At 73.9% G+C, this 229209-nt stretch carries 209 protein-coding genes, 4 pseudogenes and 1 riboswitch (2 of these 214 cut by a window edge); of the genes and pseudogenes, 142 read left to right on the top strand and 71 right to left on the bottom strand.

Annotated elements, in window-relative coordinates; genetic code table 11:
- The 11 genes from ACTMS9_RS19040 to ACTMS9_RS18990 all read left to right on the top strand — a co-directional run.
- Positions 1-563: the 3' portion of a DUF402 domain-containing protein gene (locus tag ACTMS9_RS19040; RefSeq protein WP_441144509.1), read on the top strand. The gene continues 58 nt to the left of window position 1, outside the view; only the last 563 of its 621 coding nucleotides appear in the window; its start codon lies beyond the left edge, outside the window; its stop codon occupies positions 561-563.
- Positions 564-802: 239 nt separating this feature from the next.
- Positions 803-1288: a 30S ribosomal protein S16 gene (gene rpsP, locus ACTMS9_RS19035; RefSeq protein WP_350795386.1), complete on the top strand. Its 486-nt coding sequence runs from the start codon at positions 803-805 to the stop codon at positions 1286-1288.
- Positions 1263-1523 (top strand): RNA-binding protein, encoded by a 261-nt coding sequence (locus tag ACTMS9_RS19030; protein ID WP_172862164.1) that lies wholly within the window; start codon positions 1263-1265, stop codon positions 1521-1523. The genes rpsP and ACTMS9_RS19030 overlap by 26 nt, the downstream gene beginning before the upstream one ends.
- Before the next feature lie 2 nt (positions 1524-1525).
- Positions 1526-2080 (top strand): ribosome maturation factor RimM, encoded by a 555-nt coding sequence (rimM, locus tag ACTMS9_RS19025; RefSeq protein WP_238449763.1) that lies wholly within the window; start codon positions 1526-1528, stop codon positions 2078-2080.
- Between the two features lie 16 nt (positions 2081-2096).
- The gene (trmD, locus tag ACTMS9_RS19020) at positions 2097-2885 is read left to right on the top strand and encodes a tRNA (guanosine(37)-N1)-methyltransferase TrmD (RefSeq protein WP_441165594.1); all 789 of its coding nucleotides are present in this window, start codon (positions 2097-2099) and stop codon (positions 2883-2885) included.
- A gap of 143 nt (positions 2886-3028) precedes the next feature.
- The gene (gene rplS / locus ACTMS9_RS19015; RefSeq protein ID WP_030335223.1) at positions 3029-3385 is read left to right on the top strand and encodes a 50S ribosomal protein L19; all 357 of its coding nucleotides are present in this window, start codon (positions 3029-3031) and stop codon (positions 3383-3385) included.
- A 190-nt stretch (positions 3386-3575) separates the two neighbouring features.
- Complete coding sequence (gene lepB / locus ACTMS9_RS19010; protein ID WP_441144504.1) at positions 3576-4457, top strand: signal peptidase I; 882 nt, start codon at positions 3576-3578, stop codon at positions 4455-4457.
- Positions 4454-5086 (top strand): signal peptidase I, encoded by a 633-nt coding sequence (gene lepB, locus ACTMS9_RS19005; protein ID WP_154943462.1) that lies wholly within the window; start codon positions 4454-4456, stop codon positions 5084-5086. The genes lepB (ACTMS9_RS19010) and lepB (ACTMS9_RS19005) overlap by 4 nt, the downstream gene beginning before the upstream one ends.
- A 61-nt stretch (positions 5087-5147) precedes the next feature.
- Positions 5148-5624 carry an NUDIX hydrolase gene (locus ACTMS9_RS19000; protein ID WP_441144501.1) on the top strand — a complete coding sequence of 159 codons (477 nt, stop codon included), beginning with the start codon at positions 5148-5150 and terminating at the stop codon, positions 5622-5624.
- Entirely contained in the window at positions 5618-6430 is an 813-nt protein-coding gene (locus ACTMS9_RS18995) for a ribonuclease HII (RefSeq protein WP_441144499.1), read from the top strand. The genes ACTMS9_RS19000 and ACTMS9_RS18995 overlap by 7 nt, the downstream gene beginning before the upstream one ends.
- Positions 6427-6750, top strand: a complete 324-nt coding sequence (locus ACTMS9_RS18990; protein ID WP_007075222.1) for a DUF2469 domain-containing protein — start codon at positions 6427-6429, stop codon at positions 6748-6750. The genes ACTMS9_RS18995 and ACTMS9_RS18990 overlap by 4 nt, the downstream gene beginning before the upstream one ends.
- A gap of 168 nt (positions 6751-6918) precedes the next feature.
- Here ACTMS9_RS18990 and ACTMS9_RS18985 read toward each other — a convergent pair whose 3' ends face one another.
- Positions 6919-8025 carry a sulfite oxidase gene (locus ACTMS9_RS18985; RefSeq protein ID WP_441144493.1) on the bottom strand — a complete coding sequence of 369 codons (1107 nt, stop codon included), beginning with the start codon at positions 8023-8025 and terminating at the stop codon, positions 6919-6921.
- 250 nt (positions 8026-8275) lie between these two features.
- On the opposite strand from ACTMS9_RS18985, the pseudogene ACTMS9_RS18980 reads away from it, so the two are divergent.
- Positions 8276-8929: pseudogene (locus ACTMS9_RS18980) on the top strand (murein hydrolase activator EnvC family protein); the annotation flags it as partial.
- A gap of 153 nt (positions 8930-9082) precedes the next feature.
- On the opposite strand, the gene ACTMS9_RS18975 reads toward ACTMS9_RS18980, so the two are convergent.
- Both ACTMS9_RS18975 and ACTMS9_RS18970 read right to left on the bottom strand, forming a co-directional pair.
- Positions 9083-10264: an aminotransferase class V-fold PLP-dependent enzyme gene (locus tag ACTMS9_RS18975; RefSeq protein ID WP_441144491.1), complete on the bottom strand. Its 1182-nt coding sequence runs from the start codon at positions 10262-10264 to the stop codon at positions 9083-9085.
- Between the two features lie 186 nt (positions 10265-10450).
- Positions 10451-11623, bottom strand: coding sequence for a tyrosine recombinase XerC (locus ACTMS9_RS18970; protein WP_441165593.1), 1173 nt, complete (start codon positions 11621-11623; stop codon positions 10451-10453).
- 323 nt (positions 11624-11946) lie between these two features.
- On the opposite strand from ACTMS9_RS18970, the gene ACTMS9_RS18965 reads away from it, so the two are divergent.
- Complete coding sequence (locus ACTMS9_RS18965) at positions 11947-12285, top strand: hypothetical protein (RefSeq protein ID WP_357612605.1); 339 nt, start codon at positions 11947-11949, stop codon at positions 12283-12285.
- Positions 12286-12290: 5 nt separating this feature from the next.
- Here the strand turns inward: ACTMS9_RS18965 and ACTMS9_RS18960 are convergent, their stop codons facing one another.
- From ACTMS9_RS18960 to ACTMS9_RS18950, 3 genes are read right to left on the bottom strand one after another with little or no spacing between them, the layout of a single operon-like run.
- The gene (locus ACTMS9_RS18960) at positions 12291-13505 is read right to left on the bottom strand and encodes a DNA-processing protein DprA (protein ID WP_441144489.1); all 1215 of its coding nucleotides are present in this window, start codon (positions 13503-13505) and stop codon (positions 12291-12293) included.
- Entirely contained in the window at positions 13502-15022 is a 1521-nt protein-coding gene (locus ACTMS9_RS18955) for a YifB family Mg chelatase-like AAA ATPase (RefSeq protein WP_441144488.1), read from the bottom strand. Before ACTMS9_RS18955 ends, ACTMS9_RS18960 begins: the two co-directional genes overlap by 4 nt.
- A 22-nt stretch (positions 15023-15044) precedes the next feature.
- Entirely contained in the window at positions 15045-15404 is a 360-nt protein-coding gene (locus ACTMS9_RS18950; protein ID WP_350798511.1) for a YraN family protein, read from the bottom strand.
- A gap of 178 nt (positions 15405-15582) precedes the next feature.
- On the opposite strand from ACTMS9_RS18950, the pseudogene ACTMS9_RS18945 reads away from it, so the two are divergent.
- The 8 genes and pseudogenes from ACTMS9_RS18945 to ACTMS9_RS18910 all read left to right on the top strand — a co-directional run bounded on the left by ACTMS9_RS18945 (position 15583) and on the right by ACTMS9_RS18910 (position 24485).
- Positions 15583-16585 (top strand): annotated as a pseudogene (locus ACTMS9_RS18945) (hypothetical protein).
- Between the two features lie 391 nt (positions 16586-16976).
- Positions 16977-17837 carry a 30S ribosomal protein S2 gene (gene rpsB / locus ACTMS9_RS18940; RefSeq protein ID WP_441165592.1) on the top strand — a complete coding sequence of 287 codons (861 nt, stop codon included), beginning with the start codon at positions 16977-16979 and terminating at the stop codon, positions 17835-17837.
- 136 nt (positions 17838-17973) lie between these two features.
- On the top strand, positions 17974-18801 hold the full coding sequence (tsf, locus tag ACTMS9_RS18935) for a translation elongation factor Ts (protein WP_441144484.1): 828 nt from the start codon (positions 17974-17976) through the stop codon (positions 18799-18801).
- A 163-nt stretch (positions 18802-18964) separates the two neighbouring features.
- Complete coding sequence (gene pyrH, locus ACTMS9_RS18930; protein ID WP_441144482.1) at positions 18965-19732, top strand: UMP kinase; 768 nt, start codon at positions 18965-18967, stop codon at positions 19730-19732.
- An 84-nt stretch (positions 19733-19816) separates the two neighbouring features.
- The gene (frr, locus tag ACTMS9_RS18925; protein WP_210778183.1) at positions 19817-20374 is read left to right on the top strand and encodes a ribosome recycling factor; all 558 of its coding nucleotides are present in this window, start codon (positions 19817-19819) and stop codon (positions 20372-20374) included.
- A gap of 468 nt (positions 20375-20842) precedes the next feature.
- The gene (locus tag ACTMS9_RS18920) at positions 20843-22141 is read left to right on the top strand and encodes a phosphatidate cytidylyltransferase (protein WP_441144480.1); all 1299 of its coding nucleotides are present in this window, start codon (positions 20843-20845) and stop codon (positions 22139-22141) included.
- 104 nt (positions 22142-22245) lie between these two features.
- Positions 22246-23397 carry a 23S rRNA (adenine(2503)-C(2))-methyltransferase RlmN gene (gene rlmN, locus ACTMS9_RS18915; protein ID WP_154943493.1) on the top strand — a complete coding sequence of 384 codons (1152 nt, stop codon included), beginning with the start codon at positions 22246-22248 and terminating at the stop codon, positions 23395-23397.
- Positions 23398-23417: 20 nt separating this feature from the next.
- Positions 23418-24485 (top strand): DivIVA domain-containing protein, encoded by a 1068-nt coding sequence (locus tag ACTMS9_RS18910; protein WP_441144478.1) that lies wholly within the window; start codon positions 23418-23420, stop codon positions 24483-24485.
- Positions 24486-24616: 131 nt separating this feature from the next.
- On the opposite strand, the gene ACTMS9_RS18905 is transcribed toward ACTMS9_RS18910, so the two are convergent.
- Entirely contained in the window at positions 24617-24838 is a 222-nt protein-coding gene (locus ACTMS9_RS18905) for a DUF2631 domain-containing protein (RefSeq protein WP_154943497.1), read from the bottom strand.
- A 233-nt stretch (positions 24839-25071) separates the two neighbouring features.
- On the opposite strand from ACTMS9_RS18905, the gene ACTMS9_RS18900 reads away from it, so the two are divergent.
- The 3 genes from ACTMS9_RS18900 to ACTMS9_RS18890 all read left to right on the top strand — a co-directional run bounded on the left by ACTMS9_RS18900 (position 25072) and on the right by ACTMS9_RS18890 (position 28921).
- Complete coding sequence (locus ACTMS9_RS18900; RefSeq protein WP_441144475.1) at positions 25072-26652, top strand: Rieske 2Fe-2S domain-containing protein; 1581 nt, start codon at positions 25072-25074, stop codon at positions 26650-26652.
- Between the two features lie 432 nt (positions 26653-27084).
- The gene (locus tag ACTMS9_RS18895) at positions 27085-28140 is read left to right on the top strand and encodes an RNA-guided endonuclease InsQ/TnpB family protein (protein ID WP_441145000.1); all 1056 of its coding nucleotides are present in this window, start codon (positions 27085-27087) and stop codon (positions 28138-28140) included.
- Between the two features lie 133 nt (positions 28141-28273).
- Positions 28274-28921 carry a TMEM175 family protein gene (locus tag ACTMS9_RS18890; protein ID WP_441144998.1) on the top strand — a complete coding sequence of 216 codons (648 nt, stop codon included), beginning with the start codon at positions 28274-28276 and terminating at the stop codon, positions 28919-28921.
- Here the strand turns inward: ACTMS9_RS18890 and ACTMS9_RS18885 are convergent.
- Complete coding sequence (locus ACTMS9_RS18885) at positions 28902-30503, bottom strand: phytoene desaturase family protein (protein ID WP_441144473.1); 1602 nt, start codon at positions 30501-30503, stop codon at positions 28902-28904. The two genes, ACTMS9_RS18890 and ACTMS9_RS18885, sit on opposite strands and share 20 nt — an antisense overlap.
- Positions 30504-30579: 76 nt before the next feature.
- Positions 30580-31410 carry a YhjD/YihY/BrkB family envelope integrity protein gene (locus tag ACTMS9_RS18880; protein WP_441144471.1) on the bottom strand — a complete coding sequence of 277 codons (831 nt, stop codon included), beginning with the start codon at positions 31408-31410 and terminating at the stop codon, positions 30580-30582.
- Positions 31411-31461: 51 nt separating this feature from the next.
- On the opposite strand from ACTMS9_RS18880, the gene ACTMS9_RS18875 reads away from it, so the two are divergent.
- The 5 genes from ACTMS9_RS18875 (at position 31462) to ispG (ending at position 36509) form a co-directional block, all read left to right on the top strand.
- The gene (locus tag ACTMS9_RS18875) at positions 31462-32007 is read left to right on the top strand and encodes a GNAT family N-acetyltransferase (RefSeq protein ID WP_441165591.1); all 546 of its coding nucleotides are present in this window, start codon (positions 31462-31464) and stop codon (positions 32005-32007) included.
- 53 nt (positions 32008-32060) lie between these two features.
- Complete coding sequence (locus ACTMS9_RS18870; RefSeq protein ID WP_441165590.1) at positions 32061-32567, top strand: YcxB family protein; 507 nt, start codon at positions 32061-32063, stop codon at positions 32565-32567.
- Positions 32568-32877: 310 nt separating this feature from the next.
- On the top strand, positions 32878-34089 hold the full coding sequence (dxr, locus tag ACTMS9_RS18865) for a 1-deoxy-D-xylulose-5-phosphate reductoisomerase (protein WP_154943506.1): 1212 nt from the start codon (positions 32878-32880) through the stop codon (positions 34087-34089).
- The gene (locus ACTMS9_RS18860; protein WP_441165589.1) at positions 34089-35327 is read left to right on the top strand and encodes a M50 family metallopeptidase; all 1239 of its coding nucleotides are present in this window, start codon (positions 34089-34091) and stop codon (positions 35325-35327) included. The genes dxr and ACTMS9_RS18860 overlap by 1 nt, the downstream gene beginning before the upstream one ends.
- Before the next feature lie 9 nt (positions 35328-35336).
- Positions 35337-36509 (top strand): flavodoxin-dependent (E)-4-hydroxy-3-methylbut-2-enyl-diphosphate synthase, encoded by a 1173-nt coding sequence (ispG, locus tag ACTMS9_RS18855; protein WP_088963467.1) that lies wholly within the window; start codon positions 35337-35339, stop codon positions 36507-36509.
- A gap of 100 nt (positions 36510-36609) precedes the next feature.
- On the opposite strand, the gene ACTMS9_RS18850 is transcribed toward ispG, so the two are convergent.
- Positions 36610-37296: a winged helix-turn-helix transcriptional regulator gene (locus tag ACTMS9_RS18850; protein WP_280838733.1), complete on the bottom strand. Its 687-nt coding sequence runs from the start codon at positions 37294-37296 to the stop codon at positions 36610-36612.
- 125 nt (positions 37297-37421) lie between these two features.
- Between ACTMS9_RS18850 and ACTMS9_RS18845 the strand changes: the two genes are divergently transcribed.
- On the top strand, positions 37422-38255 hold the full coding sequence (locus ACTMS9_RS18845) for a class I SAM-dependent methyltransferase (protein WP_441165588.1): 834 nt from the start codon (positions 37422-37424) through the stop codon (positions 38253-38255).
- Positions 38256-38346: 91 nt separating this feature from the next.
- On the opposite strand, the pseudogene ACTMS9_RS18840 reads toward ACTMS9_RS18845, so the two are convergent.
- A pseudogene (locus ACTMS9_RS18840) lies at positions 38347-38718 on the bottom strand (PadR family transcriptional regulator); the annotation flags it as partial.
- 71 nt (positions 38719-38789) lie between these two features.
- On the opposite strand from ACTMS9_RS18840, the gene ACTMS9_RS18835 reads away from it, so the two are divergent.
- The 6 genes from ACTMS9_RS18835 to ACTMS9_RS18810 all read left to right on the top strand — a co-directional run bounded on the left by ACTMS9_RS18835 (position 38790) and on the right by ACTMS9_RS18810 (position 48357).
- Positions 38790-40013, top strand: coding sequence for an MFS transporter (locus tag ACTMS9_RS18835; protein WP_441165587.1), 1224 nt, complete (start codon positions 38790-38792; stop codon positions 40011-40013).
- 46 nt (positions 40014-40059) lie between these two features.
- Positions 40060-40899, top strand: a complete 840-nt coding sequence (locus tag ACTMS9_RS18830) for a GNAT family N-acetyltransferase (protein ID WP_441165586.1) — start codon at positions 40060-40062, stop codon at positions 40897-40899.
- 122 nt (positions 40900-41021) lie between these two features.
- On the top strand, positions 41022-41900 hold the full coding sequence (locus ACTMS9_RS18825) for an ATP-binding cassette domain-containing protein (protein ID WP_441165585.1): 879 nt from the start codon (positions 41022-41024) through the stop codon (positions 41898-41900).
- Entirely contained in the window at positions 41897-44047 is a 2151-nt protein-coding gene (locus ACTMS9_RS18820) for a YhgE/Pip family protein (RefSeq protein ID WP_441165584.1), read from the top strand. The genes ACTMS9_RS18825 and ACTMS9_RS18820 overlap by 4 nt, the downstream gene beginning before the upstream one ends.
- Before the next feature lie 89 nt (positions 44048-44136).
- Positions 44137-44730 carry a TetR/AcrR family transcriptional regulator gene (locus tag ACTMS9_RS18815; RefSeq protein WP_441144447.1) on the top strand — a complete coding sequence of 198 codons (594 nt, stop codon included), beginning with the start codon at positions 44137-44139 and terminating at the stop codon, positions 44728-44730.
- Between the two features lie 123 nt (positions 44731-44853).
- On the top strand, positions 44854-48357 hold the full coding sequence (locus ACTMS9_RS18810) for an ATP-binding cassette domain-containing protein (RefSeq protein ID WP_441144445.1): 3504 nt from the start codon (positions 44854-44856) through the stop codon (positions 48355-48357).
- 111 nt (positions 48358-48468) lie between these two features.
- Here ACTMS9_RS18810 and ACTMS9_RS18805 read toward each other — a convergent pair whose 3' ends face one another.
- The 4 genes from ACTMS9_RS18805 to ACTMS9_RS18790 all read right to left on the bottom strand — a co-directional run bounded on the left by ACTMS9_RS18805 (position 48469) and on the right by ACTMS9_RS18790 (position 52832).
- The gene (locus tag ACTMS9_RS18805; protein ID WP_441144443.1) at positions 48469-49536 is read right to left on the bottom strand and encodes an NADH:flavin oxidoreductase/NADH oxidase; all 1068 of its coding nucleotides are present in this window, start codon (positions 49534-49536) and stop codon (positions 48469-48471) included.
- 165 nt (positions 49537-49701) lie between these two features.
- The gene (locus ACTMS9_RS18800; protein WP_441144994.1) at positions 49702-50997 is read right to left on the bottom strand and encodes a dicarboxylate/amino acid:cation symporter; all 1296 of its coding nucleotides are present in this window, start codon (positions 50995-50997) and stop codon (positions 49702-49704) included.
- Between the two features lie 205 nt (positions 50998-51202).
- The gene (locus tag ACTMS9_RS18795; RefSeq protein WP_441144441.1) at positions 51203-51874 is read right to left on the bottom strand and encodes a DUF998 domain-containing protein; all 672 of its coding nucleotides are present in this window, start codon (positions 51872-51874) and stop codon (positions 51203-51205) included.
- A complete protein-coding gene (locus ACTMS9_RS18790) occupies positions 51867-52832 on the bottom strand; it encodes a glutathione S-transferase family protein (RefSeq protein WP_441144440.1) in 966 nt (321 codons plus the stop codon). The genes ACTMS9_RS18795 and ACTMS9_RS18790 overlap by 8 nt, the downstream gene beginning before the upstream one ends.
- 110 nt (positions 52833-52942) lie before the next feature.
- Between ACTMS9_RS18790 and pcaF the strand changes: the two genes are divergently transcribed.
- From pcaF to ACTMS9_RS18765, 5 genes are all read left to right on the top strand, one after another.
- Positions 52943-54148 (top strand): 3-oxoadipyl-CoA thiolase, encoded by a 1206-nt coding sequence (pcaF, locus tag ACTMS9_RS18785; RefSeq protein ID WP_154943525.1) that lies wholly within the window; start codon positions 52943-52945, stop codon positions 54146-54148.
- Between the two features lie 261 nt (positions 54149-54409).
- Positions 54410-55228 (top strand): SAM-dependent methyltransferase, encoded by an 819-nt coding sequence (locus tag ACTMS9_RS18780; RefSeq protein WP_441144437.1) that lies wholly within the window; start codon positions 54410-54412, stop codon positions 55226-55228.
- A gap of 7 nt (positions 55229-55235) precedes the next feature.
- On the top strand, positions 55236-57404 hold the full coding sequence (locus ACTMS9_RS18775; protein ID WP_441144434.1) for a putative bifunctional diguanylate cyclase/phosphodiesterase: 2169 nt from the start codon (positions 55236-55238) through the stop codon (positions 57402-57404).
- Between the two features lie 76 nt (positions 57405-57480).
- Complete coding sequence (locus tag ACTMS9_RS18770) at positions 57481-57981, top strand: DUF456 domain-containing protein (protein WP_441144432.1); 501 nt, start codon at positions 57481-57483, stop codon at positions 57979-57981.
- A 283-nt stretch (positions 57982-58264) separates the two neighbouring features.
- Complete coding sequence (locus ACTMS9_RS18765) at positions 58265-59857, top strand: amino acid permease (protein ID WP_441144428.1); 1593 nt, start codon at positions 58265-58267, stop codon at positions 59855-59857.
- A gap of 24 nt (positions 59858-59881) precedes the next feature.
- Here the strand turns inward: ACTMS9_RS18765 and ACTMS9_RS18760 are convergent, their stop codons facing one another.
- The gene (locus tag ACTMS9_RS18760) at positions 59882-61006 is read right to left on the bottom strand and encodes a PQQ-dependent sugar dehydrogenase (RefSeq protein ID WP_441144426.1); all 1125 of its coding nucleotides are present in this window, start codon (positions 61004-61006) and stop codon (positions 59882-59884) included.
- A gap of 352 nt (positions 61007-61358) precedes the next feature.
- Here ACTMS9_RS18760 and ACTMS9_RS18755 point away from each other — a divergent pair, with 352 nt between their 5' ends.
- The 6 genes from ACTMS9_RS18755 (at position 61359) to ACTMS9_RS18730 (ending at position 70271) form a co-directional block, all read left to right on the top strand.
- Positions 61359-62723 (top strand): glutamine synthetase family protein, encoded by a 1365-nt coding sequence (locus tag ACTMS9_RS18755; RefSeq protein WP_441144424.1) that lies wholly within the window; start codon positions 61359-61361, stop codon positions 62721-62723.
- Between the two features lie 108 nt (positions 62724-62831).
- Positions 62832-64178, top strand: a complete 1347-nt coding sequence (locus tag ACTMS9_RS18750; protein ID WP_441165667.1) for an aldehyde dehydrogenase family protein — start codon at positions 62832-62834, stop codon at positions 64176-64178.
- Positions 64179-64183: 5 nt separating this feature from the next.
- Positions 64184-64951: a 3-oxoacyl-ACP reductase gene (locus tag ACTMS9_RS18745; RefSeq protein ID WP_441144422.1), complete on the top strand. Its 768-nt coding sequence runs from the start codon at positions 64184-64186 to the stop codon at positions 64949-64951.
- A 173-nt stretch (positions 64952-65124) separates the two neighbouring features.
- Entirely contained in the window at positions 65125-65817 is a 693-nt protein-coding gene (locus ACTMS9_RS18740) for a gamma-glutamyl-gamma-aminobutyrate hydrolase family protein (protein ID WP_441165583.1), read from the top strand.
- Between the two features lie 48 nt (positions 65818-65865).
- Positions 65866-66417 (top strand): pyridoxamine 5'-phosphate oxidase family protein, encoded by a 552-nt coding sequence (locus tag ACTMS9_RS18735; protein WP_441165582.1) that lies wholly within the window; start codon positions 65866-65868, stop codon positions 66415-66417.
- A gap of 188 nt (positions 66418-66605) precedes the next feature.
- Positions 66606-70271: a SpoIIE family protein phosphatase gene (locus ACTMS9_RS18730; RefSeq protein WP_441165581.1), complete on the top strand. Its 3666-nt coding sequence runs from the start codon at positions 66606-66608 to the stop codon at positions 70269-70271.
- A 27-nt stretch (positions 70272-70298) separates the two neighbouring features.
- Here the strand turns inward: ACTMS9_RS18730 and ACTMS9_RS18725 are convergent, their stop codons facing one another.
- A complete protein-coding gene (locus ACTMS9_RS18725) occupies positions 70299-70613 on the bottom strand; it encodes an STAS domain-containing protein (protein ID WP_441165580.1) in 315 nt (104 codons plus the stop codon).
- Between the two features lie 95 nt (positions 70614-70708).
- Here ACTMS9_RS18725 and map point away from each other — a divergent pair, with 95 nt between their 5' ends.
- Positions 70709-71566 carry a type I methionyl aminopeptidase gene (gene map / locus ACTMS9_RS18720; protein WP_088963427.1) on the top strand — a complete coding sequence of 286 codons (858 nt, stop codon included), beginning with the start codon at positions 70709-70711 and terminating at the stop codon, positions 71564-71566.
- Positions 71563-72279, top strand: coding sequence for a VIT1/CCC1 transporter family protein (locus ACTMS9_RS18715; RefSeq protein WP_441144412.1), 717 nt, complete (start codon positions 71563-71565; stop codon positions 72277-72279). The genes map and ACTMS9_RS18715 overlap by 4 nt, the downstream gene beginning before the upstream one ends.
- Positions 72280-72406: 127 nt before the next feature.
- Here ACTMS9_RS18715 and ACTMS9_RS18710 read toward each other — a convergent pair whose 3' ends face one another.
- From ACTMS9_RS18710 to ACTMS9_RS18680, 7 genes are all read right to left on the bottom strand, one after another.
- Positions 72407-73144: a nucleotidyltransferase domain-containing protein gene (locus ACTMS9_RS18710; protein WP_280836501.1), complete on the bottom strand. Its 738-nt coding sequence runs from the start codon at positions 73142-73144 to the stop codon at positions 72407-72409.
- Positions 73145-73232: 88 nt separating this feature from the next.
- Positions 73233-73724, bottom strand: a complete 492-nt coding sequence (locus tag ACTMS9_RS18705) for a nitroreductase family deazaflavin-dependent oxidoreductase (protein WP_441165579.1) — start codon at positions 73722-73724, stop codon at positions 73233-73235.
- 42 nt (positions 73725-73766) lie between these two features.
- Positions 73767-76511, bottom strand: a complete 2745-nt coding sequence (locus ACTMS9_RS18700; protein ID WP_441165578.1) for an FtsX-like permease family protein — start codon at positions 76509-76511, stop codon at positions 73767-73769.
- Positions 76508-77242, bottom strand: a complete 735-nt coding sequence (locus ACTMS9_RS18695) for an ABC transporter ATP-binding protein (RefSeq protein WP_441165577.1) — start codon at positions 77240-77242, stop codon at positions 76508-76510. The genes ACTMS9_RS18700 and ACTMS9_RS18695 overlap by 4 nt, the downstream gene beginning before the upstream one ends.
- 31 nt (positions 77243-77273) lie before the next feature.
- Positions 77274-77858 carry a PadR family transcriptional regulator gene (locus ACTMS9_RS18690; RefSeq protein WP_441144402.1) on the bottom strand — a complete coding sequence of 195 codons (585 nt, stop codon included), beginning with the start codon at positions 77856-77858 and terminating at the stop codon, positions 77274-77276.
- A gap of 58 nt (positions 77859-77916) precedes the next feature.
- Positions 77917-78366: a ferritin-like domain-containing protein gene (locus tag ACTMS9_RS18685; protein ID WP_441144400.1), complete on the bottom strand. Its 450-nt coding sequence runs from the start codon at positions 78364-78366 to the stop codon at positions 77917-77919.
- A complete protein-coding gene (locus ACTMS9_RS18680) occupies positions 78363-78812 on the bottom strand; it encodes a hypothetical protein (RefSeq protein WP_441144398.1) in 450 nt (149 codons plus the stop codon). The genes ACTMS9_RS18685 and ACTMS9_RS18680 overlap by 4 nt, the downstream gene beginning before the upstream one ends.
- 230 nt (positions 78813-79042) lie before the next feature.
- Between ACTMS9_RS18680 and rimP the strand changes: the two genes are divergently transcribed.
- From rimP to ACTMS9_RS18630, 10 genes are all read left to right on the top strand, one after another.
- Positions 79043-79747, top strand: a complete 705-nt coding sequence (rimP, locus tag ACTMS9_RS18675; protein ID WP_441144396.1) for a ribosome maturation factor RimP — start codon at positions 79043-79045, stop codon at positions 79745-79747.
- On the top strand, positions 79744-80787 hold the full coding sequence (gene nusA / locus ACTMS9_RS18670) for a transcription termination factor NusA (RefSeq protein WP_154942757.1): 1044 nt from the start codon (positions 79744-79746) through the stop codon (positions 80785-80787). Before rimP ends, nusA begins: the two co-directional genes overlap by 4 nt.
- A 16-nt stretch (positions 80788-80803) precedes the next feature.
- Positions 80804-81136 (top strand): YlxR family protein, encoded by a 333-nt coding sequence (locus ACTMS9_RS18665; RefSeq protein WP_088963420.1) that lies wholly within the window; start codon positions 80804-80806, stop codon positions 81134-81136.
- A gap of 93 nt (positions 81137-81229) precedes the next feature.
- On the top strand, positions 81230-84229 hold the full coding sequence (infB, locus tag ACTMS9_RS18660; protein ID WP_441144393.1) for a translation initiation factor IF-2: 3000 nt from the start codon (positions 81230-81232) through the stop codon (positions 84227-84229).
- Positions 84230-84317: 88 nt separating this feature from the next.
- Complete coding sequence (locus tag ACTMS9_RS18655) at positions 84318-84611, top strand: DUF503 domain-containing protein (protein ID WP_088963418.1); 294 nt, start codon at positions 84318-84320, stop codon at positions 84609-84611.
- A 142-nt stretch (positions 84612-84753) separates the two neighbouring features.
- Complete coding sequence (gene rbfA, locus ACTMS9_RS18650) at positions 84754-85236, top strand: 30S ribosome-binding factor RbfA (protein WP_441165576.1); 483 nt, start codon at positions 84754-84756, stop codon at positions 85234-85236.
- Positions 85237-85262: 26 nt separating this feature from the next.
- Positions 85263-86294 (top strand): DHH family phosphoesterase, encoded by a 1032-nt coding sequence (locus ACTMS9_RS18645; protein WP_154943140.1) that lies wholly within the window; start codon positions 85263-85265, stop codon positions 86292-86294.
- A 63-nt stretch (positions 86295-86357) separates the two neighbouring features.
- Positions 86358-86765, top strand: coding sequence for a hypothetical protein (locus tag ACTMS9_RS18640; protein WP_088963416.1), 408 nt, complete (start codon positions 86358-86360; stop codon positions 86763-86765).
- A complete protein-coding gene (locus ACTMS9_RS18635; RefSeq protein ID WP_179806287.1) occupies positions 86765-86974 on the top strand; it encodes a DUF6186 family protein in 210 nt (69 codons plus the stop codon). The genes ACTMS9_RS18640 and ACTMS9_RS18635 overlap by 1 nt, the downstream gene beginning before the upstream one ends.
- 1580 nt (positions 86975-88554) lie before the next feature.
- Positions 88555-89877, top strand: coding sequence for an MATE family efflux transporter (locus ACTMS9_RS18630; protein WP_441144388.1), 1323 nt, complete (start codon positions 88555-88557; stop codon positions 89875-89877).
- A 41-nt stretch (positions 89878-89918) separates the two neighbouring features.
- On the opposite strand, the gene ACTMS9_RS18625 is transcribed toward ACTMS9_RS18630, so the two are convergent.
- Positions 89919-90221 (bottom strand): hypothetical protein, encoded by a 303-nt coding sequence (locus ACTMS9_RS18625; RefSeq protein ID WP_441165575.1) that lies wholly within the window; start codon positions 90219-90221, stop codon positions 89919-89921.
- Positions 90222-90272: 51 nt separating this feature from the next.
- Here ACTMS9_RS18625 and truB point away from each other — a divergent pair, with 51 nt between their 5' ends.
- From truB to ACTMS9_RS18590, 7 genes are all read left to right on the top strand, one after another.
- A complete protein-coding gene (gene truB / locus ACTMS9_RS18620; RefSeq protein WP_441165574.1) occupies positions 90273-91157 on the top strand; it encodes a tRNA pseudouridine(55) synthase TruB in 885 nt (294 codons plus the stop codon).
- 75 nt (positions 91158-91232) lie between these two features.
- Positions 91233-92162 (top strand): bifunctional riboflavin kinase/FAD synthetase, encoded by a 930-nt coding sequence (locus ACTMS9_RS18615; RefSeq protein WP_280836484.1) that lies wholly within the window; start codon positions 91233-91235, stop codon positions 92160-92162.
- Between the two features lie 193 nt (positions 92163-92355).
- Entirely contained in the window at positions 92356-92625 is a 270-nt protein-coding gene (gene rpsO, locus ACTMS9_RS18610; RefSeq protein WP_088963411.1) for a 30S ribosomal protein S15, read from the top strand.
- A gap of 221 nt (positions 92626-92846) precedes the next feature.
- Entirely contained in the window at positions 92847-95243 is a 2397-nt protein-coding gene (locus ACTMS9_RS18605) for a polyribonucleotide nucleotidyltransferase (protein ID WP_441165666.1), read from the top strand.
- A gap of 96 nt (positions 95244-95339) precedes the next feature.
- Positions 95340-96707 carry a M16 family metallopeptidase gene (locus ACTMS9_RS18600; protein ID WP_441144380.1) on the top strand — a complete coding sequence of 456 codons (1368 nt, stop codon included), beginning with the start codon at positions 95340-95342 and terminating at the stop codon, positions 96705-96707.
- Positions 96708-96827: 120 nt separating this feature from the next.
- Positions 96828-97601 carry a 4-hydroxy-tetrahydrodipicolinate reductase gene (gene dapB, locus ACTMS9_RS18595; protein WP_441144378.1) on the top strand — a complete coding sequence of 258 codons (774 nt, stop codon included), beginning with the start codon at positions 96828-96830 and terminating at the stop codon, positions 97599-97601.
- A gap of 110 nt (positions 97602-97711) precedes the next feature.
- Positions 97712-98182: a GNAT family N-acetyltransferase gene (locus tag ACTMS9_RS18590; RefSeq protein WP_441144376.1), complete on the top strand. Its 471-nt coding sequence runs from the start codon at positions 97712-97714 to the stop codon at positions 98180-98182.
- A 141-nt stretch (positions 98183-98323) separates the two neighbouring features.
- On the opposite strand, the gene ACTMS9_RS18585 is transcribed toward ACTMS9_RS18590, so the two are convergent.
- From ACTMS9_RS18585 to ACTMS9_RS18575, 3 genes are all read right to left on the bottom strand, one after another.
- Positions 98324-98704 carry a VOC family protein gene (locus ACTMS9_RS18585; protein ID WP_334450642.1) on the bottom strand — a complete coding sequence of 127 codons (381 nt, stop codon included), beginning with the start codon at positions 98702-98704 and terminating at the stop codon, positions 98324-98326.
- 156 nt (positions 98705-98860) lie between these two features.
- Positions 98861-99865: a sigma-70 family RNA polymerase sigma factor gene (locus ACTMS9_RS18580; RefSeq protein ID WP_441165573.1), complete on the bottom strand. Its 1005-nt coding sequence runs from the start codon at positions 99863-99865 to the stop codon at positions 98861-98863.
- A gap of 59 nt (positions 99866-99924) precedes the next feature.
- Positions 99925-100506: an N-acetyltransferase family protein gene (locus ACTMS9_RS18575; RefSeq protein WP_441165572.1), complete on the bottom strand. Its 582-nt coding sequence runs from the start codon at positions 100504-100506 to the stop codon at positions 99925-99927.
- A 281-nt stretch (positions 100507-100787) separates the two neighbouring features.
- Between ACTMS9_RS18575 and ACTMS9_RS18570 the strand changes: the two genes are divergently transcribed.
- Entirely contained in the window at positions 100788-101966 is a 1179-nt protein-coding gene (locus tag ACTMS9_RS18570) for an RNA-guided endonuclease InsQ/TnpB family protein (RefSeq protein WP_441165571.1), read from the top strand.
- A gap of 68 nt (positions 101967-102034) precedes the next feature.
- On the top strand, positions 102035-103348 hold the full coding sequence (locus ACTMS9_RS18565) for a glycosyltransferase 87 family protein (protein WP_441165665.1): 1314 nt from the start codon (positions 102035-102037) through the stop codon (positions 103346-103348).
- Here the strand turns inward: ACTMS9_RS18565 and ACTMS9_RS18560 are convergent.
- On the bottom strand, positions 103247-103798 hold the full coding sequence (locus ACTMS9_RS18560; RefSeq protein WP_441165570.1) for an N-acetyltransferase family protein: 552 nt from the start codon (positions 103796-103798) through the stop codon (positions 103247-103249). The two genes, ACTMS9_RS18565 and ACTMS9_RS18560, sit on opposite strands and share 102 nt — an antisense overlap.
- Positions 103799-103875: 77 nt before the next feature.
- Between ACTMS9_RS18560 and ACTMS9_RS18555 the strand changes: the two genes are divergently transcribed.
- The 6 genes from ACTMS9_RS18555 (at position 103876) to ACTMS9_RS18530 (ending at position 111189) form a co-directional block, all read left to right on the top strand.
- On the top strand, positions 103876-105105 hold the full coding sequence (locus ACTMS9_RS18555; RefSeq protein WP_441165569.1) for a winged helix-turn-helix domain-containing protein: 1230 nt from the start codon (positions 103876-103878) through the stop codon (positions 105103-105105).
- Positions 105095-105772 (top strand): DUF2752 domain-containing protein, encoded by a 678-nt coding sequence (locus ACTMS9_RS18550; protein WP_441144364.1) that lies wholly within the window; start codon positions 105095-105097, stop codon positions 105770-105772. Before ACTMS9_RS18555 ends, ACTMS9_RS18550 begins: the two co-directional genes overlap by 11 nt.
- A gap of 200 nt (positions 105773-105972) precedes the next feature.
- A complete protein-coding gene (thyX, locus tag ACTMS9_RS18545; RefSeq protein WP_238450723.1) occupies positions 105973-106716 on the top strand; it encodes an FAD-dependent thymidylate synthase in 744 nt (247 codons plus the stop codon).
- A 46-nt stretch (positions 106717-106762) separates the two neighbouring features.
- Positions 106763-107689: a 4-hydroxy-tetrahydrodipicolinate synthase gene (gene dapA, locus ACTMS9_RS18540; protein ID WP_441165568.1), complete on the top strand. Its 927-nt coding sequence runs from the start codon at positions 106763-106765 to the stop codon at positions 107687-107689.
- 52 nt (positions 107690-107741) lie between these two features.
- A complete protein-coding gene (locus tag ACTMS9_RS18535) occupies positions 107742-109430 on the top strand; it encodes a ribonuclease J (protein ID WP_154942780.1) in 1689 nt (562 codons plus the stop codon).
- Between the two features lie 187 nt (positions 109431-109617).
- Complete coding sequence (locus ACTMS9_RS18530; RefSeq protein WP_441165567.1) at positions 109618-111189, top strand: S1 family peptidase; 1572 nt, start codon at positions 109618-109620, stop codon at positions 111187-111189.
- A gap of 167 nt (positions 111190-111356) precedes the next feature.
- On the opposite strand, the gene ACTMS9_RS18525 is transcribed toward ACTMS9_RS18530, so the two are convergent.
- From ACTMS9_RS18525 to ACTMS9_RS18515, 3 genes are all read right to left on the bottom strand, one after another.
- A complete protein-coding gene (locus tag ACTMS9_RS18525) occupies positions 111357-112184 on the bottom strand; it encodes an isocitrate lyase/PEP mutase family protein (RefSeq protein ID WP_441165566.1) in 828 nt (275 codons plus the stop codon).
- Positions 112185-112246: 62 nt separating this feature from the next.
- Positions 112247-113767, bottom strand: coding sequence for a YbjN domain-containing protein (locus ACTMS9_RS18520; RefSeq protein ID WP_441165664.1), 1521 nt, complete (start codon positions 113765-113767; stop codon positions 112247-112249).
- A gap of 80 nt (positions 113768-113847) precedes the next feature.
- Entirely contained in the window at positions 113848-114327 is a 480-nt protein-coding gene (locus ACTMS9_RS18515) for a YbjN domain-containing protein (protein ID WP_088963396.1), read from the bottom strand.
- Between the two features lie 114 nt (positions 114328-114441).
- Between ACTMS9_RS18515 and ACTMS9_RS18510 the strand changes: the two genes are divergently transcribed.
- Entirely contained in the window at positions 114442-116892 is a 2451-nt protein-coding gene (locus ACTMS9_RS18510) for a DNA translocase FtsK (RefSeq protein WP_441165565.1), read from the top strand.
- 192 nt (positions 116893-117084) lie between these two features.
- Here the strand turns inward: ACTMS9_RS18510 and ACTMS9_RS18505 are convergent, their stop codons facing one another.
- Both ACTMS9_RS18505 and ACTMS9_RS18500 read right to left on the bottom strand, forming a co-directional pair.
- Entirely contained in the window at positions 117085-117330 is a 246-nt protein-coding gene (locus ACTMS9_RS18505) for a hypothetical protein (protein ID WP_154942785.1), read from the bottom strand.
- A gap of 112 nt (positions 117331-117442) precedes the next feature.
- Positions 117443-117757 (bottom strand): DMT family transporter, encoded by a 315-nt coding sequence (locus ACTMS9_RS18500; protein WP_441144353.1) that lies wholly within the window; start codon positions 117755-117757, stop codon positions 117443-117445.
- 62 nt (positions 117758-117819) lie between these two features.
- Positions 117820-117884: riboswitch (guanidine-III (ykkC-III) riboswitch) on the bottom strand.
- An 89-nt stretch (positions 117885-117973) separates the two neighbouring features.
- Between ACTMS9_RS18500 and ACTMS9_RS18495 the strand changes: the two genes are divergently transcribed.
- The 7 genes from ACTMS9_RS18495 (at position 117974) to pspM (ending at position 124315) form a co-directional block, all read left to right on the top strand.
- Positions 117974-118897, top strand: coding sequence for an ornithine cyclodeaminase family protein (locus tag ACTMS9_RS18495; protein ID WP_441165564.1), 924 nt, complete (start codon positions 117974-117976; stop codon positions 118895-118897).
- 75 nt (positions 118898-118972) lie between these two features.
- Positions 118973-120472, top strand: a complete 1500-nt coding sequence (gene rimO / locus ACTMS9_RS18490) for a 30S ribosomal protein S12 methylthiotransferase RimO (RefSeq protein WP_441165563.1) — start codon at positions 118973-118975, stop codon at positions 120470-120472.
- A gap of 77 nt (positions 120473-120549) precedes the next feature.
- The gene (pgsA, locus tag ACTMS9_RS18485; protein WP_154942788.1) at positions 120550-121137 is read left to right on the top strand and encodes a CDP-diacylglycerol--glycerol-3-phosphate 3-phosphatidyltransferase; all 588 of its coding nucleotides are present in this window, start codon (positions 120550-120552) and stop codon (positions 121135-121137) included.
- A gap of 121 nt (positions 121138-121258) precedes the next feature.
- Positions 121259-121822: a CinA family protein gene (locus ACTMS9_RS18480; RefSeq protein ID WP_441144347.1), complete on the top strand. Its 564-nt coding sequence runs from the start codon at positions 121259-121261 to the stop codon at positions 121820-121822.
- Between the two features lie 159 nt (positions 121823-121981).
- On the top strand, positions 121982-122428 hold the full coding sequence (locus tag ACTMS9_RS18475) for a helix-turn-helix domain-containing protein (protein ID WP_441144345.1): 447 nt from the start codon (positions 121982-121984) through the stop codon (positions 122426-122428).
- A gap of 193 nt (positions 122429-122621) precedes the next feature.
- Positions 122622-123506, top strand: a complete 885-nt coding sequence (locus ACTMS9_RS18470; RefSeq protein ID WP_441144343.1) for a PspA/IM30 family protein — start codon at positions 122622-122624, stop codon at positions 123504-123506.
- Between the two features lie 23 nt (positions 123507-123529).
- Positions 123530-124315, top strand: coding sequence for a phage shock envelope stress response protein PspM (pspM, locus tag ACTMS9_RS18465; protein ID WP_441144341.1), 786 nt, complete (start codon positions 123530-123532; stop codon positions 124313-124315).
- Positions 124316-124351: 36 nt separating this feature from the next.
- On the opposite strand, the gene ACTMS9_RS18460 is transcribed toward pspM, so the two are convergent.
- Together ACTMS9_RS18460 and ACTMS9_RS18455 are read right to left on the bottom strand one after the other, a co-directional pair.
- Positions 124352-127960: a hypothetical protein gene (locus ACTMS9_RS18460; RefSeq protein ID WP_441165562.1), complete on the bottom strand. Its 3609-nt coding sequence runs from the start codon at positions 127958-127960 to the stop codon at positions 124352-124354.
- A 198-nt stretch (positions 127961-128158) separates the two neighbouring features.
- Positions 128159-128992: a zinc finger domain-containing protein gene (locus tag ACTMS9_RS18455; protein WP_441165561.1), complete on the bottom strand. Its 834-nt coding sequence runs from the start codon at positions 128990-128992 to the stop codon at positions 128159-128161.
- A gap of 108 nt (positions 128993-129100) precedes the next feature.
- On the opposite strand from ACTMS9_RS18455, the gene ACTMS9_RS18450 reads away from it, so the two are divergent.
- A complete protein-coding gene (locus tag ACTMS9_RS18450) occupies positions 129101-130369 on the top strand; it encodes a hypothetical protein (protein ID WP_441144336.1) in 1269 nt (422 codons plus the stop codon).
- Between the two features lie 129 nt (positions 130370-130498).
- On the opposite strand, the gene ACTMS9_RS18445 is transcribed toward ACTMS9_RS18450, so the two are convergent.
- Entirely contained in the window at positions 130499-130741 is a 243-nt protein-coding gene (locus ACTMS9_RS18445; protein ID WP_441144335.1) for a CPCC family cysteine-rich protein, read from the bottom strand.
- Between the two features lie 39 nt (positions 130742-130780).
- Positions 130781-131569 (bottom strand): SAM hydrolase/SAM-dependent halogenase family protein, encoded by a 789-nt coding sequence (locus tag ACTMS9_RS18440; RefSeq protein ID WP_441165560.1) that lies wholly within the window; start codon positions 131567-131569, stop codon positions 130781-130783.
- Positions 131570-131669: 100 nt separating this feature from the next.
- On the opposite strand from ACTMS9_RS18440, the gene ACTMS9_RS18435 reads away from it, so the two are divergent.
- Complete coding sequence (locus ACTMS9_RS18435) at positions 131670-132215, top strand: hypothetical protein (protein WP_441144331.1); 546 nt, start codon at positions 131670-131672, stop codon at positions 132213-132215.
- 661 nt (positions 132216-132876) lie between these two features.
- Here ACTMS9_RS18435 and ACTMS9_RS18430 read toward each other — a convergent pair.
- A complete protein-coding gene (locus ACTMS9_RS18430; protein WP_441165663.1) occupies positions 132877-137460 on the bottom strand; it encodes an ATP-dependent helicase in 4584 nt (1527 codons plus the stop codon).
- A gap of 219 nt (positions 137461-137679) precedes the next feature.
- Between ACTMS9_RS18430 and ACTMS9_RS18425 the strand changes: the two are divergent.
- The 10 genes and pseudogenes from ACTMS9_RS18425 to ACTMS9_RS18380 form a co-directional block, all read left to right on the top strand.
- Positions 137680-138037, top strand: a pseudogene (locus ACTMS9_RS18425) (hypothetical protein); the annotation flags it as partial.
- A gap of 238 nt (positions 138038-138275) precedes the next feature.
- Entirely contained in the window at positions 138276-141113 is a 2838-nt protein-coding gene (locus ACTMS9_RS18420; protein ID WP_441144329.1) for a Na+/H+ antiporter subunit A, read from the top strand.
- Positions 141110-141592, top strand: coding sequence for a Na(+)/H(+) antiporter subunit C (locus tag ACTMS9_RS18415; protein ID WP_441144327.1), 483 nt, complete (start codon positions 141110-141112; stop codon positions 141590-141592). Before ACTMS9_RS18420 ends, ACTMS9_RS18415 begins: the two co-directional genes overlap by 4 nt.
- On the top strand, positions 141589-143094 hold the full coding sequence (locus ACTMS9_RS18410) for a Na+/H+ antiporter subunit D (protein ID WP_441144325.1): 1506 nt from the start codon (positions 141589-141591) through the stop codon (positions 143092-143094). Before ACTMS9_RS18415 ends, ACTMS9_RS18410 begins: the two co-directional genes overlap by 4 nt.
- On the top strand, positions 143091-143678 hold the full coding sequence (locus tag ACTMS9_RS18405) for a Na+/H+ antiporter subunit E (RefSeq protein WP_441144323.1): 588 nt from the start codon (positions 143091-143093) through the stop codon (positions 143676-143678). Before ACTMS9_RS18410 ends, ACTMS9_RS18405 begins: the two co-directional genes overlap by 4 nt.
- Positions 143675-143938 (top strand): monovalent cation/H+ antiporter complex subunit F, encoded by a 264-nt coding sequence (locus ACTMS9_RS18400; RefSeq protein ID WP_280836446.1) that lies wholly within the window; start codon positions 143675-143677, stop codon positions 143936-143938. Before ACTMS9_RS18405 ends, ACTMS9_RS18400 begins: the two co-directional genes overlap by 4 nt.
- Positions 143939-144011: 73 nt before the next feature.
- Positions 144012-144353, top strand: coding sequence for a monovalent cation/H(+) antiporter subunit G (gene mnhG / locus ACTMS9_RS18395; RefSeq protein WP_441165559.1), 342 nt, complete (start codon positions 144012-144014; stop codon positions 144351-144353).
- A 160-nt stretch (positions 144354-144513) separates the two neighbouring features.
- Complete coding sequence (locus tag ACTMS9_RS18390) at positions 144514-145866, top strand: hemolysin family protein (protein WP_357613697.1); 1353 nt, start codon at positions 144514-144516, stop codon at positions 145864-145866.
- Positions 145863-146927 carry a hemolysin family protein gene (locus ACTMS9_RS18385; RefSeq protein WP_441165558.1) on the top strand — a complete coding sequence of 355 codons (1065 nt, stop codon included), beginning with the start codon at positions 145863-145865 and terminating at the stop codon, positions 146925-146927. Before ACTMS9_RS18390 ends, ACTMS9_RS18385 begins: the two co-directional genes overlap by 4 nt.
- A 267-nt stretch (positions 146928-147194) precedes the next feature.
- Positions 147195-148118, top strand: coding sequence for a sporulation protein (locus ACTMS9_RS18380; protein ID WP_441165557.1), 924 nt, complete (start codon positions 147195-147197; stop codon positions 148116-148118).
- Positions 148119-148245: 127 nt separating this feature from the next.
- Here ACTMS9_RS18380 and leuE read toward each other — a convergent pair whose 3' ends face one another.
- Both leuE and ACTMS9_RS18370 read right to left on the bottom strand, forming a co-directional pair.
- Positions 148246-148914 (bottom strand): leucine efflux protein LeuE, encoded by a 669-nt coding sequence (leuE, locus tag ACTMS9_RS18375; protein ID WP_280836540.1) that lies wholly within the window; start codon positions 148912-148914, stop codon positions 148246-148248.
- The gene (locus ACTMS9_RS18370; RefSeq protein WP_441144313.1) at positions 148914-150158 is read right to left on the bottom strand and encodes a bifunctional pyridoxamine 5'-phosphate oxidase family protein/GNAT family N-acetyltransferase; all 1245 of its coding nucleotides are present in this window, start codon (positions 150156-150158) and stop codon (positions 148914-148916) included. Before ACTMS9_RS18370 ends, leuE begins: the two co-directional genes overlap by 1 nt.
- 38 nt (positions 150159-150196) lie before the next feature.
- Here ACTMS9_RS18370 and ACTMS9_RS18365 point away from each other — a divergent pair, with 38 nt between their 5' ends.
- The 9 genes from ACTMS9_RS18365 to rny all read left to right on the top strand — a co-directional run bounded on the left by ACTMS9_RS18365 (position 150197) and on the right by rny (position 160391).
- Positions 150197-151537 carry an aminotransferase class I/II-fold pyridoxal phosphate-dependent enzyme gene (locus tag ACTMS9_RS18365; RefSeq protein ID WP_441165556.1) on the top strand — a complete coding sequence of 447 codons (1341 nt, stop codon included), beginning with the start codon at positions 150197-150199 and terminating at the stop codon, positions 151535-151537.
- Between the two features lie 97 nt (positions 151538-151634).
- Positions 151635-152333 carry a UdgX family uracil-DNA binding protein gene (locus ACTMS9_RS18360; RefSeq protein WP_357610886.1) on the top strand — a complete coding sequence of 233 codons (699 nt, stop codon included), beginning with the start codon at positions 151635-151637 and terminating at the stop codon, positions 152331-152333.
- Between the two features lie 76 nt (positions 152334-152409).
- Positions 152410-153552, top strand: coding sequence for an acyl-CoA dehydrogenase family protein (locus tag ACTMS9_RS18355; protein WP_441144308.1), 1143 nt, complete (start codon positions 152410-152412; stop codon positions 153550-153552).
- 74 nt (positions 153553-153626) lie between these two features.
- Positions 153627-154970, top strand: coding sequence for an MFS transporter (locus tag ACTMS9_RS18350; RefSeq protein WP_441144306.1), 1344 nt, complete (start codon positions 153627-153629; stop codon positions 154968-154970).
- 4 nt (positions 154971-154974) lie between these two features.
- Complete coding sequence (locus ACTMS9_RS18345) at positions 154975-155175, top strand: DUF3046 domain-containing protein (protein WP_088963362.1); 201 nt, start codon at positions 154975-154977, stop codon at positions 155173-155175.
- Between the two features lie 185 nt (positions 155176-155360).
- The gene (gene recA, locus ACTMS9_RS18340) at positions 155361-156407 is read left to right on the top strand and encodes a recombinase RecA (RefSeq protein WP_088963361.1); all 1047 of its coding nucleotides are present in this window, start codon (positions 155361-155363) and stop codon (positions 156405-156407) included.
- 15 nt (positions 156408-156422) lie between these two features.
- The gene (locus tag ACTMS9_RS18335; RefSeq protein WP_210779465.1) at positions 156423-157118 is read left to right on the top strand and encodes a regulatory protein RecX; all 696 of its coding nucleotides are present in this window, start codon (positions 156423-156425) and stop codon (positions 157116-157118) included.
- Between the two features lie 169 nt (positions 157119-157287).
- Complete coding sequence (locus ACTMS9_RS18330; protein ID WP_441165555.1) at positions 157288-157992, top strand: 3-keto-5-aminohexanoate cleavage protein; 705 nt, start codon at positions 157288-157290, stop codon at positions 157990-157992.
- Between the two features lie 632 nt (positions 157993-158624).
- Complete coding sequence (gene rny / locus ACTMS9_RS18325; protein WP_441144301.1) at positions 158625-160391, top strand: ribonuclease Y; 1767 nt, start codon at positions 158625-158627, stop codon at positions 160389-160391.
- Between the two features lie 58 nt (positions 160392-160449).
- On the opposite strand, the gene ACTMS9_RS18320 is transcribed toward rny, so the two are convergent.
- The 4 genes from ACTMS9_RS18320 to ACTMS9_RS18305 are packed head-to-tail and all read right to left on the bottom strand — an operon-like array spanning position 160450 to position 163857.
- Positions 160450-161421, bottom strand: coding sequence for an amino acid ABC transporter permease (locus tag ACTMS9_RS18320; protein ID WP_441165554.1), 972 nt, complete (start codon positions 161419-161421; stop codon positions 160450-160452).
- The gene (locus ACTMS9_RS18315) at positions 161418-162125 is read right to left on the bottom strand and encodes an amino acid ABC transporter permease (protein ID WP_154942820.1); all 708 of its coding nucleotides are present in this window, start codon (positions 162123-162125) and stop codon (positions 161418-161420) included. Before ACTMS9_RS18315 ends, ACTMS9_RS18320 begins: the two co-directional genes overlap by 4 nt.
- A gap of 42 nt (positions 162126-162167) precedes the next feature.
- Positions 162168-163043 carry a glutamate ABC transporter substrate-binding protein gene (locus ACTMS9_RS18310; RefSeq protein WP_350797597.1) on the bottom strand — a complete coding sequence of 292 codons (876 nt, stop codon included), beginning with the start codon at positions 163041-163043 and terminating at the stop codon, positions 162168-162170.
- Between the two features lie 58 nt (positions 163044-163101).
- Complete coding sequence (locus ACTMS9_RS18305) at positions 163102-163857, bottom strand: amino acid ABC transporter ATP-binding protein (RefSeq protein ID WP_441144296.1); 756 nt, start codon at positions 163855-163857, stop codon at positions 163102-163104.
- Between the two features lie 198 nt (positions 163858-164055).
- Here ACTMS9_RS18305 and selD point away from each other — a divergent pair, with 198 nt between their 5' ends.
- Together selD and ACTMS9_RS18295 are read left to right on the top strand one after the other, a co-directional pair.
- Entirely contained in the window at positions 164056-165045 is a 990-nt protein-coding gene (gene selD / locus ACTMS9_RS18300; RefSeq protein WP_441165553.1) for a selenide, water dikinase SelD, read from the top strand.
- A gap of 258 nt (positions 165046-165303) precedes the next feature.
- Entirely contained in the window at positions 165304-165783 is a 480-nt protein-coding gene (locus ACTMS9_RS18295; RefSeq protein ID WP_280836429.1) for a hypothetical protein, read from the top strand.
- Positions 165784-165897: 114 nt separating this feature from the next.
- Here the strand turns inward: ACTMS9_RS18295 and ACTMS9_RS18290 are convergent, their stop codons facing one another.
- On the bottom strand, positions 165898-166125 hold the full coding sequence (locus ACTMS9_RS18290; RefSeq protein WP_154942825.1) for a DUF2277 domain-containing protein: 228 nt from the start codon (positions 166123-166125) through the stop codon (positions 165898-165900).
- 52 nt (positions 166126-166177) lie between these two features.
- On the opposite strand from ACTMS9_RS18290, the gene miaB reads away from it, so the two are divergent.
- On the top strand, positions 166178-167713 hold the full coding sequence (gene miaB, locus ACTMS9_RS18285) for a tRNA (N6-isopentenyl adenosine(37)-C2)-methylthiotransferase MiaB (protein WP_441165552.1): 1536 nt from the start codon (positions 166178-166180) through the stop codon (positions 167711-167713).
- A gap of 60 nt (positions 167714-167773) precedes the next feature.
- On the opposite strand, the gene ACTMS9_RS18280 is transcribed toward miaB, so the two are convergent.
- Both ACTMS9_RS18280 and ACTMS9_RS18275 read right to left on the bottom strand, forming a co-directional pair.
- On the bottom strand, positions 167774-169378 hold the full coding sequence (locus ACTMS9_RS18280) for a cellulase family glycosylhydrolase (protein ID WP_441165551.1): 1605 nt from the start codon (positions 169376-169378) through the stop codon (positions 167774-167776).
- Positions 169379-169825: 447 nt separating this feature from the next.
- Positions 169826-171034, bottom strand: a complete 1209-nt coding sequence (locus ACTMS9_RS18275) for a DUF349 domain-containing protein (RefSeq protein ID WP_441165550.1) — start codon at positions 171032-171034, stop codon at positions 169826-169828.
- A 152-nt stretch (positions 171035-171186) separates the two neighbouring features.
- On the opposite strand from ACTMS9_RS18275, the gene ACTMS9_RS18270 reads away from it, so the two are divergent.
- The 3 genes from ACTMS9_RS18270 to dapF are packed head-to-tail and all read left to right on the top strand — an operon-like array spanning position 171187 to position 173718.
- Complete coding sequence (locus ACTMS9_RS18270; protein ID WP_441165549.1) at positions 171187-171957, top strand: hypothetical protein; 771 nt, start codon at positions 171187-171189, stop codon at positions 171955-171957.
- Positions 171840-172865 carry a tRNA (adenosine(37)-N6)-dimethylallyltransferase MiaA gene (gene miaA / locus ACTMS9_RS18265; RefSeq protein WP_441165662.1) on the top strand — a complete coding sequence of 342 codons (1026 nt, stop codon included), beginning with the start codon at positions 171840-171842 and terminating at the stop codon, positions 172863-172865. Before ACTMS9_RS18270 ends, miaA begins: the two co-directional genes overlap by 118 nt.
- A gap of 7 nt (positions 172866-172872) precedes the next feature.
- Positions 172873-173718 (top strand): diaminopimelate epimerase, encoded by an 846-nt coding sequence (gene dapF, locus ACTMS9_RS18260; protein ID WP_441165548.1) that lies wholly within the window; start codon positions 172873-172875, stop codon positions 173716-173718.
- A 79-nt stretch (positions 173719-173797) separates the two neighbouring features.
- On the opposite strand, the gene ACTMS9_RS18255 is transcribed toward dapF, so the two are convergent.
- Positions 173798-175270: an NAD-dependent malic enzyme gene (locus ACTMS9_RS18255; RefSeq protein ID WP_441144283.1), complete on the bottom strand. Its 1473-nt coding sequence runs from the start codon at positions 175268-175270 to the stop codon at positions 173798-173800.
- 177 nt (positions 175271-175447) lie between these two features.
- Here ACTMS9_RS18255 and hflX point away from each other — a divergent pair, with 177 nt between their 5' ends.
- Together hflX and ACTMS9_RS18245 are read left to right on the top strand one after the other, a co-directional pair.
- Complete coding sequence (hflX, locus tag ACTMS9_RS18250) at positions 175448-176893, top strand: GTPase HflX (protein ID WP_441165547.1); 1446 nt, start codon at positions 175448-175450, stop codon at positions 176891-176893.
- A gap of 49 nt (positions 176894-176942) precedes the next feature.
- Positions 176943-178649: a hypothetical protein gene (locus ACTMS9_RS18245; protein ID WP_441144279.1), complete on the top strand. Its 1707-nt coding sequence runs from the start codon at positions 176943-176945 to the stop codon at positions 178647-178649.
- Between the two features lie 108 nt (positions 178650-178757).
- On the opposite strand, the gene lexA is transcribed toward ACTMS9_RS18245, so the two are convergent.
- Positions 178758-179543, bottom strand: coding sequence for a transcriptional repressor LexA (lexA, locus tag ACTMS9_RS18240; RefSeq protein WP_154942833.1), 786 nt, complete (start codon positions 179541-179543; stop codon positions 178758-178760).
- A gap of 580 nt (positions 179544-180123) precedes the next feature.
- Between lexA and nrdR the strand changes: the two genes are divergently transcribed.
- The 3 genes from nrdR to ACTMS9_RS18225 all read left to right on the top strand — a co-directional run bounded on the left by nrdR (position 180124) and on the right by ACTMS9_RS18225 (position 184814).
- Positions 180124-180612, top strand: coding sequence for a transcriptional regulator NrdR (gene nrdR, locus ACTMS9_RS18235; protein ID WP_154942834.1), 489 nt, complete (start codon positions 180124-180126; stop codon positions 180610-180612).
- A gap of 65 nt (positions 180613-180677) precedes the next feature.
- A complete protein-coding gene (locus ACTMS9_RS18230) occupies positions 180678-183566 on the top strand; it encodes a vitamin B12-dependent ribonucleotide reductase (protein ID WP_441165661.1) in 2889 nt (962 codons plus the stop codon).
- A gap of 666 nt (positions 183567-184232) precedes the next feature.
- Entirely contained in the window at positions 184233-184814 is a 582-nt protein-coding gene (locus tag ACTMS9_RS18225; RefSeq protein WP_441165546.1) for a barstar family protein, read from the top strand.
- A 156-nt stretch (positions 184815-184970) separates the two neighbouring features.
- On the opposite strand, the gene ACTMS9_RS18220 is transcribed toward ACTMS9_RS18225, so the two are convergent.
- Positions 184971-185147: a DNA-binding protein gene (locus tag ACTMS9_RS18220; protein WP_247659340.1), complete on the bottom strand. Its 177-nt coding sequence runs from the start codon at positions 185145-185147 to the stop codon at positions 184971-184973.
- Positions 185148-185439: 292 nt separating this feature from the next.
- Between ACTMS9_RS18220 and ACTMS9_RS18215 the strand changes: the two genes are divergently transcribed.
- The 4 genes from ACTMS9_RS18215 to ACTMS9_RS18200 all read left to right on the top strand — a co-directional run bounded on the left by ACTMS9_RS18215 (position 185440) and on the right by ACTMS9_RS18200 (position 187022).
- Positions 185440-185619 (top strand): hypothetical protein, encoded by a 180-nt coding sequence (locus ACTMS9_RS18215; protein ID WP_441165545.1) that lies wholly within the window; start codon positions 185440-185442, stop codon positions 185617-185619.
- The gene (locus ACTMS9_RS18210) at positions 185616-185834 is read left to right on the top strand and encodes a hypothetical protein (RefSeq protein ID WP_441165544.1); all 219 of its coding nucleotides are present in this window, start codon (positions 185616-185618) and stop codon (positions 185832-185834) included. Before ACTMS9_RS18215 ends, ACTMS9_RS18210 begins: the two co-directional genes overlap by 4 nt.
- Positions 185831-186016: a hypothetical protein gene (locus ACTMS9_RS18205; protein WP_441165543.1), complete on the top strand. Its 186-nt coding sequence runs from the start codon at positions 185831-185833 to the stop codon at positions 186014-186016. Before ACTMS9_RS18210 ends, ACTMS9_RS18205 begins: the two co-directional genes overlap by 4 nt.
- A 70-nt stretch (positions 186017-186086) precedes the next feature.
- The gene (locus ACTMS9_RS18200; protein WP_441165542.1) at positions 186087-187022 is read left to right on the top strand and encodes a DUF2332 domain-containing protein; all 936 of its coding nucleotides are present in this window, start codon (positions 186087-186089) and stop codon (positions 187020-187022) included.
- An 81-nt stretch (positions 187023-187103) separates the two neighbouring features.
- On the opposite strand, the gene ACTMS9_RS18195 is transcribed toward ACTMS9_RS18200, so the two are convergent.
- Positions 187104-187421, bottom strand: coding sequence for a TraR/DksA family transcriptional regulator (locus ACTMS9_RS18195; RefSeq protein ID WP_441165541.1), 318 nt, complete (start codon positions 187419-187421; stop codon positions 187104-187106).
- 378 nt (positions 187422-187799) lie between these two features.
- Positions 187800-188366, bottom strand: a complete 567-nt coding sequence (locus ACTMS9_RS18190; RefSeq protein WP_441144272.1) for a dihydrofolate reductase family protein — start codon at positions 188364-188366, stop codon at positions 187800-187802.
- 199 nt (positions 188367-188565) lie between these two features.
- Here ACTMS9_RS18190 and ACTMS9_RS18185 point away from each other — a divergent pair, with 199 nt between their 5' ends.
- The 3 genes from ACTMS9_RS18185 (at position 188566) to ACTMS9_RS18175 (ending at position 190896) form a co-directional block, all read left to right on the top strand.
- Positions 188566-188808 carry a DUF5522 domain-containing protein gene (locus ACTMS9_RS18185; protein ID WP_441144270.1) on the top strand — a complete coding sequence of 81 codons (243 nt, stop codon included), beginning with the start codon at positions 188566-188568 and terminating at the stop codon, positions 188806-188808.
- A gap of 118 nt (positions 188809-188926) precedes the next feature.
- A complete protein-coding gene (locus tag ACTMS9_RS18180) occupies positions 188927-190195 on the top strand; it encodes an MFS transporter (protein ID WP_441144268.1) in 1269 nt (422 codons plus the stop codon).
- A gap of 152 nt (positions 190196-190347) precedes the next feature.
- Positions 190348-190896: a hypothetical protein gene (locus ACTMS9_RS18175; protein WP_441165540.1), complete on the top strand. Its 549-nt coding sequence runs from the start codon at positions 190348-190350 to the stop codon at positions 190894-190896.
- A gap of 82 nt (positions 190897-190978) precedes the next feature.
- Here ACTMS9_RS18175 and ACTMS9_RS18170 read toward each other — a convergent pair whose 3' ends face one another.
- The gene (locus tag ACTMS9_RS18170) at positions 190979-191662 is read right to left on the bottom strand and encodes a metal-dependent transcriptional regulator (protein WP_357610804.1); all 684 of its coding nucleotides are present in this window, start codon (positions 191660-191662) and stop codon (positions 190979-190981) included.
- A gap of 94 nt (positions 191663-191756) precedes the next feature.
- Here ACTMS9_RS18170 and ACTMS9_RS18165 point away from each other — a divergent pair, with 94 nt between their 5' ends.
- From ACTMS9_RS18165 to ACTMS9_RS18155, 3 genes are read left to right on the top strand one after another with little or no spacing between them, the layout of a single operon-like run.
- Entirely contained in the window at positions 191757-192614 is an 858-nt protein-coding gene (locus tag ACTMS9_RS18165; protein ID WP_441165539.1) for a sulfurtransferase, read from the top strand.
- A 45-nt stretch (positions 192615-192659) separates the two neighbouring features.
- The gene (locus ACTMS9_RS18160) at positions 192660-193841 is read left to right on the top strand and encodes an acetoin utilization protein AcuC (protein ID WP_441144262.1); all 1182 of its coding nucleotides are present in this window, start codon (positions 192660-192662) and stop codon (positions 193839-193841) included.
- Positions 193842-193869: 28 nt separating this feature from the next.
- Complete coding sequence (locus ACTMS9_RS18155) at positions 193870-196425, top strand: bifunctional acetate--CoA ligase family protein/GNAT family N-acetyltransferase (RefSeq protein WP_441144260.1); 2556 nt, start codon at positions 193870-193872, stop codon at positions 196423-196425.
- Between the two features lie 8 nt (positions 196426-196433).
- Here ACTMS9_RS18155 and ACTMS9_RS18150 read toward each other — a convergent pair whose 3' ends face one another.
- Both ACTMS9_RS18150 and sigB read right to left on the bottom strand, forming a co-directional pair.
- Entirely contained in the window at positions 196434-196841 is a 408-nt protein-coding gene (locus ACTMS9_RS18150) for a VOC family protein (protein WP_210779659.1), read from the bottom strand.
- A gap of 92 nt (positions 196842-196933) precedes the next feature.
- Complete coding sequence (gene sigB, locus ACTMS9_RS18145) at positions 196934-197950, bottom strand: RNA polymerase sigma factor SigB (RefSeq protein WP_441144256.1); 1017 nt, start codon at positions 197948-197950, stop codon at positions 196934-196936.
- 222 nt (positions 197951-198172) lie between these two features.
- Here sigB and ACTMS9_RS18140 point away from each other — a divergent pair, with 222 nt between their 5' ends.
- Positions 198173-198961: a sporulation protein gene (locus ACTMS9_RS18140; RefSeq protein WP_441165538.1), complete on the top strand. Its 789-nt coding sequence runs from the start codon at positions 198173-198175 to the stop codon at positions 198959-198961.
- 108 nt (positions 198962-199069) lie between these two features.
- Here the strand turns inward: ACTMS9_RS18140 and dtd are convergent, their stop codons facing one another.
- Positions 199070-199492 carry a D-aminoacyl-tRNA deacylase gene (gene dtd / locus ACTMS9_RS18135; protein ID WP_441165537.1) on the bottom strand — a complete coding sequence of 141 codons (423 nt, stop codon included), beginning with the start codon at positions 199490-199492 and terminating at the stop codon, positions 199070-199072.
- A 49-nt stretch (positions 199493-199541) separates the two neighbouring features.
- Entirely contained in the window at positions 199542-201026 is a 1485-nt protein-coding gene (locus tag ACTMS9_RS18130; RefSeq protein WP_441165536.1) for a DUF7782 domain-containing protein, read from the bottom strand.
- Positions 201027-201214: 188 nt separating this feature from the next.
- Here ACTMS9_RS18130 and ACTMS9_RS18125 point away from each other — a divergent pair, with 188 nt between their 5' ends.
- Positions 201215-202435 carry a S8 family peptidase gene (locus ACTMS9_RS18125; protein ID WP_441144250.1) on the top strand — a complete coding sequence of 407 codons (1221 nt, stop codon included), beginning with the start codon at positions 201215-201217 and terminating at the stop codon, positions 202433-202435.
- Between the two features lie 195 nt (positions 202436-202630).
- Positions 202631-203365 (top strand): VOC family protein, encoded by a 735-nt coding sequence (locus tag ACTMS9_RS18120; protein ID WP_441144248.1) that lies wholly within the window; start codon positions 202631-202633, stop codon positions 203363-203365.
- A gap of 56 nt (positions 203366-203421) precedes the next feature.
- Here the strand turns inward: ACTMS9_RS18120 and ACTMS9_RS18115 are convergent, their stop codons facing one another.
- From ACTMS9_RS18115 to ACTMS9_RS18105, 3 genes are all read right to left on the bottom strand, one after another.
- Entirely contained in the window at positions 203422-204510 is a 1089-nt protein-coding gene (locus ACTMS9_RS18115; protein ID WP_441144246.1) for an ABC transporter ATP-binding protein, read from the bottom strand.
- Positions 204507-206039, bottom strand: coding sequence for an ABC transporter permease (locus ACTMS9_RS18110; protein ID WP_441144244.1), 1533 nt, complete (start codon positions 206037-206039; stop codon positions 204507-204509). The genes ACTMS9_RS18115 and ACTMS9_RS18110 overlap by 4 nt, the downstream gene beginning before the upstream one ends.
- A 71-nt stretch (positions 206040-206110) precedes the next feature.
- Entirely contained in the window at positions 206111-207169 is a 1059-nt protein-coding gene (locus ACTMS9_RS18105; RefSeq protein ID WP_441144242.1) for an iron ABC transporter substrate-binding protein, read from the bottom strand.
- Positions 207170-207312: 143 nt separating this feature from the next.
- Here ACTMS9_RS18105 and ACTMS9_RS18100 point away from each other — a divergent pair, with 143 nt between their 5' ends.
- A complete protein-coding gene (locus ACTMS9_RS18100) occupies positions 207313-207888 on the top strand; it encodes an HhH-GPD-type base excision DNA repair protein (RefSeq protein ID WP_441144240.1) in 576 nt (191 codons plus the stop codon).
- 25 nt (positions 207889-207913) lie between these two features.
- Positions 207914-209149: a low temperature requirement protein A gene (locus ACTMS9_RS18095; RefSeq protein WP_441165535.1), complete on the top strand. Its 1236-nt coding sequence runs from the start codon at positions 207914-207916 to the stop codon at positions 209147-209149.
- A gap of 7 nt (positions 209150-209156) precedes the next feature.
- Here ACTMS9_RS18095 and ACTMS9_RS18090 read toward each other — a convergent pair whose 3' ends face one another.
- Both ACTMS9_RS18090 and ACTMS9_RS18085 read right to left on the bottom strand, forming a co-directional pair.
- Positions 209157-209468 (bottom strand): hypothetical protein, encoded by a 312-nt coding sequence (locus ACTMS9_RS18090; RefSeq protein ID WP_154942855.1) that lies wholly within the window; start codon positions 209466-209468, stop codon positions 209157-209159.
- A 13-nt stretch (positions 209469-209481) separates the two neighbouring features.
- A complete protein-coding gene (locus ACTMS9_RS18085; protein ID WP_441144237.1) occupies positions 209482-209769 on the bottom strand; it encodes a hypothetical protein in 288 nt (95 codons plus the stop codon).
- Between the two features lie 106 nt (positions 209770-209875).
- Here ACTMS9_RS18085 and ACTMS9_RS18080 point away from each other — a divergent pair, with 106 nt between their 5' ends.
- Complete coding sequence (locus tag ACTMS9_RS18080) at positions 209876-210232, top strand: DUF3099 domain-containing protein (RefSeq protein ID WP_441144235.1); 357 nt, start codon at positions 209876-209878, stop codon at positions 210230-210232.
- 52 nt (positions 210233-210284) lie between these two features.
- Here ACTMS9_RS18080 and ACTMS9_RS18075 read toward each other — a convergent pair whose 3' ends face one another.
- Together ACTMS9_RS18075 and ACTMS9_RS18070 are read right to left on the bottom strand one after the other, a co-directional pair.
- Positions 210285-211184, bottom strand: coding sequence for a carbohydrate kinase family protein (locus ACTMS9_RS18075; RefSeq protein WP_441165534.1), 900 nt, complete (start codon positions 211182-211184; stop codon positions 210285-210287).
- Positions 211181-212116: a pseudouridine-5'-phosphate glycosidase gene (locus ACTMS9_RS18070; RefSeq protein ID WP_154942857.1), complete on the bottom strand. Its 936-nt coding sequence runs from the start codon at positions 212114-212116 to the stop codon at positions 211181-211183. Before ACTMS9_RS18070 ends, ACTMS9_RS18075 begins: the two co-directional genes overlap by 4 nt.
- Positions 212117-212204: 88 nt before the next feature.
- On the opposite strand from ACTMS9_RS18070, the gene ACTMS9_RS18065 reads away from it, so the two are divergent.
- The 3 genes from ACTMS9_RS18065 (at position 212205) to ACTMS9_RS18055 (ending at position 215247) form a co-directional block, all read left to right on the top strand.
- Positions 212205-212423, top strand: coding sequence for a DUF3039 domain-containing protein (locus ACTMS9_RS18065; protein ID WP_154942858.1), 219 nt, complete (start codon positions 212205-212207; stop codon positions 212421-212423).
- 42 nt (positions 212424-212465) lie between these two features.
- Entirely contained in the window at positions 212466-213116 is a 651-nt protein-coding gene (locus ACTMS9_RS18060; protein WP_441165533.1) for a trimeric intracellular cation channel family protein, read from the top strand.
- Between the two features lie 397 nt (positions 213117-213513).
- Entirely contained in the window at positions 213514-215247 is a 1734-nt protein-coding gene (locus tag ACTMS9_RS18055) for a DEAD/DEAH box helicase (protein ID WP_441165532.1), read from the top strand.
- Between the two features lie 213 nt (positions 215248-215460).
- Here the strand turns inward: ACTMS9_RS18055 and ACTMS9_RS18050 are convergent, their stop codons facing one another.
- A complete protein-coding gene (locus tag ACTMS9_RS18050; protein ID WP_088964796.1) occupies positions 215461-215694 on the bottom strand; it encodes a DUF7455 domain-containing protein in 234 nt (77 codons plus the stop codon).
- 247 nt (positions 215695-215941) lie between these two features.
- On the bottom strand, positions 215942-217564 hold the full coding sequence (locus ACTMS9_RS18045) for an RNA polymerase sigma factor (RefSeq protein WP_441165531.1): 1623 nt from the start codon (positions 217562-217564) through the stop codon (positions 215942-215944).
- 288 nt (positions 217565-217852) lie between these two features.
- Here ACTMS9_RS18045 and ACTMS9_RS18040 point away from each other — a divergent pair, with 288 nt between their 5' ends.
- Entirely contained in the window at positions 217853-218674 is an 822-nt protein-coding gene (locus ACTMS9_RS18040; protein ID WP_441144225.1) for an inositol monophosphatase family protein, read from the top strand.
- A gap of 262 nt (positions 218675-218936) precedes the next feature.
- Here the strand turns inward: ACTMS9_RS18040 and ACTMS9_RS18035 are convergent, their stop codons facing one another.
- Positions 218937-219452, bottom strand: coding sequence for a LytR C-terminal domain-containing protein (locus ACTMS9_RS18035; RefSeq protein ID WP_441144976.1), 516 nt, complete (start codon positions 219450-219452; stop codon positions 218937-218939).
- A gap of 432 nt (positions 219453-219884) precedes the next feature.
- On the opposite strand from ACTMS9_RS18035, the gene ACTMS9_RS18030 reads away from it, so the two are divergent.
- Complete coding sequence (locus ACTMS9_RS18030; protein WP_046565779.1) at positions 219885-220181, top strand: DUF4193 domain-containing protein; 297 nt, start codon at positions 219885-219887, stop codon at positions 220179-220181.
- A 564-nt stretch (positions 220182-220745) separates the two neighbouring features.
- Positions 220746-221594, top strand: a complete 849-nt coding sequence (locus ACTMS9_RS18025; RefSeq protein ID WP_441144974.1) for a hypothetical protein — start codon at positions 220746-220748, stop codon at positions 221592-221594.
- Positions 221595-221598: 4 nt separating this feature from the next.
- Here ACTMS9_RS18025 and ACTMS9_RS18020 read toward each other — a convergent pair whose 3' ends face one another.
- The gene (locus ACTMS9_RS18020; protein ID WP_441144223.1) at positions 221599-222099 is read right to left on the bottom strand and encodes a DUF3093 domain-containing protein; all 501 of its coding nucleotides are present in this window, start codon (positions 222097-222099) and stop codon (positions 221599-221601) included.
- A gap of 86 nt (positions 222100-222185) precedes the next feature.
- Between ACTMS9_RS18020 and dut the strand changes: the two genes are divergently transcribed.
- The 4 genes from dut (at position 222186) to ACTMS9_RS18000 (ending at position 224789) form a co-directional block, all read left to right on the top strand.
- Complete coding sequence (gene dut / locus ACTMS9_RS18015) at positions 222186-222713, top strand: dUTP diphosphatase (protein ID WP_154942865.1); 528 nt, start codon at positions 222186-222188, stop codon at positions 222711-222713.
- A 25-nt stretch (positions 222714-222738) separates the two neighbouring features.
- Positions 222739-223416 carry a DUF3710 domain-containing protein gene (locus tag ACTMS9_RS18010; RefSeq protein WP_441165530.1) on the top strand — a complete coding sequence of 226 codons (678 nt, stop codon included), beginning with the start codon at positions 222739-222741 and terminating at the stop codon, positions 223414-223416.
- 324 nt (positions 223417-223740) lie between these two features.
- Positions 223741-224121, top strand: coding sequence for an OB-fold nucleic acid binding domain-containing protein (locus ACTMS9_RS18005; protein ID WP_154942867.1), 381 nt, complete (start codon positions 223741-223743; stop codon positions 224119-224121).
- A complete protein-coding gene (locus tag ACTMS9_RS18000) occupies positions 224118-224789 on the top strand; it encodes a DUF3159 domain-containing protein (protein ID WP_441165529.1) in 672 nt (223 codons plus the stop codon). Before ACTMS9_RS18005 ends, ACTMS9_RS18000 begins: the two co-directional genes overlap by 4 nt.
- Positions 224790-224880: 91 nt before the next feature.
- On the opposite strand, the gene ACTMS9_RS17995 is transcribed toward ACTMS9_RS18000, so the two are convergent.
- Positions 224881-225570, bottom strand: a complete 690-nt coding sequence (locus tag ACTMS9_RS17995) for a potassium channel family protein (protein WP_154942869.1) — start codon at positions 225568-225570, stop codon at positions 224881-224883.
- A 2-nt stretch (positions 225571-225572) separates the two neighbouring features.
- Positions 225573-226238, bottom strand: coding sequence for a potassium channel family protein (locus ACTMS9_RS17990; protein WP_441144216.1), 666 nt, complete (start codon positions 226236-226238; stop codon positions 225573-225575).
- Between the two features lie 165 nt (positions 226239-226403).
- On the opposite strand from ACTMS9_RS17990, the gene ACTMS9_RS17985 reads away from it, so the two are divergent.
- Both ACTMS9_RS17985 and ACTMS9_RS17980 read left to right on the top strand, forming a co-directional pair.
- Positions 226404-228476, top strand: a complete 2073-nt coding sequence (locus ACTMS9_RS17985) for an APC family permease (protein ID WP_441144214.1) — start codon at positions 226404-226406, stop codon at positions 228474-228476.
- A protein-coding gene (locus ACTMS9_RS17980) for a class I SAM-dependent RNA methyltransferase (RefSeq protein WP_441165528.1) crosses the window boundary here: on the top strand, positions 228473-229209 show its 5' portion. Its footprint extends 529 nt past the window's final position; the window shows 737 of its 1266 coding nt (coding positions 1-737); the start codon lies at positions 228473-228475; the stop codon falls past the right edge of the window. The genes ACTMS9_RS17985 and ACTMS9_RS17980 overlap by 4 nt, the downstream gene beginning before the upstream one ends.

Raw genomic sequence — 229209 nt, 5'->3', positions numbered from 1 at the left:
GCGACGACGAGCGCGGACTGCTGATCTGGATCGCCCGGGACACCCCGGTCGCCCACGAGGTCACCGAGGCCGGCCTGGGGATGCGGGCGATGCCCTTCGCCGAGTGGATCTCCTCGTCGTACCGGCTGGCGCGCGGCCGGTGGAGCGGCCCGCCGCTGCTGAAGTTCCTGCCCACCGGGGCGGCCCACTCGGTCTGGTGGTTCTCCGACGCGCGGGGCCGGTTCGCCAACTGGTACGTCAACCTGGAGGAGCCGGGCGTCCGCTGGGACGACGGCCAGGTCGCCGGGGTCGACGTGGTGGACCAGGACCTCGACGTGGTGGTGTACCCGGACCACAGCTGGCGGTGGAAGGACGAGGAGGAGTTCGCCGAGCGGCTCGCCTTCGGCGACGACTACTGGGTGGCCGACGAGGCGGCGGTACGGGCCGAGGGGGAGCGGGTGATCGCCCAGGCCGAGGCGGGGGTCTTCCCCTTCGACGGCACCTGGTGCGACTTCGTCCCGCCGCCGGACTGGGACGTACCCGACGAACTGCCGCCCGGCTGGGACCGTCCGCCGGTCCGCTGACCGTGTTCCGCGTCACCGCCACGCCGCGTCGGGTGACATGTCCGGGTCCGGTGTGAGAGATCGGCGACGGATCTGGCAGAATGGGTCGCTGGTATCCGGCGCGCGTCCGGCGCCCTCTAACCCGGGCGTGTCGCCAGTCCACCGAGCTGTCTCCGGCCCAAACCCCACTGTGCCGGTCGGCGCTCACCCGTGCACCGCCCGTACCGGGCCGGTGAGATCGCAACAGGAGCGAAACAACTGTGGCCGTAAAGATCCGGCTCCTGCGGATGGGCAAGATCCGCAACCCGCAGTACCGCATCGTCATCGCCGACTCGCGCACCAAGCGCGACGGTCGCGCGATCGAGTTCGTCGGCGTGTACCAGCCGAAGGAAGACCCTTCGGTGATCGAGGTCAAGTCGGACCGGGTCCAGTACTGGCTCTCCGTCGGCGCGCAGCCGAGCGAGGCGGTGCAGCGTCTGCTGGAGCTGACCGGTGACTGGCAGAAGTTCAAGGGCCTGCCGGCCCCGCCGCCGCTGAAGGTCGCCCCCGAGCGTGCCGACCGCAAGGCGGCGTACGAGGCCGAGGCGAAGGCCGCCGCCGGCCTGGCTCCGGAGACCCCGGCCAAGCCGGCCAAGAAGGCCGCCAAGGCCGAGGCGCCGAAGACCGAGGCTCCGGCCGAGGCGCCGAAGACCGAGGCTCCGGCCGAGGCCCCGGCTGCTGCTGCCGACGCCGGTGAGCAGGCCTGACATGCCGCTGCGTCCCGCGCTGGAGCACCTGGTCAAGGGCATCGTGGACCACCCGGACGACGTGCGCGTCCGGATGGTCGACTCCCGTCGGGGCAAGCGGCTCGAGGTCCGCGTGCACCCCGAGGACCTCGGCACCGTGATCGGGCGGTCCGGCCGGACCGCCAAGGCACTGCGCCAGGTGATCGGCTCCATCGGTGGACGCGGAGTACGCGTCGACATCGTCGACTCGTACTGATGCTGCTCATCGTCGGCAGGATCGGCAAACCGCACGGCATCCGCGGTGAGGTCACCGTGGAGGTGCGGACCGACGAGCCCGAAGCGCGTTTCGCCCCCGGCACGGTTCTTCGGACCGAGCCGGGGGCGACCGCCCCGGCCAACCCCGCCCCCGGCCCCGGAGTGCCCTTCACGGTCCCGGCCGAGCTGACCATCGAGGCGGCCCGCTGGCACCAGGGCCGGATGCTGGTCGCCTTCGAGGGCATTCTCGACCGCGAGGTCGCCGAGGCGCTGCGCGGCACCCTGCTCGGCGTGGACAGCGCCGACGTCGCGCCGCCGGAGGACCCCGAGGAGTTCCACGACCATCAGCTGGTCGGTCTCGCCGTGGTCACCCCGGCCGGCGAGCACCTGGGCGAGGTGGCCCGGATCGACCACGCCCCCGCCTCGGACCTGCTGGTCCTGCGTCGCCCCGAGGGGCGTACCGCGCTGATCCCCTTCGTCCAGGCGATCGTCCCCGAGGTCGATCTCGCCGGCGGTCGCGTCGTGGTCGACCCGCCGGCCGGTCTGCTCGACCTCTGAGACCGGAGCCACCCCCATGCGTGTCGACGTCGTGTCGATCTTCCCGGAGTACTTCGCCCCGCTGGACCTGTCGCTGATCGGCCGGGCCCGGGAGAACGGGACGCTGCGGCTGGCCGTACACGATCTGCGGAGCTGGACCCACGACGTGCACCGCACGGTCGACGACACGCCCTACGGCGGCGGCCCGGGCATGGTCATGCGGCCGGAGCCCTGGGGCGAGGCGCTCGACGCCCTCGCCCCCGACGAGCTCAGCCCCGACGCGCACACCCTGCCCCGGCTCCTGGTGCCGTCGCCGGCCGGCGTCCGGTTCACCCAGGCCATGGCCCACGAACTGGCCGCCGAGTCGCACCTGCTCTTCGCCTGCGGCCGGTACGAGGGCATCGACCAGCGGGTGCTGGAGCACGCCGCCACCCGGATGCGGGTCACCGAGGTCTCCCTCGGCGACTACGTGCTCTTCGGCGGCGAGGTGGCGGTGCTGGTGATCCTGGAGGCGGTCACCCGACTGCTGCCCGGGGTGCTCGGCAACGCCGGCTCGCTGGACGAGGAGTCGCACGCGCACGGGCTGCTGGAGGCCCCGATGTACACCAAGCCGGCGACCTGGCGCGGGCACGAGGTGCCGGAGGTGCTCCGCTCCGGCGACCACGGGCGGATCGCCCGGTGGCGGCGCGACGAGGCGCTGGCCCGCACCGCCGCCCGGCGGCCCGACATGATCGCCGCGCTGCCTCCGGAGAGCCTCGACAAACGGGACGTCGCCGCGTTGGACCGGGCCGGATTTCAGCTGCCGCCGGGGGATGTGGCAAAGTAGGGGGGTTGCCGCATTCACCCGCGCCCGCGGGCGGCTGCGAGGATCCTCGACCGGGGTCGGCCCGCCGACCACCACCCGGGGATCAGAATCACCCATCCGCGCACCGAGTGACGGTGCGCCGTGAGCCTCACGAGGACGCAGCGATGAACATCCTGGACGCCCTTGACGCCCAGTCGAAGCGGACCGACCTCCCCGATTTCCGTGCCGGTGACACCGTCAAGGTGCACGCGCGGGTCGTCGAGGGCAACCGGTCCCGTGTCCAGATCTTCCAGGGCGTCGTCATCCGTCGCCAGGGTGACGGTCTGCGCGAGACCTTCTCGGTCCGCAAGGTCAGCTTCGGGGTCGGCGTGGAGCGGACGTACCCGCTCAACGGCCCGGGCATCGACCGGATCGAGGTCGTGACCCGCGGTGACGTGCGTCGCGCCAAGCTCTACTACCTGCGCGAGCTGCGCGGCAAGAAGGCCAAGATCAAGGAGAAGCGGGAGAAGCAGCCCAGCTGACTTCCCGCTCGCCACGCCGCCTGAGCTGCGCGGGTGTCGTATCGACCAGATCCCATTACCCTGGTCGTACGGGCGCAGCGGGGCAGCGACGCCGCGACGCTGGTCACGGCGTGCGAATGTCCACTACCGCCCGTGGGGCCTCGACGAGGCTCCCGGGCGGTAGTGTCGTTTCTGCGGACCGGGGAGTGGCGTGGTGCAGGTGCTTGACGAGGACGGCACAGTCGATCCGTGGCGCCGGCGGACCCGGCGCACCCGTCGGCAGATGCCGCTCTGGCAGGAACTCCCGCTGCTGCTGGTCGTCGCCTTCTGTCTGGCCGTGCTGATCCGCACCTTCCTGCTCCAGGCCTTCTTCATCCCCTCCGGCTCGATGGAGGACACCCTCCTCATCGGCGACCGGGTGCTGGTCAACAAGGTCGTCTACGACGTACGCGACCCGGTGCGCGGCGAGGTCGTGGTCTTCCGGGGCACCGACCGGTGGGTCCCGCAGGAGGTCCAGGAGCCCGAGCCCGGCTTCGCCGACAAGGTCGGGCGGACGTTCGGCGACCTGGTCGGGGTCAGCCGCCCGGGCGAGAAGGACTTCATCAAGCGGGTCATCGGCGTACCCGGCGACCGGGTGAAGTGCTGTGACGACCAGGGGCGCGTACTGGTCAACGGCACCCCCCTGGACGAGCCGTACGTGATCCGCAACTCGCCGCTGGACGTGCCGCCCAACGCCCGCGAGTGCCGGTCCCGGCGCTTCGAGGAGGTGGTCGTGCCGCCCGGCCAGATCTTCGTGATGGGCGACCATCGACTGGTCTCGCAGGACGCCCGCTGCCAGGGCCCGGTGCCGATCGACAACGTGGTCGGCCGGGCGTTCATGGTGGTCTGGCCGTCCCAGCGGTGGACCTCGCTGCCGGTGCCGGCGACCTTCGACGGGCTCTCCCGGCCGGCCGCCGCTCCGGCCGCCCCGCCGCCGGCCGAACCGACTCCGGTGGGCGGTGTCGCTCTCGTCCTCCCGGCGGTGACCCTGATGTCCGTTGTCGCGCGTTCCGGACGATCGGCCCGCACCCGGGGACGTAGGCTCCACCCGTGATTGACGAGCAGACCGACAAGCCCCGCAGTTCCTTCTGGAAGGAACTGCCCATCCTCCTGGGCGTGGCGATCCTGGTGGCGGTGCTGGTCCGCTACTTCGTGTTGCAGACCTTCTTCATCCCGTCCCCGTCGATGGAGAACACCCTCCAGATCGACGATCGGGTGCTGGTCAACAAGTTGGTCTACGACTTCCGGTCACCGCACCGCGGCGAGGTCGTCGTCTTCAAGGCGCCGACCGAGTGGAGCGGCAACCCCGACGGCGAGGACTTCATCAAGCGGGTGATCGGCGTCGGCGGCGATCACGTGGTCTGCTGCGACGACGACAAGCTGGTGATCAACGGCAAGCCGCTCTACGAGCCGTACATCTTCTCCGCCAACGGCGAGCGGGACAAGCCGGCCGACCAGGAGTTCGACATCACCGTGCCGGAAGGGCGACTCTGGGTGATGGGCGACCACCGCTCCGCCTCTGGGGACTCACTGGAGCACTGGCAGCAGTCCGGTCGGAACATCGACAGCGCCACCATCCCCGAGGACCAGGTCGTCGGGCGGGCCTTCACCGTGTTCTGGCCGGTGGACCGGGCCACCTGGCTCACCGTACCCGAGCAGTTCGACGCCATCCCCAACCCGTAGCGGGCCCGCGGCCGGCCCCCGGGCGTGGCAGTTCGTCACCGGCGTCTGGCAGGCTGGGGCGGTGACCGTCTACACCCCTCGCCGCGCGGCCCGGGTGCTGCTCGTCGACGCGGGCGGCCGGGTGCTGCTCTTCAGCGGCTGGGACCCGTCCCGTCCCGAGCACCGGTACTGGTTCACCCCCGGCGGCGGGCTCGACCCGGGGGAGACGCCCGCCCAGGCCGCCGCCCGGGAGTTGGCCGAGGAGACCGGGCTGCGGCTGGACCAGGGCGAGCTGGGCGCGCCGGTCTGGTCCGAGACGGTCGAGTTCCCCTTCGACGGCGTCTGGTACCGGCAGGAGCAGGAGTTCTTCCTGGTCCGGGTGGCGGGCTGGGAGGTGGACACCACGGGCTTCACCGACATCGAGCGGGCCAGCGTCTCGGGGCACCGCTGGTGGTCGGTCGACGAACTGACCGCGACCGGCGACCGCTACTACCCGGAGGACCTGCCCGCCGTGCTGACCCGGGCCCTGACCGACCCGAGCGGGGGCGTGCCGTGCTGACGCCCCCGCGCACGGTGGTGCGCCGCGAAGGTGGGCTCTACGCCCTGGAACGGGCCCTGCAACGGCGCGGCTTCCGGCACGTCGCCGGCGCCGACGAGGCCGGCCGGGGCGCCTGCGCCGGGCCGCTGGTCGCCGCCGCCGCGGTGCTGCCCGAGGGGCGGCGCGGTGAGATCGACGGGCTGGCCGACTCCAAGCTGCTCACCCCGGCCAGCCGGGAGCGGGTGTACGAGGAGGTCGTCGCCCGCGCCCTGGCGTACGCGGTGGTGATCATCCCGGCCGAGGAGGTCGACGCCCGGGGCCTGCACGTGTGCAACCTCGCGGCGATGCGCCGGGCGCTGGCGTCGCTGACCACCCGACCGGAGTACGTGCTGACCGACGGCTTCGGCGTGGACGGGCTGGACGTCCCGGGGCTGGCGGTGTGGAAGGGCGACCGGGTGGCGGCCTGCGTGGCGGCGGCCAGCGTGCTGGCCAAGGTCACCCGGGACCGGCTGATGGTGGAGCTGGACGGGCAGTACCCGGGCTACGGCTTCGCCGAGCACAAGGGGTACATCACACCCGAGCACAGCGAGGCGCTGCGCGAGCGCGGCCCCTGCGTGGAGCACCGATTCTCGTACGTCAACGTGGCCACCGTCTCCGGCCGCGCCGGCCGTCCGCCGCGGTCCCGACGCCCCGTCGTCGGGCCCGCGTCCGAGCCGATGGAGCGCTTCGACGCGTCAGGGGGTACCGTCGGCGTGGCGTTGGGCGAGCAGCCTCGGCCTCCGGCGCCGGTGGGGGAAGATGTGGTCATGGAAGGCGGAGTGCGATGAGCGCGGAAGATCTCGAGAAGTACGAGACCGAGATGGAGCTGCAGCTCTACCGGGAGTACCGCGACATTGTCCGCCAGTTCTCCTACGTGGTGGAGACGGAACGCCGCTTCTACCTCGCCAACCAGGTCGACCTGCACGTGCGCAACTCGGACGGCGAGGTCTACTTCGAGGTCGAGATGCACGACGCCTGGGTGTGGGACATGTACCGCCCTGCCCGCTTCGTGAAGAACGTCCGGGTGATGACCTTCAAGGACGTCAACGTCGAGGAGCTGGAGAAGCCCGACATCTCCCTCCCCGCCGACTCCGGCTTCGGCGGCTGACGCACCGCTCTTCCCACCGGCATCCCCCACCCGCCGGCCCGCGCGACCTCTTCCCCCGACCTGCCGCCTGCCTCCTGGCGTGAACATTCCGGCCTGCCGGCCGGATTGCGCCCGCCACTCTGCCCGCGTCGCCCACGGCACTGACGCGCCGGGGCACCGCCTCGCTGGTCAGTCCGCGAGGACCGCGACCTCGACCCGCTGGACCAGGTTGTTGGCGAACCCGCCCCGGTTCCACGGCTGCTCGACCGGCTGGGTCCGCCCCGACGCGTCGGTGGCCCGGGCGCCGAGGACGTACCGGCCCGGCTGCGGCGACCACTCGTACCGCCAGCGCCGCCAGGACCAGTCCCCGCCGCGCGGCGGGTCCACGATGGCCGCCGCCCAGGTCGCCCCGCCGTCGGTGGTCACCTCCACCGAGGTGATCGGCGCGTGCCCGGACCAGGCCCGACCGTCTACGGTGCACGGCCCGGGACGCAGCACCCGGGTGCGGGTCATGAAGTCCGGGAACCCCGGCGGGCGGACCAGGGCACGCGGCTCGATCCGGGTCACCGGCTCGCCAGGGTCGTCGGCGTCCCGGCGCAGCCGGTAGGCCACCGCGTTCTGGTAGCCGTCGAACTCCTCGGTCAGCACGGTGATGCCGCGCAGCCACTTCACGTGTGCCATGCCGTACCAGCCGGGCACGATCAGCCGCAGCGGCGCGCCGTGCTGCGGCAGCAGGGGAGCGCCGTTCATCTCGTACGCCAGCAGCACCTCCTCCCGCAGCGCGTCGGCGACCGGGAGGGCCCGCTGGTAGTCCTGCTCGACACCGCGCTCGACGCCGTGGTCGGCCCCGGTGAAGACGACGTCGACGGCCTCGGGCGCGATGCCGGCCTCACGCAGCAGCGGCGCGAGCGGCGTGCCGGTCCACTCGGCGTTGCCGACCGCCTCCACCAGCCAGGGCTGGCTCACCGGACGCGGGTGCAGCAGCGCCCGGCCGTTGCCGGCGCACTCCAGCGTCACCTGCCGGGTCACCCGGGGGCGCGAGCGCAGCTCGTCCAGCCCGAGGATGAGCGGCAGGCGTACCGCGCCGTCGACGGTCAGCGCGTGGCCGGCCGGGTCGACGTCCGGGATGTCGTAGTGGATCAGCAGATAGTGCAGGCCGGCCGGGGTGACGTCGTAGCGCAACGCCTCCAGCGGGATGCCGTGGTTGCGGGCGGCCAGTTGCAGCTCCTCGGCGCTGATCGCCTCGTCCGGCCCGGCCAGCCGGGAGGGGCGGCTCACATCGTCCACGCTGGTCACGGCGGCCTCCCCGGTATCTCCCTCGGCGCGTGGGCCCAGCCTAGTCGCCGCGCCGCTCCACCGGTCGGGTGCCGGCGCGGCTCGCGGCCGCGTCCCACGCGCCCACCGGTCGGGTGCCGGCGCGGCCGGCTCCGCCCCCGTCGCCTAGCAGATCGACTCCATTGGTGAGCGTTGTCCACAGGGCGGCCCGTCGTCCACAGCGGACGCGCTGTCCGGGTCGGCCGGTGGTCGATGCGGGCATGCTGCGGACATGCGGAGCGCAGTGCGGGCGGTGACGGTGTGGTGGGCGGTCCTGCTGGTCCTCGGCCCGCCGGGCGCCCTCGCCGCGGCGGCCCCCGGATCGGGGGCGGACCGGGCGGGCGGCACCCGGCCCGTCGCCCCGCCGGCCGCCACGGCCACCCGTGCCGCGGGGCCCGTCCCGTCCGGACCAACGGTCGACCGCCGACCGCCCGCGAAAGTCGCGGCGGCGCCGGCCACCCTCGGCGCGCCGGCCGGTGCGCCGGCCTTCCGGTGGCCGCTCGACGGCACGCCCCGCCCGGTGCGGCGCTTCGACCCGCCGCCCCGACCGTGGCTGCCCGGTCATCGCGGGGTCGACCTGGCCGGCGCCGCGGGGGCGACCGTGCGCGCGGCCGGCGCCGGAACGGTGCTCTTCGCGGGCGTGGTCGCCGGCCGGCCGGTGGTCACGGTGGGGCACGCGGCGGGCCTGCGGACCACCTACGAGCCGGTCCGACCCGAGGTACGCCTCGGCGACCCGGTCCGGCCCGGCGCGCCCCTCGGCGTGCTGCTGGCCGGGCACCCCGGCTGTCCCACCCCGGCCTGCCTGCACTGGGGGCTGCGGCGCGGTGCGGACTACCTCGACCCGCTGGCCCTGCTCGGGCTCGGGCCGGTCCGGCTGCTCCCGGTGCGCGACCCGAGCGGCCCGCTCACCGAGCGGATCGCGAGCGGCCCGCCGACCGCGCGGATCGCCAGCGGCCCGCTCACCGAGCGGATCGCGAGCGGTGCAGTCGCCGAGCGGACGGCGCGGGCCGCCTGCCGGTGCGGTCGGCGCGGGCCGGGGTCAGGGCCGGGCGAGCAGCGGGGGCAGCCGGACGGCCAGCCGTTCGTACTCCTCGGCGGAGTTGTAGACCTGCGCGCAGAGCCGTAGCCAGCCCCGACCGTCCCAGGCCATCACCGCCACCTCGGCGGCGAGCCGCTCGGCGATCCGGCCAGCAAGAGCCCGCGCGGTGTCGATGGTGGTGGCCACGCCGGGCGGCAGCGGCACGATCCGCATGGCGACCGCCGGTCCACCCGGGTCCGGCAGGTCGGCCGGCGCCACCCCGAGGGCGTCCCCGACCACCCGTTGCCCGTACGCGGCCAGCGCCGCGTTGTGCGCCCGCACCCGGTCCAGGCCGAGGCTGCGCAGCGCGTAGAGCCCGGCCGGGGCGCTCAGCCAGCCCGTGTAGTCGAGGGTCGCCTGCCACTCCACGTTGCCGGGGAAGCCGGCGCCCTGCTCCCAGGAGACCACCAGCGGCTCGATCCGCTCCCGCCACGGCGGGGCGACCACTAGCACGGCGGTGCCCCGCGGGGCGAACGCCCACTTGTGCAGGTTGCCCACCCAGAAGTCCGCGCCGACGGCGCCGACGTCGACCGGCAGCATGCCGGGCACGTGCGCCGCGTCCACCAGCACCGGTACGCCCCGCTCCCGGGCCACCTGCACCACGGCCGCCACCGGAAAGAGTCGGGCGGTGGGCGAGGTGAGCTGGTCGACGACGAGCAGTCGGGTCCGCCCGGGTCGCAGACCGGTGCGGACGATCTCGACGACCTCCTCGTCGGTGGCGGTCAGCGGCACCCGCAGCGCCCGGGTGCCCGCCCCGGTACGCCGGCACTCCCGCTCGATGCTGAAGCCGACGGCGCCGTACCCGTGATCGGTGGTGAGCACCTCGTCGCCGGCCCGCAGGCCGAGGGACTGCAGGACCAGCGCGACGCCGGTGGTGGCGTTGCCGACCAGCGCCGTACCGTCCGGATCGGCGCCCAGGAAGGTGGCCAGGTGCCGCCGGGTGTGGCCGATCCGGTCGGCCAGCCCCTGGGTGAAGAAGCGCAGGGGGTTGGACTCCATCTCGTCGCGCAACCGCTGCTGCGCCCGCTGCACGCTGATCGGTACCGCGCCGAACGCGCCGTGGTTGAGGTAGCTGACCGCCGGGTCGAGCGAGAAGAGCAGTCGGGCCCCGGGAATCGGCTCGGGCGGCCGGGCGACGGTCACGCGGTGATCATATCCGTCGACGGATCAACCGTCGTCGGTTCGCCGTCCTCCGGCGGCAGCCCGCCGTCGGCGGCAACGCGCCGTGCTGCCGGCGGTTCGACCCGGTGCGCCGCCGATCGGGTGACCGCAGTCTGCGGTCGTTGAGCAGCGGCGCGTCGAGGCTGGGGGCGGTGCGCAGCGGGTGGGTCAGGCGCGGGGGTGTGCCTGCCGGTACGCGGCGCGCAGCCGCTCGACCGAGACGTGGGTGTAGATCTGGGTGCTGCCGAGCGAGGAGTGGCCGAGCAGTTCCTGCACGGCGCGTAGGTCCGCGCCGCCCTCCAGCAGGTGCGTCGCCGCCGAGTGCCGCAGTCCGTGCGGGCTGACCCGGGGCAGGCCGAGGGACTCGGCGTACCCGGCCACGATCCGGCGCGCCGTCGTCGGGTTCAGCCGCCCGCCGCGCGCGCCGAGCAGCAGCGCCTCCCCGGAGCCGGGCACCGCCAGGGCGGGCCGCCCGGAGCGCAGCCAGTCGTCGATCGCCCGCTGGGCCGGCACCCCGTACGGCACCGAGCGTTCCCGGCCGCCCTTGCCCAGGACACGGATCACCCGGCGGCCGTGGTCCACGTCGGCGACGTCCAACGCGCACGCCTCGCTGACCCGTACCCCGGTGCCGTAGAGCAGTTCCAGCAGGACCCGGTCGCGCAGTCGCACCGGTTCGTCCTCGGGGCGGGCGGGGTGGGCTGGACCGTCCTGCCGGGTGGCCCCGGTGGCCGCGTCGTCCCGGTGTCCGTCCGCGTCGGGCCCGGCCGGGTCGGGGCCGGTCGCCGTGTGCCCGGTCGGGTCGGTGGGCCGAGTGGGGTCGTCGTGTCGCGGGCCGACGATGCGTGCTGCCGCGTCGGCGCGGGTGCCGGCGGCGGGCCCGGTCGCTTCGGCGGGCCGGGTGGCGGAGGGACGCCGATCGGGCGCCTCCACGAGGGCGGCGGCCTGGTCGGCCCGGAGCACGGTGGGCAGGTCGCGGTGCGCCCGGGGGCTGGACAGCGGAGCCGCCACGTCGGTGGGGAGCACGCCCGCGCGGTGCGCCCAGGCGCTGAAGGTCCGCGCCGCCGCCGCCCGCCGGGCCAGTGACGTCCGGGCCGCTCCCACGGTGCGCTGCCGGGCCAGCCAGCTGCGCAGCACCGTCAGGTCCAGCTCGGCGGGTGCGGAGCAACCCATCCGTACCGCGTGGTCGAGCAGCGAGACCACATCGGCGACGTACGCCCGCACGGTGTGCGCGGATCGGTTGCGCACCCGGGCCAGGTGGTCGGCGAAGTCGTCCACGGCCTCCCGCATGGCGGGTGGCAGCGCCTCGTGGGTGGCCCGGGTGGCCCGCGTGCCGCCCGTCATCGCCCCGCCCGTGCCGTCGACGGGCAGGCCGGAGCGGGGAGGCGTGGCACCGTATGACGTCCGGCTGGCATGGGCTCAGCGTAGGCGCGTGCCGGGCGGTCGGCAGAACTGCGCATCGACACGATGCTGCGCGAGGACGCGCACCGGCCCAGCCGTTCCGTCCCGGGGGCGCGGCGTGGACAAAGTAGACCTGACCTTGCGTGGCGGCGCGCCGTCGGTGCTGGCCGGTGGTGGCGTGGACGGGGAGACTGGAGGCAGGGACGGCGCGTGCGCCGTCGCCCGGTTGCCTCGGCGGAGACGCCGACGGGAGGAGGGGACCGCTCATGGGCCTGGACGTCGTCCTCTACCGGCTGGTCCGTGGCGGCCCCGGCCGTCGGCCGTCCCCGGTCGCGGCGCAGGTGGTGCCCGACCCCGACGACCTGCTGCTCGATTTGCTGAAGCGGGGTCGGGGCGGCGGACGCACCCCGACGCTGGACCGGGTCGACCCGCTCGGTGAGCTGGTGGTCGGGGCGGAGCGGGCACCCCAGCTCCTGACCGAACTGGACTGCCTGGTCGAGGCCGCCCGCACTCCGGCCGAGACCGCGCAGGTGCGGCGGGTCGCGGTGCTGGTCCGCCGGTGCGTACACGAGCGCGACCTGGAGATCCGGTTCGAGGGGGACTGAGCCAATCAGCCTCTGGTCTCTCGCCCCGGGCCGGCGGGGGCGCGCGCCGACGTGGCGGGCCGCGCCAGGGCGTACCCGCCGTCCCGGCGAAGCACCAGCGCCAACTCCTCCAGCAGGGAGAGCTTCCGCATCGCCGTCCGTATGTCGACCCCGGCCCGCGCGGCGAGCGCGTCGAGCCCGACCACCCCACGCCGGGGCAGCGACTCCAGCACCATGGTCGCCTCGTCGTCGAGCAGGTCACCCGGGCGCTCCGGCCCTCGTGCCGGCGGGGCCAGGTCGGTCCCGATCCGGCCGACCTCCTCCAGCACGTGCGGCACCCCGGTCACCAGCCGCGCGGCCGGCTGCTCCCGCAGCACCTCGTGCGCCCCGACTGACATCGCCGAGGTGACCGGGCCCGGCACCACCATCGCCCGCCGGTCCATCGCGATCGCCCGGTTCACCGTCTGCGTCGCGCCGCTGCGGGCCGCCGCCTCCACCAGCACCGTCCCCCGGGTGGCGGCGGCGATCACCCGGTTGCGGATCAGGAACCTCGGCCGCAGCGGGTCGGCGCCGGGCATCCACTCGCTGACCAGCAGCCCGGTCTCGGCGATCCGGTCGAACAGGGCGGCGTTGCCCATCGGGTAGGGCCGGTCGACGCCACAGGCCAGCACGGCCACCGTCAGCCCGCCGGCGGTCAACGCGCCCCGGTGCGCCGCCGCGTCGATGCCGAACGCCCCGCCGGAGACCACGGTCCAGTCCCGCTCGGCCAGCCCGTACCCGATCTCGGTGGCGACGTGCAGGCCGTACCCGGTGGCGGCCCGCGCGCCGACCACCGCGACGGAGCGGTCCAGCGCCTCGCCGAGCGGCCAGCCGCCGCGTACCCAGAAGCAGAGCGGCGGGGCGGTCTCCAAATCGACCCGCCGGCTCGTTCCGGACAGCACCAGCCGGCGCAGGTCGTCCAGGCGAGCGGGCCACTCCTCGTCCTCGGGCGTGAGGAGGCGGGCACCGATCCGCTCGGTGCGGGCGAGCGCGTCGGCGGCGACGGCGCGGGCGTCCTCGCCGGCCGTGCGCGCCGACACCGCCGTACGCAGGCTCGCCTCCGGCGCGCCCCCGTCGAGCAGCAGGTCCAGCGCCGCCACCGGACCGAGCTGCTGGACCAGCCGGTGCACCGACCGGGTGCCCGGCTCGGTGAGCCAGGTCAGCGCCACCCGGGCCAGCAGCCGCTCCTCGCTGGTGCTCATGCTCCCTCTCCCGTCCTGAGCTGGATGGCCTCCAACACGTCCTCGCGCTGCGGCCTGGCCCGCCCGTCGAGGTCCGCGATGGTCCAGGCCAGCCGGATGATCCGGTCGAAGCCACGGGCCGAGACGGCCCCCGAGTCCAGCCGGCCGCGCAGCTCGGCGGTGTCCCGGGCGGGCAGCCGCCAGGGCGGCTGTCGCAGGTGCGGGCCGGGGATCTCGGCGTTGAGCCGGCGGCCCACCGGAGCCCAGCGCACCGCCGCGGCCTGCCGGGCCGTGGCGACCCGGGCCGCCACGGTCGCCGAGGACTCGCTGGCCACGGCGGCCTCCATCAGCTCCGCCGCCCGCACCGGCAGCAGCTTCACCTGCACGTCGATCCGGTCTAGCAACGGCCCGGAGAGCCGGCCCAGGTACCGCCGCCGGGCCAGCGGACTGCACTCGCAGTACGCGTCGCCGGCCGGCTTCGCGCACGGGCACGGATTGGCGGCCAGCACCAGTTGGCTGCGGGCCGGGTACTCGGTGCCGCCCCCACTGCGGGCCAGCTGGATCCGGCCATGCTCCAGCGGTTGCCGCAGCGCCTCCAGCGCGCCCTTGCTGAACTCGGGCGCCTCGTCGAGAAAGAGCACGCCCCGGTGGGCCAGCGAAACGGCTCCCGGCCGGGCCAGCCCGGACCCGCCCCCGACCAGGGAGGGGATGGTCGCCGTGTGGTGCGGCGCCTGGAACGGCGGCCGGCGCAGCAGCCGGCCGCCCGGCGGGAGCAGCCCGGCGATCGAGTGCAGCGCGGTGACCTCAAGCGCGGCGGCGTCGTCCAGCTCCGGCAGGATCGAGGGGAGCCGCTCGGCGAGCATGGTCTTGCCCGCGCCGGGCGGCCCCAGCAGGGCGAGGTGGTGCCCGCCCGCGGCGGCCACCTCCAGCGCCCGGCGGCCCAGCGCCTGCCCCGCCACCTCGGCCAGATCCGGGCCGTCGACCGGGGGCGGCGCCGGCGTGGCGGGCGGCTCGATCAGCGGGCTGCCGTCGCGGACGAAGCAGGCCAGCCGGTGCAGCGTGTCGACCGCCCGGACCCGGATCCCGGGGATGACCGCCGCCTCGGCGGCGTTCTCCACCGGCACGATCACCCGGTCCCGCCCGGCCCGGGCCGCGGCCGCCACCATCGGCAGCACCCCGCGCACCGGCCGGACCGTCCCGTCCAGGCCCAGCTCGCCGAGGATCACCACGCCGTCCAGCGGCACCAGGGGCAGCTCTCCGGAGCCGCCCAGCACCGCCGCCGCGATGGCCAGGTCGAAGGCGGAGCCGTACTTGGGCATCGTCGCGGGCAGCAGGTTGAGCGTGATCCGCCGGTTGGGCCAGCGCTGACCCGAGTTGACGATCGCGGCCCGTACCCGGTCGCGCGCCTCGTGCAGGGCGCTGTCGGGCAGGCCGGAGATGACCACCGCCGGTAGCCCGGCGGCCAGGTCGGCCTCCACCTCGACCAGGTGGCCGGTGACCCCGACCAGCCCCACGCTGAACACCTTGGCGTAGCTCACGCCAGCACCCCCGGCGTACGCATCAGAACGCCCCCTTGAGGTGCTCGACGCGGGCCGCGCCGGCGGCGGACAGCCGGACCGCCAGCACGTCGAAGCGCACCTCGTCGGCGTCGACCCCGCTCTCGGCCAGCCAGCGGGCGGCGAGCCCGCGCAACCGGCGGGCCTTGGCCGGCACGACCGCCTCGGCCGGGGTGCCGTAGTCGTCGGTGCGTCTGGTCTTCACCTCGCAGAAGGCGAGCACCCGGCCGTCCCAGGCGATGATGTCGATCTCCCCGTCCGGGCAGCGCCAGTTGCGGGCTACCGGCCGCAGCCCGGCCCCGATCAGGTGCCGGACGGCGCACCGCTCGCCGTACGCGCCGACCGCCTGGTTCCGCTTCGTCATGCCGGTCAGGGTGGTCCGGCCGGCGGCCGCGCCGGGGCCGGCGGCGGGGTGCCTGTGGACGACGAGCCGGCCTGTGGACAGGCGGACGATCATGGGTGTCCCGTGCTAGGGGCCCGGCCGCCGCAGGCAGGGGAGGGCTCCGCCGCCGAAGAGCCCGGACCTGTGCCGGGAGGGACGGATGGCGCCGGTGGGGTGGGTCGCATACGGTGCCGGACGTGGACGCACGACGGAGCTATCCCGAAGATCAGGAGTCGCGCTGGTATCCCGCCGGGCAGGAGCGCGGCTACGGCGAGCCGGACTGGCGCGGCGCGGGCGAGTCCCGCACCCGGGATGACGAGTACCCGACCCCCGAGCAGCGCGCCGCGGAGGAGGGCCGGTTCGCCGATCCGGGCGGCCCCGGACGGTACGGCCAGACCGGGCGTTACGGCGCGGCGGACCCGCTCGGAGACTCCCGGGGCGAGTCCGAGGGATACCGCGCGACCCGCTCACGCCGTGCCGACGACCCCGACGTCTCTGGCGAGCTGCCGGGCGACCGCCCCGGCCGGCGGGCGGCCCGGGAGACCGCCGACCCCCTCACCACCACCGGCGCGGGCCCGCTGACCTCCGTCGACCGGCTCTCCACCACCGGTGCCGGGCCGCTGACCAGCGGTGTCGACCGACTCGGCGGCCCCGGGTCGGCCGGCGTGGAGGCGGGGGAGCGGCCGGATCGGGTCCGGTCCGCCCCGCTGGGCGGGTACCCGATCGTCGAGCCGGCCCGCCCCGCCGAGCCGGCGCACCCGCTGGAGATGCCGACCGGCCCGATGCCTCCGGTCATGCCCCGCCTGGACGGCGCGGTGGGCCCCGAGGCGGCGTACCGTCCGGCCGGCGGGCCCTCCGACGGCGTCTACCGGACCCGCCGGCCGGCGCTGGCGGTGCTCCTCGTCCTGCTGGTGCTGGTCTTCGAGCTCCCCGCGCTGCGGGTGCTGCTGCACGGCCTGACCGGCGACCCGGTCTCGACGTCGCACGTCGTCGTCGGCACCTTCCTCGTCACCGGGCTGCCGATCTTCGCCGCCGGCCTGTACGGGCTGCGCACCGGCGGCCTGGCGATGGCCGACGGGGCGCGGGGCTGGCTGCGCCCGCCGACCGCCTACCTGACCGTCGGGCTGGTGCTCTTCCTCGCCGCCGCGCTCGCCGCCGGCTGACCCGGGCGCAGCGCGCCCGCCGCCGGCTGACGCGGGCGGGACGCCGCCGGCCGACCCGAGCCGGCCGGCGGCCGCCCTCCCAGGGCCCAGGTCGGTGCGGTGCGGAGCAGGTGCCGGAGATCCCGGTCGGCGTGCCGCGTCCGAATTCGCGACGGGAGCATCGGACCGGCGGGTTCGCGCACCCGCCAGCTCGGCGGCGCGACAGGCGCGTACACTGGTCGACTGGCGACCGCCTCGCGCGGTCGACCTCGCGCGCCCTCTCCACGGTTCGTCGTGGGGCGGCGGCCTCCCTGGTCCCGATCTTGGTCGGGTCCGTCATGGCCGACGACCGGGCGCCAGGCGTCCGGCCGCCGGCCGGACGGGACAACCAGGGACAATAGGAGTACCCACCATGGCCGTCGTGACCATGCGTCAGCTGCTGGAGAGCGGTGTCCACTTCGGGCACCAGACCCGGCGCTGGAACCCGAAGATGAAGCGCTTCATCTTCACCGAGCGCAACGGTATCTACATCATCGACCTGCGCCAGACCCTCGACTACATCGAGAAGGCCTACGAGTTCGTGCGTGGGACCGTCGCCGAGGGTGGCAGCATCCTCTTCGTCGGCACCAAGAAGCAGGCCCAGGAGGCCATCGCCGAGCAGGCGACCCGGGTCGGCCAGCCGTACGTCAACCACCGCTGGCTCGGTGGCATGCTGACCAACTTCCAGACGGTGTACAAGCGCCTTCAGCGGATGAAGGAGCTGGAGGCCCTGGGTGACCTGACCGGCACCGCCGCGGGTTACACCAAGAAGGAGACCCTGCAGCTCTTCCGCGAGAAGACCAAGCTCACCAAGACCCTCGGTGGTCTGCGGGACATGCAGAAGCTCCCGGCCGCGATCTGGGTGGTCGACACCAAGAAGGAGCACATCGCCGTCGACGAGGCCCGCAAGCTGGGCATCCCGGTGATCGCGGTGCTCGACACCAACTGCGACCCGGACGAGGTCGACTTCCCGATCCCGGGCAACGACGACGCGATCCGCTCGGCCGAGCTGCTGACCAGGGTCGTGGCCGCCGCCGTCGCCGACGGTCTGATCGCCCGCTCCGGCCGCCGCCGGGGCACCGACGAGAAGCCCGAGCCGGGCCAGGTCGGCGCCGACGAGCCGCTGGCCGAGTGGGAGCGCGAGCTGCTCGAGGAGCCGAAGAAGGCCGACGAGCAGCCGGCGCAGCAGGTTGAGCAGCCGGCCGAGCAGCCGGCGACCGCCGCCGCGGAGTGACCGCACCGCCGCTTCCCCACCGTCCGTTTTCACCGACGGTGGGGAGCGGCGGGTACGCCGGGCACATCCGGCCCGGATCCGGGTAACCGGCACCCAGACCATCCCACCCCGCAGTTCCGACATCGAAGAGAGAGCCATGTCCAACTTCACCGCCGCGGACGTCAAGAAGCTCCGCGACCTCACCGGCGCCGGCATGATGGACTGCAAGAAGGCGCTGACCGAGGCCGAGGGCGACTTCGACAAGGCCGTCGAGATCCTGCGTGTCAAGGGCGCCAAGGACGTGGGCAAGCGGGCCGGCCGTACCGCCGCCAACGGCCTGATCGCCCACTCCGGCAAGGCCCTGCTGGAGCTCAACTGCGAGACCGACTTCGTCGCCAAGAACGAGGCGTTCGTCGCCCTGGCCCAGCAGCTGGTCGAGCACGGCGAGCGCAGCGGCGTCAGCAACGCCGAGGAGCTGCTCGCCTCCGAGCTGGACGGCAAGACCGTCGCCGACCTGATCCAGGAGCAGTCCGCCAAGATCGGCGAGAAGCTGGTGCTCAACCGCTTCGCCAAGCTGGACGGCAACGTCGCGGTCTACCTGCACCGCAAGAGCCAGGACCTGCCGCCGGCCGTCGGCGTGCTGGTGGAGTACGCCGGCCAGACCGACGAGGCCGGTGACGCCGACGCGCGCGGCGCCGCCATGCAGATCGCCGCCATGCGGCCGAAGTACCTCACCCGGGACGAGGTGCCGGCCGAGGTCGTCGAGTCCGAGCGGCGCATCGCCGAGCAGACCGCCCGCGAGGAGAACAAGCCCGAGGCGGCGCTGCCGAAGATCGTCGAGGGTCGGGTCAACGCCTTCTTCAAGGACTACGTCCTCGTCGAGCAGGCGTCGGTGGCCGACAACAAGAAGACGGTGAAGCAGGTGCTGGCCGAGGCCGGCATCGAGGTGACCCGCTTCCTGCGGTTCGAGGTCGGCCAGGCCTGAGCCGCCGGATCGGGCGTGTGACGCGCCCGAGGGCAGGAAACGTCGACGAGGAGGCCGCCGGTGTACGTGACAGGCACCGCGGCCTCCTCGTCACATAGGGTCGGCAGCGGCAGTTGCGGGGTACATGGCGTGCAGGACGTGCGCGCGGGGAAGGGCGGGGCGGATGACACAGGTTGTGAGTGACCGGAGCCTGGAAGCGGACGACCCGACGGCGCCGCCGCCCGGGCGGGCCCGCCGGGTGGTGCTGAAGCTCTCCGGCGAGGTCTTCGGCGGCGGGGCGATCGGCGTCGACCCGGACGTCGTACAGGCCATCGCCCGGCAGATCGCCACCGTGGTCCGCCACGGCGTGCAGGTCTCCGTGGTGGTCGGCGGCGGTAACTTCTTCCGCGGCGCCGAGCTGCAGAAGCGCGGCATGGACCGGGCCCGGGCCGACTACATGGGCATGCTCGGCACCGTGATGAACTGCCTCGCCCTCCAGGACTTCCTGGAGAAGGAGGGCATCGAGACCCGCGTGCAGAGCGCGATCACGATGGCCCAGGTCGCCGAGCCGTACATCCCGCTGCGCGCCATCCGGCACCTGGAGAAGGGCCGCGTGGTCATCTTCGGCGCGGGCGCCGGCATGCCGTACTTCTCCACCGACACGGTTGCCGCCCAGCGCGCGCTGGAGATCCGCGCCGACGTGGTGCTGATGAGCAAGAACGGCGTCGACGGCGTCTACACCGCCGACCCCCGGATCGACCCCTCCGCCAGCAAGTTCGACTCGATCACCTTCTCCGAGGTGCTGCGCCGCAACCTGCGGGTGGCCGACGCCGCCGCGTTCAGCCTCTGCATGGAGAACGGCCTGCCGATGCTGGTCTTCGGCGCCCAGGGCGACGACACGATCATTCGCGCCGTCGGCGGCGACAAGATCGGTACCCTGATCACCGCCTGAACTCCCCCGGCCGACCGTCTCGGCGGTCCTCCGACGGACAGCAGCAGAGCCCACCACGAGTAACAGAAGGAGGCGAGGAGACCGGTGATCGACGACACCCTCCTCGAGGCCGAAGAGAAGATGGACCGTGCCATCGAGCACGCCAAGGAAGAGTTCGGCGCCATCCGCACCGGCCGCGCCAACGCCGCCATGTTCTCCAAGGTCGTCATCGACTACTACGGCACCCCCACCCCGCTGCCCCAGATGGCCTCCATCGGGGTTCCCGAGCCGCGCATGGTGATCATCAAGCCGTACGACAACTCGCAGATCAACGCCATGGAGAAGGCGATCCGCGACTCCGACCTCGGCGTGAACCCGAACAACGAGGGCAACCAGCTGCGCATCCTGCTCCCCCAGATGACCGAGGAGCGCCGCCGCGAGATGATCAAGGTGGCCCGGCACAAGGGTGAGGAGGCCAAGGTGGCCATCCGCAACATCCGCCGCAAGGGCAAGGAAGAGCTGGACCGGCTCGTCAAGGACGGCGAGGTCGGCGAGGACGAGGGCCGCCGCGCCGAGAAGGAGCTCGACGACCTGACCCAGCGGTACGTGGCCAGCGTCGACGAGCTGGTCAAGCACAAGGAGACCGAGCTGCTCGAGGTGTAGCCGCCCGGACGGGACACCCCGTCCCGGACGCCACCGAGGCCCGCCCCCCGCATCCGGGGAGCGGGCCTCGCCTCGTTCAGCGCGAGATCCGCACGTTCCGGGTCGTCTCAATCAGCGTCGTCCCCTGGTACGCGTCGTGCAGCTCGAACCGCACGACGGCCCGCCCCGAATGCAGGACCGGGTCGGCCGGTAGAAGCTCATCGCGAGGCTCGTGGTGCCGCCGTCGCAGGTGATCTCGCCGGCGCCGTACCGTGGCTGCGCCCGGCTGCCGGTGGCCGGCTGGCCTCGTCCGCCGCCCCCGGCCGCCCCGTGCAGTAGGCTCGGCACGATTCCCGGCCACCGCGCGGTGAACGGGGGGAATCGGCCGGCCGTCGGGCCGGTCAACCGGACGGAACAGTCACGCGTGTAGGGGATGGCCTTGGTCTTGCGGCATGTGGTGGAACTCGTACCGTTCCCGCACGGTGCGTGATGTCCCACCCCGACCCCTACGGCGGCACCGAGCCTCGCGGCTGGGACCGACCCGAACGCCCGCCCGCGCTGCCCTGGCCGGAGCGTGACGTCGAGCCCACCGGCCCGTGGAACCGGCAGTCCGGCGCCGACCTGTACGCCGGGCCGCAGGCCCGCCCCCGGCCGACCGCCCGCCGGTACGACGAGCCCGCCCTCGACCCGTACGACGGGCACGGCGGCCCGTACGACCGCCACGACGCCGACCGCTACGGGGCCTACGACGACGGGTACGACCGGCGCGGTCCGGGGCGCCCGCCGCGCGACGACGACATGCCCACCTCCTCGCTCCCGCCGGTGCGCGACGACGACGTGCCGACCTCCCAGTTCCCCCCGGTGCGGGAGGCCGGCGAGCCGGAGCGCGACCCGCAGCGGCCCCCCGGCCGGCGGCAGCCCGGCCGGCGTCGGGCCAGCGCGGACCGGCCGGCGACCGGGCAGTCGGCGCCCAGCCGGGCCGGCCGTAACCTGCCGGCCGCCATCGGGGTGGGCCTCGGGCTCGGCGCGCTGATCCTGATCCCGCTCTTCTTCTACCTGCCGGCGTTCCTCGCCGTGGTGGCCGGCGCGATCGGCGTGGGCATCTGGGAGATGGCCCGGGCGGTACGCCGCAGCGGCGCCCACCCACCGCTGGTGCCGCTGATCGCCGGCGGCGTGCTGATGATCGGGCTGGCCTGGTACGCCGGGCCGGACGCGCTCAGCCTGGGTCTGCTGGTCACCGTGCTGGGCACGATGATCTGGCGGCTCGGCGACGGCCCGGGCGGCTTCCAGCGGGACCTCACCGCGGCCACCCTGATCGCGGTCTACGTGCCGTTCCTCGGCGGCTTCGCGGCGCTGCTCGCGGCGGCGCCCGACGACGGCCACCTGCGGGTGCTGGCGACCCTGGTCGCCGTGGTGCTCTCCGACACCGGCGGGTACGCGGCGGGGGTGTCCTTCGGCAAGCACCCGATGGCCCCCTCGATCAGCCCGAAGAAGTCCTGGGAGGGCTTCGCCGGGTCGGTCTCGGCGGCGGCGGTCGGCAGCGCCGTGCTGCTCTGGCTGCTCTTCGACCTGGCACCGTGGTGGGGCGCGCTCTTCGGGGTCGCGGTCTCCGTCGCGGCGGTCCTCGGCGACCTCGGCGAGTCCATGATCAAGCGTGACCTGGGCGTGAAGGACATGAGCAACCTGCTGCCCGGGCACGGCGGCCTGATGGACCGGCTCGACTCGATCCTCTTCGCCGTTCCCGCCGCGTACCTGCTGCTGGCGGTCTTCGTGCCGGTGGTGGGCTGAGGCATGAATCACGCCCGGCAGATTGTGTCGCCCGCCCGGTGGGGGTCGATTCGGCACCTCCGGACGGCTGTGTTCCCCGGTCGGCGTGTCAGACTGGACCGGCCATGACGAGCCTGCCTGTGATCCCCGTAGACCCCGACGCCCCCGGGCGCCGGCCCGCGATGCCGCCCCGCCACCTCGCCGACCTGGACCTGCCGGGCCGGCAGGCGCTGGTGACCGAGCTGGGCGAGCCGGCCTTCCGCGCGAAGCAGGTCTCCAACCACTACTTCGGTCGGCTGGTGCGCGACCCGGAGCAGATGACCGACCTGCCGGCAGCCACCCGGGAGCGGCTGGCCGGCGCGCTGCTGCCGACCCTGCTCAACCCGGTCCGCGAGCTGGCCTGCGACGACGGCGCCACCCGCAAGGCGCTCTGGCGGCTGCACGACGGCTCGCTGGTGGAGAGCGTGCTGATGGGCTACCCGGACCGGGTCACCGTCTGCATCTCCAGTCAGGCCGGCTGCGGTATGGCGTGCCCGTTCTGCGCCACCGGCCAGGCCGGGCTGACCCGCAACCTGTCCACGGCCGAGATCGTCGACCAGGCGGTCTACCTCGCCGGCGTCGCGGCCTCGGGTGCGGTGGCCGGGTCGCCGCCGCGGCTGTCGCACGTCGTCTTCATGGGCATGGGCGAGCCGCTGGCGAACTACAACCGGGTGGTGGCGGCGATCCGTCGGCTGGTCGCGCCGGCCCCCGAGGGGCTGGGCCTGTCGCAGCGGCACATCACCGTTTCCACGGTCGGCCTGGTTCCGGCCATCCGCCGACTGGCCAGCGAAGACCTCTCAGTGACCCTTGCGCTGTCGCTGCACGCGCCCGATGATGATCTGCGCGACGAACTCGTGCCGGTCAACCAGCGCTGGAAGGTAGCCGAGGTGCTGGACGCAGCGTGGGACTACGTGGCCCGGACGGGGCGCCGCGTGTCGATCGAGTACGCGATGATCAAGGACGTGAACGACCAGCCGTGGCGGGCGGACCTGCTCGGGCGGCTGTTGGCCGGCAAGCTGGCCCACGTGAACCTCATCCCGCTCAACCCGACACCCGGCAGCCGCTGGGACGCGAGCGCGAAGCCGGTCGAGCGCGAGTTCGTCCGGCGACTCCGCGAGGCCGGGGTGTCCACCACGGTGCGGGACACCCGGGGGCGCGAGATCGACGGCGCGTGCGGGCAGTTGGCTGCCGCCGAGGACAGGGACACCGATGCGCCGCGCGGGCGTGACCGGGCGTAGCGACGAGACCAGGAGACATAGTGGCGAGTCAGGGTCAGCGTTTCCGGCGTAAGGCGCTCCGCCGGGGATACAAGGTCGACGAGGTGGACGCCTTCCTGGACCGGGTCGAGGCGACACTCGCCGGCCAGCCGGTCGGCGCGCCCGTGGCCTCCCAGGAGGTCCACGACGTCGTCTTCCGGGTCCGCTTCAATGGCTACGACGAGTGGCAGGTCGACCTGCACCTGGACCGGGTCGAGCGGCAGCTGGCCGAGCTGGAGGAGCGCGGCGGCCTCGGCGGTCGCGGCGGCGACCCGCGGGGCGCCGACCGCCTCGGCCCGCCGATGCGCGACGACCACCGCGGCCTGTCCCCGGTGCCGCAGCCGCTCCCGCCGCGTGCCATGCCGGCCCAGGCCGGCCCGCAGGGCTACGGCAACCGGTACGACGAGCCCACCGGCGCCTTCGCCGGCGGGTACGACGCCCCCCGGGGCGGCTACGACGCGCCGCGCGGTCCGGGTGGTCCCGGCCCGGGCGGGCCGATGGGTCCCGGTGGTCCGGGCGGCCCGGGCGGGCACGGCGGTCCGCCGCAGCGCGGCCTGCCCCAGGGGCCGGGTGGCTACGGCGCCCCGGAGGAGCCGCGGTTCGACGGTTTCGAGGCGGGCCGGCACGGCCGGGCCGACATGACCGCCGAGATCCGGATGCCGGAGCGGGACCAGCGCGACATGCGCGGGCGCGGCCCGGCCGGCCCGCCGATGCCGCAGCCGGCGCTCGGTGGCCCGCCGATGGGTGGCCCGCCGCCGATGGCCGGTCCGCCGGTGGGCGGCCCGCCGATGGGCGGCCCGCCGATGGCCGGTCCGCCCGGCAGCGACCTCTACCGGGTCGACCAGATCCGGCGCAGCTTCCAGGTGCGTCGCTTCGGCAGCGGATACGACCCGGACCAGGTGGACCGGTTCTTCGAGACGCTGCTCGGCGGCATGCAGGGCCGCAACCCGATGCCGGTGAACCCGAAGGACCTGGACACCCTGCGCTTCGGGCTGGTGCCGGGCGGCTACTTCGAGGCCGAGGTCGACGCCGCGCTCAAGGACGTGCAGGACATCCTCTTCGGCCGCTGACCGCGCGAGGGGGACCGCCGCGGCGAGACAGCAGCGACGGGACCGGAGCGACGGGGATCGACGTGACGAAAAGGGCCCACCCCCTCGGGGGTGGGCCCTTCACGCGTTCGTGGTCCGGCGCGGCGGTCGGGTCAGGAGCGCAGGCCGTTGCGGCGCAGCACGGCGTCGCCGATGACGATCGCCAGCAGCAGCACGGCCAGGCCGACCAGCCAGATGTCCTCGACCCTGCCCTCGTGGTTGCCGCACAGCATCGCCAGCAGCGCCAACGCGGAGAGCACCGCGCCGATCCGTCCGGACCTGCGGTGCCCGGGCTTGTGCTGATCTGGCGCGGTTACCGGCTCGCTTCCTGCCACTGTCGGTCCTTCCCTCGCGATCGGATCTCCGGTTAGTCTGGCACGCCCCGCGGCGGGCCCGGCGCAGGGTCCGGCCTGATGGGGGTACGCGGGCGGGGGAGCGCCGGGCGGACCGGGCCGATGACCCCCACCACGGGGGCGCAACGCCTCTGGCGGCGTCGCGGGTCGGCGACCACACTGCCTCCGGTAGCGTTCTGACGTACACCTTGATTGTCGTTTTGAGGGGGACTGCGGTGCGAGTGACCGGTACGGGACATGCCAGCATGCGGATCGACACGGCCGCGGGCAGCATCCTGTGCGACCCGTGGGTCAATCCCGCCTACTTCGCCTCGTGGTTCCCCTTCCCGGACAACTCCCAGCTCGACTGGGCGGCGCTCGGCGACGTCGACTACCTGTACGTCTCGCACCTGCACCGGGACCACTTCGACGCCGCCCACCTCAAGCGGTACGTCTCGAAGGACGCCACCGTGCTCCTCCCCGAGTTCCCCACCTCGGAGATGGAGGACGAGCTGCGGGCGCTCGGCTTCACGAAGTTCCTCAAGGCCCCGAACGAGCAGGTCGTGGAGCTCGACGGCGGCCTGAAGATCATGATCCAGGCGCTGACCAGCCCGACCGACGGCCCGATCGGCGACTCCTCGCTCTGGGTGGAGTACGACGGGGTCCGGCTGCTCAACCAGAACGACGCCCGCCCGACGGACCTGAGCGTCTTCGCCGAGCTGGGCCACGTGCACGCGCACCTGCTCCAGTTCTCCGGCGCGATCTGGTACCCGATGGTCTACGAGCTGCCGCAGGCGGCCAAGACCGCGTTCGGCAAGCAGAAGCGCGACCGGCAGTTCGACCGCACCTGGCGCTACATCGACGACCTCAAGGCCGACCACGTCTTCCCGATCGCCGGCCCGCCGTGCTTCCTCGACGACGCGCTGTGGCAGTTCAACGACATCCACGGCGACGAGGGCAACATCTTCCCCGACCAGTCGGTCTTCCTCGCCGAGTACGCCAAGGTGGGCGGCACCAACGGCATCGTGCTGCTGCCGGGCAGCGTCGCCGAGGTGACCACGGAGGGCGCGAGCACCACCCACCCGGTGCCGGTGGAGGAGTTCTTCGCGAACAAGACCGCGCACCTGGAGGAGATGCGGGAGCGCAAGCGCCCGATCATCGAGGCGGAGAAGGCGTCCTGGCGGCACCCCGAGGTGGACGTGCTCGGCGAGATGAAGCGCCGCATCGAGCCGCTGCTGGACGAGTCGATCTACCTGGCCAAGGGCGTCGGCGGCCCGGTCCGCTTCGACCTGGTCGGCTACGACGGCGAGAGCGTCGAGTCGATCGTGGTGGACTTCCCGGGCAAGGAGGTCCGCCCGTACGCGGACGAGAAGGTGCGCTACCGGTTCCGTACCGAGCGGGCGCTGATCGAGCATCTGCTACACATCGAAGAGGTGGACTGGGTCAACTCCCTCTTCCTCTCCTGCCGCTTCTCGGCGGCCCGGATCGGCCAGTACAACGAGTTCGTCTACGCCTTCTTCAAGTGCCTCTCCGAGGAGCGCCTCCAGTACGCCGAGGGCTGGTACGACGAGCACGAGCGGGCCGTCGACGCGGAGGACATCACCATCGGCGACTGGGTGGTGCAGCGCCGCTGCCCGCACCTGAAGGCCGACCTGAGCCGGTTCGGCATCGTCGACGGCGACCAGCTCACCTGCCAGCTGCACGGCTGGAAGTTCGACATGCCCAGCGGCCGCTGCCTGACCAGCGTCGGCCACAAGATCCGCGCGCACCGCGCCGACGAGCAGACCCCCGCCCCGGCCGGCGAGGCGCTCAGCTAGTGCGGTGTCCACTAACGTTCGCCGGGTTGGCTGCTGCCGGGATTTGTCGTATCCGTGGGGTTGGGTGTGGTTGTGCCTCGTCGTCGGGATCCCAACGGGCCTCGGGTCGTGTATCGCACGGCTCGTGTAGCTCTGCGGTTGACGGCGGGGCAGCGGCGGCGGTGTTTCGCATTGCTGCGCTCGGCCGGTGACGTCTGGGCGTGTGTCCTGGAGGCCAACGCGTGGCGGCGCCGCCGCGGTGATGCACCGCTGGTGGGCTATCAGGAGTTGTGCCGCGAGTTGGCGGTGTCGGGGCCGGGCACGTTCGGCGAGTTGGACAGCACAGGTGCCAGGTCGGTGTTGCGCCGGTTCTCCGATGCGTGGTTCGCGGCGGCGTAAGCCCGCCAGGACGGGGACCTGTCGGTGCGGTTTCCGCGTCGTCGGCGGGCGTTGATGCCGGTGCGCTGGTATCACGGCACCTTCACCCTCCAGGGCCGTCGGGTCCGCCTTCCCACGGCTAGGGGCACGTCGTCGTTGTGGGTCAGGCTGGCGCGGGAGGTGCCGTATCCGGTCGAGCAGGTCCGCTCGGTCACCCTGCTGTGTGAGGGCGGCCGGCTGTTCCTCGACGTGAGCGCCGAGGTTCCGGTGGCGACCTACCCAGCGGGTGAAGGGCCGGATCCGGGCCGGGTGGCGGGGGTGGATGTGGGGATCATTCACCCGTATGCGGTGGCCGGCCCGGACGGTGAGGGGCTGTTGGTGTCGGGGCGGGCTGTCCGCGCGGAGCACCGCATGCACCTGGCCGACAGCAAGGCCCGCCGCCGCGCCGTGGCCCGCCGCGCCCCGAAGCCGGGTCAGCGGGGGTCGCGGCGGTGGCGCCAGCACCGGCGCCGCGCCCGCTTGGTGGAGGGCCGGCACCGGCGTAGGGTCCGTCAGGCCCAGCACGAAGCCGCCGCCACGGTGGTGTCCTGGGCGGTGCGGCGGCGGGTGGGTGTGCTGCATGTCGGTGACCCGCGCGGGGTGTTGGACATCGCGGCGGGGCGGCGGCACAACCTGCGGCTGCGGCAGTGGCAGATCGGCTGGCTCCTGCAGATCCTCACCGAGAAGGCCACCTTGGCCGGCATCACGGTCCGGTTGGTTGACGAGCGGGGAACCTCGTCCACCTGCCCTGTCTGTCACCGCCGGGTGCCGAAACCGCGCGGGCGGAGCCTGTCCTGCCCGCACTGCCAGTTCTCCGGGCACCGCGACCTGGTCGCGGCCGCCAGCATCGCCACCCGCAGTCCGGGTGGCGGACCCACCACCCCCACAGCAGCCGTCGTGCTGCCCGAGGTGGTCACGCACCGTCGAGCCGGCCGGCACCTGCCTGGTGCCGGTCGGTCCCGGCGTGATCCCCGCCGCCCCGCGTTGACGGCGCGAGGATCAGTTGGCCCGCGGAGGCCCGCCCCACCACCAGGTGGGGAGTCGCTCGCCCACACGGCGAGGATCCACAACGGTGCATCGGAAACCCGGTGAACGTTTGTGGACACCGCACTAGCGGTTTCCCCGCGCCCGCCGCCCCCGCCGGGTGACCATCAGGTCGGGAAGGGGGGGCGGCGTGGCCGACGGCGCGGGCAGGAGCGGGTACCGGTTCAGGCGTGACCGGGAGATGGCCCGGGACGCCTCCCGGGTGGAGACGTTCAGCGACGGTGTCTTCGCGGTCGTGCTGACGGTGATGGCCGTCGAACTGCTCCAGTACGGTCCGGCCAGGGCCACCGGGAGGGAGCTTCCCGACGCCCTCGCCCACGCCTGGCCCACCTACCTGGCGTACGTGATCACCTTCGGGATCGCCGGCCAGATCTGGCTCGGCCATCACAACATGTGGCGGTACGTGGTCCGGGTCGACCAGCTGCTGCTGGTGTTCAACCTGCTCGTGCTGCTCTTCGTGGCCGCCATCCCGTTCACCGCCGACCTGCTGTCGGACAACCTGCGCGGCAGTGCGACCGAGCAGCGGCTGACCGCCGGCCTCTACCTCGGCACCGTGCTCGGCGAGTCGCTCTTCTTCAACCTGAGCTGGTGGTGGGCTCGGAAGCGGCGGCTGCTCCACCCCGACCTGGATCCCCAACTGGCCCGGGCGGTCTCGCGGCGATTGCTGCTGCGCCCACTGCTCTACCTGATCGCCTTCGCCTTCGTCTTCGTCGACCCGATCCTCAGCCTCGTCCTCTACCTGCTGCTCGTCGGTCTCTCCCTCATCCGCCGCCCCGGCGATCTGCCCCCCGCCGAGGCCGGCGGTGAGGTCAGCGACCGAGGTCGCTGAGGATGCGGCGGGCGGCGTTGTGGCCGGCGGCGCCGATCACGCTGCCCGCCGGGTGGCAGCCGGCGCTGCCCGCGTAGACGCCGTCGACGCCGGTCGCGTACGGCATGCGGTCGGTGAACGAGACGGTGTTGTCCACGTGGTGGATGTGCCCGCCGGTGATGCCGAAGTGCGCCTCGATGCCGGGCGGGGGCAGCGGTACCGCGTCGGCGATCAGATCGCCGGCGCCGGGGGCGTACCGCTCGCAGATGGCGATCAGCTTCTCGACGTACCCGGGCATGGCCTCGTCCCAGGTGGTGCCGGCCAGCTCGTAGGGGACCGACTGCACGAACAGGGCCGAGGAGTGGTGGCCGGCCTCGTCCGAGAGCGACGGGTCGACGGTGGTGTGCAGGTACCACTCGATGGTCGGCTCCTCGGGCAGCCGGCCGGCCTGCACGTCCGCCCACATCGCGCGCAGCGCGGCCATCGGCGCCTCGCCGCCCCCGCCGACCAGCGAGGCCGAGCCGGGGAGCAGGTGGATGGTGGAGCCGAACGGGCTCGGCGCCCCCGCCGGCAGGCAGGCGAAGCGGGGCAGCCCGGTCAGCGCCAGGTTCAGCTTCAGGGTGGTGCCGGGGCGGCGGACCGCCGTCATCCGCTCGTGCAGCGGCGCCGGGAGCGCGCCGTCGGGCAGCAGGTCCATCAGCCGGTACGGGTCGCAGGCGCCGAGCACCACCGGGGCGGCGACGTGCCGGCCGTCGGCGAGGGTCACCCCGCTGGCCGCGCCGCCGTCCAGGGTCACCCCGGTCACCGGCGTACCCGTGCGGATGGTGGCCCCGGCGGCGCGGGCGGCCTCCGCGAAGGTCCGCGAGACGGTGCCCATGCCACCCCGGGCGATCATCCAGGTGCCGCCCGCGCCGGGCAGCCGGCACATGTTGTGCACCAGGAAATTGTGTCCGGTGCCGGGATCGTCCGGGCCGGCGTTCAGGCCGGAGAGGCCGTCGGTGACCGCGTACATGCTGACCAGCAGCTCGGAGCGGAAGTCGAAGCGGGCCAGGTGGTCGGCGACCGAGCCGCGCACCAGGTCGACGAAGACCTGCCGCAGCGCCGGGCGGACGTACCGCTCGGCGGTCTCCTCCACCGGCAGCGGCTCGGCCAGCCAGGCCGGCGCCAGGTCCTCGCGCAGCTGGGCCAGTTCGGCCTGCAACGCGTCGTCGGCGGCCGCGTCGGCGGGGGAGAAGAACTCGGCGAGCTGCTTGCGGGTCGCCGCGACGTCGCTGCCGAAGAGCAGGTACGGCGAGCCGATGCCGCCCGGCGTGGGCAGGAAGTAGTGCGGGTCGCGGCGCAGCACCGGGATCCGCACGTCGAGCGTGGCGAGCAGCTCCGGCGGCATCAGCCCGAGCAGGTACGACCCGGTGGAGTGGCGCAGCCCCGGGACCTTGGGGAACGGGTTCTCGGTGCGGGTGGCCCCGCCGATCTCCTCCGCCGCCTCCAGCACCAGCACGTCCAGCCCGGCCCGGGCCAGCAGGACGGCCGAGACCAGCCCGTTGTGCCCGGATCCGACGATCACGACGTCGGCGCGGGCCGGCAGCTCACTCGCTTCGCTCATGCCCGGGCAGCCTAGTGCGGCGCGGCCCCCGGCGGGAGGGCTTCAGCGCCCGGAGGGCTTCTGTGGCCGGAGGGTTTCAGCGGCGCTGGGCGCGCCAGCGGCTCAGGGCCAGGGTGGCGGAGTAGCCGGCCAGCACGATCACGTGGAACAGGTAGAGCCAGAGCAGCACCGCGACGCCCGCGCCGATCTCGTCGAAGCCGCCGAAGGGCACCCCCAGGTCGATCGGGAGCGAGGCGAACAGCACGAACCCGTGCAGGAAGCCGGAGAGGTTCGCCGCCGTGAACGAGCCGAGGAGGAGGGTGGACAACCAGTCCGGGGAGGCGGGCCCCACGACCCGGAACACCCACATCAGCACCGGCGTGAGCACGAGCCACACCGCCAGGAACGACAGCACCACGCCGAGCGCGCCGATCCAGCCGCCCTGCCGGACCAGGTAGGTGGTGGTGGGCAGGGCGATCAGGATCGACAGCAGCAGTGCCGGGGCCGGGGCGAGCAGCGGCAGCAGCAGCAGCCGACCACGCCAGCCCACCAGCGACTCGTCGGGGTTCGGCGGTGTGGCGACCGAGACGAACGCCCGACGCAGCCCCTCGCCGTAGAGCGATGCCGGCAGCAGGGCGGCCAGCGCGAGCAGCGGGGTCAGCTCCACCCCGGCCGCGACCAGCGCCTCCACCGCCCGGGGCGCCCCGATCGCGTCCGGCAGCGTGGTCACCGCGTACGAGGTGAGCCGGCGGACCCGCTCCCCGCCCGCGAGCAGCGAGGTCAGCCAGATCGCCAGCAGCGCCACCGGCACCACGGCGATCCCCCCGTAGAAGGTGATCGCGGCGGCGTGCAGCGAGATGTCCCGGCCGCGTACCGGCCGGAAGGCGGCGCTGGTGATCCGCTTCGTGCGCTGCCATGCGTGGCCCATCGCGACCTCCTTCCCCCTCCCGCGCCGGGGCACGCATTACGATCGCGCGTCATGACGGTGCTCACCACGGAACGCCTGGTGCTGCGGGACTGGACCGACGCCCCGGCGGACCTGGACCGGATCTTCGACATCTACTCGCGTACCGAGATCACCCGCTGGCTGGCCGCGTCCGGCCTGCCGCTGACCGACCCGGCCCAGGCCCTGGACCGGCTGGCCATCTGGCGGAAACGGCACGCCGGCCAGGGCGGCCGGTACGGCACCTGGGCGATGGAGGTCCGAGACACCGGCCGGGTCGCCGGCACCCTGATCCTCAAGCCGCTGCCGGGGGCGGACGGCGTGACGGAGACCGACGACATCGAGGTGGGCTGGCACCTGCACCCGGACTCCTGGGGACACGGGTACGCCACCGAGGCGGCCCGCGCGGTGCTGGCCCGCGAGTTCGCCGCCGGCACCCCGCAGGTGTGCGCGGTGATCCCGCCCGGCAACGACCCGTCGATGGCGGTGGCCCGCCGGCTCGGCATGGTCCACCTGGGCCGGCGCACCGACTGGTACGGCGGCGAGGTGCTGGAAACCTTCGTCCGCCGGGCCGACGGCTGACGTCTGCCGGGACAGCGGAGAACGCCGGGTGGGCCGTATCGTCCTCCGCCGTGATGATCAGTTTCGAGACGCAGCCGGACCGGCGGCGGCTCACCGCCGCCCTGCGCCGCGCCTACCGGCACACGCTGCTGCTGTACTGGCTCTGCCCGGTCGTGCTGCTCCTGCCGGCCCTGGTCGCCGTGCTCCTCGGAGATCCGCTGGAGGCGGTGCCCTGGGTCGCCGCCGCGGTGACCGCTGTGGTGCTGTCGCCGCTGGTCCTGCGGGCGCTGGTCCGGGCCAGTTGGAAGATGCACGGCATCCCCATCACCTGGACGATCTCGGACGAGGGCGTGCGCGGCGCGAACGCGCTCTCCGACAGCGTCGTGCGCTGGGAGGCGCTGACCGGGGTGGAGCCGATCCCCGGCCAGTTGCTGTTCCGGCTCAGCCGGTACCAGGTGTTCCCGGTCCCGATCGACGGTCTGAGCGTCGAACAGCAGGCCGAGCTGTACTCCTACCTGCGCGGCCGGGGACTGCTCAGCGCCGATCCGGTCGAGTCGGGGCCGCAGGCCGTCCGGCGGTAGGTCGCCCCCGCCGGATCGTCACGGAGCGTAGTGCCCACCCCCCGGACATGCTGGTGAGCGATATACCTGAGAGTCATATTTATGCCTCTCAGGTATATCGCTCACCAGGCATAGGTCGTCCTTCCTGCGACACGCCTGAGGACAGCGCTGGCTGGTGCCGGAGCTGCTGTCCCGGCGGTCGAGCTGGGTGTCAGCAGACTGTCCGCCGAGGGGTGAGCCCGGATGACCCAGGCCGCTTTCGCGCCCGAGCCGACGCCGCAGGGCTGAGGCTCCCAGCGGGCGCACAGTGACGCCGGGGCAGAATGGCCGCGTGACAACTCCCCGCGACCTCGTTCTGCTCGGCTCCACCGGCTCGATCGGCACCCAGGCCATCGACATCGTGCGGCGCAACCCGGACCGGTTCCGGGTGGTGGCGCTCGGGGCCGGCGGCGGCAACGTGGAGCTGCTCGCCGCGCAGGCCCTGGAGCTGGGCGTGGACGCGGTCGGGGTGGCGAAGTCCTCCGCCGCGCAGGACCTCCAGCTCGCCTTCTACGCCGAGGCGAGCCGGCGCGGCTGGGCCACCGGGGACTTCCGGCTGCCGAAGATCGTCGCCGGCCCGGACGCCATGACCGAGCTGGCGCAGTGGCCCTGCGACGTCGTACTCAACGGGGTGGTGGGGTCGTTGGGGCTGGCGCCGACCCTGGCGGCGCTGCGCGCCGGCCGTACCCTCGCCCTGGCCAACAAGGAGTCGCTGGTGGCCGGCGGCCCGCTGGTGAAGGCCGCGGTGACGCGGCCGGGGCAGATCGTGCCGGTGGACTCGGAGCACTCGGCGCTGGCGCAGTGCCTGCGCGGCGGGGCCCGCGGCGAGGTGCGCCGGCTGGTCGTCACCGCCAGCGGCGGGCCGTTCCGCGGCCGGCGCCGCGACGAGCTGACCGAGGTCACTCCCGCGCAGGCCCTGGCCCACCCCACCTGGAACATGGGCCCGGTCGTCACGATCAACTCCGCCACCATGGTCAACAAGGCGCTTGAGGTGATCGAGGCGCACGAGCTGTTCGACGTGCCCTACGCCGACATCACCGTGATGGTCCACCCGCAGTCGGTGATCCACTCGATGGTCGAGTTCGTCGACGGCTCCACCCTCGCCCAGGCCAGCCCGCCGGACATGCGGCTGCCGATCGCCCTCGGCCTCGGCTGGCCCGACCGGGTGGCCGACGCCGCCGCCGCGGTCGACTGGACCACCGCGCACACCTGGGAGTTCGCCCCGCTGGACGACGAGGCGTTCCCGGCGGTCGCTCTGGCCAAGGCCGCCGGCGAGACCGGCCGCTGCCGCCCGGCGATCTACAACGCGGCGAACGAGGAGTGCGTCGCCGCCTTCGTCGCCGGCCGGCTGCCCTTCCTCGGCATCGTCGACACCCTGCGCCGGGTGTTGGAGGAGGCACCCGATTTCGGCGAACCAGGTACCGTCGAGGACGTGCTCGCGGCCGAGTCGTGGGCACGAGCGCACGCGCAGGAGATCATCTCGGGGTCGGGGAAGGAAGCTTGATGCTCTATCTGCTCGGGGTGGTCGCGATCGCCCTGGGGATTCTCATCTCGGTGAGCCTGCACGAGGCGGGTCACATGCTGACCGCCAAGGCGTTCGGGATGAAGGTCACCCGCTACTTCGTCGGCTTCGGCCCGACCCTCTGGTCCTTCCGCCGCGGTGAGACCGAGTACGGCATCAAGGCCATCCCGCTCGGCGGCTTCTGCAAGATCGTCGGGATGACGCCGCAGGACGACGACGTCGAACCGGGCGACGAGCACCGGGCGATGTGGCGCTACCCGGTCTGGAAGCGGACGATCGTGATGTCCGCCGGCTCGGTGACCCACTTCGCCCTCGCGATCGTCGCCATCTGGCTCGTCGCGATGTTCGTGGGGATGCCGAACAAGGACCTGCCCAACCCGCTGCCGGCGCACGTCAAGGTCGTGGACTGCGTCATCCCCACCGACCCCCAGCGCGACTGCGCCCCCGGCGATCCGGCCAGCCCCGCCAGGCAGGCCGGGCTGCGCGACGACGACAAGATCCTCGCGGTGAACGGGACGCCGGTGGCCGACTACACCGAGCTGGTCAAGAAGGTCCGCGACCTGCCCCCGGGCAAGGCCACCATCCGCTACGAGCGCGACGGCGTGCAGAACGACGCCCAGGTGACGCTGGCCGCCGTGCAGCGCAAGCCGCTGGACGACCCGAACGGCGCCCCGAAGACCGTCTCCGCCCTCGGCGTCGCCGGCCCGGTCCCGCCGCCGGGCGTGCCGGCCACCGTCACGTACGGCCCGGTCGAGGCGATCCCGGCCACCGCCGGCTACACCAAGGACCTCGCCGTCGGCACCTACGAGGCGATGAAGCGGATCCCGCAGAAGGTGCCCGCCCTCTGGACCGCCGTCACCGGCGGCGAGCGGGACAAGGACACCCCGATCAGCGTGGTCGGCGCCAGCCGGCTCGGCGGCGAGGCGTTGGCGAACGGCTTCTGGCAGATGCTGCCCTTCCTGTTCATCTCGCTGAACTTCTTCGTCGGCGTGTTCAACCTGCTGCCGCTGCTGCCCCTCGACGGCGGCCACATCGCCATCGCCTGGTTCGAACGGGTCCGCTCCTGGCTGTACGCCCGGATCGGCCGCCGCGACCCGGGCCGGGTGGACTACATGAAGCTCATGCCGCTCACGTACGCGGTGATCCTGGTCGGTGGCGCCTTCACGCTGCTGACCGTCACCGCGGACGTCATCAATCCGATCACGCTCTTCTCAAGGTGAGTGCCTGAAGTGACCGCTGTCAGTCTCGGTATGCCCGCCGTACCGCCCCCGCCGCTGGCCCCCCGTCGGGCCAGCCGCCAGATCATGGTCGGCTCGGTGCCGGTCGGTGGCGGTGCGCCGGTCTCGGTGCAGTCGATGACCACCACCCTCACCTCCGACGTCAACGCCACCCTCCAGCAGATCGCCGAGCTGACCGCGTCCGGCTGCCAGATCGTCCGGGTCGCCGTGCCCAGCCAGGACGACGTCGAGGCGCTGCCGGCGATCGCGCGCAAGTCGCAGATCCCGGTGATCGCCGACATCCACTTCCAGCCGAAGTACGTCTTCGCCGCGATCGACGCCGGCTGCGCCGCCGTCCGGGTCAACCCGGGCAACATCCGGCAGTTCGACGACAAGGTCAAGGAGATCGCCAAGGCGGCCGGCGCGGCCGGCGTGCCGATCCGGATCGGCGTGAACGCCGGCTCGCTGGACAAGCGGCTGCTCGCCAAGTACGGCAAGGCCACCGCCGAGGCGCTGGTCGAGTCGGCGCTCTGGGAGTGCTCGCTCTTCGAGGAGCACGGGTTCCGGGACATCAAGATCTCGGTCAAGCACAACGACCCGGTGGTCATGATCCGGGCGTACCGGCAGCTCGCCGAGCAGTGCGACTACCCGCTGCACCTGGGCGTCACCGAGGCCGGCCCGGCGTTCCAGGGCACCATCAAGTCGGCGGTCGCCTTCGGCGCGCTGCTGGCCGAGGGGATCGGCGACACCATCCGGGTCTCGCTCTCCGCGCCGCCGGTCGAGGAGATCAAGGTCGGCAACCAGATCCTGGAGTCGCTGGGCCTGCGCGAGCGGGGCCTGGAAATCGTCTCCTGCCCGTCCTGCGGCCGGGCCCAGGTCGACGTCTACAAGCTGGCCGAGGAGGTCACCGCCGGCCTGGAGGGGCTGCCGGTGCCGCTGCGCGTCGCCGTCATGGGCTGCGTGGTGAACGGCCCGGGTGAGGCCCGCGAGGCCGACCTCGGCGTCGCCTCCGGCAACGGCAAGGGCCAGATCTTCGTCAAGGGCCAGGTCATCAAGACCGTGCCCGAGGGGCAGATCGTGGAGACGCTGATCGAGGAGGCGCTCCGCCTCGCCGACGAGATGGGCGCCGAGATCCCCGAGGAACTCCGCGACCTGGTCCCCGGCGCCACCGTCACCGTCCACTGACCGACGGAGTCGGCACGCGGGTGCGGCCGTCCCCGCGGGGACAGCCGCACCCGCCCTTCCCGGGCCGTACCGGCGGGCACGGCGGGGCCCTGGGTCGCGGTCAGGCCGTCGGCGTCGGTCTGGGTACGGCGGCGAATCCGGGCAGCGTGAACCACCGGGGCAGGGCCCGTCGGAGCGCTTCGGGGCCGGACACCGCCACCGCGCCGCCGCGAAGCGCCTCCGGCCAGCTGAGGTCGCCTCGCCAGACCCCCACCATGCCGCGCAGGCTCGCGGTCACCGTCACGGTCACGCCGTGGCCGGGATCCACATCGCAGACGTCGGCCTCCTCGCTGGTGATGACGAGCCACCAGTCACGAAGGGCGGCCGGCACGTCACGGAAGCGGAACTGGATGACGGTCCGCCCGTGCGGGACGGCGCTGTGATCGACGTTGCGGTGCATGTCCCACAGCAGCAGCTTCGGGTCCAGGTCCTCGTCCCCGAGTTCACCGATCCAGCGGACCCCCCACGCGCCGAGTGCTTCGAGCACCGGCCGCAGCTCCTGCCCGGCCTGGGTGGGGACGTACCGTACGTCGTTGCCGTCAGTGTGCCGCTCCACGACGCCGGCCCGGACGAGTTGGTGCAGCCGCCGGGACAGCAGGGTGGGTGACATCCGAGGCAGGCCGCGGCGCAGCTCGTTGAACCGCTGGGATCCGCTCACCAGCTCCCGGACGACGAGCAGCGTCCACCGCTCGTCGAGGAGTTCCATGGCCTTCGCGACCGGACAGAACTGCTGGTAGGAGGTCCCCATGGCTGCAGGCTATGCCGCCTGCGCAACCGGGATCAGGACCGGCCGGCCGCCGATACAGATCTCGTACTAGTTCGCCTGTCTTCCGCTGCCTAGCGTCTGAGGGCAAGACGGGTGGAGGACACGTGATGATCGAGCAGACCGATGCGATGGAGATCGACCGGGCCGTGAAGACCCGGCATCGACAGATGTGGGCACTGGGTAACTACCCCGCGCTCGCCGAGGAGATCATCCCGGAACTGGGTGCGATCCTGGTCCGGGCGGCCGGTGTGAAACCGGGGGACCGGGTGCTGGACGTGGCCGCAGGCACCGGCAACGCGGCCATTCCGGCAGCGCTGGCCGGGGCCAGCGTGCTGGCCAGCGACCTCACCCCGGAGTTGTTGGCGGCCGGCCGGGCGCTCGCCGCAGAGCGTGGTGCCGAGCTGGAGTGGCAGCAGGCCGACGCCGAGGACCTCCCGTACGCCGACGGCGAGTTCGACACGGTGCTGTCCTGTGTGGGCGTGATGTTCGCTCCCCGGCACCAGGTCAGCGCCGACGAACTGGTCCGGGTCTGCCGGCCGGACGGGACGATCGGCTTGCTCAACTGGACGCCCGAAGGCTTCATCGGTCAGCTGTTCGCCACGATGAAGCCGTACGCGCCACCACCGCCGCCCGGCGCGCAGCCCCCGCCGCTCTGGGGCAGCGAGGAGCACGTCCGCGCACTGCTGGGTGACCGGGCCACCGACGTCGTCACGCGCCGCCAGACCGTCATGGTCGACAGGTTCGCCGGCCCCGACGCGTTTCGCGACTACTTCAAGACCCACTACGGACCGACGATCTCCGTGTACCGGGCGATCGCCGGCGACCCCGAGCGGGTGGCCGCCCTCGACCACGACCTCACCCAGTTGGCGCGGCGGCACACGCCGGACGACGGCGTGATGCGGTGGGAGTATCTGCTTCTCACGGCGCACAAGTGCGGTTGACGCCAGCTCCGGCAGGAGCGGCGGCCACCGGCTGGACCGCCACTCCTGCCCGGGGGGACGAGGCCGCGGGGGAGCGACCGCCGGGCGGCGGTCACTCGGATTCGGCGAGGATGGCGTACAGCTTGCGGCGGGTCTCGTCGAGGACCTGGGCGGCGCGTTCCCGCTGGTCGTCGGTGCCGGTCATCATCACCTGGCGCAGCGCGTGCATCGCCTGCGCGCCGGCGTCGCGGATGTCGTGCCAGCTGTTGACGGTGTTCTCGGCGAAGTCCGCCCAGGGTGGGGTCTGCGCCGCGGCGGCGGCCTCCTCGCGGCCGGCGTCGGTGAGGCCGAACCGCTTCCGTCCACCGGTGGAGGAGTCCGCGCTGGCCTCGATAACCCCCTCGTCCTCCAGCAGCTGGAGGGTCGGGTAGATCGAGCCGGGGCTGGGCCGCCAGGCCCCGCCGGTGCGGGAGTCGATCTCCCAACGTGTCGGCGACAAGTGGGTTGGCGGAGGCCCGGTACCAAACCGTACGTACGTCTTGTTAGAGTGTCGGCGTGCGCCTGCTTCCCGAACCGGGTCCGGCCCGGACCCTCGCCCTCTCCACCCTGGTCAACACGGTCGGCCGGGGCACCTGGCTGACCGTCAGCGCGCTCTTCCTCACCCGCTCGGTCGGCCTCTCGGTGCGCGAGGTCGGCGTCGGCCTCACCGTCACCGCGCTGGTCAGCCTGATCGCCAGCACGCCGATGGGGTACCTGGCCGACCGGCACGGCCCGCGCGGAATCCAGCTCGCCGCGCTGGTCGCCTCCGGCGTCTTCACCGCCGCCCTGGTGACCGTCCGGTCGTTCCCGACGTTCCTGGTCGTCGGGGTGCTGATGGCGGTCGCGGACGCCGCCAGCCGGGGTGCCCGGGGCGCGCTGATCGCCGGAGCCGTCCCCGCCGACCAGCGGGTCCGCACCCGGGCCTGGCTGCGCGCCGTCACCAACGTCGGGATCTCGGTCGGCGCCGTGGTCGCCGGCGTCGGGCTCGCCGCCGACACCCGCGGCGCGTACGTCGCGCTGATCCTGCTCGACTGCGTCACCTACCTGCTGGCGGCGGTGGTGCTGCTCCGGCTGGCGCCGGTCCCGCCGGTGCCGGCGCCCACGCACGGGCCACGGCTGATCGCGCTGCGGGACCGCCCCTTCCTGGCGTTCACCGTGCTCGACGGGCTGATGTCGATGCACTTCGGGCTGCTCAACATCGCCCTGCCGCTCTGGATCGCCGACCACACCACGGCGCCGCACTGGCTCATCTCCGCCTGCATGCTGGTCAACACGGTGACCGTGGTGCTCTTCCAGGTGCGCGCCTCCCGGGGCACCGAGGAGCTGCCCGGGGCCGCGCGCGCCGCCCGGCGGGCGGGCGTGGTCATCGCGGTGGCCTGCGCGCTCTTCGCCGCCAGCGCCGGCGTGCCGACCGCGGTCGCCGTGGCGCTGCTGCTGGCCGGGGCGCTCGTGCACGTGGTCGGCGAGCTGTGGCACGCGGCGGCGGGCTGGGGCATCTCCTTCGGCCTGGCCCCGGCCCGGGCGCAGGGCCAGTACCAGGGGGCGTACGGGATGGGCATGCAGTTCGGCGGGATGGTCGCCCCGGTGGTGGTGACCAGTCTCGCGGTCGGCTGGGGCGCGCCGGGCTGGCTGGTGCTCGGCGGGTTGTTCCTGGTGCTCGGCGCGCTGGTGCCGCCGGTGGTGCGGTGGGCGGCGCGGACCCGGCCGGCCGAGCCGGTGGCTGAACCTGTCACCGTCTGACCGGTCGGCCGGCGATTGGCCGCCCACATCTGGCAGGCTGGTAGCCGTGCTGACGATGCCGGTACGCCAACTGGGGGAGTCGGAGCGCCGCGCGGTCGAGCGGCTGCTCGACCTCGACCCGTTCGCGGGCGCGCAGGTCGCCGAGCGGGTCGCCGCCCGTGGCCTGGCCTGGTGGCGGGCCGAGGGGCGGATCCTGGGGTACGGGGCGCGCCGCAACCTGGAGTCGATCTGCTGGCTGGGCGGGAACCTCACCCCGGTGCTCGCCTCGGAGCCGGCCGTCGCCGCCTTCGCCGATCAGCTCTCCGCCGAGGAGCGCCTCTGCTCCTCGATAGTCGGGCGGGCCGACGCCGTGCTCGGCCTCTGGGACCGGCTGTCCACCCACTGGGGTCCGGCCCGGGACGTCCGCCCCAACCAGCCGCTGCTGGCCACCGACGCGCTGCCCCCGGTCTCCGCCGACCCGCAGGTACGTCGGGTGTGCGCCGCCGAGATCGACCGGCTCTTCCCGGCGGCGGTGGCGATGTACACCGAGGAGGTCGGCGTCTCGCCGCTGGCCGAGGACGGTGGACGGGCCTACCGGCGGCGGGTCACCGACCTGGTGCGGGCCGGTCGGGCGTACGCCCGCTTCGTCGACGGCCGCGTGGTCTTCAAGGCCGAGTTGGCAGTGGTGACCCGGCGTACCGCCCAGGTGCAGGGGGTCTGGGTGGCCCCCGAGTGGCGCGGGCGGGGGATCGCCACCGCGGCGATGGCGGCGGTGGTGCGCGACGCGCTGCTGCGGGTCGCGCCGACCGTGAGCCTCTACGTCAACGACTTCAACCTGCCCGCCCGCCGGGTCTACGAGCGCTGCGGCTTCCAGCCGGTCGGCACCCTCGCCACCGTGCTGTTCTGATCCGTCCCGCCCGCCGGCCATGGCGGGGATCACGCCCGCCCCGGTCCGGGAACCGGACGTACGGCGCTATGCTGGGCATGTTTTTATACTGACCAGTCAGTTCAAGCATGTCGGGATGTCGGATGAGGATCGTCGAGGCGCACGGGCTGGGGCTGCGCACCCGGCGAGGCTGGGTGTACCGGGACGTCGACCTGACCGCCGAGGCGGGTGAGCTGCACGTCGTCACCGGGCCGCCCGGCAGCGGGCGCACCTCGCTGCTGCTCGCCCTGGCCGGCCGCTTCCCGCACAACGAGGGCACCCTGCGCACCCGGGGGCCGGCCGCGCTCGGCCAGGTCGCCGGGGTGCACGAGCCCGACCCCGCGCTCACCGTCGCCGAGCACATCCAGGAGCGGCTGCTGCTGCTCGGGCCCGTCCCGCGCCGCCGGCGCCAACTGGTGCCGGTGGCCGCCGTCCGGGCCCGCCGGGCGTACCGACGGGACGCCTTCGCCGCCGCGATCGCCGGGGCGGGCTTCACCGACGTACCCCTCGATCCGGACGTGCGCGGCCGCGACCTCACCCCGCAGCAGCGGCAGGTCCTCGGCCTGGTCCTGGCCACCCTGAGCGGCCCCAGCCTGATCGTCGCCGACGACGTGGACGCCGGCTCCGACGCCCCCGAACGGGCCTGGCTCTTCGATGCCCTGGCCCGCCTCGCCGACCAGGGCTACGCGGTGGTCGCCAGCGCCCGCGCGGTCGAGCCCGGCGCCCGGGCCGTCGTGCACCGGCTCGGCGACCCGTCGCTGCCGGTCCGGCCCGACCTGAGCCTCCCGGCCACCACCGCCCCGGGCACCGTCGCCGTCCCCGCCCAGGCCGTCCCGACGGACGCCGCCGTCCCGACGAACGCCACCGACCCGGACGCGACCGCCGACCCGGACGCGACCGCCGACCCGGACGCGACCGTCGACCCGGAGGGCGCCGGCGAGCCCGCCACCCCCGACTTCGTCGACCCCGAGGTGAACCGATGAGCGTCTTCCGCCTCGCCCGCTTCGAGCTGCGCCGGATGACCCGGGGCCGGCTGCCGCGCGCCGCGCTCGCCGTGCTGACCGTGATCCCCCTGCTCTACGGCGCCCTCTACCTCTACGCCTTCTGGGACCCGTACGGGCGCATGGACCGGATCCCGGTGGCGCTGGTCAACGCCGACCGGCCCGCCACCGCCGGCGACGGCAGGGTGGTGCACGCCGGCCAGGACCTCACCGACGAGCTGCTCGACCGCAAGGTCTTCGGCTGGCACGTGACCGACGCCGACGACGCCACGGCCGGCCTGCGCAGCGGCCGCTACCACCTGGTCTTCTCCATCCCGACGGACTTCTCCGCCACCCTCGTCGCCAGCCCCGAGCCCGACCAGCCGGCCCGCCGCGGCGAGCTGCGGGTGGTCAACGACGACGCCACCAACTACCTCTCCGGCCTGCTCGCCCGCTCCGCGTTCAGCGAGATCCGGGCCGCCGCCGCGGAGAGCACCGCCAGCGGCTACTTCGACAAGATGCTGGTCGGCTTCACCGACCTGAAGGCCGAGACCGGCAAGGCCGCCGACGGCGCCGGCCAGCTCGCCGACGGGCTCGGCACCTCCCAGGACGGCGCCGGGCAGCTCGCCGACGGGCTGGGCCGCTCGGAAGCGGGCGCCGGGCAGCTCGCCGCCGGGCTGGGCCGCAGCGCCCAGGGCGCCGACCAGCTCTCCTCCGGCCTCGACGAACTCCGCACCGGTGCGACCCAGCTCGCCGACGGCAGCGCCCAGGCGGCCACCGCCACCCGGGCCGCCGCCGACAAGGTCGACGCCCTCGCCGACCGGGCCGAGCCGTTCCTGCACGAGAACGCCGACGAGATCGGCAGGGCCGCCACCGTCATCGCCGAGGGCGCCGACGCGCTGGCCGACGGGCTCGACACGCTGCCCGGGCAGGCCGACGTCGTGCTGACCCAGGCGCGCAAGGTCGCCGACCGCCTCGACGCGCTCGTCGCGGCGCATCCCGAACTCGCCGACGACCCGACCGTCACCGCCGCCCGCGCCGCCGCCGACAAGGCCGTCGCCGAGGCCGAGGAACTGGCCGCCACCATCGACCGGACCGACCTGGCCGCGCTGCAGAAGAAGATGCGGGAGGTCGCCGCCGCCGCCCGCGAGGTGGCCGCCGCCGCGCCGCACCTCGCCGACGACGTGGCCGGCGCCAAGACCAAGGTGCACCGGCTCGCGGACGCCATCGACCGGATCGCGAAGGGCAACGCCGAGCTGCGGGACGGGCTCGGCACCGCCGCCACCGGCGCCGACCAGCTGCGGGGCGGACTGTTCCGGCTCTCCACCGGGGCCCGGGACCTCGACGGCGGGCTCGCCCGGCTCAGCGGGGGCGGCGACCGGCTCGCCGCCGGCCTGACCAAGCTGGAGGGCGGCGCCGGCCAGCTCGCCGACGGGCTCACCGCGGGGGAGAAGAAGATCCCCGGGTACGACGACGCGGCCGACCGGGCCGGCATCCTCGGCGACCCGGTCTCGCTGGACCGCACGTCCGAGCACCCCGCCGGCTCGTACGGCGTCGGGTTCGCCCCGTACTTCCTCGGGCTGGCGCTCTGGGTCGGCGCGATGATCACGTACATGCTGCTGCGGCCGGTGAACCGGCGGCACGTGATGTCCGACGCGCCCGCCTGGCGGGTCGCCCTCGCCGGCTGGCTGCCCGCCGTGGCGATCGGACTGGCCCAGGCCGGGGTGCTCTTCACCGTGGTCACCCTGGTGCTCGGCCTCGACCCGGAGTACCCGGCGGCGGCGTTCGGGCTGCTCGCGCTGACCTCGCTGGCCTTCACCGCGATCATGCAGTGGCTCGGCGCGCAGCTCGGCCCGGCCGGGCGGCTCGCCTCGCTGGCCCTGCTGATGCTCCAGCTCACCTCCTCCGGCGGCACCTACCCGGTGCAGACCTCGCCCGACTTCTTCCAGGCCGTCCACCCGTGGCTGCCGATGACGTACGTGGTGCAGGGGCTGCGGCACAGCATCAACGGCGGGTCGTCGGCGACCGTGGTCACCGCCGCGCTGGTCATCGTCGCCTTCGGCGCGGCGGCATTGGTGCTCACCGTCGGCGCGGCGCGCCGGTCCCGGCGACTGACCCCGGCGAAGCTGCACCCCGAACTGACCATGTGAGGATGCTGATGGGCCGGACGGGGGTACGAGAGCCCCTCCCCGGCTCGCACCGGTCCGCCACGGGCCGGTCGGGCGGACGGGGAGGGCGAGTGACGGACGGACGGTCGCGGCGGCGGGAGGACACCCGGCAGCGCCTCTTCGTGGCGGCGGTGGAACTCATCGCCGAGCAGGGCTTCTCCGCCACCACCGTGGACGACATCGCGGCCCGCGCCGGGGTGGCCAAGGGCACCGTCTACTACAACTTCGAGTCCAAGACGGTCCTCTTCGAGGAGCTGCTGCGGCACGGCATCGGCCTGCTCACCGCCGACTTCCGGGCCGCCGTGGCCGGCCTGCCGCCGCGCGAGGCGCTCGCCGCCCTGGTCCGCGCCGAGCTGGAGTACATCCGGCGCTACCGGGCCTTCGCCCAGCTGCTGCTCTCGGAGATGTGGCGGACCAACCGCGAGTGGCAGCAGACCCTGCGCCTGCTGCGCGGGGAGGCGATCGAGGTGATCGCCGACACCGTCCGCGCCGGGGTGGCCAGCGGTGACCTCCCCGCAGACCTGGACGTGCGGACCGCCTCGTCGGCGCTGTTCGGCGTCGGTCTGGTGGTGGCCGTGGACTGGCTGGTCTTCCAGCCGGACCGGCCGATCGAGGACGTGCAGGAGGCGCTGTTCGGCATCGTCCGGCGGGTCGCCCAGACCTGACCTCCGGGGGCCGCCGCGCAGGTCGGGGCGCGGGTGGGGGCGCGGTAAATGCGTTGAATCGTCGCGGCCGGAGGACCAGGCTGGGACGTACCGCCACCACCCCGAGTCCGGAGGGACCCTCCCATGCGCCTGCTCCGTGATCTCTGGGCCACCGCGCCACGCCGGATGACGGTCGTGGTCGTCCTGATCGTGCTCGGCGCCGCCGGGCAGGCCGCCGCCTCGGCCCTGGCCGGTCCGGTCCTGGTGCACCGGTCCGCCGCCTTCTTCGCGCTGCTGGTGCTGGCGCTGGTCGCCGCCGTCCTGAGCGATCTCGTCATCGGCCTGCTGATGGCCGGGCTCACCGCCGACTGGTCCGCCGACGTCCGCCGCCGGCTCTGCCGGGTGGCGCTCGGGCAGGACCTGACCACTCTGGAGACCACTCCGGTCGGCGAGCTGCTGGACCGGATCGACAACGACGTCTACCAGGTCGCCTCCGAGCTGCGGAACACCGGCGTACGGCTCGTCCAGGGGCTGGCGGTCTGCCTGCTGGCCACGGTCAGCGCCCTGTTCGTCTGGTGGCCTGCCGGTGTCGGCATGCTCCTGCTCACCGCCCTGCTCGGCGTCGTGCTGCGTCGCCCCACCGCGCGCATCGCCCCGGCCCGGATGGCCGAGGAGGAGGCCTGGTCGGACCTCGCCGCCGTGATGGAGGAGGCGGTGCACGGCCAGGACGACGTGCGGACCAGCCTGGCCCGGCCGTACGTGCTGCGCCTCTACGCCGGGCGCGCCGCCGAGGTGCTGGCCCGGTGCCGGCGGGTGTTCCTGATGTCCGCCCGGGTCACCACGATCGCCGCCGGCGCGATCCGCGCCGGCATCGCCGCCGTGGTGCTCGGCGGGGCGTGGGCGCTGGCCACCGGCCGGATCGACGGCGCCCGGCTGACCGCGATCTGGCTGCTCGCCATCGCCTTCGGGGCCACCGTCGAGCACCTCGCCCGCTGGGTGCCCCACCTGCAGTACGCGCTCGGCGCGTGGGCCCGGGTGCAGCTGCTCTCCGACGCCCGGCAGGAGCCGGCGGGCGGCGCGGCCCCGGCCGAGGGCGACCTCAGCGTCCGCGGGCTCACCTTCCAGTACCCGGACACCGCCGACGGGGAGCGGGGGCCGGCGCTGCGCGACATCCGGCTCACCTTCGCCCGCGGCCGGTCGTACGCCCTGGTCGGGCGGACCGGGTCGGGCAAGTCGACGCTGGCCAAGGTGCTCACCCGCGCGGTCGACGTGCCGCGCGGCACGGTCTTCCTCGGCGACGCCGACCTGGTGGACCTGGACGTCGAGCAGTTGCGCCGGTGGGTGGCCGTGGTCCCGCAGCGCACCGAGATCCTGGCCGGGACGCTGGCCGAGAACGTCGCGCTCTTCGACCCCGACCTGCTCGACGACGCCACCCGGGCGCTGGAGGAGCTGGGGCTGGCCGGCTGGATCGCCGAGCTGCCCGACGGCGTCCGGACCCGGCTGGGCGAGGGCGGGCACGTCCTCTCCGCCGGTCAGGAACAGCTGGTGGCGTTCGCCCGGATCCTGGTCCGCGACCCGCACGTGGTGATCCTCGACGAGGCCACCGCCCGGTTGGACCCGGTCACCGAGACCCGGGTGCGCCAGGCCACCGAGCGGCTGCTCACCGACCGGATCGGCATCGTCATCGCGCACCGCCTTTCCTCGGTGCGCCGCTGCGACGAGGTGGTGGTGATGGCCGACGGCGCGGTGCTGGAGGCGGGCCCGCTGCGCGAGTCGGAACGCTTCGCCGAGCTGCTGGCCAGCAGCCACGCCGCCGCGTACGCCCCGGCCGGCGCCGGCCGGGGCGGGGTGGACCTGCTGCCCGGGCCGCGCGACCCGTGGGAGGTGGAGCCGTCGGCGTCGGCACCGGCGCCGGTCGAGCGGCCGGCCACCGTGGCGGTGCCGAAGACCGACCCGCCGCCGCTGCCCGCGCCGCCGCCCGCGCGCACCATGCGGGAGATCCTCCGGCTGGGCACCAACGACCCGAGGTACGGCCTGGTGTCGGTCGCCATGTTCGTGGTGATGACGCTGCTCGGCCTGGACGGCGCGGTGCTGCCCTGGCTCTGGGCGGACGTGGTCGACGGCGGCAGCCCGTGGCTGCCCGCGCTCGGCATCGCCGCCGCGCTGCTGGTCGTCCTGCCGCTGCCGTTCTACACCAACCTGTGGTTCCCGCAGTGGTGGGTACGCCAGATGCTGCGGATCAGCCTGCGCCTGGTGCACGGGCAGACCGGGGCTCGCCGGGTCAGCGGGCACACCCCGGCGGAGGTGGTCGCCCAGAGCGGTGACACCGAGCGGGTGGTGCAGCTCGCCGACAACCTGATGGACCAGTTCATCGCCCTGGCGATCGTGGCCACCATGACGGCGGTGACCGGCAGCTTCGTACCGGCGCTCTTCTTCGCCGGGACGATGGTGGTCTCCGGGCTGGCGGCGACGCTGTTCGGGCCCCGGCTGGAGCGGTCCGCCCGGGGCACGGTGGCGGCGCGGGCGGCCTTCGCCACCGCGCTGGTCTCCGCGCTCTCCGCGGCCCGCACGGTGAAGCTGGCCGGCGCCACCCGGCCGGTGCTGACCCACCTGGCCGCCCTGGACACCGTGCGCAGCGACCGGCAGCGCCGGGAGATCTCCGCGCAGGTATGGGCACGGTCCACGCCGTCGCTGGTCAGCGGCCTGCTGCCGATCGGCGCGTGGGCGCTCTACCTGGCCGGTGGGCTCTCCGCCGGGGCGACCCTGGTGGCGGTCTCCACGCTCGGGGCGGCCCGCTGGTTCGCCTGGACCACCGCGTCACTGGTCTCGCACTACCCGTCGGCGCGGGTCTGGACCCGGCGGACGGCGGCGATGTGCGGGGTCGGGACGTACTCGGCGCCGGTCCCCGGGGTCGACCTGGCCGCCGGCACCGCGCCGGCGCCCGTGCCGCCGGCCCGGCGTCCGCTGCGCCGGCTGGAACTGGCCGGCTTCGGGGCCCTGCACTCAGACGGCACCCTGGCCGTGCGGGACGTCGACCTGACCGTCGACCGGGGCCAGCTGGTGCTGGTCGTCGGGCCGGTCGGCTCCGGCAAGTCCTCGCTGCTGCGCGCGCTGGCCGGGATCGTGCACCACATCGGCACGCTGCGCTGGAACGGCGAACCGGTGACCGAGCCGGAGCTGTTCCTGCGTCCGCAGCAGGTGGGGTACGTCGGGCAGCTGCCCCGGGTGCTCTCCGGCACGGTCGCCGACAACATCGCGCTCGGCCACGAGGTGGACGCGGCCGGGGCGGTGTCGACCGCGCAGCTCGACCACGACCTGGCCGCCGCCGGTGGTGGGCTCGGGCTGCTCATCGGGCACAAGGGGACCCGGCTCTCCGGCGGCCAGTTGCAGCGGCTGGCGCTGGCCCGGGCGCTGGCGCCGCGTACCGAGCTGCTGGTGGCCGACGACGTCTCGTCGGCGCTGGACGTCACCACCGAGCTGGCGCTCTGGGCGGCGCTGCGCGAGCACGGCGTGACCGTGGTCGGCTCGACGTCGAAACGCGCGGCGCTGGTGCGGGCCGACCACGTGGTGGTGCTGCGCGACGGGGCGGTCGCCGCGCAGGGCCCCTGGCGCGACCTGGAGGACGACTGGGGTCACCTGGCCGGCTGACCCCGGCCGGATGCTCCACGGTTTGCGGCGTGTCGCGGTGTCCCTGGACGGGGACACCGCGACACGCCGCAACCGGAGTGGATCAGGGTCGGGCCGGCCGACCGGGCACGGTCAGAAGGCGCGGGCGTACTGGTCGGGCCAGCCGGGGTGGGCGCCGAGCTTGGCGGCGGCGCGGCGGGGCCAGTACGGGTCCCGGAGCAGTTCCCGGCCGAGCAGCACCAGGTCAGCCTCGCCGCCGGCGACGATCTGCTCGGCCTGCTCCGGCTCGACGATCAGGCCGACCGCGCCGGTGAGCACCCCGGCGTCGCGGCGGATCCGCGCGGCGAGGGGCACCTGGTAGCCGGGCCCGACCGGGATGCTCGCCCGGGCCGCCGCGCCGCCGGAGGAGGCGTCGACCAGGTCGACCCCGGCGGCGGCGAGTTCACCGGCGAGCACGACGCTGTCCTCGACGGTCCAGCCGCCCTCGACCCAGTCGGTGGCCGAGATCCGGGTGAGCACCGGCACCCGCTCGCCGACGGCGGCGCGCACCGCGCGAGCCACCTCCAGGGTGAGCCGCATCCGGGCCGTCCGGTCGCCGCCGTAGCCGTCGGTGCGGTGGTTGGTCAGCGGGGACAGGAACTCGTGCAGCAGGTAGCCGTGCGCGGCGTGGATCTCCACCGCGCCGAAGCCGGCCTCCACCGCCCGGCCGGCGGCGGTGGCGAAGGCGGACACCACGCGGGCGATCCCGGCCTCGTCGAGCGCGGTCGGCTCGCGATAGTCGGGCAGGAACGGCTCGGCGCCGGGGCCGACCGGGGTCCAGCCGCCCTCGGCGTCCGGCACGCCGCCGCGCCGCTCGGCCCACGGCCGGTACGTCGACGCCTTGAACCCGGCGTGCGCGAGCTGCACCGCCGGCACCGCGCCCTGGGCGGCGACGAACCCGGTGACCGGGCGCCAGGCGTCGACGTGCGCGTCGGACCAGAGGCCGGTGTCCTGCGGGCTGATCCGCCCCTCGGGCACGACGGCGGTGGCCTCGGTGAGGATCAGGCCGGCGCCGCCCACGGCCCGGGAGCCGAGGTGGATCCGGTGCCAGTCGGTGGGCAGGCCGTCCGGGCCGGCGCTGTACTGGCACATCGGGGCGAGGGCGACCCGGTTGGGCAGGGTGACCGCGCGCAGGGTCAGCGGGGTGAACAGGGCACTCATGTCGGTGATCCTCCGGGAGAGGCGATGGGCAGGACCCGCCGGGGAGGGCCCGGCGCGACCGGTGGCGCGTGCGGAGCCGGATGTCCGCTGGATGCGGCGGCCGTCCACGTGGTTCGGGTGCGTTTCCGGTCACCCGAGCGACCGGAAACGCACCCGAAGGGCGACTCAGGCGGGGACCGGCGCCAGCTCGTCGGAGCGGGTCGGCCGCTGCTCGTCGGCGTCGACCAGCTCACGCCGGCCGGCGGAGTCGTACGCGGCCCGGTCCAGGGTGCCCTCCCGCGCGGCGACGATGGTCGGCACCAGCGCCTGCCCGGCCACGTTGGTGGCGGTGCGGATCATGTCCAGGATCGGGTCGATGGCCAGCAGCAGGCCGGCGCCGGCCAGCGGCAGACCCAGCGTGCTCAGGGTCAGGGTGAGCATCACGATCGCGCCGGTCAGGCCGGCGGTGGCCGCCGAGCCGACCACCGAGACGAAGGCGATCAGCAGGTAGTCGGTGACGCCCAGGTCCACCCCGAAGACCTGCGCGACGAAGATCGCCGCCAGGGCCGGGTAGATCGCCGCGCAGCCGTCCATCTTCGTGGTGGCGCCGAACGGCACCGCGAACGAGGCGTACTCGCGGGGGACGCCGAGGCGCTCGACGGAACGCTGGGTCACCGGCATGGTGCCCACCGAGGAGCGGGAGACGAAGGCCAGCTCGATGGCGGGCCACGCGCCGGCGAAGAAGCGCAGCGGGTTGAGCCGGCCGGCCGCCACCAGCAGCAGCGGGTAGACCACGAACAGCACGATCGCGCAGCCGACGTAGACGGCGGTGGTGAACTTCGCGAGCGGGGCGATCAGGTCCCAGCCGTACGAGGCGACGGCGTTGCCGATCAGGCCGAGGGTGCCGATCGGGGCGAGCCGGATCACCCACCAGAGCGCCTTCTGCACGATCTCCAGCAGCGAGCGGTTGAGCGCCACGAACGGTTCGGCGGCCTCGCCGACCAGCAGCGCGGCGGCACCGACGACCAGGGCGAGGAACACGATCTGGAGCACGTTGCCCTCGACGAACGCGCCGACCGGGTTGGTCGGCACGATGCCGGTGAGGAAGTCGGTCCAGGAGCCGGTCTTCTTCGGGGCGCTCGCCGCGCCGGTGTCCAGCGAGACACCGCGACCCGGGTCGGTGAGCAGGCCGAGGCCGATGCCGACGCCGACCGCGATCAGCGCGGTGGCGCCGAACCAGAGCAGCGTCTTCAGCGCCAGCCGGGCGGCGTTGGCCACCCCGCGCAGGCTGACCACGCTGACCACGATGGCGGTGAAGACCAGCGGCGGGACGGCCAGCTTGAGCAGCTGGACGAAGAGGCCGCCGACGGTGTCGAGGGTGCTGGCCAGCCAGCTCAGGTCATTGGCGCGGGCGAGGAAGCCCAGCGCCACGCCGAGGACGAGGCCGAGCAGGATCTGTGCGGAAAAGGGAATCTTGCGCAGGGCGGAAGCCATGAGGATGCGTCCAAGGTCTGTCGGAGGTCGGTGCGGGCGGCGTCAGAGAGCGGGCCGCGCCGGACAGACGCCGCTGGCCTGCAGTCGGAGATCGACGTACAGGCGCACGGTGAGGTGCCAGACATTGGTCATCGCCTGGCGACGCTACTCCCGGCCACCGCGCAACGGGAAGGACCGAAGGGCGTGAGGCTCCTTACAGGGCGGGTCTGCCGTCCGTTGACCGCTTCGTCACGGTCGGGTCCCGGCGCAGGCCCAGCGCCGTCGCCGCCGCCAGGCCCCAGCCGAAGGTCACCGCCAGCAGCACCCGCTCCAGGCCGCCCACCAACCCGCCCCGACCGGCGACCAGCATGGCCAGCGCGATCACGCCGGACAGCGGCAGCGCCAGCGCCGCGCCCAGGGCCGAGATCCGGCGCAACGCGGGCGTCGTCGCCGGGGACCAGGCCAGCGCGAGCATCGCGAAGACCACCGCCGCGACCGCCGCGATGCTCGACCCGCCGTGCACCAGGTCCGCCACCGTCGCCGCCTCGAACGGCGGCAGCGGACAGCCGGTGCTGCACGTCACCACCGCGGAGAGCAGGGTGAACCCGCTGCCCGCGCCGAGCAGCGCCGCGGCGAGGCGCAGCGCCGCCGGCAGCGCGGCGGCGAGCAGCAGCAGCGCCGCGGCCAGGGCGAAGACCCCGATCCGGTACGTCGGGGCGTACGCGCTGTCGGCGACGCCGGCCTCACTGACGTACCCGGTCAGGCCCGGACCGGGACCGGCGACCACGGCGACGATCACCGCGATGGTGCCGGCCAGCACACAGCCGGCGGCGGCCGACGCGGCGGCGGCCCGGGCGGGGCCGACGGCCCGGTCCGGCTCAGCCACGCCCGTGCGGCGTGGTCCAGCCGTGCAGGTCCGGGCCGAGCGGCACGATGCGGGTCGGGTTGATCATCTCGTGGGTGGCGTAGTAGTGCCGCTTGATCTGGTCGAAGTCGACCGTCTCCCCGAAGCCCGGCGTCTGGAACAGGTCCCGCGCGTACGCCCAGAGCACCGGCATCTCGGTCAGCTTCTGCCGGTTGCACTTGAAGTGCCCGTGGTACGCCACGTCGAAGCGGACCAGGGTGGTGAACAGCCGGACGTCCGCCTCGGTGATCTGCTCGCCCATCAGGTAGCGGCGCCCGGCCAGCCGCTCCGACAGCGCGTCCAGCCGGGCGAAGAGCGCGGTGTACGCCTCGTCGTACGCCTCCTGGGAGGTGGCGAAGCCGCACCGGTAGACGCCGTTGTTGACGTCCCGGTGGATCTCCGCCATCAACGCGTCCATCTCCGGGCGCAGCTCGACCGGGTAGAGGTCCGGCGCGCCCGGAGCGTGAAACCGCCGCCACTCGGTGGAGAAGTCCAGCGTGAGCTGGGGGTAGTCGTTGGTGACCACCCGCCCGGTGAGCGTGTCGATCAGTGCCGGCACGGTCACCCGCCCGGTGTAGTCCGGGTCGGTGGCCAGGTACGCGTCGGAGAGGAAGCCGATGCCCAGCACCGGGTCGAAGCCGTCCGGGTCGAGGTTGAACCGCCAGCCCCGCTCGTCGCGGATCGGGTCGACCGTGCCCAGCGAGATGACCTCATCCAGGCCGAGCAGGCCGCGCACGATCCTCGCCCGGTGCGCCCACGGGCAGGCGCGGCACCAGATCAGCCGGTAGCGGCCCGGCTCCAGCGGCCAGCGGTCCTGCTCGTCCGGCCCGCCCCCGGGGGGCGAGGTGGAGTGCGGGGTGACCCGACCGGTGAACCGGTTGGGCTGGCGGACGAACGCGCCGCCGCCGGCGGTCTCTGCGCTGAACTGGGCCCGGGCCATGCCGTCAACCTATCGGCTCGGCCCGCGGATATCCTGGCCCTCGGGCGTCCCCGCGACCCGGGCCGACGCGCCGCCGCCGAGCCCCTTCCACCCCCCGAAGGACAGCGCCGATGACCGTGGCATACCTCGTGGCCGGAGTCCGCACGCCGATCGGCCGGTACGCCGGCGCCCTCGCCGGGGTACGCCCCGACGATCTCGCCGCCCACGTGATCCGCGAGCTGGTCGCCCGCCACCCGTCGGTGGACTGGGCCCGCACCGACGACGTGGTGCTCGGCTGCGCCAACCAGGCCGGCGAGGACAACCGCAACGTCGCCCGGATGGCGGCGCTGCTCGGCGGGCTGCCCGAGGAGGTCCCCGGCAGCACGGTCAACCGGCTCTGCGGCTCCGGCCTGGACGCGCTGGCCACCGCCGCCCGGTCCATCGTGGCCGGCGAGGCCGACCTGGTGGTCGCCGGCGGAGTGGAGAGCATGAGCCGCGCGCCGTTCGTCATGCCGAAGGCGGCGACGCCGTTCGCCCGCACCGCCGAGGTGTACGACACCACCATCGGCTGGCGGCTGGTCAACCCGCTGATGAAGGCCGGCTGGGGCATCGACTCGATGCCCGAGACGGCGGAGAACGTGGCCGCCGAGTTCGGCGTCGACCGGGCCGCGCAGGACGAGTTCGCGCTGCGCTCCCAGCAGCGGGCCGCCAAGGCGCAGGCCGACGGCCGGTTCGCCGAGGAGATCGTGCCGGTGACCGTGCCGGCCGGGCGGCGCGAGACGAAGCTGGTCGAGGTCGACGAGCACCCCCGGGAGACGTCGCTGGAGAAGCTCGCCGCGCTGCCCACCCCGTTCCGCGAGGGCGGCACGGTGACCGCCGGCAACTCCTCCGGGGTCAACGACGGCGCGGTGGCCCTGCTGGTCGCCTCCGAGGCCGCGGTCGCCCGGTACGGCCTGACCCCGCTGGCCCGGATCGGCGGAGCCGCCGCGGCCGGCGTACCGCCCCGGATCATGGGCATCGGGCCGGTGCCGGCCACCCGTAAGCTGCTCGACCGGCTCGGCCTGGGCCTCGGCGACGTCGACGTGGTCGAGCTGAACGAGGCGTTCGCCGCGCAGGGCGTGGCGGTGCTGCGCGAGCTGGGCCTGCCGGAGGACGCCGAGCACGTCAACCCGAACGGCGGCGCCATCGCGCTCGGCCACCCGCTCGGCGCCAGCGGCGCCCGGCTGGCGCTGACCGCGGCGCTGGAGCTGCGCCGCCGGGGCGGCCGGCGGGCGCTGGCCACCATGTGCATCGGCGTCGGGCAGGGCATCGCGCTGATGCTGGAGTCCGCCGCCTGACCCGTCGCGCCGGTCGGCGGCGCGAGGTCGGGCGGCCGCCGGTGTCCCGGGCCCCGGGGCACCGGCACGTCACCGCCGCCGGGACGCTGTCGGGCGGACAGGTGATCACCGTCCAAATGTGGATCTCCCGCGCTCGGGCGTACGCGCCTAGAGTGGTCAGCACCACACCTTCCGCGGGTCGGCCGGTGTCGCCTCCGCGTGCCTGCGCGCGTCCGGACACCGGTGCCCTCCCGCACCGCGGCGACGAACTGGGGCGAACCGATGCAGATGCCGGACGGAACTCCCGCCGAGATAGACCTGAGCCGGCCGAGCGCGGCCCGCGTCTACGACTACTTCCTCGGCGGCGCGCACAACTTCGAGATCGACCGGCAGCTCGCCGAGCAGATCGCCAGCATGACGCCGAACCTGGCGGCCACCATGCGCTCCGGGCGGGAGTTCCTGCGCCGGGCCGTCCGGGTGCTGCTCGACGCCGGCATCGACCAGTTCCTCGACATCGGCTCGGGCATCCCCACCGTCGGCAACGTGCACGAGGTGGCGCAGGCCGCCAACCCGCAGGCCCGGATCGTCTACGTCGACATCGACCCGGTGGCCGTGGCGCACAGCCGGGAACTGCTCGCCGGCAACGACCGGGCCACCGCGATCCACGCCGACCTGCGGGAGCCGAAGCTGATCCTGGACGAGGCCCGGGCCAGCGGCCTGATCGACTTCAGCCGCCCGGTCGGCATCCTGCTCGCCGGGGTGGTGCACTTCATCCCCGACGCCGACCGCCCGGCCGACATCCTCGCCGCCCTGCGGGCCGCCGCGGTGCCCGGCAGCTTCCTGGTCATCTCCCACTCGACCTTCGAGGACCAGCCCCAGGAGATGCTCGACGCGCAGCGGCTGTCGGCGCGTACCGCCACCGAGATCACGCTGCGCTCCCGGGCCGAGATCACCGGCTTCTTCGGCGACTGGACGATCCTGGAGCCGGGCGTGGTGCACATGCCGCTGTGGCGGCCGGACTCGCCCTCCGACGTGGACGAGCACCCCGAGCGGTTCGGCGCCTTCGGCGGCGTCGCCCGGTACGACCGAGCCGCCGGCTGAGTCCGACATGGCCGCCGTCCCGGATTCCGGCGGGGACGATCTCCACCGCCCCGGCGCCCAGCGGTACGCCGCCGACTGGGCCCGGGCGGTGCGTCGACTCGGTTTCGTGCCGCTGAGCGCGGACGAGACCGAGCGGCTGCTGCTCGTCCACACCGTACGGCTGGGCCAGGCCGTGCTGGCCCGGCAGTTCTCCGCCACCCCGGCGGAGGACGTGGGCCGGGCGCTGGTGGAGGCGCACCTCACCGAGCCCCGGGTGCTGGACTGGTCGGTGCACGCCCTCGGCCACCGGTTCCTGGCACAGGTGCTGCCGGACCGGGTCCACCCCGCCGACGTCGCCGACCGGGTGGCGGCGTTGCAGGGGGCGCTCGCGGCCGGGTTCGCCCGCGCCCTGCGCAACCGGACCTTCAGCCAGCAGGAACGCATCGCCCGCTCGGCCTGGCAGGCCCGGGACGCGGTGGAGCGGGCGCTGCGCGACAGCGAGGCGCGCTTCCGCGCGGTCTTCACCGGCGCGGCGATCGGCATCGGCATCGCCGGCATCGACGGGCAGATCATCGAGGTGAACCAGTCCTTCGCCGACATGCTCGGCTACCCCGTCGACGAGCTGCGGCAGATCAACGTGGCGTCGCTGTTCCACGCCGACGACGCCGCCGGCATGTGGGAGCTGTACCAGGAGCTGATCGAGGGCAAGCACGACCACGCCCGGGTGGAGAAGCGCTACCACCGCAAGGACGGCACCGTCGTCTGGACCGACCTGGCGGTCTCACTGATCCGGCACGACGACGGACGCCCCCGGTTCACGGTGGCGATGATCGAGGACATCACCGAGCGGTACGAACTCCAGCAGCGGCTGCGGTTCCAGGCCCTGCACGACCCGCTGACCGGCCTGCCCAACCGGACGCTGTTCTTCGAGACCCTGGGACGGTGCTTCGAGCGGGCCGGTCCGGAGCAGCGGATCGCCGTCTGCTTCCTGGACCTGGACGGCTTCAAGGCGGTCAACGACAGCCTCGGCCACGACCTCGGCGACCGGCTGCTGATCACCATCGCGCGGCGGCTGGCCGACTGCGTGGCCGGGCAGGGCCATCTGGTCGCCCGGATGGGCGGCGACGAGTTCGTCATCCTGGTCGACGGCGGCGACGGGCTGGACGACGCCGTCGGCGTCGCCGAACTGGCCCTGGCCGCCGTCTCCGCCCCGGTGCTGGTCGGCGACCAGCAGCTCGCGGTCTCCGCCAGCGTCGGCGTGGTGGAGTGCCCGGCCGCGGAGACCAGCGCCTCCGAGCTGATGAAGGCCGCCGACACCACCCTGTACTGGGCGAAGGCGGAGGGCCGGGGCCGCTGGGCGGTGTACGACCCGGAGCGCAGCGCCGCCGACATCGCCCGGTCGGCGCTCGCCGCCGGGCTGCCGGCCGCCCTGGACCGGGACGAGTTCGTGGTCCACTACCAGCCGATCGTCTCGCTGCTGGACTCCGAGATGCTGGCGGTGGAGGCGCTGGTGCGCTGGCGGCACCCGGAGCTGGGCCTGGTCGGGCCGGACCGGTTCATCGGGCTGGCCGAGGAGACCGGCCTGATCGTCCGGCTCGGCGAGTGGGTGCTCGGGCAGGCCTGCCGGGACGCCCGGGCCTGGCACCGAGAGTTCCCCGCGCAGCCGCTGGTGGTCAGCGTCAACCTGGCCGCCCGGCAGGCCGACGACCCGGCCATCGTCGACACCGTGGCGGGCGCGCTGAGCCGGACGGGCCTGCCGGCGGAGCTGTTGCAGCTGGAGCTGACCGAGAGCGCGGTGATGGGCACCGCCGGGGAGCCGCTGCGCTCGCTGCGCCGGCTCGCCGGGCTGGGTGTCCGGCTCGCCATCGACGACTTCGGCACCGGCTACTCCAACCTCGCGTACCTGCGGCGGCTGCCGATCCACTGCCTGAAGCTGGCCGGCCCGTTCGTCGAGGGGATCCGGGCCGAGGACCCGGACGCCCCCGGCGAGCACCGGGACGAGCGCATCGTGGACGCCCTGGTCCGGCTCGCGCACGCGTTGGAGCTGTCGGTGACCGCCGAGGCCGTGGAGACCGCCGCCCAGGCCGAACGGCTGCGGGCGCTGCGGTGCGACACCGGTCAGGGGCGCTGGTTCGGCCCGCCGATGCCGGCGGAGGAGATCACCGCCCGGTTGCGCGGCGGGGAGGCGGCGGCGTGAACGCTCGGGTCGGGCGCGGCGGGGCGTACCCGGGTGGTGGTCCCGCCGGGGGCCGTGGGCGACGGGCGGAGGCGGCGTGGGCCTGACCGATGCACAGGCGGCCGTGTCGGTGGTGGCCGCGCTGGCGATCCTGGCCGGACTGGCCGGCGTGGTGGTGCCCGGGCTGCCGGCGCTGCCGCTGTGCTGGGGCGGCGTGCTGGTCTGGGCGCTCTTCGGCGGCGCGGGCCCGGGCCGGTGGGTGGTGCTCGCCGCGGCCACCGTGGTCGCCGCCGGCGGGACCGTCGTCAAGTACGCCTGGCCGGGGCGGAACCTGAAGCGGACCGGGGTGCCCACCTCGTCGCTGCTCGCCGGCGGCCTGCTCGGGCTGGTGGGGTTCTTCGTGATCCCGGTGGTGGGGCTGGTGCTCGGCTTCGTCGGCGGGGTGTTCGGCGCCGAGCGGCTGCGCCTGGGCAGCAACCAGCTCGCCTGGCCGGCGACCGTGCAGGCCCTCAAGGCGGCCGGGCTGTCGATGCTGGTGGAGTTCCTGGCCGGGCTGGTCGTCGCCGCGCTCTGGGTCGCCGGCCTGCTGTTCGCCTGACCGGGCGGCGAGAGCGGCGGCGGGGGGCGCCCGTCGGGTACGGCGGATCGCCGTACTAGTGAGAGAGAGGTGAGCGCCCCGCGCCGCCGCGGACCGGGCGTTGCCGAGCGCCCGGGGAAGGCCCGTCGCGATCGGGCCTGGTCACGGGCTCAAGCATGCCGCCGGGCCACCCCGGTCGGCAACGCAATTTGCGAGTTCGAAACTTGCGAAGGATTGACCGCGGTGATCCACGGGACGAGACTCGGGCGCACTCGTACCGGGGATCACCTCAGGGAGGTGTGCAGTGGCCACGACGCCCTCGCCGACCGCCGAGCAACCGATGGACGACGACGCCCGACGGCTCGCCGAACTCGGTTATCAGCAGGAGTTGCGCCGCAAGTGGAGCGGCTTCTCCAACTTCGCCATCTCGTTCTCGATCATCTCGATCCTGGCCGGCTGCTTCACCACCTTCGGTCAGGCGTGGAACAACGGCGGCCCGGTCGCCATCTCCTGGGGCTGGCCGCTGATCTCGCTGTTCATCCTGATCATCGGCTTCTGCATGGCCGAGCTGGTCTCGGCGTACCCGACGGCGGGCGGCATCTACTGGTGGGCGGCGAAGATGGGCCGCCCGGTGCACGGCTGGTTCACCGGCTGGCTCAACCTGATCGGGCTGGTCGCCGTCACCGCCTCGGTGGACTACGGCTGCGCGACCTTCCTCAACCTGACCCTGTCGGCGCTCTTCGACGGTTGGGCGGGGACGCTGCGCCAGGCGTTCCTGCTGTTCGTGATCATCCTGGTGCTGCACGGGCTGATCAACATCTTCGGGCACCGGATCATCGACGTGCTCCAGAACGTCTCGGTCTGGTGGCACGTGGCCGGCGCGGCGGCCGTGGTGGCGATCCTGCTGCTGGTGCCGGACGACCACCAGAGCTTCACGTTCGTCTTCACCGAGCGGTTCAACAACTCCGGCTTCGGCGACGGCGACACCGGCGGGCTGACCTTCTGGTTCTACGTGCTCCCACTGGGCTTCCTGCTCACCCAGTACACGATCACCGGCTTCGACGCCTGCGCGCACGTCTCCGAGGAAACCCGGGGCGCGTCCCAGGCCGCCGCCAAGGGACTCTGGCGGTCGATCTTCTATTCCGCGGTCGGCGGCTGGATCCTGCTGCTGGCCTTCCTCTTCGCCGCCACCGACGTCGACGCGATCAACGAGGCCGGCGGCTTCTCCGGGGCGATCTTCGAGACCGCGCTGACGCCGTTCTTCTTCAAGGCCGTCATCATCATCTCCACCATCGGCCAGTTCTTCTGCGGAATGAGCTGCGTGACCTCGATGAGCCGGATGACGTACGCGTTCAGCCGGGACCGCGCGGTGCCCGGCTGGCGGCTCTGGTCGAAGGTGGACCGCAACGGCACCCCGGTCAACGCGATCATCGGCGCCACCCTGGCCGGGCTGGTGCTCACCCTGCCAGCCCTCTACGAGAGCCCGTCCGGCATCCCGGTCGCCTTCTACGCCGTGGTCTCGGTGGCGGTGCTCGGGCTCTACCTGTCGTTCGTCATCCCGATCGCGCTGCGGCTGCGGATGGGGGACCGGTTCCAGCCCGGGCCGTGGACGCTCGGCCCGAAGTACAAGCTGCTCGGCTGGATCGCGGTGATCGAGATCGCGGTCATCTCGGTCTACTTCGTGCTGCCGATCGTCCCCGCCGGGGTACCCGGCAACGCCGACTTCAGCTGGTCGGCGGTGAACTACGCGCCGCTCGCCGTGGGCGGGTTGCTGCTGCTGGTCGCCGTCTGGTGGTACGCCTCGGCCCGGAAGTGGTTCACCGGCCCCCGCCGTACCGTCGACCTGCCGGCGCCGCGAGCGGCCACCGACGCCGCGCGGGCCGACGAGCCGGCCTGACCCGCCCCCCTCGTCGGCGCCGGGTCACCCGGCGCCGACGAGGAGCGCCGGGGGTTGCGGCTGCCGCGCCCCGGCCGGGAAGCGGAGGACGCGGTCGTCGTCCGCCGCCGGGCTGCCCCGGCCGTCCCGGTTGCTGGTGGTCACCCAGAGCGCGCCGTCCGGGGCCACCTCGACGGTACGCAGGCGACCGTAGGCCCCCTGCAAGACGGCGGTCGGCGTGCCGACCCGACCGGCGGCGTCAACGGGTACGGCCCAGAGCCGCGCTCCCCGCAGCGCCGCGACGAACAGCGTGCCAGCGGCGAAGGCCGCCCCGCTCGGTGACGCCTCCGCGGGTGACCAGACGACGACCGGGTCGCGGAACCGGGGATCGCCGCTTCTGCCCTCGACGACCGGCCAGCCGTAGTTGCCGCCCGGCACGATCCGGTTCACCTCGTCCCAGGTGCTCTGGCCGAACTCGGTGGCGAACAGCCGCCCCCGCCGGTCCCAGGCGAGACCCTGCACGTTGCGGTGACCGTAGCTGTAGACCAGCGAACCGGGGAACGGGTTGTCCGCCGGCACCCCGCCGTCCGGCCGCATTCGCAGGATCTTGCCGTTCCGGCTGGCCAGGTTCTGCGCGTTGGCGGGGACGACGGCGTCACCGATGCCGGCGTAGAGCATGCCGTCGGGGCCGAACGCGATTCGGCCGCCGTCATGGGCGGCCGCCCGGGTGATACCGCTGAGGATCACCTGGAGGGACTGTGGCGCGTGGAGCCGGAACCGCGCGATCCGGATGTCGGAGGCGGTGGTGTAGCAGACGTAGACCAGCCGGTCCCGCCGGAACCTGGGGGAGACGGCCAGCCCGAGCAGGCCCGCCTCCCCACCGGCGACCACGCCGGCGATCCGGGCGACCTGACGTGGCGGGGCACCGGGCCGGACCCGCACGACGGTGCCCAGGTTGCGCTGGGCCACCAGCGCGCTGCCGTCGGGCAGGAAGTCGAGCCCCCAGGGCGCCTCCAGGCCGGCGGCGACCACCTGCGGGTTCGTGAAATCGAAGCCGGCTGGGACTGGCGGCCGTCCGGTCCCGACCGGCGGCTGCCGATCCGCCCGGGCGTCCGTGGCGCCCAGCCCGACGGCGAGCACGGCGGCGACGGCGGCGACGATCCGACGCATGTGACCTCCCTCGGTTTCGTCCCCGACCGCGCCGGGGCACTGCCGGTTTGCCGGTAGGCCTGGATGATGACGGCCCGCTGCTGAGCAGAACGCCTCTGACCTGGGAATAGTTGCGGGTCACCCGCGCCGTGATCGACTCCGGTACGCCGAGGTGGGGGTGTCGGCGGGCCTCGGATACCGCCACCCCGGCGAGGTGGAGTGAACGATGAGCGGCCGCGTCGGAGGCGGCCCGGACGGCGGGGATCAGCCGGTCCTGCCCGATCAGCCGGTCGACCTGGTTTGCCGGGGGGCCGGCCCGGGGCATTGACGGTGATCCGCCAGGCCGGTAGACCTTGGTGATGGAGACTCGCCGATGAGGAAAGCTCCGCTCACGCTGGAAGAACTGCGGGTCGCCATCCGGGGCGGCGAGATCGACACGGTGGTGCTGGCCCTGACCGACATGCAGGGCCGGTTGCAGGGCAAGCGGTTCCACGCTCCCTTCTTCCTGGACGAGGTGGTCCGGCACGGTAGCGAGGGCTGCAACTACCTGCTCGCGGTCGACGTCGACATGAACACCGTCGACGGGTACGCCATGTCGAGCTGGGAACGCGGCTACGGCGACTTCGCCATGCGGCCGGACCTGGCCACCCTGCGCCGGGTGCCCTGGCAGCCGGGCACCGCGATGCTGCTGGCCGACCTGGAGTGGCTGGACGGCTCCGGGCCGGTGATCGCCTCACCCCGGCAGATCCTGCGCCGCCAGCTCGACCGGCTGGCCGCGCACGGGCTGACCGCGTACGCCGGCACCGAGCTGGAGTTCGTGCTCTTCCGCGACTCGTACGAGGACGCCTGGCGGCGCGGCTACCGCGAGCTGACCCCGGCCAACCAGTACAACGTGGACTACTCGCTGCTCGGCACCGCCCGGGTCGAGCCGCTGCTGCGCCGCATCCGCACCGAGATGGCCGGCGCGGGGCTGACCCCGGAGAGCGCCAAGGGCGAGTGCAACCTCGGCCAGCACGAGATCGCCTTCCGGTACGACGAGGCGGTGGCCTGCGCCGACCACCACGTCATCTACAAGAACGGGGCCAAGGAGATCACCGCCCAGGAGGGCATGTCGATCACCTTCATGGCCAAGCCGAACGCCCGCGAGGGCAACTCCTGCCACATCCACTTCTCGCTGCGCGACGCCGACGGCCGCTCCGCGATGCTCGGCGACGGGCCCGCCCACCTGTCGGTGACCGGGCAGCGGGTGCTGGCCGGGCTGCTCGACACCATGCGCGAGCTGAGCCTCTTCTTCGCGCCGAACGTCAACTCCTACAAGCGCTACCAGCCCGGCTCGTTCGCCCCGACCGCGCTGCGCTGGGGCACCGACAACCGCACCTGCGCGCTGCGGCTGGTGGGGCACGGGCAGGGGATGCGGGTGGAGAACCGGGTGCCCGGCGCGGACGTCAACCCGTACCTGGCGATCGCCGCCCTGGTGGCCGGGGCGGTGCACGGCATCGAACGGGAGTTGGAGCTGGGCGAGGAGTGCCGGGGCAACGCGTACGACGACCCGGCCGCCGAGCGGGTGCCCGCCACCCTCCGCGACGCCCGCACCCTTTGGGAGTCCTCCGCCGTGGCGAAGGACGCCTTCGGCGACGAGGTGGTCGCCCACTACGCCAACCAGGCGAAGGTCGAACTGGCCGCCTTCGACGCCGCCGTGACGGACTGGGAACTCGTCCGTGGCTTCGAACGCCTCTGAGGCCGCCCGCCTCGGCCGCCCGTCGGGCCGGCGCGGGACGGGCGCGACGCGCCGGGACGACAGCTGCGCAGACACCGTGGAGAGGGCAGGGTGGGACGGGTGACCGACGTGCGGAACCCGGCGACCGGGGAGATCCTGCGAAAGGTGCCGGCCAGCTCGCCGGCGGAGGTGGACGCGGCGATCGAGCGGGCCGCGCGGGCGTACGAGAGGTGGCGGGGCGTGGCGCCGGGCGACCGGGCGCGGCTGCTGCGCCGGTTCGCCGCCGTGGTGGACGCGCACCTGGAGGAGCTGGCCCGGCTGGAGGTGCACAACGCCGGGCACACCATCGGCAACGCCCGCTGGGAGGCGGGCAACGTCCGGGACGTGCTCGACTACTACGCCGGCGCCCCGGAGCGGTTGACCGGCCGGCAGATCCCGGTGCCGGGCGGGCTGGACGTCACCTTCCACGAGCCGCTCGGCGTGGTCGGGGTGATCGTGCCGTGGAACTTCCCGATGCCGATCGCCGGCTGGGGCTTCGCCCCGGCGCTCGCCGCCGGCAACACGGTGGTGCTCAAGCCCGCCGAGCTGACCCCGCTGACCGCGCTGCGGCTGGGCGAGCTGGCGGTCGAGGCGGGCCTGCCCGAGGGGGTGTTCACCGTGCTGCCGGGGCCGGGCGGCGTGGTGGGGGAGCGGTTCGTCACCCACCCGGCCGTGCGCAAGGTCTGCTTCACCGGCTCCACCGAGGTCGGCACCCGGATCATGGCCGGCTGCGCCGAACAGGTGAAGCGGGTGACCCTGGAGCTGGGCGGCAAGAGCGCCAACCTGGTCTTCGCCGACGCGGACCTGGCGAAGGCGGCGGCCACCGCGCCGTACGCGGTCTTCGACAACGCCGGCCAGGACTGCTGCGCCCGCTCCCGGATCCTGGTCCAGCGCAGCGTGTACGACCGCTTCCTCGAACTCCTCGAACCGGCCGTGCGCGCCTTCCGGGTGGCCGACCCGGCCGCCGAGAGCACCGAGATGGGGCCGCTGATCTCGGCCGCGCACCGGGACCGGGTCGCCGGGTACGTCGACGGCGCGAAGGTCGCCTTCACCGGCTCGTGCCCCGACGGCCCCGGCTACTGGCACGCCCCGACGGTGCTGCTCGCCGAGTCGCCGGCCGACCGGCACTGGCGGGAGGAGGTCTTCGGGCCGGTGGTGTCGGTGCTCCCGTTCGACGACGAGGCCGACGCGGTGCGGCTGGCCAACGACACCGAGTACGGCCTGTCCGGGTCGGTCTGGACCCGGGACGTCGGCCGGGCGCTGCGGGTGGCCCGCGCCGTCGAGTCGGGCAACCTGAGCGTCAACTCGCACTCCTCGGTGCGCTACTGGACCCCGTTCGGCGGGATGAAGCGTTCCGGCCTCGGCCGTGAGCTGGGCCCGGACGCGCTGCACGCCTTCACCGACGTCAAGAACGTGTTCATCAGCACAGAGGAGTGACGAGCGTGCAGGGACGACTTCAGGACCGGGTGGCCGTGGTGACCGGGGCGGGCAGCGGGATCGGGCTGGCCACCGTGCGGCGCTTCGCCGCCGAGGGCGCGCGGGTGGTCTGCGTCGACATCGACACCGAGGCCGGCAAGCGGGCGGCCGACGAGGTCGGCGGCGAGTTCGTCGCCTGCGACGTGGCCGACGAGGCGTCCGTCCGGGACCTCTTCGACGGCGTGGTGCAGCGGCACGGCCGGGTCGACGTGGCGTTCAACAACGCGGGCATCTCCCCGCCCGACGACGACTCGATCCTGGAGACCGGCCTGGACGCCTGGGAGCGGGTGCTGCGGGTCAACACCACCAGCGTCTACCTCTGCTGCAAGTACGTCATCCCGCACATGCGCCGGCAGGGCAAGGGTTCGATCATCAACACCGCCTCCTTCGTCGCGCTGATGGGGGCGGCCACCTCGCAGATCGCGTACACGGCGAGCAAGGGCGGGGTGCTGGCGATGACCCGGGAGCTGGGCGTGCAGTTCGCCCGGGAGGGGATCCGGGTCAACGCGCTCTGCCCCGGCCCGGTCGCCACCCCGCTGCTGCTGGAGCTCTTCGCCGCCGACCCGGAGCGGGCCGCCCGCCGGTTGGTGCACGTGCCGATGGGGCGGTTCGGCGCCCCGGAGGAGATCGCCGCCGCGGTCGCCTTCCTGGCCAGCGACGACGCGTCGTTCATGACCGCCGCGCAGTTCGTGGTCGACGGCGGCATCACCGGCGCCTACGTCACCCCACTGTGAGCGCGAGGAGTGAGCCGGGTCTGCGAGCCCCGCGGTCGCGAACGGTGCCGGCCCGGTGAGCGCGAGGAGTGAGCCGGGTCTGCGAGCCCCGCGGTCGCGATCGGTGCCGGCCCGGTGAGCGCGAGGAGTGAGCCGGGTCTGCGAGCCCCGCAGTCGCGAACGGTGCCGGCCCCGTGAGCCGCCCGCTGATCGGGATCAGCGCGTACGTGGAGCCCGCCGCCTGGGCGGTGTGGCGGGACGTGCCGGCGACCCTGGTGCCGCAGGCGTACGTCCGGGCGGTCAGCGCGGCCGGCGGCCGGGCCGTCGTGCTGCCCCCGGACGACGTGGACGCCGACGTGGTCCGGGTGCTCGACGGGCTGGTCCTGGCCGGCGGCGCCGACGTCGCCCCGGACCGGTACGACCAGCCGCTCGACCCGCGTACCGAGCCCCGGCCGGACCGGGACGCCGGCGAGCTGGCGCTGCTCGCCGGCGCGCTCGCCGCCGACCTGCCGGTGCTGGGGATCTGTCGGGGCCTGCAGCTGTTGGTGGTCGCCCACGGCGGGGTGCTGCACCAGCACCTGCCGGACGTGGTCGGCCACGACCGGCACCGCCCGGCCCCGGGCCGGTACGGCGAGCACCCGGTCCGGTTCGCGCCGGGCAGCCTGGCCGGGGCGGTGATGGCCGGCGTGGACCGGGTCAACTCCTACCACCATCAGGGGGTGGCCGATCCGGGGCGGTTGGTCGCCACCGGCTGGGCGGACGACGGGGTCGTCGAGGCGGTCGAGGATCCGCGTCGGCGCTTCCTGCTCGGGGTGCAGTGGCACCCGGAGAACGAGGCCGACCCGCGCCCCGTCACCGCCCTGGTCCGGGCCGCCCGTTCCAACTGACGGGAACGAGCGTCCCACTCTTCGGCGACGGGTGCGAGGATGACCGGCATGGGGAAGGTGTATCCGGAGATCGGCGGACGGCTGCGGGAGTTCATCGAGGCGCAGCCGGTGTTCTTCGTGGCCTCCGCCCCGTCCGGGCCGGACGGGCACGTCAACGTCTCGCCCAAGGGGATGCGCGGCACCTTCCTCGTCGTCGACCCGCTGACCGTGGCCTGGCTGGACTACCACGGCAGCGGCGCGGAGACCCTGGCCCACCTGCGGGAGAACGGGCGGATCACCGTCATGTTCTGCGCCTTCACCGGCCCGCCCAAGATCGTCCGGTTGCACGGCCGGGGCGTCGTCACCCCGCTCACCGACCCGGGCTTCGCGGCCCTGCTCGCCGGCTTCCCGGACCCGCCCGACCCACACGCCGTCCGCAGCGTGGTGACGGTCGCCGTCGACCGGGTCAGCGACTCCTGCGGGTACGCGGTGCCGCTGATGGACTACCGCGGCGAACGCGACCTGTTGATCGAGTGGGGTTCCCGTCGCACGGACGAGGACCTGGCGGCCTACCGGAGCAGGAAGAACGCCGCCAGCATCGACGGCCTGCCGGTCTTCTGACCCGCCGCGCCGGCCGGACCGGCCCGCTCCGGGCGAGCGGTCCGCCGCCGGTGACGGCAGGATGAGACCCAGGCAACCAGCGTCCACCGGGACCGATGCGTTACGTTGCTGATCCGTCTGGGTAGAAGGCGGGGCACGGCCGGTGAACGCCGAGGCGTCGCGGGGCACGGCCGGAGCGGGAGGGGTGCATGAGCTCGGCCCAGGTGGGCGAGGGCGAGCGGAACTCGTCGGGTCGGTCCGGCGACGGCTCACTCCCTCCGCAGCTCGCCGAGGCGTTCGCGGCCGGTGGCGAGATGGGCCGGAGGCTGGCCGGGTACGACTGGTCCCGCACCCCCCTCGGCACCCCCGACACCTGGCCCGCGGCGCTGCGCCACGCGGTCAGCATGATGCTCGCCTCCCGCGCCCAGATCGCCATGTTCTGGGGTGCGGACCACCGGACCTTCTACAACGACGCCTACCTGCCCACCATCGGCACCAAGCACCCGGGCGTCATCGGCCAGCCGGCTCGCGAGCACTGGACCGAGACCTGGGACGTGCTCGGCCCGGTGCTGGACGGCGTGCTGCGCACCGGCGAGCCGTACCACGGTGAGGACCACCCCTTCGTCATCGACCGGCAGGGCTTCGTCGAGGAGGTCTACTTCGACGTCTCGTACGACCCGATCCGGGCCGCCGACGGGCGGGTCAACGGCGTCTTCTGCTTCGTGAACGAGACCACCGGCCGGGTGCTCGGCGAGCGTCGGCTCCGGGCGCTGGCCGAGCTGGGCTCCCGGCTCGGCGAGGCGCGCACCGTGGCGGAGGTGGGCCGGATCGCCGCCGAGGTGCTGGACGGGTACCGCGCAGACATCCCCTTCGCCCGACTCCGGCTCTACGACGACACCGGTCAGCTCGCGCTGGCCGGGTGCAGCGGCACCGGCCCCGGCAGCGTCCCGGCCGAGGCGTCGCCCGCGCTGCTCCGGGTCGCCGAGGAGGGCGTCGCCGCCGAGCTCGACGTGGCCGACCTGTTCGGCACGGTGCCGCCGGAGGCCGCCGACCGGGCCCTGGTACTGCCGCTGACCGCCACCAACGAGCCCGCCGGGGTGCTGGTCGTCGGCGTCTCCCGGCGGCTGTTCCTCGGCGACGAGTACCGCAACTTCTTCGACCTGGTCGCCGCGCAGATCTCCCGGGCCGTCGGGCAGCAGCGGGCGTACGCCCAGGAGCGGGCCCGTGCCGCCGAGCTGGCCGCGCTCGACCGGGCCAAGACCAACTTCTTCGCCAACGTCAGCCACGAGTTCCGCACCCCGCTGACCCTGGTCCTCGGGCCGCTGGAGGAGATGCTCGCCGATCCGGCGCTGCCCGCTGCGTACACCGACCGGCTGACGGTGATGCACCGCAACGCGCTGCGCCTGCTCAAGCTGGTCAACACGGTGCTCGACTTCTCCCGGCTGGAGTCCGGCCGGCTGGCCGCCCACTACCAGCCCACCGACCTGGCCGACTACACCTCCCGGCTGGTGAGCACCTTCCGCTCGGCCGCCGCGCGGGCCGGGCTGAGCCTGGTGGTCGACTGCCCGCCGCTGCCCGGGCCGGTCTTCGTCGACCGGGACATGTGGGAGAAGATCGTCCTCAACCTGGTGTCGAACGCGCTGAAGTTCACCTTCGACGGCGAGATCCGGGTGCGGGTCCGGGCGGTCGACGGCGTCGCCCGGCTGGAGGTCAGCGACACCGGCGTCGGCATCGTGCCCGAGGAGCTGCCGCACGTCTTCGAGCGCTTCCACCGGGTGCCCGGCGTGCGCTCGCGCACCCACGAGGGCACCGGGATCGGCCTGGCGCTGGTCCGCGAGCTGGTCGAGATGCACGGCGGCCGGGCGGTGGCGAGCAGCCGGGTGGACGAGGGCAGCACCTTCACCGTGACGGTCCCGTTCGGCTCCGCGCACCTGCCCGCCGACCGGGTCGCCAGCGGCGCGCCGGCCCCGCTGGCCGAGCCGCAGCAGGCCCGGCTCTACGTCGCGGAGACCGCGATCTGGGGCGACGGCGGCGACGCACACCCGCCGAAGCCGGACGACCGGGCGGTGACCGCCGGCACCGGCCGGATCCTGCTCGCCGACGACAACGCCGACCTGCGCGAACACGTCACCCGACTGCTCCGCCCGTCGTACGACGTGGTGGCGGTGCCCGACGGCCTGGCAGCGCTCGAACAGGCGATCCAGGGCTCCTTCGACCTGGTGCTGACCGACGTGATGATGCCCCGGCTGGACGGCTTCGGCCTGGTCACGGCGCTGCGGGCGAACCCACGGACCCGGCACGTGCCGATCGTGCTGCTCTCCGCCCGGGCCGGCTCCGCCGAGGCGGTCGCCGGTCTCTCCGTCGGCGCAGACGACTACCTGACCAAGCCCTTCTCCGGGCAGGAGCTGATCGCCCGGGTCCGGGCCAACGTCGAGCTGGGCCAGCTGCGCGGCGAGATCATCCGCCGGCTCCGGGCGCTGGCCGACGCGGCGGTGGCGGTCAACACGGCCCGGTCCACCGCCGAGGTGGTGCAGGTCGCCGCCCGGCACGCGCTCAGCCTCGCCGAGGCGGCCCGGGTGCTCGTCACCACCGCCGGCGCCCGCCACGAGGTCGACGCCGGCGGGACCGTCCCGGCCGAGCCGTCGCACGTACTGCCGCTGACCGGTACCGCCGGCGCGCAGCTCGGCGAGCTGCGGGTGTGGCACCGCGAGGGCAACGGCACCGAGCAGGCCGCGCTCGCCGAACTGGCCCGCCTGGTCGGGGTACGCCTGGAGAACGCCCAGCTCTACGAAGCGGAGCACCGCATCGCCACCACCCTCCAGCACAGCCTGCTGCCCCGGACACTGCCCCAGCTGCCCGGCGCGGTGGTGGCCAGCCGCTACCTGCCCGGCAGTGCCGATGTGGAGGTCGGCGGCGACTGGTACGACGTGATCGGGGTCGCCGACGACGAGGTCGTGCTGGTCATCGGCGACGTGGTCGGCAAGGGCGTCCAGGCCGCCGCCGCGATGGGCCAGCTGCGCAACGGGCTGCGGGCGTACCTGCTGGAGGGCTACGACCCGGGGGAGTCGCTGACCCGGCTGAACCGGCTGGTCGGCTCGACCGAGCGCCAGTCCTTCGCCACCGTCCTGTGCCTCTGGTTCTCCCCGCGCACCGGCCGGCTGCGGTACGCCAGCGCCGGGCATCCGTCCCCCCTGCTGATCCGAGGAGACGACGTGGCGTTCCTGCACGAGGCGGCGCTCGGCCCGCCCATCGGCGCCATCGCCGGCACCACGTACCGCACCGTCGAGGGCGAACTGGCCCCCGGCGGCCGGCTGCTGCTCTACACCGACGGGCTGGTCGAGGACCGGCAGGTGGGCATCGACGAGGCGTTGGCCCAGCTCCGCCGGGACGCCGCGGTCCGGGGCGAGCACGTCGCCGACCTGGTCGACGCCGTGGTGGAGCGGGTCGCCGAGCGGACCCGGCACGACGACGTCGCGGTGCTGGCGCTGGAGGCCGTCGGGCTCAACCGGTTCGCGCTGCGGCTGCCGGCCGACCCGACCCGACTCAGCGTGCTGCGCAAGCGGCTGGAGGACTTCCTGGTCGCCCACCGGGTCGGCGAGACCGACCTGTTCGACCTGACCGTGGCGGTCTCCGAGGCCGCCGCGAACGCGATCGAGCACCCGGTGGCGCCCACCGACCCGACGATCAGCGTCGAGGTGACCATCGCCGACCGGACGGTGGTGGCGACGGTGCGCGACAGCGGCCAGTGGCGCGAGTCGACCGGGGCGGGCTTCCGCGGCCGGGGGCTGGCACTGATCCAGGCGCTGGGCGAGCTGACGGTCAGCCGGGGCGCGGACGGGACGGAAGTGCGACTGACCCGGCGGCTGCGGGACTGAGGCCCGCCCCCGGGCACCCGGCGCCGGTCAGTCCCGGCGCAGCCAGTCCTGCTCGCCGAGGCCGGCGATCTCCAGCACCCGGGCGACCTGCCGGGACGGCAGCACGGCCAGCCGGCCGGGAACGCGCTGGGCGAGCCGGACGACGGCGTGGATGGCGGCCGAGTCGAAGAACGTCACGGCCCGCAGGTCCAGCGTGACCCGCGCGGCGGGCTCGCGCAGGGCGGCCTGGAACATCGTGTCGGCGGTCGCCATGTCGACCTCGCCGGTCACCACGACGTGGAGGTGGTCTCCGTCGAGCTCCGCGCTCACGGAGAAGACGGGAGGCGCTCCTCCTTGATCCACGCAGCCACAATGGCACAGCCGTATGCGCACGGCAACAACCCTCGCGGCCCGGCCGTGGCGGGGGTCACCGCAGGGCTCGGCGATAGGCTGTCGCCATGACCGTCCGTGCGCCGCTGACCCCAGGCACGCTCTCCCCGTGGCGAGCGGTTCCTGGCCACATCGTCCGTCCGGAGTACGTGGGCAAGAAGCGTCCGCAGGAGTGGCGTGGCTCGCACGTGCAGACCCCGGAGACCATCGAGAAGATGCGGGTCGCCGGTCGGCTCGCCGCCCAGGCGACCCAGCTCGCCGGCGAGCACTGCAAGCCGGGGGTGACCACCGACGAGATCGACCGGGTGGTGCACGAGTTCCTCGTCGACCACGGCGCCTACCCGTCGACCCTGGGCTACAAGGGCTTTCCGAAGTCCTGCTGCACCAGCCTCAACGAGGTGATCTGCCACGGCATCCCCGACTCGACCGTGCTCCAGGACGGCGACATCATCAACGTCGACGTCACGGCGTACCTGGACGGGGTGCACGGCGACACCGACGCGACGTTCTGCGTCGGGGAGGTCGGCGAGGAGGCCCGGCTGCTGGTCGAGCGCACCCACGAGGCGATGATGCGCGGCATCAAGGCGGTCAAGCCCGGCCGCCAGATCAACGTGATCGGCCGGGTCATCGAGTCGTACGCCAAGCGGTTCGGCTACGGCGTGGTGCGGGACTTCACCGGTCACGGCATCGGCGAGGCCTTCCACAGCGGCCTCTACGTGCCGCACTACGACAGCCCGCGCCCGACCGACATCATGGAACCGGGGATGACGTTCACCGTCGAGCCGATGATCACCCTCGGCACCTACCAGTACGACATGTGGGACGACGGCTGGACGGTGGTCACCAAGGACCGCAGATGGACGGCCCAGTTCGAGCACACCATCGTCGTCACCGACGACGGTTACGAGATCCTGACCCTGCCGTGACCGAGACCCCGGCCGCGTTGCGCGAGGCGCACCACGCGGACGTGTCCGGCGGCTGGCTGCGCCCGGCCGTCTTCGGCGCGATGGACGGGCTGGTCACCAACATCGCCCTGATCGCGGGCGTCGGCGGCGGTGGCGTCTCCCCGCGCAGCATCGTGCTCACCGGCACCGCCGGCCTGGTCGCCGGCGCCATCTCGATGGGGCTGGGGGAGTACACCAGCGTCCGCTCGGCCAACGAGCAGGTCGCCGCCGAGGTGGCCAAGGAACGGCGCGAGCTGGAGCGGCACCCCGAGGCGGAGGCCCGCGAGCTGGCCGACGCGTGGGTCGCCCGGGGCCTGCCCCGCGACCTCGCCACCCAGGTCGCCGAGGCGGTCCGGCGCAACCCGGAGGAGGCGCTGCGGATGCACGTCCGGGAGGAGCTGGGCGTCGACCCCGACGAGCAGCCCAGCCCCTGGTCGGCGGCGACCTCGTCGTTCCTCTGCTTCTCGGTCGGGGCGCTGGTGCCGCTGCTGACCTACCTGCTCGGTTTCACCAGCCTCTGGCTGGCGCTCGGCGTCGGCGCGGTGGGGCTCTTCGTGGCCGGGGCGATCGTCGCCCGATTCACCAACCGCCCCTGGTGGACCAGCGGCCTGCGCCAACTCCTGCTCGGCACCGCCGCCGCCGCGGCCACCTACCTCGTCGGCGCCCTCATCGGCATCCAGGGCGGCCTCAACTAACCCCCTCCCGGCGCCCCTCCCGGGGGCCCCTCCCAGCGCGCACTTTCCGAGAAAGAGTGGCTATTCCGCGTCGGATAGCCACTCTTTCCGTGAAAGAGGTGGCACGGCGACATGGGGGGTGGGGTGGTTAGGTGGTGAGGAGGTCGTCGACGGTGCCGTCGACGGGGCGGCCGCGGGCGGCCAGTTCGTCGGCCTGCCGGCGCAGCACCGCGCCCACCTCGGTCATGTCGGCGCCCGCCAGGCCGGTACGCCGGACCGCGTCGCCGGGATCGCGGAAGTAGGTGCGGGTGAGCAGCCCGGTCACCGTCGCCGCCGCCAGCCGCGCCTCGCCGAGCATCAGCAGCGCCTGGTCGGTCTCGTACCACTCGGCGAGCCGGGCCGCCCGGGCGTGCGCCGCGCAGCCCCGGTACCAGGCCTGCCGGGCGGCGGTGCTGAACTCCGCCGGGCGGGCCCGGGCCAACCGGCCCAGGTGCTCGTCGCGCAGGGTGCGCAGCCAGCCGGTCGGGTCGTACAGGGCGGTGGTGGTGACGTACCGGTCGGCGGTCAACGGCCAGAGCGCGGTCAGCGCCCGGGCCTGCCGCAGGTACTCCTCCGCGCCGGCCACGGTGAGGTCGACCAGCACGCCGTCCACCCGCCGGGTCGACGGCTCCGGGCCGACCCCGGCCCGGTAGGTGGCCAGCAGCAGGCCGACCTCCCGGTCCCCGCCGCCGTCGTCGTCGCCGTGCGCCAGCGGGCCGTGCACCGCCACCGCCAGGATGTCCGCCGGGAACCGCCGCCGGGCCGCCTCGGCCACCCGTTCGGCGACCCGCCACCGTGGATCGTCGAGGTGCTCCTCGGCGCCGATCTCGGTGCTGCTGACGCCCACCGGGTACCACCTCCGTCACGGTTCGCGCACCGTCGGTACACCGCACCCTAGCCAGCGGCGGTCGTCGTGTCGGGCCGCCGCGCCCGGGTCAGGCCGGCGCGTCGCCGACCGGTCCGCCGGTCGGCACCAGCCGGAAGATCCGGATCTCCCGGCCGCCGGCCCGCTCGACGTACGTCCGGTACGCCGGCCACTCGGTGACCAGCAGCCGCCACAGCCGGTCCCGCTCGGCGCCGGTGGCCACCTCGGCGCGGACCGCGACCCGGCGTCCCTTCACGTCCACCTCGGCGTTCGGGTCGGCGAGCAGGTTCATCGCCCAGCCCGGCTGGTGCTGCTGCCCCCAGTTCGACCCGATCACCACGTACGCGTCGCCGTCCGGCACGTACAGCAGGGGGTTGCTGCGGGGCTTGCCGGAACGGCGGCCGGTGGTGGTGATGACCAGCGAGGGGATCAGCCCGAGGGCGACCACCCGGCCGCGGGTGAGCCGCCCGACCACCCGGTCGGCGGGGACGAGCAGGCGCATGGTCGCGCCGAACCACGCGTGGTGACCGAGTCGGCGTGTGAGGGTTCCCAGGACGGACACGCCGCCAGTCTGCCGGCTCGGCGGACCCGACGACACCCCCGGCTAGTCCAGCCGCCGCTCCACCGCCAGCCGGGACCGGGTGAACAGGCCCGCGCCGAGCATCGCCACCAGCGGCACCACCACCAGCACCCCGAGGGTCGGCCAGGGCACCACCACGGGGTACGGCGTCTCCATCGGCCAGGCCTCGGCGTACTGGCGGTTGACCGAGGTCAGGATGATCACCGCCGAGCCGAGGCCGGCCACGATGCCCAGCACCGAGCCGAGGCCGGCGATCACTCCGGCCTGGCAGAGGGAGAGCACCCGGCGTACCCCCGGACTGGCGCCGACGGCGGCGAGCGTGGACAGGTCCCGGCGGCCCTCCGCCGCGGCGAGCCCGGTGGCCGTGCCGGCCGCGCCCAGGGTGATCACGCCGGCGCCCAGCGCCAGCAGGAGCAGCAGCGGGCGCTGGTCCGACGCCGGCGGCCCCGACTCCACCTCGACCAGCACCGGGACCAGCGACCGCAGCTCGGCGGCGAGACGCCGCTGCTGGGCGGCGCTCGGCGTGCCGTCGGTCTGCACCGCGTAGCCGAGGTGTTCGGCGGCCAGGCCGAGCCTCGTCGCCGTCGGGGCGGAGAGGACCAGCCGGTCGACCGGCAGGCCACCGCGCAGCACGTACCCGGGGACGGCGACGGTGGTGCTCGCCGGCGGACCGGAACCTGGGTACGCCCGGTCGGCCGTCACCGCCACCGTCCCGTCCACCAGGTACCGCGGGTCGGTCACCACCACTCCGCCGGCCCGCAGCACGGCTGTCGCCCGCGCCACCTCGTCCGGCGGGGCGTCGGTGAGCGCCGGCAGGGCGGCCCCGTCGTCCACCAGCACCGGCAGGTACATCCCCTGCGGATCGGCCGTCGGCCGCCGGCAGCGCGGGTCCGCCAGGGCGCGCTGCCGGGCGGCGGCCGACCGCAACACCTCCGCCTCGAACGGGCAGACCTGCTCGGGCGGCAGCATCGCGGTGACCGTGCAGTAGTCGTCGGGCTCGCGGGGCGCCGCGCAGATCGGCACGTCGACCGGGCCGACCGAGCCGGCGGGGAGCACCGCCCGCACCCGGTCGGCGACGGCGGGCACCGGCGGCAGGACCCCCCCGTTCTCCGACGCGGACCGCAGCAGCAGCACGTGACCGGGCGGGAGGCCGGGCTGCCAGTCGGCGCGGGTGCGGGCGTCGTCGCTGGCGACGTAGACCCCGAGGGCGACGCTGCCGGCGACCGCGGCCATCACCGCGGAGATGGCCGGGCCCGCGGAGGAGCGGTTGCGGCTGGCGTCGCGCAGGGCGATCCGCGGCGCCAGCGGCAGCGCCCGGCCGGCCCGGGCGAGCAGCCCGATCAGCGTGGGAGTGGCGAAGACCAGCCCCAGCTCGCCGAGGGTCAGCCCGGCGAGGATCACCGTCGGCCCGCTGCGTTGCGCCCCGAACGCGGCGATCCCGGACCCGACGACGGTCAGCGCCGCGCCGAGCACGAGCCAGCGGCGGCGGTGCGGCGGAACGGTGCGCCGTCCGGCCAGGCCCGCCACCACGTCCTGCCGGGCCGCGGCCCAGGCCGGGGCGAGCGCGGCCAGCACCCCGGCCAGCACGGCCACCGCCGCGATCAGGGCCAGCGCCGCCGGGAAGACCCGGTAGCCGCCGGCGCGGGCACCGAAGAGGTACTGCTCGACCAGCGGTCGACCGGCGAACGCGGCGGCGATGCCGAGCGCGAGCCCGAGCGCCGCCCCGCCGGCACCCAGCACCACCCCGTCGGCGAGCACGATCCGGCGCAGGTGGGCCGCGTCGCCGCCGGCCACCGCCACCAGGGCGAGGTCCCGGCGTCGCCGGCGGACGCCGACCGCGAAGGCCGGCCCGACCATCAGTACGACCTCCAGCAGGCCGAGCCCGCCGACCAGCACCAGCGTGCCGGTCTCCTCGGCGTCGCCCGGGACCGGCGTACGGGTGACGTCGGCCTCGACGACCGCCGCGCCGGGGACCGGGGTCCGCGAGCTGATCGCGAACCCGTGCGCGTTGAGCCGGTCGGTCAGCGTCGCGTCCACCGGTCCCGGCAGGTCGACCAGCCAGCTCTCCTCTGCGGCGCTCTCCGGCGGGGGCGCCGCCCCCGGGTGCAGCGCGACCACCTCGGTCAGGTCGTCGGGGAACTCCACCACGCCGACCACGGCGTGGCTCCGGGAGCCGTCGGCCAGGGTCACCCGCTCGCCCACCTCGGCTCCGAGGCGGCGCAACGCCCGGGCGCTGACCGCGATCTCGTCGGGGCCGGTGGGCGTCCGGCCGGCGCGCAGCCGGGCCGTCGACCGGGCGAGCGGGTCGGCCAGGTCGAGCGACCGGCCATGGAAAGCCACGAGGTCGTCGTCGACGCGTACCTCGAACGGCACCCACCAGCGCACCCGGGCGACCCGGCTGCCGGCCGGCAGCAGCGCGACGACCTCCTCGGCGGTGACCCGGCGGCTGCGCGACGGGTCGTCCCCGATCGGGTAGGCGTTGTCGCCCCACGGGTCCTGCGTCACCGCGGTGTCGGCGATCCAGCGCAGCTCGGCGTCGGCGTCGCCGAGCCGCTGCGCGGCGCGTTCGCCGCGGGTGAGCGCGGCCATGTCGTAGCTGACCGCGACGAAGGTCAGCGCCAGCACCGGCAGCGTGATCATCGCCAGCACCAGCGCGGTACGCCCGCGCGCCCGGCGCGCCTCCCGGCGGGCGATCCGCAGCGCGGCCCGCCACGACCCGACCGCCCCGGCGACGCGCCCGTTGCCGCGCCGCACCGGCGACCGCCTCACCGACCGCTGCCGGAGAGCAGTTGCTCGACGCCGCCCAGCGGCGCGGTGGAGTCGACCATCACTCCGTCGCGCAGGAAGACCACCCGGTCGGCCCAGCCGGCGTGCCGGGCCTCGTGGGTGACCAGCACGCCGGCCGCTCCCGCGTCGACCCGGCGGCGCAGCAGGGCCAGCACCGCCTCCCCGGTCTGCGAGTCCAGCGCCCCGGTGGGCTCGTCGGCCAGCACCAGCCGGCGCTCGCCCACCAGTGCGCGGGCGATCGCCACCCGCTGCTGCTGGCCGCCGGACAGCTGGTCGGGGAAGCGCCCGCCGAGCCCGGTCAGCCCCACCTCGTCCAGCGCGGCCAGCGCCGCCCGGCGCGCGGGCCGGACGCCGACGCCGTCGAGTTCGAGGGGAAGCGCCACGTTCTCCGCGGCGGTGAGGCTGCCGAGCAGGTTGAGGTCCTGGAAGACGTAACCGATCCGGCGGCGGCGCAGCCGGGCCAGCTCGCGGCGGTTGAGCGCGCCCAGGGACTGGCCCTCGACCCGCACCTCACCGGCGGTGGGTCTGTCCAGCCCGCCGGCCAGGGTCAGCAGGGTCGACTTGCCGGAGCCGGAGGGGCCCATCACGGCGACCAGCTCGCCCGGTTCGACGGTGAGGCTCACCCCGCGCAGCGCGTGCACGGCGGCCGCGCCCCCGCCGTGGGTGCGGTGCACCTCCCGCAGCTCGAGCACCGGGCCGCCGGCCGCGCTCACCGCACGCCCGCCCGCTCGTGGTCGCCGTCGGTCACCGGTGGGCCTCCTCGTCGGCGTGCCACACCGCGCCGGGCCGCTCGGCCGGGCTCGTGGGCGGGGCCGGGCGGTACCGGACCAGGCTCGTCTCGCAGTGGTCCAGCCAGCGGATCTCCGCCTCGGCCTGGAACACCATCGCGTCCAGCACCAGCCGCCAGGGCAGGTCCTCCGGCCGGTCGCTGGCGAACTTCAACCGGGTCAACTCCTGCAGCGTGCGCATGGTCGCGCTGCGCTGGGTCTGCACCACGGACCGGACGTCGACGCCGGGGGTGGTCAGCGCCAGGGCCAGCTTGATGGAAAGTTCGTCCCGGGGCCGGTCGGCGCGGCTGATCGGGGTGGCGAACCAGAGCGCCAGGTCCGCCCGCCCGGCGTCGGTGATCTCGTACGGCCGCTGCCCGCCCTCGTGCTCGGGCAGCGAACGGACCAGGCCGTCGCGTTCCAGCCGGTTGAGGGTGGTGTAGACCTGCCCGATGTTCAGCGGCCAGGTCGAGCCGGTCGACTCCTCGAACGCGGCGCGCAGCTGGTAGCCGTACATCTGGCCACGCTCGAGCAGGGCGAGCAGGCCGTGACGGATGGACATGGCAACGGAGTATGCATACCTGGTATGCGCTCCGCAACCGGAGCGCGGGTCGGCACGCTCAGGTGGGCCGGCCGGGGAACGCCACGGTGACCGGCGACACCCCGGCGGTCCGCCGCCACCGGGTGGCGCGCACGGCGCAGTCGGTCAGCGCGTTCAACGCCCGGGTGCGGTCCGCGCCGGTGGTCACCGGCAGCGCCGCGCGCCAGAACGCCGCCGTCCGCTCCTCGATCTCCACCGCCAGCCGCAGCGCGGCGGCCCGGTCGGTGACTCCGAACGGCAGCGCGTAGCCGGCCCGGTCCGCCGGGACCTGGCCACCCCCGGCGCTGAGCTGGAGCACCAGCGCGTCGCGCCGGGCCCGGTGCGCCGCCTCGGCCGACCGGGCGTCGCGGCGGGCGGCGTCGGTGAGCCGTACCCCGATCGGGCCGTACGCGAAGATCGCCGCGTACTCGGCGGCCAGCGCGTCCGCCAGCGCCTGGGCCGGGTCGGTGGGTGCCTGTCGTCGGGTCACCGCAGCACCTCCACGTGGGTGGCCCGGGCGGCGGCGATCGAGCCGAGCACGGCGGCCCGCTCCGCCGGGGCCGCCCCGCACGCCTTCGCGGCCGACTCCCGGCCGCGCTTTTCCGCCGCTCGCAGCTCGGCGAGCAGTCCGTCCCGCTCCGTCCCCGGCGGGGTGGCGCCGGCGGCAGGGGAGCCGGCGGGCGCGGGGCGCCCGATCAGCCGCTGGATCTCCTCGGCGTGTGCGGCGTGCGCGTCGGCGATCGGGGTGAGCCGGTCGGCCAGCGTCGGATCGGCCGCGACGGCGGCCCGGTGCCGGGCGGCCAGCTCGCGTGACTCGGCGGCCAGCGGCTCCAGCGGGTCGGGCGGCGGGGGCGGTTCGTTCCGGTCGAAAAGATCACAGCCAGTCAGCGGCAGGGTCACGCCGCCGGCCGTCAGGAGTGCCCCCGCGCGCAGCACCGCCCGCCGGGTTTGCCCCGGTCCACCGCGCTGCGTAGTCGTTCTTCCCGTCGCCACCGGTCAAGTCAACACCATCTCCGCCGTCAGGTGGGCGACCGGCGTCGGTGCGCCGCCCGGCCCGGCACCCGCCCGGCGCGTTACGCTCTGCGCAGCCACCGGCGCGTTCGCCCCGGTGGCGTGTGGGCATGCGGGCCACCGGGCCGCCGCACAACAGGAGAAGGGTGCGCCAGATGACGCAGCGTGGCCGTGCCACCAGGCCGACGGGCCCGACGGGGCGACCCCGTCGTACCGACGGCCCCCGGGGCGGGGACCGTGCGGGCGCACCCCGGGGCGGTGACCTCGCCGCCCGGCGCAACCGGCTGCGCGAGGTGATCGAGCCCGTCGTGCAGGGTGCCGGGTACGACCTGGAGGACCTGTCGGTGTCCCGGGCCGGCCGGCGGCACGTCGTACGCGTGATCGTGGACGCCGACGGCGGAATCAACCTGGACGGCGTCGCGGACGTCTCCCGGGCGGTCTCGGCGGCGCTGGACGCGGCCGAGGAGGCCGGCGGCGACCTCGTGGCGGGCGAGTACCAGCTGGAGGTCAGCTCACCCGGCGTGGACCGGCCGCTCACCCTGCCCCGGCACTGGCGGCGCAACGTGGGCCGGCTGGTCAAGGTGACCACCCGGGCCGGCGCGGGCCTGCCCGGGCCGCGCGGCGAGCAGCCCGCCGGGGACCGTCAGGTCACCGGCCGGGTGGTGGCGGCGGACGACGAGCGCGTGGTGCTGGAGACCGATTCCGGCCGCGCCGAGCACCCGTACGCCGAGCTCGGCCCCGGCCGGGTGCAGGTCGAGTTCACCCGCCTCGACGAGATCGACGAGGCCGGCGACGACACCGACATTGACGACATTGACGACATCGACGACGAAGATGATGTGGAGGACGAGGAGAGGTGAACATCGACCTCGCGGCGCTGCGCGCACTCGAGCGCGAGCGGGAGATCCCGTTCGACACGATCCTCGCGGCGATCGAGACCGCGCTGCTGACCGCCTACCGGCACACCGACGGGGCCGAACCGCACGCCCGGGTGGAGATCGACCGCAAGACCGGGGCCGCCCTGGTCTACGCCCAGGAGGTCGACTCCGACGGCACCGTGGTGCGGGAGTGGGACGACACCCCGCACGACTTCGGGCGGATCGCCGCCATGACCGCCAAGCAGGTGATCCTCCAGCGGCTGCGGGAGGCCACCGACGAGGTGCACTTCGGCGAGTACGTCGGCCGCGAGGGTGACCTGGTCACCGGGGTGGTGCAGGCGCACGAGGCGCGGGTCGAGAAGGGCATCGTCAGCGTCGACCTGGGCAAGCTGGAGGGCGTCCTGCCGCAGTCCGAGCAGGTGCCCGGCGAGCGGTACGTCCACGGCGAGCGGATCCGCTGCGTCGTGGTGCACGTGGCCAAGGGGATGCGCGGCCCGCAGATCACCCTCTCCCGCTCGCACCCCGCGCTGGTCAAGAAGCTCTTCGCGCTGGAGGTGCCGGAGATCGCCGACGGCACGGTGGAGATCGGCGCGATCGCGCGTGAGGCAGGTCACCGGACGAAGATCGCGGTGCGCTCCACCACGCAGGGCGTGAACGCCAAGGGCGCCTGCATCGGCCCGATGGGCCAGCGGGTCCGCGCGGTGATGAGCGAGCTGCACGGTGAGAAGATCGACATCATCGACTGGTCGGACGACCCGGCGACCTTCGTCGGCAACGCGTTGTCGCCGGCCAAGGCCCTGCGCGTCGAGGTGGTCGACCTGGCCAGCCGGACGGCCCGGGTCACCGTGCCGGACTTCCAGCTCTCGCTGGCGATCGGACGCGAGGGGCAGAACGCCCGGCTTGCCGCCCGACTGACCGGTTGGCGGATCGACATCCGGTCGGACGCGGAGCAGACCAGCCCGGCGGGACGGGGCGGGGCTGATCACGTGCCGGAGCCGGGCGGCGCGATCTCGAGCAGCTAGGGGTAGACTTCCTCCAGTGGTACGACGCGCGCAGCCGGAGCGCACCTGTGTGGGTTGCCGGAGACGTGCGCCGGCCAGCGAATTGCTGCGGATCGTCGCGGTCGGCGACGAGGCTGGTCACAGCCTCCGGCCCGATCCGGCCCGCAGGCTGCCGGGTCGGGGAGCGCACATGCACCCGGATCCGGCCTGCTTCGCGCAGGCGGTGCGGCGGCGCGCCTTCGGGCGTGCGCTGCGCATCACCGGGGTCCTCGACCACGGCGAGCTGGCGGAGCACGTCGATGCGCCAACCACTACGTCCGGTCAACCCGATCGGGCGAGGGTCGCTAGCAGGGTAGGACGACCGACATGAGCACACGATGAAGTCCCTGAAATGACCAGGCTTCAAGTGCACGAGTGAGGTTGTTGCGGGTACTGCCCGCACGACCTCGGAGTGAGGAGTGCAGTGGCAGGTAAGGCCCGCGTACACGAGCTGGCAAAAGAGCTCGGGGTCGAAAGCAAGACCGTTCTCGCCAAGCTGAAGGAAATGGGCGAGTTCGTGAAGTCCGCGTCCAGCACCGTCGAGGCGCCCGTCGCCCGACGGCTGCGTGGCGCATTCGTCGCGTCCGCCGGAGGTGCCTCGGCGCAGGCCGCCCCGCCGGCGGCCGCACCGACTCCGGCCTCGACCCCGACGCCGTCCCCGGCCCCGGGCGCCCCCCGGGTGTCGGCCAAGCCGATGCCGCCCCGGCGGCCGGCCGCGCCGACCCCTGGGCCGAAGCCCAAGGGCCCCGTTCCCGGTCCGCCGCAGCCGGCGGCCCCGGTCGCCAAGCCGGCGAGCGCCCACGACATCGAGGTGGCGGCCGCCGAGGCGCGTGCCGCCGCGCTGAAGGCTGAGCAGGAGGCCGCGGTCAAGGCCGCGCAGGCCGCCCGCCAGCAGCAGCGCGAGAACGTCCGACGGGAGCCCCCGACCGAGGGTGGTCCCCGTCCGGGTCCCCGCCCGGGTCCCAACGCCGTGCCGCCGCGTCCGGGTACCCCGGCCGCCGGTCGTCCCGGCGCGCCGGCCCCGGGTCCGGGTGCCCGTCCGGGCGGTCGTCCGCCGGCGCGCGGCGCCGGTAACAACCCGTTCGGTATCCAGGGCGGCCAGCAGCGGCCGCCGGCCGCCGGTGGCCCCCGGCCCAGCCCGGCGGGCATGCCGCCGCGGCCGAGCCCGGCCTCCATGCCGCCGCGGCCCAGCCCGGCCTCCATGCCGAGCCAGCGTCCGACCACCGGTCGCCCCGGCGGTCCCGGTGGCGGTCGTGGCGGCCCCGGTGGCGGCGCAGGTCGTCCCGGCGGCGGCGCTGGCGGTGGCTTCCGCCCCGGTGGCGGTGGCGGTGGCGCTGGCGGTGGCTTCCGTGGCGGTCCCGGTGGCGGCGGCGGTGGCGGTGGCTTCCGTGGCGGTCCCGGTGGCGGCGGCGGTGCTCCGGGCGGCGGTTTCCGTCCGGGTGCCCCGGCCGGCGGCGGTGGTCGTCCCGGTGGCGGCGGTCGTGGCCGTGGCGGCGGTGCCGCGGGTGCCTTCGGGCGTCCGGGTGGCCGGCCGACCCGCGGTCGCAAGTCCAAGAAGCAGCGCAGACAGGAGTTCGACAACCTGTCGGCCCCGACCATGAGCTCGGGTGCCCCCCGGGGTCAGGGTCAGGTCGTCCGGCTCTCCCGTGGCGCCTCGCTGTCGGACTTCGCCGACAAGATCAACGCCAACCCGGGTTCGCTGGTCCAGGAGATGTTCAACCTGGGCGAGATGGTCACGGCGACCCAGTCCTGCTCTGACGAGACCCTGCTGCTGCTGGGTGAGCACCTCGGCTTCGACGTGCAGATCGTCAGCCCGGAGGACGAGGACCGCGAGCTGCTCGCGCAGTTCAACATCGACCTCGACGCCGAGGTCGCGGAGGAGCGGCTGGTCAGCCGGGCGCCGGTGGTGACCGTCATGGGTCACGTCGACCACGGTAAGACCAAGCTGCTCGACGCGATCCGCAAGGCGAACGTCGTGGCCGGTGAGGCGGGTGGCATCACCCAGCACATCGGTGCCTACCAGGTCCACGTCCCGCACGAGGGCGAGGACCGGGCGGTGACCTTCATCGACACCCCGGGTCACGAGGCGTTCACCGCCATGCGTGCCCGTGGTGCCCAGGTGACGGACATCGTGGTGCTGGTGGTCGCGGCCGACGACGGCGTGATGCCGCAGACGATCGAGGCGTTGAACCACGCCAAGGCGGCCGACGTGCCGATCGTGGTGGCGGTCAACAAGGTCGACAAGCCCGAGGCCAACCCGGACAAGGTCCGCCAGCAGCTGACCGAGTACGGGCTGGTCGCCGAGGAGTACGGCGGCGACACCATGTTCGTCAACGTGGCCGCCAAGCCGGGTATCGGCATCGACGCCCTGCTCGAGGCGGTCCTGCTGACCGCCGACGCGTCGCTGGAGCTGACCGCTCCGATCGACGGGCCGGCGCAGGGTGTGGCCATCGAGGCGCACCTGGACAAGGGTCGCGGTGCGGTGGCGACGGTGCTGGTGCAGAAGGGCACCCTGCGGGCGGGCGACTCCATCGTCGCCGGCGGGGCGCACGGCCGGGTTCGGGCGATGCTCGACGAGAACGGCAACCAGGTCGCCGAGGCAGGACCGGCCCGTCCGGTGCTCGTCCTCGGTCTGACCGCGGTGCCGGGCGCCGGCGACACCTTCCTGGCGGCGGCCGACGACCGTACGGTTCGGCAGATCGCCGAGCAGCGGCAGGCACGGCGGCGGGCGGCGTCCTTCGCCAACTCCCGCGGTCGGGCCACCCTCGAGACGCTCATGGAGCAGCTCAAGGAGGGCGAGAAGACCTCGCTCAACCTGGTGCTCAAGGGCGACGTCTCCGGTTCGGTGGAGGCCCTCGAGGACGCGCTGTTCAACCTCGACATCCCGGAGGAGGTCCAGCTCAGGATCATCCACCGGGGCGTGGGTGCGATCACCGAGAGCGACGTCATGCTCGCGAGCGCCTCGTCCGAGGCGGTCACGATCATCGGCTTCAACGTGCGGGCCGCCAACAAGGTCCGCGAGATCGCCGACCGCGAGGGCGTGGAGATCCGGTACTACACGGTCATCTACCAGGCCATCGAGGAGATCGACGCCGCGCTCAAGGGTCTGCTCAAGCCGGAGTACGAGGAGGTCGAGCTGGGCAGCGCGGAGATTCGCGACGTCTTCCGCTCGTCCAAGATCGGCAACATCTCCGGTTGTATCGTCCGGTCCGGCATCATCCGCCGCAACGCCAAGGCGCGGCTGCTGCGGGACGGGGCGGTCGTGGCGGACAACCTCACGATCAGCTCCCTCAAGCGGTTCAAGGACGACGCGACGGAGGTCCGCGAGGGCTTCGAGTGTGGTCTGACGCTGGCCGGTTTCAACAACGTCCAGGTCGGCGACATCATCGAGACCTTCGAGATGCGGGAGAAGCCGCGCGCCTGATCCGGTGCTGACACAGTGATCAAGGGGTTTACGCCGTCCGGCGTAAACCCCTTGATCATGTCCGGGGATGTCCGTATCGTCCGGAGCGATGTACACGGGAACCGCGGTCTTCGACCTGCTGCTGCCGGGCGACTCACGGTCGCTCAAGGCCAAGAGATCATATGTACGCCCCATCGTGGCGGCGCTGCGCCGATTCGAGGTGTCGGCCGCCGAGGTGGGCGCGTTGGACCTGCACGGCCGGGCCGAGATCGGCGTGGCCGTGGTGGCCGCCGAGGCGGCCCACGTGCGCGAGGTGCTCGACTCCTGTGAGCGCCTGGTGGCCGGGCGCCCCGAGGCCGAACTGCTGTCGGTGCGCCGCCGGTTGCACGGCGAGGACGACTGACGCCGGGGTGGCCGTCGCCACCGGCGGTGCCGCGCGACCGGCCCGGCCGCGCGGGTAGTGTTCGACATGTTGGGCGGTCGGTCCCGGCGGTGCCCTGCGCCGTCGTGCCGGCCGGGAGCAGAACGCCCTGGAGGTGGGGGACATGACGGATCCGGCCAAGGTACGCCGGCACGCGGAGCGCATTCGCGAACTGGTCGCGTCGGTGGTGCGGAGCCAGATCAAGGACCCCCGGCTCGGGATGATCACCATCACCGACGCCCGGATCACCGCCGACCTGCGCGACGCCACCGTCTTCTACACCGTGCTCGGTGACGCGGCCGCCCAGGCCAGCACCGCCGCCGCCCTGGAGAGCGCCAAGGGCATGCTGCGCAGCACCGTCGGCAAGGCGCTCGGGCTGCGCCACTCGCCGACCCTGACCTTCGTCCTCGACGACGTGCAGGACCAGGTCAAGCACATCGACGACCTGCTCGCCGCCGCCCGCCAGTCCGACGCCGAGGTGCAGCGGCTGGCGGCCCAGGCCAAGTACGCGGGCGAGGCCCAGCCGTACCGGCTCGACGAGGACGAGGACGCCGAGGGCGGCCGGAACGACGACGAGGGCACCCCGTCGGCCACGGATCGGCGGTGAGCGGCACCCCGGGCGCGGCCGGCGATCTGCTCACCGGGCCGGCCCGCACCGGCCCGGACGAGTCCGACTGGGCCGCCGCCGTCGCGGCGGTACGCCGACTGCCGGCCGACGCCCGGGTGCTGCTGATCTGTCACGTCAACCCGGACGGCGACGCGCTGGGCAGCATGCTCGGCTTCGGGCTCGGGCTGCGCCGGCTCGGCGTACGGCACCTCCAGGCGACCTTCCCCGGGCCGCCCGAGGTGCCCGAACCGTTCCGCTGGCTGCCGGGGCTCGACCTGCTGGTGCCGTCGACCGGGGCGTACCCGGATCCGGACCTGGTGGTCTGCTTCGACGCGGCGAGCGAGTCCCGGCTGGGTGAGCTGGTCGACCGCCTCGACACCGCCGGCGACGCGCTGGTCCTCGACCACCACGCCTCCAACACCCGGTTCGGCCGGGTGCACCTGGTCGATCCGGCGGCCGCGGCCACCTCGGTCGTCGTCGACGAGCTGCTCACCCGGCTCGACGTGCCGCTGGACGCGGAGATCGCCCAGTGTCTCTACGTCGCGTTGACCACCGACACCGGGTCGTTCCGGTTCGAGGCCACCACCCCCGCCGTGCACCAGTTCGCGGCCCGGCTGCTGGCCACCGGCATCCGCCCGGGGGACATCTCCCGCCAGGTCTTCGACACCCGGCCGTTCGGCGCTGTCCGGCTCTTCGGCGAGGTGCTGGGCCGGGCCCGCCTGGAGCCGTCGGCCGCCGCCGGCCACGGACTGGTCTGGACGTACGCGACCCAGGACGACCTGGCCCGGCACGACCAGCGCCCGTACGTGCTGGAGGCGCTGATCGACTCCGTGCGGTGCACCGCCGAGGCCGACGTGGCCTGCGTGCTCAAGCAGGTCGGCCCGGCCGAGTGGGCCGTGTCGATGCGCAGCAAGGGCGCGGTGGACGTGAGCGCCGTGGCGGTGGCGCTGGGCGGCGGCGGCCACCGGTTCGCCGCCGGGTTCACCGGGGCGGGCAGCGCCGAGGACGTGGTGCGCTCCATCCGGGCCGAGCTGGACGGCGCGCTGATCGCCCGCTGATCTCCGCGCGCCCCGAAGTGTGTTGGTCTTCCCGCGCTGTGTGAGCGCGGGGAGAATCGGAGGATGGAGCAGCCCCCCGAGCTCACCGTCGACCTGCCGCGCGCCTGGGACCGTCCGGTGGTCACGGTGCCGGTGCTGGCCTGCCTCTCCCTGGTCGGTGGGCAGCTGCCGTCCTTCTCGACACAGGCCAACCTGTGGACCCTGGGCACCGGCGGCGCGCTGATCTGGCTCGGCCTGGGTAACCGGGTGCCCCGCCGGCCGGCGCCGCACCGGCTCGGGCGGGGCGCGCTCTGGTGGGTGCTGCCGGCAGCCGTCTTCGGCGTCCTCGAGGCCGCCACCTTCGTGCTGTCGGTCGGCAACGAGTTCCCCACCTTCTCCCGGCTCGCGGACCCGCTGCTCACCGACGAACTGGTCCGCTCCGCCGCGTGGTTCGGCTGGCTGGCCGCGTTCTGGGGGCTGGTCCGGCGATGATGCGCACCCTGGCCGTCACCGGCTTCCTGACCGCCCTGCTGCTCTTCGCCGCCGTCGAGTGGGCCTCCCGCCGCCCGGGCTCCCGGGTGCCGTCGCTCGGCGACGTCTGCGCGTACGTGATGCGGTACGAGGTCGGGCCGGTTCCGGTGGGCCGGATCGGCGTGTTCGGCTTCTGGTGGTGGCTGGGTTGGCACTTCCTGGCCCGGTGAGCGCCCCGGCTGCGATCTCGTCCGAATGGCGGGAACTGTGGGCAGCATGTGGAACTGAACGTTAACTTGGGAAACGACCGGGCGCCGCGCCGCGACGCAGGTCGTGGGCGGTGGTGCCACACCCGGTGCCGCCTCCCTCCAGGGTCAGACCGACCCGGGCTCACGCTGCCAGGCGAGCCGCTCCGGTGATCCCGGACCGCCGCCGGGCGCTCAGCAGAACCGCCCGTAGGGCCGCCGTCCCCGGTGGTCCGCACCCTGGAAGGGAACTCCCATGCCGACCAAGCCCAAGCCCGAGACCACCGACGAGGCGCGCGAGCAGATGCGGCGCGCCCTGCAGACCTCGATGGACACCCGTCAGTGACGCAGCCCGACCGGCGGTGACGCCGCCGACGTCCCGCGTCGCCGACGTCGCCGCCCCTCGGCCCTGTTCTCCGGCCCGGCGCCGCCACCTGGCCCCCTTGCCGGTACCGCCCCGCCAGCCCCCTGTCGGATCCGCCCGGCGCCTGGCCCGCCTGCCCGGCTCGTCCTGTCGAGTCCCACCCGGTGCCTGGCCAGCCGTACCCAACTCGCCCACTCGGCCCCGCCCGGTCCTGCCGGACCCGCCCGACCCTGTCGGAGTCACCGGGCTGGATCCCCGCCGCCGACGCGGCCTTCCGCGCCCAGGTCGCCGCGCTCGCCGCCGGTGACCGCTGGGTGATGGACGGCAACTCGGTGCCACCCCTCGATCTCCCTCTGCCCCGCGCCGACCTGCTGGTGCTGGTCGACCTGCCCTGGCCGCTCTGCCTCGCCCGGGTCGTCCGCCGCCGCTGGGACCGCCGCGCCGCCGACCGCCCCGACCTGCCCGCCGGCTGCCCCGAGCGGCTCGACCTGCTTCCGGCGCTATCCCGGCCGCTCCCGGCCCCGGGTGTTCGCCGCGGTCGCCGCCCACGCACCGGAACTGCCGGTCGTCCGGCTGCGCAGCCGCCGCCAGGTCCGCCGCTGGCTCGACACCCTCCCCTCCCGCTGAGCCACCCCGTGCCCTTCCGCCCGTCCGCCGGTGCGTCGGCTCCGGTCCGTTGATCCACACGGAATGCGGCGTGTCGCGGTGTTCTTGAGCGGTGACACCGCGACATGCCGCATCTGGAGTGGATCAATCGGCCATGTCCGGGGCTGAAATCGACGACCGCCGTCGGTCGACGGACCCCCGTCGGTCGACGGCCGGCGGACCCGGCGGACCCGGCGGCTCGATTCCGGGGCGTGATCGACACGGAATGCGGCGTGTCGCGGTCTCCCGGAGCGGGGACACCGCGACACGCCGCATCTGGAGTGGATCACTCGGCCGTGTCCAGGGGCCGAAGCCGAGGGACCGCCGCCGGTCGGCGCGGTCGGCCTGCTGGTCGCGAGCCCACTCGATCTCCGTGGCGTCCAGCCCGCCGGGTCTGTCCTCCCCGCGATGCCCACCGGCTGAGCCGCCGGGTCAGTCGAGCCGCACCGTGTCCGGGCGAGCCGCCAGCCCGGAGACGAGCGACCCGAAGCCGCCGTAGGCGTAAGCGATGAATGGTCTTGCGATCCTTACCTCTCCCGTGCCAGGATCGGCGGCGATGAGTCAGACCGCCACCGCCACCGCGATCGCGCCGCCGCGCCGGATCGCCGCCCTCGCCCTGCCCGCGCTGGTGGTGCTCGCCGCCGAACCGCTCTACGTGCTGGTCGACACGGCCGTGGTGGGGCACCTCGGCCGGGTGCCGCTCGCCGCGCTGGCCGTCGGCGGCACCGTGATGACCCTCACCGCCTGGCTGGGCACCGTGCTCGCGTACGGGATCACCGGACGGGCGGCCCGGCGGTTCGGTTCCGGCGACCGGGCGGCGGCGGTGGCCGAGGGCGTGCAGGCGTCCTGGCTCGCCCTCGGGGTGGGCGTGCTCGTCGCGCTCGTCATGCAGGTCGGCGGCGGGGCGCTGGCGCGTACCCTCGCCGGGGGTGGTGACGACGTGGCCGGCGCGGCCGCGCAGTGGCTGCGGATCGCGGCGCTCGGCGCGCCTGGGCTGCTCCTCGCCGCCGCCGGCAACGGCTGGTTGCGCGGCATCCAGGACACCCGCCGCCCGCTGGTCTTCGTGCTCGCGCCCAATCTGCTCTCCGCGCTGCTCTGCCCGCTGCTGGTGTACCCGGCCGGGCTCGGGCTGGCCGGCTCGGCGGTGGCCAACGCCGTCGCCCAGACCGTCTCCGGCGCGCTCTTCGCCGCGGCGCTGGTCCGCGAGCGGGTCTCCCTGCGTCCCCGGCCCCGGCTGATCCGGCAGCAGCTGGCGCTCAGCCGCGACCTGCTGGTCCGGGGCGTCGCGTTCCAGGCCAGCTTCCTCTCCGCCACCGCGGTCGCCGCACGGTTCGGCGCCGCCGCCGTCGGCGCCCACCAGATCGCCCTGCAACTGTGGTTCTTCACCGCGCTGGTGCTCGACGCCCTCGCCATCGCGGCCCAGGCGCTGATCGGCGCCGCGCTCGGGGCCGGCGACGCCGCCGGGGCGCGGGCCCTCGCCCGCCGGTTCGCGCTGCTCGGCGGCGTCGCCGGCATCGGCTTCGCGGTGCTGATCGCCGCCGGGGCCGGCGTGGTGCCGTCCTGGTTCAGCTCCGATCCGCAGGTACGCGAGCAGGCCATGGTGGCCTGGCCCTGGTTCGTGGCAATGCAGCCGCTGGCCGGCGTGGTGTTCGCCCTCGACGGCGTGCTCATCGGCGCCGGGGACGTGCGCTACCTGCGCAACCTGACCATCGTCGCGGCGCTCGGCGGCTTCCTGCCGGCGATCTGGCTCGCCCACGGGCTCGACCTGGGGCTCGGCGGGATCTGGGCCGGGCTGACCCTGTTCATCGTGATCCGGCTGGTCGCGCTGCTGCTGCGGCTGCGCACGGGCGGGTGGGCGGTGACCGGCGCGGTCCGCTGACCGGACTGGCCCGGGTGCGGTGCCGCGTGGCGGGACGTGGCCTAGCTGTCGGTGCTGCCGTCCTGCCCAGCGTCGACGGTGCCGGTGGGCGCCGGCGGCGCCTCCCAGCCGACCAGCCGGACGACGGCGACGCCGACCACGATCGTCAGCGCGACCAGGAGCACGGCGACGCCCACGAGGAAGCCCGCGCCGAGCTTGCCGCGGTGCCGCGCCCAGGTCAGCCGGCGGCGTTCCGCGCCGGTCAGCTCCTGCTCCGACCCGGTCTCGGCCATCCAGGACGGCAGGCGGACCGGCTCGTCGGCGGCTCGGGACTCCGGGGACGGTGGTGGGGATGCGAGGGGCATTGTGCCGTGCGGTGACGGCGCCGGCGACCCCGTCTGGCAGGCTTGGCGGTCGTGAGCGGTGACGGGCTGATCGTGGTGGACAAGCCGGGCGGCATGACGTCGCACGACGTGGTGGCGCGGATCCGCCGGCTGGCGCGGACCCGGCGGGTGGGGCACGGTGGCACGCTCGACCCGATGGCCACCGGCGTGCTGGTGATCGGGGTGGGCCGGGCGACCCGGCTGCTGACGTACGTGATCGGCGCCGGCAAGAGCTACACCGGCACCGTGCGGCTCGGGCAGGCCACCGTCACCGACGACGCCGAGGGCGACGTGATCGCCACCACCCCGGCCGGCCAGCTCACCGACGAGGCGGTCCGGGCGGCGTTCGCCGCGCTCGCCGGCGAGGTCGACCAGGTGCCCAGCGCGGTCAGCGCCATCAAGATCAATGGGCAGCGCGCCTACAAGCGGGTACGCGAGGGCGAGAGCGTCGAGCTGCCCGCCCGGCGGGTCACCATCTCCCGCCTCGACGTGCTGGCCGTCCGCCGGGACGCCCCCGACGTGCTGGACGTGGACATCGACGTGACCTGCTCGTCCGGGACGTACATCCGGGCCATCGCGCGGGACGCGGGCCTGGCGCTGCGGGTGGGTGGGCACCTGACCGCGCTGCGGCGTACCGCGGTGGGTGGCTTCCGGCTGACCGAGGCCGCCACCCTCGACGAGTTGGAGCAGCGCGCCCCCGAGGTGGTCAACCTGCCGCTCGACGCGGCCGCCGACCGGTTCTTCCCCCGTCGGGAGGCCAGCGCCGACGAGGCGAAGGTGCTCTCCCACGGCGGGCCGCTCGACGCGGCCGGCATCGTCGGGCCGTACGCGGTCTTCGGTCCCGACGGCGGCCTGATCGCTATCGTCAGCGAGCGGGACGGCCGGGCCCGCGCGGAGATCGTGCTCGCCCCGGCCTGACGGCGGTGGCGGGTGCGCCGGTCGCGCGGCCGGCGCGGGTACCCGGCGAGGCCGGGGAAGCAGGGGAGGAGCGGCATGCAGCGGTGGCGGGGGTACGACGCGGCGCCCGGTGGCTGGGGGCGTTCGGTCGTCACCATCGGCGTCTTCGACGGCGTGCACAAGGGGCACCAGGCGACCATCGGACACGCCGTTGCCCGGGCCCGGGAGCTGGGCCTGAAGTCGGTGGTGGTCACCTTCGACCCGCACCCGGCGGAGGTGGTCCGCCCGGGCTCGCACCCCGCCGTGCTCACCGAGCCCGCCCGCAAGGCGGAACTGATCGAGGCCCTCGGCGTCGACGTGCTCTGCGTGGTGCCGTTCACCCCGGAGTTCTCCCGGCTGCCGGCGGAGGCGTTCGTGCACGACGTCCTGGTCGAGCACCTGCACGCCGCGCTGGTCGTGGTGGGGGACAACTTCCGGTTCGGGCACCGGGCGGCCGGTGACGTGGCGCTGCTGACCCGGCTCGGCCGCACCTTCGGCTTCGGGGTGGAGGGCGCGCCGCTGGTGGCCGAGGCGGGCACCGTCTTCTCCTCGACGTACATCCGCTCCTGCGTCGACGCGGGCGACGTGGCCGCCGCGGCCGCCGCGCTGGGCCGCCCGCACCGGCTGGAGGGGGTGGTGGTCCGCGGCGACCAGCGCGGACGTGAGCTGGGTTACCCCACCGCCAACCTGCTCCGCCACCGGTACGCCGCGGTCCCCGCCGACGGGGTGTACGCCGCCCGGCTGGTGCGCCGGGGGCAGCGGGAGCCCCTGGCGGCGGCGGTGTCGATCGGCACCAACCCGACCTTCTCCGGCCGGGAGCGGCGGGTGGAGGCGTACGCGCTGGACTTCTCCGGCGACCTGTACGGCGAGCGGCTGGCCCTGGACTTCGTCGCGCACCTGCGGGAGCAGCGCCGGTACGACGGCATCGAGCCCCTCGTGGCGCAGATCGCCGAGGACGTCGAGCGGACCCGCCGGGCGGTCGGCTGAGCGCGCCGCGGGCGGCTTTGCCGACCTTGACCGGATGGGACCGGGTCGGACTGGTAGTCTGGCGGGGACGTCGGCTGACCGACGTGGGGCCTCGCGTGCCTGCACGACGCCGCGGGTGCGAGGTACCGGTCCGTTCCGGTCTCCTGACCGGTTCGACGGACACCAGTGATCAACCCACCGAAACAGGGAGAACATGGCGCTCGACCAGGAAGCCAAGGCCACGATCCGCGCGGAGTACGCGACCGCCGAGGGCGACACCGGTTCGCCGGAGGTGCAGGTCGCGGTCCTCACCAAGCGGATCGCCGAGCTGACCGAGCACCTGAAGGTGCACAAGCACGACCACCACAGCCGCCGTGGGCTGCTGCTGCTGGTCGGCCGGCGCCGTCGGCTGCTCAACTACGTCCAGAAGAAGGACATCAACCGCTACCGGTCGCTCATCGAGCGACTCGGTCTGCGCCGGTGACGTGACGGGGGAGTGGCCTGCGGCCGCTCCCCCGTTCCGGTACCACTGAAGAACAGGGCCGCGCGACCACCCGAGAGGGAGCCGGTCAGCGTACCGGTCTCCGGTAGTGGCCTCCGGGCACCCCGGCATCACGCCGGTCACCCGGGCGCTTCGATCGAAGACCGGCCGTCTGAGCAGCTCCCGTGTCGTGGGCCCCCGACGCGAAGGAGCACGACAGCACCATGACCGAGACCAACCTCGGCACCGAATCCCGTACCGCCGTGATCGACAACGGGTCCTTCGGCACCCGTGAGATCACCTTCTCCACCGGCCGGCTGGCCCGTCAGGCCGCCGGTTCGGTCGTCGCCCAGCTGGGCGAGACCGTGGTCCTCTCCGCCACCACCGCCGGCAAGCAGCCGAAGGAGCAGTTCGACTTCTTCCCGCTGACCGTCGACGTCGAGGAGCGGATGTACGCCGCGGGCCGGATCCCCGGCTCGTTCTTCCGCCGTGAGGGACGCCCCAGCGAGGACGCGATCCTCACCTGCCGGCTGATCGACCGGCCGCTGCGCCCGTCGTTCGTCAAGGGCCTGCGCAACGAGGTCCAGGTCGTCGAGACCGTCCTCGCGCTCGACCCGCAGCACCCGTACGACGTGGTGGCGATCAACGCCGCCTCGATGTCGACCAAGCTCTCCGGCCTGCCCTTCTCCGGCCCGATCGGGGCCACCCGGATGGCGCACGTCGACGGCCAGTGGGTCGCCTTCCCGACCATCGACGAGCTGGCCCGGGCCACCTTCGACATGGTGGTGGCCGGCCGCGCCCTGCCCGACGGCGACGTCGCGATCATGATGGTCGAGGCCGAGGCCACCGAGCACACCGTGGCGCTGGTCGCCGGCGGTGCCCCGGCCCCGACCGAGGAGGTCGTGGCCAGCGGCCTGGAGGCCGCCAAGCCGGCCATCCGCGAGCTGTGCCGCGCGCAGAGCGAGCTGGCCGAGGTGGCCGCCAAGCCGGTCGCCGAGTTCCCGGTCTTCCTGGACTACCAGGACGACGTGTACGCGGCGGTGGCCGAGGTGGCCCGCGCCGACGTGGCCGAGGCGCTCACCATCGCCGGCAAGGCCGCCCGCGAGGAGGCCCTGGACCGGGTCAAGGCCCGGGTCGCCGAGGAGCTCGGTGGTCGCTTCGAGGGCCGGGAGAAGGAGCTCAGCGCCGCCTTCCGGTCGCTGACCAAGTCCGAGGTCCGCAACCGGGTGCTGCGCGAGCAGATCCGCATCGACGGCCGCGGCCCGCGCGACATCCGCCCGCTGACCGCCGAGGTCGGCGTGCTGCCCCGGGTGCACGGCTCGGCGCTGTTCGAGCGGGGCGAGACCCAGATCCTGGGCGTCACCACGCTGAACATGCTGCGCATGGAGCAGTCGCTGGACACTCTCTCCCCGGAGAAGTCCAAGCGCTACATGCACAACTACAACTTCCCGCCGTACTCGACCGGTGAGACCGGCCGGGTCGGTTCGCCGAAGCGGCGCGAGATCGGCCACGGCGCGCTCGCCGAGCGGGCGCTGATCCCGGTGCTGCCGGCGCGCGAGGAGTTCCCGTACGCCATCCGGCAGGTCTCCGAGGCGCTCGGCTCCAACGGCTCCACCTCGATGGGTTCGGTCTGCGCCTCGACGCTGGGCCTGCTGGCAGCCGGTGTGCCGCTGAAGGCGCCGGTCGCCGGCATCGCCATGGGCCTCATCTCCGACGAGGTCGAGGGCAAGACCCAGTACGTGACGCTGACCGACATCCTCGGTGCCGAGGACGCGTTCGGTGACATGGACTTCAAGGTCGCCGGCACCCGGGACTTCGTCACCGCGCTGCAGCTCGACACCAAGCTCGACGGCATCCCGTCGGACGTGCTGGCCGCCGCGCTCCAGCAGGCGCACGAGGCCCGGCAGACGATCCTCGACGTGATGCAGGCGGCGATCGAGGCTCCGGCCGAGATGTCGGACTACGCGCCGCGGGTCACCACGGTCAAGATCCCGGTCGACAAGATCGGCATGGTGATCGGCCCGAAGGGCCAGACCATCAACGCCATCCAGGACGAGACCGGCGCCGAGATCTCCATCGAGGACGACGGCACGATCTACGTCGGCGCGACCAACGGCCCGTCGGCCCAGGCCGCGGTGGACCGGATCAACGGCATCGCCAACCCGACCCTGCCGAAGGTGGGGGAGCGGTTCCTCGGCACGGTGGTCAAGACGGCCGCGTTCGGCGCGTTCGTCTCGCTGCTGCCGGGCCGCGACGGCCTGCTGCACATCTCCAAGGTGGGCGACGGCAAGCGGGTCGAGAAGGTCGAGGACTTCCTCAACGTCGGCGACAAGGTCGAGGTCGAGATCGCGGACATCGACGCCCGCGGCAAGATCTACCTGGACAAGGTCCGCCCGGAGGGCGCCGAGGCGCCGGCCGCCGGCGAGGCCGCCGGTGGCGAGCGTCCGGCCGGCCGGGGCGGCGACCGTGGCGGTGACCGTGGCCCGCGCGACCGTGGCGACCGGGGCGGCGACCGGGGCGGTCGTGCCCCGGAGCGCGGCGACCGGCCCCAGGGCGGCGGCGAGGGCGGCGAGGGTGGCGAGGGTGGCGAGCGCCCGCGTCGCCGGACCCGGCACAGCTGACCCACCGCGCCACAGCACCACCCACCCCTCGTCAACTGAGAGCAGGTTTCCGTGAGTCGGGCCCAGCGTTCGTCTTTTCCTGCGGCTCGACGGGGGGTGGGACCGTCCGGAGCCGTCCGGCACGCCACCGGGACGCAATCCGGTCGTGCCGGGTCGGGCCGGGCGGTCACCCGCACGCTGAGTGACGACCCGCTGGGCGGCACGGTACGCCGTACCGTGCTGCCCAGCGGGTTGCGCGTGCTCACCGAGGCGATCCCGGCGATGCGCAGCGTCTCGTTCGGCATCTGGGTGGCGGTCGGCTCGCGGGACGAGACCGGCCCGCAGGCCGGCGCGGCGCACTTCCTGGAGCACCTGCTCTTCAAGGGCACCCACAAGCGCGGCGCGCTGGAGATCTCCTCGGAGATCGAGGCGGTGGGCGGCGAGACCAACGCCTTCACCACCAAGGAATACACCTGCTACTACGCCCGCGTGCTGGACGAGGACCTGCCGCTGGCGATCGACGTCATGTGCGACCTCGTGGCCGACTCGGTGATCGAGGCGGCCGACGTGGAGACCGAGCGCGGCGTCATCCTCGAAGAGATCGCCATGCACGACGACGAGCCCGGCGACGAGGTGCACGACCTCTTCGCCCGCGCCGTCTACGGCGACCACCCCCTGGGCCGGCTCATCTCCGGCACCGAGGAGACGGTCACCCCGATGACCCGGCGGCAGATCCACAGCTTCTACCGGCGCCGGTACACCGCGCCGCAGATCGTCATCGCCGCCGCCGGCAACCTGGACCACGCCACCGTGGTCAAGCTGGTCCGCCAGGCGCTGCGCGGCACCCCGCTGGACACCGAACCGGCCGGGCCGGCTCCGCACCGGCCGGCCACCCCGGCGGTACGCACCAGGCCGGCCGCCACCCTGGTGGAGCCGAAGGAGTCCGAGCAGGCGCACGTCATCCTCGGCTGCCCCGGCATCGACCGCCTCGACGAGCGGCGCTTCGCCCTCGGCGTGCTCAACAACGTCCTCGGCGGCGGCATGTCCAGCCGGCTGTTCCAGGAGATCCGCGAGCAGCGGGGCCTGGCCTACTCGGTCTACTCGTACGCCAGCCAGTACGCCGACAGCGGCCTCTTCGCCGTCTACGCCGGCTGCGCGCCCGGCAAGGTGGACGAGGTGCTGGCGCTGACCCGCGCCGAGCTGGCCCGGGTGGCCGCCGAGGGGATCACCGAGGCCGAGCTGGCCCGGGGCAAGGGCATGAGCAAGGGATCGTTCGTGCTGGGCCTGGAGGACACCGGCTCGCGGATGAGCCGGCTGGCCAAGGGGGAGCTGCTCTACGGCGATCTGATGCCGGTGGACGAGCTGCTCACCAGGGTCGACGCGGTCACCCTGGCGGACGTGAACGCGCTCGCCGCCGAGCTGCTGAGCCGGTCGATGTCCCTGGCCGTGGTCGGCCCGTTCGGCGAGCACGACTTCTCCGCCTGACCCGCCTGGTCGGCGGTGCCGGCGTGCGTGCCGGTGCGCCGCGCGTGGATCACCGTCGTCCCGTGGGACGTGGGTGGTCCCGGCGGGTGACCGCGTCCCGATTGGGATAGGTTGTGCCCCGTGACTGACGAGCAGGAGAAGAGCCTGGACGAGCCGATCCGGGTCGGCGTGCTGGGTGCCCGGGGCCGGATGGGCGTCGAGGTGTGCAAGGCGGTCGACGCGGCCTCCGACATGGACCTGGTGGCGATGGTCGACCAGGGCGACTGGCTGTTCAACGCCTCCGACGCGGGCGCCGAGGTGGTCGTCGACTTCACCACCCCGGACGTCGTCATGGACAACCTGCACTGGTGCATCGACCAGGGCATCAGCGCGGTGGTCGGCACCACCGGCTTCACCGAGCAGCGGATCGAGCGGGTGCGCGGTTGGCTGGAGCGCAAGCCGGGCGTCGGCGTGGTGATCGCCCCGAACTTCGGCATCGGCGCGGTGCTGATGATGCAGTTCGCCGCGCGGGCCGCCCGGCACTTCGAGTCCGTCGAGATCATCGAACAGCACCACCCGCGCAAGCTCGACGCCCCCAGCGGCACCGCCACCCACACCGCCCGCCGGATCGCCCAGGCGCGCGCCGACGCCGGTCTCGGCCCGTCGCCGGACGCCACCTCCGACGAGGTGCCGGGTGCGCGCGGCGCCGACATCGACGGGGTACGCGTGCACGCCGTGCGGGCCACCGGGCTGGTCGCCCACCAGGAGGTGCTCTTCGGCACCACCGGCGAGACGCTGACCATCCGGCACGACTCGTACGACCGGGCCTCGTTCATGCCCGGCGTGCTGCTGGCCGTCCGCGCGGTGCGTACCCGCCCGGGCCTGACCATCGGCCTGGACACGCTGCTCGACTGAGCGTCCTCCCGGGCCGGCCCGTGCCGCGGGCCGGATGAGCACGACCGGCCGGTGCGGCACCGGGTGAAACGGCTCGTCACCCGGTCCGGCCGGGACCTAGGCTGACCGTCATGATCGATTCAGGGCTGCGCGACCGGGCCGGACGTCACATCACGCTGCGGCCGGTCGACGACCACAACTGGCGGGATGTCGCCGACGTGGCGCCCCGCGACGACCAGCGCGCCTGGGTACCCGCCCTGGCCGCCCGCTACCTGGTGCTGACCATGCGCTCCGACGGGTGGACCTCGCTGGCCGTCTACGCCGACGAGACGGTGGTCGGACACGCCATGTGGGGGGTGGACGACGACGGCTCCCGCTGGATCGGCGGCATGGTGATCGCCGCCGGCGAACAGGACCGGGGCGTCGGTCGGGCCACCGTCCGCACCCTGGCCGACTGGCTCGCCGCGCAGGACGGTGGCAGCGTGGTCCGCCTCTCGTACCACCCCGACAACACCCCGGCGGCCCGCCTCTACACCTCCCTCGGCTTCGCCCCGACCGGTGCGGTGGAGGACGACGAACTGGTCGCCGAGCTCACCTCCTGACCCCGTCGCGCAGGCCCTGCACGGAGCCGGCGCCCAACTCCGGGCCGGCCAGGGGACGCAGGGCGGCCCGGCCGCTCGGCCGAGAAGGGCTGACCCCGCCGGTGGCGGTTCCCGGCCGGCGCCGGGAGCCGCCACACCGGGTCAGTCCTGCGCGAGCACCGACAGGATGTTGCCGGCCGGATCGGTGAACCAGGCGATCGTTGGCCCTTTGCCGCGCATCACGCCCTTCTCGTCCTGGCCCATCCCCTCGTACCGGGCGAACCGCACGCCCCGCGCGGTCAGCTCGTCGACGGCCCGGTCGACGTCCGGCACCGGGAAGTTCAGCACGGTGTGCCGGGCCGGCTCGTGGTCCGCCTTCGGATACACGAGCACCGGCCGGTCCCCGGCGATGTGCAGGGTCAGCAAGCCGCCCATCTTGTCGTCGCGCGACACCCGCAGGCCGAGGGTGTCGGCGTAGAACTGCTGGGCGCGTCCGATGTCGTCCACCGAGAACGAACTGAACGCCAAGGTGTCCGTGAACATGCTGGTCTCCGTTCCTGCGTGGCCGGCGGCATGACCGTCGCCGGGTGGCTGCCGTCCCGGTCATGGTCCTCCGCTGACGGGGCGCTGTCCTGGGATGGACTCCGGCGCCGGCCGGAACTCATCGGTTCGGACCCGGGCCCGCCGGCGCCGTACCGCTCAAGGCAGCCGGTCGGGCAGGCCGAACAGCGGGAAGAGCCGCGGCTGGAGGAAATGGGTGAGCCGGGTGATCCGACCGCCGGAGGACTCCACCAGCTGGATCGAGAACGCGCGGTGGCCGCCGGCCGGGTCGGGCCGGAACTGCGCGAGGGCCGGCCCGCCGTTGGCGGCCACCGGCAGCAGCCGGGAACCTTGGCAACCGGCGCCCGGCCCGGTCAGCCACCGGCCGATGTCGGCCGCCCCCCGCAGCCACACCGGATACGGCGGCATGGCGTGCACCGCGTCCTCGCGCAGCAGTGCGACCAGGGCGTCGATGTCGTACCGCTCGAAGACCTGGACGTAGCGGTCGAGCAGCTCCCGGTGCTCCCGGTCCAGCACGGGGGCCGGCGCGGCCGCCTCCCGGTCGGCCAGCGTGGCCCTGGCCCGCTGCAAAGCGCTGGTCACCGCGGCGACGGTGGTGTCGAGCAGCTCGGCGACCTCGCCGGCCCGCCAGCGCAGCACGTCCCGCAGGATCAGCACCGCGCGCTGCCGTGGCGGCAGGTGCTGCAACGCCGCGACGAAGGCCAGCCGGACCGACTCGCGGGTCACCGCCAGCTCGGCCGGGTCCTCGGGAAGGACGACGGCGTCCGGCGCCGGCTCCAGCCACTCCCGGCCCGACCCGGGCGCGCCGAGCGCCGTCGCCACCGGGGCGGACGGCACCCCGAGATCCATCGGCAGGGCCCGCCGGCCCTGGCCCCGCAGCAGGTCCAGGCAGACGTTGGTGGCGATCCGGTAGAGCCAGGTGCGCAGGCTGGACCGTCCGTCGAAGCGGTCGAGGCCGCGCCAGGCCCGCAGCATCGTCTCCTGCACCGCGTCCTCGGCGTCGAAGACCGAACCGAGCATCCGGTAGGCGTAGCCGGTCAGCTCGACGCGGAACCCCTCCAGGCCGGCGGGGTCGGCCGCCGGGCGCGCGCCGGGGGCGGCCCGGTTCGGGCCCGCGTCGGGTCTCGCCGTCGGTGCGGTCATGCGGCCACCGTAGGCGAGGCCCCCGACACCGGTGGCCGACGGCGCGCGCCGGCCGCCGCTCAGTCGGTGGCGACCGGCTCGGCCGGGACCGCGACGTGCAGCCGGACCTGGGGAACGAGCATGTCGTCGACGTCCAGCGCCCGCGCTGCGCCGTCCGGCTCCCAGCCGGTGGAGGTGAGGAACTTCCGGGTCGCCTCGTCGCCGTCGAACGCCCAGGCCACCGCCCGGTCGAAGCCGTCGGTGCGCCACAGGTCCACGGTGGCCGCGAGCAGCCGGCTACCGTGCCCGCGCCGGCCCCAGCGGGGCTCGACCAGCAGGTCCGTCACCGCGGCCACGCCCTCGGCCAGCGCCTCGGCCGGCTCACCCGGGGCGAGCGCCTCGGCGTCCGCCGGGCCGGAGGCGGCGAACCCCACCAGATAGGATTGCTCGGCCTGGTCGACGGCGACCAGCACGCGGTGCGCGCCGGAGGGCGGCTCCTGCACCGCCGCGCTCCACCGCCGGGCGAGCCATGCCTCGTCCAGGTTGTCGAGCACGTGCCGGGGCAGGATCCGGCGATAGGCGACCCGCCAGGTCGCGAGCTGGATTCGTGCGATCTCGCCGGCGTCCTCGGGACGCGCCGGGCGGACGTATCCCATGGCCATTATTGTCGCGCGGACGAAGTTTGCACCCTGAGGCGCAGGACGAATCCGCGCTCCCTCCCTTCCGCTGCAGATGTGTCGACCCGGTATGATTTGCGCATGGCTCGCGAGGTGCAGGGGTTTCTTAACATGAGGCCTAACCTCCACTGGCACGTCGCGTGCTGCGGGACCTGCCGGGACAGGTCGGCGCTCCGTTCAGCGAGCATCGGCGATTCAGTGCGCGTACTGATGTCGCTGCGGTATGCGGATGGCCTAGTCGAACGGCTGTTGCGTGAGCCGGAATCGTGAGACGGGCCTACAGGTTCCTGTTGCGCCCGACGCGCCGCCAGTCCTCCGCGTTGAAGTCCTGCCTCAACGACCATCGTCTTCTCTACAACGCTGCCCTCGAGGAGCGTGGGGAGGGATACCGAAAAGCTGGGAAGACTGTGCGTTACAGTGAGCAGTCCTCGCAGCTCAAGGACATCCGACGCGCCGACCCCGATGGGCAGGGGCGTTGGTCTTTCTCCTCTCAGCAGGCCACATTGCGGCGCCTCGACAAGGCTTTCGCGGCGTTCTTCCGCAGAATCAGGGCCGCCGAGAAGCCCGGCTATCCGCGCTTCAAGGGCCCCGGACGGTTCGACACTGTGGAGTGGCCGAAGGATCGGGACGGTTGTCGCTGGGACTCCGCCTCCGGGTCCGGGCCCAGGCGCGTCTATCTCCAAGGCATCGGCCATGTCCGAGTCCACACTCATCGTAGAGTTGCGGGTCAGGTCAAGACGATCGCAGTCAGGCGGGAGGGACAGCGTTGGTTTCTTGTTCTGTCCTGCGACGAGGTGCCTGCTGAGCCGCTGCCTGCTACCGGGTCGCAGGTCGGTATCGACATGGGCGTGGCCTCCTTTCTGACCACGTCTGAAGGAATTCAGGTAGCAAACCCACGCCACCTCGACGCGTCGGCAGAGAACCTCGCCATTGCTCAGCGAGCCTTGAGCCGCTGTAGACGTGGCTCGAACCGACGGCGCAAGGCGCGAGAGCGAGTCGGAGCCCTCCACCGGAAGGTGCGTCGCCAGCGTCTCGACCACGCTCACAAGACCGCGCGCCGGCTCATCACACAGCATGACCTGATCGCCCACGAAGGTCTTCAGATTCTCAACATGACGCGTTCGGCGTCGGGAACTGCTGAATCGCCTGGCCGCAATGTCGCGCAGAAGTCCGGATTGAACCGGAGCATTCTTGACGCTGGATGGGGGGTGTTCCTCAACGTGCTGCACGTCAAGGCTGAAAGTGCCGGACGAACCGTCGTTGAGGTGGCTCCCCGTAACACGTCCCGCACATGCTCGCGCTGCGGGCACTGCGGAGGCGAGAACCGTGCCAGCCAGGCCAGGTTTCGGTGCGTAGCCTGCGGATACGTCGCACACGCCGACGTCAACGCCGCCGTTAACATCTTGCGGGCAGGGCTTGCCCGTCAGGCCGCCGAATCGGCCTGAGAAGCCGGTGCCGTCAGGCACTGGAGGAGTCACGGGACGGAAGCCTACGCAGGGCGGGAGTGACGATGGTGGCGCAGGGTGCCAGGCGGACGGCCGCACAGGCCGCCGGGGTGGTCGCGCTCGCCGTCGCGGTGACGGCCTTCCTCTCCGTGGCGGCCGTCCGGCACGGCTTCTTCGACCTCAAGGTCTACTACGGCGCGCTGACCTTCTGGGTGCACGACCACGGCGAGATCTACGACTACCTCAAGCCCGGCACCCAGTACGGCTTCACCTACCCACCGTTCGCCGCCCTCGTGATGCTGCCGATGGCGTACCTGCCGTGGCCGGCGGCGATCACCGTCAGCGTGGCCGCCAGCGTGGTGGTCAGCGCGGTGCTCATCTGGTGGCTGCTCGACCCGGTCTCCCGGCGGGCCGGCTGGTCCCGCTGGTTCACCCTGGCCGTCGCGCTCTGCCTGGCCGCCGCGTACGAGCCGATGCGCGAGACGATCAACTTCGGCCAGGTCAACATGCTGCTGCTCTTCCTGGTCGGACTGGACCTGCTGCGGCTGCTGCCGGCCGGCAACCGGTGGGCCGGGGTGGGGATCGGGCTGGCCACCGCGATCAAGCTGACCCCGGGCGTCTTCATCGTCTACCTGCTGATCACCCAGCGCTGGCGGGCCGCGTTCACCTCGATGGCCGCCGCGGCGGTGGCGACCCTGCTCGCCGCCGCGCTCTTCCCGGACGCCTCGCGGGAGTTCTGGACCTCGTCGCTGTGGAACACCAGCCGGGTGGGGGAGCTGGCGTTCGTCTCCAACCAGTCGTTGCGCGGGGTGGTGGCCCGGCTGGACCCCGACCACCCGAGCACCCTGGCCTGGCTGCTGCTGGTCCTGGCCACCCTCGGGATCTGGGCCTGGCGGTCCCGGGCGGCGGTGGCCGTCGGCGACGAGGCCACCGGGCTGGCGCTGACCGGCGCGCTGATGTGCCTGGTCAGCCCGGTCACCTGGGTGCATCACCTGGTCTGGCTGATCCCCGCGCTGATCCTGCTGGTCGACAACGCGATGGCCGCGCCCGCGCACGGTCCGCGGCGGCGCGCCCTGCTGACCTTCGCGGTCATCGCGTACGGGCTGCTGATCAGCCGGATCGTCTGGGCCTGGGAGAAGGACTTCACCGGCCTGGACGGCTTCCTGGGCAGCAACACCTACGTCTGGATCAGCCTGGCGCTGCTGATGCTGCTGCCGATCCGGCGCTGGGCCGTCCCGGCCACCGCCGGCCCGGCCGCCGGGCGTCCGGAGCCCACCGGGTCAGCCGTCGAGCCGGCCGGCGTACCGCAGCTCGTCGAGCCGGACCGGGGGACGCCCACCGGCGAGCGGCACCGGGTAGGTGGACCGCTCGCCGTCCGCTGACAGCCCGGCCCGCTCGTAGAAGCGGCGGGCCCGGGTGTTCTCGGCCAGCACCCAGAGCCGGTACTCCCGCCAGCCCCGGCCCGCCAGACCGTCGCGGGCCGCGGCCAGCAGCGCCCGCGCGGTGCCGTCACCCCAGTGCGCCGGCTCCACGTACGTCCCCAGCACCTCGCCGTAGGCCGGATCCAGGTCCCCCCGGTCCTGGTTGTTGCGGTACGGCCCGAAGGTGACGAACCCGGCGGGCACCCCGTCGACCTCGGCGAGCAGCGTGGTGAACGGGTGCTCCGGGTCGGCGGTGCCGAGGTCCCGACGCCGTTGCGCCCAGGCCACCGGGTTGAGCCGGCGCAGCACCTCGTCGGGCATGATCCCGGCGTAGCCGGCCTGCCAGCCGTGGATGTGCACCCGGGCGATCGCCTCGGCGTCCTCGGGCTCTTCGCGGCGGATGGTGAGCATGTGTCCGTTCTATTCCTCGCCGGGCGTCCGGTCCAGCGTCCGCTCCGCGTCGTACCGCTGGTTTAAGGTGCCCGACGATGGCCGTACCGGAAGCACTCTCCCTCGCCCAGGCCCGGCGGGTGGCGCTGGCCGCCCAGGGCTTCGCCGACCCGGCGCCCACCGGCGTGCCCACCCGGCGACACCTGCGCCGGGTGCTGGACCGGGTCGGGTTGATCCAGATGGACTCGGTCAACGTGCTGCAACGGGCGCACTACCTGCCGCTCTACAGCCGGCTCGGGCCCTACCCGACGACGCTGCTCGACACCGCCGCCTACCGCCGCCCCCGCGAGCTCTTCGAATACTGGGGCCACGAGGCGTCGCTGGTGCCGGTGGGGCTGCACGCGGCGCTGCGCTGGCGGATGGCCAAGGCCCACTCCGACGCCTGGGGCGGCATGCGGCGCATCGCCCAGGAGCAGCCCGAACTCGTCGCCTGGGTCCGCGACGAGGTGGCCGCCCGGGGGCCGCTGACCGCCGCCGAGATCGAGCACGACGCGCCCCGGGAGACCGGCAACTGGGGGTGGAACTGGTCGGCGGTGAAGCGGGCCCTGGAGTTCCTCTTCTGGGCCGGGGAGGTGAGCGCCGCCGACCGGACGACCTCCTTCGCTCGCCGCTACGACCTGCCCGAGCGGGTGCTGCCGGCGGATTCCCTGGCCGCGCCCACCCCCACCGACGCCGAGGCGTACCGCACGCTGGTGTCGGTGGCCGCGCGGTCGCTCGGGGTGGCCGCCGAGCCGGAGCTGCGCGACTACTTCCGGCTCCCGCTGGGCGGTGCCCGGCAGGCGATCGCCGAGCTGGTCGAGGCCGGTGAGCTGCGGCCGGTGACGGTGCAGGGCTGGCGGCAGCCGGCCTGGCTGCACGCGACCGCCCGACTGCCCCGGTGGGTGCGCGGCAACACCCTGGTCAGCCCCTTCGACCCGCTGGTCTGGGAGCGGGCCCGCACCGAGCGGCTCTTCGACTTCAGCTACCGGATCGAGATCTACGTGCCCGCGCCGCAGCGGGTGTACGGCTACTACGTGCTGCCGTTCCTGCAGGGGGAGCGGTTCACCGCGCGGGTCGACCTCAAGGCCGACCGGCGGGCGGGCGTGCTGCTGGTGCCGGCCGCCTGGATCGAGCCGGGCGCCGACCCGGGGGAGACCGCCGTCGCGCTGGCGGCGGAGCTGTACCGGCTCGCCGGCTGGCTCGGTCTGGACGCGGTGGCCCCGCCGGTCGCCGGGGATCTCGCCGATCCGCTGGCCGCCGCGTTGAAGGGCGTGGCCGGTGTACCGTGAGCGCGTGACGAGCGTGGACGGTTCGGCGGGTCAGCCGGGTCAGCAGGTGCCCGACACCAGCGCGCCGCAGGCCGCACCGCCCGGCGCGGTGGCCGCCCCGCACCTCGGCGCCGCGCCTTACGGCGAGCCACTTGATGGCGAGGGTGCCGCGCACGGTGCCGGCAACCTGCACGGGCACGCCGAAGGCGCCTGGCCGCCCGGCGCCTACCAGCAGGTCGAGCCGGACCGGCTCACCCGGTTCGTGCTCCGGGTGCACGCGCGCTCCCCGCGCTGGGCGGCGCCGCTGGCGGCGCTCGGCTGCGTCGGCATCGGGATGGCGTACGCGCTGGTCAGCGACCCCACCCGCAGCGACCCGGACGCCGCCCCGAGCTGCCTGCTCAAGCTGACCACCGGCCTGGACTGCCCGGGCTGCGGTGGCACCCGCGCCCTCTGGTACGTCCTGCACGGCGATCTGCCCGCCGCCGCCCGGCACCACTTCCTCTTCGTGTTCGCACTGCCCTTCCTGGCGTACCTCTTCGTGGCGTGGGCCGGGAAGCAGGCCTTCGGCTGGCGCCTGCCCGAGCTGCGGATCAGCTCGCCGGTGATCGCCGGGTTCCTCGCCGTCTGGCTGGCCTTCTCGGTGGCGAGAAACCTGCCCTGGGCCCCGTTCACCGCGCTCTACGTCTGACCACCCCGCACCCGACGGCCCGCGCCGCCACGCGGCCCCCCGCCGTGCGTCCCGACGGTGCCGTCTGGGAGATCTTGGACACTTGTCGTTCCCCCGGAGCGGAAACTGTCCAAGATTCGCAGCTCACGGCCGCTGTCGAAGCCGGGAGGTCAACTTTCGCGCACCGGTGCGGGGCAACTACAGTCCCAGGAATGCCGGAGATGGTGCAGCCCCAGGTCAAGCTGATCGCATGGACCCAGTTCCAGGCCCCGGACGACGTGCCGTGGTCGACCGACGCTGACGGCGGTCAGGCCCTGGCGGAGTTCGCCGGCCGGGCCTGCTATCAGAGCTGGAAGAAGCCGAACCCGGCGACCGCCACCAACGCCGGCTACCTGGCGCACATCCTCGAGGTGGGCCACCTGAGCGTGCTGGAACACGGCTCGGTGAGCTTCTACTTCACCGGGGTCTCCCGCTCCTTCACCCACGAGCTGATCCGGCACCGGCACTTCTCGTACTCCCAGCTGTCCCAGCGCTACGTCCCGGAGCGGGACGCGGCGATGGTCGAGCCCCGGGTGATCGCCGAGGACCCGGAGCTGCACAAGAAGTTCGTCGAGGCCGCCGAGGCGAGCGTCCGGGCGTACACCGAGCTGCTGGAGGGGCTGGAGCAGCGCTTCGTCGACGAGCCCAACCCGACGCTGCGGCGCAAGCAGGCCCGGCAGGCGGCCCGCGCGGTGCTGCCCAACGCCACCGAGACCCGGATCGTGGTCACCGGCAACTACCGGGCCTGGCGGCACTTCATCGCCATGCGTGCCACCGAGCACGCCGACGTGGAGATCCGCGAGCTGGCGGTGGAGTGCCTGCGCCAGCTGCAGCAGGTCGCCCCGAACGTCTTCGCCGACTTCGTCATCTCCACCCTGCCCGACGGCACCGAGGTGGCGACCAGCCCGCACGCCGAGCTGTCCTGAGCCCTTCCCCACCGGCTCTCCGGTGGTCGTCCGCTAGGTTGTGAACATGACGCACGACCACCTTGCCGCCCCCGATCGGGGCGCGTCCCGCCCGTTCGGGCGACTGCTCACGGCCATGGTGACCCCGTTCACCGACGACGGCTCGCTGGACCTGGACGGCGCCGTACGGCTCGCCGCCCACCTCGTCGACGGGCAGGGCAACGACGCGCTGGTGCTCAACGGCACCACGGGTGAGTCGCCGACCACCACGGACGCGGAGAAGGAGACCCTGATCCGCGCGGTGGTGGAGGCGGTCGGCGACCGGGCCAGGATCGTCGCCGGGGTGGGCACCAACGACACCCGGCACACCATCGAGCTGGCCGCGTCGGCCGAGAAGGCGGGCGCGCACGGCCTGCTGGTGGTGACCCCGTACTACAACAAGCCGCCGCAGAGCGGGCTGCTGCGCCACTTCACCGCGGTCGCCGACGCCACCGGGCTGCCGATCATGCTCTACGACATCCCGCACCGGGCCGGGGTGGCCATCGCCACCGACACGCTGGTGCGCCTCGCCGAGCACGGCCGGATCGTCGCGGTCAAGGACGCCAAGGGCGACCTGACCGCCACCAGTTGGGTGCTCAGCCGCAGCGACCTCGCCTACTACAGCGGGGAGGACGCGCTCACCCTGCCGACGCTGGCCGTCGGCGGGGTCGGCCTGGTGGGCACGTCGACGCACTTCATCGGCGCACCCGCCAAGCAGATGATCGAGGCGTACGACGCGGGGGACACGGCGACCGCGCTCGGCCTGCACCGGCGGCTGCTGCCGCTGTTCACCGGAATCTTCCGTACCCAGGGCGTGATCCTGGTGAAGGCGGGCCTGGCGGCCAAGGGCCTGCCGGCCGGTCCGGTGCGGCCGCCGCTGGCGGACGCCACCGCCGACGAACTCGTCCAGCTGCGCGCCGACTGCGCCGCGGCGGGCCTGGAACTGCCCGAATGATCGAACGACACGACGGACGCCGGGTAACGGCGTCGCAGATTGAGGTGGACGCGTGACCGAGGCGCACATCGAGGGTGAGCTGCCCCCGCCGCTGCCGGAGGGCGGCCTGCGGATCATCCCGCTCGGCGGGCTCGGCGCCATCGGTCGGAACATGACCGTCTTCGAGTACGACGGCAAGCTGCTCATCGTCGACTGCGGGGTGCTCTTCCCCGACGTCGAGCAGCCGGGCGTTGACCTGATCCTGCCGGACTTCGGCCCGATCCTGGACCGGCTGGACGACGTCCAGGCGATCGTGCTCACCCACGGTCACGAGGACCACATCGGCGCGGTGCCGTACCTGCTCGCCCACAAGCCGGACATTCCGCTGGTCGGTTCCCAGTTCACCCTGGCCCTGGTCGAGGCGAAGCTGGCCGAGCGGCGGATCCAGCCGTACACGCTGACCGTGCGGGAGGGCGGCCGGGAGCGGCTCGGCCCGTTCGAGTGCGAGTTCTTCGCGGTCAACCACTCGATCCCGGACGCCCTCGCCGTGGCCATCCGCACCCCGGCCGGGCTGGTGCTGCACACCGGCGACTTCAAGATGGACCAGCTCCCGCTGGACGGCCGGATCACCGACCTGGCCGGCTTCGCCCGGCTCGGCGCGGAGGGCGTCGACCTGCTGCTGTCGGACTCCACCAACGCGGAGATCCCCGGCTTCGTCACCCCCGAGCGCGAGATCGGGCCGGTGCTCGACTCGATCTTCGCCAAGGCGCGGGGGCGGATCATCGTCGCCTCGTTCGCCTCGCACGTGCACCGGGTGCAGCAGGTCTTCGACTCGGCGATCGAGCACGGCCGCAAGGTGGCGCTGATCGGCCGGTCGATGGTGCGCAACATGGGCATCGCCCGCGACCTCGGCCTGCTCAACATCCCGCCCGGCCTGGTGGTCGGGCTGGAGGAGGCCACCACGCTGCCGCCCGAGCAGATCCTGCTGATGTCCACCGGCTCCCAGGGCGAGCCGATGAGCGCGCTCGGCCGGATGGCCAGCGGCGACCACCGGCACATCACCATCGCCCCCGGCGACACGGTGGTGCTGGCCAGCTCGCTGGTGCCGGGCAACGAGACCTCCGTCTACCGGGTGATCAACCGGCTGGCCCGGGCCGGCGCGGTGGTCGTGCACAAGGACGTGGCCAAGGTGCACGTCTCCGGCCACGCCCCCGCCGGCGAGCTGCTCTACCTGCTCAACATGGTGCGCCCGAGCAACCTGATGCCGGTGCACGGCGAGTGGCGGCACCTGCGGGCGCACGCCCGCCTCGGCGTCGAGTCCGGCGTCGCCCCCGACCGGGTGGTGCTCTGCGAGGACGGCGACGTGGTCGACCTGGTCGAGGGCCGGGCCAGCCTGGTCGGGCACGTCAAGAGCCGCTACGTCTACGTCGACGGGCTCGCCGTCGGCGACGTCAGCGAGTCGCTGCTCACCGAGCGGCGGATCCTCGGCGACGGTGGCTTCATCGCCACCACCGTGGTGGTCGACTCGGTCACCGGCAAGGTGGTCGGCGGCCCCACCCTCTCGGCGAAGGGCTTCTCCGAGGACCCGGAGGCGTTCAACCCGGTCGTCCCGCTGGTCACCGAGGCGCTCAACCGGGCCGCGGCGGACGGCATCACCGACCCGCACCAGCTCCAGCAGATCGTCCGGCGCACCGTCGGGCGCTGGGTCAACGACAAGTACCGGCGCCGCCCGATGATCGTCCCGACGGTCGTCGAGGTCTGACCCACCGGCTCCGCACGCCGGTCCACCGTCCGCGGTGGGCCGGCGTCGTCGTGTCCGGGTACGCCCCGGCGAGTGACCGCCCGGACACGCTGCGCTGAAAGGTCCGGATCCGGGTCAACCGATCGGCCGTCGTCTCCGTACTCCGTTCCGGCAGGCGTACCCGCGCCGGCCGGGAGGAGCTTGGCGGATGGACCGCAGACGGATGACAGCCATCGGTGTCGTGGTGGCGGCGGCGGGATTGACGGCGGCGGTGACGCTGCCGTCGTTCGCCGGTGAGAACGCCGCCCCGCGAGCCGGTGGACCGGCCGGGGCGAACGCCACCGACGGGGTGGCCCCCGAGGTGCTGGACGCGATGAGCCGCGACCTCTCGCTCAGCCGGGAGCAGGCGGTACGGCGGTTGGCGGCCGAGCGGCGGGCCACCGGCACCCTCGGCCGGCTGCGCGCCGAGCTCGGCGCGGCGTACGGCGGCAGCTGGCTCAGCGCCGACGGCGCCACGCTGACCGTGGCGGTCGCCGACCCGAGGCAGGCGGACCGGGTCCGCGCCGCCGGTGCGGTGCCGAAGGAGGTCGACCGGGGCGTGCGGGAGCTGGACGCGGTGAAGGGCCGGCTCGACTCGGCCGGTGGCCGGGCCACCCCGGACATCGCCGGCTGGTACGTCGACGTCGCCACCAACTCCGTGGTGGTGCTCGCCAAGCCGGGCGCGGAGGAGGCCGGACGCCGGTTCGCGGCGGCGACCGGGGCGCCGGCACGGGCGGTACGGGTGACCACCTCCACCGAGTCCCCCCGGCCGCTGTTCGACGTGCGGGGCGGTGACGCGTACTTCATCAACAACGCCGGCCGCTGCTCGGTCGGCTTCTCCGTGGTCGGCGGCTTCGTCACCGCCGGGCACTGCGGCCAGCCGGGGGACCGCACCACCGGCGCGAACCGGGTCGCCCAGGGCACCTTCGCCGCGTCCTCGTTCCCCGGCGACGACTGGGCGTTCGTCCAGGTCAACGACCAGTGGACGCCGCAGGGCGTGGTGAACGACTTCAACGGCGGCACCGTGCCGGTCAACGGCTCCACCGAGGCCCCGGTCGGCGCCTCGATCTGCCGCTCCGGCTCCACCACCGGCACCCGCTGCGGGGTGGTCCAGGCGAAGAACGCCACCGTGAACTACCCGGAGGGCACGGTCACCGGGCTCACCCGGACCAACGTCTGCGCCGAGCCCGGCGACTCGGGCGGGGCGTGGCTCTCCGGCGACCAGGCGCAGGGCGTCACCTCCGGCGGGTCCGGCGACTGCACCGCCGGCGGTCTCACGTTCTTCCAGCCGGTCAACGAGATCCTCCAGCGCAACAACCTGACCCTGGTCACCGCGGAGAGCCGGGCGGCCCCCGCCGAGCCGCCCGCTGGCGGCGACGCCACCGCCCCGCCGGCGACCGCCGCCCCCACCGCCCCGCCGGCCGGCGACTCCTCGGTCTGCACCGGCGACGTCAGCCGCTCCGGCGCCATCGCCGCCGGCCGTTCCCAGGCGCAGCCCGACGGCCGCTGGTTCGTCGCCGACGGCGGCGCGCAGAGCGCCTGCCTCGACGCCCCCGACGGCGCCCAGCTGGTGCTGGAACTCCAGCGCTGGACCGGCACCGGCTTCCGGACCGTGGCCCGGGCCGCCACCGCCGACGGCGTCGCGCGGCTGGAGGCCGAGGGCTCGGCCGGCGCCTACCGCTACCGGGTCACCGCGCTGAGCGGCTCCGGCAGCTACACCCTCGCCTTCTCGGCGAGCTGACCCACCCCGACCGCGGCCCCCGACCCCCACCGCCCGGTGGTCGGGGGCCGCTCCGCGTCCCGCCCCCCCACCCCCATGGCCGCTCTTTCCGAGAAAGAGTGGCCATGGCGCGCGGAATGGCCACGCTTTCTCGGAAAGTGCGCGCTGGGGTGGGGGGTGGGGGGCGGTCAGCGGAGGAGGGCGTTCAGGTCGCCGTAGGAGGTGGCGGGGGTGAGGGCGGTGTAGGTGCCGCCGGTCAGCGTTTCGGTGGCGGCCCGCCGGACCAGGCCGTACGCGGCCTCGGCCAGGGACGAGCCGAGGCTGACCCGGGCCACGCCCAGGTCGGCCAGGGTGGTCACGGTGGGTGCGCCCGGGCTGGCGAGCACGTTCACCGGTCCGTCCACCCCGGACACCAGCGCGGCGATGCTCGCCACGTCGACCACCCCCGGCACGAAGACGCCGTCCGCCCCGGCCGCCCGGAACGCCTCGGCCCGGCGCAGGGTCTCGGCGAGTCGCTGCGCCGGTTCGCCGACCGCCCGCAGGTAGGTGTCGATGCGGGCGTTGACGAAGAGCGCCACCCCGGCGGCCTCGGCGGCCTGGCGGGCGGCGGCGATCCGGGCGCACTGCTCCGTCGTGGGGCGCAGTCGGGTCGGGTCGTCCGGGTCGGCGTCCTCGATGTTGATTCCCACTGCGCCGGCGGCCAGCACCTCGGTGACGGTCCGGGCGACGCCGGCCGGGTCGGCGGCGTACCCGTCCTCGATGTCGGCGGTGACCGGCACCGTCACCGCCGCGGCGATCCGGGCCAGTGGCGTGAGTGCCCGGCTGCGGTCCAGCGCCCCGCCGTCGGCGACGCCGAGGGCCCAGGCGATGCCGGCGCTGGTGGTGGCCACCGCCTCGGCCCCGCACTCCTCGACCAGGCGGGCGCTGGCCACGTCCCACGCGTTGGGCAGGACGAGCGGTGTACCGGGCCGGTGCAGGGCGCGCAGCCGGGCGGCCCGCTGCTGTGGTGTCGTCATGCGGCAAGTCCACCAGCGCGGCGCGTCGGCGTCCGGCGGCTTTCGGACCTCACCCGCGCCGGTCAGGGCAGCGCGGCGACCGCGTCCGCGTACGCGACGCCGGTGGCGACCGCCGCGTCGACCAGGACGCCGAGCTGTGCCGGGGCCACCCCGTGCTCCAGGTCGGTGGTCACGTCGCCGGCCAGCACCAGCTCGCCCTCGCCCAGGTCGTGCACGTACGCCTTCGGCAGCAGCCGGTCGTGGTTCCAGGCGTTGCAGAACTCGTACGCCTCGGTCAGCCGGGCCACCGGGAGTCGCCGGGCCGCCACCACCCGGGCGTGCAGGATCTCGCCGCGCCGCCCGACCTGCCGGAACTGGATCACCGCCTCGTGCCAGCGTCCGACCACCACCGGACCGGCGTCCACCGCGTAGACGTCGCCCCGGCGGTCCAGCACCGCGGTGATCATCGACAGGCTCAGCGGGGCCAGCTCGTCGGCGGCCGGGGCGAACGGCGGGTCCATCGCCGGGTCGTCGCCGGTCTCCTCGTCGGGCAGCGGCACCGGCGTGGCCAGCGGCCGCTCCGCCAGCCAGGAGGCGATCCGGCCGGACTGGTGCCCGGTGCCGTTGCGCGCGTCGAAGCTGCCGGCCAGCCCGGTGGCCAGGGTCAGCAGGTCGGTGCCGAGGGTCTCCACGTCCACCTCCGCCGCCGGCCGGCTGCCGTGCGCCGGGCGGTGCACCCGCCGCCCGGCCAGCCCCGCCTCGGCGGCGAGGGCGCAGACCAGCGCCCCGGCGGCGGCGAACTCCATCGCGGACAGGTCGTCGTACGGGTGGTCCAGCCGGGGCAGCTGCTCGGCGAGGATGTCCAGCCCCCGGCCGGGGTGCCCGGCCAGCGCGCAGAAGCGCAGGTGCGCGGCGAGGTACGGGAACGCCCCCCGCTCCCGCCGGTGCCGCCGGTACGCCCGCAGGTGCGCCTGCCCGGCCCGCTCCGCCTCGCCGGTGCGCAGCCACGGCAGCAGCGCCACGGCCAGCGCCCGCTCGGGCGAGTCGGTGCAGTCCACCGCGCCGTCGAGGACGGGACGCAACGTCGCCAGCGCCGCCTGGTCGTCGCCCCACCCGGCGAGCAGCTCCGCGCGGCGGGCCGGCAGGCAGCCGGGGCAGCCGGCGGTCGGGTCGGGCTCGGCGGCGGCCCAGTCGTCGTACCGGCGGCGGGCGGTGGGCTCGTCGCCGAGGTGGTCGGCGAGCCGGCAGCGCAGCTGGGCGACGAGCCCGGTCCGCTCGCCGGCCCGCCGCGCCAGGTCGTCGAGGAGGGCCCGGGCCTGGTCCAGGCCGACCCGCGGGGTGCCGATCGCCGCCTCGACCGCGTAGCGCTGGTGCCGGCGCAGCAGCTCGGCGTCGCCGGGGCGTTCGGTCAGCAGGCCGGGGGACCGGTCGACGGCCGCCAGGCAGCGCCGCACCGGCTCGGCCAGCCGCCACCGCTCCCCGTGCAGCAGGTACGCCTCGACCAGCGCGAACCGGGCGTCCAGCCCGGAGTGCGCGTCGCCCAGCGCGTCGGCCCGGGCGGCGATCCGGTCCAGCTCGGCGAAGCGGGCCTCGCCGTCGGGCATGTCCCGGGCGTCGGCCAGCGCCGCGACCAGCTCCGGGACGCGGCCGGTCAGTCCGCGCCCGACGGGCTCGCCCCGGCCGGTCACCGGGTCGTCCCGCCGGGAAGCTGGGCGACGGCGGCGGCCAGCTGGCAGCCGGTGGAGATGCCGCAGTCGAGGAGCTGGTCGAGCTGGTGCGGGGTCACCCCCCGTTCCAGGTCGGTGATCACCTCGCCGCAGACCCGGGCCACCCCCTCGTCGTCGACGTGCACGAACGCCTTGGGCCAGAGCCGGTCGTGGTTCCAGGAGTTGCAGAAGGCGTAGAGCGTCGGGACGTACTCGATGCCGAAGGCCGGGGCGGCCATGGTGCGGACCTGGAGCAGCTCGCCGGCCTCGCCGGGGCGCAGGAACCAGATGAGGTTGTCGTCCCAGCGGCCGACCAGGTCGCCGTCGGCGTCGGCGGAGAAGGCGTACCCGCGGTTGCCGAGCACCGCGGCGATCAGTTCGCCGGTCAGCGGCCGCAGGGCCTGCGGGTGCCCGGCCAGGGGGTCGTCCGGACCGTCCTCGAAAGCAGGCGACGCCATCGGGCATCCCTTCCTGAGGCAAATAACACGTCTGTGGGCGTGGTCCGTGCTGCGACGCGCGGACACGACCCGGAAAAGCGGCGATCTCCCGGGTCACGCCGTTACGGTGACTGTATGGCGGGCCGTACCTCTCAGGCGAGCCGGCGACGCGGCGCGTCGCCGCGCGGTACCACGAACAGCCGTGCCCGCCAGCCGGCGAAGAAGGCCACCCGGGCGACCGCCCGGCGGCGAACGGCGGCCCGGCCCGGCCCGGCGGTCTACCTCGGACGCGCGGTCGGTGCACTGTGGATGGGGCTGGCGCACGGCGTGGGCTGGGCGGTCCGCGCCGCCGGCCGGCAGGCCGCCTCCGCCCGCGACCTCGACCCGGAACACCGCCGCGACGGCGCCGGGCTGCTGCTGTTCGGCCTGGCCATCCTGAGCGGGGTGGGGATCTGGTTCTCCGGCGCGGGCCCGCTCGGCGCCCGGCTCGCCGACACCGTCCGGCTCTTCCTCGGCGCGATCGCGATCGTGGTGCCGGTGCTGCTGATGATCGGCGCCTGGCGGCTGATGCGCACGCCCGCCGACCCGGAACACCGGGGCCGTGGCCTGGTCGGCTGGGGCTCGATGCTGGTGGCCACGGCGGCGATGCTGCACATCGGACAGGACCCGGTCGACCCGGTGCAGCGCGACTACGCCGGCGGGCTGGTCGGCGCCGGGGTCGGCGACCTGCTGGAGGCGGGGGTCACCGCCTGGGTGGCGGTGCCGCTGCTCATCCTGCTGCTCGTCTTCGGTCTGCTGGTGGTCACCGCGACCCCGATCAACAAGATCCCCGAGCGGCTCGGCCTGCTCGCCGGCACGCTGGTCGCGCCGCCGGCCGACCCGGCGGCGGAGGAGGACCCGGCCGCGAAGCCGGCCCGCCGCCGGCCGGCGAAGCGGACCGCGCCGCCGCCGCTGGACCCGGATGACCTCGACGACGAGGACGCGGTCAACCTCCAGGACACCCTGGTGCTGCCCCGCAAGCCGAAGGTGCCGGCCAGCCGCAAGCCGGTCGAGCCGCCGGAGCACTCGCCCGCGCCCACCCGCGCCGAGCAGCTCGCGCTCACCGGGCTGGCCGGCGACTACACACTGCCGCCGGCGAACATGCTCAGCAGCGGCGCCGCGCCGAAGACCCGCAGCAAGGCCAACGATGAGGTGATCGCGGCGCTGACCGGCGTCTTCGAGCAGTTCGACGTGGACGCCGCGGTCACCGGCTTCACCCGGGGCCCGACGGTCACCCGCTACGAGGTGGAACTCGGGCACGGGGTCAAGGTCGAGCGGATCACCCAGCTCTCCCGCAACATCGCGTACGCGGTGAAGTCGCCGGACGTGCGGATCCTCAGCCCGATCCCGGGCAAGAGCGCGGTCGGCGTGGAGATCCCGAACACCGACCCGGAGAACGTCGCCCTCGGCGACGTGCTGCGCTCCCGGGCCGCCACCAGCGACCACCACCCGATGGTGGTGGCGCTCGGCAAGGACATCGAGGGCGGCTACGTGGTGGCCAACCTGGCCAAGATGCCGCACATCCTGATCGCCGGCGCGACCGGCGCGGGCAAGTCGTCCTGCCTGAACTCGCTGCTGGTGTCGATCCTCACCCGGGCCACCCCGGACGAGGTGCGGCTGCTGCTGATCGACCCGAAGCGGGTCGAGATGACCGGGTACGAGGGCATCCCGCACCTGGTCACGCCGATCGTGACCAACGCGAAGAAGGCGGCCGACTCGCTGGACTGGGTCGTCCGCGAGATGGACATGCGCTACGACGACCTCGCCGCCAACGGGGTCCGGCACATCGACGACTTCAACCGCAAGGTGCGCAACGGCGAGATCAAGGCCCCGCCGGGCAGCGAGCGGGAGATGCGCCCGTACCCGTACCTGCTGGTGATCGTCGACGAGCTGGCCGACCTGATGATGGTCGCCCCGCGCGACGTGGAGGACTCGGTCGTCCGGATCACCCAGCTGGCCCGCGCGGCCGGCATCCACCTGGTGCTGGCCACCCAGCGCCCCTCGGTCGACGTGGTCACCGGCCTGATCAAGGCGAACGTGCCGTCCCGGCTGGCGTTCGCCACCTCCTCGCTGGCCGACTCGCGGGTCATCCTCGACCAGCCGGGCGCGGAGAAGCTGCTCGGCCGGGGCGACGGGCTCTTCCTGCCGATGGGCGCCTCCAAGCCGGTGCGCATCCAGGGCGCCTGGGTGACCGAGCGCGAGATCGCCGACGTGGTGAAGTTCTGCAAGGACCAGCGCGAGCCGGAGTTCCGCCCGGACGTGCTGGCCCCCGCGCAGGACAGCAGGAAGAAGATCGACGAGGACATCGGCGACGACCTGGACCTGCTGGTGCAGGCGGTCGAGCTGGTGGTCACCTCGCAGTTCGGTTCGACCTCGATGCTCCAGCGCAAGCTGCGGGTCGGCTTCGCCAAGGCGGGCCGGCTGATGGATCTGATGGAGACCCGGGGCGTGGTCGGCCCGTCCGAGGGTTCCAAGGCCCGCGACGTGCTGGTCAAGCCGGACGAGCTGGAAGAGGTCCTGGTCGGCCTGCGCGGCGCCGAGGACTGACGGTCCCGGCCCGGTGGCCGGCGCCCCGCGTGCCGACGCGGCGACATCCCGCGGCCCGGTCGCCCAGACGTCGGCGACCAGCCGATCCACCGCCCCCGACAGAACCGCCAGGTGCGCGCCGTGACGCAACGCGGGTCGTGACACGACGAGGCCCGCCGGAATCCGGCGGGCCTCGTGGGGAGTCTGCGGTGGTCAGTTGTTGATGATCGCGGCGACGAGGGCGACACCGATGATGGCGCCCACGACGCTGGCGGCGGCGGCGTACCAGCCGAGTGGCTTGTCGCCGAGCACCGCGCCGACGATGCCGAGCACCAGGCCGGCGATACCGAAGATCACCGGCGCCACGAAGATGGCGACGACGGCGAAGACGAAGGCCAGGATCGTGCAGATCCGGGCGGCGTTGCTGCGCGGGCGGGCGGTCGCGTGCATGTCGGCCATGACGTCCTCCGTGGTGAGAGCCTCTTGGGTGTCCGGCCGCTGTCTACCCACTCCGGCCTCGGACTACTCATCAGGGCCGATACCGCTCGTCCCGGCGCGCCCCCTCGGGGGTTCAGTGGTAGAGCTTGAGCCCGACCACGCCGGCGACCACCAGGAGCAGGCAGACGATCCGGGCGAGGCTGGCCGACTCGCCGAGCGCCAGCATCCCGTACCCGGCGGTGCCGACCGCGCCGATGCCGACCCAGATCGCGTAGCCGGTGCCGACCGGGATCTCGCGCAGCGCGTACGCCAGCCCGAGCATGCTGAGCACCAGGGTGACCAGGAAGACGACGGAGGGCAGCGGGCGGCTGAAGCCGGCGCTGCGGTCGAGCGACACCGCCCACGCGGTCTCCAGCAGGCCGGAGAGCACCAGCACGATCCAGGCCACGGGTCATCACCTCGCGAAGCGGGCCCGGACCCTCGCGGCCCGGGACGAGTCGGTCTGCCTGTCGCGGGGCGTCTTGGCCTGACCGGGTACGCCCACCACTCGTCCGGGACGGCCGGGCCGCCACCGCCGACGCTAACACCGCCCGGGGCGGGCGAGTGGTGATCTCGCGCACCAGTGGTTGAGCTGAACCTGACTTCAGGTTGCAGGATGGCAAGCATGACGCTGATCTTCACCGACCGGGAGGTTGCTGCCGCCCTGGACGCTTCGGCGACCGTCGCGGCGATGCGGGACGCGCTGCTGGCCGCCCACGCCGGCCGGCTCGTCGCCCCGCCCCGGGCGGCCGCCCCGCTGGACGGCGGGCGGATGGTGCTCACCGCCGGCCACCTCACCGGTGAGTGGTACGGCTTCCGGTCGTACGACACCTTCGGGTTGCCGGAGTCCGAGCAGCTGGTGGTGCTGCACGACGGGCGTACCGGGGCGGTGCGGGCGGTGGCGGTCGGCGAGGAGCTGGGCTCCCGGCGTACCGGGGGATTGGGTGGGGTCGCGGTGGACGCGCTGGCGCGGCCGGACGCGGCCACCCTCGGGGTGATCGGCTCCGGCCGGCAGGCCTGGACGCAGGTCTGGGCCGCCGCGGCGGTACGCCCGCTGCGCGAGGTGACGGTGCACAGCCGCTCGGCCGCCCGCCGGGAGGCGTTCGCGGCCCGGGTCCGCGCCGAGCTGGCGGTGCCGGCCCGCGCCGTGGACTCGCCCCGGGCGGCGGTTTGGGACCGGGACGTGGTGGTGCTCGCCACCACCAGCACGACGCCGGTGCTGGACGCCGCCGACCTCGCCCCGGGCACCCACGTCAACGCGGTCGGCTTCAAGCAGGCCGACCGGCACGAGTTCGGCCGCGACCTGCTGGACCTCGCCGATCTGCTGGTCACCGACTCGCCGGCCCAGGCGGGCGCCTACTCCCCGCCGATGCTGGCCGCCGTCGAGCCGTACGCGGGCCGGCTGCGCGACCTGGGCGCGGTGCTGGCCGGCGCGGTCCCCGGCCGGACCGGCGCGGACCAGGTCTCGCTCTTCTGCTCCACCGGCCTGGCCGGCACGGAGGTCTTCCTCCTCGACCGGCTGGTGCGGGTGGGCGCGGCGGCGGTCTGACCGGTCGCGGATGTGAGCCGGCCGATGCGGCGGCCCGCCGTTGCCGGCCCCCGCCCCGCCGCCCGGTACCCTCGGATGGTGTCTGCCACCTCCCCCTCTGCCTCCGACGGCCGCCGTGTCGCCCTGCTGACCCTGGGCTGTGCCCGCAACGAGGTCGACTCGGAGGAGCTGGCCGCCCGGCTGCACGCCGACGGCTGGCAGGTCACCACCGACGGCGAGGGCGCCGACGTGGTGGTCGTCAACACCTGCGGCTTCGTGGAGAAGGCCAAGCAGGACTCCATCCAGACCCTGCTCGCCGCCGCCGACACCGGCGCCAAGGTGGTCGCGGCCGGCTGCATGGCCGAGCGGTACGGGCGTGAGCTGGCCGACAGCCTCCCCGAGGCGCAGGCGGTGCTCAGCTTCGACGACTACCCGGAGATCTCCGCCCGGCTGAACGCGGTCGTCGCCGGCGAGGCGGTCGCCGCGCACACCCCGCGCGACCGGCGCGAGCTGCTGCCGCTCACCCCGGTCTCCCGCCGGGACAGCGCGGTCTCGCTGCCCGGGCACGGCACCCCCACCCGGGGCGTCACCGAGACCGACGAGCACACCCCGGCCCACCTGCGCCAGGTGCTGCGCCGCCGGCTCGACACCGGCCCGGTCGCCTCGCTGAAGCTGGCCAGCGGCTGCGACCGGCGCTGCGCGTTCTGCGCGATCCCCGCCTTCCGCGGCGCCTTCGTCTCGCGTACGCCCGACGAGCTGCTGGCCGAGGCGGAGTGGCTGGCCAAGACCGGCGTCCGTGAGCTGGTGCTGGTCAGCGAGAACTCCACCTCGTACGGCAAGGACCTGGGCGACCCCCGGGCGCTGGAGAAGCTGCTGCCGCAGCTGGCCGCCATCGACGGCATCGTCCGGGTGCGGGCGAGCTACCTCCAGCCCGCCGAGACCCGGCCCGGCCTGGTCGAGGCGATCGCCACCACGCCGGGCGTGGCGCCCTACTTCGACCTGTCCTTCCAGCACTCCAGCGAGCCGGTGCTGCGCCGGATGCGCCGTTTCGGCTCCACCGACCGGTTCCTGGAGCTGCTGGCGGGGGCCCGGTCCCTGGCGCCGGAGGCCGGCGCGCGGAGCAACTTCATCGTGGGCTTCCCCGGCGAGACCCGCGCCGACATCGACGAGCTGGTCCGGTTCCTGACCGAGGCGCGTCTCGACGCGATCGGCATGTTCGACTACAGCGACGAGGACGGCACCGAGGCCGCCGGCCTGCCCGGCAAGGTCTCCGCCGCCACCGTCAAGCGCCGCTACGACAAGCTCAGCGCGCTCGCCGACGAGCTCTGCTCGCAGCGGGCCGAGGAGCGGCTCTCCTCGACCGTCGAGGTGCTGGTCGACTCGGTCGACGGCGGCGTGGTCGAGGGGCGGGCGGCCCACCAGGCCCCCGAGGTCGACGGCTCGACCACGCTGGTCGCGCCGGTCGGCGGCGGGGTCGACCTGGCCGCGCTGCGCCCCGGCGACCTGGTCCGGGCGACGGTCACCGCGACCGAGGGTGTCGACCTGATCGCCGTGCCGGATGAGATGATCTCGGCGGCGCCCGGCGCGGAACGGTGACGGCGGGTCCGGAGGAAGCGGGGGAGCCACGTGGTGCGGTGCCTGGTACGCCCCGGCGGCCCGAACGGGGTGCGGCCGTGACCGGGGCGACGGAGTCGGCGCCGGTGGTCGCCCGGGTGCCGGTGCTCAACGCGGCCAACGCGCTGACCGCCCTGCGGCTTGTGCTGGTGCCGGTCTTCGCGGCGTCGGTGATCGTCTCCGGGACGACCCACGCCGGCTGGCAGATGGCCGCCTGTCTGATCTTCGTGGTCGCCTCGGCGACCGACCTGGTCGACGGCTGGATCGCCCGCCGGTTCAAGCTCGTCACCTCGGTCGGCAAGGTCGCCGACCCGATCGCCGACAAGGCGCTCACCGGGGCCGCCCTGGTGCTGCTCTCCTGGTACGACCGGCTGCCCTGGTGGGTGACGGCGGTGATCCTGGTGCGGGAGTGGGGCGTCACCGCGCTGCGCTTCTGGGTGATCCGGCGCGGCGTGATCGCGGCCAGCCGGGGCGGCAAGATCAAAACGGCGCTGCAGATCCTCGCGATCACCTGGTACCTCTGGCCGCTGCCGGCCGACCTCGCCGCCGTCGGCCCGTGGATCATGGCCGCCGCCGTGGTGGTCACCGTGGTCACCGGTTTCGACTACGTCGCCCAGGCGCTGCGCCTGCGCCGCCCCGCCCGCTGACCGCACCCCTGCCGACCTCGCCGTCGCCGGGGCGGGGTCCGGCGGGTCGCCGCAACAGCGTGACCAGCGCCTCCGGGCGGAGGATGAGTAGCCGCCGGCCGGCGGGGAAGGGGAGCGGGACATGGGGACGGATGCGAACAACGAGCGGCCCGCCGGGAGTCCGGCGGCGGCCGTGGTGCACAGCCTGCACGAGCGGCACGAGACGCTGGCCACCGTCGAGTCCCTGACCGGTGGGCTGCTCTCCGCCTCGATCGTGGAGATCGCCGGGGTCAGCGGGGTCTACCGGGGTGGCCTGGTCACGTACGCCACCGAGCTGAAGTCGGAGCTGGCCGGCGTACCGGCGGAGCTGCTGGCGGAGCGCGGGCCGGTCGACCCGGACGTGGCGCGGGCGCTCGCCGAGGGCGGGCGGCGGCGCTGCGGGGCGGACTGGGGGCTGGCCACCACCGGCGTCGCCGGGCCGGACCCGCAGGACGGCAAGCCGGTCGGGCTGGTCTACGTCGCGGCGGCCGGGCCGGCCGGCACGGTCGTCCGCCAGCTGGACCTCGACGGTGGCCGGGACCACATCCGCTCCGCCGCGGTGATCGAGGCGCTGCGGCTGCTGGTCGAGCGGATCCAGGCCGCCGACGACCCGGCCGGGGCGGACGTGGACGACGACGCCACCGCCGCGGCGGCCGGCCGGCGGTGACCGGAGATCGGATTTGACGGGCGGGGTGGGATGTCGGCGGGGCGGGCAACGGGTACGGTTGCGGGAAGGCTCCGGCGCGACGCCGGCGACGGCGCGGGTGACCGTGTGCGGCGCGGGCGGATGCCCGGGCGAGAGGGATTCCCGTCAGGGGGAGGTGCGATGATCCTGCTACGCCGCGTGATCGGCGACGCTCTGCGGGCGCGCCGACAGGGTCAGCACCGCACCCTGCGTGAGGTCTCGACCGCCGCCAACGTCAGCCTCGGCTACCTGTCCGAGATCGAACGCGGCCAGAAGGAGCCCTCCAGCGAGCTGCTGGCCGCGATCTGCGACGCCCTCGGCGCCCGGCTCTCCGAGCTGCTGCGCGAGGTCAGCGACACGGTGGCCCTCGCCGAGCAGATGCCGGGTGTGCTGGTGCCGATGCAGGACGAGCCGGCCGAGCCGACGCCGGCCCCGGTGGCCGTGCGCAAGGCCACCAACCGGGGCGTCCGCCAGGTCACCTCGGACGGCAAGGTGGCCGTCTCGGTCCGCCAGGACTCGCCGCTGAAGGCCACCCTGCGCAGCACCCGGGTCCGTCCCGCCGAGCGGGACGTGGTCTGCGCCGCCTGACCTGCCGCGCGTCGCGACGCATGGCCGGGTTCGCCCCCGCCGCGTAGGGTTGATCGCAGGCCGTACGGCGCACTCCCACGGTGCGGATGCCCGACTGGCGTCCGGCTGCCACGATGGGAGCACACCGCGTGGCCGGTCGGCCGGTCCGGCTCCGGTCGAGGCGCAGCGACGCTACTGAGGGGATACCGCGGAGATGGCGAACCCGTTCGTCAAGGGCTGGCACTACCTGATGGCGCTCTTCGGTGCCAAGATCGACGAGCACGCCGATCCGAAGGTGCAGATCCAGCAGGCCATCGAGGAGGCGCAGCGCCAGCACCAGGCGCTGGTCCAGCAGGCGGCCGCGGTGATCGGCAACCAGCGCCAGCTGGAGATGAAGCTCTCCCGGCAGATGTCCGAGGTCGAACGGCTCCAGGCCAACGCCCGGCAGGCGCTGGTCCTCGCCGACCAGGCCCGCGCCCGGGGCGACGAGACCGAGGCCGGCCGCTACGAGCAGTCCGCCCAGGTGCTGGCCACCCAGCTGGTCTCCGCCGAGCAGGCCACCGAGGACCTGAAGACCCTGCACGACCAGGCGCTCGGCGCCGCCGCCCAGGCCCGCCGCGCGGTCGAGAACAACTCGATGATCCTCCAGCAGAAGCTCGCCGAGCGCACCAAGCTGCTCAGCCAGCTGGAGCAGGCCAAGATGCAGGAGAGCGTGGCCCGCTCGCTGGAGTCGATGTCCGCGGTCACCGCCCCCGGCAACACCCCCTCGCTGGACGAGGTGCGCGACCGCATCGAGCGCCGCTACGCCAACGCGATGGGCCGTGCCGAGCTGGCCGGCAACTCCGTCGAGGGGCGGATGCTGGAGATCCAGAAGTCGACGCTGGACAGTGCCGGTTCGTCCCGGCTGGAGCAGATCCGCGCCAGCATGGCCGGTGACCAGCTCGGCAAGCAGGAACGACCGGGCGTGCAGCAGCAGACCCAGCCGGCCGCCCAGTCGGCCGCCCCGGCGGCCGACCCGGCCGCCGCCGCCCGGCTCGACGAGATCCGGGCGAGCATGACCCGCGACCGCGGCACGGGGGACACCACCGCCGCCGGCTGAGCGGACGGCACGAGGAGGTACGGGTGGCGGACGAGCGAGCACGACACTTCCGTCGGCTGCGCCGGTTGCGGCGTTCGGCCCGACGGTGGAGCGTCCTGGCCGGTGGGCTCGGCGGCGCGGCGGCGGTGCTGACCCCGTACGCGGGGCTCGGGCTGCCCGACGCGGCCTGGGCCGGCGCCGCGGGCAGCGCGGTGGCGCTGGCTGCCTGGCGCTGGGTCGACCTGCGGGCCCTCGCCGCCCGGCCGGCGCCGCCCGCCCTCGACCCGGCCGAGGCCGCCGCCCGGTCCCGGGCCCGGCTGGTCGCCGCCGTGGAGCGCCTTCCCGTCGGCCCGGGTGTGCTGGCCGAGGTGCGCCGGGTCCGGTCCCGGTTGGCGCTGCGCGGCACCACCGCCGCGCAGGCGTGGGCCCGGCTGGATCGGGCGGCGCTCACCCTCGCCGGGATGGCGCCCCGGCTGACCGGGCTGGCCGAGCCGGCGGTGCTGGAGGCCGCTGCGGCCGACCGCTCGCTGCGGGACCTGGCCGGCCGGGCGGCCAGCGTGGAACGCGCCCTCAAGCTGGCCCCGGCCGAGGCCCGGCCCCGCCTCGCCGAGGCGCACCGGACGCTGATCGGCCAGCTCGACAGCGGGGTGGCCGCGTACGAGGGGCTGGTGGCGGCGGCGGCCGGCTACGTCGCCGAGGACGCCCGCCCCAGCACCGAGCATCCGGCGGCCTCCCGGCTGACCGAGGCGACCGACCTGCTGCACGGCGTGGCGTCGGCCCTGGCCGAGCTGCGCGCCGTCGGCGAGCCACTGCGTTCTCCCAGCCGCTGACCGGCCCCGCCCGGGCAGACCGCTGCCCGGGCCGGCTCAGTCCGGCGTGGTGACCGGGATCGGGCCGGTGAACAGCGAGCTGCCGACCACGTTGAACGAGCGGATCCGGTAGTGGTAGGTCACGCCCCGGGCCAGCCCGGTGTTGGTGAAGCCGCGACCGGTGACGGTGAAGGTGGCCACCTCCCGGGTGAAGGACGGGTCGAGCGCCCGCTGCACGGTGAAGCCCGCGCCCGGCCCGTTCGGCGTACCCGCCGCCCAGTTCAGCACCACCGTGGCCGTGTCCGGCGCGGGGGCGCTCGGGGTGGCGGTCACCCCGGTCGGCACCGTCGGGGCCGGCGGGGTGGTCACCGTGGCCACCGTCGACCACGGCGACGCCGCGCCGAGGTACGTGGTGCGCACCCGGTAGTAGTACGTGGTGTCCGGGGCGACGGCCGGGTCGAGGTGGTTGTCCGCCACGCCGACCGCGGTGGTGGCCGGCCCGCTGGTGAAGGTGGGGTTGGTGGCCCGCTGCACGTCGATCCCGGTGGCGAAGGAGCGGTTCGTCCAGCGCAGCGCGATCCGCAGCGGCGCGGCCGGCGGGACGGCGGCGGCGATCCCGGTCGGCGCGCTGAGCCGTACCGACGCGGGGACGCTGTTGGACCAGGCCGAGCAGCTCACCGCGTTCTCCGCCCGGATCCGGTAGTGGTAGGTGACGCCGGGGGTGACCGTCGCGTCGGTGTACCGGGTGGCGGTGGCCGCCACCGTGATCGTGGTCAGCCCCTCGGTGAAGGCCGGGTCGGTGGCCCGCTGGAGCAGGTGGCTGCTGGCCGGCGGGCGGCTGCCGTTGCCGGTCCAGGCCAGGGCGATCGCCGGCAGCGCCGTCGCCGAGCCGGGCACCGGCGTCGCGGTGAGCCCGCTCGGCCCGCGGGGGGCGACCCGCAGCACCAGCGGCCGGCTCATCCCCAGGTCGCGGTGGCCGGCCGCGCCGCTGGACCAGCGGTACTCCCAGCCCAGGTTGACCAGCTGGTTGACCACCGTCGCCGGGCGCCCGTCCAGCGGGCTGACCGGGGTGGAGCCGACCCGGGCGCCGGCCGGGCGGGTCGGGTCGAGCAGCCGGAGACTGTCGCCGATCTTGAACGGCAGCGGGGGCACCACCGGGCGCAGCGCGACCACCACGTCCTCGGCCGGGTTCACCCGGATGGTCTCCTTCCAGCCCAGCTCCCCACCGTCCGGGGGCCGGACGGTGCCGTCCCAGCCGACCCGGTTGACCAGCTGCACGTCGCAGCCGCTGATCCGCACCACGTGCGTCTGCCGGCCGGTGCCGCTGATCCGCCACACCTGGGTGCCGTCGGCCGCCGCGCCCGGGAGCCCGTCCGGCTCGGCAGCGACCAGCACCTCGGTCGCCGGGTCGGCCGGACCCAGCGGCAGGGACGCCGGGCCGAGCGGCCCCGCGTGCGGGTGGGCGACGCCGAGCCGCCCGGCCTGCCGGCCGTGCCCCGGCTCGAAGACCTGCCCGACCGTCTTCACCTGGATCGGCAGGGTCACCGGGGCGGTGGCGCCGGCCGGCGTGAAGCTGACCGTGGTGGCGTGCACCGGCACCAGCGTCCGCCCGGCGGTACGGGTGCCGAAGGCCGCGTCGTACTCCGGCTGCGGCACGATCGGCGGTCGCTGGCTGGCCGCGTACGCCCCGGGCAGCCGTTCGACCAGGCGGCCCAGGTCGTACGGCTCGGCCGGGGTGCCGGCCACCCGGAACTGGAGCAGGGTGCGGGTGTTCGGGCCGTACCCGGGGCGGGTGCCGGCGACGCCGCCCTCGGCGCTGCGGTCCGGCGCGTCGCTGTGCTGGTCGTAGCGGGGATCGAAGCAGGGCAGCGGAGCCGGGGCGTCGTTGTAGAGGATCAGCGTGCCGCCGGGCGGGACGGTGGAGAAGTCCACCACCACATCGGCCCGTTCGCCGGGGGCGAGCAGCAGCGCGTGGGTGTCCACGTTGAGCACGGTCGGGTCGCGCCGGTCGTAGCGGTAGCCGACCGGCCGGTTCGGCACCACCACCGGCGCGGGGAGCAGGCCGCCCTCGTTGCCGATGCGGATCATGCGGGGCCCGGCCGCCCGGGGGTCGGGCACGCCACCCTCCCGCCCGTCGGTGGGCCAGTCGGTGGGCCGTCCCGAGGCGCGCATCGCCTCCGCCATCGGCACCTCGCCGGCCCCGGCGTCGGCCAGCGCGCCGTCCGGGTGCCACATGGCGGCGTCCGAGCGGGCCCGGTAGAGCGCCAGGTTGAGGCTGCGGTCGGTGCAGGCGTTGAGGATCCGGAACCGGTACGCCTTCGGCTGCACCTTCAGGTACGGGTACGCGGCCCCGTTGACCAGCGCGGTGTCCCCGTACGCCTCGGGCACCGCGCTCGGGTGCGGCAGGCCCGGCGCGCGGGGCGGCTCTTCCGGGGCGGCGACCGGGTCGTGGTGCGGGTTGTCCACCGGGCCGACCCAGAGTGGGTCGTCGCCGCCCGAACCGGGTACCCAGGGGCCGTAGTCCCACCGCCCGGTCGGGTTGCGCCCCGAGGTGACGTACGGGTTCTGCCGGGGCTGGTAGACGTGCGGGTGCCAGAGGTTGCCCCGGGCCCCCCACCGATCCCGGTCCCAGGTCGGGTCCTCGGCGGCGAGCTGGGCGTCGTCGGGGACGAACGTCTTGTCCTGGATCACCAGCGGGAACTGCTCGGCGGGCAGCACCCCGTCGGCCGCCAACCGCTCCTCGGCCGGGTCGGTGAGTAAATAGGGGGCCAGTTGTCCGGAGTAGACGGTCAGTCGGGACATCCCGAGGGTGTTGTCGTGCAGCCACATCAGCCGCCCGCTCTGCTCGTTCGGGAAGTAGAGCGTGGTGGCGCCCAGGCCGGGGGGCGGCATGTCCGGCACGTGGCTCAGCCCCGGCCCGTTCGGGTACGGGGTGATCTCGCCCGCCGGCGTCACCCACTGCCACGGGTTCCCGGCGCTGGTCCAGCCGGTCTGCGCGCCGGCCAGGTGCGGCACGGCCCGGTTCTGCGGGTACGGCGCCGGCCCGTCCAGCGGCCCGATGCCGGCACCGTCCAGGGTGGTGTCGACCGGAAGGAAGAGCTCGCCGGCCCGCCCGGTGGGCAGCTGGTTGATGAACTTGACCCGCACCGGCCGCCCCCGCCGCGCGACGATCATCGGCCCCAGGTGGTACGGCCGTTCCGGCGGGGCGACGGTGTTGTGCCCGTCGGGGTCGGTGCCGAGGTTGAGCTGCCGGTAGCCGCGCAGCCGGGTGGTGGGCAGGTCGCGGTGCAGCCGCTGGGTGTACTCGCAGAGCCCGATCTCGTAGTAGTCGCAGCCCGGGTAGCTGATGGTGTCCGGGACGGCCACCGGCAGGTGCGCGCCCAGCCCGTTGCGCCCGAGCGGACCGGGCAGCGGCAGCGCGTCGACGAACTTGCGGATGCCGGTGCCCGGCACCACCCGGCCGTGCCCGTCGAGCGCCGGCAGCGGGCTGTGCGCGAAGTTCGGTACCGGCCCGAAGCAGCGTGGGACGGCGGCCGGGTCCAGGCTGGCCGGCGCCGGTCCGGCCGGCTCGCCGGTACGCGCCGCCGGCACCGTCGGTCCACCGACGCGGTCGGTGCGGACGGCGCGGGCCGGCCAGCTGGAGCGCAGTCTGCGGAACAGGGCCATGGCTCTCCCCGGGGCCTGGGGGCACGAAGGCCGCCACCTCGACGTGGCGGGTGGTCGCGCCCGGCAGTGACGAGCGGTGAGCACTCAACCGCAGCATGCGACCTGGGAGGCCGGTTAGGAACTACCCAATCGTCCCAATCCGGTACGTGTCCCGTCGGACCGGCGTGTCGGGTCGGGCTGGGTCAGGGCTGTGTCGGGTCAGGGCTGTATCGGGTCAGGGCTCTGTGCCGGGTCGGGTGCCGGCTGGCACCTCGGGCACCAGTAGGTGACCCGCTCGCCCAGCTCCTCCTTGCGGATGGCGGTGCCGCAGCGCCGGCAGGGCTGCGCGCGCCGGCCGTAGACGTAGCTGGTCCCGCCCCGGTGCAGCGAGCCGGTGGTGCTCTGCGTCCAGCGGCCCCGGTTGGCCGCGAGCAGCCGCTGGGCCAGCGCCACCGTGCCGGCCAGGTCGGGCACCGCCCCGACCGGGGTCCACGGCGAGAGGCCGCGCAGGAAGAGCACCTCGCACTTGTAGAGGTTGCCCACCCCGGCGAGGTTGCGCTGGTCCAGCAGCGCCTCGCCGATGGTGGCCTCCGGGTGCGCGGCGAGCCGGCGGACCGCCTCGGCCGCATCCCAGTCCGGGCCGAGCAGGTCGGGGCCGAGGTGCCCCACCAGGGACTCCTCCTCAACCGTCGGCAGCAGGGCCAGCTCGTGCAGGTGGTAGCCGACGGCCACCGCGCTCGGGGCGCGCAGCACCACCCGGATCAGGTGCGCGGGCCGCGCCGCCCAGCGTTCCCCCGGCGCGTACGCCCGCCAGGCGCCGTCCATCCGCAGGTGCGAGTGCAGCGTCCAGTGCCGGACGTCCGACCGTTCCTCGGGCGCGGCCAGGCGCAGCAGCAGGTGCTTGCCGCGGCTGGCGGACTCGCGCACGGTCCATCCGGTGAGGTCGGTGGTGGCCAGCTGCGGCACCCGGAAGTCGCTGCCGGTCAGGGCAGCGCCGGCCAGCGCCCGGTGCAGGACGCGGGCGGTGTTCCAGACGGTGTCGCCTTCGGGCACCCCACCATCCTCCCTCGGCCGAGCTGAATTCGCATGTGTCGCTATTTGTACGGTGCTTCCCCTTCATGTCTTGACAACGCACTATCAGGAGGTTCTGAGGAGAATGCCGTGGACTGTCCCCCATCTCGTACCCTGTCTTCCCTGCTCGCGGGCGTGCTGACCGCCACCGCCGCCGCGAGTGTCGTCCCCGCCGCCGCGCTCGCCGCGCCCCGGACCGGTCCCACCGTCCCCGCCGCCACCGCCGCCGGGCCGGGCGCCGAGCGCTGGGCCGCCGACCTCGCCGTCGCCGGTGGCGACGACGTCAACGTCCGCTGGAGCGCCGGCCGGCTGCGGCTCGCCGACACCCGGCCGGCCGCCCGCACCCGGCCCGCCGCCGTCGGCGGGCCGGTCGCCGAGGGCGCCCTGCTGGCCGCGCCGCGCACCCTGGCCCGCCCGGCCACCCGGGTACGCGCCCAGGTCACCGCCGAGGTGGCGGGGGGCGGCGGGGTGCAGGCCCAGGTGCGGGGCTGGCGGGCCGCCGGCTGGACCGAGTGGCGGGAGGCCGCCGGCGCGGGCGCCGTCTTCGACCGGCCGGTCACCCGGGTCCAGACCCGGGTGCTGCTCACCGCCCGCGACCCCCGCGCCACCGCGTCGGTACGCGCCGTCGAGCTCACCGCCGACACCGTCGCCACCGTCTCGGCCGCCACCGCCGGCCTCGTCTACCGGGTCTTCGCCACCCGCGAGGGGTCGGTCGGCGGGCAGACCGCCAACGGCCGGATCATCCAGGCCCGGGACCACTTCGTGGCGCTGCCCAGCCGGCGCGCGCTCTCGCCGCTCAACACCGGCGACTACACGGTGCGGGTCTGCACCACCAGCGGCAGCCGCTGCGAGTACGCCCCGGTCTGGGACGTCGGGCCGTGGAACACCCGGGACGACTACTGGAACCCCAGCGCGGTCCGGGAGAACTGGAAGGACCTGCCGCAGGGGCGGCCGGAGGCACAGGCGGCGTACCAGTCGGGCTACAACGGCGGGCGGGACCAGTTCGGGCGCACCGTGCGCAACCCGGCCGGCATCGACCTGGCCGACGGCACATTCTGGGACGGGCTGCGGCTGACCGACAACGCCTGGGTCGACGTGGCGTACCTGTGGACCGGGACCGGACCCCGGGGCGTGGTCGGCGACGGGCCGCTCAACGTCCGTACCGGCCCCGGCACCGGGTACGGCGTGCGCGGGCTCGCCGCCAGGTACGCCAACGTGCCGATCCAGTGCTACGTCGTCGGGCAGACGGTGACCGGGCCGTACCGCACCACCAACCGATGGAACCGGCTGGCCGGCGGCCAGTACGTCAGCCACGCGTACATCTCCGCCGTCTACGGCGGGACCGTGTCGCTCTGCTGACCCGGCTCGGGACCGGCGGGGCGCGGACGTCCCGCCGGTCCGCGCGCTCCACTCGCCCGGTGCGGGTCGCCCGGTCAGGGCCGTGCGGTCAGGGCCGTGCGGTCAGGGCTGTGCGGTCAGCCCCTCCCGTCAGGGCCGCTCGTCCGGGCGGGGGGAGCGGACCATGTCCTGGTAGCGGGGGTGGCTGGCGCCGTAGACCGCGAAGTTCAGCCGGGCGTGGCTGAGGCTGAGGTCGCCGTTCGGGCCGCCGCGTACCACGTCGGCGTCCGCGTCGGCCTGGCCGTCGTCAGTCCAGAAGCAGACCGGGCAGGTGCCCCCGCCGGTCCGCGCGGCGCAGCAGGGACAGGCGACCGGTACCCATAGCTCACCCACGCCGAGCAGCATTCCACACCGGACGGCGCGGCGGCAGGGTCAGCGCCGCCCGCACACCGTGACCACGTCGCCCGGCGCCACCCCGAGCAGGTCCGCCGCCCGGCCGCCGTTCACCGCCACCGCCAGCAGGCCGGCGGAGTCCACGAAGAGCACCAGCGCCCCGGCCGGCGCGTCGGCGAAGGTCCGCCCGCGGACGGCGGCCCGCCCAGCCACCCGCGCGGTGGGAGGCACCGCGGCCAGCAGGTCGGCCCCGGCGGCGAGCTGGACGTTGCCGAAGTGGTCGACGGTCAGCACCTCGGCGGTGAATCCGTCGGCGTCCCGCCGCAGCACCGGTTCGGGCAGGCGGACCAGGGTGGCCGGGTCCACCGGTGGCCCCGCGTCGGCGGGCGGGGCGCCGAGGGCGAGCCGGGCCGCGACCGGGGCGAAGACGTCCCGGCCGTGAAAGGTGCGGGACACCTCCGGGGCCAGCCACTCCGGATTGGTCAGCTCCACCGCCGCGGTGAGCCCGCCCAGGGCCTCGGCGGCGGCCAGCAGCAGGCCGTTGTCCGGCCCGACCAGCAGCCCGCCCGGGGTGACCAGCGCGATCCCGCGCCGGGCGGTGCCGACACCCGGGTCGACAACGGCCACGTGCACCGCGTACGGCAGGGACGGCACCGTCTGCGCCAGCACCGCCGACCCGCGCCGTACGTCGCCTGCCGGCACCAGATGGGTCACGTCGACGACCCGCACCGCCGGGGCGAGCCGGGCGATCACCCCGTGGCAGGCGGCCACGAACCCGTCGGCGAGGCCGTAGTCGGTGGTCAGCGAGATCCAGATGGTCGGGGCCATGCGCAGCAGGCTAGCCGGTGTGTGGGCGGCGCTGACCGGAGAACGCCGGTCGGCCGACCGGCCGGTGCCGTCCGGTCACCGCGTTCGGCAGACTGCCGGGGTGACGAAACGCGCTCGTGTCCTCCCGGCCGCCGTGACGATCCTGCTCGCCCTCGGGCTTGCCGCCTGTGGCAGCGACCCCGAGCCCGGCGACCCCTCCTGGGCCAACGGTTCACCGAAGGCCGTCGCCACCAGCGAGGCGCCGCCGCCCGAGGACCCGGCCGCCCCGACGAACGGCAAGGCGCCCCGTACCCCGTCGGAGAGCCCGTCCACTCCGGCGATCCGGATGCCGACGAAGGCCGCCGGCACCCCGGGTGCCCGGAAGGTCGTCGACGCCTTCAAGGCGGCCGGCCTGAAGGTGACCAACCTGCGCAACCGGACGGTCGACTGTGGACCGGACGGTGCTGGCATCGGCTGCGCCGAGTTGCTGACCACCGACGCCGTCAAGGTGTACGTCTTCCCCACCGAGGCGAACGCGACCAACCAGATGGACGTCTGGGGGGCGGACGCCTTCCGCAAGGGTGCGGTCGTGCTCAGCTACCTGGACACGAAGACCGGGGCGGCGGAGCGCAAGCGCTACAACGACGTCCTCACCAAGCTGGGCTGACCGCCGCGCCGGGTGCCGGTCCGGGGCCGGACGCCCGGTTCCGGACGCCGGTGCCCGGCGAGGTCCGCGCCCTGCTCCTGGCGGTCGGTCCGCCTCGGACGCCGGTGAGCGGTCCGTTTCGGACGCTGGCGACCGGTCCGTTTCGGACGCTGGCGACCGGTCCGTTTCGGACGCCGGTGAGCGGTCCGCCCCGACGCTGGCGAGCGGTTCGAGCCTGCGCTGGCGCCGACCTGCTCTTGGCCGTCGGTCCGCTCCGGACGCCGGCAAGCGGTCGCCGGTCGCCGGTCGCCGGTCGTCGGTTCAAGGCTGCGCTGGCGGCGGACATCCCCGTGAGCGTGATACCTCAGAGGTATCGATATGCCTCTGAGGTATCACGTTCGCCGTGCCGACCGCCGCTGGCCGGGCGCGGTCGAGAAGCGCTGCGGTGACGGTGCCGCCCAGTAACGGTGTCGCCCAGCGTGTCGACCGCCGGCCCGGTCGGGCAGACCAGCGGCGGTGCGCCCCGCCCTTCGCACGCGGTGGTCCGCCGGCCCGGGCGAGCAGACCAGCGGCAGTGCGGCCCGCCCCGTCGCACCGCGGTGGTCCGCCGACGCGGGCGACCAGACCAGCGGCGGTGCGGCCCGCCCGTCGCACCGCGGTGGCAGGGCGGAACAGCCCGGGGTCAGCCGCGCAGCCGCAGCCCGCGTGGGGTGGCGCGGAAGCCGGCGGCGGTCAGCGCGTCGCGCAGCGGCGAGGACCGCACCGCCTCGCCGTCGGCCCGCTCCACCGACATCGCCCCCAGCGCGCCGGAGTGCACCGCGTCGGCGAGCGCCTTGCCGGCCGCGGCCAGTGCTTCGGCGTCGTCGGCGAACGACAGGATCGTCCGGCCGCCCCGCTCCACGTAGAGCACCAGGTCCCCGTCCACCAGCACCACCAGCGCACCGGCCTTGCGCCCGGCCCGGTGCCCGGTCGCCGGGGCGACCCCGTCCCCGGAGTCCACCACCCGTTCCGGCCAGGGCAGCGCCGCCCCGTACGGGTTGGCGGGGTCGGTGGCGGCGAGCACCACGGCCGGACCGCCCCGGCCCCGCGCCCCGTCGACCGGGTCGGCCAGGGCCCGGATCCGGTCCACCGCCCCGGGCACGGCGAACTGGGCCGCGCCCAGCCCCTCCACGAAGTAGCCGCGCCGGGCCGCGCCGCGCTCCTCCAGGGCGGAGAGCACCGGGTAGACCGCGGCGAAGCCGCCGACCACCTGCTCGGCCATCACCGCGCCCCGGGTCACCACCCCGTGCCGTTCGAGCAGCAGGTCGGCCAGCGCGGCGGAACGTCGGGTCGGGTCGGTGTCGCGCTCCGGCAGCCGGGACCAGCGCCCGGCCACGGTCGGCGGGCCACCCCGGGTGGGCAGCGCGACCCGGCCCGGGCGGCGGTAGCGGGTGCGCGGCGCGGACGGCCGGGACCGGTGCGCCCCGCCGCCGCCGAGCACGGCCCGCAGTGGGGCGAGGGTGTCGTTGGTGAGGTGACCGGCCCAGACCAGATCCCAGATCACACCGGTCAGCACCGCGTCGTCGGTGGCGCCGACCCGGTCCGACAGGGAGCGGAAGAAGAGCGCCTGCCCCTCGGCGAGGGCGTCGAGGACCGCCTCGTGCAGCGGGGTGAGGGTCAGCGCCTCGTCCGGCGGCGGCAGCAGCAGCGGCGCGGTGTCCGCGTACGCGAGGGTGACCCAGCCGTCGCCGCCGGAGATCGCCCCGGCGCCGGCCCAGACCACCTCGCCGCTGGCGCAGAGTTCGTCGAGCTGGGCGGGGGAGTAGTCGGCGACCCGGGCGGGCAGCACCAGCCGTTCCAGCGCGGACGCCGGCACCGCCGCCCCCTGCACCTGTTCGATGGTGGCGGCCAGCGCCTCCACGCCCCGCGCCGACGAGCCGACCTGCTGCCAGCGGGGCAGGAACGCCGCGAGGGCCCGGGGCGGCACCGGCTCGATCTCCCGGCGCAGCGCGGCCAGGCTCCGCCGGCGCAGCAGCCGCAGCACCTCGGCGTCGCACCACTGGGTGCCGACGGTGTCCGGGGCGAACTCCCCGGAGACCACCCGCCCGGTGGCGGCGAGCCGGCGCAGCGCCTGCTCCACCACGAACACCCCGAGCCCGAACCGGGCGGCGCAGGTCGCCGCCGCGAACGGCCCGTGGGTGCGGGCGTACCGGGCGACCAGGTCGCCGAGCGGGTCGGCCACCGGCGCCAGGTACGCCTCGGCCACCCCGACCGGCAGCGCCACGCCGAGCGCGTCGCGGAGCCGGGCGGCGTCCTCGACGACCACCCAGCGTTCCTCGCCGGCGACCCGGACCCGCAGCACCCGGCGGGCGGCCTCCAGCTCGGTCAGCCAGGGCAGCGGCGCGCCCCGCTCGGCCAGCTCCACCTCGGCGAGGTCGCCCACCACCCGGAGCAGTTCGACGACGTCCTCCGCGTCGCGGGGGCGGCGCTGCTCGGTGAGCCAGCGCAACTGCCGTTCGGTCTCGGCGAGCACCGCCGGGTCCAGCAGCTCGCGCAGGTCGACCCGGCCGAGCAGCTCGCCGAGCAGGGCCGAGTCGAGCGCCAGCGCGGCGGCCCGGCGCTCGGCGAGTGGGGCGTCGCCCTCGTAGAGGAAGGCGCCGACGTAGCCGAAGAGCAGTGAGCGGGCGAACGGCGACGGGCGGTCGGTCTCCACCTCGACCAGGCGCACCTTGCGGGCGGTCAGGTCGCGCATCAGCTCCGCCAGGGCCGGCTGGTCGAAGACGTCCTGGAGGCATTCCCGGGCGGCCTCCAGGGTGACCGGGAAGTCGGCGTACTCGCGGGCGACGTCGAGCAGTTGCGCGGCGCGCTGCCGCTGCTGCCAGAGCGGCTGGCGGCGGCGCGGGTCGCGGCGGGGCAGCAGCAGCGACCGGGCGGCGCACTCGCGGAACCGGGACGCGAAGAGCGCGGAGGTGCCGACGGACTCCTCGACCAGCTGGGCGATCTCGTCGGGCTCGAAGACCACCACGTCGGCGCCGGGCGGCTCCTCGGCGGTGTCGGGCAGCCGCACCACGATGCCGTCGTCCGCGGGCATGACCTGGGCGTCCATCCCGTACCGCTCGGCGAGCCGGCGGCCGATGGCCAGCGCCCAGGGCCCGTTGACCCTGGCGCCGAGCACGCTGTGCACGGCGAGCCGCCAGTCGCCCAGCTCGTCGCGGAACCGTTCGATCACCACCGTGCGGTCGTCCGGCAGCGAGCGGGTCGCGGCCTTCTGCTCGCGCAGGTACGCCATCAGGTTGCCGGCGGCCCAGTCGTCCAGCCCGCCGGCGCGCAGCGCGGCGACCGCGGTCTCGTCGCTCTGCCGCAGCAGGGCCCGCACCCGGGCGCCGATGGCCCGACCCAGCTCCACCGGCCGGCCGAGCTGGTCGCCCTTCCAGAACGGCATCCGGGCGGCCTGGCCGGGGGCGGGGGAGACCAGCACCCGGTCGGGGGTGATCTCCTCGATCCGCCAGGAGGAGGAGCCGAGCAGGAAGACGTCGCCGACCCGCGACTCGTAGACCATCTCCTCGTCCAGCTCGCCGACCCGGGCGGCGCGTTCCGCGCCGGCCAGGAAGACCCCGAACAGCCCTCGATCGGGAATGGTGCCGCCGCTGGTGACGGCCAGCCGCTGGGCCCCGGGCCGGCCGGTGAGCACGTCGGCGGCGCGGTCCCAGACCAGCCGGGGGCGCAGCTCGGCGAAGGCGGTGGACGGGTAGCGCCCGGAGAGCATGTCGAGGACGGCGTGCAGCGCGGAGTCGGGCAGCTCGGCGAAGGGGGCGGCCCGGCGGACCAGCACCGCCAGGTCGCCGACCCGCCACGGCTCCAGGGCCACCATCGCGACGACCTGCTGGGCCAGCACGTCCAGCGGGTTGCGCGGGTAGTGCAGCTCCTCGATGGCGCCCTCGGCCATCCGCTCGGCGACCACCGTGCAGGAGAGCAGGTCGCCCCGGTGCTTGGGGAAGACCACGCCCCGGGAGACCGCGCCGACCTGGTGCCCGGCCCGGCCGACCCGTTGCAGGCCGGCCGCGACGCTGGGCGGCGCCTCGATCTGCACCACCAGGTCGACCGCGCCCATGTCGATGCCGAGCTCCAGGCTGGAGGTGGCCACCACGGCGGGGAGCTGACCGGACTTGAGCGCCTCCTCGATGTGCTTGCGCTCCTCGCGCGACACGCTGCCGTGGTGGGCGCGGGCGATCACCGGCGGCGCGCCGACCGCCGCGCCCGACTGGGCCATCACCTCGGCCGGCGGCCGATTGGCCCGGAGCGGCCCGACCGGCCCGCCCCAGGCCTCGGACCCCGTTTCCGGCGTGCCGTCGGGGGCGCTCGCGGCCGCCAGTTCGTCGGCGGCGAGCTCGTTGAGGCGGGCGCAGAGCCGCTCGGCGCTGCGCCGGGAGTTGGTGAACACGATGGTCGACCGGTGCGCCCGGATCAGCGAGAAGACCCGTTCCTCGACGGCCGGCCAGATCGACGCCCGGCGCGGCCCCGGGCCGCCCAGGTCGTCCTCCGGCGGCTCCTGCTCGTCGAGGCGGGTCATGTCCTCCACCGGGACCTGGACGCTCACCTCGATGGTCTTGGTGCTGGCCGGCTGCACCACGTCGACCGGGCGGGCGCCGCCGAGGAACCGGGCGCACGCGTCGATCGGCCGGACGGTGGCGGAGAGGCCGATCCGCTGGGCGGGGGTCTCCAACAGCTCGTCGAGGCGTTCCAGGGAGAGCGCCAGGTGCGCGCCGCGTTTGGTGCCGGCGACCGCGTGCACCTCGTCGACGATCACCGTCTCGACGCCGCGCAGCGAATCCCGAGCGGCGGAGGTGAGCAGCAGGAACAACGACTCCGGCGTGGTGATCAGGATGTCCGGCGGGGTGCGGGCGAAGGCCCGCCGCTCGTCGGCGGGAGTGTCGCCGGTGCGCATCCCGACGGTGATCTCCGGGGGTGCGATGCCGAGTCGGGTGGCCGCCTGGCGGATGCCGGCGAGCGGGGCGCGCAGGTTGCGCTCGACGTCGACCGCGAGCGCCTTGAGCGGGCTGACGTAGAGCACCCGGCAGCGCTGCCGCACCTCGGCGGGCGGCGGCTCCTTGGCCAGCCGGTCCAGCGACCAGAGGAAGGCGGCGAGCGTCTTGCCGGAACCGGTCGGCGCGACCACCAGCGCGTTGCGCCCGGCGGCCACCGACCGCCAGGCGCCGGTCTGCGCCGGGGTGGGCGCGGCGAAGGCGGCCGTGAACCACTCCCGGGTCGCCGCGCCGAAGCCGGCCATCGCCCGCGCGCCGTCGGCCCCGCCCACCTGCTCTGTCACGCCTTCCATCCTGCCCGGTCGGTGTGACATCCGGCCGGGCGCGGACGCGGTCTGTCCGGCTGCGACTGCTTACGGGTCGGATGAGCGGCTTGACGTGTTAAGTCTTAACTAACTGCTTGCTTGTGACGCGCAACATAAAGTAACTTCACTCGCAACGCAGCGTCGGGTGGAGGGGATCGGATGACCGTCGAGGAGCCCGGCTTCGCGCCCGCCACCGACGTGCTCATCCGGAAGGTCGACAGTCACCTCGCCGCCGTCCGGGGCAGTCTGCGCGGCCCCGAGCTGGAGCTCGCCGAGCGGCTCGCCCGTTCGCTGCGCGAGCTGGTCGTCTCCACCGCCCAGGCCAGCGCGGCCGATCGGGGTCAGGTGCGGGCCGCCGTGCACTACTTCGTGCTGCGCCGGGAGAGCCGGGGCAACCTGCTCTCGGTCCGTTCGCTCGCCGCCGCCCAGCGCGTGGTCAACAAGGTCGTCGTCCAGCTCGGCCGCCCCGACCTGCTGGTCGAGACCCGGCGGGACCGGCCGCCCCGGGAGGCCGCCGTGCCGGCCGGCGACGTCGCGCTGCGCTGACCGGCCGAGCGGGTCAGCCGCGCGGCTGAGTCGTTCACGACATCAGCTCCACAGGAGCCAGCGGGGGTGCCTGCCACCCTCGCCCTGAAGCACGGCGACGGCGGGCGATTTCCGCAAAACGCCCCCTCGACCGGCGATCTGGCGTCTGATCGGTGCAGACCGGGACATTCCTCCCGGCGCGCGCCGCCAGCTCGACCGGGGGAGGACGCGTGCTCGTACTGCTGCTCCTCCACCTTGCGGCGGCTCTCGCCGCGCCGCTGCTGGTCCGGCGGTGGGGTCCGCGCGCCTGCTACCCGCTCGCGCTGGCGCCGGCCGCCGCGTTCGGCTGGGCGCTGACCCGTACGCCGACGGTCCGCGACGGCGGTGCGGTCGTCGAGACGTACCACTGGATCGACCAGCTCGACGTCGACGTGGCGCTGCGGCTGACCACGCTGTCCTGGCTGATGACCCTGCTGGTCGGCGGCGTCGGCGCGCTGGTGCTGATCTACTGCGGCCGGTACTTCGCCCCCGACTCCGCCGGCCTGGTCCGGTTCGTCGCGGTGCTGGTCGCCTTCGCCGGCGCGATGCTCGGCCTGGTCCTCGCCGACGACCTGCTGCTGCTGTACGTCTTCTGGGAGCTGACCACGGTCTTCTCCTACCTGCTGATCGGCCACAGCACCGAGCGGCGGGCCAGCCGCTGGGCGGCGGCCCAGGCGCTGACCGTCACCACCCTGGGCGGCCTGGCCATGCTGGTCGGCTTCCTGATCCTCGGCGAGCACGCGGGCAGCTACCGCTGGTCGGAGATCGCCGGCGCGCCGTTGCCCGGCGGCGCCGCGCTGGTCGTCGCGGTACTGCTGATCCTGACCGGCGCGCTCGCCAAGTCGGCGATCGTGCCGTTCAACGCCTGGCTGCCGGTGGCGATGGCCGCGCCCACACCGGTCAGCGCATACCTGCATGCGGCGGCCATGGTCAAGGCGGGGATCTACCTGATCGGAATGCTCGCCCCGGTGCTGGCCGGCGTCGGGCCGTGGCGACCGGTGGTGCTCACCCTCGGCCTGGTCACGATGATCGCCGGCGGCTGGGCGGCGCTGCGGCAGTGCGACCTGAAGCTGCTGCTGGCGTACGGCACGGTCAGCCAGCTCGGACTGCTGGCGGTGGTGCTCGGCGCCGGCAGCCCGGACGCCGCGCTCGCCGGGGTGGTGATGCTGCTGGCGCACGCCCTGTTCAAGGCGGCGCTCTTCCTTGTCGTGGGCATCATCGACCACGAGGTCGGCACCCGTGACCTGCGGGAGCTGTCCGGGCTGGGGCGACGGGCGCCGGTGCTCGCCGCGGTGGCCGCGCTCGCCGCCGCCTCCATGGCCGGGGTGCCGCCGCTGCTCGGCTTCGTCGGCAAGGAGGCGGTCTTCACCGCGCTGGCCGAGCGGCCGGTCGTCCTCGCCGGGCTGGTCGTCGGCACCACCCTCACCGTCGCGTACAGCATCCGGCTCCTCTGGGGCGCCTTCGCCACCCGGCCGGGCGTCGAGCCGACCGAGCCCGACCCGGTGCCCGTGCCGATGCTGCTGCCGCCGGCCCTGCTCGCCGTGGGCGGGCTCGTCGCCGGTCCCGCCGTGGCCGGGCTGGAGGGGCCGCTGCGCCCCTACGCGGAGCTGTTCGGCGCACCGCACGAGCACCTGGCGCTCTGGCACGGCCTGACCCCCGCGCTCGGCCTGTCGGCGGTGGCGCTGGCCGGCGGCTACGTGCTGCACGCGGTGCGCGGCCCGCTCGCGCCCGCGCTGGCCCGGCTGCGCGCGCCGGTCGGCGGCAACCAGGGGTACGAGTGGGTCACCCACCGCTTCGACCGGCTCGCCATCGAGGTCACCGGCGCCACCCAGCGCGGTTCCCTGCCGCAGTACCTGGGCGCGATGCTGCTCGCCCTGGTACTGGTGCCCGGCGCGACGCTGCTGGCCGCCCGCCCCTGGCGCGAGCGGATCGCGCTCTGGGACAGCCCGTTGCAACTGGTGGTCACCCTCGTCGTCGCGGTCGCGGCGCTGCTGGCGGTCCGCGCCCGCCGGCGGCTGACCGCGATGCTGCTGGTGGGGGTGACCGGCTACGGCACCGCGATGCTCTTCGTCCTCTACGGCGCGCCCGACCTGGCACTGACCCAGTTCCTGGTGGAGACGGCGACCATCGCCGTCTTCGTGCTGGTGCTGCGCCGGTTGCCGGAACGCTTCTCCGCCCGACCGCTGCGCCGCAGCCGGTGGGCGCGGCGGCTGGTCGGCGTCGGCGTCGGGGTGGTCCTCGCCGGCCTCGCCCTGGCCGCCGCCGGCTCCCGGACCGCCGCGCCGATCTCGCTGGCCTTCCCCGATCTCGCGGTGGTCGAGGGGTACGGCCGCAACGTCGTCAACGTGACCCTGGTCGACATCCGGGCCTGGGACACCATGGGCGAGCTCGCGGTGCTGGTGGTGGCCGCGACCGGGGTGGCCAGCCTGATCTTCGAGCGGTCCCGCACCGGCCCTCGACCGCGCCGGGGCGAACCGTCGCGGGCGCCCCGGCGGGACACCGGGCCGGTCTGGCTCAGCGGTGGCCCGACCCTGCACGAGCGGCGCCGCTCGATCGTCTTCGAGGTGGTCACCCGGTTGATCTTCCACACCATGGTGCTCTTCTCGTTCTTCCTGCTCTTCTCCGGCCACAACGCCCCCGGCGGCGGCTTCGCCGGCGGCCTGGTGGCGAGTCTGGCGCTGACCCTGCGCTACCTCGCCGGCGGCCGGTACGAGCTGGCCGAGGGTGCCCCGGTCGGCGCGGGCACGGTGCTCGGCGCCGGGCTGGCGATCTCCGTCGGCGGCGGTGTGGTGTCCCTGCTGACCACCGGCGACGTGCTGGAGAGCGCCAAGGTGAACCTGCCGCTGCCCTGGCTGGGCGAGCCGTACCTGGTCACCTCGCTCTTCTTCGACGTCGGCGTCTACCTGGTCGTGGTCGGGCTGGTGCTGGACATCCTGCGCAGCCTCGGCGCCGAGGTGGACCGGCACATCGAGGCGGCCGGCAGGTCCGAGCGGGGGCTCGTCGTCGAGCGGGAGGGGGAGTCGGGGTGAGGCAGGGCGGCGCGGGGCCGACCCTGGTGCTGGTGCTCGCCGTCGGCGTGCTCGCGGCCACCGGGGTGACCCTGCTGCTGGAGCGCAGCCTGACCCGGATCCTGCTCGGCGTCATCCTGCTCGGCAACGGGGTGAACCTGCTCATCCTGCTCGGCGGCCGGTCCGGCGCGGCGCCGGTGGTCGGCACCGCCGAGGTGGCGGAGTTCAGCGACCCGCTGGTCCAGGCCATGGTGCTCACCGCCATCGTGATCACCTTCGGGCTGACCGCGTTCCTCGCGGCGGTCGCCTACCGCAGCTGGTATCTCGGCGGCGACGACGAGGTGCAGGACGACCTGGAGGACCGCCAGATCGTGCAGCTCGCCGAGCGCAACGAGGTGCTCGACGCCGACCTCGGCGGGGAGGGGCCGAACGACGACCCGGAGCAGGTGGACCCGGGGCCCGCCCGACGCCGGCTGCGCCGACGGGGTGGGCGGCAGTGAACCGACTCCTGCCGCTGCCGGTGGTGGTGCCGCTGCTCGGCGCCGCGCTGACCCTGATCCTGGCCAACCTGCCCCGGGTGCAGCGCACGGTCAGCGTGGTCGCGCTCACCGGCAACCTGGTTCTCGCGGTGGCGCTGCTGGTGCAGGCGTACCGGCACGGGCCGGTGGTGACGCAGGTGGGCGGGTGGCCGGCGCCGGTGGGGATCGTGCTGGTCGCCGACCAGTTGGCCGCGCTGATGCTGGTGGTCTCTTCGGCGGTCACCCTCTGCGTGCTGATCTACTCCATCGGCCAGGGCCGCAGCGAGACCAGCGAATCCGCGCCGGTGAGCATCTACCACCCGACCTACCTGGTGCTGACCGCCGGTATCACCAACGCCTTCCTCGCCGGGGACCTGTTCAACCTCTTCGTCGGCTTCGAGATGCTGCTGGCCGCCAGCTTCGTACTGATCACCCTGGGCGGCACCGAGGCCCGGATCCGCACCGGCTCGACGTACGTCGTGGTCGGCATCCTCTCCTCGATGATCTTCCTGGTCGCGGTCAGCCTGGTGTACGCCGCCACCGGCACCCTCAACCTGGCCCAGCTCGCCACCCGCCTCGACGCGCTGCCGGACGGCGTACGGCTGGGGTTGCAGCTGATGCTGCTGCTCGCCTTCGGCATCAAGGCGGCGGTCTTTCCCGTTTCCGCCTGGCTGCCGGACAGCTACCCGACCGCGCCGGCCCCGGTGACCGCGGTCTTCGCCGGCCTGCTCACCAAGGTCGGCGTCTACGCGATCATCCGGACCGAGACGCTGCTCTTCCCCGGCGGGCAGGTCTCCGGCCTGCTCATGGTGGTGGCCGGGCTGACGATGGTGGTCGGCGTGCTCGGCGCGGTGGCGCAGTCGGACATGAAGCGGCTCTTCTCGTTCACGCTGGTCAGCCACATCGGCTACATGATCTACGGGGTGGCACTGAGCACCGCCGCCGCGCTCTCCGGCGCGATCTTCTACGTGGTGCACCACATCACCATCCAGACCACGCTCTTCCTCGTCGCCGGGCTGGTCGAGGAGCGCGCCGGCAGCACCGACCTGCGCCGGATCGGCGGCCTGGCCCGGATCGCCCCGCTGCTGGCGGTCCTCTTCTTCGTCCCGGCGATGAACCTCGCCGGCATCCCGCCCTTCTCCGGCTTCCTCGGCAAGGTCGGCCTGCTCCAGGCCGGCGTGGCGGTCGGCGGGCCGCTGCCCTGGGTGCTGGTCGCCGCCGGCACGACGACCAGCCTGCTCACCCTCTACGCCGCCTCCCGGGTGTGGAACATCGCGTTCTGGCGGGCGCCCCGGCTGGCCACCGACGAACCGGTGGTCCGGCTGCCGCAGCTGATGGTGGGCGCCACCGCCGCCCTGGTGGTGCTGGGCCTGACGTTCACGCTCGCCGCCGGTCCGCTGTTCCGCGTCACCGCCGACGCCGCGGCCGATCTGCGGCTGCGCACCCCGTACGTGCGGGCCGTGCTGCCCGACGGTGCCCCGTGACCGCCCCGGACACCACTGGGTCACCGCCTACGCGGCGCGGCGGCCGCCGCCGCGACCAGGCCATCGCCCTGGGCTGGCTGATCGCGGTCTGGAACCTGCTCTGGGGCGAGATCTCCTGGGGAAACCTGCTCGGCGGGGCACTGGTCGGCGTCGCGGTGCTGCTGTTCTTCCCGCTGCCGCCGGTCTCCTTCGGCGGCCGGCTGCGGCCCCGGGCGCTGCTGGTGCTGCTGACGACGTTCGTCGCCGAGCTGGTCGACGCCAGCGTGCACGTCGCCGCGATCGCCGTCCGCCCCGGCTACCGGCCGCGCGGGGCGATCATCGGAGTACGCCTGCGGGTGCGCACCGACCTCAACCTGGCGCTCACCGCCGAGCTGCTCTCGCTGGTCCCCGGCACCCTGATCCTCGAGATCGACCGGGACGCGGGCGTCCTCTACGTGCACGTCCTGGACGTCCGGCGTCCGGAGGACCTGTCCGACAGCCGGGACCGGGTCCTCGCCGTCGAGGAACGCGTCGTCCGGGCGATCGGCTCCGACGCCGAGGTGCGCCTGCTCGCCACCGATCCCGTCGACCGGAGGTCCACATGACCGTCGTCCTCACCGTCGTCCTCACCGTGCTGCTCTCGGTCACCGCGCTGCTGGCGCTGGCCCGGATCTACCGGGGCCCGTCGCTGCTGGACCGGGTGATCGCCGCCGACCTGCTGCTCGCGATCATGCTCGGCGCGGTCGGGGCGGAGGCCGCGATCAACCGGCACGCCACCACGCTGCCGGTGCTGGTGGTGCTCTCGCTGCTCGGGTTCGTCGGCTCGGTGGCCCTGGTCCGCTTCGCCGTCCGGGAGGAGGCGTGACGCGCCCGGCCCGGCTGCCCGCCGTCCCGGCCCGGCCGGCGCACGGCGGCGTCGCGAACGAAGAGGCTGCCCGGTGAGCGCGGGTACGGTCGCCGACTGGCTGGGGGCGATCGCCCTGGTGGCGGGGGCGCTGCTCAGCCTCGTCGCCGGGATCGGGGTGCTGCGCTTTCCGGACGTGCTGGACCGGATGCACGCCGCCACCAAGCCGCAGGTGCTCGGGGCGCTGCTCCTGCTGCTCGGGCTGGCGTTGCGGCTGCGCAGCCCCGCCGACCTCGGCATGATCGCGCTGGTCGCCGTCTTCCAACTGGCCACCGCGCCGGTGGCCGCGCAGATGATCGGCCGGGCCGCGTACCGGTCGGGGCGGGTGGACCGGACGCTGCTGGACCGGGACGAACTCGCCGAGCACCGGAAATAGGGGATGAGCAGCGGCTTTGTCCCCACCTTCAGCGGGCATTCAGCGACCACAGATAGAATTGCCGCATGATCGACTCCTCTGCCCAGGAGGGCAGCAGTAGCCAGCCGGGTTGTGCCCGGCATCCCCTCGCCCCGACGTCCCCGGGAGCCCTGAGCGACCCGTGCTGATCGTCGTCGGTCTCGTACTCATCATCGTTCTCACCGCCGCCACCGGCTACTTCGTGGCCCAGGAGTTCGGCTACGTCGCGGTGGACCGCGGCCGGCTCAAGCAACAGGCCGAGGAGGGTGACCAGGCGGCCGCCCGGGCCCTGGAGGTCACCGGCCGGCTCTCGTTCATGCTCTCCGGCGCCCAGCTCGGCATCACCGTGACCGCCCTGCTGGTCGGTTACGTCGCCGAGCCGTACCTGGGCGCCGGGCTGGCCGAACTGCTCGGCGGCGCCGGTGTCTCCACCGCAGTCAGCCTCCCGCTGTCGGTGGCGCTGGCCCTGCTCATCGCCACCGTGGTGCAGATGGTCCTCGGTGAACTCGCCCCGAAGAACCTGGCCATCGCCCGCGCCGAGCCGCTGGCCCGGGCGCTGAGCCGCTCCACCCTGATGTACCTGAAGGTCGCCGGCCCGCTGATCACGCTCTTCGACCGGGCGGCGGTGCGGCTGCTGCGCCGGGTCGGCATCGAGCCGATCGAGGAGCTGCCCAGCGGCGCCACCCCGGAGGACCTGGAACAGATCATCGCCGAGTCCCGGGAGGAGGGGCACCTCGACGCCGAGATGTCCGACCTGCTCGACCGGGGCCTCGACTTCCGGGAGCTGACCGCCGGGGAGGCCATGGTGCCCCGGGTCGACGTGCACACCGTACGGGCGCACGAGCCGGTCAGCCGGGTCGTCGAGCTGCTCGACACCGGCCACTCCCGCTTCCCGGTGCGCGGCGCCGAGGGCGTGGACGACCTGGTCGGCGTGGTCGGCATCGCCGACGTGCTCGGCGTACCCCCGGCGCGGCGCGCCACCACCCCGGTCAGCGCGGTGGCCGTACCCCCGTTGCTGGTGCCCGAGACGCTGCCGCTGCCGACGGTGCTGGACCGGCTGCGGTCCGGGCACCGGCAGCTGGCCTGCGTGGTCGACGAGTACGGCGGCTTCGCCGGGGTGATCTCGCTGGAGGACATCGCCGAGGAACTGGTCGGCCCGATCCGCGACGAGGACGACCCGCCGGAGCGCGCCCCCGCCCGGCAGGCGGACGGCTCCTGGGTGGTGCCGGCCCGCTGGCGGATCGACGAGGTCGCCGACAGCACCGGCATCGCGCTGCCCGAGGCCCCCGAGTACGACACCCTCTCCGGGCTGGTCATGCGGGAGCTGGGCCGGGTGCCCGAGGTGGGTGACCGGCTGGAGATCAGCCTGCCCGCCGACGGCGAGGCGCCACGCGAGCGCGCCCTGGTCGAGGTGCTCGTCGTGGACCGGCACGTGGCCGACTCGGTGCGGCTGCGGATGGCCGGCGAGGCCCCCGGCGGGGAGGTGGCGGCATGAGCCCCGGCGTCGCACTGCTGGTCTCGGCGCTGCTGCTGGCGCTCAACGGCTTCTTCGTGGCCGCCGAGTTCGCCCTGTTGGCGAGCAAGCGCTACCGCCTGGAGCAGGCGGCCGCCGGTGGCGGTCGGGCGGCGCGGGCGGCCCTGGACGGCGTCCGCGAGCTGTCGCTGATGCTGGCCGGCGCGCAGCTCGGCATCACGCTGTGCACCCTGGGGCTGGGCGCGCTGGCCGAGCCGGCGATCGAACACCTGCTCAGCCCGCTGCTGCACACGGTGGGGCTGCCCGACGCGGCCAGCCACGCCGTCGCGCTGGTCTTCGCGCTGGCGCTGGTGACCTTCCTGCACCTGGTCGTCGGGGAGATGGCCCCGAAATCGTGGGCGATCACCGATGCCGAGCGGTCGGCGCTGCTGCTGGCGCTGCCGTTCCGGGCCTTCGCCCGGGTGGCCCGGCCGGTGCTGTCGGCGCTCAACGCGCTGGCCAACGTGGTGCTGCGGCTGTTCGGGGTGCAGCAGCAGGACCAGCTCGCCCAGGTGCACGGCCCGGACGAGCTGCGCATCCTGCTGGAGCAGTCCCGCGAGCACGGGCTGCTCGGCGCCGAGCAGCACCACCTGCTGACCAGCATGCTGGAGTTGCAGGGCACCACCGTCCGGGACGTGATGGAGCCCTTCGACGAGATCGTCACGGTCCGCCGGGACGACACCGCGGACCGGATCGAGCAGGTCAGCCGGGACAGCGGCCGGTCCCGGCTCGCCGTGCTGGACCCGGGCGGCGAGGTCTGCGGCCTGGTCCACGTACGGGAGGCGGTGCGGGCGGTCACCACCGGCCGGCCGGCGACGGCGGGCGAGCTGATGACCCGGGCGTTCACCCTGCCGGCGACCTCCTCGGTCACCGAGGCGGTGGCCGCGATGCGCGCCGACCAGTCCCAGCTCGCGCTGGTCCGCAACGGTGGCGGCCCCACCCGTCCGATCGGCTTCGTGGCCCTCGAAGACCTGCTGGAGGAGGTCATCGGCGAGTTCGACGACGAGACCGACCCGGTCCCGCGCGGCCGACGCCTGCGCTGACGCCCACCCCACCTTCCGCCCGGCCGCCGGCTCCCCGTGACCCGGCGGCCGGCCTCGTCCCCACCCCCTTCCCCCCAAGACCCGCGCACCTTCGGAGAAAGCGTGGCCATCGGGCGGGAAATGGCCACTCTTTCCCCGAAAGTGCAAGTGCGTGGCGGGCTGCCGCTCGGGGCGCTCGGGAAGTGCGGCGGACCGCCGCGCGGGCGGGGAGTGCCGGGACGGGGGGTGGGAAAGCCCCGAGCGAGGCGAGGGGAGGGGAGCGCGGGCGTGCGGCTGACCGGGGTGGCGCGGGAGTCCGGGTGGACCGGGCTCTCGGTGAGCACCACGCTGACCAATCCGAGCACCCGGCCGGGGCTGCGGTTGCCGGGGCGGGTGACGCTCGCCGCCGGGCCGGACGACGTGCCGATCCGGCACGTCCGGCTGGGCCTGGTCGCCACCGCGGAATCGGACGATCCGCGCAGTCCACGGCGACTGGTGCAGTACCACCAGGTGCCCATCGGCGGCCGGTTCGTGGTGCCGGCGGGGCGACGCCGGGCGATCGACTTCGCCCTGCCGCTGCCCTGGGAGACCCCGGTGACGATCTTCGGCGGGGTGCCCCTGATGAGCATGCGCACCGGGCTCCGGACCGAGGTGTCGGTCGACCCCGAGCTGGACCAGGGGGCGATGGTGCCGGTCTTCGTCCATCCGCTCCCCACCCAGCAGCACATCCTCGCCGCACTGGACACGCTCGGCTTCCTGATCCGGCAGGCCGGCCTGTCGCACGGCCGGCTGCCCGGCGTCGAGCAGGCGCTGCCGGTGCACCAGCGAGTCGGCTACTGGGTGGGACCGCTCTACGCCGGCCCGATCACCGAGCTGGAGGTGATCTTCGTGGCGAACTCGGCCGGCCTGGAGGTGGTCCTCTGGCTGGACCGCCGGCTGTCGCTGACCGGGATCAGCCACCAGAGCATCAGCCGCTTCCGGATCTGGCACACCGGTGCCGACCAGCGGGACTGGGTGGCCGTCGTGGACGGGTGGCTGCGCGTGGCGATCAACCGGCACGCGGCGGCCGCCTCGCACGCCGACCGGTCCGCCAAGATCACCGAGTCCGCCCACGTCAGCCGCCATCCCGACGAACCGGTCGCGCCCGGCTACGGCCTCGGCGGCACCGCCGGGGGCGGGGGCATCGGCGGCGGTGGTGGCGACGGCACCTGATGCCCTGCGCCGGCGCCCGACCGAGGTGGGGGCGACGGCGGTTGATCGCCAGACCCCGGCGGGGGCGGCGGCACCCGGGGCGCCGCCGCCGACCGCGCCTCCCGCGACACCAACCGCCCGGCCGGGGTCAGACCGAGGCGGTGGCGAGCTTCAGGCTGAAGCCGAGGAAGAGCACCCCGACGCCGGTGGTCGCGCTCGCGGCCAGCCGCCGGCGGCGCCGGAACTGGGCGGCCAGGAAGGTGCCCATGAAGATCAACGCGGTCAGGTAGAGCGCGCTGGTGACCTGGGCGATCAGCCCGAGCAGCAGGAACGACAGCGCCGGCCAGGCGTACCCGGGGTCGACGAACTGGATGAAGAACGAGATGAAGAAGAGGATCGCCTTCGGGTTGAGCAGGCTGATCACCAACGCCTTGCGGAACGGGCTGCGCATCGCCGCCGGCTCCGCGGCGTCGATCAGCCGCGGCGCCGCCGGGTCGTTGCGGTCACGCCAGCGCCGCCAGGCGCCGCGCAGCATCGTCAGCCCGACATACCCGAGGTACGCCGCACCCGCGTACTTGATCACCAGGAAGAGCGGCGGGTACGCCTTGAGCAGCGACGCCACCCCGGCGGCGGAGAGGAACATCAGCACCCCGTCGCCGACGAACACCCCGCCCGCGGCCCGGTAGCCGGCCCCCACCCCCCGCTTGGCGGCGGTGGAGAGCACGAAGAGCGAGTTCGGCCCCGGCAGCAGAATGATCGCCACGGTCCCCAGCACGTACGTCCAGATGTCGGTGATGCCCAGCACGCCCGCCATCATCACGCCACGGGTGCCGTACGGCGAAGCCTTTCCCGGAGCCTGGCCTGTGCGTTCGGCCACTCGTCGACGGTCATCGCGTACTGCACGGTGTCCCGCCAGGAGCCGTCCGGGCGCTGCCGGTGCATCCGCAGCACGCCCTCCCGGGTGGCGCCCAGACGCTCGATCGCCGCCTGCGAGCGGGTGTTGCGGATGTCGGTGTGCCACGCCACCCGGACCGCGCCGAGCTCGTCGAAGGCACGGCTGAGCAGCAGCCGCTTGGCCTCGGTGTTGATCCCGCTGCGCCACCAGGGCCGGCCGAGCCAGGTGTGGCCGATGGCGACCGCCCGCCGCTCGGGGTCGATGTCGTAGTACGAGGTGGTGCCGACCACCGCGCCCGTCCGCGCGCAGCGCTGCACCCAGGGCACCCGTTCGCCCCGGTGCCCGGCCGCCAGCGCGCCCGCGACGATCTCCCTCATGGTGGCCGGGTCGGTGGGCAGCGGGTGGCTGAGGTGCGCCCAGACCTCCGGTTCGGCGGTGGCGGTGAAGAGCTCGTCGGCGTGGGCCAGGTCCAGCGGCTCCAGCAGCACGTGCTCGCCCCGCAGGGTCGCCGCCTCCCGCCACGGCGAACCGGCGGTCCGCAGTCCCGCCGGCACCGGCGCGGTGACGCCCGCGTCCGGTTCCGGCAGCCCGGCGGTCAGCCGCAGCGGCACCACCCCGGCCCAGTACGGCAGGTCGAGGTCGGCGGGGTCGTCGCGGACCCCACCGGTGCGGGACCGCAGCGACACCTCGCGCAGCGGCAGCGCCAGCACGGCCGTCTCGGCCAGCTCCCGGCGGCTCGGCGGGCGGCTGTCCGCGCTGCGACCGGCGGCGACCTTCTCCACCAGGGCGGTCAGCATCCGTGACTTCTCTGCGTCGTCGGTGACCAGGTGGGCGGTGCCGTGCGCGACCACCGACCGGTAGTTGGCGCTGTGGTGGAACTGTGAGCGGGCGTAGACCAGCCCGTCGAGCAGGGTGACGGTGACGCAGATCCGCAGTCCGTCGTCACCGCGGGCGGCGAGCAGCGGCCGGCTGCCGGTGGAGCCGTGCAGGTAGAGGGTGTCGCCGATGCGCACGTGCAGGGTGGGCAGCAGCCGGGGCTCGCCGTCGACGGTGAACCCGAGCACGCAGTGGTACGCCTCGTCGAGCACGGCGTGCACGGCGGCCGGGTCGTAGCTCATCCGGTCACGCGAGCGGCTGGCCGTGGTGCGCGGGGTCGGGGCGTACATGCGACATCCCACCTTTGTTCTAGTACAATCCGCTAACTGTGGCAGTACGTTATCAGATCAGTGGCAGTACGTCGGCCGCCATTTCGGCGAGCGTGGAAACCGGCATCCGGGCCGACGCGCTGGCCCCGGGCAGTCCGCTGCCCGCCGTCCGGGCGCTCGCCACCGAGTTGGGGGTCAGCCCGGCCACCGTCGCCCGGGCCTACCAGGAGCTGCGCCAGCGGGGTCTGGTCGTGACCGCCGGCCGCCACGGCACCCGGGTGCGCCCCCGGCCCCCGGTCACCGGCCGGCGCGCCGCGCTGCACCCGCCGCCCGCGCCCGGCACCCGCGACCTCTCCCAGGGGTACCCCGACCCTCGGCTGCTGCCCCCGCTCGGCCCGCACCTGGCCGCGCTGGCCGCCGAGATCGGCCCACCCGTCGGGTACGCCTCGACCGCCCTGCTTCCCGCGTTCGCCGAGGCGGCCCGGGACCGGCTCGCCGCCGACGGCGTACCGGCCGAGGAGATCACCGTGACCGGGGGCGCGCTGGACGGCATCGAGCGGCTGCTCGCCGCGCACCTGCGGCCCGGTGACGCGGTGGCGGTGGAGGACCCGGGCTGGGCCAACCTGCTCGACCTGGTCGCCGCGCTCGGGCTGCGGCCGATCGGCGTACCGGTGGACGACGACGGGCCCACCGAGGCCGGCGTGCGCGACGCCGTGGCCCTCGGCGCCCGGGCGTTGGTGGTGACCAGCCGCGCGCAGAACCCGACCGGCGCCGCGGTCTCCGCCGAGCGGGCCGGAGCCCTGCGGGAGCTGCTCGCCGGCCGCCCCGACCTGCTGCTGATCGAGGACGACCATGCCGCCGAGCTGGCCCGGGTGCCGCTGCACCCGCTCGCCGGGGCGACCCCGGCGTGGGCCTTCGTCCGCTCGGTGAGCAAGCCGTTCGGGCCCGACCTGCGGCTGGCGGTGCTGGCCGGCGACGAGGCCACGGTGTCCCGGGTCGCCGGCCGTGCCCGGGTCGGCGCCGGTTGGGTCTCCACCGTGCTGCAACGGCTCGTGCTCTCGCTCTGGCGTGACCCGGCCACCGCGGAGCTGGTCCGCCGCTCCGGCGAGGAGTACGAGCGGCGACGTACCGGGCTGCTGGCGGCGCTCGCCGCCCGGGGCCTGGCCGGGCGCGGTCGCAGCGGCATCAACATCTGGCTGCCGGTGCCGGACGAGACCAGTGTGGTCACCGCGCTGCGCGACGCCGGGTGGTCGGTGGCGCCCGGCGCGCTCTACCGGATCGGTGCCGAGCCCGGGGTCCGGATCACCGTCAGCGCGCTCGACGACGCCGACCTGGTGCCGGTCGCCGACGCGGTCGCGCGGGCGCTCCGGCCGGCCCCGCCGGGTCGGTTCACCGCGTGACCACGACTGGTCCTCGAGGCGCATGGTCGACATTCCGGAGGGTAAGTGGCCGCGCCACACCCGGCGTCGCCGGCGAATCCGGGATATAAAGTTCGCCATGGCCGAGACCGACGCGCCCGGTGCGCAGAAGTTCATCCCGCCGCAGGCCGACACCCTCGACGAGCTGCGCGCCGCGGCCGCCGGTTGCCGGGGCTGCGAGCTGTACCGCGACGCTTCGCAGACGGTCTTCGGCCGGGGTGACGAGAGCGCCCGGGTGGTCCTGGTCGGCGAGCAGCCCGGCGACATGGAAGATCAAAAAGGACTGCCCTTCGTCGGGCCGGCCGGCCGGCTGTTGCGGCGAGCGGTCGACGACGCCGGAATCGACCCAAAGCACATCTATTTGACGAATGCCGTAAAGCACTTCAGGTTCGAGCTGCGCGGGAAGCGGCGCATCCACCAGACGCCGGACCGGGTGCACATCACCGCCTGCCGGCCCTGGCTGGTCGCGGAGTTCTCCCGGTTGCGTCCGGATCTGGTGGTGGTGCTCGGCGCGACCGCCGCCAAGGCCCTGCTCGGCCCGGCGTTCCGGGTGACCAAGCAGCGCGGCGAGCTGCTGCCCTGGCCGGCCGCCGCGCAACGCCCGGAGGACTTCGTCCGGGTCCCGGTGGACAGCGCCGGGAAGGTGGCCGACGCGCCGGCCGCGCAGCTGCTGGCCACCATCCACCCGTCCGCCGTGCTGCGCGCCGACGACCAGGACGCCGCGTACGCGGGGCTGGTGCAGGACCTGACCGTCGGCGCCCGCGCACTGGCCGGGTAGCGCCCCGGGTGAGCCGCTGGCAACGCCTGCCACCGCCCCCTGGGCAGCGCGGGTGAGCGGTGCCACACTGGCCGCCATGGAGCAGCATCTGTACGAACCGGTCCACGAGGAGTTCCGCGACCTGTGCCGGGAGTTCCTGGCCCGCGAGGCGGTGCCGCACCACCCCCGGTGGGAGGCCGACGGCATCGTCGACCGCGAGGTGTGGCGCAAGGCCGGCGCGGCGGGGCTGCTCGGCATGGACGTCGACACCGACCACGGCGGCGGCGGGCAGCGCGACTTCCGGTTCAACGCGGTGCTGGACGAGGAGATCGTCGCGTCGGGCTGTTCGGGGCTCGGCTTCGGCCTGCACAACGACGTGGTGGCGCCGTACCTGACCGAGCTGACCACCGACGAGCAGCGCAAGCGCTGGCTGCCCGGGTTCTGCTCGGGTGACCTGGTCACCGCGATCGCGATGAGCGAACCGGGCGCCGGCAGCGACCTGGCCGGGATCCGCACCAGCGCGGTCCGCGACGGCGACGGGTGGCTGCTCAACGGGCAGAAGACGTTCATCACCAACGGCGAGATGGCCGACCTGGTGATCGTGGTGGTGCGTACCGCGCCGGACCAGGGCGCGCACGGGGTCAGCCTGGTCGCGGTGGAGACCGGTACCCCCGGCTTCACCCGGGGCCGGCGGCTGGCGAAGGTGGGCCTGAAGGCCAACGACACCGCCGAGCTCTTCTTCGACGACTGCCGGGTGCCGGCGGAGAACCTGATCGGCACCGAGAACCACGGCTTCTACCACCTGATGGCCAACCTGCCCCGGGAACGGCTCAGCATCGCCGTCGCGGCGGTGGCGGCGGCGGAGAAGCTGCTCGCGGTGACCCTCGACTACGCCCGCTCGCGGGAGGCGTTCGGCCGGCCGATCGGCAGGTTCCAGCACAACCGGTTCCTGCTGGCGGAGCTGGACACCGAGGTCACCATCGCGCGCACCTTCGTCAACCACTGCGTGGCCGAGTTCAACGCCGGCCGGCTCTCGGTCACCGACGCCGCGAAGGCCAAGTGGTGGACCACCGAGCTGCAGAACAAGGTCGCCGACCGCTGCGTGCAGCTGCACGGCGGCTACGGGTTCATGCTGGAGTACCCGGTGGCGAAGGCCTGGCTGGACGGGCGGGTGCAGACCATCTACGGCGGCACCACCGAGATCATGAAGGAGATCATCGGGCGCGGGCTCGGCCTTTAGCGAAACCGGGTCCCCCGGGGCGGGGCCGGTTTGCAAGGATGGGGCCGCGTCTGACCCCTTACCGAGGAGGCCGCATGGCCACCGACCTGACCGCGCCGACCCGTACCCGGCCGGACGTCGCGCCGATCCAGCGACGGACCCTGCGCCTGCTGTTCAGCACCCAGATCATCGGCGGGATCGGCGTCACCATCGGCATCTCGGTGGGGGCGCTGCTCGCCGCCCGGGTCGCCGGGACCGCCGTCGCCGGCCTGGCGCAGAGCGCCGCCGTGGTCGGCGGGGCGCTGCTCGCCGTCCCGGTCACCCGGATCATGAACGGGCACGGCCGGCGACCCGGGCTGGCCGTCGCCTACCTGTCCGGCGCCGTCGGCGCCGTGCTGGTGGTGCTCGCCACGGTCACCCGCTCCGTACCGCTGCTCTTCCTCGGCATGCTGCTCTTCGGCGGCGGCACCGCGGCGAACCTCCAGGCCCGCTACGCCGCGGTGGACCTCGCCGAGCCGGCCCGCCGGGGCCGCCAGCTGTCGCTGATCGTCTGGGCCACCACCATCGGCGCGGTGGCCGCGCCGAACTTCGCCGCGCTCGCCGACGGCACCACCAGCGGGTGGGGACTGCCACCGCTGGCCGGTCCGTTCGCGTTCAGCGCCGCCGCGTTCGTGCTCGCCGCCGTCGTACTCCTGGTGCTGCTGCGGCCCGACCCGCTGCTCACCGCGCGCCGGCTGGCGGCGGCCGACGCCCCGGTCGCGGCCGCCGTCGCGGACGTCACCCCGCCGGCCGAGGCCGTCGCCGCGCCGGCGCGGACCGCCCGGCGCGGTGCGGGGATGCGCGCGGCCTGGCAGGTGGTACGCGACCGCCCGGCGGCCCGGCTCGGCATCGCGGCGGTGGCGGTCGGCCACGTGGTGATGGTCGCGGTGATGTCGATGACGCCGGTACGCCTCGGCGAGTCGCACGGCGACGCCGACGTGCTGCGGGTGGTCGGCATCGTGCTGAGCCTGCACATCGCCGGCATGTACGCGCTCAGCCCGCTGGTGGGCTGGCTCACCGACCGGGTGGGACGGCGCGCGGTCGTCCTCGGCGGCGTCGGGCTGCTGCTGGCCGCGTGCGCGGTCGCCGGCACCGCCGGGCACCACACGCCCCGGCTCTCGGTCGGCCTGGCCCTGCTCGGGCTGGGTTGGTCCGGCACCATGGTGGCCGGCTCCACCCTGCTGTCGGAGTCGGTGCCGGCGGCGATCCGGCCGAGCGTGCAGGGTCTCTCCGACCTGACGATGGGGCTGGCCGGCGCCGGCGCCGCCGCCCTGAGCGGGTTTGTCATGCGGGCGGCGGGTTATCCGGTGCTGACCCTGCTGGCGGCGATCGCGGTGGTGCCCCTGGTGGCGCTAGCGTTGCGTCCGGTGCCGGTGGCGGCACCGGACGAGGAGGACTGATCACGTGCGGCTGACCGACTTCTGGGCCCGGCTGGACGAGGCCTTCGGGCCGGGCTACGCGGCCAGCATCGCCCGCGACCAGGTGTTGTCCCAGCTGGGCGGGCGGACCATCGAGCAGGCGCTCGCCTCGGGTGAGCAGACCCACGTGGTGTGGCGGGCCGTCGTCGCCGCCTACCCCGACCGGGTGCCCGCCCGGCTACGCTGAGCGGCGTTCTCGTCGCTCCCGCGTGTCGCTTGCCGACTCGTACACCTGTTCGGCTATTGTCCACAGCGGGGTGCTCGTCCACAGCTCACGGCCCGTCGGCTGGTTTTCTGTCGGACCCAGCGCCTAGCGTGTCCCGCGTGACGCGAAGCTCAGGAAAGACGCCGGCGAAGGCAGGGGTGGCAAACATGGCCGCAGGGCCCGATCGGGAGAAGGCACTCGACCTTGCTCTCGCTCAGATCGACAAGCAGTTCGGCAAGGGTTCGGTGATGCGGCTGGGGGAGCGGCCGGTCATCCAGACCTCGGTGATCCCCACCGGCTCGATCGCGCTCGACGTGGCGCTCGGCGTGGGCGGCCTGCCCCGCGGCCGGGTCGTCGAGATCTACGGTCCCGAGTCCAGCGGTAAGACCACGGTCGCCCTGCACGCGGTGGCCAACGCCCAGCGGGCCGGCGGCATCGCCGCCTTCATCGACGCCGAGCACGCGCTCGACCCGGACTACGCGAAGGCCCTCGGCGTCGACACCGACGCCCTGCTGGTCTCCCAGCCGGACACCGGCGAGCAGGCGCTGGAGATCACCGACATGCTGGTCCGCTCCGGCGCGATCGACATCGTCGTGATCGACTCGGTGGCCGCTCTGGTGCCGCGCGCCGAGATCGAGGGCGAGATGGGCGACAGCCACGTGGGCCTCCAGGCCCGGCTGATGAGCCAGGCGCTGCGGAAGATCACCGGTGTGCTCAACAACACCGGCACCACGGCGATCTTCATCAACCAGCTCCGCGAGAAGATCGGCGTGATGTTCGGCAGCCCGGAGACCACCACCGGTGGTCGGGCGCTGAAGTTCTACGCCTCGGTCCGACTCGACGTGCGCCGCATCGAGAGCCTGAAGGACGGCACCGACGTGGTCGGTAACCGCACCCGGGTCAAGGTCGTGAAGAACAAGGTCGCCGCGCCGTTCAAGCAGGCCGAGTTCGACATCATGTACGGCAAGGGCATCTCCCGCGAGGGCTCGCTGATCGACGTCGGCGTGGAGCAGGCGATCATCCGCAAGTCCGGCGCCTGGTACACCTACGACGGTGACCAGCTCGGCCAGGGCAAGGAGAAGGCCCGGGAGTTCCTCAAGGAGAACCCGGACGTCGCCGCCGAGATCGAGAAGAAGATCCTGGAGAAGCTCGGCGTCGGGGTCGGCGCGGGCGACGCCGCCGGCGGCCCGGAACTGCCGCCGGTCGACTTCTGATCGGCCGCCGGCTAAGTGGCAGGACGACGCGCCCGCACGGGGCGGGGCTGGGATGCCAGCCCGCCCCGAGCGGGTGACGGCACCACCCCACGGCCCCGTCGAGGTCGTCGTGGCCGGTCCGACGAGACCGAGCCGGAGGCGACCCCGACCCCACCGCGCGACGAGGCCGAGGTGGCCCGGGAGATCTGCCTGCGGCAGCTCGCGGTGCGCCCGCGTACCCGGGCCGAGCTGGCCGGCGCGCTGGCCAAGCGGGGCATCTCCGACGAGGTGTCGGCCGACGTGCTCGACCGGTACGACGAGGTCGGCATCATCGACGACGCCGCCTTCGCCCGCGCCTGGGTCTCCAGCCGGCACACCGGTCGGGGCCTGGCCCGCCGGGCGCTGGCCAACGAGCTGCGCCAGCGCGGCGTGGACGGCGACGTGGCCAGCGAGGCGCTCGGCGAGCTGGACGAGGAGACCGAGGCGGAGACCGCCCGCGCCCTGGTGGACCGGAAACTGCGCACCGCCCGAGGCGAACCGGACGCGGTGTTCCGCCGGCTGGTCGGGATGCTCGCCCGCAAGGGCTACCCGCCGGGCGTGGCGATCCGCGCCGTGAAGGACGCCCTCGCCGCGCAGAGCGCCGAGGCGGCCGAGTTCGCCGAGCAGATCGACGCTGACGCCCTGGCCGAGGCCGAGGGCGAACTGGACCGCGACACCCGCGCCACCGACTGACCAACGCCTCCCCGCGAGACGCCCGCGCACCGGCTGAGCGACGTCCCGCAGCGGGAAGCCCGCGCCGCTCCGCCCGGGTGCCGTCCATTGCGGCCCGGTGTCGCCCGGCATCCGCGAGACGGCCGGAGCTGATCATGCCGGTGGCGTCCGGGCGGGAGAGGATGATCCGGTGCTGAAGGCGTGTCTCAACGGCGGCCGGAGCCGCGACGAGCATCCCGGCGTGCCGGTCACCCCGGCCGAGCTGGCCGCCGACGCGGCCCGCTGTGCCGCCCTCGGCGTGGCCGCCGTGCACGTCCACCCCCGCGACGCCTCCGGCGTGGAGTCGATGGCGCCGGCGGTGATCGCCGACGCGGTGACCGCCGTCCGGGCCGCCCGTCCGGGGCTCCCCGTCGGGGTGAGCACCGGGGCGTGGATCGAGCCCGACCCGGCCGCCCGGGTCGCCGCCGTCCGGGCCTGGACGGTGCTGCCCGACTTCGCGTCGGTCAACGCGCACGAGGAGGGGGCGGAGGCGGTCGCCGCCGCACTGCACGAGCGGGGCGTACTGGTCGAGGCCGGCCTCTGGACCCCGCAGGCCGTCCGCGCCCAACGGGGGTGGCGGGTGCCGGTCGGGCGGGTCCTCGTCGAGTGCACCCCGGACGACCCGACCCGGGCGCTGGCCGACGCCGACGCCATGCTCGCGCTGCTCGCCCCGGCTGGCCCGCCGGTGCTGCTGCACGGCGAGGGTGCTGCCGCCTGGCCGGTGCTCGCCGAGGCGGTACGCCGGGGCCTGGACACCCGGATCGGCCTGGAGGACACCCTCGGCCTCCCGGACGGCGCTCCCGCCCCCGACAACGCCGCCCTGGTCGCCGCCGCCCGCGCCCTCGGCGCCTCCTGACCCGCGCGCTCGGCGCCTGCTGACCCCCCGCCCTCGGCGGCTCCAGATCCCGCGCTCCCAGTGGCCCCCGCCGGGGCCGTGAGCAGGTCCGGAAGGCGACGGGCACCCCGGATCGTCGGGGCGTTTGTCCGCTGCTGTCCGTCATGCCATCAGCAACGGGTGACGGCTCAACTTCGCTCCGTTCGGGGGGTTTGATCATGAGTTCTTGACCGAACGGCCCTCGGCGACCTAGCCTCGCCCTACAGGCTCACATTGCCCGACCAGCGCAGGCTAAGCGCACAACATAGATCGCGTAACAGAACAGCATCACTTTGGCCAGCTCCACCGGCCTTTGACGGTCGCTCCGGACAGCCGGTCCGGAGGCGATCCGACAACTGCACCCGGCGGTCGACGATGCCCTGCGGGGCACCGCCGACGGAGAGCTGTACCCGCGGCCAGCCGCTCGGTCGGGCGTCCAGGGCCGTGGAGGCGCGTGCCCACCGGCACGAACCTCCACGGTGTCGACGTTCAGGGGAGGCGGCCATGACGGGGCGGCACAGGGACCACGGGTCCCCAGGGGGTGTCGGCGGTCGGGGGTCCGCCGGTGGCGTAGAGCGGTCCGACCTCGCGCCCGGCAGTGACGGGGCGCCGAGATGAGCGGCGTCGAGGTGGTGCTGCTCGTCGCCGTGCTGCTGCTGGCGCTGGTCGTCGTGGGCGCGGTGCTCTTCGGCGTCCGGGCGATCCGCGGCTTCCGCGCGGCCCCGGCCCCGGAGGACCCGGCCTTCATCGCCGAAAAGGACCGCCAGGAGCAGTCCCTGGCGGCGCTGCGCAGCGCCGCCAACGAGGCGAACAGCACCATCGACGTGGCGAAGTCCGCCGCGGCCGCCGCCCGGACCGAGGCGGCCGCCGCGAAGGCGGAGGCGAAGTCGGCCCGGGCCGAGGCCCGCCGGGTGCTCGACGACGCCCGTGCCGAGGCGGACACCATCCTGGAGCGGGCCCACCGGCAGGCCGAGGCCGACGCCGAGCAGTTGCGGACCGCCGCCCGGCGCAGCGGTGAGCGGGAGGTGGCCGTCCTCGCCGCCACCACCCGCGAGCAGGCCGCCGAGGTGGAACGCCGGGCCGCCAGGATGGACGAGCGGGAGCGGCTGCACACCGAGGAGGTCGAGCGCCTGGCCGAGCGGGAACGGCAGCTCACCGCGGCCAGCGCCGAGCTGGCGCGGCGGGAGGCCGGGCTGGTGGAGCGGGAGACCGAGCTGGCCGCCGCCGAGGAGCAGCGCCGCCGTGAGCTGGAACGGGTCGCCGGGCTGACCGCCGACGCCGCGCGGGCGGAGCTGATCGAGGCGATCGAGACGCAGGCCAAGCGGGAGGCCGCGCTGCTGGTGCGGGACATCGAGTCCGACGCCCGCAACACCGCCGAGCAGCGCGCCCGGCACATCGTGGTGGACGCCATCCAGCGGGTGGCCAGCGAGCAGACCGCGGAGAGCGTGGTCAGCGTCCTGCACCTGCCGGGCGACGAGATGAAGGGGCGGATCATCGGCCGGGAGGGGCGCAACATCCGCGCCTTCGAGTCGGTCACCGGGGTCAACCTGATCATCGATGACACTCCCGAGGCGGTGCTGCTGTCCTGCTTCGACCCGGTACGCCGGGAGGTCGGCCGGCTCACCCTGGAGAAGCTGGTCCTCGACGGCCGGATCCACCCGCACCGGATCGAGGAGGTGCACGACCTGGCCCGCCAGGAGGTGGAGGAGCTCTGCCACCGGGCCGCCGAGGACGCCCTGGTCGAGGTCGGGATCACCGAGATCCACCCGGAGCTGGTCACCCTGCTCGGCCGGTTGCGCTACCGGACGTCGTACGGGCAGAACGTGCTCAAGCACCTGGTGGAGACCGCGCACATCGCCGGGATCATGGCCGCCGAGCTGCGGTTGGACATTCCCACCATCAAGCGGTGCGCGTTCCTGCACGACATCGGCAAGGCGCTCACCCACGAGGTGGAGGGCTCGCACGCCATCATCGGCGCCGACCTGGCCCGCAAGTACGGCGAGAGCGAGGACGTGGTGCACGCCATCGAGGCGCACCACAACGAGGTGCCGCCGCAGACCATCGAGGCGGTGCTCACCCAGGCCTCCGACGCCTGCTCGGGCGGGCGGCCGGGTGCCCGGCGGGAGAGCCTGGAGGCGTACGTCAAGCGGCTGGAGCGGATCGAGGAGATCGCGGCCGGCAAGCTCGGCGTGGAGAAGGTCTTCGCGATGCAGGCGGGCCGGGAGGTCCGGGTGATGGTCAAGCCGGAGGACGTCGACGACATCGGCGCGGCGGTCCTGGCCCGGGACGTGGCCAAGCAGATCGAGGAGGAGCTGACCTACCCGGGGCAGATCCGGGTGACCGTGGTCCGCGAGTCCCGAGTCACCGAGATCGCCCGCTGACGGTACGCAGACGAAGAGGGCCGGCCCGCGTGGGCCGGCCCTCTCGTCGTACGTCGGGTCAGAGGCCCGTACCGCTGCTCTCGCTCTGCGACATGAGCGCCGCGGGCGGCGGGTTCTGCGCCGGGGTGCCGGCGGTCTTGCGGCCCTGCGAGAGCCGGCGCTGAAGGTACTGCGCCAGCTTCGACAGCGAGTAGTTGACCACGATGAAGAGCACGGCGATCACGACGTAGACCTGGATCGGGTTGCCCAGCACGCCGATGATCTGCTTGCCGATGTTGAGCGTCTCCTCGTAGCTGATGATGAAGCCGAGCGAGGTGTCCTTGAGCACGACGACCAGCTGGCTGATCAGCGCCGGCAGCATGATCCGGAACGACTGCGGCAGCAGGATCATCCGGGTGGCCTGCATCGGCGAGAGGCCGATCGCGGCGGCGGCCTCGCCCTGGCCGCCGGGCAGCCCCTCCATGCCGGAGCGGAGGATCTCCGCGATGACCACCGAGTTGTAGATGGTCAGGCCGATCACCAGGTACCAGAGCGTGTCGAACGAGGCGCCGAACTCGGGGAACCCGCGGGCCACGAAGAAGATGGTGATGACCACGGGCAGGCCGCGGAACACCTCGACGCAGACCCGGGTGACCGCCGACAGCAGCAGGCTCAGCCCGCGCAGCAGGTACGCCACCGGCGTCGCCAGCCCGGTGAAGCGGCGCCGGGTCAGACTCTTGAGCTGGATGCGCAGCACGGCCAGCAGGGTCCCGATCAGCAACGACGCGACGATGGCCAGCGCCGCCGCGATCAGGGTGTTCTTGAAGCCGAGCCCGATCCGGTCCCAGACCAGGGAGAAGTTCTCGTTGGAGGGGTCGACCAGCGGCCCCCACAGCTCCATCGAGAACTGGCCCTTCTCGTCCAGCGGCCGGTAGATCAGGAAGTACGCCCCGACGAGCATGGCCACCCCGGCGATCACGCTGCTGATCAGGGTGATCCGCTGCTGGCGGGGGCCGGGGACGTCGTAGAGGACGCTGGTCTGCTGACTCATCGGGCCACCGCCTGTCGCTTCTCGATCCGGTCCAGCAGGGCGCCGAGCGGCACGGTCATGATCAGGTAGCCGATCGAGATGCCGATGGCGACCGGGATGAAGGCGTAGCCCTCGGCTCCGGTGAGCTGGTCGGCCGTGGCCGACAGATCGCCGACGACCCCGAAGAAGCCGGCCAGCGCGGAGTTCTTGATCATCGCGATGATGACCGAGCCGAGCGGCACCACCGAGGCCTTCCAGGACTGCGGCAGCACCACGTACCGCAGGTTCTGGCCGAAGGTCAGGCCGAGCGACCGCGCGGCCTCGGCCTGCCCGGCGGGCACCGCGTTCACCCCGGACCGCAGCGCCTCGCAGACGAACGCGGCGGTGTAGAGCACCAGGGCGATCAGGGCGAAGCGGAAGTACGGCAGGTCGGTGTCGAGCCGGCTGAACACCGCGTCCAGGCCGGGGATGCGCAGGAAGTCGGCGTTGGAGCCGAGCGCCGGCAGGCCGAAGGCGGCGAAGAACATCACCACGGTCAGCGGCATGTTCCGGAAGACGTTCACATACCCGGTGCCGACCGCGCGCAGCGGCGGCACCGGGGAGATGCGGAGTACCGCCACGACGGCGCCCAGGAGCAGGGCGCCGATCGCGGCGAGTACGCAGATCTGGAGGGTGAGCCAGAAACCACCCGCAAAGACGTCGAACTTGTCGATGAGCACGTTCACGGGTCGGTGTTCCTCCCCACCCTCGGCGATCGAAGGATCAGATCAGTAGCGGTTGACGGTCGGGGCGGTGCCCAGCTCCGCGCCGAACTTGCCGGCGGTGTCGTCCCAGGCCTTCTTCCAGCTGCCGTCGGCGAACGCCTTCTCCAGCGTGTCGTTGATGAAGGTGCGGAACGCGGCGTCCTCCTTCTTCACCCCGATGCCGTACGGCTCCTTGGTGAAGTTGTCGCCGGCGAGCTTGAAGGAACCCTCGTTCTTGGCGATGTAGCCGAGCAGGATCACGTTGTCCGTGGTGACCGCGTCGACCTGGCCGCCGTTGAGGGCGTCCCGGCACTTGTCGTAGGTGTCGAAGAGCACCAGCTGGGTGGCGACGTCCTTGACGTACTGCTTGATCGTCTCGGCCGGGGTCGAGCCGGTGACCGAGCAGACCTTCTTGGTGCCGTCCTTGAAGGAGTCCGGGCCGGTGATCGTGGTGTCGTCCTTCTTGACCAGGATGTTCTGGCCGGCCTCGTAGTACGGGCCTGCGAAGGCGATGCGCTCCTTGCGCTTGTCGTTGATCGTGTAGGTCGCCGCGACGAGGTCGACGGTGCCGTTGACGATGACGTCCTCACGGACCTTCGACGGCGTCTCGACGTACTCGATCTTGTCCTCGGGGATGCCGAGCTCCTTGACGATGATCTTGGCGATCTCGACGTCGAAGCCCTCCGGCTTGCCCGACAGGCCCTTCTGACCGAAGCCCGGCTGGTCGAACTTGGTGCCGATCTTGATCTTCTGGGCCTTGTTGAGCTTCTCCATGGTGCTGCCGGCGGCGAACGACTTGCTGCCGGCGCCGGTGCCCTCGTCGGAATCGCCGCCGCAGGCGGCCATGCCGAGCGCCAGGGTGGCGGCCGCCGCGAGCGCGGCTACGCGCTTGATACGCATACTCATCTCCTTCTTGGACGGAGCCCGCCGGAGGACGGCGTGCTCCACGTACGGACGCCTAGTGCGTGAGGATCTTGGAGAGGAAGTCCCTGGCCCGCTCGCTGCGCGGGTTCGCGAAGAACTCGGCCGGCGGGGCGTCCTCGACGAGCTGGCCGTCGGCCATGAAGATGACCCGGTTCGCGGCGTGCCGGGCGAAGCCCATCTCATGGGTGACCACGACCATGGTCATGCCGTCGCGGGCCAGCGAGGTCATCACGTCCAGCACCTCGCCGACCATCTCCGGGTCGAGCGCGCTGGTCGGCTCGTCGAAGAGCATCGCCTTGGGCTGCATGGCCAGTGCGCGGGCGATCGCGGCGCGCTGCTGCTGGCCGCCCGAGAGCTGAGCGGGGTACTTGTCGGCCTGGTTGGCGATGCCGACCCGGTCCAGCAGGGCCAGGCCGCGCTCGCGGGCGACGGCCGGCTTCTCCTTGCGCACCTTGATCGGGCCGATGGTGACGTTCTCCAGGATCGTCTTGTGCGCGAAGAGGTTGAACGACTGGAAGACCATGCCGACCTCGCTGCGCAGCTTCGCCAGCGCCCGACCCTCGGCGGGCAGCGGCTGCCCGTCGAAGGTGATGGTGCCGGAGTCGATGGGCTCCAGCCGGTTGATCGTCCGGCAGAGCGTCGACTTGCCGGAGCCGGACGGGCCGATCACCACGACCACTTCGCCCTTGCCGACGGAGAGCGACACGTCGTCCAACACGTGCAGCGGGCCGAAGTACTTGTTGACCCCGTCCAGCACGATGAGCGGTTCGCCCGTCGTCACGTCGTACACCGTCCCTGTCGTCTGTCCCGGAAGCGGGGTCGGTCGACCCCCGGTTGGGCAACTGTAGGCGGGGTGAAGTGGCGGAACGCAACCTGGTTGGTCACGGAGCGGTAACACCACTGCCGGCCGTGCCCAGGAGTCCGAATTCCGCCCCGCCGCGGGGGAGTCCGAGTGGCGGTGGTGGCGCTCCGCCGAGATCATGTGGGGATGACCGACCGGGTCCGCCTGACCGATTACGCCCGTGGCGGCGGCTGCGCCTGCAAGATCCCGCCCGGCGAGCTGGAGGCGATGGTGGCCGGGCTGGGCCGGGCCGCCGGCACCGCCGACCTGCTGGTCGGGCTGGACCACGGCGACGACGCCGCGGTGGTCCGCCTGGACGCGCGGACCGGGCTGGTCAGCACAGCCGACTTCTTCACCCCGGTGGTCGACGACCCGTACGACTGGGGCCGGATCGCCGCCGCCAACGCGCTGTCCGACGTGTACGCCATGGGCGGCACCCCGCTGGTCGCGTTGAACCTGCTCTGCTGGCCGCGCGAGGTGCTCCCGCTGGAGCTGGCCCGCGAGGTGCTGCGCGGCGGGCAGGACGTGACCCGGGAGGCCGGCTGCCACCTCGCCGGCGGGCACAGCGTCGACGACGACGGCCCCAAGTACGGCCTGGCCGTCACCGGCGTGGTCCGCCCCGAGGAGCTGATCACCCTGGACGCCGGCCGGGCCGGCCTGCCGCTGTCGCTGACCAAGCCGCTCGGCGTCGGGGTGCTCAACACCCGGCACAAGCGGACCGGCGAGCGGTTCGCCGAGGCGGTCGCCTCGATGGTCGCGCTCAACTCCGACGCCGCCCGCGCGGCGGTCGCGGCCGGCATCCGCTGCGGCACCGACGTCACCGGCTTCGGCCTGCTCGGGCACGCCGCGAAGCTGGCCCGGGCCAGCCGCCTCACGATCGCGATCGACACCGCCCGGGTGCCGTACCTGCCGGGCGCGCGGGAGGCCGTCCGGGACGGGTACGTCAGCGGCGGAACCCGGCGCAACCTGGACTGGGTGACCCCGTGGACCGACTTCGGGTCCACCGACGAGGCGGACCGGCTGCTGCTCGCCGACGCGCAGACCTCCGGCGGGCTGCTGGTCGCCGGCGAGGTCCCCGGTGGCACCGTGGTCGGCGAGCTGCTGCCCGCCGGCGAGCACCGCCTCGTGCTCCGCTGACCCGCCCGCCGGTCCACGGCGAGGAGGAGCCACGAGGCGCGAATCCGACACGAACCCGCCGGCCCCGGTTGCCCGGATCGGGCACCATACCCGATAAACTGTCATCTTCCCGCTACTCGGTGCAACGGCGCCCGAGGAAATTTTGCCCGTAATGGTCACAGACCGGTAACTTGCCCCCGGCTGAGGTCAAATGCACCCCACCATCGTCAGTAAGGCCCGATCCGGAGGCCGGTGGGACGAACGCAGCGAGGAGGCGGCATGACCGAGCTGTGGAACTGGAGAATCGACGGGGCGGCACCCGTGGAGGTGTATCCCGCGCTGGCCGAGGCGCTCGGTCGGGTGGTGATGCCCCTCGCCGTCGCCGACCCGGCCCGGCTGCCCACGTACGCGGTGATCTGCGACGTGTGGGAGGCGCCGGGGGAGTTCGGCACGGTGGTGGACTGCTACGGGGTGCCCGAGCGGCTGAACGAGCGCACCAGCATCGCCGCGCTGGCCCGGCTGCTGGACCGAAACTGCCTGCTGACCGACGACACCCTCGACGCCGGCCGGCACCTGCTGGTCGCGCCGGACGGCACGATCCGCCCGGTGCACTTCGACGTGACCGAGACCGACGACGGCGAGGTGCTCAGCAACCAGCGGCTCTGCACGCTGGCCCATCCCGGCTGCCGGGGCTGGTCCCGGTGCCACCGCTCGCGCTGGGCGCCCGACTCGGTCAACCCGGCCCTCGCCGCGGCCTGACCTCGCCGTGACCGCCCCCGCCGGGGCCGGCCCCCGCTCAGCCGGCCCCGACTGAGCCGGCCCGGGCTCAGCCGGCCCCCCGCTCAGCCGGCCCCCCGCTCAGCCGACCCGGGCTCAGCCGGCCCGCGCCGGGCGGGAGCCGCGGACCTGCAACTGGTCGAGCAGGGTCGCCGTGGCGGCGGCCACCGCGCGCACCGCCGCGTCGAACGCCTCGGCGTTGTGCGCGGCCGGGGCGCGGAAGCCGGAGATCTTGCGGACGTACTGCAACGCCGCCGCCTCGATGTCGGCCGGCGTCACCTCCGGCACGTACGGCTCACGCAGGGTCTTGATGCTTCGGCACATGGCTCCTCCTCGTTCGGGTCCACCCGGTCGGCCCGGATACGCTGTGCACGTCATGACTACCGCAGCCGCCAGCAGCCCGCGCACCTACCAGGTGCGCACCTACGGCTGCCAGATGAACGTGCACGACTCCGAGCGCATTTCCGGCCTGCTGGAGCAGGCCGGCTACGTGCGCGCCGCCGAGGTCGACGACAACCCGGACGTGGTGGTGTTCAACACCTGCGCCGTCCGGGAGAACGCCGACAACCGGCTCTACGGCAACCTGGGTCATCTGCGCCCCGTGAAGGACAAGCACCCCGGCATGCAGATCGCCGTCGGCGGCTGCCTGGCCCAGAAGGACCGCGGCGACATCGTCCGCAAGGCGCCCTGGGTCGACGTCGTCTTCGGCACGCACAACATCGGCTCGCTGCCGGTGCTGCTGGAGCGGGCGCGGCACAACACCGCCGCCGAGGTGGAGATCCTCGAATCCCTCGACGTCTTCCCGTCCACGCTGCCCACCCGGCGCGAGTCGACGTACGCCGGCTGGGTGTCGATCTCGGTGGGCTGCAACAACACCTGCACGTTCTGCATCGTGCCCTCCCTGCGGGGCAAGGAGAAGGATCGCCGCCCCGGCGACATCCTCTCCGAGGTGCGCGCCCTGGTCGACGAGGGCGTGCTGGAGGTGACCCTGCTCGGGCAGAACGTCAACTCCTACGGCGTGGAGTTCGGCGACCGGTACGCGTTCGGCAAGCTGCTGCGCGCCTGCGGTGACATCGACGGGCTGGAGCGGGTCCGGTTCACCAGCCCGCACCCGAAGGACTTCACCGACGACGTGATCGCCGCGATGGCCGAGACGCCGAACGTCTGCCACTCGCTGCACATGCCGTTGCAGTCCGGCTCCGACGACGTGCTGCGCGCGATGCGCCGCTCGTACCGGTCGGAGAAGTACCTGGGGATCATCGAGAAGGTCCGGGCGGCGATGCCGGACGCGGCGATCACCACCGACATCATCGTCGGCTTCCCCGGCGAGACCGAGGCCGACTTCCAGCGCACCCTGGACGTGGTCCGCGAGGCCCGGTTCTCCTCGGCGTTCACCTTCCAGTACTCCAAGCGCCCCGGCACGCCCGCGGCCACCATGGACGGCCAGCTGCCCAAGCAGGTCGTGCAGGAGCGCTACGAGCGGCTGATCGCCTGCGTGGAGGAAATCACCTGGGCGGAGAACAAGCGCCTGGTGGGGGAGACCGTCGAGGTGCTGGTCGCCGTCGGCGAGGGGCGCAAGGACGAGCGCACCGGCCGGATGTCCGGCCGGGCCCGCGACGGGCGGCTGGTCCACTTCGCCACCGGCGCAGCCGGAGCGAACGGCCAGCACGGCGACGCCGGTTCGCTCGTCGGGCAGATCCGTCCCGGCGACATCGTGCACACCACCGTGACGTACGCGGCCCCGCACCACCTCAACGCCGACGGCGAGCCGCTGTCGCACCGGCGTACCCGGGCCGGCGACGCCGCCGAGGCGGGGCGCTCCCCGCGTACCCCCGGGGTGCTGCTCGGGCTGCCCACGGTCGGCGCGCCGGCGGCCGCGCCCGCGCCGGCGACCGGCTGCGCCGCGCACTGACGCCACCGCCGACGGCCGGGACCTCCGCGGAGGCCCCGGCCCTCGGCGTGTCGGGGGCGGTCAGCAGGCGGTGCCGTTGAGCTTCACCGTGCCCGACGCGGACGCCGCGCCGTTGGCGGTGAAGCCGATCGTCACCGACGCCCCGGCCGCCAGGGACCGCGACCAGTCGGGCGCGGCGGCGGTGACCGTCGTGCCGGACTGGGTGACCGTGGCGTTCCAGCCGCTGGCCAGGCTCACCCCGGACGGCCAGGCCCAGGTCACCGACCAGGGGTTCACCGCGGCGGTGCCGGCGTTCTTCACCGTCAGCTCGCCCTGGAAGCCGCCCTGCCAGGCGTTGACCTGCTGGTAGCTGGCGGTGCAGCCGCCGGTCGGCGCCGGGGTGGTCGGCGTCGGGCCCGGGGTGGTCGGCGTCGGCGACGGGCCACCGCCGCCCACCGGCGGGATCAGGTACGGCTGGAGGATGGCCTGCTTGGTGGTGTTGATGTTCGTCCAGTCGTCCAGCGCGATGCCGCCGGTGTCACCGGAGTTCGGGTTCCAGGACCAGTAGGTGAAGGACATCCCGTTGACGCCGGTGCCGGTGTAGGCCATCAGGTTCTCCAGCCAGACCTTGTCCTTCGGGTCCGCGAGGGTGCTGCCGAACTCGCCCATCATGATCGGCGCGATGTTCTGCTTGTGCAGGTAACCCCAGTACTTGTCCCAGATCGCCGGCATGTTCGCCGGGTAGTCGGGGGCGTCGAACCAGGTCTGGCGGTAGACCGACGTGGCGTACTCGTGCGGCGAGTAGACCAGCCGGTTCGCCACGTTCAGCCGGACCGGGAAGTCCTTGGCCTTCGTGAGGTTGCCGCCCCACCAGCCGCAGTCCTCGTCGTTGCTGGGGTCGCCGTCCCAGACGTTCGACAGCCCGCCGCTGGGGCAGCTCACCCCCTCCACGAAGATCAGCCAGTTCGGCTGCACCCCGAGGATGGCATTGCCGGCCCGCTCGGCCGCCAGCCGCCAGTCCCGGGCGGTGTCCCCGCAGCCCCAGCAGGCGCCGGTGGCGGCCGGGTTGGTGCCCTCGGCGTGCGGCTCGTTGTGCAGGTCCGCGCCGATCACGGTCGGGTTGCCCGCGTACCGTTGGGCGAGCATCTTCCAGTCGTTGATCCAGGTAGCCTCGGAGACCGTCGAGGTGTACCAGAGCGGCGACTGCCCGGCCGCGGTCGGCCGGTGCCGGTCCAGGATGACCCGCATCCCCTTGCCGCCGGCGTAGTCGATCACCTTGTCGAGGATCTGCAACGGGGAGAGCCCGACCAGGTCGGGGTTGACGAAGTCGTTGATCCCGCTGGCGGTCGCCCCCGGCTTCAGCGCGTCGTTGGAGTAGGGGATGCGCAGCGTGTTGTAGCCGAGGCTGGCCATCTTGTCGAGCTGACCGCGCCACGGGTTGCTCGACCAGAGCCCGTGGAACGTCTTGTTGTCCGTCTCCATGCCGAACCAGTTGATGCCGGTGAGCCGGACCGTGGCGCCGGTGCTGTCGACGATCTTGTTGCCGCTGGTGTGCAGGTAGCCGGTGCCGGTGCCGCCGACGGCGGCGGCCGCCGGGGTGGTGCTGACGGCGGCGGCGACGAGGACGCCGGCCGCGGCGGTGGCGAGCGCGGTGAGCGCGCCGCCGAGGGCGGTGGGTCGGTGCATGCGAGCTCCACTTCGGATGCCCCGCCGCGCCGTGCTCAGGCGGCGCGAGGGGCGGAGGGCCAGGTGGGTGGCCGCGCTCTTCCGCGGGTACGCGGACAGCGCGCGGCGGACGGCGTCCCGCGGACGCCTCCACTCGCTACGGACACCGGCGACTCCCGACGGCGGTGTCCACCGTCGATGCCCTCGCGCCGGGGCCTGACCTGGCTCTGCCGCCCATTGTGATCAGCACACCTCGATGCGTCAACCGCCCCCACCAGGCCCACGCTCTCCCCACCCCCGGCCCACCCCCGGCCCACCGCGGGCGCACTTTCCCGGAAAGCGGGCCTATCCGTCGCGGAATGAGCCCGCTTTCTCTGTATGTGCGTCTTGGGGGGTGTGTGGGGTGGGGGCAGATGCGCGGGAGCCCCGGTCCCGTCGCGGGACCGGGGCTCCCGGAGCGTTACGGCGTCAGCCGGCCTGCTCGGCGAGCTGGAGGAACTGCCGCTTGGAGGCGAGCGCCTGCTCGGCCTCCTTGATCCGGCGGGCGTCCCCGGCGGCCTGCGCCCGGGCCAGCCGCTCCTCGGCCTCGGCCACCTGCGCCCGCATCTGGGCGAGCAGCGGGTTGTCCTCCTTGGTGGTCCGCCGCCAGGCCGAGTCCATGACCTCGCGGACCTTGTCGTCCACGGCCCGCAGCCGCCGCTCCAGCCCGGCGGCGGCCTCCCGCGGCACCCGGCCGGCCTCGTGCCACTGCGCCTGGATCTCCCGCAGCTTGGCCTGCGCGCCCTTCGGGTCGGCGTCGACGTCCAGCGCCTCGGCCTCGGCGATCAGGGCCTGCTTGCGCTCCAGGTTGGCCCGCTGCTCGTTGTCGCGGGCCGAGAAGACCTCGCTACGCCGGCTGAAGAAGGCGTCCTGGGCGGCCCGGAACCGTTCCCAGAGCTTCTGCTCGGCCTCCTTGGAGGCGCGCGGCGCGGCCTTCCACTGGTTCATCAGCTCCTTGAGCTGGTTGGCGGTGGCCGCCCAGTCGGTGGAGTCCTTCAGCTTCTCGGCCTCGGCGACCAGCTCCTCCTTGACCGTCTGCGCCTGCTTGCGCTGCTGGTCCAGGGTGGCGAAGTGGGCGCCCCGGCGGCGGGTGAACCCGTCGCGCGCGGCCGCGAACCGCTTCCACAGCTCACCGTCGGCCTTCTTGTCGACCCCGCGGATGGTCTTCCACTCGTCGAGGATCTCCTTGAGCCGGTCGCCAGCGGTCTTCCAGCCGGTCGACTCGGCGGCCAGCTTCTCCGCCTCCTCGACCAGCGCGGTCTTGCGGGCGAGCGCCTCGCCGCGGGCGGCGTCCCGGGCGGCCTTGGCCTCGCCGGCCTTCTCCTCGGCGACGGCGGCGAGCTTGTCCAGCCGTGCGGCGAGGGCGTCGATGTCGCCGACGACGTGCGCCTCGGCCAGCGAGGCGCGGATCCGGCGGATCGTGGTCAGGGAGTGGCCGGCGTCCGCCGCGCCCGAGTTGAGCCGGGCCTCGGTCAGGTCCACCTCGGTCACCAGGTCGGCGAAGCGTCGGGCGAAGTGGGCCAGCCCCTCCTCGGGGGCACCCGCCTGCCAGGATCCGACCACCCGCTCGCCCTCGGCGGTCTTGACGTACACGGTGCCGTCCGCGTCCACCCGTCCGAAGGCAGTCCAGTCGCTCATGTGCCCATCCTCGTTCTCCCGGCGTCGACGGGGCGGACCCCGCGAACGCCGCCACGGCGCAGCCAAGTTACTCCCGGCATTGTCACAGGTCCGCCCCCGTGAGTGTGAAGCGCCTGTCGTCGACCGTGACCATACGGTGTCCTACCGCTGCAATGACCGGATCGGCGCGGGGACGCACCGGCGCGTCCGGCTACCGTGAACCCGTGCCTCTGGTCGCCGCCGCCGTCTGCCCCCACCCGCCCCTGATCGTGCCCGAGCTGGCCGGCGCCGCCGCCGCTGAGCTGGACGACCTCCGCGCCGCCTGTGACGACGCCGTCACCAGGCTGCTCGCCGCCGCGCCGGACGTGGTCCTGCTGGTCGGCGACGGGCCGCGGACCACCACGTTCGACGCGGCGGACTTCGGCTCGCTGCGGGCGTACGGGTTGGACCGGCGCGTCCCGCTCTGGAAGACCAACTGCGCCGGTGGCGAGCGGCTGCCGCTGAGCCTGACCGTCGGCGCCTGGCTGATCGGCCGGTCGGGAACCGCGCTGCCCCGGCTGGCCCGGTCGGTGGCGACCGACCTGTCGCCGGCGGACTGCGCCGAGCTGGGGGCGGCACTCGCCGGCGAGCCCGATCGCCGGGTCGCGCTGCTGGTGCTGGGGGACGGGTCGGCGTGCCGAGGCCGGCAGGCGCCCGGCTACGACGACCCGCGCGCCGAGGCGTACGACGATGGGGTCGCCCGGGCCCTGGCCGACGCGGACGCCGACGCCCTGCTCCGCCTGGACCCGGTGCTGTCGGCAGAGCTGCGGGTGGCCGGGCGGGCGCCCTGGCAGGTGCTGGCCGGCGCGGCCCGCGCGGCCGGCGGCGACTGGCGGGGCGAGGTGCGCCACTACTCGGCGCCCTACGGCGTTGCCTACGTCGTGGCGTCCTGGGAGCCGGCGTGACCGGCACGGTGGTGGCGGTGGTCGGTCCGACCGCCGCCGGCAAGTCCGCGCTGAGCATCGCCCTGGCGCACGCGCTCGACGGTGAGGTGGTCAACGCCGACTCGATGCAGCTCTACCGGGGCATGGACATCGGCACGGCCAAGCTGACCCCGGCCGAGCGGGAGGGCGTGCCGCACCACCTGCTGGACATCTGGGACGTCACCGAGCCGGCCAGCGTCGCGGAGTACCAGCGGCTGGCCCGCGCGGCGGTCGACGACATCCTGGCCCGGGGCCGGGTGCCGCTGCTGGTCGGCGGCTCCGGGCTGTACGTGCGGGCGGTGCTGGAGCAGTTCGAGTTCCCCGGCACCGACCCGGCGGTGCGGCAGCGGCTGGAGGCGGAGCTGGCGGCGGTGGGGCCGGCCCCGCTGCACGCCCGGCTGGCGGAGGCCGACCCGGCCGCCGCGGCCGGCATCCTGCCCGGCAACGGCCGGCGGATCGTCCGGGCCCTCGAAGTGATCGAGCTGACCGGGGCGCCGTTCACCGCCTCGCTGCCCGAACCGACCCCGTACTACCCGTCGGTGCAGCTCGGCGTCGACCTGGACACCGCGCTGCTGGACGAGCGGATCGCGCTGCGGGTGGACCGGATGTGGGCCGACGGGCTGGTCGCCGAGACCCGCGAGCTGGTCGGCCACGGCCTCCCCGAGGGGCGGACGGCCAGCCGGGCGCTCGGCTACCAGCAGGTGCTGCGCTTCCTGGCCGGGGAGCTGACCGAGGTCGAGGCGCACGACGAGACGATCCGGGCCACCCGGCGCTTCGTCCGCCGGCAGCGCTCCTGGTTCCGTCGCGACCGGCGGATCCACTGGCTCGACTCGGCCTCGCCGGCGTTTGTCGACACTGCGCTGCGGATGGTCGGCGAGCATCGGGGATGATGGGGGCGTGGAGTTCACCAAGGGCCACGGCACCGGCAACGACTTCGTCATCCTGCCCGACCCGGACGGGGCGCTCGACCTGACGCCCGGGCTGGTCGCCGCGATCTGCGACCGGCGGCGCGGCGTCGGCGGCGACGGCGTGCTGCGGGTGGTGCGGGCGGCCAAGCATCCGGAGGGCGCCGCCCTGGCGGACGAGGCCGAGTGGTTCATGGACTACTGGAACTCCGACGGGTCGTTCGCGGAGATGTGCGGCAACGGCGCCCGGGTCTTCGTCCGCTACCTGCTGGAGAACGGGCTGGCCACCCCCGCCGGCGCGGCGCTGCCGGTGGCCACCCGGGCCGGCGTCGTGCGCGCGCGGGTCGAGGCCGACGCCATCGCCGTCGAGATGCGCCGCCCCCGGGTGTACGACGCCTCGACCGCCACCCTGGGCGGGCTGACCCTGCCCGGCGCGGCGGTGGACGTCGGCAACCCGCACCTGGTCTGCGCGCTGCCGGCCGGGCTGGGGCTGGCCACCCTCGACCTGACCCACGCGCCCGAGTACGACGCCGGCGTCTTCCCGGCCGGGGTGAACGTCGAGTTCATCACCTCGGGGGAGCCGGTCGCCGGCACCGACGGGCACGTGCTGATGCGGGTCTACGAGCGGGGCTCGGCCGAGACGCTCTCCTGCGGCACCGGCGCCTGCGCGGTGGCTGCGGTGGCCCTGCGCGACGCCGCCCGGGACACCGGCACGGTCGCGGTGGACGTCCCCGGCGGCCGCCTGACGGTCACCGTCACCGACGACTCCTGCTGGCTGGCCGGCCCGGCCGTCCTGGTGGCCACCGGCACCGTCACCCCCGCCACCCTGCTCCCCTGAGGCACCCGCCGACCCGCCAGGACGTGGCGCTGAGCCGACTCGTCCGTCCGGGGTCAGCGGGCGTACCCGCAGGCGGGCGTCAGGGGGTCGCGGAGGCGTTGGCGGCGATCTCGGGGAGGTCGGCCGGGCCCGAGTCGGCGGCCGGTCGCGGCGCGGTGGCCGGGTTCTGGGCGGCGGCGCGGACGGCGGCGGCGACCGCCGGGGCGACCCGGGAGTCGAAGACGCTGGGCACGATCACCGTCGGGTTGATCTTTTCCTCGCCGACCACGTCCGCGATGGCCCGGGCCGCGGCGAGCGCCATCTCCTCGGTGAACTCCTCGGCGTGCGCGTCGAGCATGCCCCGGAAGACGCCCGGGAAGGCGAGCACGTTGTTGATCTGGTTCGGCTGGTCCGAGCGGCCGGTGGCCACGACCGCGGCGTGCTTGCGCGCCTCCCGCGGGTCGACCTCCGGGTCCGGGTTGGCCAGCGCGAAGACGATCGAGTCCTTCGCCATGGTGGCGATGTCGTCGCCGGTGAGCAGGTTGGGCGCGCTCACCCCGATGAAGACGTCCGCGCCGCGGACCGCCCCGGGCAGGTCGCCGGCGTAGTTCTCCTTGTTGGTGTTCTCCGCCAGCCACTGCCAGGCCGGATTGAGCCCGGTCAGGCCGCGGTGCAGGGCACCCTGCCGGTCGTACGCGATGATGTCGCCCACGCCCTGGCGCAGCAGCAGCTTCATGATCGCGGTGCCGGCCGCGCCGGCTCCGGAGACGACCACCCGGACGTCCGGGAGCTGCTTGCCCACCACGCGCAGCGCGTTGGTCAGCGCGGCCAGCACGCAGATCGCGGTGCCGTGCTGGTCGTCGTGGAAGACCGGGATGTCCAGCGCCTCGCGCAGCCGGGCCTCGATCTCGAAGCAGCGCGGCGCGGCGATGTCCTCCAGGTTGATCCCGCCGTACGCGGGGGCGATCGCCTTGACGATCTGCACGATCTCGTCGGTGTCCTGGGTGTCCAGGACCACCGGCCAGGCGTCCACCCCGCCGAAGCGCTTGAACAGCGCCGCCTTGCCCTCCATCACCGGCAGCGAGGCGGCCGGCCCGAGGTTGCCCAGGCCGAGCACGGCCGAGCCGTCGCTGACCACCGCGACGGTGTTGCGCTTGATGGTCAGCCGGCGGGCGTCCGCCGGGTTCTCGGCGATCGCCATGCAGACCCGGGCCACCCCTGGGGTGTACGCGCGGGACAGCTCGTCGCGGGTGCGCAGCGCCACCTTCGGGCTGACCTCGATCTTGCCGCCGAGGTGCAGCAGGAACGTCCGGTCGGAGACCTTGCGCACGTCCACGCCGTCCAGCGCGGTCAGCGCGTCGACCACCTGGTCGGCGTGGCTGGCGTCGGCGGTGTCGCAGGTGAGGTCGACGATGACGCTGGTCGGGTCGGAGTCGACCACGTCGAGGGCGGTGACGATCGCGCCGGCCTCACCGACCGCGGTGGTCAGCCGGCCGATCGAAGAGGCGTCCGCGGGCACCGCGATCCGGATCGTGATCGAAAATCCGGCACTCGGTAGTCGGGTGATTGCCACGGGGTCCCTCCGTCGACGCTGAGCGGCTCGCCAGGCATTTCTACCCGCCTGCCGAGGTCGCCCGGCATCCGCCCCCGACTTTTGCCACCTCCGGGGCGGGCATATAGCAGGTGCGTCCGGCGTTGCCACATGTCAGGATTACTTTCCTTAGCGGCAAAAAACGGACAGGAGATCGGTTTGCGGAACCAGGAGAGCTTCGTGCCCTTCGAGGACGAGGAGCTCGATGTCACCACCGGCGAGATGGAACTGTCGGAGCGTCAGTCGCTGCGGCGCGTCCCCGGCCTCAGCACCGAACTCACCGACATCACCGAGGTCGAGTACCGGCAGCTGCGCCTGGAGCGGGTGGTCCTGGTGGGCGTCTGGACCGAGGGCACGCAGAACGACGCGGAGAACTCGCTGACCGAGCTGGCGGCGCTGGCCGAGACGGCCGGCTCGCAGGTGCTCGAGGGGCTGATCCAGCGGCGCAACCGCCCGGACCCGGCGACGTACATCGGCCGGGGCAAGGTCGACGACCTGGGCGCGATGGTTCTCGCCACCGGCGCCGACACCGTCATCTGCGACGGTGAGCTGTCGCCGTCCCAGCTGCGCAACCTGGAGCAGCGCACCAAGGTCAAGGTCGTCGACCGGACCGCGCTGATCCTCGACATCTTCGCCCAGCACGCCAAGAGCAAGGAGGGCAAGGCGCAGGTCGAGCTGGCCCAGCTCGAATACCTGCTGCCGCGCCTGCGCGGTTGGGGTGAGACGCTGTCCCGGCAGACCGGTGGTTCCGGTCGCGGTGGCGGCGCCGGCGGCGGCGTGGGTCTGCGTGGTCCCGGTGAGACCAAGCTGGAGACCGACCGGCGCCGGATCCGCACCCGCATCTCCCGGCTGCGCCGCGAGATCAAGGGCATGAAGACGGTACGCCAGACCAAGCGCGCCCGGCGCTCCCGTAACGCCGTGCCCGCGGTCGCCATCGCCGGCTACACCAACGCCGGTAAGTCGAGCCTGCTCAACCGGCTGACCGGCGCGGGCGTGCTGGTCGAGAACGCGCTCTTCGCCACCCTCGACCCGACCACCCGCAAGGCCACCACCTCCGACGGCCGGCTCTACACCCTCTCCGACACGGTCGGCTTCGTCCGGCACCTGCCGCACCAGATCGTCGAGGCGTTCCGCTCGACCCTCGAGGAGGTCGCCGAGGCGGACCTGGTGGTGCACGTCGTCGACGGCGCCCACCCGGACCCGGAGGAGCAGGTCCGCGCGGTCCGCGAGGTGCTCTCCGAGGTCGGCGCCGACCGGCTGCCCGAGCTGCTGGTGGTCAACAAGACCGACGCGGCCGACGAGGACACCCTGCTGCGGCTCAAGCGGCTCTGGCCGGACGCGATCTTCGTCTCCGCGCACAGCGGGCGCGGCATCGACGGGCTGCGACAGGCCGTCGAGGAGCGGCTGCCCCGCCCGGCGGTGGAGGTCCGCGCGGTGCTCCCGTACGACCGGGGTGACCTGGTGGCCCGGCTGCACCGGCAGGGCGAGGTGCTGAGCACCTCCCACCTGCCCGAGGGCACCCTGCTGCACGTGCGCGTCGGTACGGCGCTCGCCGCCGAGCTGGCGCCGTACGCCGCGGTGGAGGCGGTCGCCGGGGCGCGGTAGCGCTCCCGGCGTGACACGCCCGTTCACCGCGGCATGCGACACTGGCGCAATGCGCCGCGCTGTTTCCTCGGTCACGGTTGCCCTCGGTCTGCTGGGGGCCACCGTGGCGTCCACCGGTGTCGCCCTGGCGGCACCGGCGACCTCCGCTCCCGCCCCCAAGAAGCGCTGCACCGTGACCGACGAGCGGCTGCGCGAGATGTCCGGGCTGGTGGCCACCAGGAGCGGCTACATCGTGGTCAACGACAGCTCGCTGCAGGAGAGCCGCAAGCGGGTCTTCTACCTCGACACGAAGTGCCGGATCTCGAAGGAGCCGGTCCGCTACACCGGGGCCGGCCCCTTCGACACCGAGGACCTGGCCGTCTCGCCGGACGGCAAGACCCTCTGGATCGCCGACATCGGCGACAACCCGGGTAAGGACCGGCGCAGCCGGATCGCGGTGTGGACCATGCCGATCGGCGGGGGCAAGGAGCCGGTGCTGCACCGGCTGTCGTACCCGGAGGGGAAGCCGCACGACGCCGAGGCCCTGCTCGTCGGCGCCGACAACCTCCCCCTGGTGATCACCAAGGTGCCCAGCGGCAAGGCCGGGATCTACACGCCGACCGGAAAGCTGCGCAACGGCGACACCGAGCCGGTGCCGATGAAGAAGGTCGGCGAGATCGCGCTGCCGGAAACCACCACCGACAACCCGATGAACATCTTCGGCCGGGTGTCGATCACCGGGGCGGCGCGCTCGCCCGACGGCTCGAAGGTGGTGCTGCGCACCTACGCGGACGCCTTCGAGTACGACGTGACCGGCGACGACATCGTGGCGGCGCTGACCACCGGCAAGCCGCTGGTGACCCCGCTGGCCGACCCGTTCGGGGAGGCGATCTCCTACACCCCGGACGGGAAGACGTTCCTGACCGTCTCGGATGCCGGCACGCTCAGCCCCGACGACCAGATCGACATCCTCGCGTACACCCCGTCGACGACGGGGGCCGAGGCGCTCGCCCGTGCCGACGGCCTCCAGAAGCCGGTGGCCGAGAAGTCCTGGTACGACTCGCTCAGCCTGGACCAGATCACGTACCTGATCGGCGCGATCGGCGTGCTCGGCGCGCTGCTGGTCGGCGCGGGCATCGTCGGCATCCTGCGGTCCCGGCGCCGGCCCGCCCCGGCCGACGACAGCCGGGACGGCGACGACCCGTTCTCCTCCGGGGCGATCGACCGCGGCCCCGACGAGGGCTTCGGCCCCGGCGACCGGGACGGTCCGCGCGGTGGGGTCTACGGCGGCGCTCCCGCCGCCGGCGTCTACGGCGGCCCCGCGCCGGCCGGTGGCGCCCCGGGCCGCGCGCCCGGGGGCGGCGGCGTCTACGGCGGCGGCCACCCCGGTGGCCGTCCCGACGGGCCCGGGGTGCCGGCCGGCGGGCGTCCGGCCGGGCCGGGCGGGGGCCGTCCGGGTGGCGGTGTCTACGGCGGCGGTCGGCCGGCGGGCGGCGGTGTCTACGGTGGCGCCCCGGCGGGCGCTCCCCAGGGCGGGGGCGGCCCGCGTGGCGGTGGCCCGGGTGGCCCGCCCGGCGGCGCGCCGAACGGCGGTGGACCGCGCGGCGGCGGCGACCCACGAGGTGGCGGCGTCTACGGCGGTGGCGGACGCGCGGAACCTCCGCGTCGTCACCCCCGGGACCCGCGCTCCGGCCCGCGCCACGACGACGGGTACGACGACCGGCGGGGCGGCCAGTACGGGTACGGACAGCCGCCCGGCCGGGGTGAACGGTACTGAGACGAGCAGCACCGCGCTGACGTGACCGGCCGGGCACGCCGGCAGGTGGCCTGACGCGACGACGGGTGGCAGCCCCTGGGGGCGGCCACCCGTCGGGTGCGTGTGGGGTCAGATCCGGCGCAGCACCGCGACGACCCGGCCCATGATGGTGGCGTCGTCGCCGGGAATCGGGTCGAAGGCCGGGTTCTGCGGCATCAGCCAGACGTGCCCGTCCCGCCGCCGGTAGGTCTTGACGGTCGCCTCGCCGTCGAGCATGGCGGCCACGATCTCACCGGAGTCGGCGGTCGGCTGCTGCCGGACCACCACCCAGTCGCCGTCGCAGATCGCCGCGTCGAGCATCGAGTCGCCCTTGACCTGGAGCATGAAGACCTCGCCCTCGCCGACCAGCTCGCGCGGGAGGGGGAAGATGTCCTCCACCGCCTGCTCGGCCAGGATCGGCCCACCGGCGGCGATCCGGCCCAGCATCGGCACGTACGCCGGGGTGGGCCGCTGGGAGCGGCTCAGCTCGTCGTCGACGGCGTCGCTGGGGGCCCGGACGTCCACCGCGCGCGGCCGGTTGGGGTCGCGGCGCAGGAAGCCCTTCTTCTCCAGCTCCTTGAGCTGGTAGGCGACGCTCGACGGGGAGACCAGCCCGACCGCCTCGCCGATCTCGCGCACGCTCGGCGGGTAGCCCTGCCGCTCGACCCAGCTGCGGATGAACTCCAGGATCCGGCGCTGCCGGGCGGTGAGGTCGACCGTGGCCGGGTCGGGGAAGCTGCTGACCACCGGGGTGACCGCGCGCACGGCCGGCTGCCCCGTCCGACTGCGGGCGGGGCGGGGGCGCCGAGTGGCCGGCGGACCCGCCTCGGCGATCTGCTGCGGGTTCTTCGGCCGGCTGGCCCGGTCCTCGGTCACGTCCGTCCTCCCTGGTCGGCGCTGGGTGCCTTGGCGGCTCGTGGTGCGTGCGGGGGTGTTGCGGGCGCCGGGCCCGACGTCGTGCGACGCGCCCGGTTGTTCATGACCGTATAGGTGGGATCGGTCATTTTCAAACATCTGTACGACCTGCCGCCGGCGTGTCGGCACGGTAATGCTGGAAACTCGAACGCGCGTTCTGATAAATGGTACGTCGTCGTCGAACTCCTGTTCGACTCGCCAGGTGCTTTCGCGATGCCCGTCCGTTTCCCGTGTCCCGCCCGGACGGGCGGTAACCTCCCGCGTGCCGTGCCGTTGGGGATGTCGGCGGGCGGCGCGCAGGTGGTTTTTCAGGTGACGCGCCGGACACGCCGCCAACTTGACCACTGCTCGTCGGCGGCATACGGTCGACCCCTAGATGTAGTAGTCACACGGGCGTAAGTTGCCTACAGGTTGGGTTCGACTACCGACCGCACTCCCGTACCGTCGACGACGGCGACGGCCACCGACGGTGGTCCCGCCGGGCCGACGCGTGCCCGGAGACGGTCGGCGGGCGCCCACGGTCGATCAAGGAGGTCAGGTTATGCGGTGTCCGTACTGCCGACACGCCGACTCCCGAGTGGTCGACTCGCGGGAGGCCGACGACGGGCAGCTCATCCGTCGTCGCCGCTCCTGCCCGGAGTGCGGCAAGCGGTTCACCACGGTCGAGGAGGCCGTGCTCGCGGTGGTCAAGCGCAGCGGGGTGACCGAGCCGTTCAGCCGGACGAAGATCATCGGCGGGGTGCGCAAGGCGTGCCAGGGCCGGCCGGTCGACGAGGACTCGATCGCGCTGCTGGCGCAGAAGGTCGAGGAGACCGTGCGGGCGAAGGGGGCCGCCGAGATCCCGAGCCACGAGGTGGGGTTGGCGATCCTGGGCCCGCTGCGGGACCTGGACGAGGTGGCCTACCTCCGCTTCGCCAGCGTCTACCGGTCCTTCGACTCGCTCGCCGACTTCGAGCGCGAGATCGAGACGCTGCGGGCCGCCGCCCGCGCCCGCGCCGACGCGGTCGAGGCCGCCGGCCGGACCAGTTGATTTTCGAGTTTCTGACAGATGAACGACGCGCGGTGGGTGACCGCGCAGACGAGGGGGCGGATGAGATGGCGGGGGACGGCGTGACAGCCAGCCGGTCGCGGGCAGCGAAGAACGGCGCGGTGACCGGGCTCAAGGTGCAGCGGGTCTGGACGACCGAGGGCGTGCACCCCTACGACGAGGTGGCGTGGGAGCGCCGCGACGTCGTGATGACGAACTGGCGGGACGGCTCGATCAACTTCGAGCAGCGCGGGGTGGAGTTCCCCGAGTCCTGGAGCGTCAACGCGGCCAACATCGTGACCACCAAGTACTTCCGGGGCGCGGTGGGGACCCCGGAGCGCGAGTGGTCGCTCAAGCAGCTGATCGACCGGGTGGTCACCACGTACCGCAAGGCCGGTGAGGAGCACGGCTACTTCGCCACCGCGGCGGACGCCGAGGTCTTCGCGCACGAGCTGACCTGGATGCTGCTGCACCAGGTGTTCAGCTTCAACTCCCCGGTCTGGTTCAACGTCGGCACCCCGTCGCCGCAGCAGGTCAGCGCCTGCTTCATCCTCGCGGTCGACGACTCGATGGACTCCATCCTGGACTGGTACAAGGAGGAGGGGCTGATCTTCAAGGGCGGCTCCGGCTCCGGCGTCAACCTGTCCCGGATCCGTTCCTCCCGCGAGCTGCTCTCCTCCGGCGGCACCGCCTCCGGCCCGGTCAGCTTCATGCGCGGCGCCGACGCCTCCGCCGGGACCATCAAGTCCGGCGGCGCCACCCGGCGCGCGGCCAAGATGGTCATCCTCGACGTGGACCACCCGGACATCGAGGAGTTCGTGGTCACCAAGGCGCGCGAGGAGGACAAGATCCGCGCGCTGCGGGACGCCGGCTTCGACATGGACCTGGGCGGCGCCGACATCGTCAGCGTGCAGTACCAGAACGCCAACAACTCGGTCCGGGTCTCCGACGAGTTCATGACCGCGGTGGAGAACGGCGGCGGCTTCGACCTGCGCGGCCGGCTCGACGGGCAGACCATCGAGACGATCGACGCCAAGAAGCTGTTCCGCACCATCTCCCAGGCCGCCTGGGAGTGCGCCGACCCCGGCCTGCAGTACGACGACACCATCAACGACTGGCACACCTGCCCGGAGACCGGGCGGATCACCGCGTCGAACCCGTGCTCGGAGTACCTGCACCTGGACAACTCCTCGTGCAACCTGGCCTCGCTCAACCTGATGAAGTTCCTCCGCGCCGACGGCGGCTTCGAGGTGGAGAAGTTCGTCCGGTCGGTCGAGTTCGTCATCACCGCGATGGACATCTCGATCTGCTTCGCCGACTTCCCGACCGAGAAGATCGGCGAGACCACCCGCGCCTACCGGCAGCTCGGCATCGGCTACGCCAACCTGGGCGCGCTGCTGATGGCGTCGGGCCTGCCGTACGACTCGGAGCAGGGCCGGTCGGTCGCCGCGGCGATCACCTCGCTGATGACCGGCACCGCGTACCGCCGCTCGGCCGAGCTGGCCGGCATCGTCGGCGCGTACGAGGGCTACGCCCGCAACGCCGAGCCGCACAAGCGGGTCATGCGCAAGCACGCCGCGGCCAACGACGCGATCAAGCCGGCCGGCACGGTCGCCACCGCGATCCAGCGGGAGGCCACCAAGCAGTGGACCGAGGGCAACAAGGTCGGTGACAAGTTCGGCTGGCGCAACTCGCAGGCCAGCGTGCTCGCCCCGACCGGCACCATCGGCCTGATGATGGACTGCGACACCACCGGCGTCGAGCCGGACCTGGCGCTGGTCAAGTTCAAGAAGCTGGTCGGCGGCGGTTCCATGCAGATCGTCAACCAGACCGTGCCGCGCGCCCTGCGCAGCCTCGGGTACCCCGAGGAGCAGGTCGAGGCGATCGTCGAGCACATCGCCGACCACGGCCACGTGGTGGACGCCCCCGGCCTCAAGCCGGAGCACTACCCGGTCTTCGACTGCGCGATGGGCGAGCGCTCCATCGCCCCGATGGGACACGTGCGGATGATGGCGGCGGTCCAGCCGTTCATCTCCGGCGCCATCTCCAAGACGGTCAACATGCCGGAGCAGGCCACCGTCGAGGACGTCGAGAAGATCTACTTCGAGGGCTGGAAGCTCGGCCTCAAGGCCCTGGCGATCTACCGGGACAACTGCAAGGTCGGCCAGCCGCTGTCGGTGGCCAAGCCGAACAAGGCCGTCGAGTCGGCCCCGGCCGCCGTCGAGACCGCCGCCCCGGCGGTCGAGAAGGTCGTCGAGTACCGGCCGGTGCGCAAGCGGCTGCCGAAGAAGCGCCCGTCGGAGACGGTCAGCTTCTCCGTCGGCGGGGCCGAGGGCTACCTCACCGCGTCGTCCTACCCGGACGACGGCCTCGGCGAGGTCTTCCTCAAGATGTCCAAGCAGGGCTCGACCCTGGCCGGCGTGATGGACGCCTTCTCGGTGGCCATCTCGATCGGCCTCCAGTACGGCGTGCCGCTGGAGACGTTCGTCAGCAAGTTCACCAACATGCGCTTCGAGCCGGCCGGCATGACCGACGACCCGGACGTGCGGATGGCCGCCTCGGTGATGGACTACATCTTCCGTCGCCTGGCCCTGGACTTCCTGCCGTACGAGCGCCGCGCGGAGCTGGGCATCTTCACCGCCCAGGAGCGGGCCGCCCAGCTGCGGGCCGAGGCCGAGGCGGAGAGCGCCGGCACCGACCTCACCGCCATGGCGTCCTCCGCGCCGGTGGAGTCGCCGGAGACGAAGACCGGTCCGGTCGCCCAGCCGGCCCAGGAGGTCGCCGACGTCGCCGCCGCCAAGCCGGCGCCGGCGGTGGGCTCCTCCACCGAGCTGCTGGAGGCGGTGATCGGCAAGGCGGCCGACGCGCCGCTCTGCTTCACCTGCGGCACGAAGATGCGCCCCGCCGGTAGCTGCTACGTCTGCGAGGGCTGCGGCTCCACCAGCGGCTGCAGCTGACACCGGGAAGCTCATGCATGTCTTCGGTGAGTAACTCCTAAGAGGAATCACCGGTTGACTTCTCCCCTGGTGGGCTCTACAACGAATGCCTCCCGCCCGAATCCGGGCGGGAGGCATCTCGTCATTGGGCGTATGAGTGCAGCCGGAGAGGGGTAGGCGTGTCGGTGAACGTTGTCCCGCCCCGTTCCGTCGACCACGATCTGCTTGAGCCGGTGCTCGGCGAGCCGCCGCTGCACATCGAGACATCGACAGCCCGTCCATCCTGGTCGACGGCCGCGTGATGGACACGACCATCGCCCACGCCCGCCGACTTTCCGCCTGGATCGAGTACCGACGCGTCGGCTCGGCCGCGCTCATCCTGGCGAGGAATCCACGTGACCGATGACGGGCTGGCTCCGACGGACCGGCGATGGCGTTGGGACGAGCCGGTGACGCTTCGCTGGGTGCTGGTCGATGAAGGTTCCATGGGGGAGTCGGACGTGGCGGTCGCCATCTGCGCCGACATCGAAGGCGTGTTCGTCGATACGCCGTCTGCGGCACACAGCGACGCTGCTTGGATGCCTGCCCCAGCCATCGCTGCACCGTGCGCTGGACGCGTTGGCCCGAGGCGCCGGAAATCCCGGTGGCGCTTCCCACCGCCGCCGGATCACCGCCTCCCTCCACAGCGTGGCCGAGGACGGCGTCGCGACCCCCGTGATCGGTGCCCACCTCCAAGCGTCGGTGACAGGCGTCCGCCCCTCGACGCTGGGTCGCGGTCTGCTCGACGTCACCTTCGACACCGCAATCGTCGATCCCATGCCCAGCGGTGCGCGGCGGATCTGGGATCTCTGGCGTGCCGGCCGCCCAACCGAGCCGGGCCTGTGGGCAGGCTACGACCGCGAACTTCGGCACCAATGGTCCGGGGCGGCACTGGCCCATCACCGGCACGACCGCCCCGACAATCCGGCCGGCAGCACCTATCACCTCGACGGCCGCGACATCACCGACCTCGAAGGCTTCTACTGCGCCATCGGCGAGGCCATCAACCGTCCAGGCGGCTACTTCGGCTGGAACGCCGATGCGCTCTCCGAGTGTGTGACCGGCGGGTGGGGTGCCGTCTGGCCGTTTCGCCTCGTCTGGCACGACGCCGGAGTGGCGCGAACGCACTTGAACAGTGCCGCCGGCCAGGGCGAAGCGGCCGCGGCCACCTCGTTCGAGCAACTTCTCCGGTGGCTCACCGAGGATGGAATCGAGGTCGAACTGCGCTGACTCGCAGGCCTCCGGCCAAGACCGGCTTCCTGATGAGGCGCTTATGGAGAAGTGATTCCGCCGTTCGCGCCGACTCTTACGGCAGTGGGCGCCACCGCTGTCGCAGCTTCCCAAGCGGAAGGCGCTCGTTGGCTTTCCGCCGTAGGAACGTCCTGATCAGCGGTCTTCCTCGCCGTCGGTAGGGCGGGGTGGGCGGTTGTGGCGTGCCCACTCGTCCACCTCGTCGGCATCCCAGACGGTCATGCCGATCAAGCGGGCGACGGGCTCCGGGAAGCCAGGCCTGCGGGTGATCTGCAGAACCCGCTGACGCGACACACCGAACAGAGCGGCCAACTCGCCGGGTCCGTACAAGCGCGGTCGCCTCACGGGCTGAACGTAGGCGCGCCTTCTGCTGTACAATCGTCACTTACAGATTGACAACCCGTCCGAGGATGGTCGGAGATGCGGCGGCGCGTGTCGTACGACGAGTACCTGCTCGCGGTCGCCCTCACGCTGGCGCGTCGGCACCGTCCGGTGTGGTCGTGGCGGCGGTGGCGCCGCACCTGCGTTGCGGCGCGGAGTTGCCCTGCCGCACCAGGCACCGCATCCCGATTCGTCGAGGCCACTGGCCGGGGGAGGAACACCCATGACGGAGCGCCAGGTTGGCCGGATCCTGTCGGTGCACCTGCCCGGCGTCGACGGCCTGTGCGCCGGCTGCCGGTCGTGGTGGGCCCGGCTGGCTCCGTACCCCTGCTATCAGGCGGAATGGGCGGTCCGCTGGCGTGCACGCGTCGCCACCCGGCGCTTCCTGGACGGCCTGCCGTGACGACGCACGGCCCGATCCTGCCGATCTGGAGCTGCGGCGGCTGCGGCGGCCCGTGGCCCTGCGCGACGCGGCGCCGGGAGTTGCGCGCCGAGTTCGAGGGTGCTCCGGTGTCGCTCGCCCTGTACATGGGGTCCTACCTGGTGTGGGCGGCCGAGGACCTGACCTGGATGCCGGCCGGCCTGCTGCACCGGCGGTTCCTGGGCTGGGTCCGGTGAGCGTGATCCGGGGCGGCGACGAGCGGTTCCACTACAGCGACGGCTCGCACCGGTGGATCCCGCCGGAACCGGACGACGACCAGGAAGCCTGGGAGGCGATGGTCCGCCAGCATCAGGAGCGGCACCTCGACGAGCTGCGCAGCCGACGGAGGGAATCCAAGGCTCCTCGACCGAGCGGGTGAACCCGGCCGGAAGGCTCAGTCCGGCAACGCCGAGCACCCGTCGCACTTTCCGCACTGCGATCATCGGAACATGACCATCGCCGCGAGCTACGCCGAGTTCGCCGCGCGTGAGACGCGCGGGGTGTCGCCCGGGTACGAGCGCCTGGCCCTCGCCGTCTCGCGCGACGAGGAACTGCTCGCCCTGCTCGGCACGCTGCCGCCGGACAAGCGGCAGCCGAATCTGCTGTTCGGCGTCGTGCGGTGGCTCGGCGGGCCGGTCGCCGACCCGGCCGCGTTCCGCGACTTCACGGTGGCGAACTGGTCGGCGGTCGAGGCGGAGCTGCGCACCCGGGCCACTCAGACCAACGAGCCGGGGCGGTGTGCCGTGCTGCTGCCGGTGCTCGCCGCGTTGCCGCAGCCGCTCGCGCTGCTGGAGGTCGGCGCCTCTGCCGGGCTCTGTCTCTACCCCGACCGGTACGCCTACCGCTACGGCGAGCACCTGCTCGGCGCGGGCGAACCGGTCTGCGAGTGCGCGGCCACCGGAACGCCGCCGCCGAGCCGCCTACCGGAGGTGGTGTGGCGGGCCGGCCTGGACCTGAATCCGCTCGACGTGACCGATCCCGCCGACGTCGACTGGCTCGACGCCCTCATCTGGCCGGAGCACGAGCACCGCCGAGCCCGGCTCCGGTCGGCGGCGGCCGTCGCCGCGGCCGAGCCGCCGCTGCTGGTCCGCGGCGACCTGGTGGACGACCTGCCGGCGCTGGCAGCGTGGGCGCCGGCCGGGGCGACGCTGGTGGTGTTCCACACCTCCGTGCTCTACCAGGTGCCGGCCCCGCGGCGGCAGGCGTTCACCGAGCAGGTACGCGGGCTGCCCGGCCACTGGATCTCGAACGAGGCCCCGGAGGTGCTGGCCCACGACGGGCTGCCGGAGCCGCCGGGCGAGGCGCTGTACAACGTGCTGGCGCTCGACGGACGGCCGCTCGCCTGGACCCGCTCGCACGGACAGGCGATGACCTGGTTCGGCTGACCCGGACTCTCCGGGCCCCGCAGCGGCCGAATCCGGACGAGCGGGGCTGCCGCGTCGGTGCGGCAGCCCACGCCCCGTACGTCAGCGCTGCTTCTGCTGGCAGGGCACGCAGAAGCGGGCGTGCGGGAGCACCTCCAGGCGTTCCCGGGGGATCGGCCCGGCGCACCGCTCGCAGATCCCGTACCGGCCCTCGGCGATGCGCCGCAGCGCCCCGGTGATCTGTTCCAGGCTCTGCCGGGTCGCGGCGAGCAGCGCGTCCCGGGTGTGGGCCTCGGCCGGATCACCGGTGTCGGCGGTGAGTTCGGTCAGCCGGGCGGTGTGCATCTCGAAGTCGGACGTCAGGGTCGACCGCAGTTCGTCGATCCAGTTCTGCCGGCCCGGCTGGGTGTGCGTGGTCATGGCGTAGCTCCTCGGAAAAAGAAAAAAGGGCCGAAGCTGTGGAAGCTTCGCCCTGGTGGCCGTTCACGTGGTGTGTACCGGTCCAGGAGGGCTACGTCCGGCGGGGCTCGGCAGTCCGGGGGCGACCGAGCCGGCGCGCGACGGCGCGACGGCGACTCGCACGACGCGGGTCGCCACGGTGACTGCAAGGGCAGGCCGGCGGACAGCAGCAGGCGCCGCCGTCGTGCTGACGGCGGTCCTCTCCTGCTGCCCGGACAGACGCATCCGGCCACCATAGGCCGGGCCGACCGGAAAGCCAACGCCTTACCTGCGCCGCCCCCGCCGATGCGCAGTAGGTCCCGCCGGTGCCGCCGGCGGGCCTGGGCGCGCCGGTCGGCGTCAGTCCCGGGCGCGCTCGTGCCGCAGCAGGACGACGCCGTTGCCGAAGGTGCGGGTCCCGGTCAGGCGCAGCGGCTGCCGGTCGCCCGACGCGGGGAAGAGCTGGCGGCCGCCGCCGAGCACGACCGGGTGGACGTAGAGCCGGTACTCGTCGACCAGGTCGTGCCGCAGGAAGGTGCTGAGCAGGTCCGCCCCGCCGAGGGCCAGGTCGCCGCCCGGCTCGGCCTTGAGCCGCCGTACCTCGTCGGGTACGACGTCCCGGACCAGGGTGGCGTTCCAGTCGACCGTGTCCAGCGTCCGGGAGTAGACGATCTTCGGCATGTCCCGCCAGATGCCGGCGAACTCCACCACCGGGGCGGTGCTGGCCGGGTCCCGGTCGGCGGTCGGCCAGAATTCGGCCATCAGCTGGTAGCTGCGACGCCCGTTGAGGAAGCCGCCCATGGTGCGCAGCTCGGCGTTGAAGTGCCGGTGCAGCTCGTCGTCGACCTGGTGCCAGTCGAGGCTGCCGCCGGGGCCCTCGAAGAACCCGTCGAGCGACACGCTCAGGTGTACGACGATCTTCCGCATCTGCCGTCCTTCCACAGTCGAACCCCCGTCGGCGTCCAGCATTCCGCAGCCCTACGACACGATCGGTCAGGTCGGCCGGTATGTCCCGGGTCCACTCCCGTCGGGCGCTCGCCGGGACCGGACAACCGGGCAGGTGACCGTGCTGGCCCCGGCGGGTGACGCGTGCCGGAGGCGGCGGACGGCTCCGTAGACTGCGCCGGTGGGTGCAGAGCGGCGACCGTTGGCGGACCGATCGTTGACCGAGCCGCACCCGTCCCGGCTGCCGCCGGAGCACCCCGACCGGGAGCGGATCCTCGCGGCCCACGCCGCCGCGCTCGCCGCCGGTGAGGCCGGCTACCTCGACCCAGCCAGCGGGCTCTTCGTGCTCAGCGCCGGCTTCCTGGCCCGCCGGGGCACCTGCTGCGGGCGCGGCTGCCGGCACTGCCCGTACGTCGACGACTGACCGCCGGCCAGGCGATATTCGGGTGCCCGCACCGGTGGCGCCGCCTAGGTTGGGTCGGCCGAGCCGCCGGTTCGGTGCCGGCCTCGTGGGCCGTCCTGCCGCTGGAAAGTGGTGACCCGTGACTCGGCATCCGGAGGCCGCCACGCTGGTGCGGCCCCGCCCCGAGCCGCTCTGGCGCAGCCGGGACTTCGCCCTGCTCTGGGGCGGTCAGACGGTCAGCGAGGTCGGCACCCGGATCTCCGGGGTGGCGGTACCGCTGCTCGCCGCCGACACCCTGCGTGCGAGCGTGTTCCAGGTCTCCCTGCTGACCTTCCTGGCGTGGCTGCCGTACCTGATCTTCTCGCTCCCCGCCGGCCTGCTCGCGGACCGGGTCGACCCGCGGCGGCTGATGGTCGCCTGCGACCTCGGCCGCGCCGCGCTGCTGCTGTCGCTGCCGGTGGTCGCCCTGGTCGGCCGCCTCACCCTGCCCTTCCTGTACGTCGTGGTCGGGCTCTCCGGCGTGCTGACGGTGCTGTTCACCGTGGCGTACAAAAGCACCGTGCCCCGGCTCGTGCCGGCGGGCCAACTCGTCGAGGGCAACTCCCGGCTCGCCGTCAGCCAGGACGGGGCCCAACTGGTCGGGCCGATGGTCGGTGGGGCGCTGACCGGGCTCGTGGGCGCGGCGCGGACCTTCCTCGGCACCGCGCTGGCCTTCGTGGTCAGCGCGGTGACGCTGCTGCTGATCCGGCAGCCGACCGCCGCCCGACCCGCCACCGGCGATCGGGTGCCGGTGCGGGTCGCCCTCACCGAGGGGCTGGGGTTCGTCCGCCGGCAGCCGATCCTGGTACGGATCCTGGCCTGCTGCACCACGTCCAACTTCTTCGCCATGGCGACCAGTTCGCTGGAGGTCACCTACCTGGTGCGGGAGCTGGGCGCCGCCCCGGCGGTGGTCGGGTTGGTCTTCTCCCTCGGCGCGGTGGGCGGGCTGGTCAGCGGCGCGTTGGCCGACCGGCTCTCCCGGTGGATCGGCTCGGCGCGGGTGATCTGGGTCGCGATGGCGGCGCCGGGGCCGCTCTACCTGCTGGTGCCGCTGGCCCGGCCCGGGTGGGGCCTGGCGCTCTACGCCGTCGGCCTCGCCGCGTTCTCCGCCAACGCGGTGCTGTTCAACGTCGCCATCCTGTCGTACCGGCAGCGCATCACCCCGCCGGAACTGCTCGGCCGGGTCAACGCCTCGTTCCTGTGGATCTGCTTCGGGGTGGTGCCGCTCGGCGCGCTCTTCGGCGGGACGCTGGGCAGCCAGTGGGGGCTGCGACCGGCGCTGGTCGTGACGACGCTGGGGATGTGGAGCGCGGCGCTCTTCGTGGTCTGCTCCCCACTGCGGCGGATGCGCGACCTGCCTCCCGCCTGAAGAGTCGGCGTGACGTCGTGGTCGCGGACCGCGACCCTCGACGAGGGCCGGCCTCGGGTGCGCCCCGAAGGACTTTCGCGTCGGCACGGGTTGCCCGTACGGTGTCCGACGGATATCCGGCGGGCCCCCGCCGACGACCGCGGAGGTTCCCCGTGCACGCGCGGATCTGGCTCACCGCCTCAGCCGTCCTGCTGACCACCGGCTGCGGCGCCCAGCCCCGACCGGTGGCCGTGCCAGCGGTGGACCCGGTGACGGTGGAGGTGGCCGCCGCGTCATCGGGTGGCGCGTGCCGGCTGCTGGACTTCGCGGTGATCGAGGAGATCACCGGCGTCCGGTTCGACGTGGCCGCCGCCAGCGACAAGGGCGACACCCACACCTGCGTGGTCCGCGCCGAGGGGGCCACCCTGCCCGAGCTGACGCTGACCGTCACCGACACCTCGATCGACGTCGCCACCTTCAACGCGGACGTGCTGCCCGGGGGGACGACGAAGGTGTCGAAGCTGGGCCAGGTCGCCTACCGCCGCACCCTGGGCAAGACGGCGAAGCAGGGTCCGGTCGCCGAGGTCGGCTGGCTGGCCACCGAGGACCGGTTGGCCACCCTGCAGTGGACGTGTGAGCGTGGCGCACCGAAGGCCGAGGCCGAGGAGCTGACCGGCAAGCTGGTCGCCCTGGCGAAGAAGATCAACACCCGGGCCAGGTGAGGCTCGGGGCAGGGCGCGTCAGGGAAGCGGGCCGCCCGCGCGGACCGAGGCAGTCACCCCGGAGAGCAGGCGGCCCGAGCCGTCAGTACGCGGCGACGAAGACCCGCGAGGCGACCTCGCGGGGCAGCCGGACCCGCTCGCCCGAGCGGTCGATGAACACCCCGTCCCGCTCCTGCGCGACGGTGACCGTGGCGCCCGGGTCGACGCCGGCGGCGTGCAGCTGGCGCAGCACGTCGGCGTCGGTCTGCACGCTCTCGCAGATCCGGCGGACCACGACCGTCCCGGAGAGGCCGGGGAAGGCCAGGTTGCGCTCACCCTCGACCGTGTCGGCCTCGGGCTCCGGTGAGCCCAGCTCCTCCAGCCCCGGGATCGGGTTGCCGTACGGCGAGCGGGTGGGTCGGTTGAGCAGGTCGTAGACCCGCTTCTCCACGGCGTCGCTCATCACGTGCTCCCACCGGCAGGCCTCCTCGTGGGCCTCCTCGTAGGGCATCCCGATGACGTTGACCAGCAGCAGCTCGGCGAGGCGGTGCTTGCGCATCACGGACACGGCGCTGTTGCGACCCTGCGGGGTCAGCGTCAGGTGCCGGTCGCCCTCGACGGTGAGCAGCCCGTCGCGCTCCATCCGGGCGACGGTCTGGCTGACGGTGGGCCCGCTCTGGCGCAGCCGTTCGGCGATCCGCGCGCGCAGCGGCGGCACACCCTCCTCCTCGAGCTCGAGGATGGTGCGAAGGTACATCTCGGTCGTGTCGACCAAATCGTGTTTCACGTCAGCCCTCCGGTGCACGATGCTACCCCGCAGCCCCGACAATGGCCGGTGCCGAACCGCCAGGTCGCTGCCCGGATGGTGTTGACTGGTCGCCATGTCCGGAACTGAGGAGCCGCTGATCGAGGCCGAGCAGCTCGTCGCCGCGCTCGCCGAGCCCGACCCGCCCACCCTGCTCGACGTGCGCTGGCGGCTGACCGGGCCGCCCGGCCGCGAGGACTACGCCGCAGGTCACCTGCCCGGCGCGGTCTTCGTCGACCTGGACACCGCGCTCTGCGGGCCGCCCGGCGCCGCCGGCCGGCACCCGCTGCCCGACCCGGCCGCCCTGCAGGCCGTGCTGCGGGCCGCCGGCGTCCGCGCCGGTCACCCCGTCGTCGTGTACGACGGCGGCGACGGCATGGCCGCCGCCCGCGCCTGGTGGACCCTGCGCTGGGTCGGGCACCGACCGGTACGGCTGCTGCACGGCGGGTGGCCGGCCTGGCTCGCCGCCGGCCTGCCCATTTCCACCGAGGCGCCCGCCCCGCCCCCGGGTGACGTGACCGTCCGCCCCGGCGCGCTGCCGGTGCTGGACACCGCCGCCGCGGCGGCGCTCGCCGCCGCCGACGAAGGCGTCCTCCTCGACGTCCGGGCCGCGCCTCGCTACCGGGGCGAGACCGAGCCGATCGACCCCGTCGCCGGGCACGTGCCGGGCGCGGTGAACCTGCCCGCCCCGGAGTACGTCACCGAGGGGCGCTTCCCGGCCGCCGAGGCGCTGCGCGAGCGGTTCGCCGCCGCCGGGGTGACCGAGGGCACGCCGGTCGGGGCGTACTGCGGGTCGGGGGTGACCGCCGCCCAAGCGGTGCTCGCCCTGCACCTGGCGGGGCGACCGGACGCCGCGCTCTACGTCGGCTCGTGGAGCAACTGGGTGGCCGACCCGGACCGGCCGGTGGCCACCGGCGAGACACCACAGCGCTGAGCAGCGCGTGCGGTGGGCGGCGGGCGCTCGTGCGACGATAATCCCATGTCGGACGACACGGTGGTGGTGTGGGACGAGGCCCTGCTCGCCTACGACATGGGGGAGCACCCGCTCGACCCGGTGCGGGTCGAGCTGACCATGGCGCTGGCCCGGGAGTTGGGTGTCCTCGACCGGCCCGGGGTCCGCCTGGTCCGGCCGACGCCGGCCGACGACGCGCTGCTCACCCGGGTGCACCAGCCGGACTACCTGGACGCCGTCCGGGCCGCGCCGCGCGACCCGCTCTTCGCCGGCTACGGGCTGGGCACCTCCGACAATCCCGCCTTCGAGGGAATGCACGAGTCCAGCGCGCTGATCGCCGGGGCCAGCGTCGCCGCCGCCGAGGCGGTCTGGCGGGGTGAGGCCCGCCGCGCGGTGAACGTGGCCGGTGGGCTGCACCACGCCATGCCGGACCGGGCCGCCGGCTTCTGCGTCTACAACGACCCGGCGGTGGCCATCGCCCGCCTGCTCGACCTGGGCGCCGAGCGGATCGCGTACGTGGACGTGGACGTGCACCACGGCGACGGCGTGCAGGAGATGTTCTACCGGGACCCGCGGGTGCTCACGGTCAGCCTGCACGAGACCCCGCTGGCGCTCTTCCCCGGCACCGGTTTCCCCGACGAGACCGGCGGTCCGGGCGCGGAGGGCAGCGCGGTCAACGTGCCGCTGCCGCCCGGCATCGACGACGCCGGCTGGCAGCGCGCCTTCCACGCGATCGTGCCGTCGGTGCTGCGCGCGTTCCGGCCGCAGATCCTGGTGACCCAGTGCGGCGCGGACGGGCACCGGATGGACCCGCTGGCCGACCTGCACCTCACCGTCGACGGGCAGCGCGCCACCTACCTGGCCCTGCGGGCGCTCGCCGACGAGCTCTGCGAAGGTCGCTGGGTCGCCACCGGCGGCGGCGGGTACGCGCTGGCCGAGGTGGTGCCCCGGGCGTGGACCCACCTGCTGGCGATCGCCGGCGGCGACCCGATCGCGCCGGCCACCCTGACCCCGCCGGCCTGGCGGGAACTGGTCGCCAAGCGGCTGCCCGGCCGGGAGATCCCGCTGCGGATGACCGACGACGTCGACCCGGGGTACGAGCCGTGGCAGCCGACCGGCGAGCCGACCTCCGTGGACCGGGCGATCGCCGCCACCCGCAAGGCGGTCTTCCCGCTGCTCGGGCTCGACCCGCACGACCCGCGCGACTGAGCCGGTGGCCTGGGGAGGGGACCGACCGGTGACCACTGTCGACCAACCGGTGGACGTGCTGCTCAGCGACGGCAGCACCGGCCAGCTGCGTCCGATCCGCCCCGAGGACGGGCCGGCGATCGTGGCGATGCACTCGCGCTTCTCCGAGCGCACCCGCTACCTGCGCTACTTCTCCCCGTACCCGCGCATCCCCAACCGCGACCTGCAGCGCTTCGTCAACGTCGACCACCGCGACCGGGAGGCCTTCGTGGTGCTCGCCGGGGACCGGATCGTCGCCGTCGGCCGGTACGAGCGGCTCGGCCCGGAAGCCCCGGAGGCCGAGGTCGCGTTCGTGGTCGAGGACGCCTACCAGGGGCGGGGGATCGGCTCGGTGCTGCTGGAGCACCTCGCCGACGCGGCCAGGCGCGCCGGCATCGTGCACTTCGTGGCCGAGGTGCTCCCCGCCAACGGCGCGATGCTGCGGGTCTTCTCCGACTTCGGTTACCAGGTCCAGCGCCAGTTCGCCGACGGCGTGGTGCACCTGAGCTTCCCGATCGCCCCGACCGAGTCGACGCTGGAGGTGCAGCGCGGCCGGGAGCACCGCACCGAGGCCCGCTCGATCGCCCGGCTGCTCGCCCCGCGCGGCATCGCCGTCTACGGCGCCAGCGCCACCGGGCAGGGCGTCGGCGCGGCCGTGCTCGGGCACCTGCGTGACGGCGGCTACCCGGGCGCGATCGTGCCGGTGCACCCCAGTGCGGCCACCGTGGCCGGGCTGCCCGCGTACCCGTCCGCGGCCGACGCCGGTCTCGAGATCGACCTGGCGGTCGTCGCCGTGGCCCCCGACGCGGCGGCCCTGGTGGTGGCGGACGCCGCCGCCGCCGGCGCGCACGGCCTGGTGGTCATCTCCGCCGGCTTCGCCGAGGCCGGGGGCGAGGGCGCGGCGGCGCAGCGCGCGCTGGTCCGCGCCGCGCACGCCGCCGGCATGCGCGTGGTCGGCCCGAACTGCCTGGGCGTGGCCAACACCGACGAGAAGGTACGCCTCAACGCCACCCTCGCCCCCGTCCTGCCGGCTCCCGGCCGGGTCGGCCTGTTCAGCCAGTCCGGTGTGTTCGGCGTGGCGCTGCTCGCCGAGGCGCAGCGGCGCGGGCTGGGCCTGTCCAGCTTCGTCTCGGCCGGCAACCGGGCCGACGTCTCCGGCAACGACCTGCTCCAGTACTGGCAGGACGACCCGGGCACCGACGTGATCCTGCTCTACCTGGAGACCTTCGGGAACCCGCGCAAGTTCGCCCGGCTGGCCCGGCGGATCGGTCGGGACAAGCCGGTGGTCGCGCTCGCCTCGCTGGCCCGCCCGGCCGGGCTCGGCGCGGGGCCGGCGCTGGACGCCGCCGCGGTCAGCGCGCTGTTCGCCCAGTCCGGGGTGATCCGGGTGGACACGGTCGCCGAGCTGCTCGACGTCGGTCTGCTGCTGGCCCGCCAGCCGCTGCCCGTCGGCCCCCGGGTCGGCGTGGTCGGCAACTCCTCGGCGTTGACCGGGCTCGCCGCCACCGCCTGCGCCGCCCAGGGGCTCACCGTCGCCGACGGGTACCCGCGTGACGTCGGCCCGCGCGCGGGCACCGCCGAGTTCAGCACGGCACTGGCCGAGGCGACCGCGGACCCGGGGGTGGACGCGCTGGTCGCCGTCTTCGCCCCGCCGCTGCCCGGCCAGGTCACCATGGAGGAGGCGGACTTCACCGCCGCCCTGCCGACCGCGCTCGCCGCCGGGAAGCCCACCGTGGCGACGTTCCTGGCCGGGCGGGTGCCGGCCGGCGTGCCGGCGTACCCGAGCGTGGAAGAGGCGGTGCGGGCGCTGGCCCGGGTCACCACGTACGCGGCTTGGCTGCGCCGGGACCCGGGCACGCTGCCCGACCTGCCCCGGGTGGACCCCGTCGCCGGGCAGGCCGCGCTGCGCGCCGACGCCACCGACCCGGCCGGGCTGCTCGCCGCGTACGGGATCGACGTGGTCGGCTCCGCGCCGGCCGCCACGGCCGACGAGGCGGTCGCCGCCGCCGACCGGCTCGGCTGGCCGGTGGCGCTCAAGGCCGCCGCCGCCGGCCTGCGGCACCGGCTCGACCTCGGCGCGGTACGCCTCGACCTGGCCGACCCGGTCGCGCTGCGCCGCGCGTACGCCGAGATGGCCCCGGTCTTCGGCCCGGACGTGCTGGTCCAGCCGATGGTCCCGCCCGGCGTGGCATGCGTGGTGGAGCTGATGGAGGACCCGGCGTTCGGGCCGGTGGTCGGCTTCGGTCTGGGCGGCGTCGCCACCGAACTGCTCGGCGACCGGGCCTGGCGGGCGGTGCCGCTGACCGACCGGGACGCCGCCGAGCTGGTCGACGAGCCACGGGCCGCGCCGCTGCTGCGCGGGCACCGGGGTGCGGCGCCGGTGGACCGGGCGGCCCTGGTCGACCTGCTGCTGCGGGTCGGCCGGCTCGCCGACGAGCAGCCCCGGGTCCGGTCGCTGACGTTGAACCCGGTGCTGGCTCGGCCGGACGGCATCTCGGTGCTGCACGCCGGCGTCCGGATCGGCTCGGCGGGCGCCCGCCCGGACACCGGCCCCCGGCGCCTCTGAGTCGCGGCTCAGCCGCGGCTGGAGATCTGCTGCACGCCCCAGGCGTTGCCGTCCGGATCGGTGAAGAAGACGAAGCCCACATTGTCCAGCGGGTGCGGCACCGGCCGGGGATTCTCGCCCAACACCTGGATCTCGCTGACCTCCACGCCCCGCGCGACCAGCTCCGCGCGGGCCTTCTCCAGGTCGGGCACCACCAGTTGGAGGCCCTTGAGCGAGCCCGGCGGCATGTCGGGCACGGCGCCGCGGCCGATCACGACCGAGCAGCCGGAACCCGGGGGAGTGAGCTGCACGATGCGCACGTCGTCGCCGATGCGGGTGTCGTGGTCGACGGCGAAGCCGAGCCGGTCGGCGTAGAACTCCTTGGCCCGGTCCACGTCGCTGACCGGTACCACCACCACTTCCAGCGTCCAGTTCATCCGCCGAGCCTGCCCGAGGAGTACGACATCACCCGAGCGCCACACGGCGGAGGGCCCCGGCGAACCGCCGGGGCCCTCCGATCGGGGTCGGGTCAGCAGGCGTACGCCTCCAGCCGCTGTGCCCGCTCCGGCGCGCGCAGCTTGAGCAGCGTCACCTTCTCGATCTGCCGGATCCGCTCCCGGGACAGGCCGAACTCCTTGCCCACCTCGTCCAGGGTGCGCTGCCGGCCGTCGTCCAGGCCGAACCGCAGCCGGATCACCGCCTGCTCCCGCTGGGAGAGGGTGGCCAGCACGATGCTCACCTCGTTGCGCAGCTCACCGTTGGCGGCCGCGTCACCCGGCTCCTGGCGCGGGTCCACCGCGGCGACGAAGTCACCCAGCGCGCTCTCGCCGTCCTCGCCGACGGCCTGGTCCAGGCTGACCGGCTCCCGGTCGTACGAGATCAGCTCGATCACCTGGTACTCGGGGATCTCCAGGGCGACGGCCACCTCGGCCACGGTGGGCTCCCGGCCCAGCGAGACCGACAGCTCGCGGCGGACCCGGACCATCCGGTTGACCTGCTCGACCATGTGCACCGGGATGCGGATGGTGCGGGCCTGGTCGGCCATCGCCCGGGTGATCGCCTGCCGGATCCACCAGGTGGCGTACGTCGAGAACTTGTAGCCCTTGGCGTAGTCGAACTTCTCCACCGCGCGGATCAGGCCGAGGTTGCCCTCCTGGATCAGGTCCAGGAACGCCATCCCGCGCCCGGTGTAGCGCTTGGCGATGCTCACCACCAGCCGGAGGTTGGCCTCCAGCAGGTGGTCCTTGGCGGCGCGGCCCTGCGCCACGATCAGCTCCAGGTCACTCTTCAGCTCGGCGGAGACCGGGGTGCAGGCGGAGAGCTTCTCGTCGGCGAACAGCCCCGCCTCGATCCGCTTCGCCAGCTCGACCTCCTGCGCGGCGGTCAGCAGCTTCGTCCGGCCGATCCCGTTCAGGTACGCCCGGACGAGGTCGGTGGAGATGCCGCGCTCGTCGGTCGCGTCCAGGTCGGTCAGGGTCTCCGTGCCGTGCTCGGCGTCGATGGTGGCGGCCGGGCGCGTCTGGTTCTCGATCATCTGCAGGGCCATCTCAGTCTCTCCCCGTGTCCGCTTCTGTGCCGCGTACCGGCCCCAGTGGTGCCGGTGACAGACAGCTTTCCAACCGGGGCGTGAAACGGGAGTGAGGCGATCGGGGACCCGACAGCAATCCGGCCGGTTGCCGGGTGTCGTCGCCCGGTCCGCTTGCCAGCGACGGTTACCGTGCCAGCGGTCGGCCACCGGGGCTGACCGCAACAGGCGACGGAGGACGTGGTGGTCTTCAAGCGGCTCATGCAGGCGATGGGTGTGGGTGGTCCCTCGGTGGAAACCGTGCTGGCCAACCCGAACTGCCGTCCGGGCGGTCAACTGGAGGGACGGATCCAGGTGGCCGGCGGGGACCACCAGGTGGACGTCTCCTATGTGGCCCTCGGCCTGGTCACCCGGGTCGAGGTGGAGGGCGCCGACTCCGAGTACGACACCACGCAGGAGTTCGGCCGCCGCCAGGTCACCGGCCCGTTCCGGCTGGAGCCCGGCCAGCGGTACGACATCCCGTTCCGTTTCGACGTGCCCTGGGAGACCCCGCTGACCGACCTGTACGGGCAGCACCTGCACGGGATGACGATGGGTCTGCGTACCGAGCTGGAGGTGGCGCGGGCCGTCGACAAGGGCGACCTGGACCCGGTGGCGGTGCACCCGTTGCCGGCGCAGGAGCGGCTGCTGGAGGCGCTGCTGCGGCTGGGCTTCCGGTTCGCCCGGGCCGACGTCGAGCGGGGGCACATCTACGGCGTACGGCAGAGCCTGCCGTTCTACCAGGAGATCGAGTTCCACCCGGCGCCGCAGTACGCCCGCGCAATCAACCAGCTGGAGCTGACCTTCATCAGCGACCCGCAGCAGACCCAGGTGGTGCTGGAGATGGACAAGCGGGGCGGCATCCTCACCGAGGGCCGCGACGCCTTCGGCCGCTTCATCGTCGACCACGCCACCCTGGAGCGCACCGACTGGGCCGCCCAGCTCGACGGCTGGCTCCGCCAGTCCATCCAACGCCGCGGCCTCTTCTTCTGACCCCCACCCCCGGCCCGCCCGGTGCCGGTGATCAAGAAGCTTGCGTCAGAAAAGCCGGCTCGGCTGACGCAAACTTCTTGATCAACTAGGTGGCAGCGGGGGCGGGGTTCAGAGGTCGAGGAGGAGGGTGCGGGGGCCGATGTTGACGCTCTCCACCAGCATGTGGGCGCGGAAGCGGCCCGTCTCGACCTTGGCGCCGCGGTCGCGGAGCGCCTCCACCACCGCCGTCACCAGGGGTTCGGCGAGCTCCGCCGGGGCGGCGGCGGTCCAGCTCGGACGCCTGCCCTTGCGGGCATCGCCGTAGAGGGTGAACTGGCTGACCACCAGGATCGGGGCGCCGGTGTCGGCGGCGCTGCGATCGTCGTCGAGGATGCGCAGCTCGTGGATCTTGCGGGCCATCGTCTCCGCCACCTGCGGCGTGTCGGCGTGCGTCACGCCGAGCAGCACCAGCAGCCCGTCGTCGATCTGGCCGACCACCGCGCCGTCGACGGTCACGCTCGCCCGGCCGACCGTCTGCACCACCGCCTGCATCAGCGGACCCCCCTTCGGCCGCCTCCCGGCATTGCCGGCGCGACCCGCGTCACGGCGTCACCGGCTGGATGATGCCGCGTTCGATCAGGTGCGCCACGATCGGGCCGGCCGCCTCGGCCAGCTCCTGCGGGGTGACGTCGTGCGCGGCGGCCAGCAGGGCGAGCTGGTCGCGCAGCGCCAGCCGGCCGTCGCAGCCGCCGACCAGCGCCAGCACCAGCGGGTCGACCTCCTCGCTCCAGCGCAGCCCGTGCGGCATCGTGAGGACCTGCCGGTCCACCGCCCACCCCTCGTCGCCCATGGTGGCCTCCTGGCGCAGCTGGAGCCCCTCGGCGGCCCGGTAGCGCTCGGCGAGCAGCCCGTCGGTGTCGCGTACCCGGAGGAAGTCCTGGCGGTCGAACCAGATGGCTACCTGGTCGCCCATCGGCGGTTCCACCCGCTGGCGCAGGTCCTCGACCCGGACCACCGGGTCGGCGTGCCCGGACCGGCGCAGCGACACGATGCCGAAGCCGATCGCCTCCACCTTGTGCGCGTCGAACCAGTCCAGCCAGGCCGCCATCCGCTGCGGGTCGGTCGCCTCGCCGACGTCGGTGAGCCAGAGGTTGACGTACGCCATCGGGTCGGCCACCTCGCGCTGGATCACCCAGGCGTCCAGGCCGGTACCCGCGAACCAGCCGGTCACCCGCTCGTGCCACTCCTCGCCGGCCACGTGCACCCAGTTCGCCAGGTACTGCATGGTGCCGCCCTCGGTGAGCAGGCCCGGCGCGGCGGCGGCCAGCTCGGCGCCGATCGCGTCGCCGACCCGCCCGGAGTCGCGGTAGACGTGGGTGGTGGTGCCCGGGCCGACCACGAACGGTGGATTGCTCACCACCAGGTCGAAGCGGCGTCCGGCGACCGGGGCGACCAGGTCGCCGCGGAGCAGCTCCCAGTCCTGGCCGTTGAGCGCGGCGGTGGTGGCGGCGAAGCGCAGCGCCCGCTCGGAGACGTCGGTGGCGGTGACCCGGCGGGCGTGGGTGGCCAGGTGCAGCGCCTGGACGCCGGAGCCGGTGCCCAGGTCCAGCGCGGTCTGCACCGGCCGCCGGACGGTGGCGCCGATCAGCGTCTGGGTGGCGCCGCCGATGCCGAGCACGTGTTCGCTGTGCAGCGGCCGGCCGGGGCGGGCGCTGGCCGGCACGTCGGCGAGGACCCACCAGTCGTCCCCGTACGGTTCCAGGTCGACGCCGGCGCGCAGGCCGTCGCCGTGCCGTTCGACCAGCCCGCCGGCGAGCGCCTCGGCGAGGTCCAGCGGGGCGAGCGCGGCGGCGACCGCCGCCTCGGGCTCGGTCTGGTCGCAGATGAAGACCCGGATCAGCGTGGCGAGCGGATCGCGGTCCTCGGTGGCGCGCAGGGCGGCGCGGAAGTCGTTGCGGGCCACCCCGCCGGTGGCCTGCGCGCCGAGCCGGCCGGCGATCCCGTTCGAGGTGAAGTCCGCCCGGGTCAGCGCGGTGCGCAGCGCCTCGACGCCGGCGGGGGAGAGCAGCATGTCGTGTCGTTCCACGTCGCCATCCTGCCCCCCGACGGCGGTCGATCGGCCGGCACCCGCGACATCCATACCGCGAGCTGTATTGATTGGTCGTTATCTCTTTTATGGCCATCAATGTATGGCTAGCATCTGCCCCAACATCCGTCGATGGGCGTCCCGGCGGCCACCAGCCTGCCCGGGGCGCACCGGTAGGGAGTCAGACGATGTCAGCTCTGCCCGTCCCCCGGCGCCGCGCGATCCGCGCCCTCGCCGTCACGGCCGCCGCGGCGGCGCTCTCCGTCGCCGCGTCCACCCCCGCCCTCGCCGCCCCCACCGGGGAGGTCCGCGGCGCGTCCGCGCCCGGCGCGATCAGCGGCAGCTACCTGGTCGTGCTGCGGACCGACGCGGTCGGCGCCGCGAACACCCTCGCCGCCCGCACCGCCGTGCCGGACCGCGCCGCCACCCTCGCCAAGCGGTACGGCGGCAGCGTCGCCGACGTCTACAGCGCCGCCCTCACCGGCTTCAGCGCGAAGATGAGCGCCGGCCAGGCCCGCCGGCTCGCCGCCGACCCGACCGTCGCCTACGTCGAGCAGGACCGGGTGGTCACCGTCCAGGGCACCCAGGCCAACCCGCCGTGGGGCCTGGACCGGATCGACCAGCGCAGCCTGCCGCTCAACGCCAGCTACACGTACCCGAACACGGCCTCCAACGTCCGGGCGTACATCATCGACACCGGGATCCGGACCACCCATACCGACTTCGGTGGCCGGGCCAGCTGGGGCACCAACACCGTCGACAGCAACAACACCGACTGCAACGGCCACGGCACCCACGTCGCCGGCACCGTCGGCGGCAACCGGTACGGCGTGGCGAAGGCCGTCCGCCTGATCGCGGTGAAGGTGCTCAACTGCTCGGGCAGCGGCAGCACCACCGGCGTGGTGAGCGGCATCAACTGGGTGACCGCCAACGCGGTCAAGCCGGCGGTGGCCAACATGAGCCTCGGCGGCGGCGCCAGCTCCGCCATCGACAACGCGGTGACCAACTCGGTCAACTCGGGCGTCACGTACGCGGTGGCGGCCGGCAACTCCAGCGCCAACGCCTGCGGCTACTCGCCCGCCCGGGCCGCCGCCGCGATCACCGTCGGCGCCACCACCAGCAGCGACGCCCGCGCGTCCTACTCCAACTACGGCTCCTGCGTGGACATCTTCGCGCCGGGGTCGAGCATCCTGTCCGCCTGGCGGACCAGCGACACCGCCTCCAACACCATCAGCGGCACCTCGATGGCCTCGCCGCACGTGGCCGGCGCCGCGGCGCTGGTGCTCTCGGCCAACCCGTCGTACACCCCGGCGCAGGTGGCCAGCTACCTGACCACCAACGCCACCACCGGCAGGGTGACCAACCCGGGCACGGGCTCGCCGAACCGGCTGCTCTTCGTCGTCAACTGACGGCACCGTCCGGCGCGGTCCGGTGGACCCCACCCCTGTCCACCGGGCCGCGTCCCGTGCGCCAGGGCCTGTGTCGAAGTCGGTCACAGCCACTCGTTGATCACGGCCCCTCGCCATATGCCGATCTTCGACACGCCGAACGATCACTCCGGTTCGGGCACCACGGCCGACTCGACAAGCCCTAGCATCGCCGGCATGGCAACGCGGCTGGTTCAAATCAACATGAAGGCTCGGGACGACTCCGCGCTGGGCGGATTCTGGGCGGAGGCGCTCGGCTGGGGAGTCTCCAGCGAGGGACCCGGCGTGACCAACCTCGAACCCGAGGGCTTCGTCTACCCCGACCCCGTCGCTGTCTGCCTCGACCTCATCGTCTCCCCGGAACCCAAGACGGTGAAGAACCGCGTGCACGTCGACCTCGCCACCACCTCGGCGGCCCATCAGGCGGAGCTGGTCACGCGCCTGAAGGATCTCGGCGCAACACCTGCCGACGTAGGCCAGGGCGACGTCCCATGGACGGTCATGGCCGACCCGGAGGGCAACGAGTTCTGCGTGCTGGACCCCCGACCGCTCTACCGAGACACCGGACCGATCGCCGCGGTAGTGGTCGACTGCGCGGATCCGCGAGCCATGGCCCGCTTCTGGGGCGAGGCCATGGACTGGGCCCTGCACGAGGTGACCGACCACAGGGCGGTACTGCGCTCCGCCAAGGGCGTCGGCCCATATCTGCAGTTCCTCCGCACACCCGACGTGAAGACCGGGTGGAACCGCGTCCATCTCGACGTCCGCCCATACCCAGGTGACGACCTGGAGGCCGAGGCGGCCAGACTGCGGACGCTCGGCGCCACCGCCATCGACCTGGACCACGATGTCCCGTGGACCGTCCTCGCAGACCCGGAAGGCAACGAGTTCTGCCTCCTCACCCCAGGCTGACCCGAACCCTCGTCAGCCGCTCACCACGGCCACCAGCCCGGACTCTGCGACGCGCGCTAGGCGACCGGATGCACGGGACGCGGGTCCGCCACCGCGGCCGGGGCCGGCACCGGCGTCGCCGGCCAGGCCCGGACCGTCCCGTCGACGCGGACCGCCACCTCGGCGCCGACCTCGACGGGGTCGGTCCCGTCAAAGACCCGGGCGGTGACCCGGGTGTCGTCGGCCAGCCGGAGGGCGACCAGCGCGTCGTGACCGTGGAAGTCGTGCCGCAGCACGGTGGCGGTCACCGCGTCGGTGCCCGACGCGGGAGCCAGGCGCAGTTGCTCCGGACGGACCAGCACGGTGACCGGGCCGTCGGCCGTCGGGCCGGCGATCGGCAGCGTGCCCAGCGGCGTGCGGGCAGCCCCGGCGGCGGCGACCGCCGGCAGCAGCACCGCGTCGCCGACGAACCCGGCCACCCACTGGTCGGCCGGCTCCCGGTAGAGCGTGCCCGGCGCGGCGGACTGCACCACCCGCCCGGACCGCAGCACCACCACCCGGTCCGCCACCGACAGGGCCTCGCCCTGGTCGTGGGTGACCAGCACGGCGGTCGCCCCGTCGGCCCGCAGCGCCTCCCGGACGTCGTGCCGCAGCCCGGCGCGCAGCCCGGCGTCGAGCGCGCTGAACGGCTCGTCGAGCAGCACCAGCGACGGGCGCGGCGCCAGCGCCCGGGCCACCGCGACCCGCTGCTGCTGGCCGCCGGAGAGCTGGTGCGGCATCCGATCGCCGTACCCGGCGAGCCCGACCAGGGCCAGCACCTCGTCGACCCGGTCGCCCCGCCGGTCGGCGCGGTCCAGCCCGTAGGAGATGTTCGCCGCGACGGTGAGGTGCGGGAAGAGGGCGCCCTCCTGCGGCACCACGGCGATCCGGCGGCGGTGCGCCGGCAGGTGCCGACCGGGGCCGGCCACTTCGCGCCCGTCCACCCGGATCGCTCCCGCGTCCAGGCGTTCGAAGCCGGCCAGGCAGCGCAGCAGGGTGGTCTTGCCACAGCCGGACGGGCCGAGGACGGCGGTCAGCGCGCCCGCCGGGACGGTCAGGTCCACGCCGTCCAGCGCGGTCACCGGGCCGTACCGCTTGACGACGCCGGTCAGCACCACCTCGCTCATCGGTCCTCCTTGTCGAGCAGGCCGCCCCGGGCGACCAGCCACCAGGTGGGCAGCGCCGAGATGACCACCAGCAGCGCCGCGTAGGGGGCGGCGGCCGCGTACGCCCCGACGGAGGTCGCCGTCCACAGCTCGGTGGCCAGGGTGTCGGTGCCGGTGGGGCGCAGCAGCAGGGTGGCCGGAAGTTCCTTCATGCCGGTGAGGAAGACCAGCGCCGCCCCCGCCCCGATCCCGGGCAGGGTCAGCGGCAGGGTGACCGTGCGCAGCACGGCCAGCGGCCCGCGCCCCAGCGAGCGGGCCACCTCCTCCAGGGCGGGTGGGGCCTGGGCGGCGGCACCGGCCACCGCGCCGACGGCCAGCGGCAGGAAGAGCGTCGCGTAGGCCAGCGCCAGCAGCCACGGGGTCTGGTACAGCGGATATGCGACGCTGATGCCGAAGAAGATCAGCGACAGCCCGATCACCACGCCGGGCAGGGCGTGGGCCAGGTAGGCGAGCCGGTCCAGCACGGTGGCCAGCGGGCCGGGGGCGCGTGCGGTGAGCAGCCCCAGCGGCAGGGCCAGCAGCATGGTCAGCGCGGCGCCGGCCAGCGACAGCCAGAGCGAGTTGCCGGCGGCCGTGGCGACCTCGCCGAGCGCGCCGGGCCGGGACACCCCGCTGACCAACCGACGGGCCAGGCTGAGCGCCGGCACGCCGAGCGCCAGCGCGGCCACCGCGAGCAGCGCGGCGAGCGCGGGCCGGCGGGCCGGACCGAGGCGCAGCCGGGCGGCGGGGCGGCGAGCGCCGCCGAGCCGGGCGTACCGGGCGCCGCGCCGGCGGGTGGCGGTCTCCCCGGCCAGCAGCAGCACGGTCAGCGCCACCAGCACGCTGGAGAGCACCAGCGCGCCGGTGCGGTCGAAGCCCAGGTCGAAGGCGATGAAGATGGCCCGGGTGAAGGTGTCGGCGCGCAGGATCGACACCGCGCCGAAGTCGGCCAGCACGTAGAGCGCGACCAGCAGCGCCCCGGCGGCGGTCGCCGGCCGGATCTGGCGCAGCGTGACGTCGGTGAAGGTGCGCCAGCCGCCCCGGCCCAGCGAGCGGGAGACCTCCTCCTGCGCCGGGTCGGCGCCGCGCAGCGCCGCCGCGACCGGCAGGAAGACGTACGGGTACGAGCAGAGGGTCAGCACCAGCGCGGCCGGCCAGAAGCCCTCCAGCCGGTCGAACAGCGAGACCCAGGCGAACGCGGCGATGTAGGTGGGCACGGCCAGCGGCAGCGCGGCGAGCACCGCGAAGGCGCGCCGGCCGGGCAGGTCGGTCCGGGTCACCAGCCAGGCGGCGCCGACGCCGAGCAGCACGCAGGCGGTGGTGACCACGGCGGCCAGAGCGAGGCTGCGGAGCGCCAGCAGCCCGACCCGCTCGGTCCACAGCTCGGCGACGACCCGGTCGGCGCCCGCCTCCCCCGTGCGTACCGCGAGGTAGACCAGGGGGATCAGGGCCACGGCGACCGCGGCGGTCGAGGCCGCGAGCAGCGCCGGGCGCGGCGCCAGCCGGCGCAACGACCCCGGTACGCCGAAGCGGGCCGGCCCGGAACGGGCCGGCCCTGCCTCGGGCGTGGTGGTCGGGGCGGTCAGGGTACGAGCCCCGAGTCCTTGATCAGGCCGATCGTGGCGTCCAGGGTGTCCAGGTCGTTCAGATCGATGTCCGGGGTGTCCAGCTCCGCCAGCGGCGGCACGCCGGCCGGGGTGCCGGCCCCGGTGACCACCGGGTACTCGAAGGTCTGCTCGGCGAAGTACTGCTGCGACTCCGGGCCGAGCAGGAAGTCCACAAAGGCCTTGGTGTCCGGGTCCTCGGCGGACCGCTTGAGCACACCGACGCCGGCGACGTTGACCAGGGCGCCGGTGTCGCCGCCGGGGAAGAAGTGCAGCTTGGCCTTGAGCGCGTCCGGGGTGGTGCCCTTCTCCTTGGCCACCTCGCCCAGGTAGTAGTGGTTCACCAGGCCGACCTGGATGCTGCCCTTGTCGATCTCCTCGACGATCTTGATGTTGTTGTCCCGGATCTGCGGCTCGTTGGCCTTGAGGCCGGCGAGGAAGTCCTTCGCCTTCTGGTCGCCGTGCTGCACCCGGATCGCGGTGACGAACGCCTGGAACGAGGCGTTGGTCGGGGCGACGCCGATCTTGCCCTTCCACTTCGGGTCGGTCAGCGCGAAGACCGACGTCGGCAGCTCGGCGGCGGGCACGCTGTCGGCGTTGTACGCAAGTACCCGGGCGCGGGCGCTGACGCCCACCCACTGGCCGGTGCGGGCCCGGTAGCTCTGCGGCACCCTGTCCAGTGCGGCGGCGGGCAGCGGGGCGAACATGTCCCGCTTGGCGACCGCGCCGAGGGCGCCGGCGTCCTGGGCGAAGAACGCGTCGGCCGGCGACTTGCCGCCCTCCTCGACCAGCTGGGCGGCGAGCTGGGCGGTGGTGGCGTAGCGGGTCTTGATGGTGATGCCGGTCTGCTGGCTGAACTTGTCGAGCAGCGGCTTGACCAGGGCCTCGTTGCGGCCGCTGTAGACGGTGATGGTCTTGTCGCCGGGCTTGCCCGGGTCGGCGGCGTCGTCCTCGCCGGACCCGCAGGCGACCAGGCCGAACGAGAGCAGGCCGGCGGCGACGGTGACCGCGAGGGACCTGCGGGCGGGAACGGGCACGGCGGCACTCCTTCGGCTCCGGCCGGCGGGCCCTCCGCCGACGCGAAGAAGTTAGCACAGGCTAACCTTGGTGTCCCTGTGGGTCCGGCGCCCGCTCGGGGAGTCGGCAACGCGCCCGTCGCGCCGACCGGCAGGATGGGCGCATGACGCTCTCGCTGCCCATCGACCCCGAGGCCAACCGGCTGCTGGAGCGCAGCCCGCTGGCCCTGCTGACCGGCATGGTCCTCGACCAGCAGATCCCGCTCGAGAAGGCGTTCACCTCGCCGTACGTGCTGGCGCAGCGGCTGGGGCACGAGCCGGACGCCCGGGAGCTGGCCGGGTACGACCCCGAGGCGCTGGTCGAGATCTTCGCCCGGCCACCGGCGCTGCACCGCTTCCCGAAGGCGATGGCGGGCCGGGTCCAGCAGGTGTGCCAGGTGCTCGTCGACCGGTACGACGGCGACGCCGCCCGGCTCTGGTCGGACGCCGCCGACGGGCGGGAGCTGCTGCGCCGCATCGGCGAGCTGCCCGGTTTCGGCAAGCAGAAGGCGCAGATCTTCGTCGCCCTGCTCGGCAAGCGGTACGACGTGCGCCCGGACGGCTGGCGGGAGGCCGCCGGCGGGTACGGCGAACCGGACGCGTACCGGTCGGTGGCCGACATCACCGACCCGGAGTCGCTGCGCCGGGTGCGCGAGTTCAAGCAGCAGATGAAGGCGGCGGCCAAGGGGGCCAAAACCTGACCCGGCCGTCCTTCCGTGCGCCATCGTGAGTGCGTCGGGCGACGACGGCGGGCGGGGGATGGCGGCGCAACCGGGGAAGCAGTTCCTCCGCGGCGAGGAGACCTCGCCGCGGGCGACCTTCCTGGAGCTTTTCTTCGACGTCGCCTTCGTCTTCGCGCTCACCCGGGTGTCGAACCGGCTGGTCAACGACTTCACGGTGGAGCGGCGGCTCTTCCTGCCCGAGGCGGGGCAGACGCTGCTGCTCCTGCTCGCCCTCTGGTTCGTGTGGTCGCTGACCACGTGGACGACGAGCCGCTACAACCCCGATCTGCCGGCTCTCCAGCTGGTCGTGGCCGGTTCGATGTTCGGCAGCATGGTGATGGCGGTGTCGCTGCCGGAGGCGTTCGACACCCGTGGTCTCTCCTTCGCGGTCGGCTACGTCGCCGTCCAGGTGGGCCGCCCGCTCGTCCTCACCGTGGTGATGCGGGGTCATCGGGAGCGGCACGTCGCCGGGCGCATCCTCGCCTGGTCGGTGGTGGCGGGGGTGCCGTGGATCGCCGGAGCGATCCTGCACGACGACGCCCGCGGAGCGCTGTGGACCGTCGCGGTGATCATCGACTACGGTGCGGGGCGGCTGGGCTGGCCGCTGCCGGGACGCGGCCGTTTGCCCGCCTCCTCCTGGACGGTCACCGGTGAGCATCTGGCCGAGCGCTACCAGCAGTTCATCATCATCGCGCTGGGGGAGATGATCCTCATCAGCGGATTCACGCTGAGCGGGAGCGAGTTCACCTCAGCGCGGTGGGTCGCCTTCGCCATCACGTTCGCCACCACGGCGCTGCTCTGGCGCATCTACTTCTACCGGGCCGGTACGGTGCTGGCGGACGCGGTGGCCGGGTCGGCCCGGCCGGGGCGGCTCGCCGAGTCGGCGACGTACACCCACCTGGTCATGGTGGCCGGCATCGTCGCCTCCGCCGTCGGCTACGAGCTCGTCATCGCCCACCCCGGCGGGCACACCGACCCGGCCTGGCTCACCGTGATCATCGGCGGCCCGGCGCTCTTCGTGGTCGGTCGGGCGCGCTTCGAGTACGAGGTGTTCGGACGGGTGTCCCGGTCCCGGCTGCTGGGGCTGGTCGTGCTGGTGGCGATGGTGCCGCTGATGACGCGGCTGCCCCCGCTGGCGGTCGCCGCGGCCACCTCGACGGTGGTGGCGGGAATCGCGCTGGCAGACGCGCTGCGGGCGCGCGGCCGTCCGCCCGAGCAGCCCTCGCCGCCACCGTTGTGACGGACGGTCAGGCGGCGGTCGGGCGGGACAGCGAGGCCAGTGCCCGCCGTACGTCGGCGAGGGAGACGGTGGCGGAGTCGTCCAGGTCCGCCAGCCCGGCCTCGATCCACTGCCGCATCAGCGTGGTGACGCCGATGCCCCGGGCCTCGGCGGCCGCCCGGACCCGCTCGTAGGTCTCCAGCGGCAGGCGTACCGAGCGGCTGACCATCGGCACGTCGCTGTCGGGGGTGGGCAGCTCCACCGGCTGGCTCTCGTCGATCAGCTCGGCGAACGCGTCGTCGCCACCGTGGAACCGCTTGGTCGCGTCGTCACGGTTCATCGTGACCGCCTCCTCATCGGCGATCCCTCCGCACGGCCTCGTCGTAGCGCTTGGTCTCGACGTCGCTCAGGTCGCGGGCGGAGAGGATGTCCCAGTCGTTGTCGGTGCCGTCGGCCTCGGCGAGCAGCACGGCCAGCCGCCTGCCGCGGCGGTTCGCCGCGTAGACGACCATGACGTCGTCGCCCAGGTGCCGGATCACCCGGCGGGTGCTGTGCAGGGCTTCCCAGACTTCCCCGGGTGTGACGTCGTAGACCCGCAGGTTGGTCAACGCCTCGTCGGTGAAGCTGAAGCGGTTGCCCACGGGCGGAGCGTACCACGGGCGTAACACGCACTGGGACGAGTCGATTTTCGCTGATCACGGCCCGGGAGTGACAGGATGGGTCGTAATCCCCTCGAGGAGGTCCGTGGTGAAGCGTCAGGCGTACCAGCCGATTCTGATCACCGACGCCTCGCGCAGCCAGGACGACCAGCTCACCAGTCGGCAGAAGCGGTACGTGCTGATGATGGGCATCCGGGTGGCCTGCGTGATCGCCGGTGCGATCCTGGTCGGCGCGAAGGCCCCGCTGCTCTGGCTCTGGCTGCCGCTGTGCGCCGTCGGGATGGTGCTCATCCCGTGGCTGGCGGTGCTGCTGGCCAACGACCGCCCGCCGAAGGAGCAGCACCGGCTGGCGGGGAAGTTCCAGCCCAGGATGCGCGACGAGACCCCGCCGATGAGCCTGACCGCCGAGGAGCGGCCGCACAAGATCATCGACGTCGAACCCTGACCGTCGGGCGCCGGACCCGGCAGATCCGGCGCCCCCTGCCGGTGCGTTCGGGTCAGCCCGTCGGGCGGGCGCCCACCGTCGAGACGGCCAGCGCCCCGAGATCGCCGGCCCGGCCCAGCGCCGCCCGCGGCTCCGCGCCGCCCAGCCAGGCGGTCAGCAGGCCCGCCGCGAAGGCGTCCCCGGCGCCGGTGACGTCGACCACCGCGACCCGCCGGGCGGGCGCCACGCTCACCGTCGCGCTCCGGTCGACCCAGACCGCCCCGGCCTCGCCCCGCTTCACCACCACCCGCCGGGCCGACACCGACAGCGCCCGCGCCTGCGCCCCCGGGTCCAGCCCGCCGGCGAGCACCCCGGCCTCGTCCGCGTTGACCAGGAGCAGGTCGACGTCGCGTACCCAGGACAGGAAGGCCGCCGCGCCGACCCGCCGCAGCGGCGCCGCGGACGCCGCGTCGACGCTGGTGGTGAGCCCGCGCGCGCGGGCGGCGGCCAACGCCGCCAGCCCGGCCGGCCGCGACGCGGCGTCCAGCAGGCAGTACCCGGACAGGTGCAGGTGCGCGGCGTCCGGCGCCGCGGCCAGCGTCCGCTCGACGTGCTCGACGGTCAGCCGCAGGTTCGCGCCGCGTTCGGTGACCATCGTGCGTTCCCCGGCGGTGGCCAGCACGATCACCGTGCCGGTGGCGCAGCCCGGATGCACCTCGACGGCGCACTCCACGCCGACCCGCTCCAGCTCGGCCACCCGGTCCCGCCCGGCGCTGTCGTCGCCGACCGCGCCCACCAGCGTCACCGGCACGCCCTGTGCCGCGATCCACGCCGCGGTGTTGGCCGCCTGGCCACCCCCGCTGACCTGGATCGTCGCCGGGGTGTCCGAGCCGGTGGCCAGCGGCCCGGCCAGCACCGCCACCACATCGGTGATCAGGTCACCGACCACGACCACCCGGGACGGGCCGGTCATGCCGGCGCGTCGGTGCGCAGGGCGGCCGCGGCGACGGCGATCCGGGCGGCCAGGTCGGCGTTGCGCAGGATGATCCGCACGTTCACCGCCAGGCTGGCGCCCTCGGTGGCCGAGTGGAAGTGGGCCAGCAGGAACGGGGTCACCGCCTTGCCGGTCACCCCCTCGCGGCCCAGCCGGGCGAGGCCCTCGGCGAGGGTCCGGTCGTGCAGCGCCGGGTCGAGCTGCTCGTCGGTCGGGAGCGGGTTGGCCACGATCAGCCCGCCGCCGTGCACCCCCTGCTGCTCCCGGGCGGCCAGCACGTCCGCCACCTGCTCTGGGGAGTCCACCGACCAGTCCAGGTCGAAGCCGGCGTCGGTGAGGTAGAAGCCGGGGAACCGCCGGGTGCGGTAGCCGACCACGCCCACGCCGAGGGTCTCCAGTCGCTCCAGCGTCGCGCCCACGTCGAGGATCGACTTCACCCCGGCGCAGACCACCGCGATCGGCGTCCGGGCCAGGGTCACCAGGTCGGCGGACTCGTCGAAGGTCTGCGCCGCCTCCCGGTGCACGCCGCCCAGCCCGCCGGTGGCGAAGACACCGATCCCGGCCGCCGCGGCGACCGCGCTGGTGGCGGCCACCGTGGTGGCGCCGTCCGCGCCGGTGGCGGCGGCCACCGCCAGATCGCGTACGGAGAGTTTGCTCACTCCGTCGACGGTGGCGAGCCGGGTGAGCTGGGCGTCGTCGAGCCCCACCACCAGTTCGCCGCCGACCATTCCGATGGTGGCCGGGACCGCGCCGGCCTCCCGTACGGCCCGCTCGATCTGGCGGGCCACTCGCAGGTTGTCCGGTCGGGGCAGACCGTGCGAGACGATGGTGCTCTCCAGGGCGACGACCGGTCGACCGTCACGCAGGGCGTCGGCGACCTCAGCGCCGAGACGGGTGTGAAAGTTGGTCACCTCCGTTACCGTACGGGCCGCCCTCGGGTGGGCTGCGGTGGACCGTCCCCAACCGACCTGCCAAACTAAAAAGTTGGAGGTGTCAACAGTGAGCACACAGATTCTCGAACGCCCGGAGCTGAAGGACGCGGACACCGGTCCGGAGATGTTCCACTACGTCCGCAAGGAGAAGATCGCCGAAAGTGCCGTCATGGGCACCTACGTGGTGGCGCTCTGCGGCGAGACGTTCCCGGTGACCAAGGCCGCCAAGCCCGGCTCGCCGGTCTGCCCGAAGTGCAAGGAGATCTACGACTCGTACGGTGAGTGATCCGCGGCGGCCGGCCCGGCCGCCCCCGTACCCTTCGGCGGTGTGACGACCTCCACCGCCCTGCTCTTCGCCGACCTGACCGGGGTGGCCGTCTTCGCCGCCTCCGGGGCCTCCGCGGCGGTGGCCAAACGGCTCGACCTCTTCGGCGTCGTCTTCGTCGGCTTCGTGGCCGCCCTCGGCGGCGGGATCTTCCGTGACCTGGCCATCGACGAGGTGCCCCCGCTGGCCTTCGCCGACTGGCGGTACGCCACCACCGCCGCGGTGACCGCCGCCGCCGTCTTCTGGCTGCACCCGCAGCTGGCCCGGCTGCGCACCACCGTGCTGGTGCTGGACGCGGCGGGCCTGGCGCTGTTCACCGTCACCGGCACGCTCAAGGCACTCGACGCCCACGTGCCGCCGGTCGGCGCCTGCGTGATCGGCATGCTCACCGCCATCGGCGGCGGGCTGGGCCGGGACCTGCTCACCGCCGAGATCCCGGTGGTGCTGCGCCGGGAGATCTACGCGGTGGCCGCGCTGGCCGGCGCGGTCGCGGTGGCCCTGCTCGACGCCACCGGACGCGCCGGCACGGCGCCGCTGACCGCCGCCGCCCTGCTGGTCTTCGCGCTGCGGCTGGTGGCGCTGCGGCGGCGCTGGTCGGCCCCGGTGGCCACGGTGCGATCCCCGAAGACCGGGGTCCGCGGCCCCCAGACCTGACCACCCGCTCGCGCCTCCCTTTCACCCTCGCCCCGCCCCGCGCGCTTTGCGGCGTGTCGGGGTGTCCCCGGGCCGGGATGCCGCGACATGCCGCAAACCGCGTCGGACTGGCCTCGCCGCCGGTGCCGGACAGCGAGTCGCGCCCCGGCCGCTCGGTTTGCGGCGGGTCGGGGTGTCCCCGGATCGGGACGGCGCGACACGCCGCAAACCGCGTCGGGCGGGGAACGGGCGGGGGTGGCGGATGTGACCAGCGTGGCGTCGAGTGGGGCGAGCGGCGTGGGCTGGTTATGCTGAGTCGGCCTTCGCGGCATCTTCTGCGCGGAGGCGTTTTCATGGGCGGCGGTACCCGTGGCCCTCGGCCGGGGTCCGCCATGGTGCGGTCGGAGAGGAGCCTCGCGTGGCAGCCCGGTTGCCGGCGCTAGAGACGTTCCCGCCCCTGCGTGCCTGGCAGCGCAAGGCGATGGTGGAGTACCTGCGCCGCCGCACCGACGACTTCACCGCGGTCGCCACGCCCGGCGCCGGCAAGACCACCTTCGCCCTGCGGATCGCCGCCGAGCTGCTCGTGGACGGCACCGTCGAGGCGGTCACCGTGGTCGCCCCGACCGAGCACCTGAAGACCCAGTGGGCGAGCGCCGCCGCCCGGGTCGGCATCCAGCTCGACGCCGCGTTCCGCAACGCCGACGTGCACTCCTCCGCCGACTTCCACGGCGCGGTCGTCACCTACGCGCAGGTCGGCATGGCCCCGCAGGTGCACCGGCGGCGCACCATGACCCGGCGCACGCTGGTCATCCTCGACGAGATCCACCACGCCGGCGACTCCCGGTCCTGGGGCGACGGGGTCAAGGCCGCCTTCGAGCCCGCGGTACGCCGGCTGATGCTCACCGGTACGCCGTTCCGCTCCGACGACAACCCCATCCCGTTCGTCACCTACGAGCGCGGCGGCGACGGGCTGTTGCGCTCCCGCGCCGACTCGGTCTACGGCTACTCCGACGCGCTGCGCGACGGCGTGGTCCGGCCGGTGCTCTTCCTGGCGTACTCGGGGGAGACCCGGTGGCGCACCAACGCCGGTGACGAGCTGGCGGCGCGGCTGGGCGAGCCGATGACGCAGGACCTGGTGGCGCAGGCCTGGCGGACCGCCCTGGACCCGGCCGGGGACTGGATGCCGCAGGTGCTCCGGGCCGCCGACGCCCGGCTGACCGTGCTGCGCAACGCCGGCATGCCGGACGCGGGTGGCCTGATCATCGCCAGCGACCAGCAGAACGCCCGCTCGTACGCGAAGCTGATCGAGCAGGTGACCGGCGAGAGGGCAGCGGTGGTGCTCTCCGACGACGTGGGGGCCTCCGCGCGGATCGCGACGTTCGCGGCGTCCGAGCAGCGCTGGCTGGTCGCGGTCCGGATGGTGTCCGAGGGAGTCGACATTCCCCGGCTGGCGGTCGGCGTCTACGCCACCAGCGCCAGCACGCCGCTCTACTTCGCCCAGGCGATCGGGCGTTTCGTGCGGGCCCGCCGGCCGGGGGAGACCGCCTCGGTCTTCGTGCCCAGCGTGCCGCACCTGCTCGGGCTGGCCAGCGAGATGGAGGCCGAGCGGGACCACGTGCTCGGCAAGCCCAAGGAGTCCGACGGCCTCGACGACGACCTGCTGGAGCGCGCCCAACGCGACGACCAGGCCAGCGGTGAGCTGGAGAAGCGCTTCACCGCGCTCTCCGCGACCGCCGAGCTGGACCAGGTCATCTTCGACGGCGCGTCCTTCGGCACCGCCGCCCAGGCCGGCACCCCCGAGGAGGAGGAATACCTCGGCCTGCCCGGTCTGCTCACCGCCGACCAGGTCTCCATGCTGCTCACCAAGCGGCAGGCCGAACAGCTCGCCGCGCAGCGCCGGCGGGCGGCCACGCAGACCGCTGAGCCGGCCGCTGACGCCCCCGCGGCGCCGGCCGTACCGATGAGTGCCGCCCAGCGTCGGGTGGCCCTGCGCCGCCAGTTGAACGCCCTGGTGGCCGCCCGGCACCACCGCACCGGCCAGCCGCACGGCAAGATCCACGCCGAGCTGCGCCGCCTCTGCGGCGGCCCGCCCAGCGCCCAGGCGACGATCGAGCAGCTCGAAGAGCGCATCGCCACCGTCCAAACCCTCTGACCCATCCGCCCCGGGCGTCCCGGCCGTCAGGATCCCTGCACTTTCCCGGAAAGTGTGGCTGTTCGGCGGCGCGGAATGGCCACGCTTTCCGTGAGAGTGCGCGGATCTTGGGCGCGGGGCGCGGGGCGCGGCGGGGGAGTGAGCGCAGACGAAGCCGGCCGGGAGCCCCTTGGGGCTCCCGGCCGGCTATGTCGTCGTTATGTGGTTGCGGATTCAGTTCGCCATCAGATCGGCGCCACGCCAGCTGAACTCCGGGTCCGTCGCGTACTTTACGGTGATCTTCACGAGATCCTCCGCGTACTTGTTCGCGTGGTGCCCACAGAACACCAGCTCGCTCCCACCCGCCAGAGTGATCCGGAGCTTGCCGGCAGCATTGCAGCGGTCGCACCGTTCATCGGCGGCCGGGGGGGCCACCGTCTCGGGCGGCGGCGTGAGGGTCGGGGTCATCGCCTTCCTCCTCTGGTCGTCACCGATGAACACTCTCTTCGGTCGTTGCTCACCCATCGTGCAACACCCTCGTCGGGCCCTGCCTTCCCTGTGTGCCCGCGGGCGACCGAGGTCACACCTGGCAGGGAGACAGTGTGCCGTGTGTCAAGGGTGCCACGTCAACGATCACAAACAGGCAACCGACCGATCACCTTTGAGTGTTCTACGGCTAGTGGTCAAACCGACACGGCTGGTTGACGTGAAGGGGTCAGTCCAGGTAGTCGCGGAGCACCTGGGAACGGGACGGGTGACGCAGCTTGGACATGGTCTTGGACTCGATCTGCCGGATCCGCTCCCGGGTCACCCCGTACACCTGGCCGATCTCGTCCAGGGTGCGCGGCTGACCGTCGGTCAGGCCGAAGCGCAGGCGTACCACGCCTGCCTCACGCTCGGAGAGCGTCTGCAGCACCTGCTGGAGCTGGTCCTGCAGCAGCGAGAAGGAGACGGCGTCGACCGCGACGACGGCCTCGGAGTCCTCGATGAAGTCACCGAGCTGGCTGTCGCCCTCGTCGCCGATGGTCTGGTCCAGCGAGATGGGCTCCCGGGCGTACTGCTGGATCTCCAGCACCTTCTCCGGTGTGATGTCCATCTCCTTGGCCAGCTCCTCCGGGGTGGGCTCGCGGCCCAGGTCCTGGAGCAGCTCGCGCTGGATCCGGCCGAGCTTGTTGATCACCTCGACCATGTGCACCGGGATGCGGATGGTGCGGGCCTGGTCGGCCATCGCCCGGGTGATCGCCTGCCGGATCCACCAGGTGGCGTACGTGGAGAACTTGTAGCCCTTGGTGTAGTCGAACTTCTCGACCGCGCGGATCAGACCGAGGTTGCCCTCCTGGATCAGGTCCAGGAAGGCCATGCCGCGGCCGGTGTAGCGCTTGGCCAGCGAGACGACCAGTCGGAGGTTGGCCTCCAGCAGGTGGTTCTTGGCGCGCTCGCCGTCGCGGGAGATCCAGCCCAGGTCCCGCTGCATGTCGCGGGTGAGCTTCTCCTCGCCCTCCTCGGCCGCGCGCAGCCGCTCGGCGGCGTAGAGCCCGGCCTCGATCCGCTTGGCGAGCTCCACCTCCTGCTCCGCGTTGAGCAGCGGGACCTTGCCGATCTGCTTGAGGTACGCCCGGACGGAGTCGGCCGAGGCGGTGAGCTCGGCGTCGCGGCGCGCCTGCTTGAGCGCCTCGGACTCCTCGTCGTCCCACTCGAAGTCGTTGTCCGTGGCGGAGCTGGCCGCATCGGCCTCGGCGGCCTTGGTCAGCTCGGCCGGCTCCTCGACCACCACGTCCTCGATCGCGGCCGCGAGCTCCTCGGGGTCGATCTCGCCCTCGGCACCCTCGGCGCCCTCGCCCTTGGCCTTGCCGGCGGCGGCCTTGGTGGCCTTGCCGGCCGCGGCCACCGTCGCCTTGGTGGCGCGGGTGGACTTGGTCGCCTTGGCGGCCGGCGCGGCGGCCTTGGCGGCCACGTCGGCGGTGGTGGCGGCGGCCTTGCGCGGCGCCGCCTTGCGCGGGGCGGGCGCCGGGGCCTCGTCGGCGGCGGGCGCCTGCTTGGGGGCGGGCGCGGCGGCCTTCTTGGTGGTCTTGGCGGTGGTGGCACGCGAGGCCGGGGTGGCGGACCGGGCCGCGGCGACCCGGCGACGGGTGCTGGCCGAGCCGTCCACGACCACGGTCACCCCCGCCTCGGAGAGCGCCCGCAGGATCTTCTTGGCCTGGGCCGGGGTCACCTCAGCGGACTCGACGGTGCGCGCGAGCTGGGCCGACGTCAACTGGCCGCCGGCGCTCTGCGCGTGGGCGATCAGGGTGTCGGTGAGCGAGCGAACGTCGGCGCCGGTCTGGCGGGGTTCTGTCACGAATGACCTTCCGGAGGCGAAGAGCGGGCACGGCCGGGTCGTCCGGCGCAGCGTGGGGCGACCGTGCCGGGCGATGTCGTTGAGGGACCCCCGTGTCCCGGGCCGGCCGTCCGGCGGCGGTCCGTGGCGCGTGGGCAGGGTGAATTGTAACGCCGTCTGCGGCGATCATCCTGCGGCGCACGGCGTACCGGCGGCGGGGACCGCCGATTCGGCGCAGATGTGGACTTTGTAAGGATGATACCCGCGCGCACGGCGGGGCGTCCCGATCGTGCGGGAAGGGGACGAACCATGACTCATTCGGCGCCGGCACCGGCCGAACTGCTCGCGATCGCGATCGAGGTCGCCCGGCAGGCCGCGGCCACCGCGCACCGGATGCGCGCCGAGGGGGTGTCCGTCGCCGCGACCAAGAGCACCGTCACGGACGTCGTCACCGCCGCGGACCGCGCCGTCGAGCGCCAGGTCCTCGACGCGCTGCACCGGGTACGCCCCGACGACGCCGTCCTCGGCGAGGAGTACGGCGCCGGGGCGGCCGACGGCGGTGCGGCCAGCGGGGTGCGCTGGATCATCGACCCGATCGACGGCACGGTGAACTACCTCTACGGACTGCCGTACTGCGCGGTGTCGCTGGCCGCCGAGGTCGACGGCGAGGTGGTCGCCGGGGTGGTGCGCAACGTGTTCACCGGCGAGGAGTGGACCGCCACCGCGGGCGGCGGCGCCTGGCGTGACGGCCGACGGCTGAGCTGCTCCACCGAGGCCGACCTGGGGCAGGCGCTGGTCGCCACCGGGTTCGGCTACGACCCGGCGCGCCGCTCGCACCAGGCCCGGGTGATCGCCGAGCTGATCCCGCACGTCCGCGACATCCGCCGGCTCGGCGCCGCCGCGCTGGACCTCTGCCTGGCCGCCGAGGGGCGGGTGGACGCCTACTACGAGAAGGGGCTGGCCGCCTGGGACCTGGCGGCCGGCGGCCTGGTCGCCGCCGAGGCGGGGCTGCGGGTCTCCGGCCTGCGCGGCCTGCCGGCCGGCCCGGACCTGGTGATCGCCGCGCCGCCGGCGCTGTACGCGCCGCTGCACGACCGGCTCGCCGACCTCGACGCTTCCGGCGGCCCCTGACCGCCCGGACCCCGGCCGACGCGCCGGGGCCTCCGGCGGCCCCTGACCACCCGGACCCCGGCCGACGCGCCGGGGCCTCCGGCGGCCCTTGACCACCCGGCCGACGCGGCCGGTCCGCTCTGCGACCGGAGCCGGGACGGCGGTCACGGCGACCGGCGCGAACGGGCCGAATCTCCGACAGCGAAATGGCGGTGTCCCCGGGGACACCGCCATTTCGGTCAGATCAGTCCGGTCGGTCCGCCGGCCCGGCCCGGCGGAACGGTCACTTCTCGACCGGCATGGGGCAGGAGCCGGCCGGCGCCTCGGGCGCGCCCAGGTCGCCCAGGGACTGGTTCACCTCGGTGGTGGTGGCCAGCTGCTGGAAGCCGTTGCCCAGCACGACGTCGACGGTGTCGTCCTTGCGCTTGGCGTCGTACACGGGCTCGGCGTTGTTCAGGAAATAGGCCCGCAGCAGGTGCGCGGAGCCGACGCCCTTGGGGCCGTAGCGCAGCAGTGCCACCTCGTCGACGCCCTTCGGCGCGGTGGCCGTCTTCTTCACCTGGAACTTCCGGTTGCGGAAGTCGTCGGCGATGTTGCCGGCCAGACCGATCTGGTCGGTGGCGTTGAAGACGTTGATCTTCACGTCCTTCGGCTCGCGCAGGGTGATGTCAGCGAGCGGCCAGCCCTCGGGGCAGCCCCCGGCGGCGCCCGCCTCGCCCTGCGTGTCCCGCACCATGGCGACGACGACGAAGACCAGGGCGACCACCGCCAGCAGACCGACGACAACGAGTGCTCGCACTCGCGCAAAACTCATCTGGGCGCTCCCGGACAGTGATGGGTGGCGGCGGCCAGCCGGTGGTCGGGCCGCCCCGCCGGCCGTCGAGTACGCCGCTGAGGTTAACGGTTGTCCGACCGTCGCGTGGAAACAGTCCGACATGCCGGCGCGCCATCCAGGAAGCGGGTACTACTACCCCTATCTTCGTGTCGCCTGAGTCACATTGGGAACAACTCGGGGTGCTGGGGCGTACATCTCAGCCACGAGGGCGGTATACATGCCTCGCCCGAGGGGGGTAAGGTTCCGCGCTCGCTGGGGGAGGCCCCTGTCGGCCTCCGGCCAGAGCGGCCGGCGGTCGGGTGACCGACACAAAGGGTGGCCGGCCAGTGGGAACCGAAACAACGTCGTCCGGCGTTACAACCGGAAGCGACAATATCGATATGGGAGAGTGAACCGATGGCCACCGACTACGACGCCCCGCGTCGCGACGAGGTCGACCTCGGCGAGGACAGCCTGGAAGAGCTCAAGGCCCGGCGGGTCGACTCACAGTCGGGCGCCGTGGACGTCGACGAGGCCGAGGTGGCCGAGAGCTTCGAGCTGCCCGGCGCTGACCTGGCCGACGAGGAGCTGACCGTCAAGGTCCTGCCGATGCAGCAGGACGAGTTCCGTTGCGGCCGCTGCTTCCTGGTCCACCACCGGAGCCAGCTGGCGGTCGAGCGCAACGGCGAGCTGATCTGCCGCGAGTGCGTCTGACCCTGAACCGCACATCGGCGGCGGCCGCCACGATGGGGCCGCCGCTGCCCGAGCTGCCGTGCGGGGGCGGCGGGGAGCTGCTTGACTCGTAACGGGCGGTGACCACGCCGCCGGGAGCACGGGAGGTCGGGCGGCATGAGCGAACGCGACGAGCGGGCCGGTGGGTCGGCGGGGGGTACGCCGACCGGGCCGCGCCCCGGCGCCGGGGCGGACGCCCCGGCGCAGCCGGGAGCCACGACGCGTCCGGAGTCAGATGCCACCCACCGCCCGGACGTCGCCGGCGACCCGCGCACCGGGGCCACCGGTGCCCGGGAGACGGCACCGCCCGGCGCCGACCGGACGTCCGGTGGCGCGGCCGGAGCGGCCGGCGGCTCCGTCGACGTGCCGTCCGGCACGCCGGAATCGGCCGACCGGGCCGCTGAGGAACTCGATGCCACCGGCGCCGCGCTGACCGCCGACGACATCGAGCCGGCTCGCCGCCGCCAACTGCTCACCCGGCTGGACGGGCTGGCGCGCGCCCGCGGGGTGGCCGACCGGATCAAGCCGAAGGCCGCGCTGCGCAGGATGACCGACACGATCGCCGACCGGACGTCCGGTGGCGCGGCCGGAGCGGCCGGCGGCCCCGTCGACGTGCCGTCCGGCACACCGGAGCCGGCCGACCGGGCCGCTGAGGAGCTTGGTGCCACCGTCGCCGCGCTGACCGCCGACGACATCGAGCCGGCCCGCCGCCGCCAACTGCTCACCCGGCTGGTCGGGCTGGCGCGCGCCCGCGGGCTGGCCGACCTGTTCAAGCCGAAGGCCGCGCTGCGCTGGATGACCGACACGGTCTCCGACGTGGCGCCGCACATCCCCGTCCGGGACCTGGCCACGCTGCGCCGGCACTTCCCCGGGCTGGACGACGAGGCGCTCGCCGACCGGCTGGTGCGCAACGCCGCCCGGGCCACCGCCGGGGTGGGTGCGGCCGGGGGCGGCGTCGCCGCCGTGGAGTGGGTGGCCACCCCGACCCTGCTCTCGGCGCCCGTGCTGCTGGCCGCCGAGACCGTCGCCGTGGTGGCGATCGAGTTGAAGCTCATCGGCGAGCTGCACGAGGTCTACCACGTGCCGCTGCCCACCGGCGGCAGCCAGCGGGCGATCGCCCTGGTGCAGTCCTGGGCCAACCAACGCGGGATCAACCCGATGACGCCCGGGGTGGGCGTCGGTGCGGTGCTCGGCACCGCGGCCCGCAGGGAGCTGCGGGACACCATGCTCAAGCGGTTCGGGCGCAACCTGACCACGCTGGGGCCGTTCCTCACCGGCGCGGCCGTGGCCAGCTACCTCAACCGGCGGGCCACCAGGACCCTCGCCGACGAGATCCGCCGGGACCTGCGCCGCAAGGGCGGGGCGCTGCCCGGTGGCCGGCGGGCCCTGCCCTGAGGAGTCAGGCCGCGTCGCGGGCGGCCATGACCGCGCGGGCCAGCTCGACCGGGTGACGGGTGCTGACCACCCAGAACGGGGTCGGGTCGGCGGGATCGTCCAGCACCACCTGCACCGCGCCGCCGATCCAGGGCCGCTGCACCACGAAGGCCAGCGGATCGGCGCCCACGCCGAGGACCTCGCGCCGCCCGGCGGCGTCCAACGGGACCACGTCCGCCACGTACCGCACCGGCAGGTGGGCGTCGTCCACGAACAGCTCGCCGTCGCGCACCGCCACCCGGACCCGGCCCAGCCACCACAGCGCGACCGCCGTGGCCGGCGGGAGGACCACGAAGGGCAGCCAGGCCCGCACCCCGGGGGCGCCCATCCACACCTCGGCGGCCAGCAGCCCGGACAGGGCCAGCCCGACCACCCAGAGCCACCAGGGCAGACTCAGCCGTTCGGAGTGCTCCACGGCCGCCGCGGTGCGCGGGGCCGGCGAGGACGGGGAAGGCGACACGCTCACACCTGCGAGGGTACGGCGCGCGGTGACCGTCCGACCCGGCAGGATGGCAGGGCCACCCCCACGAACCCGACGGAAGAGGGAGCACCGTGACCCACGTCGTACCCGTGCCCGTGCGGCAGCTCGACCCGGAGCTGCCGCTGCCCGCGTACGCCCATCCCGGTGACGCCGGCGCCGACCTGGTGGCCGCCGCGGACGTCGAGCTGCCTCCCGGCGGCCGGGCCCTGGTCCCGACCGGGGTGGCGCTGGCGTTGCCGGAGGGGTACGTCGGCCTGGTGCACCCGCGCTCCGGCCTGGCCGCCAGGCTCGGCGTGACGGTGCTCAACGCGCCCGGTACGGTCGACGCCGGCTACCGGGGTGAGATCCTGGTCAACCTGATCAACCATGATCGGGACACGCCGGCGAAGATCTCCCGTGGCGATCGCATCGCGCAGCTCGTTGTCCAGCGGGTGGAGCGGGCGGATTTCCAGCCGGTGGCCGAGCTGCCCGGGTCGCGGCGCGGGGCCGGTGGACACGGCTCGACCGGCGGACACGCCGGTCTGGTGCCGCCGCCCGCGACCGGTCGACGGGAAGATCCCGACCGGGCGGGCGGACAGACGGAAGAGGTGGCAGGGTGAGTGCGAACAGCGGAGGGTGGGCGCAGTGATCTTCAGCCGGAAGCGGGCCGACGGCGGGCGGGGTGCCCGTGACGAGCGGGCTGCCGAGGTCCTCGACTCGTACGACGCCGAGCCGACGGGTCCCTCGCGCGGCCCGTACGACAGCTCGGAGGCGCCGGACGGCGTGGAGCGGCTCGACCTGGGCAGCCTGCACATCCCGGCGGTGCCCGGCGTCGAGGTGCGCGTGCAGGCCGACCCGCAGGGCGTGATCCAGCAGGTCGTGCTGGTGCACGGGGAGAACGCCCTCCAGCTCGGGGTCTTCGCCGCGCCCCGCTCCGAGGGCATCTGGGACGAGGTGCGTGAGGAGATCCGCCAGTCCCTCTTCACCGACGGCGCCGCCGCCCAGGAGGTCGAGGGCGAGTACGGCACCGAGCTGCGCGCCCGGGTACGCACCCCGGACGGCCTGACCGACCTGCGTTTCGTCGGCATCGACGGGCCGCGCTGGATGGTCCGCGGCGTCTACCAGGGCGCCGCCGCCACCGACCCGGTCGCGGCCGGGCCGCTGGCCGAGTGCCTGGACGGCCTGGTCGTCGACCGGGGGCAGGAGGCGAAGCCGGTGCGCGAGCCGCTGCCGCTGCGCCTGCCCCGCGAGGTCGCCGAGCAGGCCGAGGGGGGCGATGGCGGCGAGGGCGGCGCTCCGGCACCCGCCCCGCGCGAGGCCTGACCGGCACGGCAACGACCACTCACCGGGCCCGGCACCGTCCACCGACGGAGCCGGGCCCGGTGCCGTGTCCGGCCGCCCCTGACACACACGACGGCGCACCCGGGCCGGTCCCGCCCGGCTCCGCCCGCCCCGGGCGGGCCCGCCCGTCGCCGGGGGCCGGTGGATCGGGTCCGGCCGGCTCCGCCCGGCCGCCCGCCGTGGCGGGTACGCCGGACCGGTCCGGCCGGCGGGATCGGCGTACGCTGGCGGGACGGTTCCGGCATCGGCGGGGCCGGGCCAGTGCCGGCGCGGGCCGGTCAGCGTGGAGAGGGTGGCGCGGAGGTCATGACGACCGACGAGGGCCGGGTGTCGCTGCGGCGCATCCTGCGGCGGCTCACCGCGAGCGAGGCCGAGATCGAGGCGCAGGAGCTGCAGCGGGAGAGCGCCGAGTGCGGCGGGGTGCCGGCCCGGCAGTGCACGCGCGGCCAGGTGGTCTCGGTCACCGGCCGGCTCCGCACGGTGGTCTACACCCCGCGGACCAACCTGCCCACCCTGGAGGCGGACCTCTACGACGGCAGCGACGTGGTGACCCTGGTCTGGCTGGGCCGGCGGCACATCGCCGGCATCGAGCCGGGGCGGCACCTCACCGCCCGCGGCCGGGTGGCTGTCCGGGACGACCGCAAGGTCATCTACAACCCGTACTACGAGCTGGAGTCGCCGAAGTGACGACGGGACAGCAGCCGGCCACCGCGCCGCACCCGGAGGACGACGGGCAGCTGCCCAGCCTCGCCGAGCAGATGGCCGACCAGCTCGGCGGCTGGCGGGGCCTGGTCGAGTCCAGCATCCCCGTGCTGGTCTTCGTGCTCGCCAACATGGTGGGCGACCTGCGGCCCGCCGTGATCGCCTCGGTCGGGGTGGCGGTGCTGATCGCCGTCGCGCGGCTGGCCCAGCGGCGTCCGGTCCGGCACGCGGTCAACGGCCTCGTCGGCATCGGCATCGGCGCGTTCATCGCCTGGCGTACCGGCGACGAGCGGGACTTCTACCTCCCCGGCATCCTCTACGGCATCGCCTACGGGGTGGCCCTGCTGATCTCGGCGGCGATCCGCCAGCCGCTGGTCGGCTGGATCTGGTCGGTGCTGGTCGCCAAGGGGCGCTCCGAGTGGCGCGACGATCCCCGGCTGGTGCGCACCTTCACCCAGCTCACCGTGCTCTGGGGCGTGGTCTGGCTGGCCAAGGTCGGCGTGCAGGCCGGGCTCTACCTGGCCCATCAGGACACCGCGCTGGGCGTGGCCCGGCTGGCGCTGGGCTACCCGCCGTACGCGCTGCTGCTGCTGATCACCGTCTGGGCGGTCCGCCGGGTGACCCGGGAGGGCGCGCCGCTGCCCGGCGCCTGAGCCCGTCCGGCCACCTGTCCGGGCGGCGGGCTCGGCCGGTCTGCCCGGCCGTCCCTGCCCCCGCTGGGCGCCCGGCTGAACGCCGGCCGGCTCAGCCCTTGCCGCGGGTCCGCTCGACGCTGTCGGGGCCGAGGATCACCGCGCGGACCTGGTCCTCCACCTCGGCGGTGCAGACGAAGATCAGCTCGTCGCCGGCCTCGATCGGGTCGTCCGGGCTGGGCACCAGCACCCGCTTGCCGCGCAGGATCGCCACCAGCGCGGCGTCCCGGGGGATCGGCACCGCGTGGATCGGCTGGCCGACGTAGGGCGCGGTCGGCGGCAGGGTGATCTCGACCAGGTTCGCCTCGCCCTGCCGGAAGGTCATCAGCCGGACCAGGTCGCCGACGGTGACCGCCTCCTCGACCAGCGCGGCCATCACCCGCGGCTTGCTGACCGCCACGTCGACGCCCCACTGCTCGGTGAAGAGCCACTCGTTCTCGGCCCGGTTGACCCGGGCGACCACCCGGGGCACCGCGAACTCGGTCTTGGCCAGCAGCGACACCACCAGGTTGACCTTGTCGTCGCCGGTCGCCGCGACGACCACGTCGCAGCCGGCGACGTTGGCCTCCTCCAGGCTGGTCAGCTCGCACGCGTCGGCCAGCACCCAGTCGGCGGCCGGCACCCGGTCCGGGCGCAGCATCCGGGGCTGGCGCTCGATCAGCATCACCTGGTGGCCGTTGTCGATCAGCTCCTGGGCGATCGACCGGCCGACGTTGCCGGCACCGGCGATGGCGATCCGCATGCTCAGAGCCCTCCTTCGGGCGGCGCCGCGGCCACCGCGGTGACCGAGGCGGCGATGTCGTCGGTGACCAGCACGTAGAGCTGGTCACCCTCCTGCACGACGGTGGAGGTGGTGGGCAGCGTGCCGATGCCGAAGCGGATCAGGTACGCCACCCGCGCGCCGGCCGCCTCCTCCAGCTGGTGCAGCGGTCGCCCGACCCACTCCTTGTGCACCGGCACCTCGACGATCGAGACGGTGCTGGTGGGGTCGCGGAAGATCTCGATGTTGCCCTCGGGGACCAGGTGCCGAAGCATCCGGTCGGCCGTCCACCGGACGGTGGCCACGGTGGGGATGCCGAGCCGCTCGTAGACCTGCGCCCGGCGCTGGTCGTAGATGCGGGCGGCGACCCGGGAGACGCCGAACGTCTCGCGGGCCAGGCGGGCCGAGATGATGTTGGAGTTGTCGCCGCTGGAGACGGCGGCGAAGGCGTCCGCCCGCTCGATGCCGGCCTGGCGCAGCACCTCGCCGTCGAAGCCGGCGCCGGTGACGGTGATGCCGGCGAAGTCGGGCCCGAGGCGGCGGAACGCGTCGGCGTCCTGGTCGATCACCGCCACCGAGTGACCCCGGGACTCCAGGCTGTGGGCGAGGGTCGAGCCGACCCGGCCACAGCCCATGATCACGACATGCACTGGTGTCCCTCCCAAAGGTGCCGCCCGTTCGGCGGACGGCGGCGCTCTCTGCGAGCGTGCCACGTCCGCCGAGCCGACGGGGGACCGACCGTACCGCGCGGGTGCGCGGGGTGGTGATCAGGCACCCCCGACGTTCGGCGTGCGGTGGTCGTACCCTTAGCGCTTGTGGCCAGTCCCACCTCGCTGCTGAAGCGACTCCTCGTCGGTCGACCCTTCCGGTCCGACCGGCTCCAGCACACCCTCCTTCCCAAGCGCATCGCCCTGCCGGTCTTCGCCTCCGACGCCCTCTCCAGCGTGGCGTACGCGCCGGACGAGATCCTGCTGACGCTGTCGATCGCCGGGGCGTCGGCGTTCCTCTTCTCGCCGTGGATCGCCCTCGCGGTGGTCGTGGTGATGCTCACCGTGGTCGCCAGCTACCGGCAGAACGTGCACGCCTACCCGTCGGGCGGCGGCGACTACGAGGTGGCCACCGTCAACCTCGGGCCGCGGGCCGGTCTGGCCGTGGGCAGCGCGCTGATGGTCGACTACGTGCTCACCGTCGCGGTGTCGGTCTCCTCCGGGGTGGCGAACCTGGGCTCGGTGGTGCCCTTCGTGGCCACCCACAAGGTGCTCATCGCCGTCGTCGCGGTGGTGCTGCTCACCGCGATGAACCTGCGCGGTCTTCGCGAGTCGGGCACCGCCTTCGCGATCCCCACCTACGGTTTCATCATCGTGATGGTCGGGATGATCCTCACCGGGCTGGTCCGGATCTTCGTGCTCGGCGACGACCTGCTGGCGCCCAGCGCCGGGCTGGAGATCCAGGCCGAGCACAGCGTGACCGGGTTCGCCCTGATCTTCCTGCTGCTGCGGACCTTCTCCTCGGGCTGCGCCGCGCTCACCGGTGTGGAGGCCATCTCCAACGGGGTGCCCGCGTTCAAGGCGCCCAAGAGCCGCAACGCGGCGACCACCCTGCTGCTGCTCGGCACCATCGCGGTCGCCATGCTGGTCGGCATCATCTGGCTGTCCCGGCTGACCGGCCTGCAGTTCGTGGAGAACCCGGAGCTGCAGATCGTCTCCGGCCCCGAGGGCTACGTGCAGAAGACCGTCACCACCCAGCTCGGTGAGACCGTCTTCGGCTCCGGCTCGATCCTGCTCTACGTGGTGGCCGGGGCGACCGCGCTGATCCTCTTCCTGGCGGCGAACACCGCGTTCAACGGCTTCCCGGTGCTCGGCTCGATCCTGGCCCAGGACCGCTACCTGCCCCGACAGTTCCACACCCGGGGCGACCGGCTGGCCTTCTCCAACGGCATCGTCTTCCTCGCCGTCTTCGCCATCGTGCTGATCGTCGGCTTCCAGGCCGAGGTCACCAAGCTGATCCAGCTCTACATCGTCGGGGTGTTCGTCTCGTTCACGCTCTCCCAGGCCGGCATGATCCGGCACTGGAACCGGCACCTGCGCACCGAGCGGGACCCGGAGGCGCGGCGGCGGATGATCCGGTCCCGGGCGATCAACACCTTCGGCATGGTGATGACCGGCACCGTCCTGGTCATCGTGCTGCTCACCAAGTTCCTGCTCGGCGCCTGGATCGCGATCGCCGCGATGGCGGTGATCTACCTGGTGATGCTCGCCATCCGCCGGCACTACGACCGGGTCGCCGCCGAGCTGGAGCCGACCGAGGTCCGGGGCGTGCTGCCCGCCCGCAACCACGCCATCGTGCTGGTCAGCAAGCTGCACCAGCCGACCCTGCGGGCCATCGCGTACGCCCGGGCCACCCGGCCGGACACGCTGACCGCGGTGACGGTGAACGTCGACGAGAAGGACACCCGCCAGCTCCAGGCCGAGTGGGAGCAGCGCGAGGTGCCCGTCCCGCTCACCGTGGTCGACTCGCCGTACCGGGAGATCACCCGGCCGATCCTCAACTTCGTGGCCAACACCCGCCGGGAGTCGCCCCGCGACGTGGTCACCGTCTTCATCCCGGAGTACGTCGTCGGCCGCTGGTGGGAGAACCTGCTGCACAACCAGAGCGCGCTGCGCCTCAAGGGGCGGCTGCTCTTCGAGCCGGGCGTGATGGTGACCAGCGTGCCCTGGCAGCTCGCCTCGACCGCCAGCAAGAACCTGGACCGCCTCGACGCCACGCTGAGCCGGACCCCGGCCCGCGGGCCGCGGGTGGCCCCGCGCAGCACCCTGCCGCCGAGCGTCCCGCCCGTCGTCTCCGCCCCGCCGGGCGAGAGCGGCCCGTCGAGCGGGGACCGGCCGTGACCGGCCCGACCGGCGGCGGGCCGGGCACGGAGGAGCGGCGCGGGCTGGAGGAGGCCGAGCGGGTCGAGCTGACCGTCGGCGCGGTCGCCCCCGGCGGGCACTGCGTGGCCCGGGTCGACGGCCAGGTGGTCTTCGTCCGGCACGCGCTGCCCGGCGAGCGGGTGATCGCCGAGGTCACCGAGCTGCACAAGGGCTTCGCCCGCGCCGACGCGGTGGAGATCCTGACCGCCTCCCCGGACCGGGTCGAGCAGCCCTGCCCGTGGGCGAAACCCGGCCGCTGCGGAGGCTGTGACCTGCAACACGTCACCCCCGCCGCCCAGCTGGACTGGAAGACCGCCGTGGTGCGCGAGCAGCTCACCCGCCTGGGCGGGCTCACCGACGCCGAGGTGGACGCGCTCGGGGTGGCCGTCGAGGCGCTGCCCGGCGGGCCGCTCGGTTGGCGCTCCCGGGTCCGGTACGCCGTCGACGCCGCCGGCCGGGCCGGGCTGCTCAAGCACCGCTCGCACGAGGTGGTGCCGATCGACTGGTGCCGGATCGCCCACCCGGCGATCCGGGAGCTGCCGGTGCTCACCCCGTCCGGCGCGCGCTGGCCGGACGCCGAGGCGGTCGAGACCGTCGCCTCCACCGGCGGGGACGTCAGCGTCGCCGCCGTCACCGAGGGGGTGGCCACTGGAGTCAGCGGGCCGCAGACCGTCCGCGAGGTGGCTGCCGGCCGGGACTGGACGCTGCCCGC

Source organism: Micromonospora sp. L31, assembly GCF_052068075.1.
GTDB lineage: Bacteria > Actinomycetota > Actinomycetes > Mycobacteriales > Micromonosporaceae > Micromonospora > Micromonospora purpureochromogenes.
Note: the sequence above shows the minus strand (reverse complement) of the source record. Positions and strands in the feature narration are given on the sequence as shown.

Coding starts and splice junctions, on each gene's coding strand:
- trmD (WP_441165594.1), top strand. CDS start 2,097: ATGCGTGTCGACGTCGTGTCGATCTTCCCGGAGTACTTCGCCCCGCTG.
- rplS (WP_030335223.1), top strand. CDS start 3,029: ATGAACATCCTGGACGCCCTTGACGCCCAGTCGAAGCGGACCGACCTC.
- ACTMS9_RS18990 (WP_007075222.1), top strand. CDS start 6,427: ATGAGCGCGGAAGATCTCGAGAAGTACGAGACCGAGATGGAGCTGCAG.
- ACTMS9_RS18970 (WP_441165593.1), bottom strand. CDS start 11,623: ATGACGGGCGGCACGCGGGCCACCCGGGCCACCCACGAGGCGCTGCCA.
- ACTMS9_RS18965 (WP_357612605.1), top strand. CDS start 11,947: ATGGGCCTGGACGTCGTCCTCTACCGGCTGGTCCGTGGCGGCCCCGGC.
- ACTMS9_RS18960 (WP_441144489.1), bottom strand. CDS start 13,505: ATGAGCACCAGCGAGGAGCGGCTGCTGGCCCGGGTGGCGCTGACCTGG.
- ACTMS9_RS18950 (WP_350798511.1), bottom strand. CDS start 15,404: ATGACGAAGCGGAACCAGGCGGTCGGCGCGTACGGCGAGCGGTGCGCC.
- rpsB (WP_441165592.1), top strand. CDS start 16,977: ATGGCCGTCGTGACCATGCGTCAGCTGCTGGAGAGCGGTGTCCACTTC.
- tsf (WP_441144484.1), top strand. CDS start 17,974: ATGTCCAACTTCACCGCCGCGGACGTCAAGAAGCTCCGCGACCTCACC.
- pyrH (WP_441144482.1), top strand. CDS start 18,965: ATGACACAGGTTGTGAGTGACCGGAGCCTGGAAGCGGACGACCCGACG.
- ACTMS9_RS18920 (WP_441144480.1), top strand. CDS start 20,843: ATGTCCCACCCCGACCCCTACGGCGGCACCGAGCCTCGCGGCTGGGAC.
- rlmN (WP_154943493.1), top strand. CDS start 22,246: ATGACGAGCCTGCCTGTGATCCCCGTAGACCCCGACGCCCCCGGGCGC.
- ACTMS9_RS18895 (WP_441145000.1), top strand. CDS start 27,085: ATGCCGGTGCGCTGGTATCACGGCACCTTCACCCTCCAGGGCCGTCGG.
- ACTMS9_RS18890 (WP_441144998.1), top strand. CDS start 28,274: ATGGCCCGGGACGCCTCCCGGGTGGAGACGTTCAGCGACGGTGTCTTC.
- ACTMS9_RS18885 (WP_441144473.1), bottom strand. CDS start 30,503: ATGAGCGAAGCGAGTGAGCTGCCGGCCCGCGCCGACGTCGTGATCGTC.
- ACTMS9_RS18880 (WP_441144471.1), bottom strand. CDS start 31,410: ATGGGCCACGCATGGCAGCGCACGAAGCGGATCACCAGCGCCGCCTTC.
- ACTMS9_RS18875 (WP_441165591.1), top strand. CDS start 31,462: ATGACGGTGCTCACCACGGAACGCCTGGTGCTGCGGGACTGGACCGAC.
- ACTMS9_RS18870 (WP_441165590.1), top strand. CDS start 32,061: ATGATCAGTTTCGAGACGCAGCCGGACCGGCGGCGGCTCACCGCCGCC.
- ACTMS9_RS18860 (WP_441165589.1), top strand. CDS start 34,089: ATGCTCTATCTGCTCGGGGTGGTCGCGATCGCCCTGGGGATTCTCATC.
- ACTMS9_RS18850 (WP_280838733.1), bottom strand. CDS start 37,296: ATGGGGACCTCCTACCAGCAGTTCTGTCCGGTCGCGAAGGCCATGGAA.
- ACTMS9_RS18845 (WP_441165588.1), top strand. CDS start 37,422: ATGATCGAGCAGACCGATGCGATGGAGATCGACCGGGCCGTGAAGACC.
- ACTMS9_RS18825 (WP_441165585.1), top strand. CDS start 41,022: ATGAGGATCGTCGAGGCGCACGGGCTGGGGCTGCGCACCCGGCGAGGC.
- ACTMS9_RS18820 (WP_441165584.1), top strand. CDS start 41,897: ATGAGCGTCTTCCGCCTCGCCCGCTTCGAGCTGCGCCGGATGACCCGG.
- ACTMS9_RS18810 (WP_441144445.1), top strand. CDS start 44,854: ATGCGCCTGCTCCGTGATCTCTGGGCCACCGCGCCACGCCGGATGACG.
- ACTMS9_RS18805 (WP_441144443.1), bottom strand. CDS start 49,536: ATGAGTGCCCTGTTCACCCCGCTGACCCTGCGCGCGGTCACCCTGCCC.
- ACTMS9_RS18790 (WP_441144440.1), bottom strand. CDS start 52,832: ATGGCCCGGGCCCAGTTCAGCGCAGAGACCGCCGGCGGCGGCGCGTTC.
- pcaF (WP_154943525.1), top strand. CDS start 52,943: ATGACCGTGGCATACCTCGTGGCCGGAGTCCGCACGCCGATCGGCCGG.
- ACTMS9_RS18780 (WP_441144437.1), top strand. CDS start 54,410: ATGCAGATGCCGGACGGAACTCCCGCCGAGATAGACCTGAGCCGGCCG.
- ACTMS9_RS18775 (WP_441144434.1), top strand. CDS start 55,236: ATGGCCGCCGTCCCGGATTCCGGCGGGGACGATCTCCACCGCCCCGGC.
- ACTMS9_RS18760 (WP_441144426.1), bottom strand. CDS start 61,006: ATGCGTCGGATCGTCGCCGCCGTCGCCGCCGTGCTCGCCGTCGGGCTG.
- ACTMS9_RS18755 (WP_441144424.1), top strand. CDS start 61,359: ATGAGGAAAGCTCCGCTCACGCTGGAAGAACTGCGGGTCGCCATCCGG.
- ACTMS9_RS18735 (WP_441165582.1), top strand. CDS start 65,866: ATGGGGAAGGTGTATCCGGAGATCGGCGGACGGCTGCGGGAGTTCATC.
- ACTMS9_RS18730 (WP_441165581.1), top strand. CDS start 66,606: ATGAGCTCGGCCCAGGTGGGCGAGGGCGAGCGGAACTCGTCGGGTCGG.
- map (WP_088963427.1), top strand. CDS start 70,709: ATGACCGTCCGTGCGCCGCTGACCCCAGGCACGCTCTCCCCGTGGCGA.
- ACTMS9_RS18690 (WP_441144402.1), bottom strand. CDS start 77,858: ATGTCCATCCGTCACGGCCTGCTCGCCCTGCTCGAGCGTGGCCAGATG.
- rimP (WP_441144396.1), top strand. CDS start 79,043: ATGACGCAGCGTGGCCGTGCCACCAGGCCGACGGGCCCGACGGGGCGA.
- ACTMS9_RS18655 (WP_088963418.1), top strand. CDS start 84,318: ATGTACACGGGAACCGCGGTCTTCGACCTGCTGCTGCCGGGCGACTCA.
- rbfA (WP_441165576.1), top strand. CDS start 84,754: ATGACGGATCCGGCCAAGGTACGCCGGCACGCGGAGCGCATTCGCGAA.
- ACTMS9_RS18640 (WP_088963416.1), top strand. CDS start 86,358: ATGGAGCAGCCCCCCGAGCTCACCGTCGACCTGCCGCGCGCCTGGGAC.
- ACTMS9_RS18635 (WP_179806287.1), top strand. CDS start 86,765: ATGCGCACCCTGGCCGTCACCGGCTTCCTGACCGCCCTGCTGCTCTTC.
- ACTMS9_RS18630 (WP_441144388.1), top strand. CDS start 88,555: ATGAGTCAGACCGCCACCGCCACCGCGATCGCGCCGCCGCGCCGGATC.
- ACTMS9_RS18625 (WP_441165575.1), bottom strand. CDS start 90,221: ATGCCCCTCGCATCCCCACCACCGTCCCCGGAGTCCCGAGCCGCCGAC.
- ACTMS9_RS18615 (WP_280836484.1), top strand. CDS start 91,233: ATGCAGCGGTGGCGGGGGTACGACGCGGCGCCCGGTGGCTGGGGGCGT.
- rpsO (WP_088963411.1), top strand. CDS start 92,356: ATGGCGCTCGACCAGGAAGCCAAGGCCACGATCCGCGCGGAGTACGCG.
- ACTMS9_RS18605 (WP_441165666.1), top strand. CDS start 92,847: ATGACCGAGACCAACCTCGGCACCGAATCCCGTACCGCCGTGATCGAC.
- ACTMS9_RS18590 (WP_441144376.1), top strand. CDS start 97,712: ATGATCGATTCAGGGCTGCGCGACCGGGCCGGACGTCACATCACGCTG.
- ACTMS9_RS18585 (WP_334450642.1), bottom strand. CDS start 98,704: ATGTTCACGGACACCTTGGCGTTCAGTTCGTTCTCGGTGGACGACATC.
- ACTMS9_RS18580 (WP_441165573.1), bottom strand. CDS start 99,865: ATGACCGCACCGACGGCGAGACCCGACGCGGGCCCGAACCGGGCCGCC.
- ACTMS9_RS18575 (WP_441165572.1), bottom strand. CDS start 100,506: ATGGCCATGGGATACGTCCGCCCGGCGCGTCCCGAGGACGCCGGCGAG.
- ACTMS9_RS18560 (WP_441165570.1), bottom strand. CDS start 103,798: ATGCTCACCATCCGCCGCGAAGAGCCCGAGGACGCCGAGGCGATCGCC.
- ACTMS9_RS18555 (WP_441165569.1), top strand. CDS start 103,876: ATGGCCGTACCGGAAGCACTCTCCCTCGCCCAGGCCCGGCGGGTGGCG.
- thyX (WP_238450723.1), top strand. CDS start 105,973: ATGGTGCAGCCCCAGGTCAAGCTGATCGCATGGACCCAGTTCCAGGCC.
- dapA (WP_441165568.1), top strand. CDS start 106,763: ATGACGCACGACCACCTTGCCGCCCCCGATCGGGGCGCGTCCCGCCCG.
- ACTMS9_RS18530 (WP_441165567.1), top strand. CDS start 109,618: ATGGACCGCAGACGGATGACAGCCATCGGTGTCGTGGTGGCGGCGGCG.
- ACTMS9_RS18525 (WP_441165566.1), bottom strand. CDS start 112,184: ATGACGACACCACAGCAGCGGGCCGCCCGGCTGCGCGCCCTGCACCGG.
- ACTMS9_RS18520 (WP_441165664.1), bottom strand. CDS start 113,767: ATGCCCGACGGCGAGGCCCGCTTCGCCGAGCTGGACCGGATCGCCGCC.
- ACTMS9_RS18515 (WP_088963396.1), bottom strand. CDS start 114,327: ATGGCGTCGCCTGCTTTCGAGGACGGTCCGGACGACCCCCTGGCCGGG.
- ACTMS9_RS18510 (WP_441165565.1), top strand. CDS start 114,442: ATGGCGGGCCGTACCTCTCAGGCGAGCCGGCGACGCGGCGCGTCGCCG.
- ACTMS9_RS18505 (WP_154942785.1), bottom strand. CDS start 117,330: ATGGCCGACATGCACGCGACCGCCCGCCCGCGCAGCAACGCCGCCCGG.
- ACTMS9_RS18495 (WP_441165564.1), top strand. CDS start 117,974: ATGACGCTGATCTTCACCGACCGGGAGGTTGCTGCCGCCCTGGACGCT.
- rimO (WP_441165563.1), top strand. CDS start 118,973: ATGGTGTCTGCCACCTCCCCCTCTGCCTCCGACGGCCGCCGTGTCGCC.
- ACTMS9_RS18480 (WP_441144347.1), top strand. CDS start 121,259: ATGGGGACGGATGCGAACAACGAGCGGCCCGCCGGGAGTCCGGCGGCG.
- ACTMS9_RS18475 (WP_441144345.1), top strand. CDS start 121,982: ATGATCCTGCTACGCCGCGTGATCGGCGACGCTCTGCGGGCGCGCCGA.
- ACTMS9_RS18470 (WP_441144343.1), top strand. CDS start 122,622: ATGGCGAACCCGTTCGTCAAGGGCTGGCACTACCTGATGGCGCTCTTC.
- ACTMS9_RS18460 (WP_441165562.1), bottom strand. CDS start 127,960: ATGGCCCTGTTCCGCAGACTGCGCTCCAGCTGGCCGGCCCGCGCCGTC.
- ACTMS9_RS18440 (WP_441165560.1), bottom strand. CDS start 131,569: ATGGCCCCGACCATCTGGATCTCGCTGACCACCGACTACGGCCTCGCC.
- ACTMS9_RS18430 (WP_441165663.1), bottom strand. CDS start 137,460: ATGGCCGGCTTCGGCGCGGCGACCCGGGAGTGGTTCACGGCCGCCTTC.
- ACTMS9_RS18400 (WP_280836446.1), top strand. CDS start 143,675: ATGACCGTCGTCCTCACCGTCGTCCTCACCGTGCTGCTCTCGGTCACC.
- ACTMS9_RS18385 (WP_441165558.1), top strand. CDS start 145,863: ATGAGCCCCGGCGTCGCACTGCTGGTCTCGGCGCTGCTGCTGGCGCTC.
- leuE (WP_280836540.1), bottom strand. CDS start 148,914: ATGATGGCGGGCGTGCTGGGCATCACCGACATCTGGACGTACGTGCTG.
- ACTMS9_RS18370 (WP_441144313.1), bottom strand. CDS start 150,158: ATGTACGCCCCGACCCCGCGCACCACGGCCAGCCGCTCGCGTGACCGG.
- ACTMS9_RS18360 (WP_357610886.1), top strand. CDS start 151,635: ATGGCCGAGACCGACGCGCCCGGTGCGCAGAAGTTCATCCCGCCGCAG.
- ACTMS9_RS18355 (WP_441144308.1), top strand. CDS start 152,410: ATGGAGCAGCATCTGTACGAACCGGTCCACGAGGAGTTCCGCGACCTG.
- ACTMS9_RS18350 (WP_441144306.1), top strand. CDS start 153,627: ATGGCCACCGACCTGACCGCGCCGACCCGTACCCGGCCGGACGTCGCG.
- recA (WP_088963361.1), top strand. CDS start 155,361: ATGGCCGCAGGGCCCGATCGGGAGAAGGCACTCGACCTTGCTCTCGCT.
- rny (WP_441144301.1), top strand. CDS start 158,625: ATGAGCGGCGTCGAGGTGGTGCTGCTCGTCGCCGTGCTGCTGCTGGCG.
- ACTMS9_RS18320 (WP_441165554.1), bottom strand. CDS start 161,421: ATGAGTCAGCAGACCAGCGTCCTCTACGACGTCCCCGGCCCCCGCCAG.
- ACTMS9_RS18310 (WP_350797597.1), bottom strand. CDS start 163,043: ATGCGTATCAAGCGCGTAGCCGCGCTCGCGGCGGCCGCCACCCTGGCG.
- selD (WP_441165553.1), top strand. CDS start 164,056: ATGACCGACCGGGTCCGCCTGACCGATTACGCCCGTGGCGGCGGCTGC.
- ACTMS9_RS18295 (WP_280836429.1), top strand. CDS start 165,304: ATGACCGAGCTGTGGAACTGGAGAATCGACGGGGCGGCACCCGTGGAG.
- ACTMS9_RS18290 (WP_154942825.1), bottom strand. CDS start 166,125: ATGTGCCGAAGCATCAAGACCCTGCGTGAGCCGTACGTGCCGGAGGTG.
- miaB (WP_441165552.1), top strand. CDS start 166,178: ATGACTACCGCAGCCGCCAGCAGCCCGCGCACCTACCAGGTGCGCACC.
- ACTMS9_RS18280 (WP_441165551.1), bottom strand. CDS start 169,378: ATGCACCGACCCACCGCCCTCGGCGGCGCGCTCACCGCGCTCGCCACC.
- ACTMS9_RS18275 (WP_441165550.1), bottom strand. CDS start 171,034: ATGAGCGACTGGACTGCCTTCGGACGGGTGGACGCGGACGGCACCGTG.
- ACTMS9_RS18270 (WP_441165549.1), top strand. CDS start 171,187: ATGACCGGATCGGCGCGGGGACGCACCGGCGCGTCCGGCTACCGTGAA.
- ACTMS9_RS18245 (WP_441144279.1), top strand. CDS start 176,943: ATGCGCCGCGCTGTTTCCTCGGTCACGGTTGCCCTCGGTCTGCTGGGG.
- nrdR (WP_154942834.1), top strand. CDS start 180,124: ATGCGGTGTCCGTACTGCCGACACGCCGACTCCCGAGTGGTCGACTCG.
- ACTMS9_RS18230 (WP_441165661.1), top strand. CDS start 180,678: ATGGCGGGGGACGGCGTGACAGCCAGCCGGTCGCGGGCAGCGAAGAAC.
- ACTMS9_RS18215 (WP_441165545.1), top strand. CDS start 185,440: ATGACGGAGCGCCAGGTTGGCCGGATCCTGTCGGTGCACCTGCCCGGC.
- ACTMS9_RS18200 (WP_441165542.1), top strand. CDS start 186,087: ATGACCATCGCCGCGAGCTACGCCGAGTTCGCCGCGCGTGAGACGCGC.
- ACTMS9_RS18195 (WP_441165541.1), bottom strand. CDS start 187,421: ATGACCACGCACACCCAGCCGGGCCGGCAGAACTGGATCGACGAACTG.
- ACTMS9_RS18190 (WP_441144272.1), bottom strand. CDS start 188,366: ATGCGGAAGATCGTCGTACACCTGAGCGTGTCGCTCGACGGGTTCTTC.
- ACTMS9_RS18165 (WP_441165539.1), top strand. CDS start 191,757: ATGTCCGGAACTGAGGAGCCGCTGATCGAGGCCGAGCAGCTCGTCGCC.
- ACTMS9_RS18160 (WP_441144262.1), top strand. CDS start 192,660: ATGTCGGACGACACGGTGGTGGTGTGGGACGAGGCCCTGCTCGCCTAC.
- ACTMS9_RS18150 (WP_210779659.1), bottom strand. CDS start 196,841: ATGAACTGGACGCTGGAAGTGGTGGTGGTACCGGTCAGCGACGTGGAC.
- sigB (WP_441144256.1), bottom strand. CDS start 197,950: ATGGCCCTGCAGATGATCGAGAACCAGACGCGCCCGGCCGCCACCATC.
- dtd (WP_441165537.1), bottom strand. CDS start 199,492: ATGCAGGCGGTGGTGCAGACGGTCGGCCGGGCGAGCGTGACCGTCGAC.
- ACTMS9_RS18125 (WP_441144250.1), top strand. CDS start 201,215: ATGTCAGCTCTGCCCGTCCCCCGGCGCCGCGCGATCCGCGCCCTCGCC.
- ACTMS9_RS18120 (WP_441144248.1), top strand. CDS start 202,631: ATGGCAACGCGGCTGGTTCAAATCAACATGAAGGCTCGGGACGACTCC.
- ACTMS9_RS18115 (WP_441144246.1), bottom strand. CDS start 204,510: ATGAGCGAGGTGGTGCTGACCGGCGTCGTCAAGCGGTACGGCCCGGTG.
- ACTMS9_RS18100 (WP_441144240.1), top strand. CDS start 207,313: ATGACGCTCTCGCTGCCCATCGACCCCGAGGCCAACCGGCTGCTGGAG.
- ACTMS9_RS18090 (WP_154942855.1), bottom strand. CDS start 209,468: ATGAACCGTGACGACGCGACCAAGCGGTTCCACGGTGGCGACGACGCG.
- ACTMS9_RS18075 (WP_441165534.1), bottom strand. CDS start 211,184: ATGACCGGCCCGTCCCGGGTGGTCGTGGTCGGTGACCTGATCACCGAT.
- ACTMS9_RS18050 (WP_088964796.1), bottom strand. CDS start 215,694: ATGACCCCGACCCTCACGCCGCCGCCCGAGACGGTGGCCCCCCCGGCC.
- ACTMS9_RS18040 (WP_441144225.1), top strand. CDS start 217,853: ATGACTCATTCGGCGCCGGCACCGGCCGAACTGCTCGCGATCGCGATC.
- ACTMS9_RS18030 (WP_046565779.1), top strand. CDS start 219,885: ATGGCCACCGACTACGACGCCCCGCGTCGCGACGAGGTCGACCTCGGC.
- ACTMS9_RS18025 (WP_441144974.1), top strand. CDS start 220,746: ATGACCGACACGATCGCCGACCGGACGTCCGGTGGCGCGGCCGGAGCG.
- ACTMS9_RS18005 (WP_154942867.1), top strand. CDS start 223,741: ATGACGACCGACGAGGGCCGGGTGTCGCTGCGGCGCATCCTGCGGCGG.
- ACTMS9_RS17995 (WP_154942869.1), bottom strand. CDS start 225,570: ATGCGGATCGCCATCGCCGGTGCCGGCAACGTCGGCCGGTCGATCGCC.